Raw genomic sequence first — 171497 nt, forward strand, 5'->3', positions numbered from 1 at the left:
GCGCCGAGGACCGTGTCGAGTGCCCGGACCGCGGCCCGGCGTCCGGTGGGATCGGAATCCGCGACGTCCGGGGCGCCGGCGTAGCGCTGCGCCTCGACGGCGGTGCGGATCCCCTCGAGACCGGTCCGGGCCTGCTCGGCCTCCGTGGCGTCGAGGAGGTCCCGGCGCACGGCCCGACGCAGCGCGTCGTCGAGGGATTCCGCATGGGCGGCGACGGTGACGGTCGATGCCAGGGGCGCACCGGCGTCCCGGGCGGTCGCGAGGACCTCGGCCCACCAGGCTTCCGGGGAGGCGGCGGCGAGGCCGGACGAGCGCCGGGCCCGGCGGAGCACGGTCGGCAGGGCGAGCAGCAGCCCGCCTGCCAGGACGACGAGGAGCGTGGTCCACACCCAGCGCGGCACGGAGAACCCGCCGTTGCCCTCGCCGGACTCCTCCGCCCCGGCCGGAGCGGTCTCCTCCGCCGTCGGCTCCTCAGCCGGGGCCGTCTCCTCCTGGGTCTCGGAGGTGGGAGTCGGAGTGGGGGCCGGTTCCTCCGACCCGTCCTCGCCGTCCTCCGTCGTCCACGGCGGGGGAGTGCCGGCCGGTCCACCGGGGGTCGGCTCGAACCGGACCCACCCCACGTCCTCGAACCACAGCTCCGGCCAGGCGTGTGCCTGGTCCATCGAGATCTCGTAGGACCCGTCCCCGGTGGGCGTGCCGGGGGTGAAACCGACGGCGATCCGGGCGGGGATCCCGATACTGCGTGCCATCGCCGTCATCGCCCCGGAGAACTGCACGCAGTACCCCCGACGGTCGGCCAGGAAGTCCGCGAGGGCGTCACCGGAGGCGACGTCCGGGGCGTCGAGGGAGTACTCGTACTCGCCGGAGCGGAAGTGGTCCTGGAGGGCGACGGCCGCCTCGTAAGGGTTCGCGGTCCCGGCGGTGACGTCCGCGGCGGTGTCCGTGACGACGGCCGGGAGGTCGTCGGGGAGGGCCAGGGTGTCGGCGAACTCCGCGGCCTCGACCGGTGCGGCCGCGGCCAACTGGGCCGGCGTGGGTTCGACCGAGCGGTAGTCGACGCCGTAGGACATCCCGGTCGTCACCTCGCCGTTGCCGACGATCGTGAGCGTGGCCGGGTCGTAGATCCAGCGGCGGCTCGCACCGTCCACGAGTGCGGGGGAGTAGGGGGTCGGCAGGTGCTGCTGGGCGAGCCCGTCGACCTCGACGTCGATCCGCCGCTCCACCACGTGCGTGTCACCGGAGACACCCGGCGGGTAGGCCAGGCCGTCGACGGCCACGGCGAAGGGATCGATGTCGAAGGGCGCCGGTGACCAGGTCTCCCCGTCGAACTCGCTCACGGAGGTCAGGCGCAGGGGAGGGGCGAGGGGGTCGTCCGTCGTGTAGCGCAGGACCACCTCGTCGTCGCCGGTCCGCAGGTCCTCCCCGAGATCGAGGAAGGGATTGACGACGGTGATGTCGCCGGTGGGCGTCGTCGTCGGGGCCTTCGGCGTGATGGGCGGCAGGGCGAGGGGGACGAGGACACCGACGAGGAGGGCCAGACCACCGGCCCCCGCGGCCGTCACCGGACCGCGCAGTCCGGGGGCGTCGGCGTACCGCGAGAGCAGGAGGACGAGGAAGGCCGCGGCGACGGCGGCGAAGTGCCACCAGCGCAGCTGCGCGGCGGCGAGGACGACGGGGACCATGTAGACGAGCAGCAGGAGGACACCACCGGCCGTCGGGGTCCGCAGGTCGCTCACCAGGCCGTCGACGAGGACCGTGATGACGGCGAACCCGCAGACGAGCAGGGCCCGGAAGCCCTCCGTCGACTCCGCCGGGGCCGAGGTCGAGTAGACGTCGTCGAGACCGGTCCCGAGCAGGTCGAACAGGCCGACGACCGTTCCCGGGGTGGGGACGAGGCCGAGCGCGAAGGTGTCGTGGACCGTGAGTGCGAGGACGAGGACGAGTGCCACGAGCCCCTGCGGCAGGACGACGAGACCGAGTTCCTGCAGGCGACCGACCGAGCGGGACACGGCACCGGCGACCGCCACGCCGACGACGACGGCGGCCACCTGGGCGAACCAGGCGTGATCGGCGAAGACCGCCCCGAGGCTCGCGGCGGTGAGCAGCATCGCCGCGATCACGAAGCAGCAGGTCCTCCAGGGGAGTGTCATCGGGTGGTCCTCCGGGACGCGGTCGAGGGGACGAGGGACGGAGTCCAGTCGGCCGGGACGGCCACACCGGTGGAGAAGAGGTCCGCGGAGAGGTCGCGGTCGGCCGGGCTCCCGGCGGGCGCCTCGGCGGCGACGAGGGTACGGACGTGCGCCGGGCGGCCCGCCCGGGGACGACGCAGCATGCCCTCGAGGACCGTGGCCCGGTCGCGGTCGCGGGTCACGAGGAGGAGGTCTGCGCCGTGGCCGAGCGCGGGCAGGGCGGTGTCGGTGGCGTCGGGGACGAGGTGGGGAGCCGCGGAGAGCAGCCGCAGGCGTTCGGCCCCGCGCCGACCGACGAGTTCCGTGTCGGTGTCCCCGGCCACCCACTGCACGGAGAAGCCTGCGGCCAGGTGCGCCTCGGCGGCGGCGGTGGCGGCGAGGACGGCGAGTTCGGTGAGCGGGTCCTGCGGGGGAGGGGAGGCGTCCGCGGCGCGCGCTCCCGAGGTGCCCGTCCCACCGTCCGGCCCCTCCGGGCGCGGTGAGAGGTCCCCGTGGACGTCGAGGACGACGACGAGGTGCGGGGTGTCCTCGGCGATCTCCGGGCGGACCCGCAGGTCACCGGTGCGCGCGGTGGACTTCCAGTGGACGTGACGGAGGTCGTCACCGGGCACGTACTCGCGGGTGAGGAGGTCACGCTCGGTCCGTCCGAGGGTGTCGCGGTGGCGGCTCGTCTCGCGGCCGCCGGCCCCGGCCGAGGCCGGGCGGGGCAGGTCGAGGTGGGCGGCGCCGACGGTCACGGGGTAGTCCCCGTGGACCCGTTTCGTCACGGCGCACAGACCGAAGGGGCCGTCGACCCGGGCGACGAGCGCGCGCAGACCACCGGGACCACGGCGCACGGGGAGGAGAGCGGCCTCGACGGTCAGCCGCCCGCCGACCGGCATACCGGGGATGTCCGCGGTCTTCACCTCACCGCTTCCCGGGACCGGGTCGAACCGGACGGTGAAGGGGCCCAGGGGAACGGGGACCCGGTTGCGGATCCGCGCGCGCAGGTGGATCTCCTCGCCGACGCGGCCGGCCGGTGTGCCCCCGGGTGTGGGGAGTGCCGCGTCGATCCGGACCTCCAGACGGGCCGAGGACAGGGCCGCGACGAGCAGGCTGACGACGACGAGGACGCCGAGCATGATCCCGGCCGGCAGGAGCCCGGGCAGCGAGAACCGGTAGGCGGCCACACAGAGGGTGGCCCCCACGAGGAGGAAGACGACACCGGGACTGTTGAGACGCATGGGTGGGTCCGGCGGGGGCTCAGCGCACGGGGGTGCGCTCGACGACCTCACGGACGATCCGCGCGGCGAGTTCCGGGTCGTCGCCGGTGCGCGGGATGACCCGGTGGGCGAGCACGTCGACGGCGAGGGCCTGCACGTCGTCCGGGGTGACGAAGGTCCGGCCCTGGATGACGGCCAGCGCCTTCGCGGCCCGCAGCAGGTGCACGCCGCCGCGCGGGGAGACACCGAGGGCGACGTCGGGATCCGTCCGGGTGGCTGTGAGGAGATCGACGACGTAGTCACGCAGGTCCTGCGTGGCCGTGATGTGGCGGACGGTCTCCCGGGCGGCGACCACCTCGTCGAGCGAGGTGACGGCCGGCACGGAGGCGAGCGGGTCGTGGTCGACGTGCGAGTCGAGGAGGGCGGACTCGCTCCCCGCGTCCGGGTACCCGACGGAGGTACGGGCGAGGAACCGGTCGCGCTGGGCCTCGGGCAGTGAGAAGGTGCCCTCCATGTCGATCGGGTTCTGCGTGGCGACGACCATGAAGGGGCGCGGCATCGAATAGGTGGTGCCGTCGATGCTCGCCTGGTCCTCGGCCATGCACTCCAGCATGGCCGACTGGGTCTTGGGGGAGGCCCGGTTGATCTCGTCGGCGATGACGACGTTCGAGAACACCGGACCCGGGCGGAACTCGAACTGGCGCGTCTCCTGGTTGAACATGTTGACGCCCAGCACGTCGGCCGGCAGCAGGTCCGGGGTGAACTGCAGGCGCCGCACGGAGCCGCCGACGGTGCGGCCCAGCGCCTTGGCGAGCAGGGTCTTGCCGACCCCGGGCACGTCCTCCAGGAGCAGGTGGCCCCCGGACAGGAAGGTGATGACCGCCGTCCGTACGACGTGGTCCTTGCCGGCGAGTGCCGAGTTCATGGCCTGCCGCATGTCCTGGGCGATCCGCTGGACGTGGTCGACGGCCGTGGCGTCCGGCGCCTGGGCATCACGAGGAGTCGTCATGCCCACCATTGTCCCGCAACCACCACCAGGGCCTCCACTCCTCTCCCCGCGGGTCGCCCCACTTCCCTCCCCACATCCCTCCCCGGGTGCCTTCTCCCGCCTCCCCACTCTCCTCCTCTCTCTTCCCTCCATCCCTCCCCTGGAGGTCCCCCACTTCCCTCCCGGACGGCCCCCACATCCCTCCCCGCCGCCCAACACCAGGGCTCCCGGGCCGCCGCCGAGGCGCCGCGCACCCCTCCCGACACGCGTGTCCGACGCTTTCTCCCCCACTTCCCACCACCACTCTGACCTGGTGAAACACCACTCAGGACCGTCGATCGGGGGATTTTTCCCCGGAAGGTGGGGGGAAGTGGAGTACAGTGGGCGTCATCGGAGCCGACGGGTTTCGAAAGGGGTGAGGCGTCAGTGTTCTTGGGTACGCATTTCCAGCGACTCGACGACAAGGGCCGCCTCATCCTGCCTGCCAAGTTCCGGGAGGAACTCGCGAACGGACTGGTCATCACCCGGGGTCAGGAACACTGCCTCACCCTGTTCCCCACCCGGGAGTTCGAGTCCATTCACGAGCAGATGCGATCGGCGCCCATGACCAGCAAGGACGCCCGTGACTATCTGCGTGTGTTCCTCTCCGGCGCCTCGGACGAGCACCCGGACAAGCAGGGGCGGATCACGGTCCCCCAACTGCTGCGCAAGTACGCCGGACTCGACCGGGACGTCGCGGTCATCGGCATGGGCAACCGTGTCGAGATGTGGGACTCCACCACCTGGGAGGAGTACCTGGACCGGACCGAGCAGGGGTTCGCCGATCGAGCGGACGAGGTGATCCCGGGCGTCATCTGAGTCGTCCGGTCGGGATCCTCGGCCGTCGTGGAGGGTTTCGGGATACTTCCCCGGTTCCGAAGCCCCGCCGTCCTGACACTCTTCCCCGGTGCCAGGGCCACGACGGACGGGGTTCCGGGCCTGACGGCGGAGACCGTCCGGGACCGCCACCCGTACCGGTTCCACCCGTACCCGTCGGAGCACGCCACACGCCCACGGTCCGTGCCACACGGTCCGTGCACGAGAAGGAGGACCGGCCGGATGACCGATTACCCCCACGTCCCCGTCCTGCTCGACCGCTGTGTCGACCTGTTGGGCGTCGGCGTCGAGGCGGCCCGGGCGGCGGGTCGCCGTCCTGTGCTCGTCGACTGCACCCTCGGGATGGGTGGCCACAGCGAGGGGATCCTCCGGGCCTTCGACGACGCCCTCCTCATCGGTCTCGACCGTGACCCCGACGCGCTCGCCGTCGCGACCACGCGCCTGGCCGGCTTCGGTGACCGCTTCCGCGCGGTCCACGCGACCGACGACGAACTTCCCCAGGTCCTCGCGGAGCACGGTGTCGACCCACAGGGTCTGTCCGGGGCGCTCTTCGACCTCGGGGTCTCCTCCCTGCAGCTCGACGAGGACGAGCGCGGCTTCTCCTACTCCCGGCCGGCTCCGCTCGACATGCGGATGAACCGCGAGGACCCGCTCACCGCCGCCGAGGTGCTCAACACCTACCCCGAGGCCGAACTCGCCCGGATCATCTCCGAGTACGGCGAGGAACGCTTCGCGCGGAAGATCGCGAAGGTGATCGTCACCGACCGGGCCGAACGGCCCTGGGAGACCTCCGACCAGCTGGCGGGGATGCTCCAGCGGGTCGTCCCCGAGCAGAAGAACGCCCGGAAGCGGTCCCACCCGGCCAAGCGCACCTTCCAGGCGCTGCGGATCGAGGTGAATGCGGAACTCGACATCCTGCGCACCGCCCTACCCGCGGCACTGGAGTCCCTGCACGTCGGGGGAGTGGTCGTCGTCGAGTCCTACCAGTCCCTGGAGGACACGATCGTGAAGAAGGTGTTCCGGCACGGGACCAGCACCCAGGCCCCACCGGATCTGCCGGTCGTGCCCGCGCACCTGCAGCCCTGGCTCACCGAGATCGTCCGGGGCGCCGAGAAGGCCGACGCCGCGGAGATCGAACACAACGCCCGGGCGGCGAGCGTCCGCCTGCGGGCCGTGCAGAAGACCCGCCACCCGTCCACCGACCCGCAGGAGGCCCGGCGATGAGTCGTGACAACACCGCACGGGTCCCCACCCGTCCCGCCCCGCGGGTCCGTTCTGCGGATCCGGGGCGCCTGACCGGCGCGGGCGTCCGCCGCCTGCGTCTCGTCGTCCCCGACCTCGCCCGGTCCCGGGCGCCCTTCTCCCTCGTCGTCGTGGGCCTGCTCGCCCTCGGACTCGTGGGCGTGCTGCTGCTCAACATCCTCATCTCCCACACGACCTACCGGGTGGAGGAGTTGAGCGCCACACACGAGGGCCTCGTCGTCGAACGGGACTCGCTGGCCGAGGACGTGAGCTACCGCGAGAGCCCGCAGAACATCGCGGCCGCCGCCGAGGACCAGGGCATGACGCGCGACACCTCGCCGCAGTACATCCGGCTCTCCGACGGCACCGTGCTGAGCCCGGGAGAGGTGCCCGGCCGGGAGACCGCCGACCGGTCGGCCGTGCCCGGCCCGCGTGCCGATGCCCGGGACGCGGTCCGCCCCAACCTACGATCGGACGAGGTGCTGCCGGCCGTCGGCGGTTCCGGGACGACACTCCCGAGCCCCGCGCTGCGAACTCCGGAGTGACAGCGCGGCCCGGAGTAACCGGCAGTGCACCTCGGGGGCGCGGGCCGACACCACGGGCGGACATCCACGTGAGCGGAAGGTGAGATGGCAACGAAGAAGAAGGCGGGACGCGGGGCCGACCCCCGGGCCCGCATGTGGTTCCTCGTCGTCGGCTGCCTGGTGGTCATGGTCGTCATCGCCGCCCGTCTCGTCGCCATCCAGGGGATGGACCAGATGCAATTGGCCCAGCAGGCGCTCGCCTCGCGGCTCGTGACGAAGACCCTGCCGGCCGAACGCGGCACCATCACCGCCGCCGACGGCACCGTGCTCGCGGACAACGCCGCGCGCTACCGCCTCGTCGTCGACCAGCAGAACATCGACCTCTACGAGGACGAGGACGGTGAGCCGCTCGGCGCCTGGGGCGCGGCCGAGGCGATCGCCCCGATCCTGGAGACCGATCCCGGTCTCGTCTTCGAGAAGCTCGACGGTGACCGCCGCTGGAACCCCGTCGCCGAGGGTCTCACCGCCGAGGTGTGGGGCGAGATCCGCGCGCTCGGTATCCCCGGACTCACGACCGAGGAGTACTCGATCCGCACCTACCCCGCGGGGGCGGTCGGCGGCAACCTGCTCGGGTTCGTGAGCACCGACGGGGAGGCCCTGGCCGGTCTGGAACTCAAGTACGACGACGTCCTGCAGGGTGTCGACGGTGAACAGCAGTACGAACGGGGTGCCCGCGGCGACTACATCCCGCTCGGCGACTCGAACATCACCCCGGCAGTCGACGGCCAGGGCCTGCGCACCACCATCGACCCGACCATCCAGTACTACGCTCAGCAGGCCATCGGGGACGCGGTTGCCGAGCACGAGGCGGAATGGGGCTCGGTCGTCATCCGCGAACCGGACACCGGGCGTGTGCTCGCCGTCGCCGAGGCGCCCTCGGTCGACCCGAACGACTACGGCAGTTCGGAGATCGAGGACATGGGCGCCCGGAGTTTCACCCACCTGTTCGAGCCGGGTTCGACGGCGAAGATGATCACGGCCGCCGCCCTCATCGAGGAGGGACTCGTGACCCCGGAGACAGAGTTCACCGTCCCCTACGAGTGGACCGCCCCCAACGACGAGGTGTTCAAGGACTCCCACAGCCACCCGGACCAGAAGCTCACCTTCGCCGGGATCATGGCCGAGTCCTCGAACACCGGTACGATCCTCGCCGGGGACGAACTGAGCCTTGAGCAGCGGCACGACTACCTCTCCGACTTCGGCTTCGGCCAGCGTTCGGCCGTCGACTTCCCCGGGGGGACCGGGGGGATCCTCCACCCGGTCGAGGACTGGGACGGTCGTACCAAGTACACCGTCATGTTCGGCCAGGGTGTCGCGGCGACCGCGATCCAGACGGCGGAGGCCTTCTCCGTCATCGCGAACGACGGCGTGGCCGTGCCGACCCAGCTCGTCTCCGGCACCGTCGGGTCCTCCGGCGCCGTCACCCCGGTCGATCCAGGGGAGGGGACCCGGGTCGTGAGTGCGGACACCGCCGCCCAGGTCTCCGCCATGCTCGAAGGTGTCGTCGCCGAGGGCACGGGTGGCCCGGCCGCGGTGCCCGGGTACCGGGTGGCGGGCAAGACGGGCACCTCGCAGGCGCCCTCGGATTCGGGCGGCTACGACGGGTACACGTCCTCCTTCGTCGGATACGCACCGGCGGAGGACCCCGAGGTGGTCGTCTCGGTGACTTTGCAGCGCCCACGCAAGGGTTACTACGGTGGGACCTCCGCCGCCCCCGTGTTCTCCGACGTCACCGGATTCACCCTGCGTCACCTGGGCGTGCCACCCTCCACCACCACACCGGATCTGCCTGCAAGGGAATGGGAATGATCACGCTGTCCTCACTGCACCTGCCCGCCGACTGCGTGGTCCACGGACCCGTCGACGTCGAGGTGACCGGGGTCTCCCAGGACTCCCGCACCGTGGAGCCGGGGTTCCTCTACGCTGCCCTCCCGGGTGCCAACGTGCACGGAGCCCGCTTCGCCCCCGATCTCGTGACCCGCGGCCTGCGGGCCGTCCTCACCGACGCCGAGGGGCACGCGCTGCTGCGGTCGGCACTGGACCACGGTGCCCTCGCGGACCTCACCGTGCTCGCCGTGGAGAACCCGCGCGCCCACCTCGGCGGCCTGGCCGCGCAGGTCTACCGGACCGATCCGGAGGCCCCACGGGTCCTGGGTGTGACGGGGACGAACGGCAAGACGACGACCACCTACCTGCTCGACGGGCTGCTGCAGCGTCTGGGACGGACGACCGGTGTGATCGGCACGGTCGCGACGACGATCGCCGGTACGCGACTGCCGAGTGCCCGGACCACCCCCGAGTCGCCGGACCTCCACTCGATCCTCGCGCGGATGCGCGGCAAGGACGTCGACGTGTGCGCGATGGAGGTCTCCTCCCACGCCCTCGACCAGCACCGGGTCGACGGGGTCACCTTCGACGTCGTCGGGTTCACCAATCTCACCCAGGACCACCTCGACTTCCACCCGACGATGCGCGACTACTTCGCGGCGAAGGCGAGACTGTTCACCCCCGGCTTCGCCCGGACGGGTGCCGTCGTCCTCGCCGACGACTGGGCCCGGGAGCTCGCCCGGACCTCCGCGGTGCCGGTCGTGACGATCTCGCGGGAGCCCGCCGACGCCCCGGACTGGCGGGTGGCCGAGGAGAGCGGCGAGGCCTTCGTGCTCGTCGGACCCGAGGGTGTGCGGATCCGGGCCCGCTCGCCGCTGCCCGGGGACTTCAACGTGCTCAACACAGCACTGGCCGTCGTCATGCTGCACCTGCACGGGGTGGCCCCGGACGCCCTGGAGGCGGCCGCGTGCGACTTCTCCGTGTCCGTGCCCGGCCGGATGGAGGTCGTCCACCCGGCGGCCCCGCGGGCCGTCGTCGACTACTCGCACACCTCCGACGCCCTGGCCAAGGTGCTCGACGGTCTGCGGGACTCCGACCCGCTCGTCGTCGTGTTCGGGGCCGGCGGGGACCGGGATGCGCTCAAGCGGCCGCTCATGGGTGCGGCTGCCGCACGTGGCGCGGACGTGGTGATCGTCACCGACGACAACCCGCGCTCCGAGGACCCGGCGGCGATCCGCCGCGCGGTGCTGCTGGGTGTGCAGGACGAGATCGCGCAGGGACGCGCCCGCGTCGGACGTGACGATGTTCACGAGATCGGTGACCGGGCCGCCGCGATCGCCGCCGGCGTGGCCGCCGCCGGAGCGACGGGAACCCTGCTGGTGGCCGGGAAGGGCCACGAGACGGGGCAGACGGTGGGCAACATCGTCCACCCCTTCGACGACCGCGAGAGGACACGCGAAGCGGTCGCGCTGGCGGCCTCCGACGGGCCGGAACGGTAAGGTTCACTGCGATATGAAGCATTTCTCTGCCCACGACGTGGCCACCGCGCTCGACGGTGAACTGTACGGAATCCCGCCGGAGGTCCTGCTCACCGGCGGGGTCGTCACCGACTCCCGGGAGGTCGGGCCGGGTGACGTCTACGTCGCCCGCCGCGGGGAGGAACTCGACGGCATCGACTTCGCCGGTGCGGCCGTGGAGGCCGGCGCGGCCCTCGTGATCGGCGAGGCGCTCCCGACCACCGAGGACGGCCCCCTCCCGACCCTGCTCGTCGAGGACGCCACCGAGGCGCTCGGCGCCCTGGCGCGGCTCAACGTCGAGGCCCTGCGGGCCAGCGGCGAGATCACCGTCATTGCGATCACGGGCTCCGCCGGCAAGACGACGGTCAAGGACCTCGTCGCCGATCTGCTCACCGGGCAGGGTGGGACCGTGTGGCCGCCGAACTCGTACAACAACGAGGTGGGTGTGCCGCTCACCGCCCTCCGTGCGGACGAGACCACCCGGTTCCTCGTCCTCGAGATGGGGGCCCGGAACATCGGGAATCTGCGCTACCTCACCTCTTTCGTCCGCCCCGACATCGCCGTCGAGCTCAACGTCGGCACCGCCCACTCCGGCGTGTTCGGGTCGATCGACAACACGCAGAAGGCGAAGACGGAACTCGTCGAGTCCCTGGTCCCCGGAGGCTGGGCCGTGCTCAACTCCGACGACGGACGGGTGGCCGCGATGGCCGACTCGCTCGCCGAGGGCGTCAACACGCTGTGGTTCAGCCCCTCCGGGTACGCCGGTGACCACGCGCCCGTCGTGCGGGCCACCGACACGGAGATCACCGCCTCGGGCCGCACCCGCTTCACCCTCCACCTGCCCGAGGCCGAGCCCGCCGCGGTCGAACTCGCGCTGCTCGGCGAGCACCACGTGTCGAACGCACTCGCGGCCGCGGCCGTCGCCCACCTCTGCGGCGTCCCGGCCCGCTCGATCGAGACGGTGCTCGCCACCTCGGGCGCGGCCAGCCGGTGGCGGATGGAACTCATCGACTCGCCCGAGGGCGTGACCGTCCTCAACGACGCGTACAACGCGAACCCCGACTCCATGCGGGCCGCGCTCAAGACGCTCGCGGCCATGGGGGCCGGCGACGCCGAGAACCCGCCGCGCCGCACCGTCGCCGTCCTCGGCGAGATGCTGGAGCTCGGGGAGGAGTCCCGGCAGGCCCATGCCGACGTCGGCGAGCAGGTGGTGCGCCTCAACATCTCCCGCACCGTCGCCGTGGGCGAGGGTGCGAAGCCGATCTTCAGTGCCGCGGAGCTCGAGGGCTCCTGGGGCAACGAGGCCGTGTGGGTGCCCGACATCGCCGCCGCCCGGGACCTCCTGCAGGCGGAACTGCGGACCGGTGACATCGTGCTGTTCAAGAGCTCCCGGGACGCCGGTCTGCGCTTCCTGGGTGACGAGATCGCGGGGGTAGCCGGGGCATGATCGCCGTCGTCGTCGCCGCCATCTCGGCGCTCGTGCTCACCCTCGTGGGCACACCCCTGTTCATCCGGGTCCTCGTGAAGCGGGGCTACGGTCAGTTCATCCGGGACGACGGTCCGGAGTCCCACGCCACCAAGCGCGGCACCCCCACCATGGGTGGTGTCGTCATCATCGGTGCGACCCTGCTCGCCTACGCGATCGGGCACCTGGTGACCGGCAGTGCGCCGACCCCCTCCGGCCTCCTCGTCCTGTGGCTCGCCGCGGGACTCGGTGCCGTCGGGTTCCTCGACGACTACATCAAGGTCTCCAAACAGCGCTCGCTCGGACTCACCCCGCGCGGCAAGCTGCTGGGGCAGGGCTTCGTCGGCATCTCCTTCGCCGTCCTCGCCCTCCAGTTCCCCAACGAGTACGGGCGCACTCCCGCCTCGTCGGCGATCTCCTTCGTCCGTGACACGCCGCTCGACCTCGCCTTCCTCGGGACCTCGACCGTCGCCGGTCTGCTCGTCGCGTTCGTCCTCTTCACCGTGTGGGCCAACCTGCTCATCACTGCGGTGTCGAACGCCGTCAACCTCACCGACGGCCTCGACGGTCTGGCCTCGGGTGCCGCAGCCGTCGTCTTCGCCGGCTACGTGCTCATCACGACCTGGCAGTCCACGCAGAACTGTGACCTGCAGACCGTCGCCCGGGACGGGTGCTACATCGTCCGCGACCCCCGCGACCTCATCATCGTCGCGGCCTCCATGGCCGCCGCCTGTGTCGGCTTCCTGTGGTGGAACGCCTCACCGGCCAAGATCTTCATGGGCGACACGGGTTCCCTGGCGATCGGTGGCGCGATCGGTGGTCTGGCGATCATGACCCGCACCGAACTGCTGCTGCCGGTGCTCGGTGGCCTGTTCGTCATCATCACGCTCTCCGTCATCCTCCAGGTCGGGTCCTTCAAGCTCACCGGCAAGCGGATCTTCCGGATGGCGCCGCTCCAACACCACTTCGAACTCAAGGGCTGGGCCGAGGTGACCATCGTCATCCGGTTCTGGATCATCTCCCTGCTGTTCGTCGTCGCGGGCATCGCGATCTTCTACGCGGAATGGGTGGCACATCTTGGACGCTGAGACGAACCCGACCGCGCCGACGAACCCGACGACCCCGGCCGTCCCGCCGCTGCGACCGGCCGGCTGGGAGCCCGTCGACTACCCCCTGGCCGACCGGATCCCGGAGGCCCTCCACGGGCCGTCGAGTTCCCTCGAGGGCCTCACCGTGCTCGTCACCGGTCTCGGTGTCTCCGGCTTCCCGGCCGCCGTGCACCTGGGGGAGCGCGGTGCCGACGTGATCGTCGTCGACGCGAACGCCGAGCGGGACCTCGGCGAGCAGATCACCATCCTCGAGGTCTTCGACGTCGACGTCCGGCGCGGACCCGAGCACGTCACCACGGTGCCGCGGTCGACGGCCGGGAACCTGCCCGACCTCGTCGTCACCTCGCCGGGCTGGCGGCCCGACCACCCCGTGCTCGTCGCCGCGCAGGAGGCGGGGATCCCCGTCATCGGCGAGGTGGAACTCGCCTGGCGGGTGCGTGGCACGAACGCCGCCCCCTGGCTTGTCGTCACCGGCACGAACGGCAAGACGACGACCACCTCGATGCTCGCCTCGATGCTGCAGGCGGCGGGGCTGAACGCCCGGGCCTGCGGCAACATCGGTGCACCCCTGCTGGAGGCGGTCCTCGACCCCGCGGCCGAGGTGCTCGCGATCGAACTCTCCAGCTACCAGCTGCACTGGCAGTACTCGATGAGCGCCCACGCCGCGGCCGTCCTCAACCTCGCCGACGACCACCTCGACTGGCACGGCGGGTCCGCGGAGTACGCCGCGGCGAAGGGCCGGGCCTACACGAACGTGCAGAAGGCCGCGGTGTACAACGTCGACGACCCGGCCACCCGCCGTCTCGTCGAGGACGCCGAGGTGATCGCCGGTGCCCGCGCCGTCGGCTTCGGACTCGGCATGCCCGGACCGGGTTCGTTCGGACTCGTCGAGGACGTCCTCGTCGACCGGGCCTACGTGCCCAACCGGTATTCCGCCGCCGCGGAACTCGGCACCCTCGCCGACGTCGCGACGGCCTCCGGTCACCCCGGGGGCACCGCAGCACCCCACCAGGTGGCGAACGCCCTGGCCGCCGCGGCCCTGGCCCGCAGCCTCGACGTGCCCACCGGTGCGATCGCCCAGGGCTTGAAGGACCACGTGGCCGGCGGCCACCGCCTCGAGCACGTGATCACCGCCGCCGGTGTCACCTGGATCGACGACACGAAGGCGACGAACCCGCACGCGGCCGATGCCGCCCTGGCCTCCTTCGAGGACATCGTGTGGATCGCCGGGGGACTGCCGAAGGGCGCGGAGTACTCCGCGCTCGTGGAATCCCACGCCCACCGTCTGCGCGGGGTCGTGCTCGTGGGCACCGACCGTGCGCCCCTGCGTACCGCCCTGGCCGCCCACGCCCCGGACGTGCCTGTCGTCGAGATCGAGGACCTGCCGGATCCCGACGGGACCCCGGAGACCGCACGGGGCCGGGCCGTCATGACCGCCGCCGTCGAGGCGGCCGCCGGACTCGCCGCCGACGCGGGAGATTCCGTCACGGTGCTGTTGGCACCCGCCGCGGCGAGCATGGACCAGTTCCTCGACTACGGCACGCGGGGCGACCTGTTCGCCGCGGCCGTGCGAGAGCGCACTGCCGGGGACCACGGGCAGGGCGCCTCGGCGGCGGAGAACCCGGGGGTCTGATGTCGGCCGGAGTGGAGAACCGGAAGGGTCGGGCCCGGGCGGCGCGGTCCCGCGCCGGGACGTCCACGCGGGCCGGGAGTTCGGGTGCCCGCCGGGCACCGGCGTCCTCGGCCCTGCCGGCCGGGTGGTGGGCGCAGCTGCGGCGGGTGCTCGACCTGCCGGTCACGAGCTACTACATCGTCCTGTTCGCGGTGCTCGCGCTCACGGGGCTGGGGCTCGTCATGGTGCTCTCCGCCTCGTCGATCGAGGCCTATGCCGGGGGCGAGGGCAACTCCTTCGCGGTGTTCAACCGGCAGGCACTGTTCGCCCTCGTCGGGCTCGCGGCGATGTTCGTCCTGTCGCTGATCCGCCCGAAGTTCTGGAAGGTGATCGCGGTGCCCGCGATCATCGGTGCGATCGTCCTCCAGTTCCTGCCCTTCGTCCCCGGGATCGGGGCGGCCGAGAACGGCTCGCTGAGCTGGGTGTCGATCGGCCCCTTCCGCGGTCAGCCCTCCGAGTTCGCCAAGATCGCCCTGGCGCTGTGGCTCGGTGTGTTCTTCGCCCACAAGCGGAACCGCCTCCGGGAGTTCCGCGAACTCGTGCCCATGCTCGTCGTCCTGCTCCTGTGCGTCGGACCGATCATCGCCGGGCGCGACCTCGGCACGGGCCTCATCGTCTTCATGCTGCTCGCAGGTGCGCTGTTCGTCGGCGGCCTGCCGTGGCGGTACTTCATCACCGGCAGTCTTGCGGTCGTCGGGATGGTCGCGGCCCTCGTCCTCACGAGCGAGAACCGGATGGCGCGGATCACCGCCCTGTTCATGGGCTCCGACCACACCGACGCCGACGCGCTCGGCCAGCACTGGCAGTCGAACCACGGGCTGTTCGCCCTGGCCTCCGGCGGTTGGTTCGGGGTGGGGCTCGGCGCCTCGCGCGAGAAGTGGTCGTGGCTGCCGGAGGCGCACAACGACTTCATCTTCGCGATCATCGGAGAGGAGCTCGGCCTCGTCGGCTCGCTCGTCGTCGTCGCACTCTTCGCGTGCCTGGGCTACGGCATGGTGCGGATCGTGCTGCGCACCGAGGACCGCCTGGTCCAGACGGCAACGGCCGGCGTGTTCCTGTGGTTCTGCGGCCAGGCCGTCGTGAACATCGGGGTGGTCGCCGGACTCCTGCCCGTCATCGGTGTGCCCCTGCCCTTCGTGTCCGCCGGCGGCTCCGCCCTGGTGGCCTCGCTCATGGCTGTCGGTATGGTTCTCTCGTTCGCCCGTGAGGAACCGGGTGCCCGGGAGGCCATGGCGGCCCACTCCGACCGGGTCCGTCGGTCCCTCGCCGTGCTCGCCCGCCGTCCGTCCACCCGAAAGCGTTGATCCATGCCCTCACCCACCAGGCCCCTGTCCGTGCTCTTCGCCGGGGGCGGGACGACTGGGCACATCTCGCCCATGCTCGCCATCGCCGACGACCTGCGGTTCCAGGACCCCGAGGCACGCGTCACCGTGCTCGGCACCCCGGAGGGGCTGGAGACGCGACTGGTGCCGGCCGCCGGCTACGAGCTCACGACGATCGACAAGGTCCCGATGCCCCGCAGTCTCGATCTCGGGGTCCTGCGGTTCCCGGGTAAGCTGCTCGGCACGATCTCGCGGGTGCGCCGGCTCCTCAAGGAGCGTGAGGTCGACGTCGTCGTCGGAGTCGGCGGGTACGTGTCGACCCCGGCCTACCTGGCCGCACGACTGTCCGGGGTGCCGGTCGTCGTCCACGAGGCCAACGCCCGTCCGGGCATGGCGAACAAGCTCGCGGCCAAGTTCACCCCGGCGGAGAACATCGGCTACTGCTTCGCCGGGACCCCGCTGCCCGGTCATCGGGTCGGGATGCCCATGCGGGCCGGGATCGAACACCTGGACCGCCGGGACCCGTCCGTGCGGGCGGCCGCCGCCGGGCGCCTCGGGCTCGCCCCCGACATGCCCGCCCTCGTCGTCACCGGCGGGTCCCTCGGCGCGCAGTCGATCAACGACGCCATGCTCCACGCGATGGACGCGGTCGCGGCCGCCGGGATCCAGGTCCTCCACATCACCGGGCGGGGGAAGGGCGAGGACCTCGCCGCCGCAGCCGCGGACCACCCGCACTACCACGTCGTCGACTACGTCGACGGCATGGAGAACGCCTACCTCGCCGCGGACCTGCTCGTGTGCCGGGCCGGGGCCGGGACCGTCGCCGAGGTGAGCGTCATGCAGGTGCCCGCCGTCTACGTGCCCCTGCCGATCGGCAACGGCGAGCAGCGGCTCAACGCCTCCGAGGCGGTCAAGGCCGGTGCCGCCCACATGGTCGTCGACGCGGACTTCACCGCAGACCGGGTGATCAGCGGGATCGTACCCCTGCTCACCGAGCCCGACCGGCTGGCCCGGCTGGAGCAGGCCGCCCGGGAACTCGACTTCCCCGCGGCCGCCGCCCGCACCATGGTCCGGGTTCTCTACCGGGCCGCCGAGCGGGACCACCCCGCTCGGCCCTACCCCGACCACCTCCTCACTGCCTCTGAACTCCGTACCCGGAAGGACCGGTGACCCGATGACCCCCACCCCCTCCCCGCAGCACGCGGCCGACGGCGGACCCTCGACGGACGGTGTCGCCACGGTGGACGGCGACCCGGTGGTCGACGGCGTCCCGGCGGCGGACGCACTGGGCCGGGTGCACTTCGTCGGAATCGGCGGAGCCGGGATGTCCGGGATCGCCCGGATCATGCTCATGCGCGACGTGCCGGTGAGCGGGTCCGACGCACTCGACTCCTCGGTCGTCACGACCCTGCGGGCCCTCGGCGCCCACGTGTCGATCGGACAGGCCCCGGAGAACGTCGCCGAGGTGGACACCGTGGTCGTGTCCTCCGCCATCCGGGCCGACAACCCGGAATTCGTGGCCGCTCGCGCACAGGGTCTGCGGGTCCTCCACCGTTCCGAGGCACTCGCCTCGCTCATGGTCGACAGTCGGGCCGTCGCGGTGGCCGGTACCCACGGCAAGACGACGACGACCTCCATGACGACCGTCGCTCTGCAGGCCTGCGGGGCGGACCCCTCCTTCGCGATCGGCGGGGTCCTCACGGCCACCGGGATCAACGCCCACCAGGGCTCCGGTGACGTCTTCGTCGCCGAGGCCGACGAGTCCGACGGCAGCTTCCTCCTCTACCGGCCCACCGTCGGCATCATCACGAACGCGGAGCCGGACCACCTCGACCACTACGGCACCTGGGAGAAGGTCCGGGAGGCCTTCGTGTCCTTCGCCGCCAACGTCCGCGCCACCGACGGCACGCTCGTCGTGTGCGCCGACGACCAGGGGGCCGCCTCCATCGGTGCCGAGGCCCGCGCCGCCGGGACTCGGGTCCTCACCTACGGCACGGGTGCCGACGCCGAGGTGCGGGTGCGGGACATCACCGCCTCGGAGTCCGGCGGCAGCGTCTTCTCCCTCGACCTGCCGGACGGCACCCGGGTGGGGCCGGTGCACCTGCGGCAGCCGGGCGTCTACAACGCGCTCAACGCGACCGCCGCGCTGTGCACGGTCCGGGCCCTCGGGCTCGACGTGGGGACCGCCGTCGCCGGGATCGAGTCCTTCGGCGGCACCCGCCGCCGGTTCGAGCTCAAGGGCTCGACCGCCGGGGTCCGCGTCTTCGACGACTACGCCCACCACCCGACGGAGCTCACCGCGGTCCTCACCGCCGCCCGGTCCGTCGTCGCCCCGGGCGGGCGGGTGCACGTGGTCTTCCAGCCCCACCTGTTCTCCCGGACCAAGAACTTCCGCGCGGAGTTCGGGCAGGCGCTGGGACTCGCCGACGAGGTCGTCGTCCTCGACGTCTACCCCGCCCGCGAGGACCCGATCCCCGGTGTCACCGGTCAGATCGTCGCCGACGAGGTGCCCCTGGACCCGGCGCACGTCACCTTCCTCCCGGCCTTCAACGACGCGGTGTCCTTCGTGGCCGACCGTGTCCGCCCGGGTGACGTCGTGCTCACCGCCGGGGCCGGGGACGTGACGATCCTCGGACCGGAACTCGTGAACGCGCTCGACCGGGCCGTGGATCACGGTGGTCCGCAGGATTGACGGCGGGGGCCGTCCGGGGGATCCGGACGGTCCCACCGGGACGGACACGACCGGAGCCGGCGGCGCCGGCACCGCCCCTGACGGTGCCGGTGCAGGGGAGCGCGACGACACGGTCTCGCTCGGCCTCACCCGCCGCCTGGAGGACTTCCGGCGCAGGCGTCGGCGTATCCGCCTCGTCCTCGCGGGTGTCCTCGCCGGTGTCCTCGCACTCGCGGGGGTCGCGTGGTTCAGCCCGCTGCTGGCCGTCGACACCGTGACGGTGTCCGGCAGCGAGCGGGTCGACACGCAGGAACTGGAGACGGACCTGTGGGTGGCCCACGGCGGCACACCCCTGCCACGGGTGCGTCCGGGCGCCGTCGAGTCCGCCGTGCTCGCCGCGCACCCGCAACTCGCCGCGGCCGAGGTCCGCTGGTCCGGTCCCCGGGCGATCCACGTCGAACTGACCGACCGCACGCCGGTGCTGGCGGTGCGCACGGGGGAGGACTGGACGACCTACGACGCCGCGGGGGTCCCGCTCGACGCCCCGGCTGCCGCCCCCGAGGGGATGCCGGTGCTCGTCCTGGAGTCCGCGCAGGCGTCCGGTGCCGACACCGGGGACTCGGCAGGTTCCGACACGCCCGGGCCCGAACCGATCGTCGCCGATGCGCTCACCGTCCTCGGGGCCCTGCCCGCCGAGGCGGGTCTCACCGTCCACCGGATGCAGGCGACCTCCCCGGCGGACATCGCACTCGTCGTGACGCGCGAGGGGGAGGGCGCCTCGGACGCGGAGGACGGTGCCGAGGAAGCGGCCGGGACGGCCGAGGAGGTGACCCTGCGGGTCGGCACGACGGCGGACCTCGACCGGAAGATGGAGGTCGCCACGGTCCTGCTGGAGACCGGGGCCCACATGATCGACGTGTCGGTGCCCGGAGTCCCGGTCACCGAGGGTGCGGACCCGGTCGACCCCGAGGAGCCCGTCGACGCGACGGAGTGATGGGACACGGGGACACGCCGGTGGGGTGCCGGGGGTGCGGGCGGCATCCGATACAGGACACGCGGAACGCGCCCGCGGCGTGGATGAGCGCCGGGGCCCGGGTGGGAACCGTTAGAGTGGGAGCACGCAAGACACACCTCCCGTGTCCCGGACCTGCCTCGGCATCAGAAGTCGACTGACTCGGACGATCACGGGCCGACGCGCCGAAAGAGGAACCGACTTGGCTGAATTCCCACAATCCGGAGCTGACATCAAGGTCGTCGGCACTGGTGGCGGCGGTGTCAACGCCGTCCAGCGGATGATCGACGCCGGACTGCGGGGCGTCGAGTTCATCGCCATCAACACCGACGCACAGGCCCTCCTCCTCTCGGAGGCGGACCTCAAGCTGGAGATCGGCCGCGAGCTGACCCGTGGCCTCGGCGCCGGCGCCGACCCGGAGATCGGGCGCAAGGCGGCCGAGGACTCCGAGGAGTCCATCCAGGAGGCACTCGAGGGCGCCGACATGGTGTTCGTGACGTGTGGTGAGGGCGGCGGCACCGGTACCGGTGCGGCTCCCGTCGTCGCCCGGATCGCACGCTCCCTCGGTGCGCTCACCATCGGTGTCGTGACCCGTCCCTTCACCTTCGAGGGTCGCCGTCGCTCGCAGCAGGCGGAGAACGGTATCGCGACCCTGCGCGACGAGGTCGACACCCTCATCGTCATCCCGAACGACCGCCTGCTGTCGATCTCGGACCGCAACGTGTCCGTCATCGAGGCCTTCCAGTCCGCGGACGAGGTGCTCCGCTCCGGTGTCCAGGGCATCACGGACCTCATCTCGACCCCGGGCATGATCAACCTCGACTTCGCCGACGTGAAGTCGGTGATGAAGGACGCCGGGACGGCCCTCATGGGCATCGGCTCGGCGGTCGGGGACGACCGCGCGGTCCAGGCCGCGGAGGCCGCGATCGCCTCGCCTCTCCTGGAGGCGAGCATCGAGGGTGCACACGGTGTGCTGCTCTCCATCCAGGGCGGTTCCGATCTCGGCCTGTTCGAGATCAACGAGGCCGCACGCCTGGTGCAGGAGGCCGCCCACCCCGAGGCGAACATCATCTTCGGTACGGTCATCGACGACAACCTGGGCGACGAGTGCCGGATCACGGTCATCGCGGCCGGTTTCGACGGCAATGCCGGTCCCGACGGTGGCAAGGACGCGACGATCACCGCGCCCACCACCGTGAAGTCGACCGCCAAGCCGGCCGCCGGTCCGGCCACCCGGACCCCGGCGGAGCCGGCCCCGGCCGCCGGCACCTCGCGCCCCGCCGAGGACCGCCCGGCCGCCGCACCTGCGGCACATCCTGCCGCGTCCACGGAGGAGAAGGCGCCCGAGGTGCCCTCCGCCCTGCCCGAGGAGAAGTCGAACGGTCGCTTCGAGCCGGCCGACATCGACATCCCCGAGTTCCTGCGCTGAGGACGAGGAGTACCCCGTGCTCCACGACCGCCTCGTCGTTCCCGGGTCGCGTGCCACCGTGCACATGGCCGTGACGGACCGACGAGGCGGTTTCTCGCAGGCCCCCTACGACTCCTTCGACCTCGCCCGCCACGTCGGCGACGACGACCACGCGGTCGAGGCGAACCGGTCGCTGCTCGCCACCGTCGTGGGGCTCGACCCCGAGCAGGTCTCGTGGGTCTCCCAGGTCCACGGTGACGCCGTCCACGTGACCGGTTCCGGGACGCTCTCCGGGTCCGTGGTCGAGGCCGATGCGCAGATCACGACGGAGGCCGACCTGGGCCTGGCGATCCTCGTCGCCGACTGTACCCCGGTGCTGCTGGCCGATCCGGAGGCCGGGGTCATCGGTGCGGTCCACGCGGGACGTCCCGGGATGGCCGCCGGGGTCGTCACCCGCTGTGTCGAGGCGATGGTCGCGGCCGGGGCCAGGGACCTCACCGCCTTCGTCGGCCCCTCCGTCTGCCCCCGCTGCTACGAGGTGCCCGCCGCGATGCGGGCCGAGGTCGCGGCCGTCGAACCCGTGTCGGCGGCGGTCTCCGCCACCGGCACCCCCGCCCTCGACGTGGCCGCCGGGGTGGTCGAACAGCTCTCCCGGGCCGGGGTGCACGTGGCCCGGTGGAGCCGTGACTGCACCGTCGAGACACCCGCGCTCTTCTCGCACCGCCGGGACGGGCGGGACGGTGGGCGGACCGGACGGTTCGCCGGACTCGTGTGGATGACCCGCGAGGGTGGGTGAGGAGCCGCTGCCCGGGTGGGACGGACGGCAAGGCGGCGACACGCCCAGTGACGTGCGGCCGGTGGTGGACATCCGCCGGTAGATTCCTGGGCAAGGACAACAGACCGGAGGATCTGCCATGGGCGCCATGAAGAAACTGGGAACCTACCTGGGATTCGTGGAGGAGGACGAGGAGTACCTCGAGCCGACCCGCGACCGACACGCACGCGTCGAGACCGACCACGTCGAGGACCTCGAGGACGAGGTCGACGACGACACCACCGTCGAGGAGCCTGCCGCCGTGACCCCCATCCGCTCGTCAGTCCGCCCGGTCGAGACGGCGCCCGCGGCGTCGATGAACCGGATCCGGACCATCCACCCGCGCAGCTACAACGACGCGAAGGCGATCGGCACCGCGTTCCGTGACGGTGTGCCGGTCATCATGAACCTCACCGCCATGGACGAGGCGAACTCCAAGCGCCTGGTCGACTTCTCTGCCGGCCTCATCTTCGGCCTGCGCGGGTCGATCGAGAAGGTGACGAACAACGTCTTCCTCCTCACCCCCGAGAACGTCGAGGTCTCCGGCGAGGAGGAGACCGGCGCGAGCACCCAGGCGAGCTTCTTCAACCAGAGCTGACGCACGCGCGCGTTCACGCGATCCTCAGGACGGCGGGCTACCCTGGTGGCCCGCCGTCCGACGTGTGTGCACGACGGACGGCACACCGTACGACCGAACCCCACCGCCCACAGAAATGAGACGATGACTCCATGAGCCTCGTGTTCTACCTCATCGCCCTGCTGCTCCGCCTCTACGTCTGGGTCCTGCTCGCCCGGGTGGTGATCGACCTCATCCAGGTGTTCGCCCGGGACTGGCGGCCCAAGGGATTCGTGCTCGTCCTCAGCGAGATCGTCTACACCCTCACGGATCCGCCGGTGAAGCTGGTGCGTCGGTTCATCCCGCCCCTGCGCCTGGGTGGGATCGCGCTGGACCTCGGCTTCATCCTGGTGTTCCTGGCCGTCCAGATCCTGTCGATGGTCGCCATGCAGATGTCCGTGTCCTTCGCTTGAGCGGTCCGGGAGCACCGCCACGGCGGCACCCCCGGACCGCTCACCGAATGGGTGAAATCCCACGTGGATACACGCGAGCGACAAGTTCCGTTCCCGTGTTGTAATGTGTCCGTGACGATCGGCGTGCCACGTCAGGTGGGGTGTCGGTCATTCGTACACGAAGTTGCACAGTCGACCTAAGGTGGCCTCATGGCGCTCACGCCTGATGATGTAGTCAACAAGCGGTTCCAGCACGTCAAGTTCCGCGACGGATACGACCAGGACGAGGTCGACGACTTCCTCGACGAGGTCGTCCTCGAATTGCGCCGCCTGACGGACGAGAACGACGACCTCCGCACCAAGCTGTCGACCGCCGAGAAGCGCGTGGCCGAGCTGGAGGCCGGTGCACCGGCCGCCGCTGCCAAGACCCCCGAGGCACCGAAGGCGGCCGCACCCGCAGCTGCCCCGGCCGAGGACCCTGCCGCCACCCAGGCGATGCCGGGGGCCAAGGACACCCCGGCCCCGGCGACCAAGGCTGAGACCCCGGCCCCGGAGGACAAGGCCGAGAACCCGGCCGCCGAGAAGAAGACGGAGGCTCCGGCCCCGGCCCAGGCTCCCGCCGCCACCCCCGCCTCGAGCGCCGCTCCCGCTGCTGCCGCCGCGGGTGCGGGTGCTGCTGCCGGTGCCGCCGTCGGTGGTGGCGACGCGCACGGCCTCATCGCGCTGGCCCAGCGCGTCCACGACGAGCACGTCGCCGAGGGTGAGGCCACCCGCGACAAGCTCATCTCCGAGGCCGAGTCGAAGGCGAAGACCCTCGTGTCCGAGGCCGAGACCAAGGCCAAGGACCTGGTGGGTGCCGCCGAGAAGAAGCGCGAGGAGGTGCTCACCACCCTCGAGAACGAGAAGTCCGACCTCGAGTCGAAGATCGGTGGGCTGCAGAACTTCGAGCGCCAGTACCGCACGCGCCTCAAGAGCTACCTCAACGACCAGCTGCGCGACCTGGAGAGCTCCGGTTCCCTGGAGCCGGAGACCCTGGACGAGAAGGCCTGAGACACTCGTCACGGTCGACACGAGGCCCCGTTCCCTCTCCCGAGGGCACGGGGCCTCCGTGCGTCCTCCCCGGTCCGGGCGGGTAGGATCGTGTCCGCCCGTCAGGTCCCCGGACTCCGGGCCCGACCCGAACCCCGACCCCGACCCGAGGAGCGTCTGCGCCCTGTGAGCACCGGATCCACCACCCGACCCGCACGGCGCGGTCGCCTCGTCACGATCCTCGCCGGGATCGCCGTGGCCGTCGTCGCCGTCGACCAGGTGACGAAACAGATCGCCGTCGACCATCTGCAGGGCCGGCCCCGGATCCCCGTGCTCGGGGACCTCGCCGGGTTCACCTTCTACCGGAACCCGGGTGCCGCCTTCGGCATGGGGGAGAACACCACCTGGCTGTTCGCGCTCATCGCGACCGGGGTGTTCGTCGGGATCCTGCTGGCTGCCCGCCGCCTCGGTTCGCGGGGGTGGGCCTGGGGGCTCGGCCTCCTGCTCGGTGGTCTCACGGGCAACCTTCTCGACCGGTTCTTCCGGGCTCCCGGTTTCTTCCACGGACACGTCATCGACTTCCTCGACCTGTACTGGTTCGTGTGCAACGTCGCCGACGTGGCGATCACCGGTGCGGCGGCCGTCATCATCCTGCTGACCTTCCGGGGCGTCGGGCTCGACGGCAGCCGGGACACGGACGGACAGGGACAGGGCGCCTCGGCGGCGGGATCCGGGGCAGGCGAGGAGACACGACAGGAGAGGGGAGACCGATGACCGAACGCAGCTTCTTCGTCCCGGAGGGACTGGAGGGGGAGCGGGTGGACACCGCCCTGGGCCGACTGCTCGGGCTCTCGCGCTCCGCGGCGGCCCAGATCGCGGCCGACGGGGGCGTGCGCGTGGGTGGAGAGGTCGTCGGCAAGTCCGAGCGGCTGCACGCCGGGTCCATGCTCGACGTCGTCATGCCCGAGCAGAAGGACCCCCTGGAGGTCGTGGCCGAGCCCGTCGAGGGGATGACGGTCCTCCACGACGACGAGGCGATCGTCGTCGTCGACAAACCGGTGGGCGTGGCCGCCCACCCGGCCGCCGGGTGGAAGGGTCCGACGGTGATCGGCGGACTCGCCGGGGCCGGGTACTCGATCGCCACCTCGGGTGCACCCGAGCGGCAGGGGATCGTCCACCGTCTCGACGTCGGGACCTCGGGCGTCATGGTCGTCGCGAAGGGCGAACACGCCTACAGCGTGCTCAAGCGCGCCTTCAAGCAGCGCACGGTGGAGAAGACCTACCATGCCCTCGTTCAGGGCCTGCCCGACCCGATTGTCGGCACGATCGAGGCGCCGATCGGGCGCAATCCTCGGCGCGACGGGCTGTACGCGGTCCGGCAGGACGGCAAGCACGCGGTCACCCACTACGAGGTGCTCGAGGTGTACAAGTCCGCGACCCTCGTCGAGGTCCACCTGGAGACCGGGCGGACCCACCAGATCCGGGTCCACATGTCCGCGACCAAGCACCCCTGCTGCGGCGACCTGCCCTACGGCGCGGACCCGGTGCTCGCCGAGAAACTGGGGCTCACCCGCCAGTGGCTGCACGCGGTGAAGCTCGGCTTCACGCACCCGAGCACGGGAGAGTGGGTCGAGTTCGAGTCGGACTACCCCGACGACCTCGCCACGGCGCTCGAACGCGTCGCCGCCGCGCAGTGGTGAATGACTGCGGCGGTGGACGACCGCGGTGGTGAGAGACTGGGGGCCGGTGAACACGTAGGACCGAGAGGAAGGGACCCGAGGGTGACCGCGACGAAGGACTTCACACACCTGCACGTCCACACCGAGTACTCGATGCTCGACGGGGCCGCCCGCCTGGGCGACCTGTTCTCGGCGGCCGGCGAGATGGGCATGAGTTCCATCGCGATGACCGACCACGGGTACCTGTTCGGCGCCTTCGACTTCTGGAAGCAGGCGACGGGCGCCGGTATCAAACCGATCATCGGCCTCGAGGCGTACATCACCCCGGGCACGCACCGCACCGACAAGTCGCGTGTGAAGTGGCGGACGGACGAGAGCCAGAAGGGTGACGACGTCTCCGGTGGTGGCGCGTACACTCACATGACGCTGCTCGCGAAGAACAACACGGGCATGCACAACCTGTTCAAGGCCGCCTCGATCGCCTCGCTCGACAGCGTGTTCAGCAAGTGGCCGCGCATCGACCTCGAACTGTTGGAGCAGTACTCCGAGGGCATCATCGCGACGACCGGCTGTCCCTCCGGCGAGGTGCAGGTGCGCCTCCGTCTGGGCCAGTACGAGGAGGCGAAGGCCGCGGCGGCCAAGTACCGCGAGATCTTCGGCGCGGAGAACTACTACCTCGAGCTCATGGACCACGGGCTGTCCATCGAGAAGCGGGTGACGAACGACCTGTTGCGTCTGGGCAAGGAGCTCGACCTGCCGCTGGTCGCGACGAACGACCTCCACTACACGCACGAGTCCGATGCCAAGGCGCACGAGGCGCTGCTGGCCATCCAGTCCGGTTCGAAGCTCATCGAACCGACCTACGACCAGGGCGGCAGCCGCTTCGCGTTCAGCGGTAGCGGCTACTACCTGAAGTCGGGTGCGGAGATGCGCAGCCTCTTCGCGGAGATACCCGAGGCCTGCGACAACACGCTCGAGATCGCCGAGAAGTGTGAGGTCTCGTTCAACACCGACGCGAACTACATGCCCAAGTTCCCGTGTCCGCCCGGGCACGACGAGACCTCCTGGCTCATCGAGGAGGTCGCGAACGGGCTCAAGTACCGCTACCCGGACGGGGTGCCGCCGAGCGCGCGGGAGCGGGCCGACTACGAGCTCGACATCATCATCCAGATGGGCTTCCCGGGCTACTTCCTCGTCGTCGCCGACTTCATCAACTGGTCGAAGGACAACGGGATCCGCGTGGGACCGGGGCGGGGTTCCGGTGCCGGTTCGATGGTCGCCTACGCGATGCGGATCACCGACCTCGACCCGATCCAGCACGGGCTCATCTTCGAGCGCTTCCTCAACCCGGAGCGCGTGTCCATGCCCGACTTCGACGTCGACTTCGACGACCGCCGCCGCGGCGAGGTCATCGACTACGTGACGGAGAAGTACGGAGCGGACTACTGCGCCCAGATCGTCACCTTCGGCACGATCAAGACGAAGCAGGCGCTCAAGGACTCCGCGCGCGTGCTCGGCAAGCCCTTCTCCCTCGGTGAACGCCTCACGAAGGCGCTGCCGCCGGCGGAGGGTGCCAAGGACATCCCGCTGGCGAACATCGAGGACCCGCAGGCCAAGCGGTACAACGAGGCCGGTGAGTTCCGGGAGCTGCTGGCCACCGAGACCGAGGCGCGCGAGACCTTCGATACCGCGCTGGGTCTCGAGGGACTGAAGCGTCAATGGGGTGTGCACGCGGCCGGCGTTATCATGTCCTCGGAGAAGATCGAGGACGTCATCCCGATCATGCGCCGGTTCCAGGACGGCCAGGTCATCACCCAGTTCGAGTACCCCATCTGTGAGGACCTGGGCCTCATCAAGATGGACTTCCTGGGTCTGCGCAACCTCACGATCGTCTCCGACGCCCTGGAGAACATCCAGCAGAACCGGGGGGAGACCCTCGATCTCGAGCGTCTGCCCCTGGAGGACGAGGCGACCTACGAACTCCTGTCGCGCGGTGACACGATCGGGGTGTTCCAGCTCGACGGCGGCGGCCTGCAGAGCCTGTTGCGGCTCATGAAGCCGGACAACTTCGAGGACATCTCCGCGACCCTGGCCCTGTACCGTCCGGGCCCCATGGGTGCGGAATCGCACACCAACTACGCGCTGCGCAAGAACGGGCAGCAGCCGGTCACCCCCATCCACCCGGAGCTCGAGGAACCGCTCAAGGACATCCTCGACGAGACCTACGGCCTCATCATCTACCAGGAGCAGGTGATGGCGATCGCCCGGAAGGTCGCCGGGTACTCGCTCGGCCAGGCCGACATCCTCCGGCGCGTGATGGGCAAGAAGAAGAAGGCCGAGCTCGACAAGCAGCAGGTCGGCTTCTTCGAGGGGATGAAGGAACGCGGCTACTCCGAGTCCGCGGCCCAGGCGCTGTGGGACATCCTCCTGCCCTTCTCCGAGTACGCCTTCAACAAGGCCCACTCGGCGGCCTACGGTGTCGTCTCCTTCTGGACGGCCTACCTCAAGCGGCACTACCCGGCCGAGTACATGGCGGCCCTGCTCACCTCGGTCGGCCAGAACCGCGACAAGCTCGCCATGTACCTCAACCAGTGCCGGCACATGGGCATCTCCGTCCTGCCGCCCGACGTCAACACCTCGGCCCAGACCTTCACCCCGGTCGGGGAGGACATCCGCTTCGGGATGGGCGCGGTCCGCAACGTCGGGGCGAACGTCGTCGCCGGCATCGTCGAGGCGCGGGAGGAGAAGGGGGACTTCACGTCCTTCAACGACTTCCTCGGCAAGGTGCCGAGCCAGGTGTGCAACAAGCGCACCATCGAGTCGCTCATCAAGGCCGGTGCCTTCGACGAACTGGGGGAGAACCGCCGCTCCCTCGTCGAGGTCCACGAGGAGGCCGTCGACGCGGTCGTCGGTGTGAAACGGCAGGAGGCCGCCGGGCAGTTCGACCTGTTCGCGGGTCTGGGTGGTGGCGAGGACGACGAACCGGCCTTCCACATCCAGATCCCGGACCGTCCGGAATGGGAGAAGAAGGAGAAGCTCGCGTTCGAGCGCGACATGCTCGGCCTCTACGTCTCCGACCACCCGCTCAACGGGTTGGAGGGCGTGATCCAGAACGAGGCGGAGGCGTCGATCGCCTCGGTCATCGACCCGGAGAGCCCGCGGCCCGACGGCTCCCAGGTGAAGATCTGCGGGCTCATCACCCAGGTGACCCGCAAGGTCTCGAAGAACTCGGGCAAGCCCTATGCGATCGTCGCGATGGAGGACTTCGACGCCGGCATCGAGGTGATGTTCTTCGGGGACGTGTACGAACCGGTCGCCTCCCTCCTGCAGCCGGACCTCGTCGTCACCGTGACGGGGCGGATCCGCAAGTCGGAGGACCGCGGGACGTCGATGATGGCCCAGTCGATGACGATCCCCGACGTCACCGACCCGGAGGACCGCCCCCTCAACCTCACGGTCCCGATGGAACGGTGCACCCCGGAACTCGCCGAGAAGCTCAAGTCCGTCCTGCAGGCGAACTCCGGACAGGCCGACGTGATCCTCGAACTCACCCGACCCGGGAAGACCACCGTCATGCGACTCGACCGGACACTGCGGGTCTCCCCGGGTCCGAACCTGTTCGGTGACCTCAAGGGACTGCTCGGTCCCCGCTGCCTGGTCCCCAGCGGGGGACAGAACCCCTTCGCCTGAGGTGGGGTGGGACTGTCCGCGGCGCGGACCCGGAACTGACCGACTCGGGCGGGGCAACTCCTCCGGTGGGTGGCGAGGTCCGCGGCGCGGACCCCGCGCTGACCATCTCGGGCGGGAAGACTCCGCAACTGTAGGGCTGTCCGCGGCGCGGACCCGGAACTGACTGACTCGGGCGGGGCAACTCCTCCGGTGGGTGGCGAGGTCCGCGGCGCGGACCCCGCGCTGACCATCTCGGGCGGGAAGACTCCTCAACCATAGGGCTGTCCGCGGCGCGGACCCCGCGCTGACCATCTCGGGCGGGAAGACTAGACTGTCGGGGTGACCGAAACGATGATGAACCTGCTCGACCTGCGGGGGACGCCCCTGGACCGCCGGACCCTGCGCAGCAAGATGCCGCGGGCCTCGGTGGACATCTCCGACGCGGTCGCCGCGGTCGCGCCGATGATCCAGGACATCCGGGAGCGCGGCCGGGCCGCGGTCCTGGAGTACACCGACCGGTTCGACCGTGTGCGGGTCGAGAACCTGCGGGTGCCCCAGCACGCACTCGATTCCGCACTGGAGGAACTCGACCCGACGATCCGGGCGGCCCTCGAGGAGACGATCCGGCGGGCCCGGACCGTCGCCGCGGCCGACGTCCGCCGGACCGTCACGACCGAGTTCGTCGGTGGCGGCACCGTGAGCACCCGGTGGCTGCCGGTCGAGCGTGTGGGCCTCTACGTGCCCGGCGGGCTGGCGGTCTACCCGTCGACCGTCGTGATGAACGTCGTCCCTGCGCAGGAGGCGGGTGTGCGGTCCCTGGCGATCGCCTCGCCCCCGCAGTCGAACGGTCTGCCGCACCCCACGGTCCTCGCGGCCGCCGCGATGCTCGGTGTCGAGGAGGTGTGGGCGATGGGCGGTTCGCAGGCGATCGCGGCCTTCGCCTACGGATTCGACGACGGGGAGACCCTCGAACCGGTCGACCTCATCACGGGTCCCGGCAACGCCTATGTCGCGGCGACGAAGGCGACGGTGCGGTCCGTCGTCGGGATCGATTCGGTGGCCGGGCCCACCGAGATCATCGTCCTCGCGGACGACAGCGCCGATCCGCGCTATGTCGCCGCGGACCTCATCAGCCAGGCCGAGCACGACCCGCTGGCGGCCTCCGTGCTCGTCACCGCCTCCGAGGAGCTCGCGGCGGCCGTCCGCCGGGAGCTCGTCGCACAGGCCGAGGTGACCGAGCACCGGACGCGGGTGCACAAGGCCCTGTCCGGTGGGCAGTCGGGGATCGTCCTGGTCGACGACCTCGACGCCGGGGTCGCGGTGCTCAACGCCTACGCGGGCGAGCACGTGCAGCTCATGGTCGCCGACCCCCACGCGATCGTCGACCGGGTCGTCAACGGCGGCACCGTGTTCGTCGGTGACCACTCACCGGTGGCCCTCGGGGACTACTGCTCCGGGTCGAATCACGTGCTGCCGACCCTCGGGACCGCGGCACACTCCTCGGCCCTCGGTGTCCAGTCCTTCCTCAAGGGCAGCCAAGTCGTCGACTACCCGCGGGCGGCGCTCGCCGAGGTGGCCGAGCACGTCGTCGCGCTCGCGCGGGAGGAGGACCTCCCGGCCCACGGGTCGGCCGTCGCCCTGCGGTTCACGGGAGAGGCCTGACATGCATTGCCCCTTCTGCCGTCACGCTGATTCCCGGGTCGTCGACTCCCGGACCGCCGAGGACGGCTCGTCCATCCGACGGCGCCGACAGTGCCCCGACTGCGGTCGCCGCTTCACCACGATGGAGGCGACGAGCCTCACGGTGATCAAGCGCTCCGGTGTGTCCGAGGAGTTCTCCCGGCAGAAGGTCGTCGGAGGGGTGCGCAAGGCGTGCCAGGGACGACCGGTCGGGGAGGACGAACTGGCCAAACTCGCGCAGACCGTCGAGGAGAAGATCCGCTCCCGCGGGATCGCGGAGATCGACGCCGACGAGATCGGCCTGGCCATCCTCGAACCCCTGCGGGAACTCGACCACGTGGCCTACCTGCGGTTCGCGAGTGTCTACCAGAGTTTCGACTCGCTCGAGGACTTCGAAGCGGCGATCGCCTCCCTGCGCGCCGACCTCGCCGCCGGTCGGGCCCCGGCCGCCGGCACCGTGGACTGACGCCCGGGCCCCGGTGGTCCTGCACCCGCCTCACCAGGCGACACGCCCGGGATGCGTCTGGATCCCGGGATTTTCTTTCGGTTCCTGATAGCCAGATGTGTTCGGGCTGAAAAACATGTAGAGTACGGATCAGCCGCGGGCATCGGAGGGGAAGCTGATGCCCGCGGCCCTTTTCGTCGCCGGCGGTTCCGGCCGGCTGAATCGCTTTGGCCCCGTGAGATGAGAATCTCACGGGGCCAAAGCGATTCAGCCGGCCGGAACCGTCGGCGACGAAAAGGGCCGCGGGCATCGGCTTCCCCTCCGATGCCCGCGGCCCTTTTCGTCGCCGGCGGTTCCGGCCGGCTGAATCGCTTTGGCCCCGTGAGATGAGAATCTCACGGGGCCAAAGCGATTCACGGGGCCGACATCGGTGGGCGGCCCGTCTTCGCTCTCAGCCGGTGAGGTGCCGGGGGTGGGGCGGCGTGTGACTCAGCCGGCGACGACCGGCGTCGAGGCGAGCACGCTGTCGGCGACCCCGAGCACCCGCAGGCGTGAGGTCGCACGGGTGAGCGACACGTACAGCTCACCGATGCCGCGGGCGGAGCCGGCCGGGGCGATCGCCGCGGGTTCGACGATCACCACACCGTCGAACTCCAGACCCTTGGCCTCGTAGGGGGTGAGCACCGCCACCGTGTGGTCGATGCTCACCGAACCGAGACCGAAGTCCACGTCGATCGAGGCGTCCGAGCCGAGGGCGTGCTCGACGAGTTCCACGTGTTCCGGTGCGGCGATGACGGCCAGTCGTCCACCGCCGAGTGCGGCGAGTTCCTCGCGGACGACGCCGGGCAGGGACCGCGCGAGGGCGGGCATGTCCTCCGGGCGTTCGATGACCGGGTCGTGGTCGCCGTCCCGGACGGAGGCCGGGACCGACAGGGCCGGGAAGTGCGCGGTGAGGAGCGCGTTGGCGATCGCCATGATCCGGCCGGGCGTCCGGTAGGACACCGTGAGTTCCTCGGTCCGGAACCGGTCACCGACATGGGGTTCGAGGACGGAGCCCCAGGTGCGGGCCGTGTCGACCTCGCTGGCCTGTGCGAGGTCCCCGACGAGGGTCGCGGACTTGCTCGGCACCTTGCGGAACAACAGCCGCAGCTGCATGGGGTTGAGTTCCTGGGCCTCGTCGACGACCAGGTGTCCGTAGGTCCACTCACGGTCCTCGGCGGCGCGCTCGCCGACGCTGAGGGCTGGACCGGACTCCTCCCAGCGGCCGGCCAGCGACTCCGCGGTGACGGAGCTGCCGGCGAGCATGCCCTCGACGCCCATCATGTCGAGGACGGACTGGGCGTACTCGACCTCCTCGTCCTCGCGGCGGGCCCGGGTCACCTCGGCCTCGCCGACGAGCTCGGCGATCTCGTCGAGGAGCGGGACGTCCTCGACGGTGACGGGGGAGCCCGCGGGGCGGCGGAGTTCGGCCATCTCCTCGAGGGAGAGCACCTCGTCGGCAGCGGCCACGAGTTTGTGCGGCTTGGAGAACAGTGCGTCGAGCACCCCGGTGGGGGTGAGCGGCAGCCAGGCGAGGTTGACGGCCCGGCGGACGTCGCGGGAGTTCCGCAGCTCGTCGACGAGTTCGGGCATGCGCTCCTCGTCGGCGGCGACGTCCATCTCCTCGGCGAGGACCGGGGCGAGACCGCGGAGCACCGCGTTGACGAAGGTGCTGCGGGCCTTGTTGTGCGGGTCCCCGGTCCGGCGCGCGCGCTCCCGGGCCTTCCGCACGACCTGGCGGGTGAGGACGATCGTGTACTGGCCGACGCGGACCTCCTGGTCCTCGGGCAGGACCCGCTGGTAGCCCCGGACGGCGCGCGCGATCACGCGGACCATGCGGAGGTCACCCTTGACGGCGGCGGTCGCCGGGGCGTCCCGCAGCGTCGTGTCGACACCGGGCAGCAGCTGTCCGGGGGTGAGGAGGACGGTGCCGGTCTCGCCGAGCGAGGGGAGGACCTTCTCGATGTATTTGAGGAAGACGGGCGAGGGCCCCACGAGGAGGACGCCGGACTTCGCGATCTTGCGGCGGTGCTGGTAGAGCAGGTAGGCCGCGCGGTGGAGGGCGACGGCGGTCTTGCCGGTGCCCGGCCCGCCCTGGACGACGAGCACACCGTCGAGCGCCTGGCGGATGATGCGGTCCTGTTCGGACTGGATGGTCGCGACGATGTCACCCATCCGCCCGGTGCGGTGCTCGCCGAGGGCGGCCAGCAGGGCACCCTCACCGTGCAGGGCGTTCCGCTGGGCATCGTCGAGGGCGTCGAGGTCGAGGACGTCGTCCTCGATCCCCGTGACCTTCCGCGCGCGCGTGGCGATGTGCCGACGCAGCACGACCTCACCCGGATGGGCGGCGGTGGCCCGGTAGAACGGTTCAGAGGCCGGCGCCCGCCAGTCCATGAGCAACTGGGTGCGGTCGTCGTCGGAGATACCGATCCGGCCGATGTACGTCGACTCGCCGTGCACGTCGTCGATCCGACCGAAACACAGTCCCTCCTCGGCGTTGTCCAGCCGGATGAGGTCGTCCTCGTACATGGTCGCGAAGGCATCCCTCTCGGACCTGTTCTGGTGGTGCCCGCCCACGCTGCTGCGTCGGACGTCCCCCAGCTTCCCGCGGGTCTCCTCCCGGATCACGTCCAGGCGCCCGTAGACCACGTCCAGGCGGTCCTGTTCGTGGTCGATCTCGCTCTTCTCGCTCACCATCCACCTTTCGATCGGCATTCAATTATGCCGTTCCTCGCGGTGGAAAACCGTGATCCCACGAACGCGTGCAGCGAAAATTCACGTCACGGACACGCCGCGAGGTGTCCGCGGGGGTGTGTGGCCCCGGGGTCCGGGGGTCCGCGGGTCTCGCGGGTGCCGGCCGACGGTGTCCCATCTCACCTGGGACGCAGGCGCCTCCGAGGCGCACGGGACGGCGGATGTCGGGCCGGGTCCGGTACGTGCCCCGACCCGCGGTCACAGACTGACCGCACCCGAGGCGCCCTGCCCTGTGGACCCCGACCCCACGGTCCACAGGTGGATCCGGGGTCTGTCGGTGCCGGTGGCCGTCCGGGAGTGTCGTCGGCATGGACGCACAGGAGAAGAACACCGGGACATCGACGCACACCGACGAGACACAGAAGGGCGGGAACGGACGGCAGGGAGGAGGGACGCCGCACACGCACTGGACGAACCCGGACGCGGACCCCGGGGAGCGGGGGACGCGACACTGGAACTCCGAGGAGCCGCGGGGGTCTTCGCGCCGAGACGTCGACGCACGGCGGGAGGTCCTACGGGTGAGCGGCCCGGCGGACATCGTGGGGATCGTGCCGCACCTGCTCGGCTACCGCCCGGAGGACCGGCTGGTGGCCGTCACCCTGGTCGAGGACGACACCGGCGCCCGGACGGTCGGGGCCATCCTGTCCTGGGAACCCGACCCGCAGTGGATGCCCGGCGTGGGCGCCGACCGTCCGTGGACCCTGGCCGGGACGGCGAGCCGCGCCTCGGCGATCCTCGTGGCGAACGGACGGATGCCGGACTTCGTCATGCTCGCGGCCTTCGGGGAATGCTTCGAGGCGGCTCTCGATCCGGTCGCGCGGACCGTCGACGAGACGGTCTTCGGCCCGGCCGTGGAACCGCTCCTCGACCTCGCCGACGCCCTGGTCGAAGCGGGGGTCGACCTGGCGGACCCGGCGTGGAGCAGCCGGGACCACCTGGGATCTGCCACCGAACCCGGACTCGTCCACCCCGCGGCGGAGGCCGACCGGTCCGCGGCGGCACTCGCACTCGTCCTCACGGGTTCCGCCCCGGAGTCCGACTTCGCCGCCGCGACCCGGTTCGACGCCTCCGGTGACGCCCGCCGTGCCCGGATCGCCGAACTGCGGGAGGGTTCGGGGGAGGAGGACTCCGGAGACGGGGAACGGTCCGACGAGGTCGCGGCCTGGGCGGCGGTCCAGCACGATCTGTGCCTGCTCCACGTCCGGATCGCACTGGACCCGCAGGACGGCGGGGAGGCCGCGGGTCCGGCGGACGATCGTCAGGTGGCACTCCCGAGCCCGGAGGGGGTGCTCGGGTTGGACGTGGTGCTCTCCCACCTGAGTGGACGGGACGCGCTCCAGTGCGTGCTCGGGTTCGACCATCCGGCTCTCGGTCCGGTGGATCTGCGGGCCCTGGAACCGGCGGAATTCCGACTGCGGGCGCTCGCCCTCGCCGCGGACCCGAACGCGGTGGCCGAGATGCCCGGGCTGTCTGCCCGGCGCCCGGACTTCGCCGCGCTCGAGGCGTCCGTGGGCTACCTGCGTCAAGCCGCGGAGTTCGTGCTCCCGGAGGTCCGACCGGCGGTGCTCGGGATGCTCGCCTGGCTGGAGTTCGCCCGGGGACGCAACACCTTCGCCGACGAGGCCGCCGGGCGGGCCCTCGAGCTCGACCCGGAGCACACGATGTCCCGGATCGTGCGCGCGATGGTCGACGCCGGTCGGATGCCCCGGTGGCAGTACGGCCCGGAGGGGATGTGGCCCGGAGAGGACGGGAGGTGCGCCGCCTGAACCCGCAGGGAGGGCAGGGCGACAAACCTGTGAAGCGGATCACGGGATGTGAGGGTTGCGGTGGGGTTCCGAGCGGTGGTAATTCGCGCCGGTCGGAATAACGTGCCAGAATGGCGCGTTGACCCAGTCGTTCCGCACGGGATGTGAATCCCCGCGGGGTTGACTTGGGTCCTCCTTGTGCCCTGGGGCGGTGCGGGACCGGATTCCACGGGAGTCCGGACCGGACCACGAGCGCCGGACGCGGGGGACCGCCGCAAGACTCGTCCGAAAGGTGTACGCGTGCCGACAGCCAAGAAGTCCACGACCACAGACGCAGAGGCGACCGAGGACCGGTCGGCGACCGGTACCGCGGAGTCCGCGACGTCGACCGCGAAGAAGACCACGGCCAAGAAGTCGACGGCCAAGACGTCGACCTCCACCCGGTCGACCGCGACGAAGTCCACGACGTCCAAGTCCGCCGCGTCGAAGAGCGAGGACTCGACCTCGACGGCCAAGAAGACCACCGCGAAGAAGTCGACGGCCAAGAAGTCGACGACGAAGACCGCTGCGGCGTCCAAGGCTCCTGCCAAGAAGGGCGGGCGGCGCAAGAAGTCCGACGACATCGAGGCGGTCATCGCCCCGGAGCCGGAGGAGACGGTCGACGCGAAGGTCCTCGAGCAGCAGGAGGAGGAGAAGCAGAAGGAGCTCGAGAAGAAGGCCGCGGTCGAGGAGAAGGGCGGCTTCGTCGTCTCCGACGTCGACGACGACGCCCCGGCCCAGCAGGTCGTGAGCGCCGGCGCCACCGCGGACCCGGTCAAGGACTACCTCAAGCAGATCGGCAAGGTCGCGCTCCTCAATGCGGCGGAGGAGGTCGACCTCGCCAAGCGCATCGAGGCCGGCATGTACGCCGAGCACCTGCTCAAGGAGGGCAAGGTCACCGACGCACGGGACCAGCGCGACTACAAGTGGATCATCCACGACGGGCGCATCGCCAAGAACCACCTCCTCGAGGCCAACCTGCGCCTCGTCGTGTCCCTGGCCAAGCGCTACACCGGGCGCGGCATGCTCTTCCTCGACCTCATCCAGGAGGGCAACCTGGGCCTCATCCGTGCGGTCGAGAAGTTCGACTACACCAAGGGCTTCAAGTTCTCGACCTACGCGACCTGGTGGATCCGCCAGGCGATCACCCGCGCGATGGCCGACCAGGCCCGCACCATCCGTATCCCGGTGCACATGGTCGAGGTCATCAACAAGCTCGCCCGCGTCCAGCGGCAGATGCTCCAGGACCTCGGTCGCGAACCGCTGCCGGAGGAACTGGCCAAGGAACTCGACATGACGCCCGAGCGCGTCGTCGAGGTGCAGAAGTACGGCCGTGAGCCCATCTCCCTGCACACCCCGCTCGGCGAGGACGGCGACTCCGAGTTCGGTGACCTCATCGAGGACTCCGAGGCCGTCGTCCCGGCCGACTCCGTGAGCTTCACCCTCCTCCAGGAGCAGCTGCACTCCGTCCTCGACACCCTGTCCGAGCGCGAGGCCGGTGTCGTCTCCATGCGGTTCGGCCTCAACGACGGTCAGCCCAAGACCCTCGACGAGATCGGCAAGGTCTACGGCGTCACCCGCGAGCGGATCCGGCAGATCGAGTCGAAGACGATGGCGAAGCTGCGGCATCCGTCGCGCTCGCAGGTGTTGCGCGACTACCTCGAGTGATGTCGCTCGACTGAGACGTGAAGGCCCCGGACTCCACTGGAGTCCGGGGCCTTCGTCGTCGGGCTCAGTTCGGGCGGATGACCGTGAAGGCGGCATTCTGGGCGTCGATGTAGCGGGCGACGGTGCCGTGCAGGGACTCGTGGGCGTCGGCGAGCACCTCGCCGCCCAGCTCCTTCACACGGGCGGTCGTCGCCGCGACGTCGTCGACGCGGATGTAGGACTCCCAGTGGGCCGGGATCGGCAGCTTCGTGTTGTCGAGCAGGCCGCCGACCGGGTGGGCCTCCTTCTCCGGCTCGCGGACACCGCCGAGCTCGTAGGTGGCGTACCGGAAGTCGTCGCTGTCGCCCTCGACCGTGAACTCCCACTCGAAGGCGCGGGAGTAGAAGTCACGGACGGAGAAGTCCTTGGTGTGGAGCTCGAACCACATGGGCGCACCCACGGCACCGAGCGTCGTGAAACCGCGTTCGTCCGGGTACTCGAGGACGCCGAAGGCGGTGCCCGCCGGGTCCGCGACGAGGGCGACACCGGCGGTGCCGTCGAACTCGGGGATCGCCATCATGGCCTGGCCGCCGGCCTCACCGGAGGCCTCGAGGAAGTCGTCGAGGGAGGCGACCCGGAAGTACACCGACCAGAAGGCGGGCTGTCCGGCAGGGGCGTCGGCCGGCTGGGGACTCAGACCCGCCACCCGCTTGCCGTCCTTGAGGGCGGTCACACCGAAGCCCATGGGGCCCGGCTCCTCGAACTCCCAGCCGAAGAGCGAGCCGTAGAACGCACGCGCGGCGGCGACGTCCGGGGAGCTCAGCTCGATCCAGCACGGGTGATTCATGGGGGGTGTGAACACAGGGGTCCTGACTCTCGACTGCAGTACCCGCACAGTCTAGGGGTCCGTCGACGCGGCGGCGTACTCCACGATCCCGTCGAAGAGGGCCTGCGCATAGGCGGCACGGCCCTCCTCCGACTCCATCCGGGCGGCGTCCTCGGCGTTGCGCATCTCACCGCACTCGACCATGACGGCCGGGACCGAGGCGTGTGCCAGCCCCGCGATGTCCGCCCGCTCGACGATCCCGTCCTCCCCGTAGGCGGGGTTCGGGTCGAGGTCGTGCGCGACGAAGGCGGCGGCGACCTCCTCACCGAGCGCACGGGCGGACTCCGCGAGCGCCTCGGCGTCGTCGTGGCGGTCGTTCGCTTCCGGCACGATCACGTGGAAGCCCTGTGCGGACGAATCCTCGGTCCCGTTGGCGTGGATGCTCACCATGAGGTCCGCCTCGTCGGCGAAGGCGCCGCGCTCGTCGACGCACGGGCCCACACCCTCGTCGTCCTTCCGACTGAGGACCACCTCGGCGCCGGAGCGTTCCAGTAGATCCTGCAGCTCCTGGGAGACCTCCCAGTTGAAGGTGTGCTCGGCGTAGTCGGAGGCGGTCGCCGTGCCGGTCGTGTTGCAGGCCTTGGTGCCCCCGCGGCCGTCGTCCACCGGCGCGTTGATCTCCGACGGGGCACCGGAGTTCCCGCCGTTGTGGCCGGGGTCGAGGGCGACGACGAGCCCCTCGAGTGCGGTCGTGTCCTCCGGGTCCGCCGCGGCCGAGGCGCCCTCTCCTCCTGTGCCCTCCGTCGGGTCGGTGCCCGTACCGTCGCCCGCGGACGGGACGGGGGTGGGCGTGGGGGAGTCCGGTGAGCTGCCGGGTTCCGCCGCGACGACACCGCAGCCGGTGAGGAGGAGTGCCGGGAGGAAGACGGCCGGGAGTACCCGGGCCCGGGGAGACCGGGGCGGGAGGGCGCCTCGGCAGCGGGCGGAGGTACTGGCGCGGGATCCGGCGGTCCAGGAAGGCGGGGGCGCTGTGCGACTCGTCACGCAGGCAAGTATGCCGGAGACGGATGTGTGGGCCGTGGGACCCCGCTGGTCGGCGTGGGAGAGATGTGTGTCCGAGGGGTTTTCGTACACTTGTCCGAGTCATCCGGCGAAGAAAGGTGTGTCCGTGGCGAAGAAGACGTCCATCGACGAGCAGGGCGAGTACGGAGCCCGTCAACTCTCGGTCCTCGAGGGGCTCGAGGCCGTCCGCAAGCGACCGGGCATGTACATCGGCTCGACGGACTCCCGCGGTCTCATGCACTGCCTGTGGGAGATCATCGACAACTCTGTCGACGAGGCGCTCGCCGGCCACGGTGAGGACATCGCCCTCGTCCTGCACGCCGACGGTTCGGTGGAGGTCTCGGACAACGGGCGCGGTATCCCGGTCGACACCGAGCCGAAGACGGGCCTCACGGGTGTCGAGGTCGTCATGACCAAGCTGCACGCCGGTGGCAAGTTCGGCGGAGGGTCCTATGCCGCGGTGGGTGGTCTCCACGGTGTGGGCGCCTCGGTCGTCAACGCCCTGTCCGCGCGCCTCGACGTCGAGGTCACGCGCGCCTCGAAGGTCTACCGTCTGTCCTTCCGCCGCGGGACCCCCGGCCGGTTCGACGACGGGAAGAACGGCCCGCACCCGGACAACCCCTTCACCCCCTTCGAGGGTCCGGCGGAGCTCGAGGTCGTCGGCAAGGCCAAGCGGGGGACCACGGGTACCCGGACCCGCTACTGGGCCGACCCACAGATCTTCCTCAAGAACGCCCAGTTCTCCTACGACGACCTCGTCACCCGGGCTCGGCAGACGGCCTTCCTGGTACCCGGCCTGCGCCTGTCGATCACCGACGACCGGGGGATCGTGCGCGACGAGGAGGGGGAGATCATCCCCTCCCGGACCGAGGAGTTCCGGTTCGACGGCGGGATCTCCGAGTTCGTCGAGCACCTGTCCCACGACGAGGCGGTCACCGACACCTGGCGGCTGGAGGGCACCGGGACCTTCAAGGAGACCGTGCCGGTCCTCGACGAGAACGGGCACATGGTCTCCCGCGAGGTCGAGCGGGAGGTCGGCGTCGACATCGCCCTGCGGTGGGGCAAGGACTACGAGACGAAGGTCCGCAGCTTCGTCAACATCATCGCCACCCCCAAGGGTGGCACACACCTGTCCGGGTTCGAGACCTCGCTGCTCAAGACCCTGCGCAAGAACATCGAGGCGAACGCACGTCGTCTCAAGGTCGGCAAGGACAAGCTGGAGAAGGACGACGTCCTGGCCGGTCTCACGGCGGTCGTCACGGTCCGCCTGGCCGAGCCGCAGTTCGAGGGGCAGACGAAGGAGGTCCTCGGTACCGCCGGGGTCCGCCAGATCGTCGCGAAGACCGTCGAGAAGGAACTCGGTGCGGTCCTCGACTCCGCGAAGAAGTCGGACAAACTGCAGGTGAAGATGCTGCAGGAGAAACTCGTCGCGGAGATGAAGAGCCGGATCTCGGCCCGCACCCACAAGGAGAACCAGCGGCGCAAGACGGCACTCGAGTCCTCCTCGCTGCCGGCCAAGCTCTACGACTGCCGGAACACCGGTGTCGCCGACAGCGAACTGTTCATCGTCGAGGGTGACTCCGCCATGGGCACCGCGAAGGCCGCCCGCGACTCCGAACACCAGGCACTGTTCCCCATCCGCGGCAAGATCCTCAACGTCCAGAAGGCGAACGTGTCGGACATGCTCGCCAACGCGGAGTGCTCCTCGCTCATCCAGGTGATCGGCGCCGGGGTGGGCCGCTCCTTCGATCTCGACGTCGCGCGGTACGGCAAGGTCATCATCATGACGGACGCCGACGTGGACGGTGCCCACATCCGCACCCTGCTCCTCACGCTCTTCTTCCGTTACATGCGTCCGCTCGTCGACGCCGGGAGGGTGTTCGCCGCGGTGCCGCCGCTGCACCGGGTGGAGATCAAGGGCACCCGCGGCAAGCCGAACGAGGTGGTCTACACCTATTCGGAGGCCGAGCTCCACGCCCTGCTGGGGAAGCTCGACAAGCAGAAGAAGAGCTACAAGGAGCCGATCCAGCGGTACAAGGGTCTGGGTGAGATGGATGCGGACCAGCTGGCGGAGACGACCATGGACCCGTCCATGCGCAGCCTGCGCCGCGTGACGATGGCCGACGCCGAACGCGCCGAGGAGGTCTTCGGACTCCTCATGGGCTCCGAGGTGGCACCCCGCAAGGAGTTCATCATCGACGGTGCCGCGGTCCTCGACGCCGAACGCATCGACGCCTGATCCGGGTCCCACCGGGGCCCGACGCCGCCCGACGGCGCGCGGTGTCCGGGAGGCGAGGGGCTCAGAGGAGGCTGCGGACCACGGGGCCGAGCAACATGACCGTCGGGGCGAGCAGCAGGACGGCCGCGAGCAGCAGGCTCGTCACCCGGGTGCTCCTCCGGCGGGTGGGCGGCTGACCGGAAAGACGGGCGACGCGGGCCTCGGTGAGGTCGTTGCGGTAGTCACCGGGGTAGACCTCCGCGGTCGTCGCGATCGCGGTCGACAGGTCGTGGGGTTCGACGAACTTCCGGGCCATGTCGTCGGCCATGAGTTCGATGAGCGAGGACACGCTGCGCAGTGCGGCCGAGGTGACCGGCAGGAACGGCAGCGCGCGGTTCCAGGCCGCGAAGGGCAGGACGAGCAGCTCGTGCCGGAAGATCAGGTGCGCCTGCTCATGGGTGACGACCGCGCGCCGCTGGGCGGGGGTGAGTGCCTCGAGCAGACCGGTCGACACGACCGTCGTGCCGGACCGTCGGCCGGGCAGACAGTAGGCGACGGGCTCCTGGGCCGGGATCACCCGGGTCCCGGGCAGTTCCTCCGAGGGTTCGGTGAGCAGTTCGACGAGGGCCGCGTGCTTGCGCCGGTGCCGCCGCACGTCCCGCCACTGCAGGTACAGGCAGCCGATGAGACGGACGGACAGGATTCCTGCGAGGACGAGGAGGATCCACTGCCACCACGCGAGACCGTGGGCGAGTGAGGGGTGGCGGACCACGGCGAGCAGTCCGGTGAGTCCGTCGTGCAGGGATTCCGAGAACGGGGCGACCGCGAAGACGAGGGCGGTACCGATGAGCGAGAGACCACCGGCCAGTCCGACGGCCTGCCAGAGGACGACCTCGGAGATCGGATCAGGACCGGGGTACCGGTCGGCCCGCCGGGACAGGACGAGGGGGATCGGCCATGCGAGCACGACGGCGAGGACGACGAGGACCGATCCGGACAACACCATGGTTCGAGCCTAGTCCGGGGGTCTCAGAGAGAAGGAATCAGCGGTAGGGGGAGGACGCCTGTGCCGGGACCACAGGACCCGGGCGGAGCAACTTTCAGCGGCGGAAGCCGAGGAGGGAACCGATGTAGGCGGTGTCCGACTCGGAGACGGTGCCGAGGAAGCGGGCGAGGACCGCCTGACGGTCCGGTGCCTGGTCGAGGACCTCGCTCATGAGGTCGGCGACGTGGTCCTCGCGGGAGGAGCAGGCCAGGTACTTGTGGGGGCGCATGCCGCGGTCGCGACGGACGAAGCCCTTCTTCTCCAGGCGGGTGAGGACGGTGTGGACCGTGGTGAGGGCCAGATCGCGGCCCTGGAGTTCCTCACGGAGACCGGCGGCGGTGAGCCCGTCCTCCGCGTTCCACAGCGTGTTCAGGACGCTGCGTTCCAGTTCACCCAGGGTTTCCACGTGTCTCCTCTGCCTCGGCTCTCATGTGTCGGCTCGTCGGCCAGCACCGATGTCGCCACTATTCTACGCGCTGTCGACAAATCCGCACGATGAGATGTGTCGGGCCCGACACCGGGTGTCACGTGGGAGAACGCACCCGTGAAACATGGTCGAAATCTGTGAGTTCCGTCGCATTTTCCTGCATCCGGCCGTATCGTCGGGCGTGGGACGCGTCCGTCCTCCATGTGGGACGTCATACCTCCGAATCGGCCGGACGGGCGTATTCTACGATCCGTAGAACTTCTACGCGGCGTAGAATACGTGCGTGGAAGACAAATGATCCTTCGACCGAGGAGGCGAGCGTGGACCCGGTCCTCATCGCGCGGTGGCAGTTCGGCATCACCACCGTCTACCACTTCTGGATGGTGCCCCTGACACTGGGCCTCGGACTGCTCGTGGCGGTCCTCCAGACCATGTACCACCGCACCGGTAACGAGTACTGGCTGCGGGCCACGAAGTTCTGGGGGAAGCTCTACCTCATCAACTTCATCATGGGTGTCGCGACCGGCATCGTGCAGGAGTTCCAGTTCGGGATGGCCTGGTCGGAGTACTCCCGGTTCGTCGGTGACGTGTTCGGCGCACCCCTGGCGATGGAGGCGCTCGTCGCCTTCTTCCTCGAGTCGACCTTCCTGGGGATCTGGATCTTCGGCTGGGGCCGGGTGAGCCGGCGCTTGCACCTTACCGTCCTGTGGGCCGCGGTCATCGGGTCCTGGTTGTCCGCCTACTTCATCATCGTGGCGAACTCGTGGATGCAGCACCCGGTCGGTGTCGAACTCATCGACGGCCGGGCGGTCATGACCGACGTGGGGGCGGTGCTCACGAACAACACGGCGATGGCCGCCTACACGCACACGCTCGCCGGGGCGGTGGCCGTCGGCGCCGGGTTCATGCTCGGCATCGCCTGGCACCACCTGTGGCGGCGGCGGGTCGACGGGATCGACACCGTCGACCCCGTGACGAAGAAGGTGGTCGTCGGTGAGGCGCCCGAGGTGCCCGGCCGCGACCGGACCGACTACATGGTGTGGTGGCGTTCCCTGCGGATCGCCGGCTGGGTGGCGGTCGCGGCCTTCCTCGCGGTGGCTGCCACCGGTGACATCCAGGCGAAGCTCATGTACGAGCAGCAGCCCATGAAGATGGCCTCGGCGGAGGCGGCCTGCCACGACGGGACCGAGTTCTCCGTGCTCACCTTCGGCAACCTCGACTCCAACGAGTGCGCGGACGTCGTGCCGGTCCTCGAGGTCCCCGGCCTCCTCTCCTTCCTCGCGAAGGGCGACTTCACGACCGAGGTGCCCGGCGTCAACTCCCTCATCGAGGAGTACGAGGCCTCCTACGGCACCACCCTGCCCGAGGGCGAGATGTACGGGGAGTACTCCGGGCAGGAGATCGACTACCAGCCCTCGATGTTCGTCACCTACTGGGGCTTCCGCATCATGATCGGTTTCGGGGTGCTGGCCGCCGGTTTCGCGGCCGTGGCCCTGTGGATCACCCGGCGTGGCACCGTGCCCCGGTCGTGGTTCCTCGACCGGCTGGCCCTGTGGGGGATCGCCGCACCCTTCATCGCGAACACCGCCGGCTGGGTCTTCACGGAGATGGGCCGTCAGCCCTTCGTGGTCGCCCCGAACCCGGACCCCTCGGGGGTCGATGGGGTGTGGCTGTTCACCGCGGCTGCGGTGTCGCCACAGGTGAGCCCGGGGGAGTTACTCTTCTCCCTCATCAGTCTCACCCTCGTCTACGGCGCACTCATGGTCGTCGAGCTGAGGCTCATCATGCGCTACGCCCGCGGTGGCGTGGTGTCCGCGATGCCCGAGCTCGGCAAGCCCACCACCACCCCGAAGTCCGTCGAGTCGCAGGACGACGTCCTGTCCTTCGCCTACTGAGCGCCCCACCGGCACTGGAGGTCAACGATCATGGAATTCCTTCCCACCGTCTGGTTCGTGCTCATCGCCGTCCTGTGGCTCGGATACCTCTTCCTCGAGGGCTTCGACCTGGGTGTGGGCATGCTCATCAAGTGGTTCTCCCGGGACGAACGGGAGCGCCGCCTGCTGCTCAACACCATCGGACCCGTCTGGGACGGCAACGAGGTATGGCTGCTCACGGCCGGCGGTGCGACCTTCGCCGCCTTCCCGTTCTGGTACGCCTCGCTGTTCTCCGCGCTCTACCTGCCACTGACCCTCACCCTGCTCGCCCTCATCTTCCGGGCGATCTCCATCGAGTACCGCGGGAAGGGCCACAGTGACCGGTGGCGGTCCTTCTGGACCTGGGCGATGGCCCTGGGCTCCGGGGTCGCGGCCTTCTGCGTGGGTGCGATGCTCGCACTCACCTCGACCGGGATGCCGCTCGACGCCAACGGTGACAACATCGGCGGTCCCTTCGCCTGGCTCACGGTCCCCGCGGTCATCGGCGGCCTGGGCGTCCTCGGCTTCACGTGGCTCCACGGTCTCCTCTTCGTCGCACTCAAGACGGACGGTCCGGTCCGCGAGCGCGCCCGCCGGGCGGCCGGCCGATGGGCCCCGTTCCTCCTCGTGCCACTCGTCGCGTGGGTCGTGTGGGTGCAGGTGGCCACCGGCACGTGGTGGGGGTGGGCGATCATCCTGCTCGCCGCGGCCTCCATGGTCCTCATGTGGGTGTGGATCTCCCGCGGCGCGGAGAAGCGGGCCTTCCTCGCCCAGGCAGGGTTCCTGGTCCTCGGGGTCGTGTCGATCTTCACGAACATGTACCCCGTCGTCCTGCCCTCGACGCTCGACCCGGCCTTCTCGCTCACCGTCGACACGGCGAGTTCCTCGGGCTACACGCTCGGCGTCATGCTCGCCGTCGCGATCGTTTTCGTGCCGATCGTGCTGGGCTACCAGATCTGGAGCTACCGGGTCTTCGCCCGCCGACTACGCGTCGAGCACATCCCGGAGGCCCACGTCGTGCCGGTGGCCATCCGCGGTCACGCCGGCGCCCGGACCCACTGAACGCGCCCGAGGAGCCCCGCCCGCACTCGGCGCACCCGCCCGCTCCACTCCCGCCCCGAGGTGAGAGGACCCCATGCCCCGCACTCCTTCCACCCGTTCGCCGGTGGCGATCGCCCTCGCCTCGATCGCGGGCCGCCGGGCACTCGCCCTCCTCACCGGGATCGCCGCGCTCAAGGCGCTCGGTCTCGTGCTCGTCGCCGACGGGCTGTCCCGGGGTGTGGCGGACCTGTTCGTCGGCACCTGGGACTCCGGGTCCCACCTGGCCGTGGCGACGGCGGTGCTCGGCGGTGTCCTCCGGGCCCTCGTCGCCTGGGCGACCCGCAGCGTGGGGGCCCGCGCGGCCGTCACGGTCCGGGAGGAGACCCGGCGGGCGCTCGCCTCCCGCATACTGTCCGGATCGACCCGCGACATCGGCGTCCCGGAAGGGGCCCTCGGCCTGCTCGGCACCCGATCGCTCGACGACTTCGACGACTACTTCACCCAGGTGCTCCCTGCCCTCACCGCCACGCTCGTCGTCCCGTTCGTCCTCATCGCCCGGATCCTCTTCGCCGACTGGGTGAGTGCGGTGGTCCTGTGCCTCACCCTGCCGCTCGTACCGTTCTTCATGGTGCTCATCGGCGGGTACACCGCCGAACGCGTGCAGGAGGCGACCGCCGCGCTCGACCGACTCTCCACCCACCTCGTCGAGCTGGCCCGGGGACTGCCCGTGCTCGTGGGACTCGGTCGGGTCCGGGCCCAGACGGCCGCGCTGGGCCGGATCACGGCGGCGTACCGGGACACGACGCTCACCACGCTCCGGGTCGCGTTCCTCAGTGCGCTCGCCCTCGAACTCCTCGCGACGATCTCCGTGGCGCTCGTCGCCGTGTTCATCGGTGTCCGTCTCGTCCACGGCGGGATGGAGCTCCGGGACGGACTGTTCGCCCTCGTGCTCGCGCCCGAGTGTTTCCTGCCACTGAGGCGCCTGGGCGCTGCCTTCCACTCGACGGAGAACGGGCTGGCCGCCTTCCGCCGGGTGCAGGAGGTCATCGGCACACCCCTCGCCGCGCGGGTGCCCGCCCCACGGTCCCCGGACGAGGGAGGTGACGCAGCCGAGGCGCTCCGGATCGACGGCCTGACCGTCACCCATGCCGGGCGCGACGTCCCCGCACTCGTGGAGGTCGACGCGCGGATCCCGGAGAGGGGACTCACCGTGCTCACGGGCGCCTCGGGCGCGGGGAAGTCCACCCTGCTCGGGGTGCTCGCGGGATTCGTGCGGGCCGAGGGCGGGACCCGGGTGACGGGGTCCGTGATCGGTGGGAGCGGGGAGGAATCCGCCCGCGCCTGGGTGCCGCAGGCCCCGCGGACCCACGCGGCGACCCTCGACGCGGAACTGCGGCTGTACGCGGGGGAGTGCTCGGCCGACGACCGGCAGCGGGCGCTGCGCGCGGTCGGACTCGACCTGTCGCCGGAGACCTCCTGTGCCGCACTGAGCCCGGGGGAACTCCGCCGGCTGGCGCTCGCCCGAGCCCTCGTCCGGGTGTGGGCCGGCGCTCGGCTGGTCCTCGCGGACGAACCGACCGCCCATCTCGACCCGGACGCGGCCGAGCGGGTGCGTGCGGTCCTGCGGGAGCTCACGGACTCGGCGACGGTCGTCGTCGCGACGCACGATCCCGCCCTCGTCGCCCGGGCGGACCAGGTCATGCACCTGGCGGACGGGCGGATGGTTCCAGATGCCCCGGCACGCGGGACGGGTGCGACCGGACCGGACGGGGACGGCACGGGGGAGGAGCGGGGGCAGGGCGCCTCGGCGGACGGGAGTGCCCGGTGGACGGGGAGGGAGCGCCTACTCGACGGTTCCACTCCTGACGGTCCTGCACCCGACGGCGCCGGTGCCGGGGCGATCGGTGTGCGGCGGGCGCTCGGACGGTTGGCACGGGCCGTGGACATGCGTCGGCCGCGGTTCTGGCTCGCGGTGCTGTGCGGGATCGTCGCGGTGGCGGCGGGAGCGGCGCTCACGGCGGTGTCGGCCTGGCTCATCGTGCACGCGGCCACGCAGCCGCCCATCATGTACCTGCTCGTCGCGATCGTCGGTGTCCGCTTCTTCGGGCTGTCGCGGTCCGTCTTCACGTACTGGGAACGGTTGTCGTTGCACCATGCGATGCTCGACGCACTCGTCGACCTGCGGGTGCGCATCTGGGGCGCCTTCGCCCGGACGGGGACGGCGGACCGGCACCTGCAGCGTGGGGAGGCGGCACTGACGCGGCTGGTCTCCGATGTCGACGACGTCCGGGACCTGGCGCCACGGGTCGTCCTGCCGCCGGTCGTCGCGGTGGTCGTGTCGGTCGCTGCGGTGGTCACCCTGTCTCTCGTGCACCCGTGGGCGGGGCTCGTCCTGGCGCTGGGGTCGGTGCTCGCACTCGGCGGCGTGCCACCGCTCACGCTCCTCCTCGACGCCCGGGCGACCCGGGTGCGCACGGAGGTCCGACGTGCGGTGCTCGCCCGGTTCGCGGCCCTCCTCCACGCACGCGAGGACCTGGTGGGCAACGGCCGGGGAGAGGCCGCGGTCGCCGATCTCGCCACGCTCGACTCCCGCGCCGGCCGGGCCGAAAGACGTGCCGTCCGGGCGACGGGTACCGGCGAGGCGCTCCTCACCGGCACCGGGATCGTCACCGGTGCGCTCATGCTGCCGGTGCTTGCGCCCGCGGTGCTCGCCGGCTCCCTCGATCCGGCGCTGCTGGCGGTCACCGTGTTGCTGCCGCTGGCCCTCCTCGACACCTGGGCCGACGCGCTCGCCGCCCTCCAACAGTGGCCGACGCTACGCGCGGTGCTCGCCCGGGTGCCGGAACTCGACGCACCCGGTGACGGCGAGACCGGGCCGGGTGCCGGGGCGAGCGAGCAGGGTGGCGCGGAGAACGCGCCGGGTGCGAGGGACGGCCGGGACGACCTCCCGGGTGTGCGCCCTGTGCCGGATCCGCGCCTCGTCGAGCTCGACGGGGTGGCGGCCCGCTGGCCGGGAACACTCGCGCTGGTGTTCTCCGGGGTGGACGCGCGGATGAGACCGGGTGAGTGGACCGTGGTGACGGGCCCCTCGGGGTCGGGCAAGACGACCCTCGTGAGTGTGGTGCTGCGGTTCCTCGCCCCCGTGGCCGGGGACTACCGGCTCGACGGCAGGAGTGTCCTCGACCGGGGGCCGGAGGCGCTGGTCGGACGGGTGGCGTGGTGCCCGCAGGAGTCACACGTCTTCGACTCGGGGCTGCGGGGCAACCTGCTCATCGCGCGGGACCGGGAGGACGCCCCGGACGAGGCCGAGATGGAGGAGGTGCTGCGCCGCGTGGGGCTCGGGGACCTGGTCGAGCAGATCGGGCTCGACGCACGGATCGGGGCCGGCGGGTCGCACCTGTCCGGTGGTCAACGGCAGCGCCTGGCGGTGGCACGCACGCTCCTGGCGCGGTCACGGGTGGTCGTCCTCGACGAGCCGACGGCGCATCTGGACCCGCCCCTGGCCGCCGCGCTCATGGACGATCTTCGGGCGGGGCTCGACGACCGGATGGTCCTCCTCGTCACCCACCGCACCGGCGAGGCGCGCCCCGGCGACGGTCACGTGGACCTCGCCGCCCACGTGCCCGGCACGGATGCCGGTGACGAGGTCGGGGTACCCGCCCGCGCCATCTGAATGTGAGATGTCGGCTCTCTTGTGAGATGCAGTGTTCGAACACTGCACTCACGAGAGAGCCGACATCTCACATTGCGTGCGCCCGGATGGACGGTGCACGCGTCGGGCTCAGGGTGGGGTGCCGGGGAGCGGGCGGTGAAAAGCTCAGGGGCGGCGGCCGCCGAACATGATCTCGTCCCAACTGGGGACCGAGGAGCGGCCCTTCTTGGACCGGTTGCCGCCGTTCGACCCCGTGGAGCCGGAGTCGTCGCCGGAATCCTGTGTCGGCGAGCCCTGCGCCATCGAACCCTGCGTCGGGGCGTCCTGCGCGGCCGGGTCGTTCGGCCCCTGCGCCGCGGTGTCGTTCCCGGCCGCGGTGTCGGTCCCGGTGGCGGGAGCCTGCGTCGACGGGGCGGAATCGTCCTGCCCCACCGGTCGGACCGGGGCGGGACCGCCGCCCCGGCGTGCCGGACCTCCACCGAGTCGTGCCGGACCTCCGCCCAGACGTGCCGGTCCACCACCGAGGCGTGCGGGGGCGTCGCCGGTCGGTGCCGGAGAGGGCGAGGTGGAGGGCGCCTCGGCGGCGGGGTCGGTGGTGCGGCCGTCCTGCGCGGACGGTCGGTGCTGACCGGTTGCGTCCCTGTCGGAGGTGTCCTCGTCGGTCGTGCCGTCCGCGGACTCCGCACTGTCGGCGTCGTGCTCGACGTCGCCCGGCGTGTGGGCCGCGTCCTCGCGGCGGAGGATCGGGACGGTGGCGTTCGAGGGGAGGTCGGTCATGTCCTCGGCGACGCCGGGCTCGTCGAGCACGGAGAGCTGGGCCGGGTCGTCGGCGAGATCCTCGTACTCGGTGCTGCGGAGCGCGCGACCGGAGGAGGCGGGCTCGGCGTCGCGGAGGGCGACGGGGCGGACGGGCACCTCGGGTGCCTGGCCCGGGCGGGGGACGGCGATGACGCGGTCGTCGAGGGCTTCCTCGGGGGCGCTCAGGGCGGTGTGGGCGCCGTCCGGGGTGCGCTCGGGCGTGCGGGTGACGGCGTGCAGGCCACCGGCGCGGGCGGGCTTGGGGAGGGCGGAGGCGGGGCGGCCCGCGGACTCCTGGTCGTCCCGCGCGGCGGCCTGGCGACCCCGGCGACGGCGCAGACTCTCGAGGATCCGTCCGGTCTCCTCCTTGTGGCGACCGTTCCGGGACGCATCCGTGGGAGTGTCCGGGTCGGCCCCGGTGGCGCCGGTGCGGCCGGCGTCCGCGCCGATGCCACGGTCCCGTTCCTGGGCGGTGCCGAAGGTGGGGATCGGGCCGGAGTCGGTGGGGCCGGTGTCGGTGAGCCAGCGGGCCTCGTCGTCGAGGGGGTCGACCGCGCCCCGGGCGAACGACCACCCGGCGGTCCGGTCCTTGCCGGCGGCGACGAAGCGGAGTTCGACGTACCAGGTGCCGTCCGGGCGCTTCCAGGCGTCCCAGGACATCGAGTCGGGGTCGACCTCGCGCACGAGCAGGCGGCGGCGGACGAGGGCGGAGAGCGGGGTCGGGGTGGCCTCGGTGTCCCCCTCGGGGAAGACGGGCACCCGGCCGGCCCGATCGGCCACGTGGGCGCGCTCGGCGAGGACGGGGCCCTCGTACTGGCGGACGTGGGTCAGGGACGCGCCGGTGGACTCGCTCACGTCCTCGGCGGTCATGCCCGAGCGGATCATCGCCTGGATGTCCCGGGGGCGCACGGACTCGCCGTCGGCGTGCAGGCGGGACAGGCGGGACCGGTCCCGTCGGACGGCGGCGAAGAGGCGTTCGTCGATGGCCACCGTGTACTCGTGGCCGGCGTCGTCGACGAGGACGAGGTGCTCCTCGTCCTCGTGCACACCGTGCAGTGTCAATTCCGTCATCGGTCCGACCTCCGTGAAACGCGTTGTCGCCTGGCATCGTGTCACGGGGGCAGGCCCGCGGCCGGGAACCGGGCGGGCGAGTCGCCGGATCAGCGGTGTCGAGGGGTGGGATTCCGCGTTCCGTGTGGGGTATCTCGCGCCGGGTGGGCGTTCCAGTGCCGGTACAATCTCGAAGGTGACTTCTGCAGAACTCGAACCCTTCGACGCCATCGTCCTCATGTCCTTCGGCGGACCGGAGAAGCCCGAGGAGGTCGTCCCGTTCCTCCGTAACGTGACCGAGGGGCGTGGCATCCCGGACGAACGACTGGAAGAGGTCGGCGAGCACTACTACGGGTTCGGTGGGAAGTCCCCGATCAACGACCAGAACCGGGCGCTGCTCGCGGCGCTGCAGGCGGAGGTCGAGTCCCGGGGCCTGGACGTCCCGGTCCTGTGGGGCAACCGGAACTGGGAGCCCTACCTCACCGATGTCGTACGGGACCAGGTGGTCGAGCACGGTCGCACGCAGTTCCTGGCGATCGACACCTCCGCCTACTCCTCGTACTCGTCGTGCCGGCAGTACCGCGAGGACTTCTGGAAGACGCGGATCGCCCTGGCCGACGAGGGCCACACGGTCGGGTTCGACAAGATCCGCCAGTACTTCAACCATCCCGGTTTCGCCCGCGCGGAGTTGGAGTGCCTGCGCGAGGGGCTGGCCGGTCTCGCGGACGTCGTCACCGACGGTCGCCTCGATCCGGAGGTCCACCGCGTGCTCTTCACCACGCACTCGATCCCGCAGGGCATGCAGGACGCCTCCGAGGCGGAGACCGTCGGGTACGCCGCACAGCACCGGGAACTCATCGAGTGGATGGTCGCCGAACTCGGTGACGACATGCCGCTCGACTGGGAGCTCGTCTACTGCTCGCGGTCGGGAGCCCCGCACGTGCCGTGGCTCGATCCGGACGTCAACGACCGGATGGAGGAACTCAAGGAGGCCGGCGTGACGGGCATCGTCACGGTACCGCTGGGGTTCGTCTCCGACCACATGGAGGTCGCCTTCGACCTCGACACCGAGGCGCGGCAGACCGCCGCGGACCTGGGGCTCGACTACTTCCGGGCGCCGACGGTGGGCACCCGGCCGGAGTTCGTGTCCGGGCTCGTCGACCTCGTGCTCGAGCGGGCGGCCCAGCGCCGGGGTGAGGAGCCGCCGACGCCGGCGGTGACGCCCCAGGGTGCGCTGACCGCCGGGTCGGGTGCGTGCTCGATCGAGTGCTGCCGTGGCGCCGTCGACCGGGGGACGACCCCGGTGTGGGCCGCCGCCGGCACCGGCGACCGGCAGCCGATCGACGCCGTCTGAGTCGTTCGTGAGTCCTCGGGCCATTCGCCTGACCTGCACCTGACCTGAGGCGGACGTCACGCCCGTGGGGTCCCCACGGGACCGGCGGGCGTGGCATCATTTCCGCCGAGAACGACCGACCCCGGTGGTGGCATGTTCCGGGCGGCAATGCAGCACGAGTGCCGCAACAATGCGCCCGGAAAATGTGACATGATTCACCCTTGCCAAAACAGGGTCGGACGTGCACAATAGCGGGGACATTGCACAGAGGGCCCTACACCGGCCCGCTCAGATCGGCCAGGCAGCCCGTTGCCACAGCCCGGATCAGCCCCTTTGTGCGCGTTCACCTCCACCGCACAATCCTTCCCGCGAAAGAGTGATCTGACCACATGGCGACCGATTACGACGCACCTCGCAAGCAGGACGAGGAGCTCAAGAACGACTCGATCGAAGAGCTCAAGGCCGAACGCAACCAGAAGCAGGCGAGCCAGGTCGACGAGGACGAGGCGGTCGCGGCGGACAGCTACGAGCTGCCGGGCGCCGACCTGTCCAACGAAGAACTCTCCGTGCGTGTGCTGCCCAAGCAGAACGACGAGTTCACCTGCATGGAGTGCTTCCTCGTCCGTCACCGTTCGCAGCTGGCGAGCGACGAGGGCGGACACCCGATCTGCACCGACTGCGCCGGCTGAGTCCGACGCCGCCCTAGCCCCGGCACCCCACCGGCTGAGTCCGACGCCGCCCGAGCCCCGGCACCCCACCGGCTGAGCCCGACGCCGCCTCCGGCGGAGGACTCCTGGCCCGCTGAATCGCTTTGGCCCCCTGAGATGAGCATCTCAGGGGGCCAAAGCGATTCAGCGGGCCAGAACGGGGTCTCAGCGCAAGGCGGCGGCGAGGGCCTCGGGGTCGCGGCTGGAGACGAGCCAGTAGGGGGTGTCGTCGGAGGCGTCGTCGATCGTGATCTTCGCGACACGCTTGACCCAGGGACGGATGAGGAAGAAGGCACGGGCGTCCATGCGGGGGCCGCGTTCGGCGAAGGACTCCTCGGCGTCGAAGGCCTCGACGTCGGTGACGAACTCCCGCTCGATCCAGGCGCGTCCGACGTGCAGGGCATCGGCCGTCACGACGATCCGCGGCGAGGCCGCTCGGAGCCCGAGGACGGCGAGCAAGAACACGACGACGGGCACGATCACGCCGCCGGCCGACCAGATCGGGATGACCATGAGGGAGGTCATCGCTGACAGGCAGGCGGTGACGAACCACCAGGAGAAGGGTGGCCACAGGCGTTCGGCGTGGAGGACCGTGTCGGACGGTCCGGTGGTGTCGCCGGGCGTGGGGGAGAGGTGATCGGACGATGCGGACATGCCTCCGATTCTCCCACAGCGACCCGAGCGGTTAGAGTGCGCTCTCGTGGCTGCAGACGAACAACGGATCGAACTCAAGCTCATCGACCGGGGACTCCCGGTGCCGTCCTACGAACACGTGGGTGACGCGGGCGCCGACCTGTACTCGACGGAGGACCTGACCCTCCAGCCCTTCGAGCGGAAGCTCGTGGGCACCGGGATCGCGCTGGCGCTCCCGGAGGGCACCGCCGCCTTCGTCCACCCCCGCTCGGGCCTGTCGACCAAGCACGGGATCACCGTCGTCAACGCGCCGGGCACCATCGACGCCGGCTACCGCGGTGAGATCAAGGTCCCGCTCATCAACCTCGACCCGGACCTCCCCTTCGTCGTCTCCCGGGGCGACCGGATCGCACAGCTGGTGATCCAGCGCGTCGTCCGCGCCGAGTTCGTCGAGGTCGACTGCCTCGACCCGACCGCCCGCGGTGAGGGCGGCTTCGGCTCCACCGGCGGTTTCACGCCGGCCACCGGGCGCTGACCTTCACGCCGCCCGGGCCCCGGCACCCCACCGCTGACCTCTCGGCCGGACTCTCCGCCGCCGAGGCGCCCTGTCCTCCGGAATCCCACCGGTCCCGCGAGTCCTGCGGGGTGGCGCTCTCGTCGCAGGCGCCTACACTGGGCACGGCCCGGCCAGACACGTCACACGAGCAAAGGACGACATGGGACTCTTCAGCTTCCTCGGGAAGAAGAACGCACCGCAGCCCGGTGCGACCGACGACGACCGGGACCTGCCGGTCGACGCGGAGGGTCCCGAGGACACCGGTGACGGGTTCGAGGACGACGTCGACGAGGACCTCGTCGAGAAGTCGGCCCCGGCCGACCGGACCGAGGCCGGTCCCTTCGACGAGGACGACGAGATCCCCGCGGCCGACCGTGTCGACCTCGGGTCCCTGCGGGTGCCCGTGAAGAACGGCATGCAGGTGCGCCTGGACGTCAAGGACAAGACGAAGAAGATCGTCGCCGTCACGCTCGTGCTCGAGGGCGGCTCGGTCCAGCTCTCGGCCTTCGCGGCCCCGAAGTCCGAGGGCCTGTGGGAGACCGTGCGGACCCAGATCGCGGAGAACACGACGAAGAACGGCGGCCAGGTTGCCGATCTCTACTCCGACCTCGGCCGGGAACTGCTCACCAAGACCCCCGTGAAGCTGCCGGACGGCCGCGTGGGCCTCAAGCTCACCCGGTTCGCCGGTGTCGACGGCCCCCGCTGGTTCCTCCGTGCGGTCTACGGCGGCAAGGCGCTCGGCGACGAGGACCTGCAGAAGAAGCTGCAGGACCTCGTCCGTGGCACCGTCGTCGTCCGTGGCACCGAGGCGATGCCCCCACGTGAGATGTTGCCCCTCCGCGAGCCCAAGGCCGCCCCGGCGGGTTCCGATAAGCAGACGGACGAGGGCGCGCGGGCCGCCGAGCGCTCCGACGACCTCAACCCGTTCGAACGCGGCCCGGAGATCACGGAGGTCCGCTGATGGGACTCCTGGAACGCTTCGCCTCCCGCGATGTCGAGGAGGAGACGGACCTCGGTGCCGTCAGTCGTGTCGAGGGGGCGACCCCGATGGACGCGGTGCGCCCCCGGATGGCCACGAAGGTCGCCGGCGTCATCGTCTCCCTCACCCGTTCCGTGCCCGACGAGGCGCCCCAGCTGTCCGTCGACGTGAGCGACGGCAAGGGCGTCGTCACGGCCCGGTTCCTGGGCCGCCGGGCGATCCCCGGCATCGCGACGGGTCGTGCCCTCGAACTCGACGGCCGGTTCTGCGACGGCTCCGGTGACGACCGTGCCGCCGGCCCCGTCGCCCTCAACCCCTCCTACCGCCTTCTCGGCCGCTGACGACAGGCTTTCCGGTCCGCTGAATCGAGTGTGCGCAGAATGGCGTCGGATACGGTCCGACACGCCATTCTGCGCACACTCGATTCTGTTTCTCTTTAAGGAGACCTGGCTCAGCTGCGGAGGAGGGCGAGCAGCCCGTCGCGGCGCTCCGTGCTGGAGATGAAGAACAGCTCGTCGCCGGACTCGATGAGGTCGTCGGGGTCGGGCGCGAAGGCCTTGCCGTGGCGGACGATGGCGACGAGGACGGTGTCCGGCGGCCATTCGATGGTGCCGGTGCGGCGGCCGAGCACGTCGGCCCCCTCGTGGACGGTGAACTCCATGAGGGTCGCGCGACCCTTCTCCAGATGCATGAGGTTGACGAGGCCGCCGACCTCGACGGCCTCCTCGACGAGCGCGGTCATGAGACGCGGGGTCGACACGGCGACGTCGACGCCCCAGTTGGAGTCGAACAGCCACTCGTTGCGCGGGTTGTTCACCCGGCCCACGGTGCGCGGTACTCCGAACTCCGTCTTCGCCAGCAGGCTGAGGACGAGGTTGACCTTGTCGTCACCGGTCGCGGAGACGACGACGTCGGCCTCCTCCATCCCGGCGTCGCCGAGGTGGTCGAGTTCGACGGCGTCGGCGAGCACCCAGGTGGCCCCGGGCACGAGGTCGCGGCGGATGGCGGCCTTCGAGCGGTCGATGAGGACGATGTCGTGGCCCTTGTCCTTGAGTTCGAGGGCGACGGAGCGGCCCACGGACCCGGCACCGGCGATGACGACCTTCATGCGGCCTCCTTCATGCGTCCTCCTCGGGGGCGAACAGGGCATTGCGGTCCTCGCGGTGGACCGGCATGTCGAGGAGCCGGACGATCTCGTCGACCCGTTCCTTCTCGCACACGACGTGGACCAGGTCCCCGTCCTGGATGATCGTCTCGGGGGTGACCGTCATCGCCTCGCTCATCCGGGTGAGATAGGCGATCCGCGCATCGGCACGGTCCTCGATCTGGGAGATCGGGTGGTCGATCCACTCGGGATTCAGATGTATCTGGGCCAGGGACAGACGGCCGGACGGGTCCCGGTACTCGGTGACCCCTCCCTGCGGCATGAGACGGCGGCGCATCTGTTCTGCGGTCCAGCGGACCGTCGCGACGGTCGGGATCCCCAGTCGTTCGAACACCTGGGCGCGGCGCGGGTCGTAGATCCGGGCGGCGACGTGCTTGACGCCGAAGGTCTCCCGGGCGACGCGCGCGGCAAGGATGTTGGAATTGTCACCACTGGAGACCGCGGCGAAGGCGTAGGCGTCCTCGCAGCGGGCGCGGGCCAGGGCGTCACGGTCGAAGCCGACCCCGGTGACGGTCTTCCCGGAGAAGGCCTTCGTGAGCTTGTGGAAGGCGTCCGGGTCCTGGTCGACGACGGCCACCGAATGGCCCTCCTTGTCGAGCTGCCGGGCGAGCGTGGCGCCCACGCGACCGCAACCCATGATGACGAAGTGCACCTGTGGTGTGTTCCTTTCCCTGCAGGTCAGCGGGTGGTGACCACCCGTGGTCCGGGGCCGGTCCCCTACGATGGGCCCGTGGCTACCAGTATCTCCGATGCAGTCAGAAGACTACTCGTCGGACGGCCCTTCCGCAGCGACCACTACCGCACGGAGGCGCTGCCGAAGCGGACGGCGATGCCCGTCTTCGCCTCGGACATGTTGTCCTCGGTCGCCTATGCGCCCGACGAGATCCTCCTGTCCCTGGCCGCCTCGGGGCTCGTGGCCCTCACGGTGTCGCCGTGGGTGGGACTCGCCGTCGGGGTCGTCATCCTCGTCGTCGTCCTCTGTTACCGACTCAACCTGCGCGCCTATCCGGGTGGCGGTGGCGACTACGAGGTGGCCACCAAGAACCTGGGGCGCAAGTTCGGTCTCGGGGCCGCCGCGGCCCTCCTCGTCGACTACGTGCTCACGCTCGCCGTCTCGACCACCGTCTTCGCCGGGTACATCGGTGCCGCGTTCCCGGTGCTCGCACCCCACCGGACCTGGGTCGCGGTCGTCGGCATCGTCCTCGTCATGCTCGTGGGTCTGCGCGGATCGTTCCGCGCCCGAGGCGTCCTGGCCGCCCCGACCTACCTGTTCCTCGCGGCGGTGGTGACCACCGTCGTCGTCGGCACCTTCCGCATCCTCGGCGGCGACGTGCCGGTCGCCGAGACCACCGGCTTCACCGTCGTCCCCGATCCCGGGGCGAACACCCTGCTCGTCGGTCTGGGCGCGGCCTTCATCGTCCTGCGCTCGTTCTCCGCCGGCTCCGTGGCCCTCGCCGGTGCCCACACGGTGGCGACCGCCGTCCCCCGGTTCGCGGCTCCGCGCGGGGTGAACGCCGCCCGGACCCTCGTCCTCACCGGTGGTCTCTCGGCGTTCATGCTCGTCGGGCTCACCTGGCTGGCCCAGCGGGTGGGCGTCGTCTACGTGGCCGACCCCCAGGCCCAGCTCGTCATGCCCGGTGGCGGCGCCGTCGCCGAGGACTACCGTCTTCCCCCGGTGCTCGCCCAGTTGTCCGAGGCGGTCTTCTCCGGGGCGCCCCTCGTCTCCTTCCTCGTCCTCCTCGTCACCGCGCTCGTCCTCCTCGTCGCCGCGAACACCGCGATCGAGGGGTTCCCGGGACTCGCGTCCCGGCTCGCCCGTGACAGCTTCCTGCCCCATCAGCTCGCCACCCGCGGTGACCGGATGACCTTCACGAACGGCATCCTGTTGCTCGCGGCGGCCGCCGCGGTCCTTGTCGTCGGCTTCGAGGCCCGGGCACCGGAGCTCATCCAGCTCTACCTCGTCGGGGTGTTCGTCGCCTTCATGCTCGGACAGCTGGGCATGATGAAGCACTGGCGGGCCAGGATCCGCCGGATGGTCGCCTCGCCCACCCGCCTGCGCATGCGGGTCAACCTCGTCGTCAACACCGTCGGGTTCGTCATCGCGCTCGTGGTCCTCGGTGTGGCGGTCGTGACGAAGTTCCTGTCCGGTGCCTGGCTGGCCCTGGCCGCGATGGTCGTCCTCTACCTCGGGATGGGCCTCATCCACCGGCACTACACCCGCGTCGAGCGGGAGTTGGCCCCCGAGGAGGACGAGTCGGAACGTCGCGCCCTGCCCTCGAACGTCCACGCGGTCGTCGTCGTCACCGATGTCCACAAGCCGACTCTGCGGGCCATCTCCTTCGCCCGTGCCGCCCGCCCCACCTTCCTCCAGGCGGTGAGTGTCGCCGTCGACGAGGACGCCGCGGACTCCCTGCAGAAGGACTGGGACGACCTGCGCATGCCGGTCCCGCTCACGGTGCTCGCCTCGCCCTACCGGGAACTCGTGCGCCCGATCATGAACCACATCGGCGCGATCCGGCAGAAGTCCCCGCGTGACCTGGTCGTCGTGTACATCCCGCAGTACATCGTCGGACGCTGGTGGGAGAATTGGCTGCACAACCAGACGGTCCTGCGCCTGAAGTCGCGGCTCCTCATCGTGCCGAACGTCGTCGTGGCGACCGTGCCCTGGCGACTGCGTTCCTTCCGCCGCAACCGTGACGCACTCCTGCGCCGCGCCGGCGACATCGACAAGAAAGCACTGGATCACCTCTGATGACACACACCGACCTCGCGATCGACACCCGGCTCACCCTCGACGTGGGGAACGCGGCGGCCGGGGGAGAGGCCGTGGCCCGGGTCGACGGACGGGTGGTCTTCGTCTCCGGTGCCCTGCCGGGCGAGCGGGTGACCGTCCGGGTGACCGAGGTCCGCAAGGCACTCGCCCGCGCCGAGGTCGTCGATGTCCACGAACCCTCTCCCCACCGCGTGGACGACCGCCGGATCGCACTCGGTGCCGCCGGGGTCGGCGGGATGGAGTACGCCCACGTCGACCTGCCCCACAGCCGGGAGCTCAAGGAGGCGGCCGCGGCGGACCAGTTCCGCCGCATCGGTGGCCTCGACCTGACCCCGCGCGTGCTGCCCGCCGCCCACGAGGCGCCCGCCACCGCCGCCGACCCCACCGCCGGTCTCGACTGGCGGACCCGGGTCCAGCTCGCCGTCGACGCCGAGGGCACCGTCGGCATGCACGCCACCGGTTCCCACCGGGTCGTCCCGGTCGAGCTCGTGCCCTTCGCCGTGCCCGAGATCGAGATGCTCGGTCTCCACCACCTCTCCCTGCCCGGGGCCGACCGGCTGGAGATCGCCGTGGCCGCCGACCGGGCCGGCGAGTACGCGAGCGGTGCGGTGATCGTCGACGGCACCCCCGAGGCGGAGTCGCGCACCACACTGCGTCATGCCGTCGAGGCGGCCGGCCCCGGCTGGCACCTGCTCGTCCGCGAGCCGGACCCGTCCCGGAGGCCCCGCCGCGGCGCCCGTCGCGGGCAATCGGCGCGCGGCGGGCGGAACCGGGGCGGCGCGGGGGCCCGGACGGTCCTGCGGCCGGTCCTCGGAGACGGGCTGCTCACGGAGCACGTTGCCGGGATCGACACGCCCTTCCGGGTCCGGGCCGACGGTTTCTGGCAGGTCCACCGGGACGCGGCGCGGGAACTGTCCGCCCGGGTCGTCGAGGAGACCACCGGCGCACGCCGGGTGCTCGACCTCTACTGCGGGGTCGGACTGTTCTCCCTGGCCGTGTCCGGGGCCCACGGCGTGTCGGTGACCGGCATCGAGGGATCGGACGCGGCCATCGAGTCCGCGGAGGTCAACGCGGAGGCCGCGGGAGTACTCGCGGACTTCACCACCGCCCGGATCGAGAAGCTGGAGTCCCTGCCGGAGGCGGACACCGTCGTCCTCGACCCGCCGCGGGCCGGTGCGGGCGCGGCCGTCACCCGGCTGCTCGCGGACTCGGCCGCTGAGAGGATCGTCTACGTCTCCTGCGACGGGGCGACCTTCGCCCGTGACGCGGCGGCACTCGTGGGCTCGGGATTCCGTCTGGAGAAGACCGCGGCGCACGACTACTTCCCGCTCACCGCGCACACGGAGTTCCTCAGCGTCTTCACGCGCTGAGAAGTCTTTACACGCTGAGAAGACCTGCGCCCGGTGTCCGTGGAGGACACCGGGCGCAGGTCTTGTACCGGGGGAGTGTCAGTAGCGGGCGTGGCTCTTGTCCGGCAGCACCGCGACGATGATGAGCGCGATCCATGTGGCGAGGAAGCCCCAGAGGCCCCACCAGAACGTCGAGCGGTTCTTGCCGCGGGCGATCTTCCGGCAGGCCCACAGACAGATGAGGCCGAGCACCAGTGCGCCGAGTCCGAAGCCGGCACCGAGTGTGAAGGGATCCATGGGTTCTCCTGAGAAGGCGTGCGTGGCACGGTGGAGGTCACCGTGCACCTCCCACGTTACGGAGCGCCGGGTCGGCCCGCCAGGGGGAGATCCCCCGGGGGGAGGTACCGGTCGGGCGGGGGTGCTGCTAGGATTTATCTCGACATCAAGATACTTTAGGCAAGGCTTTTCTTGTCTATATGTCTGCGCGCGCGTACGTCGGTGGCCTGTCGGTCGTTCCGGCCGGTGCGGGCAGTCGGATCTGACGAGTATCAACGTGCCAACCAAACAGGAGGCTCACGATGAGCAACGTCGACACCTTCGGGTCGAAGGGCACTCTCGAGGTTTCCGGCAAGTCCTACGAGATCTTCCGCCTAGGCGCGGTCGAAGGCTCGGAGAAGCTGCCGTACGCCCTCAAGGTGCTGCTGGAGAACCTGCTTCGTACCGAGGACGGTGCGAACATCACCGAGGACCACATCAAGGCCCTCGCCAACTGGGATCCCAAGGCGGACCCGGACACCGAGATCCAGTTCACCCCGGCCCGCGTCGTCATGCAGGACTTCACCGGTGTGCCCTGCATCGTCGACCTCGCGACCATGCGTGAGGCCGTCAAGGACCTGGGCGGCGACCCGTCCAAGATCAATCCGCTGGCACCGGCCGAGCTCGTCATCGACCACTCGGTCCAGATCGACGCCTTCGGTTCGGCCGACGCCATGCAGCGCAACATGGACATCGAGTACCAGCGCAACGGCGAGCGGTACCAGTTCCTGCGCTGGGGCCAGACCGCCTTCGACGACTTCAAGGTCGTCCCCCCGGGCATGGGCATCGTCCACCAGGTCAACATCGAGTACCTGGCCCGCACCGTCATGGCCCGTGAGGTCGACGGCGTGCTCCGCGCGTACCCCGACACCCTCGTCGGCACCGACTCCCACACGACCATGGTCAACGGCCTGGGCGTGCTCGGGTGGGGCGTCGGCGGCATCGAGGCCGAGGCCGCGATGCTCGGCCAGCCGGTCTCCATGCTCATCCCGCCGGTCCTCGGCTTCAAGCTCTCCGGTGAGATCCCGGCCGGCGTCACCGCCACCGACGTCGTCCTCACGATCACCGACATGCTGCGCCAGAAGGGCGTCGTCGGTAAGTTCGTCGAGTTCTACGGCGAGGGCGTCGGCTCCGTGCCGCTGGCCAACCGTGCGACGATCGGCAACATGTCGCCGGAGTTCGGTTCGACCGCCGCGATCTTCCCGATCGACGACGTGACGATCGACTACCTGCGTCTCACCGGTCGTTCCCAGGAGCAGATCGACCTCGTCGAGACCTACGCCAAGGAACAGGGCCTCTGGCACGATCCCTCGGTCGAGGTCGAGTACTCCGAGTACCTCGAGCTGGACCTCTCCACGGTCGTTCCGTCGATCTCCGGCCCCAAGCGTCCGCAGGACCGCATCGAGCTGACCGACGCCAAGGACCAGTTCGCCAAGGACATCCACAACTACGCCCAGCCCGGCGAGGAGGCCAAGTCGGTCCCCGTCTCCATGGGTGACGGTCGGGACTTCGAGCTGAAGAACGGTGCGGTGGCGATCGCCTCGATCACCTCGTGCACCAACACCTCGAACCCCTCGGTGATGATGGCCGCCGGCCTCCTGGCCCGCAACGCCCGCAAGAAGGGCTTGAACTCGCAGCCGTGGGTCAAGACCTCCATCGCCCCCGGTTCGAAGGTCGTCACCGAGTACTACGAGAAGGCCGGCCTCATCGAGGACCTCGAGGCGCTCAACTTCTTCGTCGTCGGTTACGGCTGCGCCACCTGCATCGGTAACTCCGGCCCGCTCGAGGACGAGATCTCGAAGACCATCCAGGAGCAGGACCTCTCCGTCACCGCGGTGCTCTCCGGCAACCGCAACTTCGAGGGTCGGATCTCCCCGGACGTGAAGATGAATTACCTCGCGTCCCCGCCGCTGGTCGTCGCCTACGCGCTCGCCGGCACCATGGACTTCGACTTCGAGAACCAGCCGCTGGGCAAGGGCGAGAACGGCGAGGACGTCTTCCTCGCCGACATCTGGCCCTCGCCGGAGGAGATCGAGGAGGTCATCGCCTCGTCGATCGACACCGAGATGTTCACCGGTGAGTACGGCACCATCTTCGACGGTGACGAGCGCTGGCAGCAGATCGACACCCCCGAGGGCAACACCTTCGCGTGGGACGCCGATTCCACCTACGTCCGGAAGCCCACGTACTTCGACGGCATGACCCTCGAGGTGCCGAAGGTCTCCGACATCTCCGGCGCCCGCGTGCTCGCCAAGCTCGGCGACTCGGTCACCACCGACCACATCTCCCCGGCCGGTTCCTTCAAGGCGGACACCCCCGCCGGCAAGTACCTGGTCGAGAACGGTGTGGAGCGCAAGGACTTCAACTCCTACGGTTCCCGCCGCGGTAACCACGAGGTGATGATCCGCGGTACGTTCGCGAACATCCGTCTGCGCAACCAGCTCCTCGACGACGTCCAGGGTGGCTTCACCCGCGACTTCACGCAGGAGGGCGCGCCGCAGACGACCATCTACGACGCGTCGCAGAACTACCAGGCCGCCGGCATCCCGCTCGTCGTCCTCGGCGGCAAGGAGTACGGCTCCGGTTCGTCCCGCGACTGGGCCGCCAAGGGCACCAAGCTCCTGGGCGTGTCCGCCGTCATCGCCGAGTCCTTCGAGCGCATCCACCGCTCGAACCTCATCGGCATGGGCGTCCTGCCGCTGCAGTTCCCCGCCGGTGAGTCCGCGGACTCGCTGGGCCTCGACGGCACCGAGACCTACTCGATCGCCGGTGTCACCGCCCTCAACGAGGGCACCACGCCGAAGACGCTCACGGTCACGGCGGCCAAGGAGGACGGCACCACCGTCGAGTTCGACGCGGTCGTCCGCATCGACACCCCCGGTGAGGCCGACTACTACCGCAACGGCGGCATCCTGCAGTACGTGCTCCGCTCGCTGGTGAACGACACCAAGTGATCCGCACCCCGCCGCGGTGACGTCACCGCGGGGGTGCCGACCGGCCCGTGACCTCGTGAGGTCACGGGCCGGCGTCGTTCCCGCGCCGTTTCCCGCTCGCGAGGCGCCCGCCACCCGCGCATCACATGTGCGGGTGGCGGGCGCCTCGGCGGCTGTGGGGGAGGGAGTGGGAACCTCCGGTGAGGTGGTCGTGGTCTCCGCGGGCCCAGGAGGCATGACGGGCGGCGGAGGTGCGGACCCGGGCGCGGGCGTCGGTGGCGATCGTCCCACCGAAGTTGTCGTAGAGGCGCGCGAAGTCGTGGCGGGAGACGTGGCCGGCGATCCGCTCGGCGACCGCGGCGGACAAGGGGATCCGGTTGGGGTAGGACCACATGAAGGCGAGCGTCTCACCGTCGCGGTTGACGCCGATCGTGTCGCCGGTGAACAGGACCCCGGCGCCGTCCTCGCCGGCCCAGTGGACGGCGGTGCTCCCGGGGAAGTGGCCGCCGGGTTGGGAGGCGACGACTCCCGGGACGAGTTCGACCTCGTCGTCCCAGACGAGGCAGCGGGTGGGCCGGACCGCGAGCCAGTGCTCGTCGGGGGCGGAGACGTACACCGGGGCGTCGTCGAAGGCGGCCGACCACAGGCTCTGGACCGCGTACATGTGCGGGTGGCTGGCGATGATCGCCTGGATCCCTCCCAGGTCGTGGATCGTGGCGACGGCGGCGGGGTGAAAAGCACCGGGCACGTCGATCATGACGTTCCCCGAGCCACTGACGAGGAGGTACGCGCGCTGGCCGATCCCGGGAGCACCACTCGTGTCGATGCGCCAGACCCCGGGCTCGACCTCGTGGAGGGAGACGTCCCCGTCGAAGTCGTCCGGGTCGGCCCACAGTTGGCGGCCGTCGGGGCGCAGGTACTGACGTTCGTCGGCACAGATCGGGCAGACGTCCGGCAGTGCGGCGGCCGGGTACTCGACCCCGCAGGTCCGGCACTGGAGTACCCGTCCGGTCGATCCGTCGGTGTGGTGCATGGTCCGGCCTCCGTCCTCGTGGGATACGCGTGGTCCCACGAGAGTAGGCCCGAGGTGTCCGCACGTGAAGGTGCGCTCCGCTCGGCCACCGTGACATGACCGGCACATGGCCAGGTCACGACCGCCGGGTGACCGCCAAGTGACGGGAGCGTGACGGACGGAATACGTGCGGGCGCGCCGGTGCATCAGTCCTCTCCCAGTTGTCTGCGTAGGATGGAAGGATGAGTTTCCTCGAGAACGTCTCCGGGCCCGCGGACGTCCGGGCCCTGGATGCTGCCGAGTGCCAGGTCCTGGTCAAGGAGATCCGGGAGCATCTCATCTCGACGGTGAGCGCCACCGGTGGACACCTGGGCCCCAACCTGGGGGTCGTCGAACTCACGACGGCCATCCACCGCGTCTACGACTCACCCCGGGACGTCGTCCTCTTCGACGTCGGGCACCAGTCCTACGTGCACAAGATCCTCACCGGCCGGGCCGGACGGTTCGAGAACCTCCGCGCCCGGGACGGCCTCTCCGGGTACCCGAGTCGGGCCGAGAGCGAGCACGACGTCATCGAGAACTCGCACGCCTCCGTCGCCCTGTCCTGGGCCGACGGCATCAGCAAGGCCCACGCCCTGCGCGGCGAGACCGACCGGCACGTGATCGTCGTCATCGGCGACGGCGCCCTCACCGGCGGCCAGGCCTGGGAGGCGCTCAACAACATCGCCGCCGAGGCGCACCGTTCCGAACGCAATCTCGTCATCGTCGTCAACGACAACGGCCGGTCCTACGCGCCGACCGTCGGCGGGTTCGCCCAGCACCTCGACTCGCTCAAGGCGAGCTCCGACTACGAACGCCTGCTCAGCTGGGGCAAGGAACGCCTGGAACAGGGCGGAGCGCCCGGCCGCGCGGTCTACACCGCCCTCCACGGAGTCAAGCGTGGGCTCAAGGACATGGTCGCGAACTCCGTCGACGGCGCCAGCCCGCAACGCTCGGGCCTGGGCATGTTCGACGAGATGGGGCTCAAGTACCTGGGCCCGGTCGACGGCCACGACCTCGAGGCGATGGAGTTGGCCCTCCAGCGGGCCAAGAACTACGACCAGGGCCCCGTCGTCGTCCACGCGATCACCGAGAAGGGCCACGGTTACGCCCCGGCGGTCCACGACGAGGACGACCAGTTCCACGCCGTCGGCGTCATCGATCCGGCCACCGGCAAGGCCAAGCCCTCGGGCAAGCAGTCCTGGACCTCCGTGTTCGGTGACGAGATCCTGCGGGTCGGCCGGGAACGTGACGACCTCGTGGCGATCACCGCGGCCATGCTCATCCCGGTCGGACTCAAGAAGTTCCAGGAGGAGTTCCCCGAGCGCGTCTTCGACGTCGGGATCGCCGAGCAGCACGCCGTAGCGAGTGCCGCCGGTCTGTCCTACGGTGGCCTCCACCCGGTCGTGTGTCTCTACGCGACCTTCATGAACCGGGCCTTCGACCAGTTGCTCATGGACGTCGCGCTCCACCGGCAGGGCGTCACCTTCGTCCTCGACCGCGCCGGCGTCACCGGCCCGGACGGTGCGAGCCACCACGGGATCTGGGACATGGCGCTCCTCCAGATCGTCCCCGGTCTGCAGCTCGCCGCGCCCCGTGACGCCGCTCGTCTCGTCGAGGAGTTCGACGAGGCCGTCGAGGTCTCCGACGCCCCCACCGTCGTCCGCTTCTCCCGCGGCCACGTCGGCCCCGAGGTCCCCGCCCTGCGCCGGACCGCCGACGGGGTCGACGTGCTCGCCGAGGCGCCCGCGGGCCTGGGGGACGACGTCCTCATCGTCTCCGTCGGGGCCCTGGCCGACCGTGCGCTCGAGGTCGCCGATCGCCTGGCCGTTACCGGGATCGGGGCGACCGTCGTCGACCCGCGGTGGGTGCTGCCCGTCCCGGACTCCGTCATCGTGACCGGTGCCGACCACTCGCTCGTCGCCGTCATCGAGGACGGTGTACGGATCGGCGGGATCGGATCCCAGATCCGCCAGGACCTCCGGGAGTCGGGAGACCGGACGGGTGTCGTCGAACTCGGCGTGCCCGACGAGTTCCTGCCGCACGGCACCCGCGACGAGATCCTGGAGTACGCCGGTCTCGACGTCGACTCGATGGTCGCCCGGATCCTCGAGATCCTGCCGGCCGACGTCGCGCGGAAAGCCGACCTGGGGAAAGCCCGGACAGCCTGAGGCGTGACTCCGAGGTGGGGTGCCGGGGCGCGGGCGGCGTCTGACTCAGCGCTCCAGCGCCTCGACAGCGCGGGCGATGGGACCGGACACCCGCTCGGCCTGCCAGGGCCGGGCGCCTTCCGTCCGGAGGAACCGCGAGACGTCCGAGGGACGGCCGACGTTCGTCCGCGCCGCCAGGCGCTTGAGAAGCGAGGGGGTCAGGAGGACGTCGTGGGCGAGTCCCAGGTCCTCGGCGACCCCGGCGACCGCCGCCTTCATGACCTCCAGGCGGTCCCGGGCGGTGTTCCGGTCGACCTGCGGGCGGGGATCGGAATCGGGGGAACGCTTGGGCGGCAGGTCGGTCTCCGGCAGGGCGTCGGCGTGCTTGATCGCCATGAACACCCGGCGTCGCCCGGCCGCGGACAGGGACCGCCCGGCATGGGTCTGGCGCAGGTCGTCGGGGGAGGAGATCCGCAGACCCACGAGTTCGACCATGTCACGGTCCCGGATGAGCTTCGAGGGGGCGACGTCCCGGGCCCGTGCGGTCTCGTCCCGCAGCTGCCAGACCTCCCGGAGGCGGCCGAGCACCCGGCGGGAACGGATCTTGCCCATCCCGGCGGTCCGTCGCCACGGGTCGGTGTAGGTCCGCGGTTCGAAGTCGAGGAGGGCGTCGAACTCCTGCTGGGCCCACTCGCCGCGGCCGGCGTCGAGGAGCATCTCCTGCATGATGTCGGCGACCTCGATGAGCACCTCGACGTCGAGCGCGGCGTACTCGACCCAGGCTGGGTCGAGGGGACGCTGCGACCAGTCGACGTGCGAGTGCTCCTTCGCCAACCGCAGCCCGAGGGTCCGTGCCACGACCGCGGCGAGTCCGAACCGCTCCCACCCGAGCAGGCGGGCGGCGACCTCGGTGTCGAACAGGGCGTCGGGGTGCATGCCGCGCTCCGCCAGGCAGGGGAGGTCCTGGGTGGCGGCGTGGAGGATCCATTCGGTCCCGCGGAGCGCCTCGTCGAGGAGGGAGAGGTCGGGCAGCGCCTCGGGGTCGACGAGGACGATCCCGGCGCCCTCCCGTTTGAGCTGCACGAGCATGGCGCGGTGGCCGTAGCGGATGCCGGAGGCCCGTTCGGCGTCGACGGCGACCGGCCCGGTGCCGTTCTCCAGGCGTTTGGCGGCGACCCGCAGGCGGGGCACGGTGTCGACGACCTCGGGCAGGCCGCCGGCGGGGGAGGCGAGCAGGGGGAGGTCGGCGTCCTCGGGTGCGACGGTACTGCTCATCTCAGCGCCGCCGTCCCGGGAGGGCGATGACACCCTCCGGCAGGGGCGGCAGGCCGGCGACGGTGGCCAGCAGATCGGTCCAGGCGCGCACGTGTTCTCCGATCTCGTGGGGGTCCTCGACGACGGGCGTCCACGAGGCGCGGAGTTCGAGGTCGATGGTGGCGCGGCGGTCGGCGAGCGTGCCGAAGCTCTCGGCGAGCACCCGGGTGGTCGTGCCCCCGGCGCCGCGGACCTCGCAGCCGTGCTTCTCCAGGGCCTCCTCCAGCCACGACCACGCGACGGTGCCGAGCATCGCCTCGTTGCCGAGTTCTCGCTCCAGCTCGGCCCGGATGTAGCTGACGACCCGGAACTCGCCGTCCCACTCGGCCGGGCGGGCGGGGTCGTAGAGGACGACGACGCGTCCGGTCGCGAGTTCCTCGATGTCCTCCCCGCTGTGAGCGAGGAAGGTGGGGTCGGCACGGACCTCCGCGCCGAGCGCGATCGCGTAGGGGGCCAACTTGCCCGGGGCCGGGATCTCCTGCACGGACAGGTGCGAGGTGCCCTGCGCGGTGCGCAGGACCTCGCACACGGCCGCGAAGGGCTCGGGGATCCGGGTGAGCGGTGATGGAGCTGCCACGGGTACAACCTTAGGACTTCATGAGTGTTCCCCGCGTCCTCCCACGCCGAGGTGCGCCACCCTTCGGTCGGATGTGCGGCGTCTCACTCCCGGCTCCCACACCGCGCGTCGCATCCCCGTGCGCGGTGGTGAGAAGATGAGGCCATGGCTTCGACTCTCGTACGTGCTGCCCTCTCGCAGCCGGTGGAACACACGCCCGTCTGGTTCATGCGGCAGGCAGGGCGCTCCCTGCCGGAGTACCGCGAACTCCGGCAGGGCACCGCGATGCTCGAGGCCTGCCGGACACCGGACCTCGTCACCGAGATCACCCTGCAGCCGGTCCGCCGCCACGGGGTCGACGCCGCGATCTTCTTCTCCGACATCGTCGTGCCCCTCCAGGCCGCCGGCGTCGACGTGACGATCGAGCCCGGTGTCGGACCGGTCATCGCCGAACCCGTGCGGACCCGCACCGACCTCGACCGGCTGCCGGAACTGACCGCGGACATGATCCCCGACATCACCGAGTCGGTCACCCGCCTCACCCGGGAACTCGGGGACACCCCGCTCATCGGTTTCGCCGGTGCCCCCTTCACGCTCGCCTCGTACCTCATCGAGGGTGGCCCGTCGAAGAACCACGAGCGCACGAAGGCCATGATGCTCGGCGACCCCGAGCTCTTCCGCGACCTGCTCGCCCGCCTGGCCGACATCTCCGCGGAGTTCATCCGCGTCCAGCTCGCCGCCGGTGCGCGGGCCTTCCAGCTCTTCGACTCCTGGGCCGGCTACCTGTCCCCGGGTGACTACCGGACCCACGTGCTCCCGCACTCCACCCGGATCTTCGAACAACTGCGGACCGAAGGTGTGCCCGCCTTCCACTTCGGCGTGCAGACCGGTGAGCTGTTGAGCGACATGGCCACCGCCGGGTCCGACGTCATGGGCGTGGACTTCCGCGTCGACCTCGCCGCCGCCTCCCGCCGTGTCAGCCCCGGGCAGGCGCTCCAGGGCAACCTCGACCCGGCCATGCTCTTCGCACCCTGGGAGGTCCTGCGGCCGCGCGTCGAGGCGATCGTCCGCGCGGGCCTCGACCACGGCGGTTTCGTCTTCAACCTCGGCCACGGCGTCCTGCCGACCACAGACCCGGCCGTCCCCGGCCTCGTCGTCGAGGAGGTCCACCGGGTCTCCCGCGCCGTCCTCGCCGAACGTGCGAGTGTCTGAGCACCACTGACGCCGTCGAGGCGCCCTGTACCCGGTCCCGGGTCGTGTCCGATACCTCGCCCCCTCGCCTCCTGACCGTCGCGACGGTAGCGTCGGTACCGGACGGCCTCACGGGGCCGTCGGGACGAGTCATCCACCCCAAGGAGTGATCAGCATGTCCGCCACGCAGTCACGGCCCGCCACCGGTGGGCAGGGCGCCCGGGCACCTCGGGTGCTCGTCGTCGGTGCCGGGATCTCCGGTCTCACCGCGGCGCACCGGATCCTGACGGAGCGGCCGGACGTCGACCTCACGGTCGTCGAGAGCCGTGACCGCATCGGTGGTCTCCTCAAGCCCACCTCGCTCGGCGGGCTCGTGCCCGAGGGTGCGGACATCGGCGCCGAGGCGTGCCTGGCCCGGCGGCCGGAGGCCTTCGAACTCGCCGCCGAGCTCGGGCTGGAGCCGGAGTACCCGGATCCTGCGCAGTCCTCCTCGCTGTTCGCCCACCGGCAGCTCCACCCGATCCCGCCTGGGACCCTCATGGGTGTGCCGGAGGACCCGTCGGTCCTCGACGGCCTGCTGAGCCCCGACCAGATCGAACGGGCGAAGCACGAACTCCTCACCGACGCCGAGGACGACGGCGACACGAGCGTGGGCCGGTTCCTCGCGGAGCGCCTGGGTGACGCCCTCGTCGACACGGTCGTCGACCCGCTGCTCAGCGGGGTCTACGCCGGTCGGAGTCGTGACCTCTCGTTGGCCGCGACGATCCCGGCGCTGTTGCCGGCCTTCCACGAGGGCACCTCGGTCCTCGACCGGGTCGCCGAGGTGCGCGCCCAGAAGGCCGCCGGGGGCGCCGGGAAGGCCGGGGGAGACGTGCCCGGCACCCAGGACGGACAGGCGCCGCCGGTCTTCATGAGCATCAAGGGCGGGGTGAACCGGCTGGCGGCCACGCTCGCCGCGGCGATCACCTCGGCCGGCGGCACGATCGAGCTGCAGACCGCGGCGAAGGACCTGTGGTACGGCGAACCGGGCACCGGTTCGCGCTGGATCGTGGAGTGCGAGGACCTCGAGGCCGAGGAGACCGTCACTCACCTCGCCGACCACCTGGTCCTCGCGGTGCCCGCCTATGCCGCGGGTCCCCTGCTCGAGGGTCTCGACGACCCCCGCCTCGACCGCTCCGTGCGGACCCTGCGCGACGTCGAGTACGCCTCCTCCGCGCTCGTCACCGCCGTCATCGGCACACCCGACGGGCCGCCGGAGGGCTCCGGTTTCCTCGTACCGCCCACGGAACCGGCCTTCATCAAGGCCGCGACGTTCTCCTCGAACAAGTGGCCGTGGCTGCGAGAGCTCCTGCCGGAGGACACGGCCGTCGTGCGGATGAGCATCGGCCGGTTCGGCGACCCGCCGAACGGCTGGCAGAAGATGTCCGACGGCCAGGTGGCGGAGAACGCGCTGGCCGACCTGCGCCGGATCACCGGGAAGGTCGTCCCCGCCAAGCACGTGGAGGTCCAGCGGTGGTCCCAGGCGATCCCGCAGTACTTCCCGGGGCACCTGGACCGGTTCACGGATCTCGACCACGACATCCGGCGGATCGACGGGCTGGCGCTCGTCGGCAACGTCCACTCCGGGGTCGGGATCCCCGCCTGCATCGGGCGGGCACGGGATGTCGCCGACCGGCTGCTCGCGACCTTCTGAGGCTCTCGACCCCACCTCCCAGACCACCCGAGTTCCGAACAAAGGAGCACCCACATGGCCGAATACGTCGCACCGACCCCCGAGGAGATCGAGAAGGCGAACGCGCAGATCCGCTACGTCGCCTACTCGGTGTTCGCCGCCGCCGGTGACCTCGAGGACGTCGATCGCGCGACCCTGGCCGCCGAGGTGACCGATGCCCTCGCCGCGCTCGCGGACGAGGGCCTGGTCGTCCGCGGCACCTACGACGTGTCGGCCATGCGTGCCGACGCCGACCTCATGTTCTGGTACCACGCCCCGAGCGTCGAGGTGCTGCAGCGGGCCTACTCGGCCATCCGGCGCTCGGCACTCGGTGCGGTGCTCGAACCGGTCTGGTCCGTCACCGCGATCCACCGTCCGGCCGAGTTCAACAAGGCTCACCTGCCGGCCTTCCTCACCGACGACGTGGCCGGCGACTACGTGTGCGTCTATCCCTTCGTCCGCTCCTACGAGTGGTACGTGCTGCCGGCCGAGGAGCGTTCGCGAATGCTGCGGGACCACGGCATCGCGGCCGCCGGGTACAAGGACATCAACGCGAACACGCTCGCCTCGTTCGCCCTCGGTGACTACGAGTGGATCCTCGCCTTCGAGGCCGACGAACTCCACCGCATCGTCGATCTCATGCGCGACCTGAGGGACACGAAGGCCCGTCTGCACGTGCGCGAGGAGATCCCTTTCTACACCGGTCCGCGCAAGGACCTGAAGGACATCCTGGCGCTCTGGCGCTGAGATCGTCCGGCGCCGGTGTGATCCAACTTCGAGCCGGACCGGGGGTTCTCCCTATCTTCTGCGGGTACCTGTTGAACTTTTCGACAGGTACCCGCAAAATTGTGTCCGGGTGCTTGTCGAACAGGTACCTGTCGGAAGTTCCCTCCCTTCGATCTCGACCACGACCGTGGCGGGCCTTCCGACCCACCGACCGCGCACGATGCGAAGGGACACATCATGTACCCCCAGCCGACAGACGGGCCCGGGAACGAGAACCCGGAACAGCCCGAGAACCCGAATCAGCACGAGAACGACACGACGTCCGGAAGTACCCCACCCGGGAACGACACGACTCCTGCCGACGACACCACCGAGGAGGTCGGTGCCCGGGAGGATCACACCGACGAGGAGGTCGTCGACGCCGAGGAGGTCGCCGAGGACGGGCTGCTCGACGCGAGGGAAGAGACCGCGGGCGAGGTGATCGATCCGGCCACGGAACTCGACCGGCGCCTCGACCGCCTGCTCGTCCAGGTCGTCTCGCTCGTCCACCGCCGGAAGCTGCGTGGCCGTCGCAGCGATGCGGAGTCCGGTCCGGCGCTCGACCCCTCCCGCGGGCAGGGGCGTCTGCTCGCCCTCCTCAAGCTTCGCGACGGGATGTCGACCAAGGACCTCGCCTTCTTGTTGGGTATCCGCCCGGCCTCGCTCAACGAACTCGTGCTCAAGCTGGAGCGTGCGGGGTACGTGACCCGGGAGAAGTCCTCCGAGGACGGCCGGGTCACGCTCATCCACCTCACGGAGGCGGGCCGCGCGACCGAACAGACCACGGCGGAGGGTGAGGCCTTCGCGGGACTCGACGCCGACGAGAAGGAGACCCTCGCGGATCTCCTCACCCGCGTGATCCGGAACCTCGAGGCGAGCTTCGGTCCCGCCCCGGAGACCTGGACGCCGTGGATGGAGGAGCTCAAGGGGGCGATCGGCGAGGAGAAGTACGAGCGGTTCGTCTCCGGGATGGACGACCAGTTCGGACCCGGCTGGCAGGGACGCATGTGGGGCTTCTTCGAGGACTCCCGGAAGCGTGCCGGTGGTCGGGGTCGCCGTGGGCGTCCGGGGCCGCGTGGCCGTGGTCCCCGGCCCGACACCGAGCGGCCCGACCCCGGACCGCGACCCGGTCCCGGCCCACGACGGCCGGGCTCCGGTCCGCACCGTGTGCCGGACGGCTTCCGCGCCTCCTGGGAACGCGACGAGGACCGGCCGCGCGAGAGCCGGTTCGACCGGGCCGAGCGGGAGGCGAAGGAACGGGCGGCGAAGGAACGGGCCCGGGCCCGCCGGGAGGACGCCCGCGCGCGGGAGGAACGACGCCGGTCCGGTGACCGTCGACCCGACGACGGCCGGTTCGAGGACGAGGGCCCGCGCACGCACCGGCACCACGACCGCACCGACCTGTTCGGCGAGGACGGCATCTTCGGGTCGAACGGTCCCTTCGGCCCGGCCGGTCCCTTCGGCCCGGCCGGTCCCTTCGGTACCGGAGGATTCTTCGGCCCGCAGGGTCTGTTCGGGGACGACGGGATCCTCGGACCCGACGGACCCTTCGGCGAGGACGGCCCCTTCGGCCCCCGCGGACCCTTCGGTGACGGACGCCGGGGTCACGGTCCCGGTGGACACCGTGGCCCTCGCGGTCACCACGACCACGACGACCGGGATGACGACGACCAGGACGACCCGGGCTCCGGTCGCTGACACGACGGTCGCTCACGTGACGGTCGCCGAGGAGTGACGTCGACTCCTCCGGTCACGGGGTTTGTCGCGGATGCCGAAGAACATCACTCGGTATCCGCGACAAACCCCGTGACGCACGTCCGGGACTCCCATGGTGGACGTGGTGCCCGCGCAGTGATATCTGTGTGGGCACTACGATGCGCTTGGAAGGATCGTGGTTTCCGGAGGTGAATACCGGAACCGGGAACGAGATACGGGGCGTGGAGGAGAACCCACGTTCGATCACGAGGGAAGGACCACGCGATGCGGATCGTCGTACTGGGTGCAGGTGGATTCATCGGTTCGCACCTGGCGGCGCGCCTGTCGGCTGATCACGAGGTCGTCCCTGTCGTGCGCTCCGACCGGGAGGTCGGGGAACGGAACTCCGGAACCGGAACGATCGCACTCCCGTGGCACCGACACCCGCAGGAAGCCGCGGCCGAGATCATCGAGCGGTGGGGCGCGATCGACGGGGTGCTCGCACCGCTCGGTGGCTGGGACCTCGGCAACAGCTTGGTGAACGGATCCCTTGAGGAGTTCGACGCATATTACGAGTCGCACCTCCGGTCCCACTATGCGGCGGTACTACTCTCCACACACTTGACGACGGTCTCGAACCGGGTGACGCACGTATCGTTCCACGGGTTGGCGAGCGTAGCGCCGATCGCCCGGTCCCCGATCATCAGTGTGTTCGGCCACGCACAGCGAGCTCTCGGGGCGAATTTCCGCAGTGAATCGGCGCTCGTCGGATCCGGGCCGCTGCTCAGGGAAGTCGTCGTTCCGGAGGCGGTCGTCGACGACGGTCGGAACGGGAAGTCGACGGGTATCACCCTGTCGACCATCCAGAGTGTCGTCACAGTGATCCTGATCGATCCGACCCGGTGTCCTGACGTCTCCTACGTGTAGGTACGAACGGAAGCCCCACGATCAGACGAAGAATGACGAAGAACGCGATGCAGCCGACGGTGAGTATTCCGATGGTCCACAGTTGCTGGTCGATGGACTTGGAATTGAACAGCGTGAGCGCAGACCCTCCGACAAGGGTGACGATCGCGATGAAGACTCCGAATATCTCGATGACACCGATCAGGCTTGACTGGATCGTGCGGCGTGACTCCGAGGCTTCCCGCCGGAGAAGCTCTGAACTGCTCCGGAGTGCAGAATCGACCTTTGACTCGATCGTGGTGTTGATCATCTTCATGGTATTGATCAACTCGCGTTCACGGACGTAATCCTGGTGGACGTTCACCTGGGCGCTGTCGTGCAACTCGAGAGCCTGGTCGATGGATTCCAACGCGTCGGACAGGTCACCGGCATTTCGAAGAGCGAATGCTCTCCAGTAATAGAGGTTCGCATCGATCTCGTGTTTCTTGATCATCCGGTCCGACAGTTCGATCATCAGATCCGACTGTTCCTCGAGGTGTGTCCCGAACCAGAGGCCGTGGAGCACGATCCACCTGCCCACTGCGTTGACACAATTGAGATCCATGGCTTCGGCGGTGATGTCCTTGGAACTCGCCATCCGCAGGCCCAGTGAGGCGAACGCACGGAACGGGAGAAGCAGTTCCGAGCGGGAGCCCTCCCGAAGCGATTCCCGTGTGTTCACGTCATCGAGCTGGGAGAACTTGAAGTCGTAGCGGAGCCGCTGCGCAGTCGCTTCGTACTTGATGATCTCCAGTTTGTCGGAGGCAGGGGTACCGAGCTCATCATCGACGATCTTCTCGTAGTCGATGGCCCGACCGTGTTCCCGGTCGATCCACGCCGCATCACTGATCGTCTTGTGGAACTCCAAGGACGTGGGATGAAGCGTCGACGAATCCAGGACTGCGCGAATCCAGGTCTCGCTCGTGGCCGAATCCTTCTTCGCGATTTCGAGGATGCGTGTGAGATCAGACATCCGTGTTCCTTCTCGTGTAGGAGCCGAAGAACTGGCCGTTCTCGATTCGTGACGACGTCAGATCGAGGTGGAGGAGTTCGTGTTCCGTGACCGGGCCGGGGCCCGGGGCCAGCACTGGACTGACACTGACCTGGAGTTCAGCACCGGGCACGACTCGCAGAAGTGCGAACCCGAGTGCGGGACCGCCCTCGAAGAGAATGTACTCCTCCGGGCCGAGGTCGATATCGGAGAACACATGGGCGACGTCCTCGTACGCACTCGTCGAGGACAGCGGTGGAATGGCGACGACGTCATACGTGCGGTCTCTTGCCGAGAGTCCCGCCCGGACCTGGTCCGGGCGGGTGGTGAGGACGATCACCGGAGTTGTATTGCCGTCCGGCCGGGTCAGTCGGATCGGTGGCAAGTGCGGGTTCAATGCCGTCGCGCTGTCGATGAACACGACCGATGCCTGGCACCGGAGTCGACGGAAATTCGAGAAGTCGGTGTCATTGGACAGAGGAGACGACCAGCCGTCGACCTCGTATACCCCATTGATCGACTGGACGAGGCTGATGACGATTCGAGGTGGTTCCACGGGGGAGGTCATCGGGAGAGCACCTCCGCGGGACCCATGGCGATGTAGGGGGTGCGGGCGGGATCGAGGGTGGTGAGCAGGTACTCCATCTCGTCCTTCTCCAGCGTGATGCACGCCCGGGTGGGGGAGTCATGGTCGACGTGCAGCCACACCTTGCCACCCTTCTCCCAGCCCTCGGGGCGGCGGTCGTCGAAGGGTGCGGAACCGGCCACACGGTTGTAGTTGATGGCGATGACGTAGTCGAAGATCTCCGCCCAGTCCGCGCCGTAGGTCGCCGCCGCCCCTCCGCGCAGGCTCTCATCCTGGGTGTAGGGCAGCTTCGACCCGGGATCGGGCAGGTACCCACCGGCATCGGTGAGGGCGAAGACGCCGATGGGACTCGTCCGGTCACCCTCACGACGGTCCTCCCGCCACCCGGCACTCCCGTTGTGTCCGTCGAAGGCGGCCCGTTCGACCCAGCCGTCCGTCGTGCGTTCGTAGTACGTGGTCGTCGCGGTGGTGCCCTCGACGGTCGGTGTCGAGGAGACGAGCACCTGCTCCGTCTCCGCCGGGATCCGCGCCATCGTCTCCGGGCCGAGTCCGGGTACTGCCGCGTGCGCCACCGCGGACGACCCGGCACCGGCGGTCTCCGCGCTCGCGGCGACGCCGCGGCCCCCGGTGGTGCCATCGGGACCGTCACCGGCGGGGGAGCGGAGGTCGGGGGAGGCGAAGTCGTCGACGATCCGCTGGGCCGGTCGGGGCAGGGCGACCGCCTCGACGGTGGCACCGTCCGCGGGGCTCGCACCCTCGGGCCCGGACGTCGGGACGGCACAACCGGACAGCACGAGTGCACCGCCGAGTGCGGCGGCGAGCAGCGGATCGGTTCCGGGCTTCACGGCCCCGAGTGTAGTGACCCGGTGCCGTCTTCCGTGGGATACCCGGGATGAACGGCGAGGCGCCTGCCGAGGTCACGTGGGCACATGACCTCGGCAGGCGCCTTGAGGAGCGGTGTGGACGTGTGCGTCAGCGCGCGGCGCGGTTGACGGCGCTGATGACGGCCTTGAGGGAGGAGCGGGTGATGTTCGGGTGCAGGCCCGCACCCCACAGCACGCGGTCGCCGATGGCGAGCTCGACGTAGGAGGCGGCGGTCGTGTCCGCGCCGGTGCCGACGGCGTGCTCGGTGTAGTCGGTGAGGCGGATGTCGACGTCGAACTGGTCGCGCAGGAGGCTCACGAGGGCGTCGATCGGACCGTTGCCGGTGCTCTCGTAGGTCCGCTCCTGGCCGTCGACGACGAGGTCGACCTCGATCGTCTCCGTGTGCTTACCGGTGGGCTGGGACTCGTCCGTCTTCGCCGAGGAGGTGCGCAGGCCCGCGATCCGGAAGCGGCCCCACTGGTTCGCCGGATCGTCGGTGGGCAGGTACTCGTCGGAGAAGATGCGCCAGATCTCCGGGGCGGAGACCTCGCCGCCGGATTCGGTGTGCCGCTGGACGACCTGGGAGAAGTCGACCTGCAGACGGCGGGGCAGCTCCAGGCCGTACTCGCTCTTGAGCAGGTAGCTCACACCGCCCTTGCCCGACTGCGAGTTCACGCGGATGACCGCCTCGTAGGACCGGCCCACGTCCTTCGGGTCGATCGGCAGGTAGGGCATGTCCCATTCCATGTCGTCGATCGCGATCCCGGCCTCGGCGGCGCGGGACTCCCGGTCGCGGAAGGCCTTGTTGATCGCGTCCTGGTGCGACCCGGAGAAGGACGTGAAGACGAGGTCACCGCCGTAGGGGTGCCGCTCGTGGACGCCGATCTGGTTGCACTCGGTGACGGTGCGGATGACCTCGTCGATGTCGCTGAAGTCGAGTTCCGGGTCGATGCCCTGGGAGAACAGGTTGAGGGCGACGGTCACGAGGTCGAGGTTGCCGGTGCGCTCACCGTTGCCGAACAGGCAGCCCTCGATCCGGTCGGCCCCGGCCATCATCGCCATCTCCGCCGCCGCGACACCGGTGCCGCGGTCGTTGTGCGGGTGCAGGGAGACGGCGACGTCCTCGCGGTAGGGCATCTGCCGGATGAACCACTCGATCTGGTCGGCATAGGTGTTCGGGGTGCCGCGCTCGACGGTGGCCGGCAGGTTGACGACGGTGTCCTTGCCACCACCGGGCTGCCACATGTCGAGGACGTTGCCGACGATGTCGACGGCGAAGTCCGGTTCCGTGTCGACGAAGATCTCCGGGGAGTACTCGTAGCCGAAGTCCGCGTCACCGAGCATCGACTCGGCGTGCTTCATGACGGCCTGGGTACCGCGCAGGGCGACGTCCCGGCACTGGTCCCGTCCGTCCCCGTCGAAGCCGAAGACGACCTTGCGGAAGACCGGCGGGGTCGCGTTGTACATGTGCACCGTGGGCTTGGCGGCCCCGCGCAGGGATTCGACGGTGCGTTCGATGAGGTCCTCACGGGCCTGGGTGAGCACGGAGATCCGGACGTCGTCCGGGATCGCGTCCTCCTCGATGATCTGGCGGACGAAGTCGAAGTCCGGCTGGCTGGCCGCAGGGAACCCCACCTCGATCTCCTTGAAGCCGAGCTTCACGAGCAGGTCGAACATCCGACGTTTGCGGTCCGGTGTCATCGGGTCGATGAGCGCCTGGTTGCCGTCACGCAGGTCCGTGGACAGCCACCGGGGCGCCTGCGTGAGGGTGGCGTCCGGCCAGGTGCGGTCGCGCATGTCGAGCTGGATGCGCTCCTGGAAGGACTTGTACTTGTGGAACGGCATCGGACTGGGCTTCTGCAGCTTGCTCATGGGTCTTCTCCTGTGACGTGCCCGTGGATCGAGTTCCGGGACCGGGCGGGGCGGCTGGTCGGGGGTCCAGACCGGCAACACGGACACCGCGACGGGGTGCGGCCTGTCGTCAGGCCCCGCCGCGGCAGGAAAGGAGGAGAAGGTTCTGCCTGTTCACGGTCGCCACTCTAGACGCAGACGGACCCCGGATCACGAATCCGGGGTCCGTATTCTGGGACGCGGCTCACAGGGGAGACGGTCGGGGTCCGGCCGGTCGCTCCTTGTGGAGGCACCGACGGAGGGTCCGGCGGGAGAGGGTGTCAGTTGACGAAGTCGGCACCCGCCCGGGCCAGTGTGAAGCCGCGGTCCGTCTCGTCGGAGGTGCAGGTCATGCCGGTCTCCTCGGACAGGCAGGTCATGCCGTGGGCGGAGATCTCCTCGCCGTAGGGCAGGGCCGTGGCGGCCGGCGTGCCCTCGGGGATCTCCGAGCACGAGTACCCGGCACCGTCCGCGTTCGCGACGACGACCGAGCCGTAGTCGACCGCGCAGTCGTCCGGTGCCCCGGACGCCTCGTAGTCGTAGTCGGCGATCGAGCAGCGGGCGCGCTCGGGACTGATGGTGCACGAGATGTTGCCCGAGGGCGAGGCGAAGGACTCGACGTCGACCTCTTCCTCGTCCTCGGCAGGCGCCTCCTCGGTGGGCCCGCCGATCTCTCCGGGCTCCTCCTCGCCGACGGCCGGGGGCACCTCGACGGTGCTCGGGTCGAAGGGGTCCTCGCGGGTCATGACGTCGGTGACGATGTACACGAGCACGCCGATGACGACCGCGCAGCACAACAGGACGATCGCCCAGGCCCAGCCGGGGATGCCGCGGTGCTGCTGCTGGACGGCGGCCAGGGGCACCGCCGCGGTGTAGGTGCCGGTCGCGGGTGCCGCCGCCGGTGCCGAACCCTGTGGTGCGGACCCCCGGGGTCCGGAGCCCTGCGGGGCACCGGCGTCCTGGGCGGCCGAGGCGGCGAACACGGCGCCGGCGAGGTCCTGTCCACGGGCCGGCGACTGCGTGGAGGGCTCGGACGTGTCCGCCGCCGAGGCGCCCGTCGCCCCGGCAGCCGCCGCTTCCCGGGCCTCCCGGCGGGTCATCGGGCGCGTGGCGGGTGCGGCGTCGTCCGCGGAGGAGTCGGCCTCGGAGGCCGTATCGGTCGAGGAGCTGCCGCGTGCGGAGTCCTCCCGGCCGATGTTCTCGAGGTCCTCGATGCTCATGGCGGCCGTCGCGTCGACGTCCTCGCCGGTCGGCTCCCGGTCCGTGCCCGTGTCGAGTGCGGCCGCGTCGAAGACCTGGGTGGCCTCGCCGTCCTGTCCGTCCTGGTCCGTGGGTCCACCGGTACGGGGTGGGACGGCAGGACGATCGGGCCGGTTCGGTTGATTCATGCCCGACAGTCTAGCCATGCACGACTACTGCGGCGTCACGGTGGGCCTGTGTCGCGGGCCTCATGAGGGCCGGTGCGCGGTCGGGGTCAGGAGGACCTGGGGGCGTCGACGGCACCACCGAACCGGCGGTCGCGGCGGGCGTACTCCACGATCGCGGCCCACAGGGTGCGACGGTCGACGTCCGGCCACAGGGTGGTCTGGAAGACCATCTCCGCGTAGGCCGACTGCCACAGGAGGAAGTTCGAGGTCCGCTGCTCGCCGGAGGACCGGAGGAACAGGTCGACGTCCGGGACGGCCGGGTGGTAGAGCCGCCTGGTGATCGACTTCTCGGTGAGCCGGTCCGGGTTCAGCCTGCCCGCGGCGACCTCGCGGGCGACCTCCTGCATGGCGTCGACGATCTCCGCCCGGCCGCCGTAGTTCACGCAGAACTGCATGGTGAGGCCGGTGTTGTGGCGGGTCATCTCCTGGGCGTGTTCGAGCTCGTCGATGACGGACTTCCACAGGCGGCCCCGGCGGCCCGACCAAACGATGCGCACGCCGAGCGCGTGGAGTTCGTCGCGGCGTCGGCGGATGACGTCACGGTTGAAGCCCATGAGGAAACGGACCTCCTCCGGGGATCGCTTCCAGTTCTCGGTCGAGAAGGCATAGGCGGACAGGTAGTCGACGCCGATGTCGATCGCCCCGTGGATGACGTCGAGCAGGCTCGCCTCGCCGGCCTTGTGACCCTCGGTCCGGGGCAGTCCGCGCTCGTTGGCCCAGCGTCCGTTGCCGTCCATGACGACCGCCACGTGCCGGGGCACGAACTTCCGCGGGATCGCCGGGGGTCGGGCACCGGAGGGGTGGGGCGGGGGAGCGGGGTATCCGGTGGCCATGGGTCTCCTGGGTCGGTGGGATCGGACCGAGTCGATTCTACGGTCGGCGCGGCGCCGCCGGACCCGGGGGACGTCGGGACCCGGCGGTCACTGGAGGACGCCGAAGGAACGGACGCGGCGCTCCAGGTGGTACTGGACGTAGGTGATGACGAGGCGGGAGGCCTCGACCATCGTGTGTATGGCCGAGGACTGTGCCTTCTCCCAGTCACCGGAGAGGAGCGCGGCCATGTGGGTGAGCGTCTCCGTCGAGGGCAGCGCGGTGCCCTGGGGCCGGCAGCTGTGGCACACCGCGCCACCCATGACCGGGGAGAACCCTGCGTGCGGTCCGGGAGCACCGCACTGGGCGCAGTCGACGAGGCTCGGGGCCCAGCCGGCGATCGCCATCGCCCGCAACAGATAGGCGTCGAGGCTCAGACGGGGCGGGTGTTCGCGGTTGCACAGGCTCCTCAGCGCGGCGAGCAGCATGAGGAACTGTGAGCGGGTGCGCGGTTCGTCCTCGGTGAGGCGGGTGGCCGTCTCGGCCATGACGTTCGCGGCCGAGTAGGCGTCGAAGTCCGCCCCGAGGCCCTTGCCGAAGGGTTCGATGAGATCGACCTGCGTGACGACGTCGAGGCTCCGGCCCACGTGGCACTGGACGTCGATGTACATGAAGGGTTCGAGCCGGGAACCGAACCGGGACTTCGTCCGCCGTACCCCCTTGGCGACGGCCCGGACGAGCCCGTGGTTGCGGGTGAGGATCACGACGATCCGGTCGGCCTCGCCCAGCTTGTGGCCGCCGACCACCAGCCCCTCGTCGCGGTAGTACTTCACCCGGTCATTCTCCCACCGGGTGATCCCCGGTGGGAGAATGACCGGGTGAAAACAGCGTGTCCGTGAGCTCTGCCGCCACTCTTGTAGGGTGTCGACGCCGTCGTGCTCTGGGTGCACGAAGCTGCGGACGAGATCGTCGAAACCGCATTCGTGTAGTGCACGACGACTGTTTCGCCTTCAGACAGCGAAACTCCGTCAGGGGTGACTTCGTCGTCGTCGATCGCCCTGGTGGATGTGAGAGTCTCGTCTCTTTCGAGTGTCGACCGGGACTTGCTGGTGACTCCCAAGTCGAATTCGAAAGCTTCATCCAGGTAGACGTGGTGAGGAGCTGACGAAGGGTTTCCTTCGTCGGCGTGCGCTGGTGAAGAACCACACGAAAGCGCGGCAGCCGCGAGGAGGCCGGAGATTGCGGTGAGGGAGATGATTTGTGTCGTGTTGATGCCCTGTCGAATACGCATGGGTTCCTCGTCGTCGAGTCGTCTGCGTCAGGTCGTGTGAGTGGGGCGATCCTAGATTAGGACCGGCTACTCATGAACGTCAAGAGGTTGACCGGATCACTCCGGGGTGCCGAGCTCGACCGGGCCGGCGGGGACCGCGGAGCAGGTGACGACGTGGTCGGCGTCGTGGGGCGCGCTCGGTTCGAGCGGATAGGTGACCGCTCCGGTGCGCAGGGGCAGGACGCAGGTGCCGCAGGACCCTGCACGGCATGACGCGGGTGGTGTGGCCCCGTGTCCCTCGAGGGCTTCGAGCAGTGTGCCGTCGGAGGGTTCCCAGGTGAAGTCGATCCCGGGTGCGGTGACACGCGCGGGTGGGGTGTCGGCGATGAGGGCGTCGACGTCGACATCGGGGGAGGAGAATGCCTCGCGGTGGACGGACCGGGAATCCCACCCGGCGTCCCGCGCCACGGCGGTGACCGTGTCCATGAGGGCGTCCGGTCCGCAGACGAGGAGGGCCCGGGACGCCGCCGAGGCGCCCGCGAGCTCCCGGGCCCACCGCGCGTGATCCGGGCGTCCCTCGGTCTGCGTGGCGATCCGGCGGTGCGTCACCCGGACGTCCGAGACCGCGGCGAGAGCCGCGAGGTCCGCCGCGAGTCGCTCCCATCCCCGAGTCGGTGTCGTCGCGCGTTCGACGTGTACGACGTGGAGCGAGCGGGGCAGGTGCACGGCGACGCCCGCAGCTTCATCCACGGACTCACCCCCGAATCGGCGGGCCTCGGACCGGACCGCCGTGGCAGACGCGTCCGTGGAGCCGGCATCCGCCAGGGCACGGCCGAGCCAGCCGCGGACGAGAGCCATCGCGGCACTGATGCCACTGCCGCCGGTGACGAGGACCGTGGCATCGGCCGAGACCTCCCGGTCGGTGACCGCCCCGAACGGGCCGGAGACGAGTACCGGGGAACCGGCCGCCAGGCCCGCGAGCAGGCGTGAACCCCGCCCGTCAAGGCGGATGCGGAAGGTGAACCGGTGGTGCTCCGGGTCCGCGTCGACGACGGTGTACGAGCGCCACAGTGGTGTCGGAAGTGCCAGTGGTGTCGGTAGTGACGACGGCATTGACCCCTCATCCTGTGCCGCCCCGTCACCGTCCTCGTCGACCAGGTGGACACGCATGTGCTGTCCGGGCCGGAAGTGGTGCCCGAACCATCCGAGTGGGTCCTCCAGGGCCACCTCGACGGTCGCGCCGTCGGCTTCGGCGGGTGTCACCCCGAGCACCCGTGCGAGGCGTGGGGTGTCCCGGGGATCGCAGTCGAACCGGCCGGCCCAGGGCGATCCGGAGCCGGACTCCCAGGCCCGGGCACCCGGAGCGGCCAGGATCTGCACCTCGTCACCGATGCCGATCTCACCGCCGTCGAGCACGTGCCCGTCGACACCCATGTGCACATGGCCGAACCCACGGGCGAGCATGCGCGGCACGTTGAGTGTCGGGTCCGCCGTGCGCGGGTCGACCCGGGTGGCCGGGCACCGCTCACTCGACTTGCGGATGCCGACGACGACCCCACCGATCCGCACGACCGCCCCGAGCAGGGCGTACTCCTCGAAGGGCGCGAGCCCCGAGAGCACGACGTTCCCCCGGAACCGCAGGGGGTCGATCTCCTGCCCGGTCCAACGTTCCAGCAGCGCGATCGTCGCCGGATTGTGGAAGGACAGACCGGAGAGCTGCCCGTCGAACATGCCCTGGTCTGCGGAGACCACCCGCCGTGGGTGTTCCCCGCGCGCCGCGAGCAGGTCCGCCAGCGCCGCCGAGGCGCCCTCCCAGGACCCCTGGTCCGTGCGGTCGAGCCGGACCTCCGTGTCGTCGGGTGCGGTGAGCAGGACACCGGTCGGGTCGGTGCACCCGGACTCCGGTTCCCCGTCCGCTCCGAGGGAGGTCACCGACCATCGCTGGAGGGTCGTGTCGTTCTTGAGCGCGCTGAAGGACCCGCACCGGGCCCACTGCCCGTCGACCACCGGGACGGAGCCGTTGGCGAACGCGAAGGCGCGGTCCCCGCGGATGCCGGACCCGGCATCGACGTGGGCGCGGGAGAGCGCCTCGGCGGGAAAGCCCTTGACGGGGAACCGGTGGAGGGAGGTGACGGCGGGGGAACTCATGCCCTCGAACCTATCGCGGGCGACGGACACACATGTCCCGGATACGCCGAACGGCCATGACATGTCGTCATGGCCGTTCGGGAAAAGCGGACCCGTCAGAAGCGGTGGAGTGCCGGGGTTCGGGCGGCGTCAAGCACAGTTCAGTCGCGGAAGGACTTCTTGAAGCCACCCTCGTTCTTGCGGAAGGGCTTCTTGCCGCCGCCGCGCGGGCCGTCCTTGCGGAAACCGCGACGGTCACCGCCACCGGACTTGTCGAAGCCGCCCTTGAAGGAGCGACCCGGGCGGCCCTTGTCCTCACGGATGTCGATCGGCTTGCCCTGGACGCGGGTCCGGCTCAGGCGACCGAGCACGTCACCGCCCATGTCCTGGGGGAGGTCGACGAGGGTGTGGTTGGAACGGATGTCGATGTGACCGATCTGCGCGGAGGACAGCCCGCCCTCGTTCGCGATCGCGCCGACGATCCCGCCGGGGGAGACCCGGTCGTTCCGGCCGACGGCCAGACGGAAGGTCTTCATGCCCTCGCGGCGCGGACGGCCACCACGGCCACCGCGGTCGCCGTCCCGGCCACCCTCGCGCTCGTTGCGCTTGCGGGGCTTGGGCTCCGGCAGCGGCTCGGCGGTGAGCGACTCACCGTCGAGCAGGAGCGCGGCGAGTGCCGCGGCGATCTCGGTCGGCTCCTCGTCGCGGGAGGCGGCGAAGTTCTCGATGACCGGGCGCACCTCGGACAGGTCGAGGGTGGTGAGAGCCTTCTCGATCCGGCCGCGGAACTTCTCGATGCGGGTGTTCGTGAGCTCCTCGACGCTCGGCAGGGTCAGGGTCTCGACCTTCTGCTTCGTCGCACGCTCGATGGAACGGACCATGTTCTGCTCACGCGGGGTGACGAACAGGATGGCCTCGCCGGAGCGACCGGCACGGCCCGTGCGGCCGATGCGGTGGACATAGGACTCGGTGTCGTGCGGGACGTCGTAGTTGACGACGAGCTCGATCCGCTCGACGTCGAGGCCACGGGCGGCGACGTCGGTGGCGACGAGCATGTCGATCTTGCCGCTCTTGAGCTGGTCGACGGTGCGCTCACGGGCCTGCTGCGGGATGTCGCCGTTGATGGCGGCGGCCGTGTAGCCGCGGGCCCGCAGCTTCTCGGCGAGCTCCTCGGTCGACTGCTTGGTGCGAACGAACATGATGATGCCGTCGTAGGACTCGACCTCGAGGATGCGGGTGAGCGCGTCGAGCTTGTGCGTGTGGTTGACCGTGAGGACGCGCTGGCGCACGTTCTGGTTGGTCGTCGTCTTCGTCTTCACGCGGATCTCGACCGGGTCGTTGAGGTACTGACCGGTGATCCGGTGGATGGAACCGGGCATCGTCGCGGAGAACAGGGCGACCTGGCGCTCGTCACCGGCGGCCTCGAAGATCTGCTCGATGTCCTCCTGGAAGCCCATCTTGAGCATCTCGTCGGCCTCGTCGAGGACGAGGTTGCGGAGGTTGCCGAGCTTGAGCGAGCCCTTCTTCAGGTGGTCGATGACACGACCGGGCGTGCCGACGACGACCTGGGCGCCGCGCTTGAGGCCGGCCAGCTGCGGGCCGTAGGAGGAGCCGCCGTAGACCGGGAGGACGGAGAAGTCCGGGAGGTGGTGGGCGAAGGTGGTGAACGCCTCGGCGATCTGGATGGCGAGCTCACGCGTGGGGGTCAGCACGAGGGCGTGCGGACCGTCGTTCGCACGGCCGAGCTCGGCCAGGGACGACATGAGCGGCAGGCCGAAGGCGGCGGTCTTGCCGGTACCGGTCTGCGCGAGGCCGATGACGTCGCGGCCTTCGAGCAGCAGCGGGATGGTCTCCGCCTGGATGGCCGAGGGAGTCTCGAAGCCCAGGTCCGTGACGGCGGCCTGCACCGAGGGGTGGAGGTCGAAGGAGGAGAAGGGCGGGAGGCCGGCGTCCTGTGCGGGTGCGGCGGGCGCTTCCGTGGCGGGCGCCTCGGCGGCGGTCTCGCCGGTGACGGAGGTGGTGACCTCTGCGGTGGCGGGGGCGGTGATGGTCTGTTCGGGCATGGTGATTCCTTTGAATCCGTACACGCTTGATCGCAGAGGACTGTGGTGGCGATCGACCCTCGTCGGCCGATTACGCACGCTCCACTCGTGTACGTCCAGGCCGTGTCCCCGCGGTGTCTGATCCGTGTCGCTCATGCTCCGCGCTCGGCGACCGTGGTGGTCGGAAAGGCGGGGCGGGCACACGGATGTCCCGGGGATCCATCAGGTTTGGGTGTCCGCCCAGTCTACAGGCCACATGCCCCACGTCGACCCGATCCGCCCGTTCCGGGCTGTCGGATGGGACACAGTCGGGTGGGTGCCGGGGAGTGGGCGGCGTCGGCACGTGGACCCGGCGGGCGCCTCGGCGGCGGTCTGAACTACGCTGGGGCGCGCACCCACCCGAGCGGTCGGCAGCCGGCCGTCCGCCCATGACGAGGAGTATCACGTGGCATCGAAGTTGGATTCCGTCATCGAGCTCGCCAAGCGACGCGGTTTCGTGTTCCAGGCAGGTGAGATCTACGGCGGATCCCGGTCGGCCTGGGACTACGGCCCACTGGGCGTGGAGCTCAAGGAGAACATCAAGCAGCAGTGGTGGCAGAACTTCGTCCGCGGTCGCGGTGACATGGTGGGGCTCGACTCCTCGATCATCCAGCCCACGCAGGTGTGGGAGGCCTCCGGGCACGTCGCGACCTTCACCGATCCGCTCGTCGAGTCGCTGCACACCCACAAGCGCTACCGCGCCGACCACCTGTTGGAGGCCTACGAGGAGAAGCACGGTCACCCGCCGGAGAACGGTCTGGCGGACATCCGTGACCCGGAGACGGGTCAGGAGGGCAACTGGACGGAGCCGCAGCAGTTCTCCGGCCTCATGAAGACCTTCCTCGGGCCGGTCGACAACGAGGAGGGCCTGCACTACCTCCGTCCGGAGACCGCGCAGGGCATCTTCGTGAACTTCAAGAACGTCGTGACCGCCGGTCGCAAGAAGCCGCCCTTCGGCATCGGCCAGGTCGGCAAGGCGTTCCGCAACGAGATCACGCCGGGCAACTTCATCTTCCGGACCCGCGAGTTCGAGCAGATGGAGATCGAGTTCTTCACCCACCCGGACGAGGCCGACCGCTGGTTCGACACCTGGGTCGAGGACTGCTGGAACTGGTTCGTGGAGCTCGGCATCGACCCGGCGCACATGCGCAAGTTCGACGTCCCCGAGGACGAGCGTGCCCACTACTCCGCCGGCACCATCGACATCGAGTACGAGTTCGGCTTCCAGGGCAACGCCTGGGGCGAGCTCATGGGCATCGCCAACCGCACGGACTTCGACCTGGGCAACCACACGGAGAACTCGAACGCCAAGCTCGAGTACTTCGACCAGGCCTCCGGCGACCGCTACACCCCCTACGTCATCGAGCCCTCCTTCGGTCTCACCCGTTCGATGATGGCCTTCCTCGTCGACGCCTACACCGAGGACGAGGCACCCAACACCAAGGGCGGCGTCGACAAGCGCACCGTCCTCAAGCTCGACCCGCGCCTGGCCCCGGTCAAGGCCGCCGTCCTGCCGCTGAGCCGCAACGAGAAGCTCTCCCCGCAGGCTCAGGCGCTCGCCGCGGAACTGCGCAAGCGCTGGAACGTCGACTTCGACGACGCCGGTGCGATCGGTCGCCGCTACCGCCGCAACGACGAGATCGGCACGCCGTACTGCATCACCCTCGACTTCGACTCGCTCGAGGACGAGGCCGTGACGATCCGCAAGCGCGACGACATGAGCCAGGAGCGCGTGGCCATCGCCGAGGTGCCGGCCTACCTCGCCGAGGGCCTGGGCTGCTGACATGACAGGAGGGTCCACGTCCGCCGGTGTCCGGGTGACACAGCGGGTGTGGACCCTCCTGTTGTCCGTGCTGGTCCCGTGCATCGCACTCGCACTCATCGGGCTGCTCGTCCTGTGGCCCGGCCTCGGTCCGCAGTCGCCGGACGGGTCCGCGGGGGCAGGGGACCCCGTCGCCGAGGCGCCCTCCTGGGACCCGGCCGCCACCACCGCGGGTGCCGGGTTCGTCACGGGGCGGGTGACGAGTCTCGACCTGCGCGAGTGCCCCGAGGCCGAACGCGCCGGGTGCGAGGCCGTCACCGTCGAGGTGACGGGCGTCGACGAGCCCTCCGAACCCGTCGAGGTGGGCGACACCGGGGACCTCGTCGTCCCACCGGAGGCGATCCGGGCGGGGCTCGCTCCCGGCGATCAGGTCCGGGCCCAGCCGATGGCGGGCTCCTCCGGGGACTTCGTGTTCGTCGACTTCGACCGGACGGTGCCCCTGTGGGTGCTCGCGGCGCTCTACGCGCTCGTCGTCGTGCTCGTCGCCGGGCTGCGGGGGCTGCGCGCGATCGTCGGGCTCGTCCTCGCCTTCGGGGTGGTACTCGTGTTCCTCGTCCCGTCGCTCCTGGCCGGCGAGGACGCGGTGTCCGTGGGGATCGTGGCGAGTGCGGTCATCATGCTCGTCGTCCTGTACCTGGCCCACGGGTTCTCCGCGCGGACGACCGTCGCGCTGCTCGGCACCTTCGGCGGCATCGCGATCGCCGGAGTTCTCGCCGGGGTGTTCAGCCTGTGGGCGCGTCTGGCCGGGATCCACACCGAGGAGTCCTACCTGCTGCTCGGGTACGGGATCACCCCCGCGGACCTCGTGGTGTGCGGGATCCTCGTCGCCGGTCTGGGTGCTCTCAACGACGTGACGATCACGCAGGCCTCCGCGGTCTGGGAACTCGCGGGATCCGACCGCCGGATGTCCGCGCGGACCCTGTTCGCCCGGGCGATGCGGATCGGACGGGACCACATCGCTTCGACGGTCTACACGATCGCCTTCGCGTTCGCCGGTGGGGCGCTCGCCTCACTCGTGCTCGTGGGTGCGAGCTCCCGCGGGTTCCTGCAGTCGCTCACTCTCGGGCAGATGTCCTTCGAGGTGGTGAGCATCCTCGTGACCTCGACCGGACTGGTCCTCGCGGTCCCGCTCACGACCGCACTGGCGGTGTGGGCCGCGACCTCCGGGACGCAGGAGAGAGACAGCAACAGAGACCGAGCGAACGGTTGACGTGGGACACCTGTGATGGAAGGGTGGCGACCGCATCGATGGTGATGCGCAGCACAAGAATCATTGCAGTCACGATCCCGGAGGTGGGATGAAAATGCGCAAGATTCCTTCAATCCCCGTTGGTGCCATTTCTTTGGCCTTGGTGGCTTCCATGCCGATCGCCACCGAAGCTATCGTATGAGCGACCGCCCGCCGTTCGAGAAAAGAGTGCCGTCATCGATTCTCTCTGAATTTCTGGACGACGTGGTCAAGGTACGTTCTGTTCGGAAAGTGGATCGGTTCACTTCCAATGAAGCAGGCGCCGCGATACTGAATATCCTCGGAATCCCTGCACGTGCCGACCCCAAAGGAATAAAATTCCTGGAGGGAGGTATGGAATTTGAGGATGAAACCTTGGCTGATCTTGTATTTCTATTGATCGATCGACGTTTTCCTCGTGGTTCCTCAGGCCCCGTCGACCCAGAAGCCGCGGGTTGAGAACCCACCGGGCTCCTCGGTCGACTCCGCGCGGCCGGGCACACGACCCTCGCGGACGTCGAGATAGGAGTCGACAACCGCGGCACCCAGTTCGTCGAGTTCGGGGGCGACGACCGTGCCGTCGGCCTTCCGTGCCATCGAGGCGATGAACCGCGCGAGCCCCGGGTCGTCGCCGAGGCGGAAGAACGTGGTGTGCGCGCCCAGCCGCACCGAGGTCTCCAGTTCCCGCACCGTGAGCGCGATCGTCTGCGGCAGCGGCGGGTAGCTGAACCGCGGCCTCCCGTCCGCCTCAATGTGACTGGTCGGCTCGCCGTCCGTGACGACGAGCAGCACCGGCGTCGACTGCGGGTGCCGGCGGAAGTGCCGGTTGGCCAGCAGCAGCGCGTGGTGCAGGTTCGTCCCCGTCGTCCACTGGGGTTCGAGCGCGGTGAGTTCCTCGATCTCCATCTCCCGGGCGAGCGGCCCGAATCCGATGAGTTGTAGATCGTCCCCGCGGAACCGCGTGGTGAGCAGCGTGTGGAGGGCGAGCGCCGTCCGTTTCATCGGTACCCACCGCCCGTCGAGGTCCATCGAGAACGAGGTGTCCGCGAGCAGCGCGACCGCCGCCTTCGTGCGGGACTCCGTCTCGGCCACCTCGACGTCGTCGAGCGTGAGCCGTGCGGATCCGTCACCCTCCCCGGCCCGCCGCCGCGTCGCGTTGAGGACGGTCCGGGGGATGTCCCACGCGCCGGTGTCGCCGAACTCCCAGGGCCGCGTGGCCCCGGTGAGGTCCCCGGCGGATCCGGGGGAGTGGCGTTCCCGGCGGCCGCGGGCGTCCTCCCGGGCGCGGACGATGTCGGCCAACAGCGAGGCCCCGAGTTTGCGCAGGGCCGCCGGCGAGAGCTGCAACCGACCCGAGGCGTCGCGTTCCAGGCTGCCCTCGCGGCGCAGGGCCTGTTCGATCTCCTGGAGGGTCCGGGCGTCGGCCACCGCCTCCTCCCCGAGGTGCCGGGCCAGCGCCTCGAAGTCGAGATCGTCGAGGCGGGCACCGGAGTAGCCCTGGGACAGCTGTTCGGCCAAGGCCTCCAACTCCGCGATCTCCTGCATGACGGCGATCCCCTCGCCGAAGCCCAGCCCCTCGTCCCCGGAGAAGGTGTTCGACCCGGTCCAGTCCTCGTCCGGGCGCAGGGCCTGCAGGTGCTCGTCGAGGGAGGACAGGGACTCCATGAGTTCAGGGCTGCCGAAGGCCTGGGCGGAGAGCTCCATGAGTTCCCGCCGCTGGTCCTCCGTCATCGAGTTGAACATCCGCTGGGCCGCGGCCGACCTCGTGGCCAGCACGTCGATGAGTTCCTCGATGTCACGCGGCGCCTCCGGGAAGAAGCGTCCGTGTTCGGCCATGAACCGAGCGAAGTCCTCCGGTGTGTCCTCGCCGCGCCGGTGCTTGTCGAGCAGGGCGTCGAGGTCGCGCATCATGCGCGTGATCGCTTCCCGGTCGGCGTCCGTGACGTCCTGGAGCGCCTCCTTCATCCCGCCGAACCGTTGGTCGAGCATCTCGCGGCCGAGGAGGTCCTGGATCCGCTGGTAGTCCTCCCGCGCGGACGTCGAGTGCCATTCGTAGTCGCGCAGCTCCTTCACCGCGGCCGCGGGCGAGGCCGGCAGGTTCTCCAGCCGCATCTCGGAGAAGGTCCGGTCGAGCTCGTCCATCTCCGTGTCCCGGGCCAGTTGCCCGCGTTCGGCGAGCACCGCCTTCTCCAGCAGCTCCTCGATCTCCTCCAGGGTCCCGCCCAGGTCGTGCCGACGCAGCAGTTCCTGCTTCTTCTGCGCGGCCTTCCGCCGCATCTGGTCGAGCCCCGGCGAACCGCGGGCACCCCGGCGCAGGAACTCCCGCAGGGCACCCTCGGCGGAGGTCCCGGCCATCACCGACTCCCCGATCGCGTCCCGGGCCGCCCGCAGGTCGACCGGCGGCGCGAGCGGGTCACCCCCGCTGTACCGGAGGAACCGGGCCCGACCGGGGCCGTCCCGACCCGGTCCCGGACGCTCGGGCATGGGTGTCTCAGACATAGAAGCTCTCGTCACCGTCGCTGCTCTTGCCGATCCGCCGCGTGAGGTACAGGCCCTCCAGGGCCAGTTCGATCGCCGCCGCCCGGTGCCCGGGCGAGGCCTCTCCGTCGTCCACCCGCGCGGCGAGTGCGTCGTACAGGTCCGCAGCCGAGGCGCCCTGTCCTTCTCCCGCCGCGAGAGCGGGCAGGCCGGCGAGGAAGTCCTGCGCGGCGACGTTCGGGCCGGTGACGACCATGGCACCCGCCTCGATCGCCTCGACGAGGGGATCGAGGTCGAGGTCGTCGAACCGCCCCTTCACGGTGTCCGCGATCGAGGCACGCAGCAGATGGGTGAGGATCTCGTCCTCCCGGCCGGACTCGGCGGCCTCGAACTCGATCTTCCCGCCGAGCACGTCCACGGCGGTGCGCAGGTCGACGGTCCGGGCGACGGCCGTCTCCTCACCGGTGACGGCCGCGCGGTGGAGGGCCGCGGCCGCGATCGTCTCGGCACCGGCGATCGCGAACCGGGCGCTCACACCCGAGCGCTGGTCGACCGCGGCGGACTCGCGCAGGCGCCGGGTGAACCGGGCGAGGATCTCCAGGAGGTGGGCGGGCACCTCGGCGACGAGGTCGGCCTCCTGGGCGACGACGGCCACCTCCGCGTCGAGGCGGGTGGGGTAGTGGGTGCGGATCTCCGCCCCGAACCGGTCCTTGAGCGGGGTGATGATCCGCCCGCGGTTCGTGTAGTCCTCCGGATTGGCGCTGGCCAGGACGAGGACGTCGAGCGGTAGTCGGAGCACGTACCCGCGGATCTGGACGTCGCGTTCCTCCATGACGTTGAGCATCGCGACCTGGATGCGTTCGGCCAGGTCGGGCAACTCGTTGATGGCGACGATCCCGCGGTGGGAACGGGGGACGAGGCCGAAGTGGATGGTCTCCGGGTCGCCGAGCGACCGGCCCTCGGCGACCTTCATCGGGTCGACGTCACCGATGAGGTCGGCGACCGCGGTGTCGGGGGTCGCGAGCTTCTCGACGTACCGCTCGGCCCGGTGGATCCAGGTGATCGGCAGGTCGTCCCCGGCCTCGGCGACCCGGACCCGGGAGGCGGCGGTGAGCGGGTGCTCCGGGTGCTCGCGCAGCTCCGAGTCGGCGATCGCCGGGGTCCACTCGTCGAGCAGGTTCCCGACGGCCCGCAGCAGGCGGGTCTTGCCCTGCCCGCGCTCGCCGAGGAGCACGACGTCGTGACCGGCGAGCAACGCTCGTTCGAGCTGTGGGACGACGGTGCGGTCGTATCCGTGCAGGCCTGGCCAGGGGTCCGCACCGGCCCGGAGAATCGCGAGCAGGTTCTCGCGGATCTCGGTGCGCAGCGGGCGGTACTCGTGCCCGGAGGCACGGAGTTCACCGAGGGTGGCAGGCGTCGGTGCGGCGGGGTCGGGAGAGGGGTAGGTGTGAGAGGCCGTCATGGCCCGAGAGTATCGCGTGGGTCACATCGGGGACAGGGGTGTGGGTCAGCCCGCCACCAGGATCAGGGAGACGAGTCCGAGCATCGCGAGGTAGACGCCGGCGACCCAGGCGAGGAGGTAGAACAGGAGCGTGCCGCGCTGCTTCCGCGTGGCGCCGGCGACCTGGGAGGCGAGAAGGGCACGGCCGACGGAGGCGTTCGACCCGATCGCGCCGACGCCGTTCATCGAGGCCATGACGAGGGTGCGGTCCATGTCGAGGGTGTCGGCGCCGAGACCGAAGGTGGAGGCGAACATCGCGTTCGTGCCGGTGCCCGAGGCCGTGACGACCCCACCGAGGACGGACAGGAGGCCGCCGGCCCACAGGAAGCCGATCGGACCGGTGAGGGTGAGCAGCCCACCGATGGCCGCCGCCATGTCGGTCGTCGTGAGGACGAAACCGAGGAACAGGAACCCGAGCGTCGCGGTGGCCGCCGGCACCCAGGCGCGGACCACGGTGAGCATCGTCGAACCGACGTCCCAGGGTTCGGGCTGCTGCCCGCCCCAGCGGCGGGACGAGACGAACAGGGAGGTGAGGCCGCCGACGACGAGCCACAGCGCGGGGGAGGTGAGCACGGTGGTGAGCGCGGGACCGAACGCGGTGAGGAGGATGTCCGCGAGGAGGGAGGCCGTCACGCTGCCGAGCAGCAGCGCGAGGTAGGGCGTCATCGCCAGCACGACGCGGCGACTCATGTGGACGTCGTTGCGCTGGAGCCGGAAGACCAGGAACATCACGCCGATGACGAACAGGCCGCCGAGCACGCCGGCGACCGGAGTACCGACGAGGACGTTCGCCACGAGGATGCCGGCCCACAGGCAGACACCACCGAGCGAGTTCCACAGGATGATCTTCTCGGTGTGGTCCCTGCGGTGGAACCGGAGGGTGTACGTGGCGACGACGACGGTCACGAGGATCGCGGCGGCGTTGATCCAGGCGCCCTCGATGCCGATCTCCTTGAGGTCGACCCGGCCGAGGCCGGCGGCGATCCGGGTGCCGGGGCCCATGGACCCCCATGGCGCCATGACCATGCCGAGCACGCCGAGGAACGCGGCACGCAGGGGACGGAAGCCGAGGTGGACGAGGATCGGGATGCCGATCGTGACCCCGACCCCGTAGCCGGTGACGGTCTCCGCGAAGGGGACGATGCCCCACACGACGAGCGCGGCGCCGGCCGTGGGGCCCGGCACCGAGCGCAACAACCAGGCCGAGAGCGTGCGCATGTACCCACTGGCCTCCTGCACCCGGGCGAGCAACAGGCCACCGAGCATGATGAGGACGACCTCGACCCACAGAGGCGACTGCAGGAGGACACCGGTGCCCCAGACCACGAGCGGCTCGGGGAACACGAGGATGCCGACGGTCAGCGCCGAGAGCACGCCGAGTCCGGCGGAGACGATCGGGGAGATCCGCAGGAGGATGCAGGCGACGGCGACGAACACGGGCACGAGGGCGATGAGGCCCGGGACCACCTGGTCGATGAACACGCCGCGGGGCACCTTTCACGGGGGCGGGGACTGGGGAGACGCCGACGAGGGGGACCGCCGACACCGGGCTCAGCCTACGTGTGCGCAGGTGACGCGGGGAGGGGCCGCGGATGAACTGCGATGGATCGCACGGGCGGAGACCGCGGTCACGGCGTATCCTGGAGGGGCCGTGTCGTCGACGAAGGGTCTTTTCGTGAAGTAAGACCTCGCTTCCGAGTCCTCTCCGCCCGCAGGAGTGCTGCGTGATCGTTCCGTGAGCACCCCACCACATCGGGCGGATCCGTGTGCTCACGAAACGAGATCTTCCATGTCCCACACCGGCGCCCACGCATCCTCGCTCACCCTCACCGACCTCACGTACCTCCTGCCCGACGGCACACCCGTGTTCCGGGACCTCGCCGCCGTGATCCCGGCCGGGCTCGTCGGCCTCGTCGGCGACAACGGGACCGGCAAGTCCACGCTCGCCCGGCTCCTCACCGGAACACCTGCTCCGACCTCCGGTGCGATCACCGGTGCGGGTCGCGTCCACCTCGTCGACCAGCTCCTGCCGACCTCGCACGTCACGGTCGCCCGGGCCCTCGGCATCGCCGAGCGCCTGGCGGTACTGCGCCGCGTACTCGGCGGGGAGATGGCCGCGGACGACCTCGACCTCGTCGGCGACGACTGGGACCTGGAGGAACGCGCACTCGCCGCGCTCGCCCGGGTCGGACTCGACGACGAGGACCACCGCGACGAGCGATCCGATCCCGACCGGACGTCTCTCCTCGACCGTCAACCGCTCCTCGATCGAGAACTGCACACCCTGTCCGGCGGTCAGGCCGTCCGGGTGGGACTGGCCGCCGGCATCCTCGCCGGTGCCGACTGGCTGGTCCTCGACGAACCGACGAACAACCTCGACGCCGCCGGGCGCCGGGAACTCTTCGACCTCCTGGCCGGACGCATCGGCCCGACCCTCGTGATCTCCCACGACCTCGACCTCCTCCGGCGGGTCGACACGATCGTCGAACTCACCGACGAACTGCGTGTGTACGGCGGGAACTGGGACGACTACGAGGCCGCGGTCGCCCACGAGGAGGAGGTGAAGCGCCAGCGGATCGCCGATGCGAGGAAGGACCACGCCAAGGAGAAACGGCAACGCATCGAGACGCAGACCAAGCTCGCCCGTCACGCGGCGCAGGGTCGGAAGGCGGCCACAGGAATGCCGAAGATCCTGGTGAACGCCCGGCGGAACGCCGCCGAGCAGACCGCGGGGTCGACCACCCGCGCGAAGGCCGACGACGAGGCTGCGGCGCTCGCCCGCCTGGACGAGGCCGAGGACGCACTGCGGACGGGTGCGGAGATCCGCCTCGAGCTGCCCGCCACCGAGGTCCACCGCCACCGGCGCGTGCTCGACCTGCTGTGCGTCACCGGGACGGGGACCGAGCCGCGCGCCGCGATCGTCGGACCCGAACGGATCCGCCTCGACGGACCGAACGGCTCGGGGAAGTCGACACTCGTCCGGGCGATCGCGACCGGCACCGGACCCGATGCGGACCGGGTGCGGCGCCTCTTCCCGGGAGTGTCATGGGACGTCCACGTGCCGGTGGGGCTGCTCGACCAGCAGTACCGCCTGCCGGCCGACCGGACGGTCATGGAACATCTCCGCACGGTCGCGCCGGAGACGGAGCCGCACCGGATCCATGAGGTGCTCGCCGCCCTCGAACTGCGCCGGGACCGGGTGCACCAGGTCTGCGGGACGCTCTCCGGAGGGCAGGCCTTCCGGGTGGCGCTCGCCGCCCTCCTCATCGCCGAACCCGCGCCGGGACTGCTCGTGCTCGACGAGCCGACGAACAACCTCGACGTCTCCAGCACACGGGTGCTCCGTGGGGCGCTCGCCGCCTACCGCGGGGCGCTGCTGCTCATCACGCACGACACGGCCTTCGCCGACGAGCTCGACCTCACGGCCACCTGGCACGTCGGGGACCTCCGGGACGACCCGGCACGGTTGGAGACGGGAACCGCGGGGTGACCCGTCTGCTTCCGGGGCGCCCCGGGAAAAGCAGGTCCGTTCCGGCACCGGACGGGACGGATCGGGCGTAGCGTGAGAGGTGTCGAGCTCAAGGAGGAGTCTGATGACCGCGGCGACCGAGGGACACCGGGCGCAACGCCTGCGCGTCCACTGCATGACCGTGACGCGTGACGGCTACGGGGCCGGCGAGGGGCAGAGTCTCGAACGCCCCTTCGGACATGCGGACCCGTCCGTGCTCATGTCCTGGGCGGGCGCGACCGCGCACTGGCCCAATCGGACCGATCCCGGCGGCAGTCGTGGTTTCGAGGACTTCCTCACCCGGGACTTCACGCGGGACATCGGTGCGGAGATCATGGGGCGGAACAAGTTCGGACCCCAACGCGGACCCTGGCAGGACCTCGACTGGCAGGGTTGGTGGGGCGAAGAACCGCCCTTCCACACCCCGGTCTTCGTCCTCACCCATCATCCACGTCCCTCGATCGAACTGTCGGACACGACCTTCCACTTCCTCACCGCCACCCCCGAGGTCGCCCTCGAGCGGGCGAAGGAGGCGGCCTGCGGTTTGGACGTACGCCTGGGCGGTGGCCCGACGACCGTGCGGGAGTTCCTCGCCGCGGACCTCGTCGACGATATGCACATCGCCGAGGCGCCCGTGGAGATCGGCCGGGGCGAGAGACTGTGGACCCGACCGGAGGAACTCACCGACCGGTTCTCCTGGGAGACGGTCGACGCACCGAGCGGATTCCGCCACCACTTCTTCTGGCGGGACTGATCCCTCCTGCGGGACCGTGCGGGACCGACCCCGCCCGCCGGACGTGACGGGTCCCATGTGGACTGGCTTGCGCGCGGTGGGATAATCACCGGGTGACCCCTGTGACTGCGACGCACCCGGACGAGACGATCAGCGTGACCGAGCGGGACCTCCCGCCGGTCACCCGGCCCGCGACCCCGGACTTCGTGCCGCGTGGGCTCACGATCGGCAACATCGCACTCGACTCGCCGGTCGTGCTCGCGCCGATGGCCGGGATCACGAACACCGCCTTCCGCCGCCTGTGCCGCGAGTACGGCGCCGGTCTCTACGTCACCGAGATGGTGACGAGCCGGGCCCTCGTGGAACGCAACGAGAAGAGCATGCGGATCATCCACCACGAGCCCTACGAGACCCCACGGTCCGTCCAGCTCTACGGCGTCGACCCCGTGACGATCGGGCAGGCGGTGCGGATGCTCGTCGAGGAGGACCGCGCCGACCACATCGACCTCAACTTCGGCTGCCCGGTGCCCAAGGTGACCCGCAAGGGCGGCGGTTCCGCGCTGCCGTGGAAGACCGATCTCTTCACCGCGATCGTGAACACCGCGGTGAAGGAGGCGTCGAAGGGCGACGTCCCGCTCACCATCAAGATGCGCAAGGGCGTGACGGCCGACCACCTCACCTACCTCGACGCCGGGCGGATCGCCCGCGACGCAGGGGTCGCCGCGATGACGCTGCACGGGCGCACGACCGCGGACCTGTACTCCGGGAAGGCCGACTGGGACGCGATCGCCCGCCTCAAGGACGAGATCGGTGACGCCGTGCCGGTGCTCGGCAACGGCGACATCTTCGCCGCCGAGGACGCCGTCGAGATGATGCGGCGGACCGGCTGCGACGGTGTGGTCATCGGCCGCGGCTGCCAGGGCCGCCCCTGGCTGTTCGGTGACCTCCAGTACGCACTCGCCGGTTCCGAGGAGCGGATCCGTCCGGGTCTCGGTGAGGTCGCCGAGGCGGTCCACACCCACGGCGTGTACCTCACCGAGTACTACGAGGACGAGTTCCGCGGCGTTCGTGACCTGCGCAAGCACATCGCCTGGTACTTCAAGGGCTACCCGGTCGGTGGGCAGATCCGGCAGAAGCTCGCCATGGTCTCCTCGTTGGAGGAACTGCGCGAACTCCTCGACACCCTCGACCACTCGGCGCCCTACCCGGGTGCCGACGCGGAAGGGTCGCGCGGGCGGACCACCCGACCCAAGAAGCCGCACCTGCCCGAGGGCTGGTTGGAGTCCCGGCAGATGCCCGAGAGCTTCAAGGCGGAACTCGCCCTGGCCGAACTCGACGTGTCCGGTGGGTGAGCCCGTGACCGCAGTGCTCAACTCCGAGGTCGCCGAGTACTCCGCCCACGACCGGGAACGCTGGGTGATCGAGGCGGCCAAGAACCCGCGCCGCTCCGACTTCCAACGGGACCGTGCCCGGGTGCTCCATTCCTCGGGTCTCCGCCGCCTGGGTGCGAAGACCCAGGTGGTCGACCCCGGCACCGACGACTTCGGCCGCACCCGCCTCACCCACTCCCTCGAGGTCGCCCAGGTGGGCCGGGAACTCGCCAGGTACCTCGGCACCGACCCGGACATCGTCGACACCGCCTGCCTCGCCCACGACCTCGGCCACCCGCCCTTCGGGCACAACGGTGAGACGGTGCTCGACGAGGTGTGCGCGGACATCGGCGGTTTCGAGGGCAATGCCCAGACCCTCCGGGTGCTCACCCGCCTGGAGCCCAAGGTCTTCCGCGCCGACGGGGGTCCGGCCGGCCTCAACCTCACCCGTGCCACCCTCGACGCGTGCACCAAGTACCCGTGGACCCGGTCCGAGTCACCGATCCCCACGAAGGCCGGGTCGACCGTGACGAAGTTCGGCACGTACGAGGACGACGAGGCGGCCTTCGCCTTCGTCCGGGAGGGTCGTGAACCGGGGCGCAAGTGTCTGGAGGCCCAGATCATGGACCTCGCCGACGACATCTCCTACTCCGTCCACGACGTCGAGGACGCGGTGTTCTCCGGAGCGCTCGACCTCCACGCCTACGACAACGACCACGCACTCGGCGGGCTCATCGACATCACCCGCTCGTGGTACCTGCCCGAGGCGCGCGACGAGGACATCACCTCCGCGCTGCACCGTCTGGGCCGGGCCAGCTACTGGCCGAAGGACCGCTATGACGGGTCCCGTCGTGCCCAGGCCGGGCTCAAGCACATGACGAGTCAGCTCATCGGTCGGTTCGTGGGTGCGGCGGAGGCCGCGACCCGCGAGGAGTACGGCTGGGAACCGCTGGGCCGCTACGACGGGGAACTCGTGGTCCCGGACGCGACCCGCGACGAGATCGCCGTCCTCAAGGGCCTGGCGACCGTCACGGTCATGGTCGCCGAGGAACGCCTGAGCCTGCAGCGGATCCAGGCCCGGGTGCTCACCACCCTGTGCGAGTACTTCTCGGACAAGCCCGAGGCGATGGACCGCATGTTCCTGGCCGACCACCGCGAGGCTGCCGACGACGCCGGACGCCTGCGGGCCGTCGTCGACCAGGTCGCCTCGCTCACCGACCACTCGGCCTGGAGCGCCTACCACTCGATGCAGGCCGACGAGGCGTCGCTGTTGTGATCGCCCCGACCATGGCTCCCGCACTCAGTGCCGAGGCAAGCCCTGCGGATCGCTCGGGCGTGATCGCCCCGACCATGGCTCCCGCACTCAGTGCCGAGGCAAGCCCTGCGGATCGCTCGGGCGTGATCGCCGTGGGAGTCGACGCCTGATGCCGCAGGGACTCATCCGCCGGGAGGACATCGACGAGGTCCGCTCCCGCGTGCGCATCGACGAGGTGATCGGCGAGTACGTGACCCTCAAGAACGCGGGCATCGGCGCGCTCAAGGGTCTGTGCCCCTTCCACGACGAGCGCACTCCCTCCTTCAACGTCCGCCCGCAGGTGGGCATGTACCACTGCTTCGGGTGCGGCGAGTCCGGGGACGTCTTCACGTTCCTGCAGAAGCTCGACGGTCTCACCTTCGTCGAGTCCGTCGAACGCCTGGCCGGTTCCGTCGGCGTGCAGTTGCAGTACGAGGAGGGCAGCGGCCCGGACAAGGAGGAGTTCGGCCGCCGTCAGCGCCTCATCGACATGCACCAGGTGGCCGGTGCGTTCTTCGAGGAGCGGCTGCGGGACGCCGAGGCCCAGGCCGGCCGCGACTACCTCTCCGAGCGCGGCTTCGACGCCGAGGTGTGCGCCCGCTACGGCATCGGTTACGCCCCGAACTCCTGGGACGCGCTCCTCAAGCACCTGCGCACCCGTGGGTTCCGGAACGACGAGATCGCCGCGGCCGGACTCGTGTCCGAGGGACAGCGCGGCGTCTACGACCGGTTCCGCGGGCGGCTCACCTGGCCCATCCGCGACGTCACCGGCCGCACCATCGGCTTCGGCGCCCGCCGCCTGCGGGAGGACGACAAGGGGCCCAAGTACCTCAACACCCCGGAGACCGCGCTCTACAAGAAGAACCAGGTCCTCTACGGCCTCGACCTCGCCAAGCGGGCGATCGCGAAGAACAAGCGGGTGGTCATCGTCGAGGGCTACACCGACGTCATGGCCGCGCACCTCTCCGGCATCGAGGAGGCCGTCGCCACCTGCGGGACCGCCTTCGGGGCCGAGCACATCAAGATCGTCCGCCGGCTGCTGGGCGACGACTCGCAGCACGCAGGCACCGTGATCTTCACCTTCGACGGGGACGAGGCCGGTCAGGCCGCAGCCCTCAAGGCCTTCCGCGAGGACCAGAAGTTCGTCTCCCAGACCTTCGTCGCCGTCGCCAAGGACGGAATGGACCCCTGTGACCTGCGGATGCAGCGCGGCGAGGCGGCCGTCCGCGACCTCGTCGAGTCCCGCAAGCCCCTCTTCGAGTTCGCCCTCGACCAGACGATCGCCGACCACGACCTCGACACCGCCGAGGGCCGCGTGCGCGCCATCCGCGCGGCCGCCCCGCTCATCGCGCAGATCCGCGACGCCGCGCTGCGCCCCGAGTACGAGCGGATCGTCGCCGGTCACATCGGCGTCGACACCCAGCAGGTCACCCGCGCCGTCCTCGCGTACCGCAAGCGGTCCAAGGACGGGGACCGCTCCCGAGGTGCCCCGCACTCCCGTCCCGACCGTGGGGGTCCGCAGGGGGTCGAGCACGCCCGTGGTGGGACCCGTCCGCAGGGCACCGACCCCGGGGCGGGGTCCGCTCGTCCCTACGACCCGTCTGCCCCGGGTCCGCGGTGGACCGGAGGACGGTCTCCGTCGGGAGGACAGTTCCGGCGTGACGACCAGGGCGCCTCGGCGGGCGGGCAGTTCCCGCCGGAACCCGACGCGGACCGGGACGCTGCGATCGCGGCGTACGCCGAGGAGATCGAGTACGAACCGCTCGACCCCACGCGGCTGAAGATCGAGCGCGGGGCGCTCATGGTGGCCCTCCAGGAGCCGACCTACGTGAACGCCAAGCTGTTCGACAACCTCAACGGGAAGGTGTTCTCCGACCCGGCGTACCGGGAGGTGCACCAGGCGATGAAGGACGCCGGGGGAGTGCGGACGGGGCTCGCGGACCCGTCCTCCTGGCCGGAGAAGGTGCTGGCGGCCGCCGACGAGCGGATCCGTGGACTCGTGGGAGAGCTCACCGTGCAGCCTCTGCCGGCGGTCGACGGCGAGGGTGTCGAGCGGTACTCGCGGGCGATCATCGCGCGGCTGTTCGACAAGGACATGGAGCGGATCGCGGGCGAACTCCACTCGCGACTGCAGCGCACGGCGCCGGAGGACTTCGAGACGACGACAAAGCTGCTCGACCAGCTCCAGGTGCTGGAGAGGCAGCGGGGGCGCCTCAAGCAGATGATGTGACGAGCACTGCATTCCTGCACACTGTGCATGTTTTCCCTTGAGGAAAAATTGCACAGGGTGCAAGATCGTGGGTGTGAGTACGACAGATGCCCCGCCGGCCGCCACCGCGAACGAGTCCCTGCGGGAACGCAAGACCCGCCGGACCCGGCGCGCCATCCACGTGGCGACCGTCGAGCTCGCGCTCGAACACGGGCTGGAGAGCGTGACGGTCGCGCAGATCGCCGAGGCCGCCGGAGTGTCCTCGCGGACCTTCTTCAACTACTTCGCCTCGAAGGAGGACGCGATCGTCGGTTTCACCACCGACCGTGCCCTCGACGAGGACCAGGTGACCGCCTTCATCGAGGCGCCGCCGCGGGAGGGGTCGCTGAGCGAGGACATCGCCCACCTCCTCCACGAGGCCTACGTGCTCACCTTCAACGACGACGAGGTGGCCAAGAAGCGCAGGCACCTCTTCGCACTCCACCCGCACCTGTTCAGTCGGCAGCTGGAGCGCAGCACCGTGTTGGAGGAACAGGCCGCGCAGATCGTCGAGGGCCGCATGGAGCGGTGGGGGATCGTCTACGACTCGCCCGAGGAATCCCGCGACCTCGCTCGCATGATCGTTCGCGTCTGCGTCGCCCCGCTCACGTTCTCCGCCCGCAAGCTCGCCTTCCACGACCAGCAGCCCGGTGAGGAACCGATGGACGACCTGCAGACCGGGGCCCTCTTCGAACGGTCCCTGCGCCTGTTCCTCGACGTGTTGCGCGGGCCGGTCGCCGGGCCCACCGACGTCCCCACATCCGACACCTCCCGGGAAGGAGCATGACCCCCGTGCGGAAGTCCGCCCCCGACACCGCTCCGGACACCACTGACGGAGACGGCGAGATGTCGAAGTCCGCCGTCCTCCTGCTCTTCATCGGCCTCATGATGGCCATGTTCATGTTCGCGCTCAACCAGAACATGCTCGCGACGGCGCTGCCCACGATCGTCGGGGAACTCGGTGGGGTCGACCTGCAGCTGTGGGTGTCGACGGCCTTCATGCTCGCCTCGACGATCGTCATGCCGATCTACGGCAAGGTCGGTGACCTGTTCGGGCGCAAGAAGCTCTTCCTCTTCGCGATCGCGATCTTCATGGTCGGCGCGGTGTGCGGACTCGTCGCCCAGGACATGCGCTTCATCATCCTGGGCCGGGTGCTCCAGGGCATCGGCGGTGGTGGGCTGCTCATCCTCTCGCAGGCGATCATCGCCTCCGTCGTGCCCGCCCGGCAGCGCGGCAAGTACATGGGCATCATGGGGTCGGTCTTCGCGGTGTGCTCGGTCGCGGGACCCCTGGTCGGGGGCTGGCTTACGGAGGGCCCCGGTTGGCGTTGGGCCTTCGTCATCAACTTCCCGCTCGGCCTGTGCGCCATTCTCGCGGCGGTCGTGTTCCTCAAGATCCCGAAGACGCGCTACGAGACGCGGCCCAAGGTCGACGTCGGCGGCATGATGCTCATCGGCTCCTTCACGTCCTCGCTCATCCTCGTGACCGCCTGGGGCGGCGCCCAGTACGCCTGGACCTCGCCGGTGATCCTCGGACTCGTGGCGGTGTGCCTCGTCTCGGCCCTCGCCTTCGTGTTCGTCGAGGCGAAGGTGAGCGAACCGGTCATCCCCATGGACCTGTTCCGGCAGCGGAACTTCGTGTTCTCCACGCTCTCCGGCATGCTCATCGCCGTGTCGATGTTCGGTGTCATCGCCTACATGCCCACCTACCTGCAGATGGTGCACGGGATGTCCGCGACGGCTGCCGGCTTCATGATGATCCCGCAGATGGGCTTCATGCTCGTCTCCTCGACGATCATCGGGTTCGTCGTCGCCCGGACCGGTCGGTACAAGATCTACCCGGTCCTCGGCGTCGTCTTCGTGCTCGCGGCGATGACCTGGCTGAGCATGCTCGGCCCGCACAGCGGCATCCTCGTGACGATCGCGCCGATGGCCCTCCTGGGTCTCGGGTTCGGGTTCTCCCAGCAGATGCTCGTGCTCATCGTGCAGAACGCCTTCCCCGTCGCCGTCGTCGGCACCGCGACCGCCGCCTCGAACTTCTTCCGCCAGATCGGGTCGACGCTCGGCATGTCCGTCATCGGCGCGCTCTTCACCAGCCGTCTCATGGCGAACCTGCACGACTCCGTGCCCGCGGGTGCCGCCGAGGTCGAACCGAGCTCGCTCACCCCGGAGCTCGTGGGCGGGTTGCCCGGCGACCTCCACGAGGCCGTCATCACCTCCTACAACGACGCGCTCCTGCCGCTCTACCTGTGGATCGTCCCCGTCACGGCCATCGGCCTGCTCTCCGCACTCCTCATCAAGGAGGTGCCACTGGCGACGAAGATCGATCGTCGCCCGCCCACCCGCGCGACGATCACCGAGGAGGAGACCCCGGACCCGATCGGCGAGCAGGATCCCGCTCCCGAGGCGCCCTCCGCTCCCGGCGCCCCCGAGGGTGGGGCCGCCCCGGGCACAGGTCGGGCCCGAGCACAGGGCACCTCGGCTGTCGGGGAGGGCGGCGGGAAACTGCCGGCTGTTGGGGAGGGCGGCGGGAAACTGCCGGCTGCGGGGGACGAGAAGGTCGACTCGCACACGGGCGTCGTGCCGACCGTGCGGTCGACCTCGGACGACGGGATCACGGCGACGGCCGGATCGCTCGCGGCGACGGGGCAGGCGCCCTTGGATACAGTGGTGCGCAGGACGGGTACTGCGGATCAGCACGCCGCGTCCCGTGACGACGACCGCGCCGCCGCCGACCCCGAGGACCCCACCGATGACCGCATCCCCGCACGCTCCGCAGGTCGCCGCGGCGACTGACGACCACGGTCCCGGCAGGGCGCCTGTGACCGACCGTGTCCTCACCGTGGTGCACGGCGAGGGGAAGGCGGTTCCGGAGTCGTTCGGCCGGCTGGCGGACACCGCGGCCGAGGTCCGCTACGTGACCTCGGAGGGCTTGGCCCGGGCGCTGCCCGGTACGCACGCGGTGCTCATGTGGGACTTCCAGTCGACCGCCCTGCGGGATGCGTTCGATCGGGCGGATCGGCTCGAATGGGTGCACGCCGCCTCGGCGGGGGTCGACAGGATCGTGTTCCCGGCGCTGCGGGACTCCGGGGTGACGCTCACGAACGCACGGGGCACCTTCGACCGGCCGATCGCGGAGTTCGTGCTCTCCTTCCTCCTCATGTTCGCCAAGGACATGCCGCGGTCGCTCGTCGACCAGGCCGGGCGGGTCTGGCGGCACCGGGAGACCGAGGACCTCACGGGCACCCGGGTGATGGTGGCCGGGACCGGGGCGATCGGCCGGGAGATCGCGCGGCTGCTGCGTGCCGTCGGCCTGGAGGTCCGTGGTGCGGGGTCGTACGCCCGGACCGGGGATCCCGACTTCGGTGACATCGTCGACTCCGCGGACCTCGCGGCCCATGTGACGGACGTCGACTGGCTGGTGAACGTCGCGCCGTTGACGCCGGCGACGACGGGGTACATCGGTCGGTCCGTGTTCGACGCGCTGCCCGCGCACGCCCGGTTCGTGAATGTGGGACGGGGCGATTCCGTCGTGACGGCAGATCTCGTCGCGGCCCTGGAGTCCGGGTCGATCGCCGGTGCCGGGCTCGACGTCGTCGACACGGAGCCGATGCCCGCCGAGCACCCGCTGTGGTCGACGCCGAACACACTCATCACCCCGCACATGAGCGGGGACACGCAGGGCTGGTCCGAGCGGTTGGCCGTCCAGTTCCTGGAGAACTGGGACCGGTACGTGGCAGGGGAACCGCTGCACAACGTCATCGACCTGGAGAAGGGGTACGCACGCGCGTGAACAGGTGGGCAGGTGCCGGGAACGGGGACGGTGCGGGTCGCGACGGTGTGCCGGACGAACGCTCCTACGAGGAGCGCCGGACGGACCTGGTCCGGGAGTCCCTCGTCGAGGTGATGGGTGGCCGGACTGCGCGGGTCGCGGCGGCCTTCCTCAGTGCCGCGGCCCTCGTGGTCGCCGCGCTCGGCACGACGCTCGGCGCGTTCGGGGTCGGGACGAACGGTGGTGCGGCTGGTGGTGCTGCGGGCGGGGGAGTGCTCCTGTTCGCCGCGACGACGATGGCGATCGTCGGGCTCGTGGCGGTGGCCGCCGGCCTGTGGTGGCTGCGGGGCCTCAACCGGCAGGATCCGGTCGACGAGGTGAACCTGCGCCGTCCCTCCAGGGCCCGTCTACCGCATTCGGTGACGGCGGCGACGGCGTGGTTCATGGCCGCGGTGGTCGTCGGTCTGCTCGTGCTCGTGCCCACCTGGGGTCAGGATCCGGCGACCGGTGTGGGGATCGCGGTGGCCTGTGGACTGCTCGGCCTCATCGGGCCGACGAGTGCCCGCGCCTACCTCTTCGCCGACCGTGATCTGCGGGACCAGGAGGCCGCCGACCCGGCACTCACGGCCCGGTTGGAGGAACTCAACCCCCTGTGGGTCTACGACGTCCTCGAGGGCCGCGGTTGAGAGTAGTCAACATGCGGGCAGGCGACTCAATTGACCAGGTACGTCAAAGCCAAGGATTTTTGAGGTATCAGTGTCGATTGTTCTCTTCATTTGAGTCATTCCAGGAGAAGCTCCATGAGTCATCTAATCGAGGAGGAATTTCCAACAGGTAGTGAAGGAAGTCAAGATCTATTCGTAGTTCCACTGATATCGACTGATGGTCGAATTTTCGACGGAGCAACTCTTCAATTACATATTTGAGTCGAGCGGTGTGAACTGGGGGCGGAATTCCGTGCAATTCCGATACGAGCGCCTTAGCTTCATTGAATAAGTCTCGATCTCCCGCTTCGCTAATTACTGTACACCTCCCGACTCGGGATGAACGTGACAATTGTCGACTCTAACCGTATTGCTCTGGTATGGGCCGAACTGAGTGCCGCGCACATAAACCCAAACGACCACATGATATTTCCTGTCGTCGTTCTCTTCGCAATAGTCTGATTCGGAGACTGGGGCGACGTTCGAGTACCTACTGTTGGAAGATCGCACTTTCCAGAGGCGGTCGTAGCGCAAGCACGCTGCGTTGGCGCATGTATCGCGAAGCTCGACGTCGATGTAATGGGGGTATACGTCATTGGGCGAAGTGCTTACGCAGGAGTTTTGGGCGCCCCATTCCAGAGAATTGGAGATCTTTCTCGGGGTGTAGAAATTACCGGTGCAAATCCCTGCACTCCATAGGGGACTGACGGATCCGTCATTCTCTGAATCAGTTCCGGGTACGAACACCCAGTCGTCATCGTGGTCGACGAACATGACGCCACCGTTCTCGTCAACTTGTACATCGGTTGGCCCTTCTAGACCGTGATCCTTCAGGATGGTCTCATCATTTTGTGAAATAAGCACCTTTTGTTCGGTGCTGTCGATGGAGTCTTGTGATACTTTGGTCATCGGTGCCGATGCCATGCCGCAGGCTGAAATTGTCAGTATGCTCGCGGTGGAAACTACGATCTTTCGGATTCGTGAGAATGTCATTGTTTTCTGACTCCTGTTGAAACGATTCCGAAGAATGCATGAATTCGGGAAGCGCGTGAAGCGAGTATTCGAAAACTCTCTGTGTGATGTGTAGCATACTCCCTGTCAAGGATGCGTCAAGACGGGATCCAGACGGCGCGGTGGTTTTCGCAGGTACCGCAGGCTCGTTCGCCGTGCGCGTTGACTGTGGTCGGTGCAGGCACCGCTGGCTTGCGACCCGCTCGGTCTCATCGGTCCCGCAGATGCCCGTGCCTACATCTTCGCCCCTCGCTACGTGGGGGCCAGGGAGCGGTCGGTCCCGCGCCAAGCGCTGGCCAGGAAGGCCGGGATGTTCTCGCGTGAGTCGACGAGCACAGAGACGGTCATCAGGTCGAGGTCTTCGTCGAAGTCGACGGTGACCCGATCGAAGACCCGGCAGCGCCCCGAACTGCTGATCTCATCCGGTTGATGGGCTCGGATCCGACGAAGCCGGAAGTCCCGCAAGCGACGTGGGTGATGGTCCCCAAAGGTCGGAGCTGACCTTCGGGCCTTGGTTCAGTCGACCCAGCCGAGGCTGCGCTCGACCGCGTGGTCCCAGCGGGTGCGGATCCGGGAGCGGGTGTCGGAGTCGATTCCGGGGGACCAGCGGGCCTCCTCCTGCCAGAACTCGGCGACCTCCTCGGTGCCGGACCACAGGCCGGAACCGATCCCGGCGGCACTCGCGGCGCCACCGGCGGTCGACTCGATGCTCGTGGGACGGACGACGTCGATGTCGAGGACGTCCGCCTGGAACTGCATGAGCAGGTCGTTCATGCTCATGCCCCCGTCGGCGCGCAGCCGGTCGATCTCGAAACCGGAGTCGGCACGGAGGACGTCGAGCACCTCGGCGGTCTGGAAGGCGGTCGATTCCAGAGCGGCCCGGGCGATATGCCCCTTCGTCGCGAAGCGTGTGAGACCGGTGATCGTGCCCCGGGCGTCGGGTCGCCAGCGCGGCGCGTAGAGGCCCGAGAACGCGGGGACGAAGTACACGTCGCCGCAGTCCTCGACGGAGGAGGCGAGTGCCTCGACCTCGGAGGACGAGCGGATGATCCCGAGGTTGTCCCGCAGCCACTGGACGAGGGAGCCGGCGACCGCGATCGACCCCTCCAGGGCGTAGTGGGCCGGCTGCCCGGCGATCTGGAACCCGAGGGTCGTCACGAGCCCGTGCTCGGACCGGTGGATCTCCTCACCGGTGTTCATGAGGATGAAGCAGCCGGTGCCGTAGGTGTTCTTCGTGTCGCCGGGGGAGAAGCACGCTTGCCCGAAGGTCGCCGCCTGCTGGTCCCCGAGCACCCCGGTGATCGGCACTCCGGCGGCGAGGAATCCCGGTGCCATGGTCCCGAACTCCCCGACGGAGGGCAGGATCTCCGGAAGTGCCTCCCGCGGGACCCCGGTGAGGTCGAGCATCCGGTCGGACCAGTCGAGCGTCGTGAGGTCCATGAGCATGGTCCGCGACGCGTTCGTCACGTCCGTGACGTGGCGGCCACCGCGGGGTCCGCCCGTGAAGTTCCAGATGAGCCACGAGTCGACGGTGCCGAGCAGAGCGTCACCGGCGGCCAGGGCGTCCTGCAGGCCCTCGACATGGTCCATGAGCCACATCGTCTTGATCGCGCTGAAGTACGTGTTGATCGGCAGGCCGGTGATCCGCGCGATCTCCTCGGCGTGGCCGGCATCCCGCAACCGGTCGACGTACTCACCCCCACGGGTGTCCTGCCAGACGAGGGCGTTCGACAGCGGCCTACCCGTGTGCCGGTCCCACACGACCGTCGTCTCACGCTGGTTCGTGATGCCGATCGCGGAGAGGTCGGAGGCGGTGAGCTGCGCGGAACCGAGCGCCCGGCCGATCACCTCCCGGGTCGTCCGGAAGATCTCCGCGGCGTCGTGCTCCACCCAGCCCGCCCGCGGGAAGATCTGCCGGAACTCCTGCGCGTGCGAGGCGAGCACCTGCCCGTCGGGGGAGTGGATGACCGCCCGGGTGGACGTCGTGCCTTCGTCGAGAGCGAGTACGTGACCCATGGCACGAGACTAGCGAACGCAGAGACGGAAACCGCCCCGGCTGTGCTCGATTCCGCCCCGTCCCCGGAACCCCACCGCCCCGATATCGTTCACGGCCCTCGATATGTCAGCACATATCGAGGGCCGTGAACGATATCGGGGCGGTTCGCCGGAGAGCGGTCGGGAGTGACCGGGGCGGTTCGCCTCGGGGGCGGTGGATCAGGCGGTGGCCGGGTGGACGACGGCCGGGACGGAGGGCGCCTCGAGGTCGGCCATGGCGGCCACGCAACGGACGACCTGGCAGGAGTAACCGAACTCGTTGTCGTACCACACGTAGACGACGGCACGGTTGCCGTCGACGATCGTCGCCAGGCCGTCGACGACGCCGGCACGCTTTGAGCCGACAAGGTCTGAGGAGACGACCTCCGGGGAGGCGATGTAGTCGATCTGGTTGCGCAGCGCCGAGTTCAGCGAGATGTCGCGGATGTAGGCGTTGAGCTCCTCGGCCGTCGTCTCCTTGGCCAGGTTGAGGTTGAGCACGGCCATCGAGACGTCCGGCGTGGGGACGCGGATGGCGTTACCGGTGAGCTTGCCCTTGAGCTCCGGCAGGGCCTTCGAGACGGCCTTGGCGGCACCGGTCTCGGTGAGGACCATGTTGAGCCCGGCGGCACGGCCACGGCGCGAACCCTTGTGGAAGTTGTCCGTGAGGTTCTGGTCGTTCGTGAAGGAGTGGACGGTCTCCATGTGACCGTTCTCGATGCCGAAGCCGTCGTTGATGACCTTGAGCACCGGGGTGATGCCGTTGGTCGTGCAGGACGCGGCCGAGAGGATGGTGTCCTCCGGGGTGATGTCCTCGGTGTTGACCCCGTAGACGATGTTCTTGATGTCGCCCTTGCCCGGAGCGGTGAGGAGGACCTTCGAGACACCCTTCGACTCCAGGTGCTGACCGAGGCCCTTCTCGTCGCGCCACCGGCCGGTGTTGTCGACGAGGATGGCGTCGGAGATGCCGTACGCGGTGTAGTCGACGGTGGCCGGGTCGTTCGAGTAGATGACCTGGATGAGCACGCCGTTGGCGAGGATCGTGTTGTTCTCCTCGTCGACGACGACCGAGCCGTCGAACTTGCCGTGGATCGAGTCGCGGCGCAGCAGCGAGGCGCGCTTGATGATGTCGTCCTCGGAGTTCTTGCGGACGACGACCGCACGCAGACGCAGACCGGAGGTACCGGCGCGGTCGACGAGGATGCGGGCCAGCAGACGGCCGATGCGACCGAAGCCGTAGAGGACGACGTCGCGCTGCTTGGCGCGGGTGGTGTCCGCGGCACCGACGAGCGAACCCATCTGCTCGTTGAGGTAGGCGTTCAGGTCGTTCGTGTCCGCCGCACGAAAACCGGCGGCGAGGCGCCCGAGGTCGACCCGGGCCGCGCCGAGGTTCATCTCGTCGAGGGCCTTCGCGATCGCGAGGGTCTCACCGAGGTCGAGGTCCTGACCGTCGAAATGACGCGCGTACCGGTGGGCCTTGATGACACCGATGGCGGACTTGTTGAGCAGGCTGCGGCCGTAGACCGTGAGGAGGACGTCGTTGTTCCGGTGCAGGCGACCCACGAAGGGGATGAGCTGCTCCGCCGCGTCCTGCTTGGCGGTCCACTCCTGCATTGCCGTCATTGCCTGGTCTGTCACCTGTCGGTACCTTTCGTGGGCGGTTCGTCGCCGGCCGGTGGCGCGGGAGCCGTCATGTGCCCGGGATGTCCCGAGCAGTGGTCCGGACGCCCCGGACCGGGTGGTCCGTGGGATCCGGCAGGCCTGCGATTTCAGGGTTCCGCCCGCGAGTCTACCCGGGGTCACGGTCCGGTTACGGAGGAAATCGGCCTGAAGCGCCCCTCGTTCGCCGGTGAGAAGCACCATATGTGTGTCCGGACCTGCCCGGACCCCACCGGGTGGGTGGGGTCGTGTGCGGGTGTGTGGGAATCGCCGGGGCAGTGTGCGGGTCAGTCGGTGTCGGGAGTGGAGGGCGCCTCGGCGGCGCGGCGACCGAGATTGCGGACACCGATGACGGTGAGGCCGACGAGGCAGATGCCGACGGCGAGACCGCCCAGCATCTCCATGGTGGAGTCGGCGCGGGGGCCGGTGACCGTGCGCGAGGGGTGCCATCCGGGCGGGGCCGGGGCGAGGTCGGCGAAGATCGACCGGTCGTCGGCGGTGCCCATCCAGGCGGCGATGACGAGCAGGATGCGGGCGAAGATGTTCATCGCGGCCATCACCGCGATGATCGGACCGAAGAGGGCGGCGGTCGGGGAGCCGGAGAACAGCCCGATGAGCACGGTGGCGAGGTTCAGCAGCGCGGTGAGCGCGACGGCGCCGATGAGAGAGCCGATGGCACGGGTACGCCGCGGGATCCGGTGGGCCGGGATCATCGTGAAGATCCAGTAGAACAGGCACCAGGCGGCGCCGATCGTGATGAAGATCGGGGTGATCGTGAGGACCGGGGTGACCCAACCCGGGAGCATGAGCCAGTCGACGATCTGTGTCTGCAGACCGGTCCCGATGACCGTGGCGACGACGGTGAGCGCGATGCCGATGAGCAACCCGAGCAGCGTGAGCAGGTTGTTGAGGTACTTGGCGACGATGTTGTCCTTGACCGGCAGGTCGAGTTCACGGCGCAACTGGGCGCGGATCGCGCCCTTGAGGTTCCCGATGAAGCCCTGGGCCGTGTAGACGGCCGACAGGAGCGAGACGATGCCGACCCCGGCCCAGTTCTCCACCCAGTTGGCGATCATCGCGCGGATCTCCTCGCCGGGTGCCAGGTTGCCGACGATGTCGAGGGCGTCGTCGATGAGGTCCGGGCGCAGGACGTCGAGGAAGAAGCCGAGGGAGGCGAAGGCGAACATCCCGGTGGGGATGAGGGCCAGCACGAGGAAGTACGTGATGGCGGCGGCGAACTGGTTGCCCAGTCGGATGTTGAACCGTTCGACCGTGTCCTTGAGGTGGACGACGGCCGGGCGGTGCATGAACTCGCGGCCGGCGGACTGCGCCCGGGTGCGGTCCGTGAGTAGCCGGTGCCGGTGGTGGTCCGGCGAGGTGTTCATGGTCCCCGGCTGGGAATTCTCTGTGATCGCCATGTGATGAAGGCTACCGAAGTCTCGGGCGGGATGGGGGATCGGGCGGGCCGTCGTCCCCACCACTAGTCTGGGGTCATGACGGATCCCCAGGTCACGGCGGCCGCCGCCGAGGTGTCACTCACCGGGTTCACCGGCTGGGTGGTCGGGGTCATGGAGGCGCTCGGCATCTGGGGCGTGGGCCTGCTCGTCGCGCTGGAGAACGTGTTCCCGCCGATCCCCTCCGAGATCATCCTGCCGCTCGCCGGTTTCACCGCGTCGCAGGGCTCGATGGAACTGCTCGGTGCGGTCGTCGGGGCGACCCTCGGTTCCCTTCTCGGGGCGACCACGCTCTATTTGCTCGGCCGGGCCTTCGGGCTCGACCGACTGCGACGGTGGGGTGCGCGACTGCCGCTCGTCGACGTCGAGGACGTGGACTCGGCGGTGGCCTGGTTCCACCGTCACCGTCGGTGGGGCGTGTTGTTCGGGCGTCTGGTCCCGGTGGTGCGATCGCTCGTGTCGATCCCGGCCGGGGTCGAGCGCATGCCCTACTGGTTCTTCGCGGGACTCACGACGGCCGGGTCCCTCGTGTGGAACTGCCTGCTCATCGGGGCGGGGTACATGCTCGGCGAGAACTGGCACGTCGTCGAGGTGTACGTCGGCTCGTTCCAGAAGGTCGTCCTCGTGCTCGCCGTCGTCGCCGTGGCCTCCTGGGTCGTCCTCCGGGTGGCCCGCAACCGTCGCCGCGCCCGCGACGGGAGTCACCACGGGTGACTGCTCAGCCCTGAGCAGCCGACGGGGTGCCGGGGTTCGGGCGGCGTTCAGGTCAGCCCATGTGGCCGAAGGTGCGGATCCGGGCGATGCGGTCCTCCCGGAACGTGAACGCCTCGGCCACGGCGGCGGTCGACTGCGGACCCCCGTCGCGGGGTGTCATCTTGAGCGTCCCGAGCGAGACCGTCATGTCGTCCTCGGTGACGAACGTGTCGATGTGCATGTGCCCGAGCCCGTACTGCAGGTCGTTCGTCATCCGCTCGACGAAGGCGTCCCGTCCGGTCGTCTGCACCTCGTCGTTCATGCTCCACACGAGGTCGCTGGTGAGCAGCTCCTCGATCCCCGTGAGGTCCCCGGCGGAGAAGTGCGCGTTGTAGAACTCGATGAGCCGGCGGTGCAGGGACTCCGGGTCGACCCCCGCGGCGGCGCGCTGTTCCCGGACCCGATCGTGTGTCGTGTACATGGCGGTCTCCGTCCTGGAGGGTGGCGGACGCGCGGCGCTCCTGGCTCCCCGCGGCGTCCGGGTGGCCACCTCCAGTGTGGCACCACTCACACGACCGGTCCATGTCTCCCGGGCGCCTCGGGAGCGGGAGGAGATGGAAGCGAGAACCGCCCCGATATCGTTCACGACGCCCACTATGTCGCGACATGCCGGGGCTCGTGAACGATATCGGGGCGGTGGGGTGCCGGGGCTGCGGCGTCGAGCACAGCCGGGGCGGTTGGCCCCCCGAGGCTGGGGCGCCTCAGGCGCGCAGCTGGCGCTTGCTGCTGATGACGCCGGTGTTGAACCCGGCGAGGTGCAGGCCGCCGTGGAAGCGGGCGTGCTCGATCTTCACGCAGCGGTTCATGACGACGTCGAGGCCACCGTCCTCGGCGATCGCCGCCGCCTCCTCGTTCCAGGAACCGAGCTGGAGCCACAAGGTCTTCGCACCGGCCTCGATCGCCTCGCGGGCCACGCCCGGCAGGTCGTCGTGCTTGCGGAAGACGTCGACGACGTCCGGGGACTCGGGCAGGTCGGCGAATGACGTGTAGACGGGCTGTCCGAGGATCTCGGTGGCCGTCGGGTTGATGAAGTAGACCCGGTAGGGCGAGGAGGACAGCAGGTACGTCGAGACGAAGTAGCTGGCACGCGAGGGCTTGGTCGAGGCGCCGACGATCGCGATCGACCGCGCGTCGCGCAGCAGACCCAGGCGTTCAGGCGCCCCGGGGTTCTTCCAGGAGCTTGCGTGCTCGATCTCGTTGGTCGTGAGTGCGGGTGCGTTCGCGGTCATGCCGGGGTCCCTTCGCGCGTGAGGCCGGTGGCGGTGGCGAGTGCCTGGTCGAAGTCCCAGAGGATGTCCTCGACCTCCTCCAGGCCGACGGACAGGCGGACGAGGTCCTCGCCGACGCCGCCGGCGGCCAACTGGTCGGCGGTGAGTTGCTGGTGGGTGGTCGAGGCGGGGTGGAGCACGAGGGTCCGCGAGTCGCCCACGTTCGCCAGGTGCGAGGCGAGCACACAGGCCTCGATGAAGGCCGCTCCCGCCTGGCGGCCGGTGACGGAATCGTTCCCGGCGACGCCGAAGGACATGATCGAACCGACGCCCTTGGGCAGGTACTTGCCCGCGCGCTCGTGGTGCGGGTGCAAGGGGAGACCGGCGTAGTTCACGTAGGACACGCGGGGGTCGGCCTCCAACCATTCGGCGACGACCTTCGCGTTGGCCAGATGGTTGTCCATGCGCTGGGGCAGGGTCTCGACACCCTGGAGGAGGTTCCAGGCGGCGGTCGGTCCGAGCGAGGGGCCGATGTCGCGCAGTTGTTCGGAACGCAGCTTCGTGAGGAAGCCGAACTCGCCGAAGTTGTCCCACCACGAGATGCCGTTGTACGAGGGCACGGGTTGCGTCATCGTCGGGAACTTGCCGTTGCCCCAGTCGAAGCGCCCGGACTCGATGACGACACCACCGAGGGTCGACCCGTGGCCGCCCAGGTACTTCGTCACCGAGTGGATGACGATGTCCGCACCGAAGTCGAAGGGGCGGGCCAGGTACGGGGTCGTGAGGGTGGCGTCGACGATGAGCGGGACGCCCGCCTCGTGGGCGACGGTGGCGAGCGCCTCGAGATCGGCGATCTCCCCGGAAGGATTGGCGACGAGTTCACAGTAGACGGCCTTCGTGTTCTCCCGGATCGCCGCGGCGTAGTCGGCCGGGTCGGTACCGGGCACGAAGGTCGTCTCGACGCCGAACCGGCGCAGGGTCACGTCGAGTTGGGTGATCGTGCCGCCGTAGAGCTGCGAGGACGCGACGACGTGGTCACCGGCCTGCGTGAGCGCCGCGAAGGTGACGAACTCCGCGGACATGCCGCTGGCCGTCGCGACCGCGCCGATCCCGCCCTCGAGCGCGGCCAGGCGCTCCTCCAGGGCGGCGACCGTCGGATTGCCGATGCGGGAGTAGATGTTGCCGTATTTCTGCAGCGCGAAGAGGTTCGCGGCGTCCTCGGAGTCCTTGAACACGAAGGACGAGGACTGGTAGATCGGCACGGCACGGGCGCCGTGTTCGGAATCGGGCGTCCCGCCGGCGTGGAGGGCCAGGGTGCGGAACCCGAACTGGTGGTCGGACATGGGGTGCGTCCTTCTGTTCGTCGGTCGGTGGTCGGTGAGTCGGACCGTGGTCCGGTACCGGCCCGGCGGTGGTCGTCGGGAACGGTGGGCGGTCAGGGCGCCTCGGGAGCGGGGGCCGGGCGGAGGGATGGCCGACGACCGCGGCGATCGCAGAGACGGACTCCTCGTTCTGCAGGCTCGTCGTGTCCCTGAGCGCGGTCCCCTCGTGGAGCTGGGTGAGGAGACGACGCATGATCTTGCCCGAGCGGGTCTTCGGCACGGCGGGCACGGCGACGACCCGGGCGGGTTTGGCGACGGGGCCGATCTCGTGGGCGACGTGGGCGCGCAGGGTCGCCTCCAACCCGGCAGGGTCGAGGGCGCCGGCGTCCAGGCGTCTCTGTGCCTCCGTGGAGAGGACGACGAACGCGACGGCCGCCTGCCCCGTGAGTTCGTGGGTGACGGGAGCGGTACCCGCCTCGACGACGTCCGGGTGGGTGAGGAGGGCGGATTCCAGCTCGATCGTCGAGAGGCGGTGGCCGGAGACGTTGATGACGTCGTCGACGCGGCCGAGGAGATGGAGGTCGCCGTCCGCGTCCTGCTTGGCGCCGTCGCCGGAGAAGAACCAGCCCCGGGCCGCGTAGTCGCGGAAGTAGGAGGTGAGGTACCGCTCGGGATCACCCCACACGGTGCGGGCCATCGAGGGGCCCAGGCGATCGACGACGAGGTAGCCCTGGTCGCCGGTCGGGACCGGGGCGCCCGCCTCGTCGACGACGCGGGTGGACAGGCCCGGCAGCGCACGGGTGGCGCAGCCGGGTTTGGCGGTGCCGGCGTCCCAGGCGGTGTCCCGCGGGCGCGGGGACATGACGCAGGAGCCGGTCTCCGACTGCCACCACGTGTCGACGACGGGCAGGCGGTCGCCGCCGAGTTCTCGGCGGATCCACCGCCAGGCCTCGGGGTTGATCGACTCGCCGACGGTGCCGAGCAGGCGGAGGGAGGAGAGGTCCCAGCCGGCGGGGGTGTGGGCCGGGAGGCCGTCCGGGAAGTGGCTCATGTGGGAGCGGATGAGGGTGGGCGCGGTGTAGTAGGTCGTCACGCCGTAACGCTCGATGATCTCGAAGTGGCGGCCGGGGTGCGGGGTCTGCGGGGTGCCCTCGTAGATCACCTGGGTGACGCCGTTGAGGAGCGGGCCGTAGATCTCGTAGGTGTGCGCGGTGACCCAGGCGAGGTCGGCGGTGCACCAGTGGACGGTGTCGGCGACCTTCTGCGGATCGTTGGTGGCCGCGAGTTCGTCGCCGTCGGGGAGGAGATCGAAGAGGAGCGCGTGCGTGTAGGCGGTCTGGGTGAGGTAGCCGCCGGTCGTGTGGACAAGGCCCTTGGGCTTCCCGGTCGTGCCGGAGGTGTAGATGATGAACAGCGGGTGTTCGGCGTCGAAGAAACGCGGGGTATGGGTGGTGGGCCTGTCGGCGAGCGCCTGGTGCCACCAGAGGTCGCGGCCGGGGGTCCAGGGGAACGAGGCGGCGTCGGCGTTCGCCTTGACGGGGACGGCCGTGCCGCGGCGGAACTGACCGTCGGTGGTGACGAGGACCTTGGCGCCGGTGTCCTCGATACGGAAGCGCAGGGCCTCGGCGCTGAAGCCTCCGAAGACGAGGGAGTGGACGGCGCCGATCCGTGCGCAGGCGAGGGTGGCGACGATCGTCTCGGGGATGACCGGCAGATAGATGACCACCCGGTCCCCGGGTTCCACACCCAGGTCCTCGAAGGCGTGGGCGGCGCGGGAGACCTCGGCGAGCACTCGACGGATGGGGCAGGGGAGACGCCCGCCTGAGGCGGTGAAAGGAGGGACCGCCCGCCCTCAGGGCGCGGCGATCACCGTCACGCCGGCGGCCTCGAAGTCGGCCAGGCGGGCTCGGTCGCCGGTGTCCGTCACGAGTGTCCACCCCTCGCCCAGGTCCGCCCAGGCGGGTACCCGTCCGGCTCCGACTCCGGCCCTCGTGAACTTCGAGGAATCGGCGAGCACGACGGTGCGGGCCGTCCGGCGGGCCACGAGTTCCTTCAGCAGGGTCTCGTCGAGCGTGGGCTCACCCAGACCGTCCACCGGGTCGACGGCGTCCGCACCGAGGAAGGCGAGGTCGAAGGACATGCGGCGCAGCGCCTCGGTCGCCAGCGCTCCGGTCGTCCCGTGACTCTTCGTCCCCAGCACACCGCCGACCACCGTCACCTCGATCCCGGGCTCCCCGGCGAGCAGGATGGCGATCTCCGGCCCGCGCGTGACGACGGACAGGTCCGAACGGCCACGCAGTAGCCCTGCGAGCTCCGCGGTCGTGGACCCGGCGTCGAGGAACACCGTCGCCCCCGCGGTCACCATGTCCGCGGCGGCCGCGGCGATCGCCTTCTTCTCCCCGGTGTGCAGGCCCATCCGGACGCCGAGGGACTGTTCCTTGAACGGCGTGGCGACGGTCGCCCCGCCGTACGTCCGGCTGATGCTGCCGGCCGCCTCCAGGGCGGCGAGGTCACGGCGGACCGTCGAGATCGACACCGCGGAACGCTCCGCGAGGTCCTCGACGCGTTCCACACCGCCGCGCACGAGCGCGAGCAGTGCCTCGCGCCGGGCCACCGTCGTCCCCCGCGCGGCACCCGCACCCGAGGCGCCCGTCACTTCCGACTCTCCGCTCGAGCCCACACCCGCGCTCACGCCGACCACCTCACCGTGGCAGGTACTCGGCCCGGATCCCGGCCACGTGGGGTGCGTAGCCGAGAGCGGCGGCGTAGGCCGAACGCATGGTCCCGGCGTCGGCCAGGCCCTTGCCTGCGATGTCGAAGGCGGTGCCGTGGTCGACGGAGGTCCGGAGGATCGGCAGTCCGACGGTCACCGAGATCGTGCCGTCGAAGTCGAAGGTCTTCGTCGCGATGTGGCCCTGGTCGTGGTACTGCGACAGGATCCCGTCGTACCGGCCGGTAAATCCCTGGTGGAAGACGGAGTCGGCGGGGATCGGCCCGACGACGTCGAGACCCTTCGCCTGCACCGCCTCGACGGCGGGCCGCAGGATCTCGATCTCCTCGTCACCGAAGGCACCGTTCTCCCCGCCGTGCGGGTTGATCGCGGCGACGGCCAGGCGCGGGTTCTCGACCCCGTAGACCTGCAGAGCGCGGTGTGCGCGCTCGATCGAGTCGATCTGGGTCTCGACCGTGATCGCGTCGAGCGCCTTGCGCAGGCTCATGTGCCGGGTCGCGAAGAAGGTCTGGAGGCGGTGCCCGGCGGCGAGCGTTCGGTCGTTGACGAACATCGTGTCCTGCTTCGTCACCCCGGTGAGCTCCCCGAGCATCTCCGTGTGCCCCAGGTGCTCGGACCCGGCCGCCCACACGGCCTCCTTGTTGATCGGTCCGGTGACGATGCCGGAGACGTCCTGGGCCAGCGCCGCGGCGGCGCCGACCTCGATCGCCCGCACGGCCGCGCGACCGGCCCGGGCGTCGACGGTGCCCCATGCGGGCAGGTCGTCCCCGAGGACGCCGATGTCGTACACGTCGATGACGCCCGCGCCCGCGGGTGCGACGGCCCAGTCGTCGACGACGCGGACCTCGACGTCGAGGCCGAGGACCTCGACGGCCCGGCGCATGACGGCGGCGTCGGCCACCGCGATGCCGTGCTGGCCGGTGTCGGCGGCGTACTCGGCGAGGACCGCCGCGGTGATCTCCGGTCCGATGCCCACCGGGTCTCCGACGGTCACGGCGAGGACGGGGTGCTGGGAGTGGTCGGCCATGATTACCTCACTGGTTCGAGTGCCGGCTGGAGCTCTCCGGCGGGGGAGTGGTCAGAAGATCGTCGGTTGGTCGGGGTCGGGTTCCCGGCGCCTGCGGCGGGTCCGGGTCGGTCCGGTCCGGTCCTCCGCCGCCGAGGCGCCCTGCCCCGGGTCCTCGCACGTGGCCTCGGCCGCCGGTTGCACCGGGGTCCGGCCGCCGTCCCGAGCGGCCCGTTCGGCGGCCTCCCGGAGGACCTCGACGCAGTGGAGGGTCGTCTCGGTCGAGCCGACGAGCCCGCCCTTCGTCACGACCGGCAGTCCGGCGTGCTGACCGCCGACCAGGTGACCGGTGGCCGCGAGCGGGACGACCTCGCCGGTCACCTCGATCCCGTGGGCACCGACCGCGCCGAGGACGGCGGTCGTGATGTCCCCACCGGTGGTGAACAGCCCGCCGACGGGACGCGACCGCAGCGTGGCCGCCGCGATCTCCCCGAGGGCGAGGGGAAGGCGTTCGGACGCCTCGGCGCCGAGGGCGACGACGTCCCCGGGTTCGAGGACGGTCGCGAGGACGACGACGTCACCGGTGGCGGCGCGGTCGAGGGTCCGAGCGAGGACTGCGACGGTCCGGTCGACGTCCGGGATCCGGGAACCGGACGGGTACACGGGTTTCACCAGGTGGACGCACGCGCGGTCGGTGGGCCCCCTGGACACCGCAGGCCCTGTGGCCCGCGCCGATCCCTCTCTACCAGGGACCGGCGCCTGAGTCGGACGCAGGGACCGGGACAGGTGGTCGAACTGGCGCATGGTGAGATCGGTGGCGGATCCGGAGACGGCGAGCAGGGGCGCGGGTTCGGTGGCCCCGGACAGGCCGAGCGCCTCGGCGATGGCCAGGGACCCGGGACCGGGATCGATCCCCACCCACACGAGGTCGGGATCGACCTGTGCGGAGGCGGCGACGGCGGCCCGGGCCACGCGATCGAGGTGGGCGTCGGTGAAGGCGTCGGCGACGAGGACGTCGATGCCCGCGAACAGGGCGTCCCGGATCGCCGCGACGAGGTAGTCGGTGTTGCCGGTGATCGTGCTGAGTTTCAACGTACGGGTCTTCAGGCCGGTGCCGCCGGCCCTGAGGATCTCCTCGACGTTCGAGGTCCGCATGGGGGAGCGGACGTCCCGGGCGAGTTCCGTCTGCTCCAGGCGCACGCCGTCGACCAACTGGTTGCCACCCACCGTCTGCCTCCCGGCGGACGGGTAGGCGGGCATGCACAGGCCGACGGCGCGGGCGCCTCGCCCGCGGAGGGTGGAGAGGACCGCGGCGGCCTGGACGCCGACGTTGCCCCGCAGGGTGGAGTCGCAGCGGCTCGCGACGAACCGCACCTCGCCCGCGGCGAGGACGGCCTGCGCGGTGAGCTCGGTGGCCTGCTCCGCGGGCAGGTGCCGGGAGTCGGTGACGAGCACGAGCGTGTCGTAGACCTGAGCGTGGTCGGCGATCGTGCCGACGGGCGTGTCGCTGCGCAGGGTCACCGAGCGCAGACCCGCGCGGGTGAACCCGGCCGCGGTGCCGTTGGACCCGGTGAGATCGTCACCGACGACGAGGACCTGGGACATCGATCAACCCACCACCAGGTTCGCGAGGACGAGGAGCGGGATGGAGCCCGCCCACGCGACGGTCGTGATGCCGGACCAGCCCTTGATGGCGTCGAGTCCGTCGAGGCCGGTGAACCGCGTGACGACCCAGAAGTAGGAGTCGTTGAAGTAGCTGAACACCATGGAGCCGGCCACGCAGGCCATCGTCGCGATGAGCGGGGAGACCCCGAGGGTCGCGACGAGCGGGACGGTGACGGAGGCGGCGGTGAGCATGGCGACGGTGCCGGATCCCTGGGCCAGGCGGACGAGGGTGGCGATGAGGAAGGGCACGAGGAAGGCCGGGAGCATGGTCGCGGCGATCGCCTGGGCCAGGGCGTCACCGACGCCGGAGTCCTTGAGGACCTGGCCGAAGGCGCCACCGGCACCGGTGATGAGGAGGATGAGACCGGCATCGGCCGCCGCCGAGGCGAGCCAGCGGTGGGCCTTCTTGCGCGGGGTCCAGCGGGGCAGTGCGCACCTCCGCCGATCCGGGGCGGTCGAAGGTCGCACGCCCTCGCCGAAACCCCTCGGTCACCGGTGAAATCCACCTGCAACCGACCCGTTCCCCCGGTGTCACCCCGGGCGGGCGCCACGGGCGGAGGATGTCCCCCGACACCGACCCCACGCCCGGGGTCGCACGGTCCGGGGAGGTCCGCAGTGCACGTAGCCGTCGACGTCCGAGAAGAACAGTTCCGATGCGCCCGCGCGGGTGCGTCCATCGGGTGGCGGGAGGTGTTCCCGGGATGGGGCCGACACGACCGGTTCGGGATCGTCGTCCGCGAGCCATACGGGTCACTCGGCGCCTCCCTGCTCATGCAACTGGCGTGCCTGGCCTTCTACGACACGCACCCCGCGCGCCGGGGCGAGAGCACCCCGCAGTACCCGCAGGTCTACGTGTTCCACGTCGGCGGACCCTGGGGTGACCACAGTTCCTACGACGTGTGGCCGGCCACCCACGAGGTGTTCCTCGGTGAGGACCCCTACGAGCTCCTGTGCGCGATCAACGACCGTGCGATCACCCGCCTCGCGGTGCCCGAGTGGCGGGTCCGGAAGGACGACACCTTCACGCCGGAGGCGATGAGTCGGTGGTCGGCCCGCCATCGCGCGCTCGAGGCGATCCCCGACGTCCACGTCTACGCTCCCGACGGTGTGGTCGAGGGTGCCGATCTCGTCCTGTCCTCCGACGCGGAGGAGCTGGAACGCATGTTCGACTGGTCGATGGACCTGGAGGGCACCGCCCACCACTTCGGGGAGGAGATCAGCGACGACGGGATCCTGGCACTCGGTCTCGGCCCTTCCGTCCCGCAGGACATCCGCAACTGGGCGGGTCATCTGGGCGCGAAGGCGAACGAGGTGCCCCTCCAGATGCGCCTCCACCTCGCGGTACTGCGGCGGAAGACCCTCCGCGAAGGGGTCCGTCACCAGGGCTTCCGCACGGTGCCCACCGCACGGGGGCTCCTCATGCTGTGACGGGTGCCGCCGCGCACCGGTGTGGGCGCCCGTAACCCTCCCGTCACCGGCGAAACGGGACCGAAACCCGGGTTTTCCGGCCGCGACATCACCGCCGGTTTCCTGTGGGGAATTCTTGTATCACCACAGTGAATTCGGTGGTGAGAGTGAAGCCGGTGGTGAGGACCTGACCACCGATGACCGAACCGCCCAGAGCTGTCAGCAGTACGATCCCAGGAGGCGACACGATGACCGCGAGCGAGACGACCACTGTGCCGGTGTCCCCGATGACCCCGGTCCCTCAGGCGGCACACTCGACGCCGACCGATCCGGCGGACGTGATCCCCTTCGGGTGCTCCGTGCCCCGCGCCGAGATCGCTGTGTCGGCCGGCACCCCCGCTGCCGAGGCGCCCGCGGGCCTTCCCCTCGACCGCGCGGTCCACGTCCACGCCGTCGGGTTCGGGGCCTCCGGCCGTCGCGTGACACGTGCCCTCGTCGACGGCGCACCCTGCCCCGTCACCCTCCGGTCCTACGAGGAGGCCGACCCGACGGCGCTCGCCGAGATCGCCGGTGCCATGAAGCAGTCCCCGGTCGGTGTCCGCCTCGTCCTCGCCGGTCCCCAGGTCGACGTCCACGCCGCGCGCTCCCGGGCGCTCGGGGTGGGACTCGTCCCGGAGGAGATCCTCACCTCCGTCACCTGTGCGGCCGACATCCAGCTCTACTGTCCCCACTGCAAGGAGGTGAACCGGTCCCGCGCACGGGTCGGTGACACGACCTCCTGCCTCGGGTGCCGGCGGGACCTCCTCGTCTACCACCACTTCTCCCGTCGCCACGCGGCGTACCTCGGTTTCATGGTCGACGCCGAGGACCCCGCGGCCCAGCCCCGGGCCGAGCGCCGACTGGTGGCGGCATGACGGCGAGGACGGACACCGCGGTGGGTGCCGGGGTGCAGGGCGCCTCGGCGGTGGGAGCGGCTGCCGGAGAGAGCGCGGAGGTCCTGCCGCCGGTACTGCGGGAGGGCATGGACCTCGTCGTCGACCGCGTGGTCGAGGAGACCGCGGGGATCCGGTCGATCGCCTTCGTCGACCCGCACGGACACGACCTGCCCGGCTATGTGCCCGGCAGCCACCTGGTCCTCGCCTGCCGTACGGCCGAGGGCCTGCGGACGAACGCCTACTCGCTCACGGGCAGCGGCCTGTTCCCGGAGGCCTACACGATCAGCGTCCTGCGGGAGTCGGCCGGGCGAGGCGGCAGCCGCTGGGTGCACGGCCTGCGGTCGGGCGACACGGTGCGGGTCTCGCGACCCCGCAGTGCTTTCCCGCCAGTGGTGAACGCCACGCACCTGCTGCTCGTCGCGGCGGGGATCGGGATCACGCCGATCCTCTCGCACCTGCGGGCGGCGCTCGAGCGGGGAACTCCCGTGACCGTCCTCTACGTCCACCGGCCGGGGGAGGGGGCGCACGCCCAGGTCGTCCGGGATCTCGTCGCGAGTACCCCGGGGGCGGAACTCGTCGAGTACTCCGACCGGCACGCCTTCACCGAGGCGTTCGGCACCCGCGTGCGGCGCTGTTCGATGGGCACCCACGTCTTCACCTGTGGGCCCGGGCCCTTCATGGAGGCGGTCGAGGAGACCGCGCTCGCCGCCGGATGGCCGGCGGCCCGGATCCACTCGGAGGCCTTCGGGCTCGCCGACCTCGACCCGGGCACCCCGTTCACCGCCGTGCTCGCACGCTCGGGTGACCGGGTCCCGGTCCCCGCCGGGGTGTCCCTGCTCGAAGCACTCGAGGGTGTGGGCCGGTCGGTGCCGAACATGTGCCGCCAGGGTGTGTGCGGCGAATGCCGGCTGAAGGTGACCCGGGGGCCCGTCACCCACCGCGACACCTACCTGAGCGACGAGGAGAAGGACCGGGGTGACGCAGTGATGTGCTGCGTGTCCCGGGCCGCCACGGACGAGATGGAGATCGACCTGTGAGCACTGTGTCCGCCACTGCACCGACAGCGACCGATGCACCGACACCGGCTGTCGGTCCGGCCGCCGCCACCCCGACGGGCGCTCCCGTCACCGACCTGACCACCTTCCCGTTCCCGTTCCGCGACGAGATCTACCGGTACTCCGCCAATCTCGAACCCGGGGGCAAGGAGGTGCCGACCGCCGCGGGTGCCTGGGGTCGCGAGGTGATCGTCGTCGACGCCCATTACGAGGCCGAACTGGCCGAACGCGCCCGGATCCTCGACCGGGACCCGACGCGGCACGCCTCGTCGCCACACATGCGCACCGCCGAGTGGGACGCACTGACCCACGTGCTCGGCCGGTTGGCGGCGGACCGCCCCGAGACATTCCGGCTCACCCGCTCCGGTCACGACTTCCACTGGGAGAACGACCTCACCGGTCAGCAGCTCGACTTCACCTGGGGCGATGACCGCAGTGTGCCCGGCGGTCCGCTGAAGTTCCTGTCCTCCCAGGTCCAGGAGGACGTGGCCCTGCTCGACCAGCGCGAAGGCTCCCTGTGGTTGGACGCCGGGGTGGTCACCTTCGCCGCCGACTGGTCGATGGGCTTCGACACCGGCATGCGGTTCCAGGAGATCCACGGGCCTGTTCCCCGGGTCCATGCCGAGCGGATCATCGCCCGTGCCGAACAGTTCATGATGCGGCTCGAACCGGGGGAGGCCTACCGGCGCACCAACTGGACCCTCACCGTCGACCGGAAGCTCGACACCTCCACGGAGACCTACCCCGAATGGGGCCCCGACCGGACCGCGGTCCTCGACATGACCGGTGAGGAGGCCGCCCGCCGCGTGCACCTGCGCGTCGAGGTCCAGCACATCGTCCGCCTCCCGCACTCCGGTGCGGTCATGTTCCTCATCCGGTCCTACCTGGAGCCGATCCACCGGTTGGCACAGGTGCCCGAGTGGCGGGAGTCGATGGCCCGCGTCATCGCCGAGCTGCCCGAGGACATGGCCGACTACAAGGGGATCATCGGCTACCGCCACGTCCTCACCGACTGGCTCTGAGCTGCGTTCGACGCGGCCCCACTCCCACAGACCCTCCCTCACACCGATAAAGGAGAACACCATGACCGCCGAGACCACCACCGACCTGCCGATCGCCGACGTCACCAAAGCTGGTGCCATCCAGGTCGCCGCCAACGGCCACACCCGCCTGCCGAAGATGGAGATCCCGAACGCCGCGATCGGCGATTCCTTCTTCAACCCCGGCGGGTCCCGCCTGGCCTCCGGCTTCTTCGAGCTCAAGGCCGGCGAGGCCCTGGAATACCAGTACACCTACGACGAGATGAAGTTCGTGGTGAAGGGCGAGTTCCATCTCACGGACCTCGGCACCGGCGAATCGATCGTCGCGAAGGCCGGCGAGATCATCTTCTTCCCCAAGGGGGTCAACGTGAAGTTCGAGACGCCGGAGTACGCCCTCGGGTGCTTCACCGGCGACCGCGACTTCCCGGCCTGAGTCGCACCGGGACCGTGCTCCCGAGGCGCCCTGGCCCGCACCCCGACGCAACCGGGCAGTGATTGCCCGGACCGCGCTCCCGAGGCGCCCTGGCCCGCACCCCGACGCAACCGGGCAGTGATTGCCCGGACCGCGCTCCCGAGGCGCCCTGCACTCCCACCAGGAGTGCAGGGAGCCCCTCAGCATCGGTGGTCGTCGTCGCGATCGGTTATACATCACCGGTCACCTATAGTGAAAAGTCCGACAGGACGAATTACGTATTGCTCTATACCGACAGGAACTGAACGATGACCGGAACCACCGGAGAGAAGAAGCCCGCCGACATGCGCGTCGCCGTGATCGGCGCAGGCCCCAGCGGCCTCGCCCAGCTGCGCGCCTTCGCCTCGGCGCGGAAGGACGGCGTCGACATCCCGGAGGTCGTCTGCTTCGAACGGCAGTCCGACCTCGGCGGCCAGTGGAACTACTCGTGGCGTCACGGTACCGACGAGTACGGCGAGCCCGTGCACTCCTCGATGTACCGCCACCTGTGGTCGAACGGGCCGAAGGAAGCCCTGGAGTTCACCGACTACACCTTCGACGAGCACTTCGGGCGGCCCATCAGCTCCTACCCGCCCCGCGCCGTCCTGTGGGACTACATCTCCGGCCGGATCGAGCGCGACGGCCTGCGTGAGTGGATCCGCTTCTCGACCGTCGTCCGGAACGTCGCGTACCACGCGGAGGACCGGACCTTCACCGTCGTCTCCGAGAACCTGGCCACGCACGAGGAGACGGTGGAGGTGTTCGACCGGGTGATCGTCGCGACCGGTCACTTCCACAACCCGAACGTGCCGGCCTTCGCGGGGATCGAGACCTTCCCCGGCCCCGTGTGCCACGCCCACGACTTCCGCGGTGCCGAACACATGAAGGGCAGGACGGTCATGATGATCGGCGGGTCCTACTCCGCCGAGGACATCGGTCTGCAGGCGCACAAGTTCGGGGCCGCGAAGGTGCTCATCAGCCACCGCGGCCAGGAGTCGATGGGCTTCGGTTGGCCCGCGGGAGTCGAGGAGGTCCCGGTGGTCACCCGTTTCGAGGGTCGCACCGCGCACCTGGCCGACGGCTCGACCCGGGAGGTCGACGAGGTCGTCCTGTGCACCGGCTACCGCCACTCCTTCCCGTTCCTGCCCGAGGAGCTCACCCTCCGCACGCCCAACAACCTGTGGCCGGAGGGCCTGTACAAGGGAGTCGTGTTCGAGAAGAACACCGACCTCTTCTACCTGGGCATGCAGGACCAGTGGTTCACCTTCAACATGTTCGACGCCATGGGCTGGTACGTCCGGGACGTGATCCTCGGCCGGATCGAACTGCCCGAGCCTGCTGCGATCCGCGCCGACATCGAGGCGTGGTCGGCCAAGTACGCCGCCGTCGAGACGGTCGCCGAGGACGCCCAGTTCCAGGGTGACCACTTCAAGGACCTGCTGGCGCCGACCGACTACCCGCACTTCGACGTCGACGCCACCGTGCAGATGTTCCTCTCCTGGAAGGGCGACAAGAAGAAGGACATCACCACGTACCGCGACCAGCGCTACACCTCGATGCTCACCGGCACGCTCGCCGCCGAGCCGAACACGAAGTGGCTGGACGCCCTGGACGACTCCCCGGAGGCGTACCTGGCCTGAGTGGTAGGGGGACTGCACGGCACCTCGGGATCGGGAGACCGCCCCCGGGGCGCCGGGTCGTTCGTGCAACTGTTGCGTCGCGATGATGTGACGTCGGACCGCGACCTGCCGTTTTCCCTTGAATCTGCTGGACTTTACGACAAAGGTATGGCCGTAAACATGATCGTCGAGAGTACGGAACAGTATGAGTAGCGATGCACAACGACCAGACCAGACACCACCGGAGGACGCCTCGGCGGCCGGTCCCGGCGAGGGGAGCGGTCTCCTGACGGCGGACCCGACCGCGGTCGCCTCCGGCTCGGTGCACCTGCCGGCCTCCCATCGGATCGCGGAGGACGACACCGACGCGCAGATCACCGAGAAACTGCGCCGACAGGGCGTGAAGATCGGCAAGGGCATGATCGCGCCGCGCGTGTTCTGGCCCTCGCTCCTCATCATCCTGGCCGTCGCGTTCATCGCGGTGATCTTCCCCGGTGCCACCGACACGGTGTTCAACGGCGTCCAGGGTTGGATCGTCTCGACGCTCGGCTGGTACTACATGCTCATCATCGGACTGTTCGTGGTCTTCGCGATCGCGCTGTCCGCCAGCAGTCTGGGTCGGATCCGACTGGGCAAGGACGACGAGAAGCCCGAGTTCGGTGTCTTCTCGTGGTTCGCCATGTTGTTCGCCGCCGGTATGGGCATCGGCCTCGTCTTCTACGGTGTCGGTGAGCCGCTCACCTTCGCCTCCGTCTCGCCCAAGCCGGGCTGGGACGGCACGCAGGAGGAGATCGCCGGTCTCGCGATGGCGCAGACCTTCATCCACTGGGGCCTGCACCCCTGGGCGATCTACGCGATCATCGGCCTGGCGCTGGCCTACTCGATCCACCGTCGTGGCCGTCCGGTCTCCATCCGCTGGGCGCTCGAACCGCTCTTCGGGAACAAGGTCAAGGGCTGGCTCGGTGACGCCATCGACATCACCGCGATCTTCGGCACCGTGTTCGGTGTCGCGACCTCGCTGGGCCTCGGTGTCCAGCAGATCGCGACCGGCATGAATGTCGTCGGTCTCGTGAGCACCCAGGAGACCTGGTTCCTCGTCGTCCTCATCGCCGTCATCACGTTCCTCGCGACGTTCTCGGTGATCTCGGGACTGGGTGCAGGCATCAAGTGGCTGTCGAACATCAACCTCTCGCTCGCCGGTCTGCTGCTCGTCACCGTCCTCGTGTTCGGTCCGACGGTGTTCCTCATGCAGAACTTCGTCCAGTCGATCGGCCTGTACCTGGCCAACCTCATGGACTTCACGTTCAACTCCGACGCCTTCGGTGGCGAGGAGGCGGCGGGTTGGTTCAGCGGCTGGACGATCTTCTACTGGGGCTGGTGGATCGCCTGGGCGCCCTTCGTCGGTGTCTTCATCGCCCGTATCTCGCGCGGACGTACCGTGCGTGAGTTCATCGCCGGTGTGCTCATCGTGCCGACGATCGTCGGGTTCTTCTGGTTCTCCGTCATGGGTGGTTCCGGTCTGTACCGGCTGCTCTTCGAGGACAGCTTCCTGGAGGACGCCGGCCTCATCACCGAGGACGGCGGGCTCGCGACCGAGAAGGCTCTGTTCACGGTCCTCGGCGACCTGCCCCTCGGACCGATCCTCTCGGTGATCGCGATCATCCTCGTGGCGATCTTCTTCATCACGAGCTCCGACTCCGGTTCGCTCGTCGTCGACATGCTCGCCTCCGGTGGTCACCCGAACCCGCCGGCCTGGTCGCGTGTCGTGTGGGCGCTGCTCGAGGGTCTGCTCGCCGCGGCCCTGCTGCTCGCCGGTGGGCTCGGGCCGCTGCAGGCCGGTTCGCTCATCACCGCGCTGCCCTTCAGCGTCATCCTGCTGCTCATGTGCGTGGCGACGCTGCGGGCGCTCAAGATCGACAGTGACCGGATCAAGGAGCGGGAACGTCAGGAGCGCCTGGCGGCTCTCACCGCCCACGTGTCCGAGCACGTCACCGAGCAGGTGACGGACGAGGTCGCCTCCACACTCGGCGATCAGGTCACCGACCGGGTGACCACTCACCTGGACACCCGGATCGGCAAGTGGCCGCAGCTGGAGGACTGGGTGGACGAGCGGATCGACTACCGCATCTCCCGGACGAAGAGCGCTTTCAACGGCCGGTTCTCCGCGCTGTTCGACCGGTTCCGCCGGAAGTGAGTCGCTGAGTCCATCATCGGCCCGCGTGTGGGAGATCCCACGCGCGGGCCGATTTGGTGTCGATCGGGGAGCAGGAGTAACCTGTTCTCGTCGTTCCACACGGCAGGTCACCTGGGGTTCCACCCGGAACAGGCAGGTGGCGCACAGTCACATACGGGGCTATAGCTCAGTTGGTAGAGCGTTTCGTTCGCAATGAAAAGGTCAGGGGTTCGATTCCCCTTAGCTCCACCTCGGGGGAAGTGTTGAACTCTACGTTCAGCACTTCCCCCGTTTCCTTCATCTCGTTCAGATCATCCAGCGTGAACTCAGCCCCGTGGTCGAGGAACCACGACGCGATGGTCAGCGTCGCCGCGCCGACGAAGATCTTGTCGACGAAGTACTCGAACAGCAGGTCCCTGGTCTGGGGGGCCATCGTTGCGTGCGCGAACCGCTGGTAGAACGTCCCGATCCAGGCCTCGTCCTCGAACAGGATCGCCTTGACGTGCTCGGCTTGGATCGCTGCGTCCAGCTCCTTCTTCTGCTGCTCCAGCGATGACATGGCCTCGGCCGTGGACTCGTTCATGATGCCCATCGCGATGGCCTTGACGAAGTTGCCCAGCTTAGCCTCCACGTCCTTCCTGCGGGCCTCCAAGCCCTCCAGGACGTCTCTGCCGCGCTCGTGTGTCTCCCGGTAGTGGGAGGCCATGTCGACTGCCAGGGAGGCCAGCATCTCTGTGTCGTCGAGGAAGGACTCGACGACAGCGGCCACCCGCTCCTCGATCTCGTCCTTGCGCACCGACTTGGCGGTGCACTTCTTCTTCCGCTGGTTCAGGCAGTAGTAGTACCGGTGCTTCCGCCCGGTCTGCGACGTGCCCGAGACACCCTCCATCGACGCGCCGCACCGCTCGCAGAACAGCCGACCGGTCAGCCAGTAGTCGGGCGCCTCGTCGCGTGGTCAGCTGCCGCCACGCCCACCGAAGCAGCCCCACGAACCCGATGTCGGCCGGTGCTGCCTTCGTCGGCGGGGTCGCTCCGGGCGCGCCGGATCCGCTGGTGGAGTCGGACTGCCGCGTCGATGTTGCCGCCCGTGCCTGATGCAACGGCTTCATGGTCACGGTCTCGCTTCGCCCACCGCTGCTTTTTAGGTGAGTTGCAGGTCGGTGATGCAGGTGGCGCCGTCGTCGGTGGTGGTGAAGTCCGAGGCGCCCGTCCGGCCGTCGTGGCTGATCTCGATGATGCCGGTGATGTCGCTGGGCACCCAGAAGCCGATGAACCCGTTGTCAAAGGTGGCCACCTGCTCGTCGACCACGGTCTCACCGGTGGTGCTGTCGGTGATCTGGACGTCGACGGTTGTGTTGCTGAGCTCGCCCTGGCAGGTGGTCAGGCTGTGGTAGAAGCAGTCATGTGTCTGGTCGACGTAGGGGGCGATCGATAGGTACGACAGGTTCTGCGGCAGGTCCAGGGTCACTTCCTGCGTGTTGTCGGTCAGCACCAGCTCATCGGGATAGACGGATGCGATCAGGTCCACAGGCCTGTCGGCTGTCTCGAGCTGGTCCAGATGGTTGATGATCTCCAACGTATCCATGTTGTCGAGGTCGTAGGTGGCAAGGAGATCAGCCTGCGAGCCGGTGCTGGGTGATGGTTCGGAGTCTGCTGCCGGCGCGCATCCTGCGAGCACCAGCGAGAGTGTCGCTGCAGCGACCGCTATTCGTTTCACGTTCATCTCCTTGTCGTTCGGGCGGGTGCCCGAGGGTCAGCATGCGCAGGAGTGAGGACTGCGAATGCGTGGTCTCACTGAGTGGGCGGGGGTGTGTCAGATGATGGTTTCGAAGCCGCCGATCATGCCTTGCAGGCTGTTGACCCACTGGGTCCAGACGCCGCTGACGAGCAGCACGCCGATGATGATGAGCATCGCCCCGCCGATCCGGCTGATCAGCAGGTGGTGGTCTCTGGCCCACTGCAGCCTGCCGGTGCCCTTGACGATGAGCACGGCCACGACGATGAACGGCACTCCCAGTCCGAGGCAGTACATCAGCGTCAGCAGGGCACCGCGCCAGATGCCGTCGGTGCCGGTTACCCCGAAGCTGGTCGACAGCGCCAGCACCGCCGCGAGTGTGGGACCCATGCACGGGGCCCAACTGAAGGCGAAGGTGGCGCCCAGGGCGGGGGCACCCCACAGCCCGGCGGGTGGACGCTTGGAGATGCGGGCGGTGCGCTGGAACATGCCGATCCCGCCCATGAACACGATGCCGGCGATGATGACGACGACACCCATCACGCGGTTGAGGACATCGGCCCACTGGCTGAGCAAGACACCGGCGAGGCTGAACGCCAGGCCCATCGACACGAAGACCGCGGCGAAGCCGACAATGAACAGGGAAACCCCGATGACGACCCGGCTGATCTTCCGGTCGGTCAACGCGGCGGCACCCAACCCGGTGACGTAGCCGACGTAGCCGGGGACCAGCGGCAGGACGCACGGGGAAAAGAACGAGACCGCCCCGGCCAGGATGGCCACCGGGATCGCCAACAGCATCGGACCGGACAAGGCGGTCTGCGAAAAGGTCTCACCGATGGAGGCTGTGAGTGTCATGCCGGCTCGTCCAGCACGTCGCCGATCAACGCTTTGAGGGTGGACTCGTCCACAGCTCCCATCACCCGCGCCGCCGCCCTGCCCTGGGCGTCCAGGACCACGGTGGACGGGACCGCCTGCGGGGGCAGCACCGCACCGAGGGCTGCCACACCGAGCCCGTCCTGATCGAGCATGGACGGAAACGTCAGATCGAAGGTCCTGGCGAACGCGTCGGCGGCCGGTGCCTCATCGCGAACATTGATGCCCAAGAACTTCACGCCGTCGGCTTGGTATCGCTCGTAGTTGGCCTGCAGTGCGGGGGCTTCCTTGCGGCACGGAGGGCAGGCGGCGTACCACAGGTTGAGCACCACCGGGGCTCCACGCCAGTCGGCAAGGTCGAAGGCAGTGCCGTCGGTGTACTCACCGGCCAACTCGATCGGCTCACCCCGCTCACCGATGGGCAGTTGGGTGATGACCCCGGCCCCGGAAATATAGCCCTGCTCATTGACCTCCGGCACCTGGTCGGCATCGCTGCCGCATCCGGCCAGGCCAAGCGCGAGGAGGACGGTCAACGAGCCTGACCGGCGGATCATCGAACGACGTGACAGAGGTGAGAGCATCCTTCTTCTTCAACTCGCAGGAAAACGACTCCCTCCATTCTGGTCGAGCCGGAGATGGTGAAACGACCGGGATTCTTGAAGCTTTGATAAAGAATGCCGGTTCACGGCCTGGTGGCGGGGCGGTCGCGCAGTTCTCGGGCCACATACTTGAGACCGTCCGCCACGCCTGCCCCCGCTGGAGGTTCACTGCTGTGCTCACGGTCGTCAGGCGCGCTGTGGTCGCGCTCGTCGGGGGAGTTCTCATCGCAGCCGGCAGCGTGACCCCGGCTGTCGCACATCAGCAGTGGTTCGTTGCTGACCCTCAGGACTATCCGGTCGACGGTGCGGCGTTGCTGCGCCCGGGCGTCCTGCTTGGAGTCGTCGTGGCCGTCGTGGTCACTCTCCTGGGGCGGGCCGCCGCCTCGCGGCTGTCGGTGCCGGAACTGTCAGCGTTCAAACCGGCACGCCTCCTGGCGGTGCTGGCACCGTGGGCGCCGCGCATTCTGGCCTTGCATGTGGGTCTCAGCCTGATTGTCCTCTCCTTCTCCGGTGCGGTCCTCAGCCCCACCTTTCGAGCGCCGGACAGGTGGGAAGCCCTCCTGCTCGTGCCGCAGATCATCGTGGGCGTGATGCTGATCGCCGGGGTCTTCGTGCGCATTGCAGCCGTCGCGATCGTGCTTGCCGCCACCGGCATCACCGTTGCCTCCGGGTGGGAATCGGTGGCCAGTACAGCGGTACTCGTGGGCAGCGCAGTGTTCCTCTTCGTCCTGCCCCCGCGCGCAACGGAAGGCTCCCGCGGTGCGCTCGATGCCCGGACGCTGTCCAGAGCAGGGCTGGCGCTCAAGCTCGGGGCCGGAGTGTCGCTGATCGGCTTGGCCATCAGTGAAAAGCTCGCTAACCCGGACATGGCCCAGGCGATGCTCGTGCAGGTGCCAGTGCTCAACGTCCTGGCCCCCTCGGCGTCACCCCGGAGAGCTTCGCACTGATCGCCGGCGGGGTCGAACTTGCCCTGGGCCTGCTGCTGATCTCCGGTGCCCTGCCGCAGCTCATCGCCCTCGTGACCGCCGTCCCCTTCACCGCGACCCTGGCCCTGTTCGGCACGGCCGAACTCATCGGGCACCTGCCCGTGTACGGGGTCCTTCTCACCCTCCTCATCCTCGGTAGCCGAGCCGACTCCTCACGTGCTCTCTCCGGAAGCCCTCAGATCCCAAGCCCAGGGGCGGCCAAGAAAGCCGTGACGTAGATCAGCGGCGGTCAGCAAGCGGCTGTGGGTTCTTCAACGAATCTTCACACGGAAGCGCTTCACCCCCCCCCGGAAGATCGTCGATACCGTCGGAAGTGCGCGCCGACGCTTGTTGTCCGCGCGCCGTCACCGATGAAAGCTCACGGGCGGATGCCGATGGGCCGGAGACATCTGCGGAAGACAGGGAAGCAGCGAGAATCATGCACCTCAAGCACCTCCCGGAACCAGCCTGCGAGGATTCGCGGAGTGCCCGGCAACGACGGTGGTGGTGCGGGGGCGCCGACGTCCATCCGGCCGACGGGTGGAGGCTGATCTACGACCGCTTCGACCCGGCGCAGGAACAGACCCGGGAAGCGCTGTGCACGTTGGGCAACGGGTACTGGGCGACTCGGGGGGCGGCATTGGGCAGCGTCGCCGACGGGACGCATTATCCCGGGACCTACTTCGCCGGGGTGTACAACAGGCTGATGTCCGACCTGGGAGGCCGGGACAGCGAGGTCGAGCACCTGGTCAACATGCCCGATTGGACCTACGTGCGCATACAGCCGGTCGGCGGGACGTACCTGCGACCCTGCAGTCCCGAGATGATCAGCCACCGTCAGGTGCTCGACCTGCGCAGGGGTGTGCTTGAGCGCACCAATCGGTACCGGGATGACGAAGGCCGCATCACCCGCGTGAGTTCGCGCCAGCTGCATTCGGTGGTTGATCCGCGGGTGGCTGCACTCGAAATCACGGTAGAGGCAGAGAACTGGTCCGGAGAGCTGAGGATCGACTCCGCAGTGAACGGGGACGTCACCAACGCCAACGTCCTCGCCGATCGCGATCTTCCCAATGCGCATCTGACTGCCGGACAGTCGCAGCAGCTCGATCAGGAGACGGTGCTTCACAGCACAACCACCAGTCAGTCCCTCGTGGCAGTCGCCTTGGCAGCGCGTACCCGGATCAGCCCTGCCACGGTAGAGGCGGCTCGGAGCTATCACCCGGGGACACGGGCTGGACAGGAGATTCTCGTTCAGGTGCAAGCCGGGTCTGCGGTCCAACTCAGCAAGACCGTCGCTGCCGCCACCTCAAGGGACCGCGGGATTTCCACTCCCGCCCTGGATGCGGCCAGCAGGATCAGAAGAACTGCTGACTTCGACCAGCTCCTGGCGGACCACGAGGAGGCCTGGAACCAGTTATGGGCGCGCTTCGGTGTTGGCCTGCAGACCGGCGTGGCCCAGCAGCTGGCGCTGAACCTGCACATCTTCCACGTCCTGCAGACCGTCGCGGCGGCGGATCCTGATCTGGATGCCGGACTGCCCGCACGAGGGTTGCACGGCGAAGGATACCGGGGCCATATTTTCTGGGACGAGCTGTTCGTCTTCCCGATGCTCACATTGCGTCGGCCCGAGCTGACCCGGGCTTTCCTGCTGTACCGGCACCGGCGTCTGTCCACGGCCCGTGAGGCTGCCCGCGAAGCAGGACTCGACGGTGCCCTGTTCCCATGGCAGTCAGGCAGCGACGGGAGGGAAGAGACTCCTCCTGCCCTGTTCAACGTCAGGAACGGGCAGTGGATGCCGGACAACTCCCACCGACAGCTGCATGTGGGGCTGGGGGTGGCCTACAGCACCTGGCAGTACTACCAGTCCACAGCTGATGTGGGTTTCCTCGCAGACTACGGCGCTGAGATGATCGTGGAAGTCGCGCGCCTATTCAGCAGCGTCTCGATCCACGACTCTCGCGATGATCGTTTCGACATCACCGGCGTGATGGGACCGGACGAGTTCCACGACGGTTATCCCGGCGCGCCCGGTGAGGGGCTTCGCAACAATGCGTATACCAACGTGCTTGCCGCCTGGGTCCTGGCCCGAGCACAAGATGTCGTGGCCCTGCTGGCCGGGCACGACTGCGGCGACCTATGGACCCGCCTGCGCCTGACCGACGGAGAGACGAAGCGCTGGGACAGGATCAGCCGCCGACTGAGAGTGCCGTGGCTGACCGACGGCATCATCAGCCAGTTCGAAGGCTATGAAGCGCTGGAAGAGTTCGACTGGGAGCACTACCGCACCCGGTACGCCAACATCGGCCGCCTGGACCTCATCCTGCAAGCCGAAGGTGACACGACCAACCGGTACAAGCTTTCGAAACAAGCCGATGTCCTCATGCTGTTCTATCTGTTTTCCGCCGAAGAACTCCGCGGGGTCCTCGAGCGCCTGGGGTACAGTCTGCCTGCCGACGCGATCCCACGCACAGTCCGCTACTACCTCGACCGCACCAGCCACGGGTCGACCCTGAGCCGCGTCGTCCACGCCTGGGTTCTTGCACGAACTGATCGGAAGCACTCATGGTCAATGTTCGAACAGGCCCTCCAAGCCGACCTCGCCGACACTCAAGGCGGAACGACACGTGAAGGCGTTCACATCGGTGCTATGGCCGGCACCGCCGATACGATTCTGCGCTGCTACGGCGGCGTGGAGACTCGCGCCGATATCTTGTGGTTGCACCCGGTGCTTCCCGACGGGCTGGATGCCGTCAGTTTCCAACTCAGATTCCGGGGACAGCCGCTTGCCGTCGACCTCGACCAGCAGACGATGACGATACGCCTTCAGCCCTGCTCCGTCGATCCGGTGCGGATCTGTGCCGAGGGCATCGAGAGGACACTCGGGCCTGGCGACGTCTGGAAAGTCGACCTTGCCGGAAGCCCGGCCGCCGGAGAGACGCCACCGCGACCGCCGTTATCACATCCCCGCCATCTCCCCTAGGAAGAAGCCATGAGCCAAGACAGCCACAGTACACACCTCCCCACCGGACGAGACAGCCGAGCGCTGCGCATCTCGGGATGGCTGACGGGAGTGTATTTCGTCATCGAGCTGGTCATCGGGCTGTGGTCCGGATCGGTCGCGGTGATCTCCGATGCCTTCCACACGTTCTCGGCTGTCGGCGGGGTGCTGATCGCGCTGGTCGCCCGCCGTCTAAGCCAACGCCCCGCCACTGCGAAGGAGACCTTCGGGTGGGCCCGCGCAGAGATCATCGGGGCCCTGTTCAACGGACTCTTTCTCGCCCTGATGGCCGCCTACGTGTTCTACATGGGAGCCATGCGGCTGGCCGACCCGATCGAGCTGCCCACCACGGTGATGCTCTGGGTGGCCGCCGGCGGCATTGTCACCGAGCTCATCGCATTCCGGCTGCTCTACCAACGTCAGAAGACGAACCTGAACATCAAGGGCGCGTTCTGGCACATCCTGCAGACCTTCGTCGGCAGCATCATCATCATCATCTCCGCGGTGGTCATCCAACTGACAGGCTTTCTCGCGATCGACCCGCTGCTGGGCATGGTCTTCGGCGTGGTGCTGCTGTGGGCGTCGTGGACCATCATCCGGTCGGCCCTGAGGATCCTGCTGCAAGGCACCCCCGAACACCTCGACCTGCCTGCAGCGATCGCCGCGCTGGAGGAGATCGACGAGGTTGAGGACGTCCACCACGTGCACGCCTGGACCATCACCTCAGGGCGCACCGTCTTCTCCGCGCACCTGCACGTGGTCAACCCGGCCCAGCATGGGGCCGTCCTGGAACAGGCGACCGATTTGCTCACCGACCGGTTCGACATCTACTTCTCCACGCTGCAGATCGAGCGCACCTGCCCGGCCGAGGCCGCCACGAGCATCGACATCACCAGACCCCCCGAGCGCGGGACGGGCCCGGGCATTTGAAGGTTTGACGAAGATTCCGGCCGCAGAGGGCGCTGAGGACTGTGTGCCGCCAGCACTGGGGACAGACTGGGTACATGCGGACTGAACGAACCGACCACCACTCTGGCGGACGCATCGTCGTCGCCGAGGATGAAAAGCCTCTGGCGCAGATGGTGGCGACCTATCTGAGCCGAGACGGCTTCCACGTCGAGCAGGCACACACCGGAGTCCAGGCGCTCGACAGCGTCAGGGCCGAGGAGCCGGACGTGCTGATCCTCGACCTCGGACTGCCCGGGCTGGACGGCATCGAGGTCTGCCGTCGCGTGCGGGCGATGTCGGAGTGCTACGTGCTGATCCTGACCGCCCGAGGTGGTGAGAACGACAAGCTCATGGGGCTTGCCGCCGGTGCGGATGACTACATCACCAAGCCCTTCAGCGTCCGGGAACTGGTCGCCCGAGTCCACGCCGTGCTCCGGCGTCCCCGCACCGGAAACCCACCCCAGGACTCCGTCCGCGTCGTCGGCGACCTCACCATCGACCTCGCCGGCCACGAGGTCCGCCGCGACGATGCGGTGCTTCCCCTGACGCGCACCGAGTTCGACCTGCTGGTCGCCTTGTCTGCAGCACCCCACCGCGCGCTCTCCCGCCGGCAGCTCATCGACGCCGTCTGGGACACATCCTGGGTCGGCGATGAACGGATCGTCGACGTCCACATCGGCCACCTGCGGCGCAAGCTCGGTGAAGAGCCCGACGGTGGCGGCCTCATCGAGACCGTCCGCGGCGTCGGCTATCGCATGGTGCTCCGATGAGGCTGCGCAACTCCGGCCTGGTCACCCGCCTGTTCGCCACGCAGCTGATCGTGGTGGCGGCAAGCCTGCTCGGCGCGGTGGCAGTCGCCACCCTGGCCGGGCCCCCGCTGTTCCACGAACACCTGGAAATGGCCGGCATCCCGGGGGGATCCTCGGAACTGTTCCATGTCGAGCAGGCCTACCGCGACGCGAACCTGATCACCCTGGCGGTGGCATTGGGCTCCGGTCTGGCCTGCGCGCTCCTGGCCAGCTTCCTGCTCTCCCGCACGATCCGCACCCCGCTGGAACAGCTCACCGCTGGGGCAGCCGAAGTCGCCCGTGGCAACTACAATGTGCGCGTCCCGGTGGTCGGCGCCGGCGTCGAACTCGACTCCCTGGCCCGAGCGTTCAGCACGATGGCCGACCAGCTGACCCGCACCGAGGAGACGCGGCAACGCATCCTGTCCGACCTCGCCCACGAGATGAGCACACCGGTCTCGGTCATCTCCGTCTACCTCGAGGGGCTGCAGGACCAGGTCGTCGAGTGGAACCCCACCACCCACGCCGTGATGGCCGAACAGCTGGCACGCCTGACACGCCTTGTCGAAGACATCGACGATGTCTCCCGCGCTGAGGAAGGCCGCATCGACCTCGACCCCGCTCCCGTACCCATCGCCGACCTGCTCGACAGCACTGCTGCCGCAGTCCAGGAGAGCTACACAGCCAAGGGCGTGACCCTCACCACCACAGCCGACCCCCGAGCCGGCACCGTGATCGCCGACCGGCAACGGTTGGCACAAGTCCTCGACAACCTCCTGTCGAACGCCCTGCGCCACACTCCACCCGGGGGAACCGTCTCCCTCACCGCCACCAACACCCGCGACACCGTGCTCATCCGCGTCACCGACACCGGCGACGGCATGACCGCCGACCAGCTCACCCACATCTTCGAACGCTTCTACCGCGGCGACACCGCCCGCGATCGCGACCACGGCGGCTCCGGCATCGGCCTGACGATCTCCCATGCCCTCATCGCAGCCCACGGCGGCACCCTCACCGCCTCCTCCGCCGGCCCCGGACACGGCTCCGAGTTCACCATCGAACTGCCCCGCACCCCCGGAAAGGCCTACCCGTGAGAACAAACACCTCTACTCACATACCCCATGGGGGTATATTCGGGTTGTTGGAGGCTCTCTCCACCTCTCCGAGCCCACTAGTCAGGAGCACATCATGACCGCATCCTCCCGCCAGCTGCCCCTCGCATCGACAGGCTGTGCCTGCTGCGCACCAGCCGACACCGCCACTACAAACGCAACTGGCAACAGTGCGGAGCCGACCTCTACGGTCACACTCGCTGTGGAAGGGCTGACCTGCCAGGGCTGCGCTTCGCGAGTAACCCAGGCCGTACACGCACTGGATGCGAACGCCCAGGTGGACGTCACGCTGGTGCCCCACGGCCGGTCCACCGTCACGGTGACCAGCAGCGCACCGGTGGACACGGCGGCGCTGCAATCGGCGCTTGCCGCGGCCGGATACCCCGGAACAGAAGCCTGATCGGCTACCCATCCCCTGAATGTGAAGGACAACGATGAGCAATCCGGAGCACCACCACCATCACCACGACGATCACCTCGACGCGGGCAGCCACGGACAGGCGATGCCGCAGGGCCACGGCCACTCCGCCCTCGATGAAGGCCCGGCACCGGCCCACGGTGGTCATGCCGGGCACGACCATGACGCGCATGCAGGCCACGGGGAGCACGCCGGGCACAGCGTTGCGATGTTCCGGAACCGGTTCTGGGTCAGCCTGATCCTGTCGGTGCCGGTCGTCATCTTCAGCCACATGGTCGCCGACCTGCTCGGCTACCAGGTGCCCGAGTTCTTCGGCTCGGCCTGGATCGCCCCGGTGCTGGGCACCGTCATCTACGTCTACGGCGGCACGCCCTTCCTCAAGGGCGGGCTCAATGAGCTGAAATCACGGCAGCCGGGGATGATGCTGCTGATCGCGATGGCCATCACAGTGGCCTTCGTCTCTTCCTGGGCCACCAGCCTGGGCATCGGCGACTTCATGCTCGACTTCTGGTGGGAGCTGGCGCTGCTGGTCGCCATCATGCTGTTGGGGCACTGGCTGGAGATGCGGGCACTCGGTGCGGCATCCGGTGCCCTTGACGCGCTGGCTGAGATGCTGCCCGACGAGGCGGAGAAGGTCACCGAGTCCGGGATCGTCACCGTCCCGATCGCCGAACTGCAGACGGGTGACACGGTGCTGGTTCGGTCCGGGGCCCGGGTGCCTGCCGACGGCCGCGTCATCGACGGGCACGCCGAGTTCGATGAGTCGATGATCACTGGTGAGTCCAAACCTGTCCCGCGTGAGCTCGGTGACAAGATCGTGGCCGGCACCGTCGCCACGGACAACGCGGTGCGTCTAACCGTGGAAGCCACCGGCGGCGAGACTGCCCTGGCCGGCATTCAGCGGATGGTCGCTGACGCGCAGGCATCGTCGTCGCGGGCGCAGGCGCTGGCCGATCGTGCCGCAGCGCTGCTGTTCTGGTTCGCGTTGGGGGCCGGCATCATCACTGCGCTCATCTGGACGCTGCTGGGCGCGCCCGACCAGGCCGTCATCCGCACCGTCACAGTGCTGATCATCGCCTGCCCGCACGCACTCGGACTGGCAATTCCGCTGGTGATCTCTATCTCGACTGAGAAGGCCGCCCGGTCAGGCCTGCTCATCAAGAACCGGCTCGCGCTGGAGCGGATGCGCTCGATCGATATCGCGCTGTTCGACAAGACCGGCACTCTCACGCAGGGCGCGCACGCAGTCACCGGGACCGCGCATGTGTCAGGAATCAGCGAAGGCCGCGTGCTGGCGCTGGCCGCCGCCACCGAGGCCAACAGCGAACACCCGGTGGCACGGGCGATCACCGCAGCGGCAGCCGAAAACCCGGAAGCGGCCTCGGCGCGCCTGCAGGCCAGCGAGTTCACCACCGCCGCCGGTCGCGGGGTCCGCGCCATCGTCGATGGTTCCGAGATCACCGTGGGCGGTCCCAACATGCTGCGCGACTACGGACTGGAATCACCAGCCGAGATCGCAGCCGACGTCGCGGAATGGACCCAGCGCGGCGCCAGCGTCCTGCACATCGTCCAGGACCGGACAATCATCGGGGCGGTCGCCCTGGAGGACCAGGTGCGGCCGGAATCCCGAGCCGCAGTCCACGCCCTGCAGGGACGCGGTGTGAAGGTCGCGCTCATCACCGGCGACGCGCAGCAGGTCGCCGACGCCGTCGGCCGCGACCTCGGCATCGACGAGGTCTTCGCCGAAGTGCTCCCGCAGGACAAGGACTCCGCCGTCATCGACCTGCAGAACAGGGGACTGTCGGTGGCGATGGTCGGCGACGGCGTCAACGACGCCCCCGCCCTCGCCCGTGCCGACGTCGGCATCGCCATCGGGGCCGGCACCGACGTGGCGATGGAATCGGCCGGGGTCGTACTGGCCAGCGACGACCCGCGAGCAGTGCTGTCGATGATCGACCTGTCCCGGGCCAGCTACCGCAAGATGATCCAGAACCTGGCCTGGGCGACCGGCTACAACGTCCTCGCCGTCCCGCTGGCCGCCGGAGTCCTGGCCCCCATCGGGTTCGTCTTGTCCCCGGCAGTCGGTGCCATCCTGATGTCGCTGTCGACGATCGTCGTCGCGCTCAACGCCCAGCTGCTGCGCCGCACCGAACTCAACCTGGCCCGGCTGGCACCAACCCCGACTGAGACGTCCCGACCAGAAACCGTCCACCACCAAGGAACGGTCACATCATGAAGCACATACCACTAGCAGTTGCGGCAGCCGTCGCCGGCACGCTGATCCTCTCGGCATGCGCCGGGAACGCCGACCCCGCCGGCACAGGGGAAGATCCCGCCCCTGAGACCTCGGTCGCCACCGACACCGCCGGCTCCGAAGGAGAGATCTCCGAGGAGCACAACGACGCCGACGTGATGTTCGCGCAGATGATGATCCCGCACCATCAGCAGGCCGTCGAGATGAGCGAGACCCTGTTGGCCAAGGATGACATCCCGCAGAACGTCGCCGACTTCGCCCAGGGCGTGATCGACGCGCAGGGGCCTGAGATCGACCGGATGAACGCCATGCTCGAAGCCTGGGGCCAGGAGCCCATGGGCGATAGTGACATGGGTGAGATGGGCGGTCACGGCGGCATGAGCGGGATGATGAGCGAAGACGACATGCAGCAGCTCGAAGACGCCACCGGCACGGAGGCCGCGAAGCTGTACCTGGAACAGATGGACAGACACCACGAGGGTGCCGTCGAAATGGCCGAACAGCAGGTCGCCGACGGGCAGAACCCGCAGGCGAAAGCCCTGGCCGAGCAGGTCATCGAAGACCAGGAAGCAGAGATCCAGGAGATGAAGACGATGCTCGACGAACTCTGACCACCCGGTGACGAGCCGACCGGGAGTCACGCCAGCGCACCACCTCGAAAGGAATGAGCCTGGACACCAAGATCAAAGTCGCGGTGAACGGGTACGGGGTCATCGGCAAACGCGTCGCCGACGCCGTCCGGGCCCAAGACGACATGGCACTCATCGGCGTCAGCGACATCACCGCCGATTACCGGGTCGCGGCCGCCGCCGCGCGTGACATCCCCGTCTTCGCCTCCACCTCCGAGGCTTATCAGGAGATGCGCGCCTCTGGGCATGCCGTGGCGGGTGAACTGCCTGACCTGCTCGATCAGGTTGATGTCGTCGTGGACAGCACCCCGGCCAAGGTCGGGGCCGGAAACCTTGACCTCTACCGGGCGCATGGAGTGAAGCCCGTGTTTCAGGGCGGGGAGAAGCACGATCTGACGGGACATTCCTTCGTGGCTCATGCCAACTACAGCTCCGCCCGCGGCCGCGACACCACCCGGGTCGTCTCGTGCAACACCACCGCGACCGTGCGCACCCTCACCGCGCTGAAGAACGTCGGGCTGCTGTCGAAGGCGCGCGGGGTGCTCATCCGACGCGCCACCGACCCCTGGGAGTCCGACCACTCCGGGATCATGAACACGATCGTCCCCGAGGGACGCATTCCCAGCCACCAGGGACCCGACGCCCAGTCGGTGGTCCCTGACCTCGACGTCGTCACCATGGCAGCGAAAGGGGCCCATACCCAGAACCACCTGCACTACTGGACGATCGAGCTCACCCGCCCCGTCGAGAAGGCCGAGGTCCTCGAGGCGTTCCGGACGGTGCCCAGGATCGCGGTCGTCCGCCGCTCCGATGGCATCGTGGCGGTCAACAGCACCGCCGAGCTGATGCAGGACCTCGGCAGGCCCCGCGGGGACATGTACGAGGTCGCAGTCTGGGAAGACCTCCTCACCGTGGACGGCACCGAACTGTTCTGCACGTACACGGTCGACAACCAGGCCATCGTGACCCCGGAGAACATCGACGCCATCCGCGCCCTGGTCGGTCCGGTCGAGGACGGTGACGAATCCATTCACCGCACCGACACAGCGCTGGGGGTCCGCCGCGATTTCGTGAAATCACTAGCCCGCGACTGAGTATCACGAGCCGACAGAGAGATGCGATGGCTGCCGGGAGCGACCATGCTCCCGGCAGCCATCGGCTTATCCACCCCGACAAGGTGCGTCAGGTGCCTGAGGCAGCCACGATCGACGCAATCGCTCCATCCAGTGCAGCGTCGAACTCTGCATCGCTCTGCCCGGCGGTCAGCGCTTCCGTCAGGGCGCGGGAGAAACTGGCGATCATCCCCGGGTTGCGGGCCAGGCGAGTGTTGGCTTCCGCGCGGGAATAGCCGCCCGACAGCGCCAGCACCCGCACCACCCGGGGATGGTCCACGAACTCACGGTAGTGATCATCACGCTCCGGCAGGCTCAGTTTGAGGATGACCGGCTGATCCTCGCCGAGCCCGTCGAGCTCTTCCCGGATGGCAGTGCGCAACTGGTTCTCGGCCCCGGCCTTGTCGGGGGAGTGGATGTCGACCTCGGGCTCCACGATGGGCACCAACCCGAACCGCAGGATCTGCCGCGCGATGGTGAACTGCTGGGCGACGACGGCATCTAGCCCACCTCCGGGCGCCTTGATGACCGAGCGCATCTTCGTGCCGAACATGCGCCTGCCCACCGCGCGGGTCAGCAGGGCGTCCAGCTCGGGGATGGGCTTCATGACCTGGGCACCGTGGGTCTGCGCTGCCAGTCCCTTGTCGATCTTGAGGAACGGCACGATTCCCTTCACCTCCCACAGGTACTCACCCGTCGGACGCCCGTCGATCTCCCGGTCCATCGTGTCTTCGAACAGGATCGACCCCAGGATGCGCTCATCGTCGAACGCCGGACTGGTGATGATACGGGCGCGCATCCGGTGCACCAGATCGAACATCTCCGCCGGGCTGGAACAGGAATCCTCGCTGATCCCGTAGAGCCTCAGCGCCTGCGGCGTGCTGCCCCCGCTCTGATCCAACGCCGCGATGAAACCGGCTCTTCGCAATCGAGGGTGTAGTCAAGGTCTGAATCCGCTGAGGTCGGAGTAGTAGAGGGAAGTCCGGGTCCAAGAGTGCCTCCAACGTCGTGATCAACTGGTGCGACGCGGAAACGACCGGGCCGCCACAGGCATCAGAGCAGGGCACACCGACCAGGAGCCAGTGCCTGATCCGCCATCGGACCATCTGTTCGTATCGACTCACGCTAGCAGTGTCTGTGAAGCGCTTACTTGATCTGCGTCAAAGACCAGGTCCTTCGAACCCTGTAGCGTGAAGGTGTCGGCAAGGACACCGGCCCTGCGGCACCAGCCACAGGGCCCTGATTCGAAAAGGGGATCACCACCATGACCACCAACACTCCCACCACCACGCACACGCTGCTGCGCGCCGAGGGTTTCTCCTGCCCTTCCTGTGTGAAGAAGATCGAGAAGCAGGTTGGTCGCCTGAAGGGTGTCGAGAACGTGAAGGTTCACTTCGCGTCGGCCCGCATCGAAGTTGATCACGACGAGTCCACGACGTCCGTTGATGACATCGTCGCCGCTGTCGCCAAGGCCGGCTACACGGCCACCCCTTCAGCGTTCTAACCCACCGTTCGGCCGGTCCAACAGCTCCGCAGGGACCGGCCGAACTCTTGTCCCATTTTCCAGCTCATCCCACTTTTCGCAGAAGGGTAGCCTCATTGTGAACAGGCTCCAGAAGTGGGTCCACGGCAACTGGTCCGTCCCCATCGTGTCCGGCGTGCTGATCGTCATCTCGTTCGGCCTGCAGCACATTGCCGGGGGCACATGGAATACCGTCCTCACTCCGCAGTGGTGGCTGGACGCCGGGGCTCACGCTACCCATTCGGCCGGCGTCTTCACCCTCGCCGATGCCTTCATGATCGCCGGTGCGGTCGTTGCCGGCTACAACATCGTCGTCAAGGCCATCAACGCTCTCATGACCAAGCACATCGGCATTGATCTGCTGGTCTCTATCGCTGCCATCGGCGCGGTCATCATTGGCAACTTCTGGGAAGCCGCTGCCGTTACCTTCCTGTTCGCTGTCGGCCACGCCCTCGAGGCGGCCACCATGAACAAGACTCGGTCGGCGCTGGCCGAACTCGTCGCCGTCGCCCCGGATACCGCCGTGGTGATGCGTGAGGGCGAGCAGCAGGAGGTGCCTGCCCACCTGGTGAAGATGGGCGAGATCGTGCTGGTGAAGAACGGGGCCAAGGTCCCGGTGGACGGCCAGGTCGTGGCCGGCACCGGCGCGCTGGACGAGGCGTCCATCACCGGCGAATCGATTCCGGTCGAGAAATCTAAAACGGACCAGGTCTTCGCGGGCACCATCTCGCGCGGAGGTTTCCTACAGGTGCTGGCCACCGGGATCGGCGCGGACACTACTCTGGCTCGCATCATCCACCGGGTGGAAGAGGCTCAGGACGCCAAGGCGAAGACCCAGGCGTTCATCGACCGCTTCTCCACGTGGTATACGCCTGTGGTGATGGTTCTCGCTCTCGTGGCCGGGCTGATCACTCAGGACGTCGTGCTGGCCCTGACTCTGCTGGTCATCGGCTGCCCGGGCGCACTGGTGATCTCGATCCCGGTCGCGATCGTCGCTGGCATCGGCCGTTCGGCCCGTAACGGCATCCTGATCAAGGGCGGAGAGTACCTTGAGACCGCTGCCAAGATCTCGGCCGTCGCTGTGGACAAGACCGGAACTCTCACCGAGGGCCGGCCGCAGCTGACCGACATCGTGGTCCTGGACCCGGCGTATGACCGCACGGACGTCCTGCGCTGGGCGGCTGCCGCCGAGGCCGGCTCGGAGCACCCGCTGGCCCGTCCGATTCTCGACTCCGCCAAGGAGGAGGGTGTGGGTCCCGAGGGCATCCCCGGTACTGTCACTCCGGTGCCCGGCAAGGGCATCGTGTCCGAGGTTGCGGGTCAACAGGTGCTGATCGGCAATGCTCCGCTGTTGGTCGAGTACGGGATCACCGGCGGCAGTGGTGCGCCCGAACGTGCGGCAGAGGCTGCTGAGCAGCTGGCAGCTCAGGGCAAGACTCCGATGATCGTGGCTGTCGGTGGCATTGTGATCGGTGTCGTCGCCGTGGCCGACAAGATCCGCGAGGATGCGCCCGAAATGGTCAAGCGCCTGCACGAGGCAGGTGTGGAAAAGGTCGTCATGCTCACCGGCGACACACGACTGGTGGCCGAGGCCATCGGTTCCAAGACCGGGATCGATGAGATCCACGCGTCGATGCTGCCCGAGGACAAGCTGGATGCGGTCGCAGAGCTGCAGAAGCGGGGGCATACGGTCGCGATGGTCGGCGACGGGGTCAATGATGCCCCGGCCCTGGCGACTGCGAACATCGGCGTGGCGATGGGTGCGGCCGGTTCGGCCGTGGCCGTGGAGACCGCGGACATCGCGCTGATGGGTGACAACCTGCTCAAACTCCCGGAATCCATCAGCGTGGCCAAGCGGACCGTGTCCGTGATGCGGCAGAACATCGCGATCGCCCTGGTCACCGTGGTGCTGTTGCTCGCGGGCGTCTTCGCCGGCGGTGTGACGATGTCGATTGGCATGCTGGTCCACGAGGGTTCCGTGCTAGTCGTGATCGCCAACGCGATGCGACTGATGCGCAACGCCCAGGACGCCACCGCTATGGCCAAGGAGGTGCGCGCCCCATCGCGAGCAGCGCAGGCTGACACTGACTCAGCGACCTAGAAGGCCAACACCTGACCGATCCGCCGGACGGCGGGACCCTCAGTCCCGCCGCTGGGCAACTGGCCATCGAGGTCAGGGCGGCCGGCGTCAACCCGGCCGACTGGAAGATCCGCGAGGGCCAGCTGGGACGGAGGTGGCCGCTGCCGGCTCCGATGGGCCGTGAGGCCGCCGGGGTAGTCACGGCTATCGGTGAGGGCGTTGCGGGTTTCGCCGTGGGCGACGAGGTCCACGGTGCCGTGGCATACGGACACGGCGGGCTGGCCGAACACACCGTCCTCGACGCAGCGAACACTGTCGTCAAGCCTGAGGAGATCTCCTGGGCCGACGCGGCCACCCTCCCGGTTGCCGGGGCCACCGCCTACGACGTCACCCACCAGATCGAGCTTGAGCCCGGACAGATCCTGCTGATCATCGGCGCCGGCGGCGGTGTGGGCCGGATGGCCGCTCAGATCGGCACAGTCCACGAGTTCAGGGTCCTCGGGATCGCCAGTGCTAACAAGAGGGAGACCGTCGAAACCACCGGGGCCGAGTTCATCGAAGCCGGCAGCGACACCGCCGACCGGGTGCGCGCGATCGCTCCGGACGGCGTCGATCTCATTGTGGATCTTGTCGGCGGGGAAGCGCTGCATGCGGTCGCTGTCATCGTCAAAGACCCGTCCCGCATCATCACGACGGCAGACCCCGATACCGCGCGCCAGCTCGGCGGGGCGTCCGTGGAGCGGACCGGCGAGGCGCTGGCCAAGATCACCGATGTCGTGAAGTACGAGGTCGTCGATCCCCACGTCACCGCCCGCTTCAGCCTGGAGGACGCCGGGAAGGCCCTGGCCGTCGTCGAGGCCGGCCACACCGAGGGCAAAGTCATCGTCGAACCTTAAACGGCCTGAAGGCATTTTCCCCGGTCAGAGGGTCATTCGAGAGATTCTTCGTGACACGGGTTTCGATTTCCGTGTCACGAGACGCCCCGATTAGGGGGTTCTGGAGCCATCCAGAACGCCTCGGCACGCGCCTCACGAGCACGGCCGTCGAGACCCCCGAGACCTCCTCGCAGGAGACGGTCCAGGGCGTGTTGCGGAGCTGCTCGGAGATGCGCCTGAACTCTTCGGCGACGCTCACGATGCCGCACCCCCGAACAGGGAGGCGAGGCGACGGCACTGCTCATCGGTCAACGGGGAGCGCTCGCCACGATCCGCTCGACCGCAGCCTCGACATCGGCAAACGTGGGCTCCGCCGGTTCGATGGGGACGACCAGAGCGGAGAGGTCCTCGCGGCGGACCTTGATGAGATTGCCGATCTTGGCGGCAGCCAGCTCCCCGCGCTTGATGCGCTGACGCAGCGTCCAATGGGAGCCGTAGCCGAGTTCGACTACTTCGGTGAGGGTGAGCCACTCCCGCTCGGGGAGGGGCCGACGGACAGGTTGACGGTCGTGAATGGGCTGTGACGCCACGGTGGCCTCGCTGATGCGCAAGCGAATGCACACAGCACGTCCCGGCTCAGGCCAATCCGGAATCTGCCTCCACCGTCAGGGAGGCTCACCGCCTGCCACGCAGATCAGCTCGCGGCTGCTCGGTCACCAACCGAGGGTCTGCGCCTCCGCCCGTGTGCTCCATGAGCGGCACCTCCCAGTCCAGCGAGGATCGCCACGAATCAACAGGCTGCGTTCGCCGGATCATCGCGCACCGGTCGCCACTCACGCCGCCAGGAGTCGGTCCGTCATCACCAGGTGATTCCTGAAGGCGCGGAGTTCGACACATGCCCCCTTAGCTCCACAGAGACAAGGCCCTCACCAGGGAAAACCCTGGTGAGGGCCTTTCGCATGTGCAGATCTGCGGTGAGTGCGAGGTCGGTGGCGGATTCCCGGTGGGAAAGTGCCACCGACCTCGCACTCGACGAGCGGGAGCCGGTCGGTCAGCCCGCGGCACGCCCCTGGAGGGCGGACTCGACGAGATTGCTGCCCGCCAGAGCCGCACCGGACTCCAGTGCCGCGGCCCAGGCCTCCGTGTCGGTGACGGCGGCCCAGTTCGAGTTCAGCACGGCCATGAGCGTCGTGTGGACCGTCCGCGCGTCGACGGCACCGGCGTCGTTCGCGATGCTGATCGCGCCGGTGGCGTCGGAGAGCACCTCGGTCGCGAATCCCAGCTGTTCGGCGTCCGCCGCCGAGGCGAGCACGCAGTTGTTCGTCATGAAGCCTGCGAGCGTCACGGTGTCGATCCCCTGCTCCCGCAACCAGGTGGCGACGTCCGTGTCGGCGTAGACGGAGCCCTTCTCCTTGACGACGGACTTCCACGCGTCCGTGCGGCGCTCGACCACCTCGGGGTGCAGTTCGAAGCCGGGAGCCGTGGGGTCGAAGACCGGTGCACCTTCGCCGATCCTGTGCTGGACGGCGATCACCGGGATGCCTGCGGCATTCGCGGCGTCGATCGTCCGGGTGATGCGGGGCAGGGATTCGGTATGTGGCGGGTACTGGATCTCCAGTGGGCCGTCGACGTAGTCCTGCTGGATGTCGACGAGGACGAGGGCACGGTTCGGGGTCGTCATCACAGGTCCACGACCTCGAATTCCAGGAGGTCGGCACCGGTGGCGACGGGCTTCTTCGGTCCGTCCTCTCCCTCGGGGCGGGCGTGGGCGGCCCTGGCGCCGTTGTTCCGCCAGGCCTGGAAGGACTCCTCGTCCGCCCACTGGGTCACGACGAAGTACCGCGACTCACCGGCGGTCGGGCGCAGCAACTGGAACCCCTCGAAACCGGGCTCCTGGTCGACGGCGTGCTTCCGGGCGGCGAAGCGGGCCTCCAGTTCGGGGCCGATGTTCTCGGGGACGGTGATGGCGTTGATCTTCACGACTGACATGGGGCCAGCCTACGACCGGGTCGGTGCTTCGGCACCCTTCATTCGGCGAGCGCCTCGCGCAGTTCCACCCGGCCGCGGACCCCGAGCTTGCGGTACACGGACGAGAGCTGGTTCGTCACGGTGTTCACGGAGACCCCGCGATGCTCCGATATCTCCTTCGTCGACCACCGGGCCGCGGCGAGTTCGGCCACGGCGAGCTCGGATTCCGTGAGCGCCGTCGTGTCCGTCTTCTCCGTGGTGGACGTCCACAGGGGGAGCCCTGCGTGGTCGTGCGCCAGTCGGTCCGCCCGGACACCTGCGGTCCGCCGGCGGTCGTTCCCGATACCGGGTGCAGTGGAAGGACCGCCGAGCGCTCTCCACGTATCGGCCGCCGTGGAGATCAGCCCCCTCTCCTCCGCCTCTTCCGCCACCGACCGCAACGCACGGACATCGGTGTCCCCGACCGCGCGGGCGTGCCGGACGAACAGGTCGAGCAGACCACCGCCCCCGGCCTCGGCCGCGGAGAGGAGGAGATCGAGTGCCTCCGCCGACTCACCTACACCGTCACCCGCCGCGCTCCGAACTCTCACAGCGCTCTGCGTTCTCACCGCGCAATGGGCGGTCATGCCGGCGAGGAAGGGGTGGTGCGCCTCCTGCAGAGTCCGGGCGGTGTCGAGGAGTGTCCGGACGGCCGTCGTCCGCCCGCCGGACCTGTTCTCCGACCAGGCTCGCAGCCAGCCACTCATCATGAGGACCTTCGGGTCCGCCGAGGCGCCTGTGGGCAGAGCATCGAACACCGCCCTCGCCTCGGACTCCCGCCCCACCGCCACGAGTGCGGCCCCGCGCGCGGCGAGGGCTGCGGGGAGGATCCCTGCGGTGTCCCGCCAGTCCAGGTGGTCGACGGCGGAGGTGAGGAACTCCAGGGCCCGATCGGCTCCGGCGGACAACAGTTCGAGGAATCCCCGGGCGTACTCCCAGGTCCCGAGGGACTCCGGGACCTCCTGGCGGGCGCGATCGATCGCCGCGTCGAGGTGGCGGGCAGTGGCGATCGCGTCGCCGCCGTAGGACAGCGCCATGCTCTCGGCGAGGCCGACGAGGGTCGGTCCGCCGGGCACCGTCGCGAGGTCCGCCGGCCCGAGTGTACGGAGTGCCGGGAGGAGCTCGACGGTCGATCGGACAGGGCCGTTCACCACCCCGGCCATCGCACCCGTGACGAGGAGGAATGCGTCGTAGGGGTGGGTGGAGGGCGCCTCGGCGGGGTCGGGGAGGTGCACGGCGGCACCGGCCGTGGGCACCATGCCGAGCACCGTCCTCCACCGCACGAGCGCGGCGTGCAGGAGTGCCACCTCGTGGGGAGCGGAGACGCGACCGAGGGCGGCGCCGAGCGCCTCGACGGCACCGGCGGGATCCCGGTGTCCCACGCCGCGGTGCTGGGCGAGGGTGAGGGCGAGAACCGCGCGGTCGGATCCGCAGTCCGGCCCTTCCGACCCATCTGCCCCGATCACCTGCGCAGCGTGTGTCAGATGGGTGTCGGCCTCCGCGACGAGTCCCTCGGCGGAGGCCGTGGACGCCGCGACGAGGAGCCCGGGGACCGAGTCCGGATCGTCCTGCAGAGCTGCCCGTGCCGCTCGGAGGGCGAGCCGGTGGTCGCCGATGTGGCGTGCGTGTTCGGCCAGTGCGAGGCCGGCCGAGGCAGACACCGCGAGACCGTGGTCGAGGGCGAGGACGGTGGCCCGGTGACCGGCGGTGGGGACGTCCGACGCAGCGCGGTGGAGCACCTCGACGACGCGTCCCACCAGCCGCTTCCAGGTCGCCGCGGTCGACCGTGCGCGGAGTGCCTGTTCGGTGAGGGGGTGCCCCGACCGTACCCAGTCGCCATCGAGCTCGAATGCGGGGATCCGCAGGAGATCCTCGGCGATGTCCGGTGTGAGGGCATCGACGGGCAGGGCCCCGGCGATCGCGACCATCGTCGCCGCATCGACCAGCGCGGTCGAGGCGCCCTCGAAGGGGGCGGCGATCACCTGTGCCAGACGCGGGGTGAGGACAGGGGAGTCGACGAGCTCCCACCCGTGCGGGGTCTCCAGGAGCGCACCGAACGTGGCCGAACCGCGGACGATCTCCCTCGCCACCAGGGGATTTCCTGCACTCGTCGTGGTGATCGTGGCGGCTGCCGCCGGGGTCAACCGCCCACCCGCCTCGGCTTCGGCAAGGGTGATGATCGTCGCGTCGTCGAGCGGAGGGATGCGCACCTCGACGAGGTCACCGGAGTCGTAGAGACCGACGAGCGGGGTGGGGAGGTCCGTGACGGACCGGGTGGTGAGGACCGCGGGGATCCGCGCGGTCCCGGTGAGGTGGGCGAGGACGGCCAGGGATGACGGGTCGAGGAGGTCGGCGTCGTCGATGAGGAGGACCACGCCTGAACGCCTGCGGACGAAGTGGTCGACGATTGCTGCGGGGGACCCGTCCCCGGCGGAGAGGTCGGCGAAGATCCCGAGTGGGATCCCCTCGGCCAGTGAACGTCCGTGTCGCACCCGGGCGTCGATCCCGCGCTCGGTGAGGGACGCCGCGAGGGACCGCAGCGTATGCGTCTTGCCCGCACCCTGGGGCCCGGTGAGGGCGACGGAACCGCCTTGGATGATCCGGGTGAGCAGGTCGGCGTGGAGATCAGCGGCCGTAGGGGCGCTCGGGACATGTCGGGCGTGCATAGTGATGTTCCTACTATTCCCCTCCTGTGACCCACAACATACGGTTCCGAAATGTCATCCGAACGAGACCGAACGGTCGTCGGGTGGCGGTCCACGTGTGTCGAGAGTTGGGTCTGCAGATGCGTACACGCCGGTTCCCCGTGTGGAGTGGAGCTGCCGGAGCCCTTGCTGCGGCGTTCGTCCTGAGCTCCTGCGGTGGCCCCACCCCGGACACGGAACCCACGGAGGACGCCGTGGTGGTCGACGTGACCCCCACGACCTCCCCCTCTCCGGAGGCCGGTGCGGGCAACCCCTTCGTCCAGGACCTCCTCGTCTACGACGACCTGCGCACGATCGACTCCGAGGGGGAACTCCACCACCACTGGGTGGCGATCGTCACCCATCTCGACGGCATGGTCGACCGGGCGGACGCGATCGAGCTCGCGCCGGGGCTGACCTTCGCCCCCGTGCCCGAGGTGGGGGCGAAGGTGTTCGATCGGGACGGTGACCGGAGGGACGACGCCGAGGCGGTCGTCGGGCTCGTCGAGGACGAGGCGGGGGCCACTTTCGGGGTCCTCTCCACGGTGGAGGCCGAAGGTGAGCGGCAGCTGGGCTCCGGGGACCAGGCCTTCTTCGACATGAGTTTCGTGGGCGACACGATCGGTCTCGGTGACGTGGTGAGTGCCGACTTCACGCTCGTGCAGCTCCTGCCCACCGGGGACGCGACCGAGGAGGACCTCGACGCCGTCGCGCTCGCCGCCCACCGGGCCGCGGACGAACAGGTGACCTACACGGCGACCGAGGACGGGGACGACGTCGTCCTCCCGGACGTGATGGGGCGGATTGTCGCGGGGTCCGAAGGGCCGTCCATGCCGATGAAGGCGCAGGACACACTGGCGGAGATGTTCGACTTCGACATCAAGGACTGCGGATCGCGGATCATCCGGAACCGGAACACTCTCGGATGCCTCAAGGACTACTTCGACCGGAGCGGAGACGCCGCGCAGAACTTCGCGGATCAACTCGACGAACAGTTGGATCCGGACCCGATCCCGACGTGGACGCCCCCTCCACCTCCACCACCACCACCGCTGCCACCGCCCCCGCCGCCCTGCACCCAGCCTCCCTGCGGGCGTGGCAACGGCGACCCGTGGGTGACGACCTTCGACGGTCACCCCTATGGCATGCACGCGGTGGGAGAACTCGTGTTCGCCCGCCACCCGGGGGACGGGGTGGAGGTGCAGATCCGGACCCATGCCGTGAACGAGGACGTCTCCATGATCGACCGGGTGGCCGTGGCCGTCGGTGATTCCCGCGTGCACGTCGGGATCGACGACCTGGTGATCGACGGGAACAGCCACGAGATCCCCGGAGCCGCCGTCGAGGCGACCGGTGAGGGCTTCACCCTCGTCCACCGGGAACGCGTCACCGCGGTCGACACCGACCACGGACACCGCATCTGGATCCAGCGGGGTGTCCGGGAGCAACTCACCGTCGTCGTCGCGCCGGCGGGCGCCGACGGCGCGTGGGAGGGACTACTGGGGGACGCGAACGGCGTGGTCGAGGACGACCTACGGGGCGCCTCGGGAGCAGAGTACCCACTCGATCTCGACTTCGCGACGATGTACGAGGAGTTCGTGCCCGAGTGGCGGGTGACGGACGGATCGAGCCTGTTCGACTACGGGCCGGGGGAGTCGACGGCGACGTTCACGGACCTCGCGTTCCCGGCCGCACCCTTCGGGATCGACGACCTGGACCCGGGAGCCCGGGCCCGGGCGGAGGCGGTCTGTGCCGCCGTCGGGATCGAGGAAGAGCCGGCACTCACCCAGTGCATCATCGACTTAGCCCTCACAGACGAGCTCGACTTCGTCGAGGCCGCGCTCGTGGGCGACCGCGTGGACGGGGTCGTGCAGGGCCGGATCGAGGTGGACGTCGCTTCGGACGGTGACGCGGACAGTGCGGGGTCGGACGGCGCCGACGAGACGGCCGAGGACGATCCGTGGGCACTGAGCGGGGAGAACGTCCTCGGGGTCCATGCGACCTCCGGCACCGCGATCGTCGAGTGCACACCGCCGAGCGCTGAACTGCTCGCGAATCTGGAGTCGTCGACCTCCGTGCGCGGTGACGGGGTCTACGCCACGTACTCCGGGGTCTGTGCGGCGGCCCTCCATGCCGGGGTCATCGAGGCCGACCACGGCGGCGTCGTCGAGGTCCGCGGCCAGGGGCCGGGACCGGACGGCTACCCGGCCGTCGACCGCAACGGTGTGCGCGGTGGCTCCACGTACGACGACTACCCGTGGGCGTTCACCGTCGTCCGGCTCGATTGATTCGCACGACCGGATCGCACGACGCACAAGCCATTCGACTTCACCATCCACACGACCTCACGACAGGACCATCATGGACTTCTCATTCCGTCAGACCTTTTCCCTGCTCGCCCGGACAACACCTTTCCTCATGTACCGCGCCCTCGTGTACCTGGTGATCGGTGCCGCGTGGATCGTCGTCACCGCGATCGGCGCCGGGATCGGGGCGATGCTCGGTGTCATCGGGGGATCCGCGGGAACGGGCGCGACGATCGGCGGGTTCCTGGGCTTCCTCCTGTGCGCCGGGATCCTCGCCTTCGCGCGGCGCTACCTGCTGTACATGGTCAAGGCGGCACACATCGCGGTGCTCGTCGAGGTGGTGGACGGCAGACCCCTGCCCGACGGCAAGGGCCAGGTGGCCTACGGCAAGGACGCGGTGAAGGAACGCTTCACCGAGACCTCCGTCCTGTTCGCCGTCGACCAGGCGATCACCGGGATCCTCCGACGGTTCAATCGGATGGTCGTCCGGGTGGCGGACTTCCTACCGATCCCGGGCCTGGAGAACCTCGCGAAGATCGCGAACGCCATCATCAACACGTCCGTCACGTACGTCGACGAGGCGGTCCTCGCCCACAACCTGCGGGTGCGGTCGCAGAACCCTTGGGAGACGAGCCGGCAGGGAATCATCCTGTACGCGCAGAACTACACGCGGTTCCTCAAGAACGCCGTGAAGCTCACCTTCGGGGTGTGGGGCCTCACGATCCTCGTCTTCCTCGTCGTGCTCGTCCCGATCGCGCTCCTCATCTGGGTGCTGCCCTTCGAGGGCGGGATCGTGGCACTCCTGTTCTCGCTCACGGTCGCGTGGTTGATCCGGGCGACGGTGATCGAGCCCTTCGCCGTCACGGCGATGCTGCAGGCGTGGAACTCGATCACCGCCGACCAGGTGCCGAACCCCGAATGGGAGTCCCGTCTGACCCAGGTGAGCGACGCCTTCGGGAACATGGTCCAGAAGGCCCGCGGGTGGGTGTCGCAGCGGAGGGGTGCGGGGGAGACCGCGGCCTGAGTGCCCGCGGCGGGGTGCCGGGGTTCGGGCGGCGTGGGACTCAGCTCAGCCGAGCAGCCCGGACAGGCGCCCGCGGATGATCTCCTCGGCGTCGGCGACGATCCGGGTGACGAGTTCGTGGGCGGTCGGGACGTCGTGAATGAGGCCCTGGACGAGCCCGACGGTCCACTGGCCGCCCTCGATGTCGCCCTCCTCGAAGACCTTCCGGCCGCGCGCACCGGCGACGAGGTGCTGGATGTCCTCGAACTTGCCGCCCTTGTCCAAGATCTCGACGGCTTCCATCGCCGGGGCGTTCTTGCGGACGCGGGCGGTGTTCCGCAGCGGCCGGAAGTTGAGGATCGTGTCGAGTTCGGTGCCGTCGACGATCGCCTGCTTGACGTTCTCGTGGACGGGCGCCTCCGCGGTGGCGAGGAATCGGGAGCCCATGTTGATGCCGTCGGCACCGAGCGCCAGGGCGGCGGCGAGACCGCGGCCGTCCCCGAAGCCGCCGGAGGCGATGAACGGGATCGACAGCTTGTCCGCGGCCGCCGGGATGAGCACGAGGCCGGGCACGTCGTCCTCGCCCGGGTGGCCGGCGCACTCGAAGCCGTCGATGCTCACCGCGTCGACCCCGACCTTCTCGGCCTTGACGGCGTGGCGGACCGAGGTGCACTTGTGCACGACCTTCACCCCGGCGGCCTTGAACTGCTCCATGAAGGGTTCCGGATTGCGGCCGGCGGTCTCGATGATGCGGATTCCCTCGTCGACCGCGACGTCCACGTACTCGTCGTAGGGGACCGGGTTGATGGTCGGCAGGATCGTGAGATTGACGCCGAAGGGCTTGTCGGTGAGCTCCCGCGTCTTCCGGATCTCCGTCCGGAGGTCCTCCGGGGTGGGCTGGGTGAGGGCGGTGAGGATGCCCAGCCCACCGGCCGCGGAGACCGCGGCGGCGAGCGGTGCGCGGCCCACCCACTGCATGCCGCCCTGGACGATGGGGTGCTCGATGCCGAGCAGTTCGGTGAAACGGGTGTTGAGCACGGGAGCCTCCTGCTGTGCGGGGATGCCGGGCGCTTCGTCGCGCCGGGAACGGTCCGGGCACACGGCGGTCCCGGATGCGTCCCCACGCTATGAGGCGGCTGTCAAACACGCAAATGTAACGGTCGATCAGTTTAGTCGGGGATCCGAGTTTTCGATCTCCGTAGGGCTGCCGCCGGGGTGGGCTGGCGTAGCCTGTCAGCTGTTGGAAGACGTGCGAGATCCGCTCACGGAAGCGCACGTTCTCCGGCAGCTGACGTGTGGAACAGGTTCGCGCGACTCCCGCTCACGTACCTTCGTGCCCGAGGCGCCCGCTGACTTCCGGCACTCACGCCGGGAGTCCGTTGGGCCGACCAACGATGCGCATCCGGGTCGTCGGCACTGCATGCATTCGGAGCTGTGGCCTCGGCACTCAGGCCGCGGTGGGGTCGAGAATGTCGACCCCCATGGAGGAGAAGTCGCGGACGTTCTGTGTCACGACGGTCAGGCCGTGGGCGAGTGCCGTGGCTGCGATGAGGCAGTCGAAATGAGGCTTCGGGTCCGGGGACATGAGGCGGGCCGCACGGACGGCGACCTCGTCGTCCACCGGCAGGATCTTCCCGTCGAACACGGACCGGACCTGACCGTCGAGCCAATCGCGGAGGAACCGACCAGATGCCGTGTCCCGTCGCTCGACGCGCCGTACTCCCCGCTCCAGTTCGAGGAGCACGATCGCGCTCGTCGCCACGGTGTCGACATCTTGGTCCATCATCCACTCGGTCACGCGGGGCTTGCGCCGGTTCCGGGAGTCCGACAGGACGTTCGTGTCGATCAGATACTTCACAGCTCGAGGTCCCGTTCAAGTTCGATGCTGCGATCGTCCAGTTCCAAGGGAATGTCGGTCCCTTCTGTCATCAGTAGTGCGGTGCCGATCTTCCTCCGTGTTGGGCCGGAAGGGGTCAGGCGGTCGTATTCGGCGGCTGTCATCACGACGAGCGAAGGCTTTCCGTGCTCGGTGACGGTCACAGGGCCGTCCTGGGCGGCACGTTTCACCGCACTCGGGTTCCGATTGAAATCACGGCCGCTGAAGGTTTGAGGTGTCGCGGTCATGTGGCACCCTTCGTCCGAGTGAATGGAACTACAGTAGTTACTTTCAGGATACTCCTCGGCAGTGCCCGTCGAAACACCTTGCCTGGTGACACTGGACTGACGCGGACGTCCTGGGCCTTCGCGCAGGGACCTCAGTGAGGGTGATCAGGTGTGATCGGCGGGGTCCCGTTCGTGGCGGAGGAGGTCGCCGGGCTGGCAGTCGAGGGCCCGGCAGAGCGCGTCGAGGGTGGTGAACCGGACGGCCTTGGCGCGGCCGTTCTTGAGGACGGCCAGGTTGGCCGGGGTGATCCCCACCTTCTTCGCGAGCTCGCCGACGGACATCTTGCGGCGGGCGAGCATGACGTCGATGTCGACGACGATCGCCATCAGATGACCTCCGCGCGTTCGGACTTCATCGCGACGGCCTGGGCGAGGAGGGCGCGGATGACGAGGACGATGAGGGCGACGCCCAGGACGGCCAGGCCTGCGATCCCGACGAGGAGGACGGCGCCCGGGGCGATCTCCGTCGGGGCGAGGACGGCGCCGAGGATCCACAGCAGCGCGGTCGCGACGAGCAGCGCACCGATGATCCGGTGGACGTGGCGGAACGAGGCCCGCGTGAAGACGGTGGACCGGGCGACGAGGGTGAGCAGACGCCAGGTGCCGTGGAGGACGACCTCGACGCAGGCGAGTCCGGCGATCACGACGGTGAGGACCAGGAGGACGAAGGGGAGGCCGTCACCGGCTTCGTCGTCGAACACGGCGAGGCCGGTGACGGGGAAAGTGAGACCGATGCCCTGGAGAAGGGCGACCGCCTGTAGGCCGACGGCGCACAGGCCGAGGGCCACGAGCAGTGCGCGGGTGAGGGTGATGACGGGTCGGGTCATGGACGGGCCTCTCGAAAGACAGTGAGAAACTATCGAAAAACGATAGTCGATCGCTCCTGTGAGGCGGCTGGGAGGGCTTGAGATGTATGTCCGAGGCCGTGAGTAGCGTTCGTGTCCTGATGGGGGCGGGTTGGCTGTCTGAAGAGTAGTATCAGTACCGGTATCACTATGCACTGGAGCAAGCATGAGCGAGGAGCACTACTCGTACCGGGTTCGGTGGTCGCCCGAGGACGCCGGTTTCGTCGGGACGGTCGTCGAGTTCCCCTCGCTGTCGTGGATCGACGAGACGCAGAGGGGTGCATTCGACGGTATTCGCACACTCGTCGGCGAGGTGTTGGCCGATATGCAGGCCAACGGTGAAGAGCCGCCTGCCGCTCTGGCGGACCGTCAGTACTCGGGGCGATTCGTCGTCCGGGTTCCACCGGAGCTCCACCGTCGGCTCGCACTCGATGCCGCGGAGCAGGGTGTGTCACTGAACAGGTTGGTCGCGTCCCGCGTCGCTCTCGGGTGATGTGATCGTCGTGCCGGCCCGGGGACTGTCCGGGGAGGCGTCGGAGGGGGAGCCGTCGCCGGGGTTCTCGTCGGAGGTATCGGTCAACAGGTCACCCACGGACTCCGCGAACTCGCGACGGTCCTCGTAGACGGTGTGGGCGGTCTGCTGGTCGCCGAGTCCGGCGGCGATCGACTCGGTGACCTGGGACAGTGCCATGAGGGTGACGGCGGACATCGCGGCGGCACCCTCCTGTGGGTCGACCCCCTCCCGGATGTCCTGGAGGTACTCGGTGTGCAGGTCGTAGGCGTCCTGCAGGTGTTCGGCGGCGTCGCTGAGTCCGGACATCGTGTCCTCCAGGGGTCGTTCGGGCGTCGTCCCTCCCGGCACGGCACGAGCCGACGCGCGGTATGGCCGTGTGGAAAGGTGACCTGGACCATACACGGGCATGGTCAGGCCTGCCAGTCCGGGCGCCTCGGCTGCGGTATCGGGGGGAGTACCCCCGTGCACCCGTGTGTGGGCACCACAGACCCGGGTGGGTGCCGATTCCTAGGCTTCTTGGCAGAAGCCTCGGCTGACACCTGACGAGGGCGTGCCACGGGTCCCGACGACACCGGTCGTCAAGGGCACGCGCACCGCCCGGGAACGAGAAGAATGAGCGTCCACAGCTCCATCGCACCACCCATGACGACCGGGACGAAGCCCACGCGCAAGCGCGAGTCCGGGACGGCCGCCAGCGAGTTCACGGCCCTGGCCAAGGAGGTCCGCGACGCCGGTCTGCTCCGGCGCCGCTACGGCTACTACTGGACCAAGTTCGCCGGTCTGCTCGCCGCGCTCGGTGCCACCGTCGCGGTGTTCGTGTACCTCGGCGACACGTGGTGGCAGCTGATCACGGCCGTCGTGTTCACCGTCGTCCTCGCACAGATCGCCTTCCTCGGCCACGATGCCGCGCACCGGCAGATCTTCCGGTCGGGGAAGTGGAACGACTGGGCCAGCCTCGTGCTCGCCAACCTGTTCGTCGGCATGAGCTACGGGTGGTGGCAGAGCAAGCACACCCGTCACCACGCGAACCCGAACAAGCTGGGCCGCGACCCCGACATCGAACTCCCGGTCCTCTCGGTCACCGAGGAGGCCGCCGAGGCGCGCGTCGGTCGCATCCCGCGCTGGATCAGCGGCAACCAGGGTCTGCTCTTCTTCCCGCTGCTCCTCCTCGAAGGTCTGGAACTGCACGTCTCCGCGTTCCGCCGGGTCTTCAGCAAGGAGCCGGTCAAGCGCCGGGTCTGGGAGATCTCCTTCCTCCTCGTGCGTCACGCGGTCCTGCTGGGTCTCGTCTTCTGGGTGCTCTCGCCCGGCATCGCCTTCGCGTTCCTCGGGGTGCACCTCGGTCTGTTCGGCCTCTACCTGGGCATGTCCTTCGCGCCGAACCACAAGGGGATGCCGATGATCCCGCGTGACGCGAAGCTCGACTTCATGCACCGTCAGGTCCTCACCAGCCGGAACATCCGTGGCGGACGGTTCGTCGACACCGCGATGGGCGGGCTCAACTATCAGATCGAGCACCACCTGTTCCCGTCGATGCCGCGTCCGCACCTGCGCGAGGCGGCCCGGATGATCTCCGAGTACTGCCGTAAGCACGACGTGCCGTACACCGAGACCGGCCTCGTCGAGTCCTACGTCATCATCGTCAAGTACCTCAACCGGGTCGGCCTGGGGGAGCGGGACATCTGGACCTGCCCACTCGTCGCCCAGCAGCGGTACATCACGAGCTGAGACGGGCAGGAGCAGGCCTCGGCCGCTCGTCGTCCGTCACGCGTGACCGCGCACGGGTGGTGCCGACCGCGCATTCGAACGGCCCCGTGGGATCTCTCCCACTGGGCCGTTCGGCGTGTGTGGCGGGCGAGGGCTCGGTGGGTGGCGGACTGCAGGGCGCCTCGGCCGCGGAGTGCCGTCAGCCCGGCGCGACGGGGGCGGCCGTCTCGGGTTCGCGGAAGGCGACGGCCTTCGTGTCCGCGCGTTGGGCCAGGATCCCCGCCACGACGACGATCGTGACCCCGAGGACCTGGAAGACCGTCGGGACCTGGAGGAGGACGGCGAGTCCGAGCAGCGCCCCGAAGGCCGGTTCGAGCGCCATGAGCGTGCCGAAGGCCAGGGGTGACATCCGGCGCAGCGCCACCATCTCGAGGGCGTAGGGGAGGACCGGCAGCAGCAGCGCGAGCCCCGCGGCGACGAGGAGGACGTGCAGATCGATCCCGCCCCAGGCCTGCGGGACGCCGAGGACGGCGGTGACGACGGCCGCCACCGGGACGGTGAGTGCCAGGCCGCTCAGCCCCTCGAACCGTGCACCGACCTTCTCGGTGAGGTGGACGTAGAAGCCCCACCCGACAGCGGCCAGGGCCGCGAGACCGACCCCGACGGGATCGAAGCTGCCCGTCCACGGCCGGGAGAGCAGCACGACGCCGAGGAGCGCCAGCGCCGGCCACAGGAAGGCACGGGGCCGCCTGGCGTGGAGGGCCGCGACCGTGAGCGGACCGAGGAACTCGATCGACACCGCCGTACCCAGGGGGATCCGGGCGATCGCGGCGAGGAACGCGATCGTCTGTACCGCCGTCGCGATCCCGAGCACCCCGACGAGCAGGAGGTCCCGGCGGGACAGGCGTCGGAGGAACCGGAGCGTCGGCCGGGCGAGGACGAGGAACACGAGGGCCCCGAAGGACAGGCGCAACCAAGCGGTCCCGCCCGCGCCGATCCGGTCCATGAGTCCCACCGACAACGAGGCACCCAACTGCACCGAGAACATCGCCCCGACGGCCATGATCCACCCGGGCACGCCGACGGCGAGGCCGCGGGCCGCGGGTGCGAGGAGCGGGGCGGTCACGTCAAGCACCTTCCGGGGAGGGCACCTCGGCGGCGAGGAGGCGGGTGGCGACGGCGAGCCCGTCGGGGCCGGCAGGGAGGTGGGCGAGGAGGAGGTCGCCGGCGGTCCGGAGTGCCTCGTCGTCGAGCGGGCCGAGCGCGTCGAGGATGAACACCGCGCGGACGGTGTCCTCGGTGAGGCGGGTGCGGACTCCCTGGCGCCAGTTCCAGCGGCGGCAGGTGACGGCACGGTCGTCGCGCCAGACGATCTCGCCCGGCTCCGGGTGGTCCGTCACCGTCGAGCCTGCGGCAGCCGTGTCGAAGTCCTCGTCCCCGGTCGCGACGACGAGGTGCGGGGAGCCCGCGTAGGCGTCGAGGTCCTCGCCGCCCAGGGGCAGACCGTGCGTGACGCAGACGGCGTTGTACACGTCGGTGAGCTTGTTGACCCGCGGCAGACCGTCCCCTGCGGCCCGGCGGAGGAGGGCCTCCAGGCTGTTGCGGAACTTCTGCGGTTTCGCACCGAAGCCCTTGTAGGCGGCGCGCCAGGCGGCGACATGGGGGTGCTCGGCGACGGGGGTGTCGGCGAGGGTCCCGGTTGCGTGCGCCTCGGCGGCGCGGAGGAGGGCCTCGGACTCGGCGTCGCTCGCGGCCGGGGCGAGCCCGTCGACGGCGACGAGGAGGGCGCGGTAGTCGGGATGGGCGGCGAACACCTCGGGCGCGACCGAGGCGCCTGCGAGGAAGTCCTCCAGTCGGGTGACGCGGGGGTGTGCGGTGTTCATGGGGTGTCCTTGTCCGTGGGGGAGGTTCGGCGTTCGGGCGGGGTGCAGTGCTGGTGGGGACAGGTCAGCTCGGGTCGGGCGGTGTGGCGCCGATGCCCGGTTCGAAGACGGCGAGAGTGAAGTGCGTGGGGGTGTCGGTCGGGTTCGCGTAGGTGTGGGGGACGTCGCCGGGGGTGCTCAGCGCGTCGCCGGGACCGAGCGTGACCTCCTGGTCCCCGGCGCGGAAGACGAGGGAACCGGAATGGACACGGAGGGCCTCCTGGGTGCCGGGGGAGTGCGCCTCGGACGCGTGGTCCTCGTCGGGGGCGAGCGTCCAGTCCCAGAGTTCGAGGACGTCGGGCGGACGGGTGCCGGCCATGAGCAGACCGCGGCCTCCGGAGGGCCCGGACCACAGTTCGGCGCCGTCACCGGCCCGGACGACGTCGACGGGGAGCGGGTCGGGTGGTCGGACCATGTCCGGCAGGCCGATGCCGAGCGCGGAGCTCAGGCGCAGGAGGGTCTCGAGGCTCGGGTTCGTCGCGCCTTTCTCGACGTTGACGAGCATGCGGCGGCTCACCCCGGTGGCCTCGGCGAGGCGGTCGAGCGTCCACCCCTGCTCGGTGCGGGCGGTGCGGACCCGGCTGCCGATGAGAGCGGTGAGGGTCGTCGTGTCCGAGCGTGTCGTGTCGTTCTCCACGGGAGTGCACTGTAGTGCACTGAAAGTGCAATGAAAAGTGTGGGCGACGGCGGTGGGTCGGAGTGGTCGGGGAGCGGGTACGGCGTGGGTTCGCACGGGTGCGAGCAAGATGTCGCGCGACGTGGCAGATGTCTCGTCATCACGGGTGACTACGAGACAAGAGTCCTGCGATTCGACATCTCCCTCGTAATCCTGGGGTCGCGCGTGCTTGGATGTCTCCATGAGGGCAACCGACGAGGACGTCGACCAGTACATCTCCGAGAACGCACACGCCGAGGGCTTCCGTGAACTCGACGTCCTCGTCCGGGGATCCCTGCCACCGGACGCACCCCGGGTGCTCTGGCGGGGAACGCTGTGGGGCGGCACCGAACAGTCGATCATCGGTTATGGGCAGGTGGTCCAGCCGCGTTCCGACGGGTCCGAGGTCGAGTGGTTCCTCGTCGGGCTCGCGCGGCAGAAGCGGGGTTTCAGCCTCTACGTGAACGCCGTGGTCGACGGCGCCTACATCGGACAGCACTACGCGGAACGCCTCCAGGTGCCGGGGGCTGCGAAGGTGCGGATCGGCGCGGCGAGCATCGGATTCAGCCGGCCGGGAGCGATCGACCAGGACGTCCTACGGGAGATGCTCGCCCATGCCGGCCGGATCGCTGCGGGCTCGCCCGATGGGATCGACACCGACGGGGCCTCCACCGAACCGGTCCCGAAGTCCGAATCCACCGCCACCGAGGCGCCCGTCCCGTCCGAGATCGAGGACCTCCTGTCCCGGGTGAAGCCGAAGAAACGGGTGCGCGACGCCCGGACCCTCATCGACCTGTACCGTCGGGTCACCGGTCTGGAGCCCGCGCTCCACGGCACGATCATCGGGTTCGGCACCTACCACTACCGGTACGAGTCCGGGCGGGAAGGTGAAGCTCCGGCGGCGGCCTTCGCCCCGCGTGCCAATGCGTCGACGCTGTATCTGACCGACGGCGTCATCGCGCACACCGACCTGCTCGACCGCCTGGGTCCGCACGAGGGGAAAGTGGGTTGTGTGTACATCAAGGACCTCACACAGGTGGATCTCGCAGTCCTGGAGGAGATCGTCACGGAGTCGTTCCGCGCCCTGACCGGTCAGGACACCTGGACGACCCGCGCCCGCGACGGCGCCTGACGGCGAGGCCGTGGGCACATGCCGGCCCGCCGCGAGAACCGTGAAAGCCCCGTTCCGGATGTCCGGGACGGGGCCTTCTGGCTGGAGCGAACGACGGGATTCGAACCCGCGACCGCTTGCTTGGGAAGCAAGAGCTCTACCAACTGAGCTACGTTCGCGTGTGGTGCGCGTTCAGTGTATTCCCACCTGCGGCGACGTCCAAATCGGAGTCCGGTCCGGGCTCGGACCCCGCCGCCGAGGCGTCCCACCGAGGGCACCCGCCCGCCTCCCGAGCCTCGACACCGTCCCTTCCCGGAGTCCCGCCCCGGCAGTATTCGACTCCGCCCCAGCCCCGGAACCCCACCGCACCGATATCGTCCACGACCCCCGATATGTGCCGACATATCGGGGGTCGTGGACGATATCGGGGCGGTTCCGGTCCAGGACAGGGCGCCTCGGCGGCAGTGGACTCAGCGGTGGGGTGCCGGGGCTCGGGCGGCGTCCAACGCCGTTCAGTCCTCGTAGGTCAGTGGCTCGTCCAGGTGGCCCTTGCCGGAGTAGGTGCCGCCGTCGACCCCGAGTACCCCGTCGAGCACGACGTTCGCGATCCGCGGGCCGGCCCCGGTCATCTGCACGAGCGTGATGTGGTCACAGGAGCCCTCGGGGTCGGCGGTCGTCCAACCGTCACCGGTCGAGGACAGGCGGATGTGGTCGCGGCCGTCGATGACCCCGCGCCGGTAGTTGTGGCAGTGTCCGGCGAACATGGTGAAGTCCCGCTCGCCGAGAGCCGCACTGAACCGCAGGTAGGCGGCGTTCTCCCGGTCCTGCCAGACCGGCATGTGCATGAGGACGACGGTGTGCGAGACGTCCGGGTTCTCGGCCACGACCCGCTCGAAGAACGCGATCTGCTCCTCACCGAAGGCCGCCGGCATGGGGCCGTCCATCTGCTCGCCGTGACCGTTCTCGGCCAGGTATGCGCGCGCGTCACCGTCGAGGCCGGCGCGCATGTCGCCCAGCAGCTTCGCGAGGTCCTCCTCGCTGATGCCCATCTCCGCGGGCGTCTTGGGCGGATCCTGCGTGTCGAGCACGACGAACAGCACGTTCCAGTACGTGAACGCGTAGTGCAGGGCGCCGTGGCGGCGCAGCCACTCGGCCTGCATGGTCGGGTTCGAGACGTCGTGGTTGCCCGGCACCCGGAACAACGGCACGTCGAGTTCGTCGGTGATCGCGTCGAAGTCGTCCCATTGGCGGCGGATCTCCGTCTCGTCCTGCGTGTACCCCTCGATGCAGTCGCCGATCTGCACGGCGAAGTCGGGGCGGAACAGGTTCGTCACCTCGATACCGCGCTGGAACACGCCGGTGCGGGCGAACCCGGTGCGGTCGGACAACAGGGCGAAGGTGAACTCGGCCGGCCGGAACGGCGCGGTCGAGAGGTCGGTGTAGGGAACGCGGGCGGGCTCCTCGGCGGCGTCCGCTGCGCCGGAATCGGCCCGCGGGACCATGACGAGGAAGTCCTCGTTCTCGGTGGCCGGGACGGGGACGACGGCAGGTGCGGCGCCCGGGGCGTCGAGGGCGGGGGCGGTGTCGGCGGTGTTCATGGCGACCTTCCGGTGAGGGATGCGTGACGCCGGTGACGCTGGAGGCCCACCGTGAGCGGGAAGAGTATTCCGGATGACGACCGGAACAGGAAACAGAAATTCCCGGCGCTGCCGAGGCGCCCTGCACTCACCGAGAACCCGCTCCTCACTCCGCGGCGATCCACTCCCACAGATAGCTGGGCCGACCGCGACCCTGGGCGCGGGGGACGAGCGTGTCCGTCTGCCGGACCCAGTGCGAGTTCTTGATGACGCGCTTGAGGTTCGCCACGTCGATGTGCGCCGGATCGTCCCCGGTCGCCGCGGCCAATTGCCGCTCGACGGCCGCAGCGTCCCGACTGGAGAAGGTGGGCCCGAACAGCGCCTCGGTGACCGCCCGGTCCTTCCACGTCCAGGTCCGCAGCCGCCGCAGCACCGCCGCGACGATCCCCGCGTGGTCGAAGGGGAGCGCCGGCAGGTCCGTGACCGGGACCCACTGTCCGGTGGCCGCGACGCCGAGGCGCCCCGCCCCCACGACACCGAGCTTCGTGATCGAGATGGTGGGCCCACGGGGATCACGCCCCGGATCGTCGAACACCCCTGCGTCCTGCAGCATGACCGCGTCCGGGTCGTCCACGCCGGCCTTGACGGACAGGGCGCGGTGAGCCGCCTCGACGGAGCGTTCCCTCCCGAGCAACACGCCGGGGAGAGCGAGTTCTCCCCGGTGGGGCTCGTGCTGGCGGGGAGCGAGGAGGACGTGGAGCGCCTCCTCGGCGTAGGCGACCGCGACGACGTCGATGGACACGAGCGGCTGCTGCCACCCGTCCGGGGCGACGACGTCCCCTCCGGCGTCCGGGTGGGTGTCCGCGTCGGGTGCGGTCGGGGGAGTCGAGGGCGAATCGGACATGCCCCCGATGCTACCGGCCGGCCGCTTCGGGCCGCCCTTCACCGTCTCTCTCGATCACTGTGCGGAGAGGGTCACTGTGCGGCGAGGACCGCGCGGACCTCGGCGAAGGACTGGAACCGCACGAACCGGCCGTCCTCCCAGACCGGCTGCAGCTCGGAGGCCGTCTCCTGCTCCGGGCTCGCCTGCTCGACGAGCTCCAGCCGCCCGTCGTCCCCGCGGAGGACGGCCAGCCGTCCGGCCGCCGAACGCTTGGTGCCGTTGTCGGTCACCGGGTCCTTGCGGAGTGCCCGGCCCACGCCGTCGACCTCCGCCCAGGTTGCCTTGACGGCCGATCCGAAGGTGTCACGGGTGACGTACTGGTAGGTGAAGGAACCGATGCCGAGCACCACGTTCGTCGAGGCGAACCCCTTGGCGCCCAACCGCTCGATGATCGCCGCGGCCCGCTCGAGGGTGATCGAGTCCCCGTAGATCGCGCCGATGTGCTCGTCGAGCATCCGGTACCCCTGCGCGGACATGGTCCCACCGAAGGTCTCCCACAGCAGTGCGATGACGCCCTTCTCCTCCGGGGTCGTCCCGGCGCCGAACTCCCGGACGGTGCCGCACAGGATGTCGACGGGGTCACCGGAGTCCGGTCGGATGACGAGCTTGCCGTCCCGGCCCATGATCCGGTCGTACAGCGCCGGCAGGTGCGCGGTGAGGACGGTCCACAGGTCCCAGGTGTCCGACACGATCGAGAGGATTCCGGTCGGGTAGGTGTCGAGCAGCCGGGCGTAGGTCGCCTGCTCGTCCTCCCGGCCACCGGCGCACATGACCGAGTGCTCCGTCGCGGGCACACTGCCGGCGAGCATGCCGTTGGCTCCGGGCCGCGCCAGGTCCAGGGTGTCCGCGGCAGGGTAGAACCGCGTGATCCAGTCGAGGGCCGGCAGGGCGTCGGTTCCGAGGAAGCTCAGCAGGTGGCCCGCCCCGCTCGCCGCGGCCGAGGCGAGCGAGGTCTGCCCCCGCGAGCTGAAGTCGTGCCCCTGGAACTCGACCCCGGCCGTCGAGCCGGTGGTCCGCAGGGCCGCCGCATCGAGGAGCGCGCGGTACTCCGCGGCGATCGTCGCCGTCGTCGAGGCGTGCCACACGCTCGCCGACAGTGCCGATTCGACGTAGTTGACCAGCCAGAAGAACTCC

The 171497-nt window shown here is 69.5% G+C and carries 140 protein-coding genes, 2 tRNA genes and 2 pseudogenes; 81 read left to right on the forward strand and 63 right to left on the reverse strand.

Features of this window, described 5'->3' with window-relative positions; translation table 11 throughout:
- The 3 genes from AAD496_RS09410 to AAD496_RS09420 form a co-directional block, all read right to left on the reverse strand.
- Positions 1-2150: transglutaminase TgpA family protein (locus tag AAD496_RS09410; RefSeq protein WP_349828427.1), on the reverse strand; the 2150-nt coding region annotated here is incomplete at its 3' end.
- The gene (locus AAD496_RS09415; protein WP_349828428.1) at positions 2147-3412 is read right to left on the reverse strand and encodes a DUF58 domain-containing protein; all 1266 of its coding nucleotides are present in this window, start codon (positions 3410-3412) and stop codon (positions 2147-2149) included. The genes AAD496_RS09415 and AAD496_RS09410, both read right to left, overlap by 4 nt.
- Before the next feature lie 19 nt (positions 3413-3431).
- Positions 3432-4400, reverse strand: a complete 969-nt coding sequence (locus AAD496_RS09420) for an AAA family ATPase (protein WP_349828429.1) — start codon at positions 4398-4400, stop codon at positions 3432-3434.
- Positions 4401-4805: 405 nt separating this feature from the next.
- Between AAD496_RS09420 and mraZ the strand changes: the two genes are divergently transcribed.
- From mraZ to nrdR, 22 genes are all read left to right on the forward strand, one after another.
- Complete coding sequence (gene mraZ, locus AAD496_RS09425; RefSeq protein ID WP_349828430.1) at positions 4806-5237, forward strand: division/cell wall cluster transcriptional repressor MraZ; 432 nt, start codon at positions 4806-4808, stop codon at positions 5235-5237.
- A gap of 240 nt (positions 5238-5477) precedes the next feature.
- Positions 5478-6479, forward strand: coding sequence for a 16S rRNA (cytosine(1402)-N(4))-methyltransferase RsmH (gene rsmH / locus AAD496_RS09430; protein WP_349828431.1), 1002 nt, complete (start codon positions 5478-5480; stop codon positions 6477-6479).
- A complete protein-coding gene (gene ftsL, locus AAD496_RS09435) occupies positions 6476-7042 on the forward strand; it encodes a cell division protein FtsL (RefSeq protein WP_349828432.1) in 567 nt (188 codons plus the stop codon). The genes rsmH and ftsL overlap by 4 nt, the downstream gene beginning before the upstream one ends.
- Before the next feature lie 84 nt (positions 7043-7126).
- Positions 7127-8890 carry a peptidoglycan D,D-transpeptidase FtsI family protein gene (locus AAD496_RS09440; protein WP_349828434.1) on the forward strand — a complete coding sequence of 588 codons (1764 nt, stop codon included), beginning with the start codon at positions 7127-7129 and terminating at the stop codon, positions 8888-8890.
- On the forward strand, positions 8887-10407 hold the full coding sequence (locus AAD496_RS09445) for a UDP-N-acetylmuramoyl-L-alanyl-D-glutamate--2,6-diaminopimelate ligase (protein ID WP_349828435.1): 1521 nt from the start codon (positions 8887-8889) through the stop codon (positions 10405-10407). Before AAD496_RS09440 ends, AAD496_RS09445 begins: the two co-directional genes overlap by 4 nt.
- 13 nt (positions 10408-10420) lie before the next feature.
- Entirely contained in the window at positions 10421-11872 is a 1452-nt protein-coding gene (locus AAD496_RS09450; RefSeq protein WP_349828437.1) for a UDP-N-acetylmuramoyl-tripeptide--D-alanyl-D-alanine ligase, read from the forward strand.
- Positions 11869-12978, forward strand: a complete 1110-nt coding sequence (gene mraY, locus AAD496_RS09455; RefSeq protein ID WP_349828438.1) for a phospho-N-acetylmuramoyl-pentapeptide-transferase — start codon at positions 11869-11871, stop codon at positions 12976-12978. Before AAD496_RS09450 ends, mraY begins: the two co-directional genes overlap by 4 nt.
- Positions 12968-14632 (forward strand): UDP-N-acetylmuramoyl-L-alanine--D-glutamate ligase, encoded by a 1665-nt coding sequence (gene murD / locus AAD496_RS09460; protein WP_349828439.1) that lies wholly within the window; start codon positions 12968-12970, stop codon positions 14630-14632. Before mraY ends, murD begins: the two co-directional genes overlap by 11 nt.
- Entirely contained in the window at positions 14632-15975 is a 1344-nt protein-coding gene (gene ftsW / locus AAD496_RS09465) for a putative lipid II flippase FtsW (protein WP_349828441.1), read from the forward strand. Before murD ends, ftsW begins: the two co-directional genes overlap by 1 nt.
- A gap of 3 nt (positions 15976-15978) precedes the next feature.
- Entirely contained in the window at positions 15979-17163 is a 1185-nt protein-coding gene (murG, locus tag AAD496_RS09470) for an undecaprenyldiphospho-muramoylpentapeptide beta-N-acetylglucosaminyltransferase (protein ID WP_349828442.1), read from the forward strand.
- 154 nt (positions 17164-17317) lie between these two features.
- Positions 17318-18685 (forward strand): UDP-N-acetylmuramate--L-alanine ligase, encoded by a 1368-nt coding sequence (murC, locus tag AAD496_RS09475; protein WP_349828583.1) that lies wholly within the window; start codon positions 17318-17320, stop codon positions 18683-18685.
- The gene (locus AAD496_RS09480; RefSeq protein ID WP_349828443.1) at positions 18669-19658 is read left to right on the forward strand and encodes a cell division protein FtsQ/DivIB; all 990 of its coding nucleotides are present in this window, start codon (positions 18669-18671) and stop codon (positions 19656-19658) included. The genes murC and AAD496_RS09480 overlap by 17 nt, the downstream gene beginning before the upstream one ends.
- A 220-nt stretch (positions 19659-19878) precedes the next feature.
- Positions 19879-21105 carry a cell division protein FtsZ gene (gene ftsZ / locus AAD496_RS09485; RefSeq protein WP_349828444.1) on the forward strand — a complete coding sequence of 409 codons (1227 nt, stop codon included), beginning with the start codon at positions 19879-19881 and terminating at the stop codon, positions 21103-21105.
- Positions 21106-21121: 16 nt separating this feature from the next.
- Entirely contained in the window at positions 21122-21880 is a 759-nt protein-coding gene (pgeF, locus tag AAD496_RS09490) for a peptidoglycan editing factor PgeF (RefSeq protein WP_349828446.1), read from the forward strand.
- Between the two features lie 118 nt (positions 21881-21998).
- Entirely contained in the window at positions 21999-22496 is a 498-nt protein-coding gene (locus AAD496_RS09495; RefSeq protein WP_349828448.1) for a cell division protein SepF, read from the forward strand.
- Positions 22497-22627: 131 nt separating this feature from the next.
- On the forward strand, positions 22628-22927 hold the full coding sequence (locus tag AAD496_RS09500) for a YggT family protein (protein WP_349828449.1): 300 nt from the start codon (positions 22628-22630) through the stop codon (positions 22925-22927).
- A 189-nt stretch (positions 22928-23116) separates the two neighbouring features.
- The gene (locus AAD496_RS09505; RefSeq protein ID WP_349828450.1) at positions 23117-23956 is read left to right on the forward strand and encodes a DivIVA domain-containing protein; all 840 of its coding nucleotides are present in this window, start codon (positions 23117-23119) and stop codon (positions 23954-23956) included.
- A 165-nt stretch (positions 23957-24121) separates the two neighbouring features.
- Positions 24122-24709 carry a signal peptidase II gene (locus tag AAD496_RS09510; protein WP_349828451.1) on the forward strand — a complete coding sequence of 196 codons (588 nt, stop codon included), beginning with the start codon at positions 24122-24124 and terminating at the stop codon, positions 24707-24709.
- Positions 24706-25635, forward strand: a complete 930-nt coding sequence (locus AAD496_RS09515) for an RluA family pseudouridine synthase (protein ID WP_349828452.1) — start codon at positions 24706-24708, stop codon at positions 25633-25635. The genes AAD496_RS09510 and AAD496_RS09515 overlap by 4 nt, the downstream gene beginning before the upstream one ends.
- A gap of 132 nt (positions 25636-25767) precedes the next feature.
- Positions 25768-29304: a DNA polymerase III subunit alpha gene (gene dnaE / locus AAD496_RS09520; RefSeq protein WP_433913754.1), complete on the forward strand. Its 3537-nt coding sequence runs from the start codon at positions 25768-25770 to the stop codon at positions 29302-29304.
- A gap of 330 nt (positions 29305-29634) precedes the next feature.
- Positions 29635-30945: a histidinol dehydrogenase gene (gene hisD / locus AAD496_RS09525; RefSeq protein WP_349828584.1), complete on the forward strand. Its 1311-nt coding sequence runs from the start codon at positions 29635-29637 to the stop codon at positions 30943-30945.
- A gap of 1 nt (position 30946) precedes the next feature.
- Positions 30947-31429 (forward strand): transcriptional regulator NrdR, encoded by a 483-nt coding sequence (gene nrdR, locus AAD496_RS09530; RefSeq protein ID WP_349828454.1) that lies wholly within the window; start codon positions 30947-30949, stop codon positions 31427-31429.
- A gap of 468 nt (positions 31430-31897) precedes the next feature.
- Here nrdR and AAD496_RS09535 read toward each other — a convergent pair whose 3' ends face one another.
- Positions 31898-34162, reverse strand: coding sequence for a HelD family protein (locus AAD496_RS09535; protein WP_349828455.1), 2265 nt, complete (start codon positions 34160-34162; stop codon positions 31898-31900).
- Positions 34163-34509: 347 nt separating this feature from the next.
- Between AAD496_RS09535 and AAD496_RS09540 the strand changes: the two genes are divergently transcribed.
- Positions 34510-35967 carry a DUF4192 family protein gene (locus AAD496_RS09540; RefSeq protein ID WP_349828456.1) on the forward strand — a complete coding sequence of 486 codons (1458 nt, stop codon included), beginning with the start codon at positions 34510-34512 and terminating at the stop codon, positions 35965-35967.
- 159 nt (positions 35968-36126) lie between these two features.
- Positions 36127-37653: an RNA polymerase sigma factor gene (locus tag AAD496_RS09545; RefSeq protein WP_433913752.1), complete on the forward strand. Its 1527-nt coding sequence runs from the start codon at positions 36127-36129 to the stop codon at positions 37651-37653.
- Positions 37654-37717: 64 nt separating this feature from the next.
- Here the strand turns inward: AAD496_RS09545 and AAD496_RS09550 are convergent, their stop codons facing one another.
- Both AAD496_RS09550 and AAD496_RS09555 read right to left on the reverse strand, forming a co-directional pair.
- Positions 37718-38479: a VOC family protein gene (locus AAD496_RS09550; protein ID WP_349828458.1), complete on the reverse strand. Its 762-nt coding sequence runs from the start codon at positions 38477-38479 to the stop codon at positions 37718-37720.
- A gap of 51 nt (positions 38480-38530) precedes the next feature.
- The gene (locus tag AAD496_RS09555; protein ID WP_349828459.1) at positions 38531-39502 is read right to left on the reverse strand and encodes an N-acetylmuramoyl-L-alanine amidase; all 972 of its coding nucleotides are present in this window, start codon (positions 39500-39502) and stop codon (positions 38531-38533) included.
- 124 nt (positions 39503-39626) lie between these two features.
- On the opposite strand from AAD496_RS09555, the gene AAD496_RS09560 reads away from it, so the two are divergent.
- Entirely contained in the window at positions 39627-41759 is a 2133-nt protein-coding gene (locus tag AAD496_RS09560) for a DNA gyrase/topoisomerase IV subunit B (RefSeq protein ID WP_349828460.1), read from the forward strand.
- 61 nt (positions 41760-41820) lie between these two features.
- Here the strand turns inward: AAD496_RS09560 and AAD496_RS09565 are convergent, their stop codons facing one another.
- Positions 41821-42744, reverse strand: a complete 924-nt coding sequence (locus AAD496_RS09565) for a M56 family metallopeptidase (RefSeq protein WP_349828461.1) — start codon at positions 42742-42744, stop codon at positions 41821-41823.
- 94 nt (positions 42745-42838) lie between these two features.
- Positions 42839-43189, reverse strand: coding sequence for a BlaI/MecI/CopY family transcriptional regulator (locus AAD496_RS09570; RefSeq protein WP_349828463.1), 351 nt, complete (start codon positions 43187-43189; stop codon positions 42839-42841).
- Positions 43190-43530: 341 nt separating this feature from the next.
- Here AAD496_RS09570 and AAD496_RS09575 point away from each other — a divergent pair, with 341 nt between their 5' ends.
- The 3 genes from AAD496_RS09575 to cydD all read left to right on the forward strand — a co-directional run bounded on the left by AAD496_RS09575 (position 43531) and on the right by cydD (position 49837).
- Positions 43531-45105, forward strand: a complete 1575-nt coding sequence (locus tag AAD496_RS09575; RefSeq protein ID WP_349828464.1) for a cytochrome ubiquinol oxidase subunit I — start codon at positions 43531-43533, stop codon at positions 45103-45105.
- A gap of 30 nt (positions 45106-45135) precedes the next feature.
- Positions 45136-46185, forward strand: a complete 1050-nt coding sequence (gene cydB / locus AAD496_RS09580) for a cytochrome d ubiquinol oxidase subunit II (RefSeq protein ID WP_349828465.1) — start codon at positions 45136-45138, stop codon at positions 46183-46185.
- A gap of 73 nt (positions 46186-46258) precedes the next feature.
- Entirely contained in the window at positions 46259-49837 is a 3579-nt protein-coding gene (gene cydD, locus AAD496_RS09585) for a thiol reductant ABC exporter subunit CydD (RefSeq protein ID WP_349828466.1), read from the forward strand.
- Between the two features lie 144 nt (positions 49838-49981).
- Here the strand turns inward: cydD and sepH are convergent, their stop codons facing one another.
- Positions 49982-51685: a septation protein SepH gene (sepH, locus tag AAD496_RS09590; RefSeq protein WP_349828467.1), complete on the reverse strand. Its 1704-nt coding sequence runs from the start codon at positions 51683-51685 to the stop codon at positions 49982-49984.
- A gap of 175 nt (positions 51686-51860) precedes the next feature.
- Between sepH and AAD496_RS09595 the strand changes: the two genes are divergently transcribed.
- The gene (locus AAD496_RS09595; protein WP_349828468.1) at positions 51861-53018 is read left to right on the forward strand and encodes a ferrochelatase; all 1158 of its coding nucleotides are present in this window, start codon (positions 51861-51863) and stop codon (positions 53016-53018) included.
- Between the two features lie 368 nt (positions 53019-53386).
- Positions 53387-53686, forward strand: coding sequence for a DUF4193 domain-containing protein (locus AAD496_RS09600; protein ID WP_349828469.1), 300 nt, complete (start codon positions 53387-53389; stop codon positions 53684-53686).
- Positions 53687-53869: 183 nt separating this feature from the next.
- On the opposite strand, the gene AAD496_RS09605 is transcribed toward AAD496_RS09600, so the two are convergent.
- On the reverse strand, positions 53870-54358 hold the full coding sequence (locus tag AAD496_RS09605; protein ID WP_349828470.1) for a DUF3093 domain-containing protein: 489 nt from the start codon (positions 54356-54358) through the stop codon (positions 53870-53872).
- A 46-nt stretch (positions 54359-54404) separates the two neighbouring features.
- On the opposite strand from AAD496_RS09605, the gene dut reads away from it, so the two are divergent.
- The 3 genes from dut to AAD496_RS09620 all read left to right on the forward strand — a co-directional run bounded on the left by dut (position 54405) and on the right by AAD496_RS09620 (position 56213).
- Positions 54405-54872, forward strand: coding sequence for a dUTP diphosphatase (gene dut, locus AAD496_RS09610; RefSeq protein WP_349828472.1), 468 nt, complete (start codon positions 54405-54407; stop codon positions 54870-54872).
- Between the two features lie 181 nt (positions 54873-55053).
- A complete protein-coding gene (locus AAD496_RS09615; protein ID WP_349828473.1) occupies positions 55054-55854 on the forward strand; it encodes a DUF3710 domain-containing protein in 801 nt (266 codons plus the stop codon).
- Positions 55854-56213 carry a DNA-binding protein gene (locus AAD496_RS09620; RefSeq protein WP_349828474.1) on the forward strand — a complete coding sequence of 120 codons (360 nt, stop codon included), beginning with the start codon at positions 55854-55856 and terminating at the stop codon, positions 56211-56213. Before AAD496_RS09615 ends, AAD496_RS09620 begins: the two co-directional genes overlap by 1 nt.
- Positions 56214-56323: 110 nt before the next feature.
- On the opposite strand, the gene AAD496_RS09625 is transcribed toward AAD496_RS09620, so the two are convergent.
- Together AAD496_RS09625 and AAD496_RS09630 are read right to left on the reverse strand one after the other, a co-directional pair.
- Positions 56324-56980 carry a potassium channel family protein gene (locus tag AAD496_RS09625; RefSeq protein WP_349828476.1) on the reverse strand — a complete coding sequence of 219 codons (657 nt, stop codon included), beginning with the start codon at positions 56978-56980 and terminating at the stop codon, positions 56324-56326.
- Positions 56981-56990: 10 nt separating this feature from the next.
- Entirely contained in the window at positions 56991-57689 is a 699-nt protein-coding gene (locus AAD496_RS09630) for a potassium channel family protein (RefSeq protein ID WP_349828477.1), read from the reverse strand.
- Positions 57690-57767: 78 nt separating this feature from the next.
- Here AAD496_RS09630 and AAD496_RS09635 point away from each other — a divergent pair, with 78 nt between their 5' ends.
- Positions 57768-59789 (forward strand): APC family permease, encoded by a 2022-nt coding sequence (locus AAD496_RS09635; protein ID WP_349828478.1) that lies wholly within the window; start codon positions 57768-57770, stop codon positions 59787-59789.
- Positions 59789-61180: a class I SAM-dependent RNA methyltransferase gene (locus AAD496_RS09640; RefSeq protein ID WP_349828480.1), complete on the forward strand. Its 1392-nt coding sequence runs from the start codon at positions 59789-59791 to the stop codon at positions 61178-61180. The genes AAD496_RS09635 and AAD496_RS09640 overlap by 1 nt, the downstream gene beginning before the upstream one ends.
- Positions 61181-61258: 78 nt before the next feature.
- On the opposite strand, the gene AAD496_RS09645 is transcribed toward AAD496_RS09640, so the two are convergent.
- Positions 61259-61456 (reverse strand): hypothetical protein, encoded by a 198-nt coding sequence (locus tag AAD496_RS09645; protein WP_349828481.1) that lies wholly within the window; start codon positions 61454-61456, stop codon positions 61259-61261.
- Between the two features lie 281 nt (positions 61457-61737).
- Between AAD496_RS09645 and acnA the strand changes: the two genes are divergently transcribed.
- Complete coding sequence (gene acnA, locus AAD496_RS09650) at positions 61738-64428, forward strand: aconitate hydratase AcnA (RefSeq protein ID WP_349828482.1); 2691 nt, start codon at positions 61738-61740, stop codon at positions 64426-64428.
- Positions 64429-64549: 121 nt separating this feature from the next.
- On the opposite strand, the gene AAD496_RS09655 is transcribed toward acnA, so the two are convergent.
- Entirely contained in the window at positions 64550-65440 is an 891-nt protein-coding gene (locus AAD496_RS09655; protein ID WP_349828484.1) for an MBL fold metallo-hydrolase, read from the reverse strand.
- Between the two features lie 221 nt (positions 65441-65661).
- Between AAD496_RS09655 and dxs the strand changes: the two genes are divergently transcribed.
- Positions 65662-67629 carry a 1-deoxy-D-xylulose-5-phosphate synthase gene (gene dxs / locus AAD496_RS09660; protein WP_349828485.1) on the forward strand — a complete coding sequence of 656 codons (1968 nt, stop codon included), beginning with the start codon at positions 65662-65664 and terminating at the stop codon, positions 67627-67629.
- Between the two features lie 45 nt (positions 67630-67674).
- On the opposite strand, the gene AAD496_RS09665 is transcribed toward dxs, so the two are convergent.
- Positions 67675-68883, reverse strand: a complete 1209-nt coding sequence (locus tag AAD496_RS09665) for an HRDC domain-containing protein (protein WP_349828487.1) — start codon at positions 68881-68883, stop codon at positions 67675-67677.
- A gap of 1 nt (position 68884) precedes the next feature.
- Positions 68885-69499: a DUF3000 domain-containing protein gene (locus AAD496_RS09670; protein ID WP_349828489.1), complete on the reverse strand. Its 615-nt coding sequence runs from the start codon at positions 69497-69499 to the stop codon at positions 68885-68887.
- A gap of 144 nt (positions 69500-69643) precedes the next feature.
- Between AAD496_RS09670 and hemE the strand changes: the two genes are divergently transcribed.
- The 5 genes from hemE (at position 69644) to AAD496_RS09695 (ending at position 75767) form a co-directional block, all read left to right on the forward strand.
- Positions 69644-70690 (forward strand): uroporphyrinogen decarboxylase, encoded by a 1047-nt coding sequence (hemE, locus tag AAD496_RS09675; protein WP_349828490.1) that lies wholly within the window; start codon positions 69644-69646, stop codon positions 70688-70690.
- Positions 70691-70844: 154 nt separating this feature from the next.
- Complete coding sequence (hemG, locus tag AAD496_RS09680) at positions 70845-72362, forward strand: protoporphyrinogen oxidase (RefSeq protein WP_349828491.1); 1518 nt, start codon at positions 70845-70847, stop codon at positions 72360-72362.
- Between the two features lie 54 nt (positions 72363-72416).
- Entirely contained in the window at positions 72417-73127 is a 711-nt protein-coding gene (gene hemQ, locus AAD496_RS09685) for a hydrogen peroxide-dependent heme synthase (RefSeq protein ID WP_349828492.1), read from the forward strand.
- 216 nt (positions 73128-73343) lie between these two features.
- Positions 73344-74843 (forward strand): MarR family winged helix-turn-helix transcriptional regulator, encoded by a 1500-nt coding sequence (locus AAD496_RS09690; protein WP_349828493.1) that lies wholly within the window; start codon positions 73344-73346, stop codon positions 74841-74843.
- A gap of 369 nt (positions 74844-75212) precedes the next feature.
- Complete coding sequence (locus AAD496_RS09695; RefSeq protein WP_349828494.1) at positions 75213-75767, forward strand: hypothetical protein; 555 nt, start codon at positions 75213-75215, stop codon at positions 75765-75767.
- Here the strand turns inward: AAD496_RS09695 and AAD496_RS09700 are convergent.
- From AAD496_RS09700 to AAD496_RS09745, 10 genes are all read right to left on the reverse strand, one after another.
- Positions 75715-76758 carry a tetratricopeptide repeat protein gene (locus AAD496_RS09700; protein WP_349828495.1) on the reverse strand — a complete coding sequence of 348 codons (1044 nt, stop codon included), beginning with the start codon at positions 76756-76758 and terminating at the stop codon, positions 75715-75717. The two genes, AAD496_RS09695 and AAD496_RS09700, sit on opposite strands and share 53 nt — an antisense overlap.
- Positions 76751-77197, reverse strand: a complete 447-nt coding sequence (locus AAD496_RS09705; RefSeq protein ID WP_349828496.1) for a hypothetical protein — start codon at positions 77195-77197, stop codon at positions 76751-76753. The genes AAD496_RS09700 and AAD496_RS09705 overlap by 8 nt, the downstream gene beginning before the upstream one ends.
- Before the next feature lie 143 nt (positions 77198-77340).
- Positions 77341-78207 (reverse strand): hypothetical protein, encoded by an 867-nt coding sequence (locus tag AAD496_RS09710; RefSeq protein WP_349828497.1) that lies wholly within the window; start codon positions 78205-78207, stop codon positions 77341-77343.
- A gap of 127 nt (positions 78208-78334) precedes the next feature.
- Entirely contained in the window at positions 78335-80098 is a 1764-nt protein-coding gene (gene leuA, locus AAD496_RS09715; protein ID WP_349828498.1) for a 2-isopropylmalate synthase, read from the reverse strand.
- Positions 80099-80397: 299 nt separating this feature from the next.
- Positions 80398-81504 carry a hypothetical protein gene (locus tag AAD496_RS09720; protein WP_349828499.1) on the reverse strand — a complete coding sequence of 369 codons (1107 nt, stop codon included), beginning with the start codon at positions 81502-81504 and terminating at the stop codon, positions 80398-80400.
- 86 nt (positions 81505-81590) lie between these two features.
- Entirely contained in the window at positions 81591-82376 is a 786-nt protein-coding gene (locus tag AAD496_RS09725) for an isoprenyl transferase (protein WP_349828500.1), read from the reverse strand.
- Positions 82377-82463: 87 nt separating this feature from the next.
- Entirely contained in the window at positions 82464-83186 is a 723-nt protein-coding gene (gene recO / locus AAD496_RS09730; protein WP_349828501.1) for a DNA repair protein RecO, read from the reverse strand.
- Positions 83183-83644, reverse strand: coding sequence for a hypothetical protein (locus AAD496_RS09735; protein WP_349828502.1), 462 nt, complete (start codon positions 83642-83644; stop codon positions 83183-83185). Before AAD496_RS09735 ends, recO begins: the two co-directional genes overlap by 4 nt.
- Before the next feature lie 96 nt (positions 83645-83740).
- Positions 83741-85771, reverse strand: coding sequence for an MOSC domain-containing protein (locus tag AAD496_RS09740; RefSeq protein WP_349828503.1), 2031 nt, complete (start codon positions 85769-85771; stop codon positions 83741-83743).
- A gap of 140 nt (positions 85772-85911) precedes the next feature.
- Positions 85912-87813: a DEAD/DEAH box helicase gene (locus AAD496_RS09745; protein ID WP_349828504.1), complete on the reverse strand. Its 1902-nt coding sequence runs from the start codon at positions 87811-87813 to the stop codon at positions 85912-85914.
- 424 nt (positions 87814-88237) lie between these two features.
- Here AAD496_RS09745 and AAD496_RS09750 point away from each other — a divergent pair, with 424 nt between their 5' ends.
- The 3 genes from AAD496_RS09750 (at position 88238) to AAD496_RS09760 (ending at position 91340) form a co-directional block, all read left to right on the forward strand.
- Positions 88238-89614 (forward strand): glycine--tRNA ligase, encoded by a 1377-nt coding sequence (locus AAD496_RS09750; RefSeq protein ID WP_349828505.1) that lies wholly within the window; start codon positions 88238-88240, stop codon positions 89612-89614.
- 1 nt (position 89615) lies between these two features.
- Positions 89616-90863: a YibE/F family protein gene (locus tag AAD496_RS09755; RefSeq protein ID WP_349828506.1), complete on the forward strand. Its 1248-nt coding sequence runs from the start codon at positions 89616-89618 to the stop codon at positions 90861-90863.
- 177 nt (positions 90864-91040) lie between these two features.
- Complete coding sequence (locus AAD496_RS09760; protein ID WP_349828508.1) at positions 91041-91340, forward strand: hypothetical protein; 300 nt, start codon at positions 91041-91043, stop codon at positions 91338-91340.
- On the opposite strand, the gene AAD496_RS09765 is transcribed toward AAD496_RS09760, so the two are convergent.
- Genes AAD496_RS09765 through AAD496_RS09775 form a run of 3 tightly spaced genes read right to left on the reverse strand, consistent with a single transcriptional unit; the run spans position 91308 to position 96342 of the window.
- Entirely contained in the window at positions 91308-93380 is a 2073-nt protein-coding gene (locus AAD496_RS09765) for a vWA domain-containing protein (protein ID WP_349828509.1), read from the reverse strand. The two genes, AAD496_RS09760 and AAD496_RS09765, sit on opposite strands and share 33 nt — an antisense overlap.
- On the reverse strand, positions 93373-94821 hold the full coding sequence (locus AAD496_RS09770; RefSeq protein WP_349828510.1) for a MoxR family ATPase: 1449 nt from the start codon (positions 94819-94821) through the stop codon (positions 93373-93375). Before AAD496_RS09770 ends, AAD496_RS09765 begins: the two co-directional genes overlap by 8 nt.
- 45 nt (positions 94822-94866) lie before the next feature.
- Positions 94867-96342 (reverse strand): L-lactate permease, encoded by a 1476-nt coding sequence (locus AAD496_RS09775; protein WP_349828511.1) that lies wholly within the window; start codon positions 96340-96342, stop codon positions 94867-94869.
- Between the two features lie 307 nt (positions 96343-96649).
- On the opposite strand from AAD496_RS09775, the gene AAD496_RS09780 reads away from it, so the two are divergent.
- The 9 genes from AAD496_RS09780 (at position 96650) to AAD496_RS09820 (ending at position 108471) form a co-directional block, all read left to right on the forward strand.
- Positions 96650-98350 carry an ATP-binding cassette domain-containing protein gene (locus AAD496_RS09780; protein WP_349828513.1) on the forward strand — a complete coding sequence of 567 codons (1701 nt, stop codon included), beginning with the start codon at positions 96650-96652 and terminating at the stop codon, positions 98348-98350.
- Positions 98351-98453: 103 nt separating this feature from the next.
- A complete protein-coding gene (locus tag AAD496_RS09785) occupies positions 98454-99122 on the forward strand; it encodes a dihydrofolate reductase family protein (protein ID WP_349828514.1) in 669 nt (222 codons plus the stop codon).
- 185 nt (positions 99123-99307) lie between these two features.
- Positions 99308-100453 (forward strand): tRNA dihydrouridine synthase DusB, encoded by a 1146-nt coding sequence (gene dusB, locus AAD496_RS09790; protein WP_349828585.1) that lies wholly within the window; start codon positions 99308-99310, stop codon positions 100451-100453.
- 4 nt (positions 100454-100457) lie between these two features.
- Positions 100458-101747, forward strand: coding sequence for a deoxyguanosinetriphosphate triphosphohydrolase (locus AAD496_RS09795; protein WP_433913753.1), 1290 nt, complete (start codon positions 100458-100460; stop codon positions 101745-101747).
- A 148-nt stretch (positions 101748-101895) separates the two neighbouring features.
- Positions 101896-103995 (forward strand): DNA primase, encoded by a 2100-nt coding sequence (gene dnaG, locus AAD496_RS09800; RefSeq protein ID WP_349828515.1) that lies wholly within the window; start codon positions 101896-101898, stop codon positions 103993-103995.
- 73 nt (positions 103996-104068) lie between these two features.
- Complete coding sequence (locus AAD496_RS09805) at positions 104069-104800, forward strand: TetR/AcrR family transcriptional regulator (protein ID WP_349828516.1); 732 nt, start codon at positions 104069-104071, stop codon at positions 104798-104800.
- Positions 104797-106809 (forward strand): DHA2 family efflux MFS transporter permease subunit, encoded by a 2013-nt coding sequence (locus tag AAD496_RS09810; protein WP_349828517.1) that lies wholly within the window; start codon positions 104797-104799, stop codon positions 106807-106809. The genes AAD496_RS09805 and AAD496_RS09810 overlap by 4 nt, the downstream gene beginning before the upstream one ends.
- Positions 106766-107806: a D-2-hydroxyacid dehydrogenase gene (locus AAD496_RS09815; protein WP_349828518.1), complete on the forward strand. Its 1041-nt coding sequence runs from the start codon at positions 106766-106768 to the stop codon at positions 107804-107806. The genes AAD496_RS09810 and AAD496_RS09815 overlap by 44 nt, the downstream gene beginning before the upstream one ends.
- Entirely contained in the window at positions 107803-108471 is a 669-nt protein-coding gene (locus AAD496_RS09820; protein ID WP_349828520.1) for a hypothetical protein, read from the forward strand. The genes AAD496_RS09815 and AAD496_RS09820 overlap by 4 nt, the downstream gene beginning before the upstream one ends.
- A 1545-nt stretch (positions 108472-110016) precedes the next feature.
- Here the strand turns inward: AAD496_RS09820 and glpK are convergent.
- From glpK to AAD496_RS09835, 3 genes are all read right to left on the reverse strand, one after another.
- Entirely contained in the window at positions 110017-111516 is a 1500-nt protein-coding gene (gene glpK, locus AAD496_RS09825) for a glycerol kinase GlpK (RefSeq protein ID WP_349828521.1), read from the reverse strand.
- 198 nt (positions 111517-111714) lie between these two features.
- Positions 111715-113157 (reverse strand): glyceraldehyde-3-phosphate dehydrogenase, encoded by a 1443-nt coding sequence (locus tag AAD496_RS09830; protein ID WP_349828522.1) that lies wholly within the window; start codon positions 113155-113157, stop codon positions 111715-111717.
- A gap of 323 nt (positions 113158-113480) precedes the next feature.
- A complete protein-coding gene (locus AAD496_RS09835; protein WP_349828523.1) occupies positions 113481-114611 on the reverse strand; it encodes a YhjD/YihY/BrkB family envelope integrity protein in 1131 nt (376 codons plus the stop codon).
- A gap of 75 nt (positions 114612-114686) precedes the next feature.
- Between AAD496_RS09835 and AAD496_RS09840 the strand changes: the two genes are divergently transcribed.
- On the forward strand, positions 114687-115361 hold the full coding sequence (locus tag AAD496_RS09840) for a DedA family protein (RefSeq protein ID WP_349828525.1): 675 nt from the start codon (positions 114687-114689) through the stop codon (positions 115359-115361).
- A gap of 52 nt (positions 115362-115413) precedes the next feature.
- Here the strand turns inward: AAD496_RS09840 and AAD496_RS09845 are convergent, their stop codons facing one another.
- The 8 genes and pseudogenes from AAD496_RS09845 to AAD496_RS09880 form a co-directional block, all read right to left on the reverse strand.
- The gene (locus AAD496_RS09845) at positions 115414-115821 is read right to left on the reverse strand and encodes a nuclear transport factor 2 family protein (RefSeq protein WP_349828526.1); all 408 of its coding nucleotides are present in this window, start codon (positions 115819-115821) and stop codon (positions 115414-115416) included.
- Positions 115822-116101: 280 nt separating this feature from the next.
- The gene (locus AAD496_RS09850) at positions 116102-116629 is read right to left on the reverse strand and encodes a CoA-binding protein (protein ID WP_349828527.1); all 528 of its coding nucleotides are present in this window, start codon (positions 116627-116629) and stop codon (positions 116102-116104) included.
- Positions 116626-117951, reverse strand: a complete 1326-nt coding sequence (locus tag AAD496_RS09855; RefSeq protein ID WP_349828528.1) for an O-acetylhomoserine aminocarboxypropyltransferase/cysteine synthase family protein — start codon at positions 117949-117951, stop codon at positions 116626-116628. The genes AAD496_RS09850 and AAD496_RS09855 overlap by 4 nt, the downstream gene beginning before the upstream one ends.
- A gap of 133 nt (positions 117952-118084) precedes the next feature.
- A pseudogene (locus AAD496_RS09860) lies at positions 118085-119713 on the reverse strand (AMP-binding protein); the annotation flags it as partial.
- 69 nt (positions 119714-119782) lie between these two features.
- A complete protein-coding gene (locus tag AAD496_RS09865; protein ID WP_349828529.1) occupies positions 119783-120622 on the reverse strand; it encodes a DeoR/GlpR family DNA-binding transcription regulator in 840 nt (279 codons plus the stop codon).
- A gap of 10 nt (positions 120623-120632) precedes the next feature.
- Positions 120633-121688: a 4-hydroxythreonine-4-phosphate dehydrogenase PdxA gene (gene pdxA, locus AAD496_RS09870; RefSeq protein WP_349828530.1), complete on the reverse strand. Its 1056-nt coding sequence runs from the start codon at positions 121686-121688 to the stop codon at positions 120633-120635.
- 51 nt (positions 121689-121739) lie between these two features.
- On the reverse strand, positions 121740-123272 hold the full coding sequence (locus tag AAD496_RS09875) for a four-carbon acid sugar kinase family protein (protein ID WP_349828531.1): 1533 nt from the start codon (positions 123270-123272) through the stop codon (positions 121740-121742).
- A 3-nt stretch (positions 123273-123275) separates the two neighbouring features.
- Positions 123276-123800 carry a GntP family permease gene (locus AAD496_RS09880; protein WP_349828532.1) on the reverse strand — a complete coding sequence of 175 codons (525 nt, stop codon included), beginning with the start codon at positions 123798-123800 and terminating at the stop codon, positions 123276-123278.
- Positions 123801-123947: 147 nt separating this feature from the next.
- On the opposite strand from AAD496_RS09880, the gene AAD496_RS09885 reads away from it, so the two are divergent.
- From AAD496_RS09885 to AAD496_RS09925, 9 genes are all read left to right on the forward strand, one after another.
- The gene (locus tag AAD496_RS09885) at positions 123948-124760 is read left to right on the forward strand and encodes a hypothetical protein (RefSeq protein ID WP_349828533.1); all 813 of its coding nucleotides are present in this window, start codon (positions 123948-123950) and stop codon (positions 124758-124760) included.
- A 227-nt stretch (positions 124761-124987) separates the two neighbouring features.
- Complete coding sequence (locus AAD496_RS09890) at positions 124988-125653, forward strand: dimethylamine monooxygenase subunit DmmA family protein (RefSeq protein ID WP_349828535.1); 666 nt, start codon at positions 124988-124990, stop codon at positions 125651-125653.
- Positions 125650-126711, forward strand: coding sequence for a PDR/VanB family oxidoreductase (locus AAD496_RS09895; RefSeq protein WP_349828536.1), 1062 nt, complete (start codon positions 125650-125652; stop codon positions 126709-126711). Before AAD496_RS09890 ends, AAD496_RS09895 begins: the two co-directional genes overlap by 4 nt.
- Positions 126708-127751, forward strand: coding sequence for a heme-dependent oxidative N-demethylase family protein (locus tag AAD496_RS09900; protein WP_349828537.1), 1044 nt, complete (start codon positions 126708-126710; stop codon positions 127749-127751). The genes AAD496_RS09895 and AAD496_RS09900 overlap by 4 nt, the downstream gene beginning before the upstream one ends.
- A 61-nt stretch (positions 127752-127812) precedes the next feature.
- A complete protein-coding gene (locus tag AAD496_RS09905; RefSeq protein ID WP_349828538.1) occupies positions 127813-128202 on the forward strand; it encodes a cupin domain-containing protein in 390 nt (129 codons plus the stop codon).
- A 287-nt stretch (positions 128203-128489) separates the two neighbouring features.
- The gene (locus tag AAD496_RS09910; RefSeq protein WP_349828539.1) at positions 128490-129860 is read left to right on the forward strand and encodes a trimethylamine monooxygenase; all 1371 of its coding nucleotides are present in this window, start codon (positions 128490-128492) and stop codon (positions 129858-129860) included.
- Between the two features lie 184 nt (positions 129861-130044).
- Positions 130045-132033, forward strand: a complete 1989-nt coding sequence (locus tag AAD496_RS09915) for a BCCT family transporter (RefSeq protein WP_349828541.1) — start codon at positions 130045-130047, stop codon at positions 132031-132033.
- 155 nt (positions 132034-132188) lie between these two features.
- Positions 132189-132261 (forward strand) — tRNA-Ala (locus AAD496_RS09920).
- Between the two features lie 85 nt (positions 132262-132346).
- The gene (locus AAD496_RS09925) at positions 132347-132568 is read left to right on the forward strand and encodes a hypothetical protein (RefSeq protein WP_349828543.1); all 222 of its coding nucleotides are present in this window, start codon (positions 132347-132349) and stop codon (positions 132566-132568) included.
- A gap of 258 nt (positions 132569-132826) precedes the next feature.
- On the opposite strand, the pseudogene AAD496_RS09930 reads toward AAD496_RS09925, so the two are convergent.
- From AAD496_RS09930 to AAD496_RS09945, 4 genes and pseudogenes are all read right to left on the reverse strand, one after another.
- A pseudogene (locus tag AAD496_RS09930) lies at positions 132827-132901 on the reverse strand (hypothetical protein); the annotation flags it as partial.
- A gap of 252 nt (positions 132902-133153) precedes the next feature.
- Entirely contained in the window at positions 133154-133729 is a 576-nt protein-coding gene (locus AAD496_RS09935) for a CueP family metal-binding protein (protein WP_349828544.1), read from the reverse strand.
- Between the two features lie 96 nt (positions 133730-133825).
- Positions 133826-134605, reverse strand: coding sequence for a cytochrome c biogenesis CcdA family protein (locus AAD496_RS09940; RefSeq protein WP_101620473.1), 780 nt, complete (start codon positions 134603-134605; stop codon positions 133826-133828).
- A complete protein-coding gene (locus AAD496_RS09945) occupies positions 134602-135204 on the reverse strand; it encodes a TlpA family protein disulfide reductase (RefSeq protein WP_349828545.1) in 603 nt (200 codons plus the stop codon). The genes AAD496_RS09940 and AAD496_RS09945 overlap by 4 nt, the downstream gene beginning before the upstream one ends.
- 191 nt (positions 135205-135395) lie before the next feature.
- Between AAD496_RS09945 and AAD496_RS09950 the strand changes: the two genes are divergently transcribed.
- The 9 genes from AAD496_RS09950 (at position 135396) to AAD496_RS09990 (ending at position 146431) form a co-directional block, all read left to right on the forward strand.
- On the forward strand, positions 135396-136169 hold the full coding sequence (locus AAD496_RS09950) for a hypothetical protein (protein ID WP_349828546.1): 774 nt from the start codon (positions 135396-135398) through the stop codon (positions 136167-136169).
- Between the two features lie 457 nt (positions 136170-136626).
- Entirely contained in the window at positions 136627-139167 is a 2541-nt protein-coding gene (locus tag AAD496_RS09955; protein WP_349828547.1) for a glycoside hydrolase family 65 protein, read from the forward strand.
- Between the two features lie 9 nt (positions 139168-139176).
- A complete protein-coding gene (locus AAD496_RS09960; protein ID WP_349828548.1) occupies positions 139177-140115 on the forward strand; it encodes a cation diffusion facilitator family transporter in 939 nt (312 codons plus the stop codon).
- Positions 140116-140189: 74 nt separating this feature from the next.
- Positions 140190-140903, forward strand: coding sequence for a response regulator (locus tag AAD496_RS09965; RefSeq protein ID WP_349828549.1), 714 nt, complete (start codon positions 140190-140192; stop codon positions 140901-140903).
- Positions 140900-142018, forward strand: a complete 1119-nt coding sequence (locus tag AAD496_RS09970; RefSeq protein ID WP_349828550.1) for a sensor histidine kinase — start codon at positions 140900-140902, stop codon at positions 142016-142018. Before AAD496_RS09965 ends, AAD496_RS09970 begins: the two co-directional genes overlap by 4 nt.
- A gap of 94 nt (positions 142019-142112) precedes the next feature.
- Positions 142113-142436 (forward strand): heavy-metal-associated domain-containing protein, encoded by a 324-nt coding sequence (locus AAD496_RS09975; protein ID WP_101620480.1) that lies wholly within the window; start codon positions 142113-142115, stop codon positions 142434-142436.
- A gap of 34 nt (positions 142437-142470) precedes the next feature.
- Entirely contained in the window at positions 142471-144690 is a 2220-nt protein-coding gene (locus AAD496_RS09980) for a copper-translocating P-type ATPase (RefSeq protein WP_349828552.1), read from the forward strand.
- The gene (locus AAD496_RS09985) at positions 144687-145319 is read left to right on the forward strand and encodes a DUF305 domain-containing protein (RefSeq protein ID WP_349828553.1); all 633 of its coding nucleotides are present in this window, start codon (positions 144687-144689) and stop codon (positions 145317-145319) included. Before AAD496_RS09980 ends, AAD496_RS09985 begins: the two co-directional genes overlap by 4 nt.
- 53 nt (positions 145320-145372) lie before the next feature.
- Complete coding sequence (locus AAD496_RS09990; RefSeq protein WP_349828554.1) at positions 145373-146431, forward strand: type II glyceraldehyde-3-phosphate dehydrogenase; 1059 nt, start codon at positions 145373-145375, stop codon at positions 146429-146431.
- Between the two features lie 88 nt (positions 146432-146519).
- Here AAD496_RS09990 and AAD496_RS09995 read toward each other — a convergent pair whose 3' ends face one another.
- Positions 146520-147377, reverse strand: a complete 858-nt coding sequence (locus AAD496_RS09995; protein ID WP_349828555.1) for a fructose bisphosphate aldolase — start codon at positions 147375-147377, stop codon at positions 146520-146522.
- Between the two features lie 336 nt (positions 147378-147713).
- Between AAD496_RS09995 and AAD496_RS10000 the strand changes: the two genes are divergently transcribed.
- The 3 genes from AAD496_RS10000 (at position 147714) to AAD496_RS10015 (ending at position 150947) form a co-directional block, all read left to right on the forward strand.
- A complete protein-coding gene (locus AAD496_RS10000; protein ID WP_137320269.1) occupies positions 147714-147953 on the forward strand; it encodes a heavy-metal-associated domain-containing protein in 240 nt (79 codons plus the stop codon).
- Positions 147954-148050: 97 nt separating this feature from the next.
- Positions 148051-150072: a heavy metal translocating P-type ATPase gene (locus AAD496_RS10005; protein ID WP_349828556.1), complete on the forward strand. Its 2022-nt coding sequence runs from the start codon at positions 148051-148053 to the stop codon at positions 150070-150072.
- A 107-nt stretch (positions 150073-150179) separates the two neighbouring features.
- A complete protein-coding gene (locus AAD496_RS10015) occupies positions 150180-150947 on the forward strand; it encodes an NADP-dependent oxidoreductase (protein WP_433913755.1) in 768 nt (255 codons plus the stop codon).
- On the opposite strand, the gene AAD496_RS10020 is transcribed toward AAD496_RS10015, so the two are convergent.
- From AAD496_RS10020 to AAD496_RS10040, 5 genes are all read right to left on the reverse strand, one after another.
- Positions 150931-151185, reverse strand: coding sequence for a hypothetical protein (locus tag AAD496_RS10020; protein ID WP_349828558.1), 255 nt, complete (start codon positions 151183-151185; stop codon positions 150931-150933). The two genes, AAD496_RS10015 and AAD496_RS10020, sit on opposite strands and share 17 nt — an antisense overlap.
- Before the next feature lie 49 nt (positions 151186-151234).
- Entirely contained in the window at positions 151235-151549 is a 315-nt protein-coding gene (locus AAD496_RS10025; RefSeq protein WP_349828559.1) for a helix-turn-helix domain-containing protein, read from the reverse strand.
- A gap of 428 nt (positions 151550-151977) precedes the next feature.
- The gene (locus AAD496_RS10030; protein ID WP_349828560.1) at positions 151978-152607 is read right to left on the reverse strand and encodes an isochorismatase family protein; all 630 of its coding nucleotides are present in this window, start codon (positions 152605-152607) and stop codon (positions 151978-151980) included.
- Positions 152607-152915 (reverse strand): antibiotic biosynthesis monooxygenase family protein, encoded by a 309-nt coding sequence (locus AAD496_RS10035; RefSeq protein WP_349828561.1) that lies wholly within the window; start codon positions 152913-152915, stop codon positions 152607-152609. The genes AAD496_RS10030 and AAD496_RS10035 overlap by 1 nt, the downstream gene beginning before the upstream one ends.
- A 38-nt stretch (positions 152916-152953) precedes the next feature.
- Positions 152954-155599 carry a helix-turn-helix transcriptional regulator gene (locus tag AAD496_RS10040; RefSeq protein WP_349828562.1) on the reverse strand — a complete coding sequence of 882 codons (2646 nt, stop codon included), beginning with the start codon at positions 155597-155599 and terminating at the stop codon, positions 152954-152956.
- Between the two features lie 119 nt (positions 155600-155718).
- On the opposite strand from AAD496_RS10040, the gene AAD496_RS10045 reads away from it, so the two are divergent.
- Complete coding sequence (locus tag AAD496_RS10045) at positions 155719-157905, forward strand: LCCL domain-containing protein (RefSeq protein WP_349828563.1); 2187 nt, start codon at positions 155719-155721, stop codon at positions 157903-157905.
- Between the two features lie 73 nt (positions 157906-157978).
- Positions 157979-158947, forward strand: coding sequence for a glycine zipper family protein (locus AAD496_RS10050; protein ID WP_349828565.1), 969 nt, complete (start codon positions 157979-157981; stop codon positions 158945-158947).
- 45 nt (positions 158948-158992) lie between these two features.
- On the opposite strand, the gene AAD496_RS10055 is transcribed toward AAD496_RS10050, so the two are convergent.
- From AAD496_RS10055 to AAD496_RS10075, 5 genes are all read right to left on the reverse strand, one after another.
- Complete coding sequence (locus tag AAD496_RS10055; RefSeq protein ID WP_349828566.1) at positions 158993-159964, reverse strand: NAD(P)H-dependent flavin oxidoreductase; 972 nt, start codon at positions 159962-159964, stop codon at positions 158993-158995.
- Positions 159965-160373: 409 nt separating this feature from the next.
- Positions 160374-160784 (reverse strand): type II toxin-antitoxin system VapC family toxin, encoded by a 411-nt coding sequence (locus tag AAD496_RS10060; protein WP_349828567.1) that lies wholly within the window; start codon positions 160782-160784, stop codon positions 160374-160376.
- The gene (locus AAD496_RS10065) at positions 160781-161050 is read right to left on the reverse strand and encodes a type II toxin-antitoxin system prevent-host-death family antitoxin (RefSeq protein ID WP_349828568.1); all 270 of its coding nucleotides are present in this window, start codon (positions 161048-161050) and stop codon (positions 160781-160783) included. Before AAD496_RS10065 ends, AAD496_RS10060 begins: the two co-directional genes overlap by 4 nt.
- A 144-nt stretch (positions 161051-161194) precedes the next feature.
- Entirely contained in the window at positions 161195-161416 is a 222-nt protein-coding gene (locus tag AAD496_RS10070) for a helix-turn-helix domain-containing protein (protein WP_349828569.1), read from the reverse strand.
- The gene (locus AAD496_RS10075; RefSeq protein WP_349828570.1) at positions 161416-161916 is read right to left on the reverse strand and encodes a DUF2975 domain-containing protein; all 501 of its coding nucleotides are present in this window, start codon (positions 161914-161916) and stop codon (positions 161416-161418) included. Before AAD496_RS10075 ends, AAD496_RS10070 begins: the two co-directional genes overlap by 1 nt.
- 184 nt (positions 161917-162100) lie before the next feature.
- On the opposite strand from AAD496_RS10075, the gene AAD496_RS10080 reads away from it, so the two are divergent.
- Positions 162101-162427: a type II toxin-antitoxin system HicB family antitoxin gene (locus AAD496_RS10080; RefSeq protein ID WP_349828571.1), complete on the forward strand. Its 327-nt coding sequence runs from the start codon at positions 162101-162103 to the stop codon at positions 162425-162427.
- Here AAD496_RS10080 and AAD496_RS10085 read toward each other — a convergent pair.
- Positions 162386-162754, reverse strand: coding sequence for a hypothetical protein (locus AAD496_RS10085; RefSeq protein WP_349828572.1), 369 nt, complete (start codon positions 162752-162754; stop codon positions 162386-162388). The genes AAD496_RS10080 and AAD496_RS10085 overlap by 42 nt on opposite strands.
- Positions 162755-163060: 306 nt before the next feature.
- Between AAD496_RS10085 and AAD496_RS10090 the strand changes: the two genes are divergently transcribed.
- A complete protein-coding gene (locus AAD496_RS10090) occupies positions 163061-164176 on the forward strand; it encodes a fatty acid desaturase family protein (protein ID WP_349828573.1) in 1116 nt (371 codons plus the stop codon).
- 178 nt (positions 164177-164354) lie between these two features.
- Here the strand turns inward: AAD496_RS10090 and AAD496_RS10095 are convergent, their stop codons facing one another.
- The 3 genes from AAD496_RS10095 to AAD496_RS10105 form a co-directional block, all read right to left on the reverse strand.
- Entirely contained in the window at positions 164355-165281 is a 927-nt protein-coding gene (locus tag AAD496_RS10095) for an EamA family transporter (protein ID WP_349828575.1), read from the reverse strand.
- Between the two features lies 1 nt (position 165282).
- Positions 165283-166038 carry a B3/B4 domain-containing protein gene (locus AAD496_RS10100; RefSeq protein WP_349828576.1) on the reverse strand — a complete coding sequence of 252 codons (756 nt, stop codon included), beginning with the start codon at positions 166036-166038 and terminating at the stop codon, positions 165283-165285.
- Positions 166039-166102: 64 nt separating this feature from the next.
- Entirely contained in the window at positions 166103-166714 is a 612-nt protein-coding gene (locus AAD496_RS10105; protein WP_349828577.1) for a helix-turn-helix domain-containing protein, read from the reverse strand.
- Positions 166715-166934: 220 nt separating this feature from the next.
- Here AAD496_RS10105 and AAD496_RS10110 point away from each other — a divergent pair, with 220 nt between their 5' ends.
- On the forward strand, positions 166935-167864 hold the full coding sequence (locus tag AAD496_RS10110) for a hypothetical protein (protein ID WP_349828578.1): 930 nt from the start codon (positions 166935-166937) through the stop codon (positions 167862-167864).
- Positions 167865-167946: 82 nt separating this feature from the next.
- On the opposite strand, the gene AAD496_RS10115 is transcribed toward AAD496_RS10110, so the two are convergent.
- The 4 genes from AAD496_RS10115 to AAD496_RS10130 form a co-directional block, all read right to left on the reverse strand.
- Positions 167947-168022, reverse strand: a tRNA-Gly gene (locus AAD496_RS10115).
- A gap of 333 nt (positions 168023-168355) precedes the next feature.
- On the reverse strand, positions 168356-169441 hold the full coding sequence (locus tag AAD496_RS10120) for a metallophosphoesterase family protein (protein ID WP_349828579.1): 1086 nt from the start codon (positions 169439-169441) through the stop codon (positions 168356-168358).
- A gap of 145 nt (positions 169442-169586) precedes the next feature.
- Positions 169587-170324 carry an NUDIX hydrolase gene (locus AAD496_RS10125; protein ID WP_349828580.1) on the reverse strand — a complete coding sequence of 246 codons (738 nt, stop codon included), beginning with the start codon at positions 170322-170324 and terminating at the stop codon, positions 169587-169589.
- Positions 170325-170395: 71 nt separating this feature from the next.
- Positions 170396-171497: nicotinate phosphoribosyltransferase (locus AAD496_RS10130; protein ID WP_349828581.1), on the reverse strand; the 1102-nt coding region annotated here is incomplete at its 5' end.

It is taken from the genome of Brevibacterium litoralis, from assembly GCF_040212315.1.
Lineage (GTDB): Bacteria > Actinomycetota > Actinomycetes > Actinomycetales > Brevibacteriaceae > Brevibacterium > Brevibacterium litoralis.

Coding starts and splice junctions, on each gene's coding strand:
- AAD496_RS09980 (WP_349828552.1), top strand. CDS start 142,471: ATGAGCAATCCGGAGCACCACCACCATCACCACGACGATCACCTCGAC.
- mraY (WP_349828438.1), top strand. CDS start 11,869: ATGATCGCCGTCGTCGTCGCCGCCATCTCGGCGCTCGTGCTCACCCTC.
- AAD496_RS09735 (WP_349828502.1), bottom strand. CDS start 83,644: ATGCGTATTCGACAGGGCATCAACACGACACAAATCATCTCCCTCACC.
- AAD496_RS09500 (WP_349828449.1), top strand. CDS start 22,628: ATGAGCCTCGTGTTCTACCTCATCGCCCTGCTGCTCCGCCTCTACGTC.
- AAD496_RS09645 (WP_349828481.1), bottom strand. CDS start 61,456: ATGGATCCCTTCACACTCGGTGCCGGCTTCGGACTCGGCGCACTGGTG.
- AAD496_RS09840 (WP_349828525.1), top strand. CDS start 114,687: ATGACGGATCCCCAGGTCACGGCGGCCGCCGCCGAGGTGTCACTCACC.
- AAD496_RS09955 (WP_349828547.1), top strand. CDS start 136,627: ATGCACCTCAAGCACCTCCCGGAACCAGCCTGCGAGGATTCGCGGAGT.
- ftsL (WP_349828432.1), top strand. CDS start 6,476: ATGAGTCGTGACAACACCGCACGGGTCCCCACCCGTCCCGCCCCGCGG.
- AAD496_RS09850 (WP_349828527.1), bottom strand. CDS start 116,629: ATGACCGCGAACGCACCCGCACTCACGACCAACGAGATCGAGCACGCA.
- AAD496_RS10000 (WP_137320269.1), top strand. CDS start 147,714: ATGACCACCAACACTCCCACCACCACGCACACGCTGCTGCGCGCCGAG.
- AAD496_RS09875 (WP_349828531.1), bottom strand. CDS start 123,272: ATGTCCCAGGTCCTCGTCGTCGGTGACGATCTCACCGGGTCCAACGGC.
- AAD496_RS09855 (WP_349828528.1), bottom strand. CDS start 117,951: ATGTCCGACCACCAGTTCGGGTTCCGCACCCTGGCCCTCCACGCCGGC.
- AAD496_RS09515 (WP_349828452.1), top strand. CDS start 24,706: ATGACCGAACGCAGCTTCTTCGTCCCGGAGGGACTGGAGGGGGAGCGG.
- cydB (WP_349828465.1), top strand. CDS start 45,136: ATGGAATTCCTTCCCACCGTCTGGTTCGTGCTCATCGCCGTCCTGTGG.
- AAD496_RS09945 (WP_349828545.1), bottom strand. CDS start 135,204: ATGCTCTCACCTCTGTCACGTCGTTCGATGATCCGCCGGTCAGGCTCG.
- AAD496_RS09550 (WP_349828458.1), bottom strand. CDS start 38,479: ATGAATCACCCGTGCTGGATCGAGCTGAGCTCCCCGGACGTCGCCGCC.
- AAD496_RS09830 (WP_349828522.1), bottom strand. CDS start 113,157: ATGACGGCAATGCAGGAGTGGACCGCCAAGCAGGACGCGGCGGAGCAG.
- AAD496_RS09845 (WP_349828526.1), bottom strand. CDS start 115,821: ATGTACACGACACACGATCGGGTCCGGGAACAGCGCGCCGCCGCGGGG.
- hemG (WP_349828491.1), top strand. CDS start 70,845: ATGTCCGCCACGCAGTCACGGCCCGCCACCGGTGGGCAGGGCGCCCGG.
- AAD496_RS09760 (WP_349828508.1), top strand. CDS start 91,041: ATGAGCGACCGCCCGCCGTTCGAGAAAAGAGTGCCGTCATCGATTCTC.
- dnaG (WP_349828515.1), top strand. CDS start 101,896: ATGCCGCAGGGACTCATCCGCCGGGAGGACATCGACGAGGTCCGCTCC.
- AAD496_RS10075 (WP_349828570.1), bottom strand. CDS start 161,916: ATGACCCGACCCGTCATCACCCTCACCCGCGCACTGCTCGTGGCCCTC.
- AAD496_RS09770 (WP_349828510.1), bottom strand. CDS start 94,821: ATGACGGCCTCTCACACCTACCCCTCTCCCGACCCCGCCGCACCGACG.
- AAD496_RS10050 (WP_349828565.1), top strand. CDS start 157,979: ATGGACTTCTCATTCCGTCAGACCTTTTCCCTGCTCGCCCGGACAACA.
- hemQ (WP_349828492.1), top strand. CDS start 72,417: ATGGCCGAATACGTCGCACCGACCCCCGAGGAGATCGAGAAGGCGAAC.
- AAD496_RS10080 (WP_349828571.1), top strand. CDS start 162,101: ATGAGCGAGGAGCACTACTCGTACCGGGTTCGGTGGTCGCCCGAGGAC.
- dxs (WP_349828485.1), top strand. CDS start 65,662: ATGAGTTTCCTCGAGAACGTCTCCGGGCCCGCGGACGTCCGGGCCCTG.
- AAD496_RS09815 (WP_349828518.1), top strand. CDS start 106,766: ATGACCGCATCCCCGCACGCTCCGCAGGTCGCCGCGGCGACTGACGAC.
- AAD496_RS09765 (WP_349828509.1), bottom strand. CDS start 93,380: ATGTCTGAGACACCCATGCCCGAGCGTCCGGGACCGGGTCGGGACGGC.
- ftsW (WP_349828441.1), top strand. CDS start 14,632: ATGTCGGCCGGAGTGGAGAACCGGAAGGGTCGGGCCCGGGCGGCGCGG.
- AAD496_RS09780 (WP_349828513.1), top strand. CDS start 96,650: ATGTCCCACACCGGCGCCCACGCATCCTCGCTCACCCTCACCGACCTC.
- AAD496_RS09720 (WP_349828499.1), bottom strand. CDS start 81,504: ATGAATCAACCGAACCGGCCCGATCGTCCTGCCGTCCCACCCCGTACC.
- rsmH (WP_349828431.1), top strand. CDS start 5,478: ATGACCGATTACCCCCACGTCCCCGTCCTGCTCGACCGCTGTGTCGAC.
- AAD496_RS10070 (WP_349828569.1), bottom strand. CDS start 161,416: ATGGCGATCGTCGTCGACATCGACGTCATGCTCGCCCGCCGCAAGATG.
- AAD496_RS09565 (WP_349828461.1), bottom strand. CDS start 42,744: ATGGTGTTGTCCGGATCGGTCCTCGTCGTCCTCGCCGTCGTGCTCGCA.
- murG (WP_349828442.1), top strand. CDS start 15,979: ATGCCCTCACCCACCAGGCCCCTGTCCGTGCTCTTCGCCGGGGGCGGG.
- AAD496_RS09910 (WP_349828539.1), top strand. CDS start 128,490: ATGACCGGAACCACCGGAGAGAAGAAGCCCGCCGACATGCGCGTCGCC.
- AAD496_RS09450 (WP_349828437.1), top strand. CDS start 10,421: ATGAAGCATTTCTCTGCCCACGACGTGGCCACCGCGCTCGACGGTGAA.
- leuA (WP_349828498.1), bottom strand. CDS start 80,098: ATGAGCAAGCTGCAGAAGCCCAGTCCGATGCCGTTCCACAAGTACAAG.
- AAD496_RS09725 (WP_349828500.1), bottom strand. CDS start 82,376: ATGGCCACCGGATACCCCGCTCCCCCGCCCCACCCCTCCGGTGCCCGA.
- AAD496_RS09975 (WP_101620480.1), top strand. CDS start 142,113: ATGACCGCATCCTCCCGCCAGCTGCCCCTCGCATCGACAGGCTGTGCC.
- AAD496_RS10100 (WP_349828576.1), bottom strand. CDS start 166,038: ATGAACACCGCACACCCCCGCGTCACCCGACTGGAGGACTTCCTCGCA.
- AAD496_RS09620 (WP_349828474.1), top strand. CDS start 55,854: ATGGGACTCCTGGAACGCTTCGCCTCCCGCGATGTCGAGGAGGAGACG.
- AAD496_RS09960 (WP_349828548.1), top strand. CDS start 139,177: ATGAGCCAAGACAGCCACAGTACACACCTCCCCACCGGACGAGACAGC.
- AAD496_RS10045 (WP_349828563.1), top strand. CDS start 155,719: ATGCGTACACGCCGGTTCCCCGTGTGGAGTGGAGCTGCCGGAGCCCTT.
- AAD496_RS09895 (WP_349828536.1), top strand. CDS start 125,650: ATGACGGCGAGGACGGACACCGCGGTGGGTGCCGGGGTGCAGGGCGCC.
- pdxA (WP_349828530.1), bottom strand. CDS start 121,688: ATGGCCGACCACTCCCAGCACCCCGTCCTCGCCGTGACCGTCGGAGAC.
- AAD496_RS09740 (WP_349828503.1), bottom strand. CDS start 85,771: ATGAGTTCCCCCGCCGTCACCTCCCTCCACCGGTTCCCCGTCAAGGGC.
- AAD496_RS09600 (WP_349828469.1), top strand. CDS start 53,387: ATGGCGACCGATTACGACGCACCTCGCAAGCAGGACGAGGAGCTCAAG.
- AAD496_RS09835 (WP_349828523.1), bottom strand. CDS start 114,611: ATGGCGATCACAGAGAATTCCCAGCCGGGGACCATGAACACCTCGCCG.
- acnA (WP_349828482.1), top strand. CDS start 61,738: ATGAGCAACGTCGACACCTTCGGGTCGAAGGGCACTCTCGAGGTTTCC.
- murC (WP_349828583.1), top strand. CDS start 17,318: ATGTCCGGGATCGCCCGGATCATGCTCATGCGCGACGTGCCGGTGAGC.
- AAD496_RS10035 (WP_349828561.1), bottom strand. CDS start 152,915: ATGTCAGTCGTGAAGATCAACGCCATCACCGTCCCCGAGAACATCGGC.
- AAD496_RS09540 (WP_349828456.1), top strand. CDS start 34,510: ATGGACGCACAGGAGAAGAACACCGGGACATCGACGCACACCGACGAG.
- AAD496_RS09665 (WP_349828487.1), bottom strand. CDS start 68,883: ATGAGCAGTACCGTCGCACCCGAGGACGCCGACCTCCCCCTGCTCGCC.
- AAD496_RS09640 (WP_349828480.1), top strand. CDS start 59,789: ATGACACACACCGACCTCGCGATCGACACCCGGCTCACCCTCGACGTG.
- AAD496_RS10125 (WP_349828580.1), bottom strand. CDS start 170,324: ATGTCCGATTCGCCCTCGACTCCCCCGACCGCACCCGACGCGGACACC.
- AAD496_RS09535 (WP_349828455.1), bottom strand. CDS start 34,162: ATGCCGATCGAAAGGTGGATGGTGAGCGAGAAGAGCGAGATCGACCAC.
- AAD496_RS09810 (WP_349828517.1), top strand. CDS start 104,797: ATGACCCCCGTGCGGAAGTCCGCCCCCGACACCGCTCCGGACACCACT.
- AAD496_RS09615 (WP_349828473.1), top strand. CDS start 55,054: ATGGGACTCTTCAGCTTCCTCGGGAAGAAGAACGCACCGCAGCCCGGT.
- AAD496_RS09745 (WP_349828504.1), bottom strand. CDS start 87,813: ATGCCCGAACAGACCATCACCGCCCCCGCCACCGCAGAGGTCACCACC.
- AAD496_RS09655 (WP_349828484.1), bottom strand. CDS start 65,440: ATGCACCACACCGACGGATCGACCGGACGGGTACTCCAGTGCCGGACC.
- AAD496_RS09985 (WP_349828553.1), top strand. CDS start 144,687: ATGAAGCACATACCACTAGCAGTTGCGGCAGCCGTCGCCGGCACGCTG.
- AAD496_RS09905 (WP_349828538.1), top strand. CDS start 127,813: ATGACCGCCGAGACCACCACCGACCTGCCGATCGCCGACGTCACCAAA.
- AAD496_RS10090 (WP_349828573.1), top strand. CDS start 163,061: ATGAGCGTCCACAGCTCCATCGCACCACCCATGACGACCGGGACGAAG.
- AAD496_RS09495 (WP_349828448.1), top strand. CDS start 21,999: ATGGGCGCCATGAAGAAACTGGGAACCTACCTGGGATTCGTGGAGGAG.
- AAD496_RS09915 (WP_349828541.1), top strand. CDS start 130,045: ATGAGTAGCGATGCACAACGACCAGACCAGACACCACCGGAGGACGCC.
- AAD496_RS09625 (WP_349828476.1), bottom strand. CDS start 56,980: ATGAAGGTCGTCATCGCCGGTGCCGGGTCCGTGGGCCGCTCCGTCGCC.
- AAD496_RS09970 (WP_349828550.1), top strand. CDS start 140,900: ATGAGGCTGCGCAACTCCGGCCTGGTCACCCGCCTGTTCGCCACGCAG.
- AAD496_RS10120 (WP_349828579.1), bottom strand. CDS start 169,441: ATGAACACCGCCGACACCGCCCCCGCCCTCGACGCCCCGGGCGCCGCA.
- AAD496_RS10030 (WP_349828560.1), bottom strand. CDS start 152,607: ATGACGACCCCGAACCGTGCCCTCGTCCTCGTCGACATCCAGCAGGAC.
- AAD496_RS10085 (WP_349828572.1), bottom strand. CDS start 162,754: ATGTCCGGACTCAGCGACGCCGCCGAACACCTGCAGGACGCCTACGAC.
- AAD496_RS09440 (WP_349828434.1), top strand. CDS start 7,127: ATGGCAACGAAGAAGAAGGCGGGACGCGGGGCCGACCCCCGGGCCCGC.
- AAD496_RS09755 (WP_349828506.1), top strand. CDS start 89,616: ATGACAGGAGGGTCCACGTCCGCCGGTGTCCGGGTGACACAGCGGGTG.
- sepH (WP_349828467.1), bottom strand. CDS start 51,685: ATGACGGAATTGACACTGCACGGTGTGCACGAGGACGAGGAGCACCTC.
- nrdR (WP_349828454.1), top strand. CDS start 30,947: ATGCATTGCCCCTTCTGCCGTCACGCTGATTCCCGGGTCGTCGACTCC.
- cydD (WP_349828466.1), top strand. CDS start 46,259: ATGCCCCGCACTCCTTCCACCCGTTCGCCGGTGGCGATCGCCCTCGCC.
- AAD496_RS09420 (WP_349828429.1), bottom strand. CDS start 4,400: ATGACGACTCCTCGTGATGCCCAGGCGCCGGACGCCACGGCCGTCGAC.
- glpK (WP_349828521.1), bottom strand. CDS start 111,516: ATGGGTCACGTACTCGCTCTCGACGAAGGCACGACGTCCACCCGGGCG.
- AAD496_RS10110 (WP_349828578.1), top strand. CDS start 166,935: ATGAGGGCAACCGACGAGGACGTCGACCAGTACATCTCCGAGAACGCA.
- AAD496_RS09890 (WP_349828535.1), top strand. CDS start 124,988: ATGACCGCGAGCGAGACGACCACTGTGCCGGTGTCCCCGATGACCCCG.
- AAD496_RS09690 (WP_349828493.1), top strand. CDS start 73,344: ATGTACCCCCAGCCGACAGACGGGCCCGGGAACGAGAACCCGGAACAG.
- AAD496_RS09605 (WP_349828470.1), bottom strand. CDS start 54,358: ATGTCCGCATCGTCCGATCACCTCTCCCCCACGCCCGGCGACACCACC.
- AAD496_RS09965 (WP_349828549.1), top strand. CDS start 140,190: ATGCGGACTGAACGAACCGACCACCACTCTGGCGGACGCATCGTCGTC.
- AAD496_RS10040 (WP_349828562.1), bottom strand. CDS start 155,599: ATGCACGCCCGACATGTCCCGAGCGCCCCTACGGCCGCTGATCTCCAC.
- AAD496_RS09990 (WP_349828554.1), top strand. CDS start 145,373: ATGAGCCTGGACACCAAGATCAAAGTCGCGGTGAACGGGTACGGGGTC.
- AAD496_RS09445 (WP_349828435.1), top strand. CDS start 8,887: ATGATCACGCTGTCCTCACTGCACCTGCCCGCCGACTGCGTGGTCCAC.
- AAD496_RS09940 (WP_101620473.1), bottom strand. CDS start 134,605: ATGACACTCACAGCCTCCATCGGTGAGACCTTTTCGCAGACCGCCTTG.
- AAD496_RS09785 (WP_349828514.1), top strand. CDS start 98,454: ATGACCGCGGCGACCGAGGGACACCGGGCGCAACGCCTGCGCGTCCAC.
- AAD496_RS10065 (WP_349828568.1), bottom strand. CDS start 161,050: ATGACCGCGACACCTCAAACCTTCAGCGGCCGTGATTTCAATCGGAAC.
- dnaE (WP_433913754.1), top strand. CDS start 25,768: ATGCTCGACGGGGCCGCCCGCCTGGGCGACCTGTTCTCGGCGGCCGGC.
- AAD496_RS09700 (WP_349828495.1), bottom strand. CDS start 76,758: ATGTCTGATCTCACACGCATCCTCGAAATCGCGAAGAAGGATTCGGCC.
- hisD (WP_349828584.1), top strand. CDS start 29,635: ATGATGAACCTGCTCGACCTGCGGGGGACGCCCCTGGACCGCCGGACC.
- AAD496_RS09415 (WP_349828428.1), bottom strand. CDS start 3,412: ATGCGTCTCAACAGTCCCGGTGTCGTCTTCCTCCTCGTGGGGGCCACC.
- AAD496_RS09505 (WP_349828450.1), top strand. CDS start 23,117: ATGGCGCTCACGCCTGATGATGTAGTCAACAAGCGGTTCCAGCACGTC.
- hemE (WP_349828490.1), top strand. CDS start 69,644: ATGGCTTCGACTCTCGTACGTGCTGCCCTCTCGCAGCCGGTGGAACAC.